The 228438-nt window shown below is 65.8% G+C and carries 205 protein-coding genes, 2 tRNA genes and 1 pseudogene (2 of these 208 cut by a window edge); 96 read left to right on the forward strand and 112 right to left on the reverse strand.

The window, feature by feature from the left end:
* From AC07S4_RS00850 to AC07S4_RS00865, 4 genes are all read left to right on the forward strand, one after another.
* On the forward strand, positions 1–883 hold the end of the coding sequence (locus tag AC07S4_RS00850; protein ID WP_494984795.1) for a TonB-dependent receptor. Its footprint begins 1733 nt before the window's first position; the window shows 883 of its 2616 coding nt (coding positions 1734–2616); the start codon falls outside the window, past its left edge; its stop codon occupies positions 881–883.
* Between the two features lie 95 nt (positions 884–978).
* Positions 979–2331: an MFS transporter gene (locus tag AC07S4_RS00855; protein ID WP_494984796.1), complete on the forward strand. Its 1353-nt coding sequence runs from the start codon at positions 979–981 to the stop codon at positions 2329–2331.
* Entirely contained in the window at positions 2318–3298 is a 981-nt protein-coding gene (locus tag AC07S4_RS00860; protein ID WP_494984797.1) for a glycoside hydrolase family 43 protein, read from the forward strand. The genes AC07S4_RS00855 and AC07S4_RS00860 overlap by 14 nt, the downstream gene beginning before the upstream one ends.
* Positions 3298–4353, forward strand: a complete 1056-nt coding sequence (locus AC07S4_RS00865; protein WP_494984798.1) for an aldose epimerase family protein — start codon at positions 3298–3300, stop codon at positions 4351–4353. Before AC07S4_RS00860 ends, AC07S4_RS00865 begins: the two co-directional genes overlap by 1 nt.
* Before the next feature lie 161 nt (positions 4354–4514).
* Here AC07S4_RS00865 and AC07S4_RS00870 read toward each other — a convergent pair whose 3' ends face one another.
* From AC07S4_RS00870 to AC07S4_RS00890, 5 genes are read right to left on the reverse strand one after another with little or no spacing between them, the layout of a single operon-like run.
* Positions 4515–5510, reverse strand: coding sequence for an alpha/beta fold hydrolase (locus AC07S4_RS00870; protein ID WP_494984799.1), 996 nt, complete (start codon positions 5508–5510; stop codon positions 4515–4517).
* Between the two features lie 30 nt (positions 5511–5540).
* Positions 5541–5783 (reverse strand): hypothetical protein, encoded by a 243-nt coding sequence (locus AC07S4_RS00875; RefSeq protein WP_494984800.1) that lies wholly within the window; start codon positions 5781–5783, stop codon positions 5541–5543.
* The gene (locus AC07S4_RS00880) at positions 5777–6028 is read right to left on the reverse strand and encodes a hypothetical protein (protein ID WP_494984801.1); all 252 of its coding nucleotides are present in this window, start codon (positions 6026–6028) and stop codon (positions 5777–5779) included. Before AC07S4_RS00880 ends, AC07S4_RS00875 begins: the two co-directional genes overlap by 7 nt.
* 18 nt (positions 6029–6046) lie before the next feature.
* Positions 6047–6784, reverse strand: a complete 738-nt coding sequence (locus tag AC07S4_RS00885; RefSeq protein WP_494984802.1) for a CPBP family glutamic-type intramembrane protease — start codon at positions 6782–6784, stop codon at positions 6047–6049.
* On the reverse strand, positions 6769–7233 hold the full coding sequence (locus AC07S4_RS00890; RefSeq protein ID WP_494984803.1) for a YbaK/EbsC family protein: 465 nt from the start codon (positions 7231–7233) through the stop codon (positions 6769–6771). Before AC07S4_RS00890 ends, AC07S4_RS00885 begins: the two co-directional genes overlap by 16 nt.
* 165 nt (positions 7234–7398) lie before the next feature.
* On the opposite strand from AC07S4_RS00890, the gene AC07S4_RS00895 reads away from it, so the two are divergent.
* The 11 genes from AC07S4_RS00895 (at position 7399) to AC07S4_RS00945 (ending at position 25221) form a co-directional block, all read left to right on the forward strand.
* Positions 7399–9141: an IlvD/Edd family dehydratase gene (locus AC07S4_RS00895; protein ID WP_494984804.1), complete on the forward strand. Its 1743-nt coding sequence runs from the start codon at positions 7399–7401 to the stop codon at positions 9139–9141.
* A gap of 13 nt (positions 9142–9154) precedes the next feature.
* Positions 9155–10147 (forward strand): AraD1 family protein, encoded by a 993-nt coding sequence (araD1, locus tag AC07S4_RS00900; protein ID WP_494984805.1) that lies wholly within the window; start codon positions 9155–9157, stop codon positions 10145–10147.
* Positions 10144–11715 (forward strand): aldehyde dehydrogenase (NADP(+)), encoded by a 1572-nt coding sequence (locus AC07S4_RS00905; protein WP_494984806.1) that lies wholly within the window; start codon positions 10144–10146, stop codon positions 11713–11715. Before araD1 ends, AC07S4_RS00905 begins: the two co-directional genes overlap by 4 nt.
* Positions 11716–11796: 81 nt before the next feature.
* Positions 11797–12564 (forward strand): SDR family NAD(P)-dependent oxidoreductase, encoded by a 768-nt coding sequence (locus AC07S4_RS00910; protein WP_494984807.1) that lies wholly within the window; start codon positions 11797–11799, stop codon positions 12562–12564.
* A gap of 49 nt (positions 12565–12613) precedes the next feature.
* On the forward strand, positions 12614–14551 hold the full coding sequence (locus tag AC07S4_RS00915; protein ID WP_494984808.1) for a glycoside hydrolase family 97 protein: 1938 nt from the start codon (positions 12614–12616) through the stop codon (positions 14549–14551).
* Positions 14552–14568: 17 nt separating this feature from the next.
* Positions 14569–16113, forward strand: a complete 1545-nt coding sequence (locus AC07S4_RS00920) for an alpha-N-arabinofuranosidase (RefSeq protein WP_494984809.1) — start codon at positions 14569–14571, stop codon at positions 16111–16113.
* Positions 16114–16179: 66 nt separating this feature from the next.
* A complete protein-coding gene (locus AC07S4_RS00925; protein WP_494984810.1) occupies positions 16180–17184 on the forward strand; it encodes an arabinan endo-1,5-alpha-L-arabinosidase in 1005 nt (334 codons plus the stop codon).
* A 13-nt stretch (positions 17185–17197) separates the two neighbouring features.
* Positions 17198–19549, forward strand: a complete 2352-nt coding sequence (locus AC07S4_RS00930; protein WP_494984811.1) for a beta-L-arabinofuranosidase domain-containing protein — start codon at positions 17198–17200, stop codon at positions 19547–19549.
* 138 nt (positions 19550–19687) lie between these two features.
* Complete coding sequence (locus AC07S4_RS00935) at positions 19688–23833, forward strand: RHS repeat-associated core domain-containing protein (RefSeq protein WP_494984812.1); 4146 nt, start codon at positions 19688–19690, stop codon at positions 23831–23833.
* Between the two features lie 277 nt (positions 23834–24110).
* A complete protein-coding gene (locus tag AC07S4_RS00940; RefSeq protein WP_494984813.1) occupies positions 24111–24599 on the forward strand; it encodes a pyridoxamine 5'-phosphate oxidase family protein in 489 nt (162 codons plus the stop codon).
* A 151-nt stretch (positions 24600–24750) separates the two neighbouring features.
* Positions 24751–25221, forward strand: coding sequence for a hypothetical protein (locus AC07S4_RS00945; RefSeq protein WP_494984814.1), 471 nt, complete (start codon positions 24751–24753; stop codon positions 25219–25221).
* Between the two features lie 17 nt (positions 25222–25238).
* Here the strand turns inward: AC07S4_RS00945 and AC07S4_RS00950 are convergent, their stop codons facing one another.
* The 3 genes from AC07S4_RS00950 to AC07S4_RS00960 are packed head-to-tail and all read right to left on the reverse strand — an operon-like array spanning position 25239 to position 29146.
* Complete coding sequence (locus AC07S4_RS00950; RefSeq protein WP_494984815.1) at positions 25239–27227, reverse strand: putative bifunctional diguanylate cyclase/phosphodiesterase; 1989 nt, start codon at positions 27225–27227, stop codon at positions 25239–25241.
* 39 nt (positions 27228–27266) lie between these two features.
* The gene (locus tag AC07S4_RS00955) at positions 27267–28733 is read right to left on the reverse strand and encodes an ATPase domain-containing protein (protein ID WP_494984816.1); all 1467 of its coding nucleotides are present in this window, start codon (positions 28731–28733) and stop codon (positions 27267–27269) included.
* Positions 28730–29146, reverse strand: coding sequence for a hypothetical protein (locus AC07S4_RS00960; protein ID WP_494984817.1), 417 nt, complete (start codon positions 29144–29146; stop codon positions 28730–28732). The genes AC07S4_RS00955 and AC07S4_RS00960 overlap by 4 nt, the downstream gene beginning before the upstream one ends.
* A gap of 244 nt (positions 29147–29390) precedes the next feature.
* Here AC07S4_RS00960 and AC07S4_RS00965 point away from each other — a divergent pair, with 244 nt between their 5' ends.
* The 11 genes from AC07S4_RS00965 to AC07S4_RS01015 all read left to right on the forward strand — a co-directional run bounded on the left by AC07S4_RS00965 (position 29391) and on the right by AC07S4_RS01015 (position 43401).
* Complete coding sequence (locus AC07S4_RS00965) at positions 29391–30365, forward strand: ABC transporter substrate-binding protein (RefSeq protein WP_494984818.1); 975 nt, start codon at positions 29391–29393, stop codon at positions 30363–30365.
* Entirely contained in the window at positions 30365–31909 is a 1545-nt protein-coding gene (locus AC07S4_RS00970) for a sugar ABC transporter ATP-binding protein (RefSeq protein ID WP_494984819.1), read from the forward strand. Before AC07S4_RS00965 ends, AC07S4_RS00970 begins: the two co-directional genes overlap by 1 nt.
* Positions 31910–31977: 68 nt before the next feature.
* Positions 31978–32988 (forward strand): ABC transporter permease, encoded by a 1011-nt coding sequence (locus AC07S4_RS00975; RefSeq protein WP_494985585.1) that lies wholly within the window; start codon positions 31978–31980, stop codon positions 32986–32988.
* On the forward strand, positions 32985–33965 hold the full coding sequence (gene yjfF, locus AC07S4_RS00980) for a galactofuranose ABC transporter, permease protein YjfF (protein WP_494984820.1): 981 nt from the start codon (positions 32985–32987) through the stop codon (positions 33963–33965). The genes AC07S4_RS00975 and yjfF overlap by 4 nt, the downstream gene beginning before the upstream one ends.
* An 11-nt stretch (positions 33966–33976) precedes the next feature.
* Entirely contained in the window at positions 33977–34936 is a 960-nt protein-coding gene (locus AC07S4_RS00985) for a glycoside hydrolase family 43 protein (protein WP_494984821.1), read from the forward strand.
* Positions 34937–34959: 23 nt separating this feature from the next.
* Complete coding sequence (locus AC07S4_RS00990; protein ID WP_494984822.1) at positions 34960–35904, forward strand: LysR family transcriptional regulator; 945 nt, start codon at positions 34960–34962, stop codon at positions 35902–35904.
* The gene (locus tag AC07S4_RS00995) at positions 35901–37244 is read left to right on the forward strand and encodes a DUF3422 family protein (protein ID WP_494984823.1); all 1344 of its coding nucleotides are present in this window, start codon (positions 35901–35903) and stop codon (positions 37242–37244) included. Before AC07S4_RS00990 ends, AC07S4_RS00995 begins: the two co-directional genes overlap by 4 nt.
* 31 nt (positions 37245–37275) lie before the next feature.
* A complete protein-coding gene (locus AC07S4_RS01000) occupies positions 37276–38421 on the forward strand; it encodes an esterase-like activity of phytase family protein (RefSeq protein WP_494984824.1) in 1146 nt (381 codons plus the stop codon).
* A gap of 84 nt (positions 38422–38505) precedes the next feature.
* Positions 38506–39123: a glutathione S-transferase family protein gene (locus AC07S4_RS01005; RefSeq protein ID WP_494984825.1), complete on the forward strand. Its 618-nt coding sequence runs from the start codon at positions 38506–38508 to the stop codon at positions 39121–39123.
* Between the two features lie 10 nt (positions 39124–39133).
* Entirely contained in the window at positions 39134–40105 is a 972-nt protein-coding gene (locus tag AC07S4_RS01010; RefSeq protein ID WP_494984826.1) for a hypothetical protein, read from the forward strand.
* 77 nt (positions 40106–40182) lie between these two features.
* Positions 40183–43401, forward strand: a complete 3219-nt coding sequence (locus tag AC07S4_RS01015; RefSeq protein ID WP_494984827.1) for an EAL domain-containing protein — start codon at positions 40183–40185, stop codon at positions 43399–43401.
* Positions 43402–43410: 9 nt separating this feature from the next.
* Here AC07S4_RS01015 and AC07S4_RS01020 read toward each other — a convergent pair whose 3' ends face one another.
* Positions 43411–43812, reverse strand: coding sequence for a response regulator (locus AC07S4_RS01020; RefSeq protein WP_494984828.1), 402 nt, complete (start codon positions 43810–43812; stop codon positions 43411–43413).
* Complete coding sequence (locus tag AC07S4_RS01025; RefSeq protein ID WP_494984829.1) at positions 43805–44308, reverse strand: GAF domain-containing protein; 504 nt, start codon at positions 44306–44308, stop codon at positions 43805–43807. Before AC07S4_RS01025 ends, AC07S4_RS01020 begins: the two co-directional genes overlap by 8 nt.
* Before the next feature lie 115 nt (positions 44309–44423).
* Between AC07S4_RS01025 and AC07S4_RS01030 the strand changes: the two genes are divergently transcribed.
* The gene (locus AC07S4_RS01030; protein ID WP_494984830.1) at positions 44424–46877 is read left to right on the forward strand and encodes a penicillin acylase family protein; all 2454 of its coding nucleotides are present in this window, start codon (positions 44424–44426) and stop codon (positions 46875–46877) included.
* Here AC07S4_RS01030 and AC07S4_RS01035 read toward each other — a convergent pair.
* The 5 genes from AC07S4_RS01035 to AC07S4_RS01055 form a co-directional block, all read right to left on the reverse strand.
* Positions 46874–48088: an acyltransferase family protein gene (locus tag AC07S4_RS01035; RefSeq protein ID WP_494984831.1), complete on the reverse strand. Its 1215-nt coding sequence runs from the start codon at positions 48086–48088 to the stop codon at positions 46874–46876. The two genes, AC07S4_RS01030 and AC07S4_RS01035, sit on opposite strands and share 4 nt — an antisense overlap.
* A 128-nt stretch (positions 48089–48216) precedes the next feature.
* Positions 48217–48957, reverse strand: a complete 741-nt coding sequence (locus AC07S4_RS01040) for a LytR/AlgR family response regulator transcription factor (protein WP_494984832.1) — start codon at positions 48955–48957, stop codon at positions 48217–48219.
* Complete coding sequence (locus tag AC07S4_RS01045; RefSeq protein ID WP_494984833.1) at positions 48945–50012, reverse strand: sensor histidine kinase; 1068 nt, start codon at positions 50010–50012, stop codon at positions 48945–48947. Before AC07S4_RS01045 ends, AC07S4_RS01040 begins: the two co-directional genes overlap by 13 nt.
* 3 nt (positions 50013–50015) lie before the next feature.
* The gene (locus AC07S4_RS01050; RefSeq protein ID WP_494984834.1) at positions 50016–51647 is read right to left on the reverse strand and encodes a Na+/H+ antiporter; all 1632 of its coding nucleotides are present in this window, start codon (positions 51645–51647) and stop codon (positions 50016–50018) included.
* Positions 51648–51702: 55 nt separating this feature from the next.
* Positions 51703–53031, reverse strand: coding sequence for a hypothetical protein (locus AC07S4_RS01055; RefSeq protein WP_494984835.1), 1329 nt, complete (start codon positions 53029–53031; stop codon positions 51703–51705).
* A gap of 105 nt (positions 53032–53136) precedes the next feature.
* On the opposite strand from AC07S4_RS01055, the gene AC07S4_RS01060 reads away from it, so the two are divergent.
* From AC07S4_RS01060 to AC07S4_RS01070, 3 genes are all read left to right on the forward strand, one after another.
* Positions 53137–53212: transfer RNA gene (locus AC07S4_RS01060), tRNA-Gly, on the forward strand.
* A 136-nt stretch (positions 53213–53348) separates the two neighbouring features.
* On the forward strand, positions 53349–54305 hold the full coding sequence (locus tag AC07S4_RS01065) for a chemotaxis protein (RefSeq protein WP_494984836.1): 957 nt from the start codon (positions 53349–53351) through the stop codon (positions 54303–54305).
* Positions 54306–54386: 81 nt separating this feature from the next.
* The gene (locus AC07S4_RS01070) at positions 54387–54968 is read left to right on the forward strand and encodes a DJ-1/PfpI family protein (RefSeq protein WP_494984837.1); all 582 of its coding nucleotides are present in this window, start codon (positions 54387–54389) and stop codon (positions 54966–54968) included.
* Positions 54969–54972: 4 nt separating this feature from the next.
* Here the strand turns inward: AC07S4_RS01070 and fghA are convergent, their stop codons facing one another.
* Positions 54973–55815: an S-formylglutathione hydrolase gene (gene fghA, locus AC07S4_RS01075; RefSeq protein WP_494984838.1), complete on the reverse strand. Its 843-nt coding sequence runs from the start codon at positions 55813–55815 to the stop codon at positions 54973–54975.
* Between the two features lie 114 nt (positions 55816–55929).
* On the opposite strand from fghA, the gene AC07S4_RS01080 reads away from it, so the two are divergent.
* The gene (locus AC07S4_RS01080) at positions 55930–57117 is read left to right on the forward strand and encodes a cation:proton antiporter (RefSeq protein ID WP_494984839.1); all 1188 of its coding nucleotides are present in this window, start codon (positions 55930–55932) and stop codon (positions 57115–57117) included.
* Positions 57118–58233 (forward strand): YbdK family carboxylate-amine ligase, encoded by a 1116-nt coding sequence (locus AC07S4_RS01085; RefSeq protein ID WP_494984840.1) that lies wholly within the window; start codon positions 57118–57120, stop codon positions 58231–58233.
* Positions 58234–58236: 3 nt separating this feature from the next.
* Here AC07S4_RS01085 and AC07S4_RS01090 read toward each other — a convergent pair whose 3' ends face one another.
* From AC07S4_RS01090 to AC07S4_RS01135, 10 genes are all read right to left on the reverse strand, one after another.
* A complete protein-coding gene (locus tag AC07S4_RS01090; RefSeq protein WP_494984841.1) occupies positions 58237–59193 on the reverse strand; it encodes a gamma-glutamyl-gamma-aminobutyrate hydrolase family protein in 957 nt (318 codons plus the stop codon).
* A gap of 70 nt (positions 59194–59263) precedes the next feature.
* On the reverse strand, positions 59264–59965 hold the full coding sequence (locus AC07S4_RS01095) for an ABC transporter ATP-binding protein (protein WP_494984842.1): 702 nt from the start codon (positions 59963–59965) through the stop codon (positions 59264–59266).
* Positions 59958–60695: an ABC transporter ATP-binding protein gene (locus tag AC07S4_RS01100; RefSeq protein WP_494984843.1), complete on the reverse strand. Its 738-nt coding sequence runs from the start codon at positions 60693–60695 to the stop codon at positions 59958–59960. The genes AC07S4_RS01095 and AC07S4_RS01100 overlap by 8 nt, the downstream gene beginning before the upstream one ends.
* On the reverse strand, positions 60688–61635 hold the full coding sequence (locus AC07S4_RS01105) for a branched-chain amino acid ABC transporter permease (protein ID WP_494984844.1): 948 nt from the start codon (positions 61633–61635) through the stop codon (positions 60688–60690). Before AC07S4_RS01105 ends, AC07S4_RS01100 begins: the two co-directional genes overlap by 8 nt.
* Positions 61632–62504 carry a branched-chain amino acid ABC transporter permease gene (locus AC07S4_RS01110; protein WP_494984845.1) on the reverse strand — a complete coding sequence of 291 codons (873 nt, stop codon included), beginning with the start codon at positions 62502–62504 and terminating at the stop codon, positions 61632–61634. Before AC07S4_RS01110 ends, AC07S4_RS01105 begins: the two co-directional genes overlap by 4 nt.
* Positions 62505–62522: 18 nt before the next feature.
* Positions 62523–63686: an ABC transporter substrate-binding protein gene (locus AC07S4_RS01115; protein ID WP_494984846.1), complete on the reverse strand. Its 1164-nt coding sequence runs from the start codon at positions 63684–63686 to the stop codon at positions 62523–62525.
* A complete protein-coding gene (locus tag AC07S4_RS01120; RefSeq protein WP_494984847.1) occupies positions 63683–65287 on the reverse strand; it encodes a class I adenylate-forming enzyme family protein in 1605 nt (534 codons plus the stop codon). The genes AC07S4_RS01115 and AC07S4_RS01120 overlap by 4 nt, the downstream gene beginning before the upstream one ends.
* Positions 65287–66441: an acyl-CoA dehydrogenase family protein gene (locus AC07S4_RS01125; protein ID WP_494984848.1), complete on the reverse strand. Its 1155-nt coding sequence runs from the start codon at positions 66439–66441 to the stop codon at positions 65287–65289. The genes AC07S4_RS01120 and AC07S4_RS01125 overlap by 1 nt, the downstream gene beginning before the upstream one ends.
* 80 nt (positions 66442–66521) lie before the next feature.
* On the reverse strand, positions 66522–66860 hold the full coding sequence (locus tag AC07S4_RS01130; protein WP_494984849.1) for a flagellar basal body protein: 339 nt from the start codon (positions 66858–66860) through the stop codon (positions 66522–66524).
* 47 nt (positions 66861–66907) lie between these two features.
* A complete protein-coding gene (locus AC07S4_RS01135; RefSeq protein ID WP_494984850.1) occupies positions 66908–67111 on the reverse strand; it encodes a hypothetical protein in 204 nt (67 codons plus the stop codon).
* A 42-nt stretch (positions 67112–67153) separates the two neighbouring features.
* Here AC07S4_RS01135 and AC07S4_RS01140 point away from each other — a divergent pair, with 42 nt between their 5' ends.
* Positions 67154–68188 (forward strand): dienelactone hydrolase family protein, encoded by a 1035-nt coding sequence (locus tag AC07S4_RS01140; protein WP_494985586.1) that lies wholly within the window; start codon positions 67154–67156, stop codon positions 68186–68188.
* Here AC07S4_RS01140 and AC07S4_RS01145 read toward each other — a convergent pair.
* Positions 68185–69903: a S41 family peptidase gene (locus tag AC07S4_RS01145; protein ID WP_494984851.1), complete on the reverse strand. Its 1719-nt coding sequence runs from the start codon at positions 69901–69903 to the stop codon at positions 68185–68187. The genes AC07S4_RS01140 and AC07S4_RS01145 overlap by 4 nt on opposite strands.
* 179 nt (positions 69904–70082) lie before the next feature.
* On the opposite strand from AC07S4_RS01145, the gene AC07S4_RS01150 reads away from it, so the two are divergent.
* Together AC07S4_RS01150 and AC07S4_RS01155 are read left to right on the forward strand one after the other, a co-directional pair.
* Positions 70083–71096 (forward strand): alpha/beta fold hydrolase, encoded by a 1014-nt coding sequence (locus AC07S4_RS01150; RefSeq protein WP_494984852.1) that lies wholly within the window; start codon positions 70083–70085, stop codon positions 71094–71096.
* A 56-nt stretch (positions 71097–71152) separates the two neighbouring features.
* Entirely contained in the window at positions 71153–71515 is a 363-nt protein-coding gene (locus tag AC07S4_RS01155) for a translation initiation factor Sui1 (RefSeq protein WP_494985587.1), read from the forward strand.
* Positions 71516–71689: 174 nt separating this feature from the next.
* Here AC07S4_RS01155 and AC07S4_RS01160 read toward each other — a convergent pair whose 3' ends face one another.
* The 4 genes from AC07S4_RS01160 to AC07S4_RS01175 form a co-directional block, all read right to left on the reverse strand.
* Positions 71690–72496: a substrate-binding periplasmic protein gene (locus tag AC07S4_RS01160; protein ID WP_494984853.1), complete on the reverse strand. Its 807-nt coding sequence runs from the start codon at positions 72494–72496 to the stop codon at positions 71690–71692.
* Positions 72497–72509: 13 nt separating this feature from the next.
* Positions 72510–72851, reverse strand: coding sequence for a zinc ribbon domain-containing protein YjdM (locus AC07S4_RS01165; protein ID WP_494984854.1), 342 nt, complete (start codon positions 72849–72851; stop codon positions 72510–72512).
* A gap of 65 nt (positions 72852–72916) precedes the next feature.
* Positions 72917–73579: a hypothetical protein gene (locus AC07S4_RS01170; RefSeq protein WP_494984855.1), complete on the reverse strand. Its 663-nt coding sequence runs from the start codon at positions 73577–73579 to the stop codon at positions 72917–72919.
* 68 nt (positions 73580–73647) lie between these two features.
* The gene (locus AC07S4_RS01175; RefSeq protein ID WP_494984856.1) at positions 73648–75171 is read right to left on the reverse strand and encodes a S10 family peptidase; all 1524 of its coding nucleotides are present in this window, start codon (positions 75169–75171) and stop codon (positions 73648–73650) included.
* 209 nt (positions 75172–75380) lie between these two features.
* Here AC07S4_RS01175 and AC07S4_RS01180 point away from each other — a divergent pair, with 209 nt between their 5' ends.
* Both AC07S4_RS01180 and trxC read left to right on the forward strand, forming a co-directional pair.
* Positions 75381–76010 (forward strand): phasin family protein, encoded by a 630-nt coding sequence (locus AC07S4_RS01180; protein WP_494984857.1) that lies wholly within the window; start codon positions 75381–75383, stop codon positions 76008–76010.
* A 182-nt stretch (positions 76011–76192) separates the two neighbouring features.
* Positions 76193–76663, forward strand: coding sequence for a thioredoxin TrxC (gene trxC / locus AC07S4_RS01185; RefSeq protein ID WP_161070666.1), 471 nt, complete (start codon positions 76193–76195; stop codon positions 76661–76663).
* Here trxC and AC07S4_RS01190 read toward each other — a convergent pair whose 3' ends face one another.
* The 10 genes from AC07S4_RS01190 to AC07S4_RS01235 form a co-directional block, all read right to left on the reverse strand.
* Positions 76664–77593, reverse strand: coding sequence for an ACP S-malonyltransferase (locus tag AC07S4_RS01190; RefSeq protein WP_494984858.1), 930 nt, complete (start codon positions 77591–77593; stop codon positions 76664–76666). It lies immediately after the preceding gene.
* Positions 77590–78474, reverse strand: coding sequence for a triphosphoribosyl-dephospho-CoA synthase MdcB (mdcB, locus tag AC07S4_RS01195; protein WP_494985588.1), 885 nt, complete (start codon positions 78472–78474; stop codon positions 77590–77592). The genes AC07S4_RS01190 and mdcB overlap by 4 nt, the downstream gene beginning before the upstream one ends.
* 113 nt (positions 78475–78587) lie before the next feature.
* Positions 78588–79265, reverse strand: a complete 678-nt coding sequence (gene mdcG, locus AC07S4_RS01200; protein WP_494984859.1) for a malonate decarboxylase holo-[acyl-carrier-protein] synthase — start codon at positions 79263–79265, stop codon at positions 78588–78590.
* Positions 79249–79965 (reverse strand): biotin-independent malonate decarboxylase subunit gamma, encoded by a 717-nt coding sequence (gene mdcE, locus AC07S4_RS01205; protein WP_494984860.1) that lies wholly within the window; start codon positions 79963–79965, stop codon positions 79249–79251. The genes mdcG and mdcE overlap by 17 nt, the downstream gene beginning before the upstream one ends.
* Positions 79965–80885, reverse strand: a complete 921-nt coding sequence (locus AC07S4_RS01210; RefSeq protein ID WP_494984861.1) for a biotin-independent malonate decarboxylase subunit beta — start codon at positions 80883–80885, stop codon at positions 79965–79967. The genes mdcE and AC07S4_RS01210 overlap by 1 nt, the downstream gene beginning before the upstream one ends.
* On the reverse strand, positions 80882–81196 hold the full coding sequence (mdcC, locus tag AC07S4_RS01215) for a malonate decarboxylase acyl carrier protein (RefSeq protein WP_494984862.1): 315 nt from the start codon (positions 81194–81196) through the stop codon (positions 80882–80884). The genes AC07S4_RS01210 and mdcC overlap by 4 nt, the downstream gene beginning before the upstream one ends.
* A gap of 29 nt (positions 81197–81225) precedes the next feature.
* A complete protein-coding gene (gene mdcA, locus AC07S4_RS01220) occupies positions 81226–82908 on the reverse strand; it encodes a malonate decarboxylase subunit alpha (protein ID WP_494984863.1) in 1683 nt (560 codons plus the stop codon).
* Positions 82905–84254, reverse strand: coding sequence for a TRAP transporter large permease (locus AC07S4_RS01225; protein ID WP_494984864.1), 1350 nt, complete (start codon positions 84252–84254; stop codon positions 82905–82907). Before AC07S4_RS01225 ends, mdcA begins: the two co-directional genes overlap by 4 nt.
* Positions 84251–84811, reverse strand: coding sequence for a TRAP transporter small permease (locus AC07S4_RS01230; protein WP_494984865.1), 561 nt, complete (start codon positions 84809–84811; stop codon positions 84251–84253). Before AC07S4_RS01230 ends, AC07S4_RS01225 begins: the two co-directional genes overlap by 4 nt.
* On the reverse strand, positions 84808–85860 hold the full coding sequence (locus AC07S4_RS01235) for a TRAP transporter substrate-binding protein (RefSeq protein WP_494984866.1): 1053 nt from the start codon (positions 85858–85860) through the stop codon (positions 84808–84810). Before AC07S4_RS01235 ends, AC07S4_RS01230 begins: the two co-directional genes overlap by 4 nt.
* A gap of 129 nt (positions 85861–85989) precedes the next feature.
* On the opposite strand from AC07S4_RS01235, the gene AC07S4_RS01240 reads away from it, so the two are divergent.
* The 12 genes from AC07S4_RS01240 (at position 85990) to AC07S4_RS01295 (ending at position 101475) form a co-directional block, all read left to right on the forward strand.
* Entirely contained in the window at positions 85990–86652 is a 663-nt protein-coding gene (locus AC07S4_RS01240; protein ID WP_494984867.1) for a GntR family transcriptional regulator, read from the forward strand.
* Between the two features lie 118 nt (positions 86653–86770).
* Positions 86771–87562, forward strand: a complete 792-nt coding sequence (locus tag AC07S4_RS01245) for an SDR family NAD(P)-dependent oxidoreductase (protein WP_494984868.1) — start codon at positions 86771–86773, stop codon at positions 87560–87562.
* 389 nt (positions 87563–87951) lie between these two features.
* Complete coding sequence (locus AC07S4_RS01250; RefSeq protein ID WP_494984869.1) at positions 87952–88386, forward strand: Ohr family peroxiredoxin; 435 nt, start codon at positions 87952–87954, stop codon at positions 88384–88386.
* 61 nt (positions 88387–88447) lie between these two features.
* Positions 88448–88831, forward strand: a complete 384-nt coding sequence (locus AC07S4_RS01255) for a VOC family protein (RefSeq protein WP_494984870.1) — start codon at positions 88448–88450, stop codon at positions 88829–88831.
* A 100-nt stretch (positions 88832–88931) separates the two neighbouring features.
* Positions 88932–89594 (forward strand): response regulator transcription factor, encoded by a 663-nt coding sequence (locus tag AC07S4_RS01260; protein ID WP_494984871.1) that lies wholly within the window; start codon positions 88932–88934, stop codon positions 89592–89594.
* A gap of 96 nt (positions 89595–89690) precedes the next feature.
* Positions 89691–90071 (forward strand): response regulator transcription factor, encoded by a 381-nt coding sequence (locus AC07S4_RS01265; RefSeq protein WP_494984872.1) that lies wholly within the window; start codon positions 89691–89693, stop codon positions 90069–90071.
* A gap of 7 nt (positions 90072–90078) precedes the next feature.
* Positions 90079–95619, forward strand: a complete 5541-nt coding sequence (locus AC07S4_RS01270) for a trifunctional serine/threonine-protein kinase/ATP-binding protein/sensor histidine kinase (RefSeq protein WP_494984873.1) — start codon at positions 90079–90081, stop codon at positions 95617–95619.
* A 181-nt stretch (positions 95620–95800) separates the two neighbouring features.
* The gene (locus tag AC07S4_RS01275) at positions 95801–97117 is read left to right on the forward strand and encodes an epoxide hydrolase family protein (protein WP_494984874.1); all 1317 of its coding nucleotides are present in this window, start codon (positions 95801–95803) and stop codon (positions 97115–97117) included.
* Positions 97118–97185: 68 nt separating this feature from the next.
* Positions 97186–98334 (forward strand): epoxide hydrolase family protein, encoded by a 1149-nt coding sequence (locus AC07S4_RS01280; RefSeq protein WP_494984875.1) that lies wholly within the window; start codon positions 97186–97188, stop codon positions 98332–98334.
* A 243-nt stretch (positions 98335–98577) separates the two neighbouring features.
* Positions 98578–99612 (forward strand): sensor histidine kinase, encoded by a 1035-nt coding sequence (locus AC07S4_RS01285; protein ID WP_494984876.1) that lies wholly within the window; start codon positions 98578–98580, stop codon positions 99610–99612.
* Positions 99609–100361, forward strand: a complete 753-nt coding sequence (locus AC07S4_RS01290; RefSeq protein ID WP_494984877.1) for a LytR/AlgR family response regulator transcription factor — start codon at positions 99609–99611, stop codon at positions 100359–100361. The genes AC07S4_RS01285 and AC07S4_RS01290 overlap by 4 nt, the downstream gene beginning before the upstream one ends.
* A 61-nt stretch (positions 100362–100422) precedes the next feature.
* Positions 100423–101475, forward strand: a complete 1053-nt coding sequence (locus AC07S4_RS01295; protein WP_494984878.1) for a S41 family peptidase — start codon at positions 100423–100425, stop codon at positions 101473–101475.
* Between the two features lie 152 nt (positions 101476–101627).
* Here the strand turns inward: AC07S4_RS01295 and AC07S4_RS01300 are convergent, their stop codons facing one another.
* Entirely contained in the window at positions 101628–102047 is a 420-nt protein-coding gene (locus AC07S4_RS01300) for a DUF3471 domain-containing protein (RefSeq protein WP_494984879.1), read from the reverse strand.
* A gap of 431 nt (positions 102048–102478) precedes the next feature.
* Between AC07S4_RS01300 and AC07S4_RS01305 the strand changes: the two genes are divergently transcribed.
* Positions 102479–103279, forward strand: a complete 801-nt coding sequence (locus AC07S4_RS01305) for a hypothetical protein (protein WP_494984880.1) — start codon at positions 102479–102481, stop codon at positions 103277–103279.
* A 294-nt stretch (positions 103280–103573) separates the two neighbouring features.
* Here the strand turns inward: AC07S4_RS01305 and AC07S4_RS01310 are convergent, their stop codons facing one another.
* Positions 103574–104011 (reverse strand): GNAT family N-acetyltransferase, encoded by a 438-nt coding sequence (locus AC07S4_RS01310; protein WP_494984881.1) that lies wholly within the window; start codon positions 104009–104011, stop codon positions 103574–103576.
* Between the two features lie 65 nt (positions 104012–104076).
* Positions 104077–106410 (reverse strand): FdhF/YdeP family oxidoreductase, encoded by a 2334-nt coding sequence (locus AC07S4_RS01315; RefSeq protein WP_494985589.1) that lies wholly within the window; start codon positions 106408–106410, stop codon positions 104077–104079.
* A 152-nt stretch (positions 106411–106562) separates the two neighbouring features.
* On the opposite strand from AC07S4_RS01315, the gene AC07S4_RS01320 reads away from it, so the two are divergent.
* On the forward strand, positions 106563–107981 hold the full coding sequence (locus AC07S4_RS01320; RefSeq protein WP_494985590.1) for an aminotransferase-like domain-containing protein: 1419 nt from the start codon (positions 106563–106565) through the stop codon (positions 107979–107981).
* 3 nt (positions 107982–107984) lie between these two features.
* On the opposite strand, the gene moaA is transcribed toward AC07S4_RS01320, so the two are convergent.
* Positions 107985–109031, reverse strand: a complete 1047-nt coding sequence (gene moaA, locus AC07S4_RS01325) for a GTP 3',8-cyclase MoaA (protein WP_494984882.1) — start codon at positions 109029–109031, stop codon at positions 107985–107987.
* Positions 109032–109228: 197 nt separating this feature from the next.
* Between moaA and AC07S4_RS01330 the strand changes: the two genes are divergently transcribed.
* The 3 genes from AC07S4_RS01330 (at position 109229) to AC07S4_RS01340 (ending at position 112767) form a co-directional block, all read left to right on the forward strand.
* Complete coding sequence (locus AC07S4_RS01330; RefSeq protein WP_494984883.1) at positions 109229–110893, forward strand: methyl-accepting chemotaxis protein; 1665 nt, start codon at positions 109229–109231, stop codon at positions 110891–110893.
* Positions 110881–112131 (forward strand): EAL domain-containing protein, encoded by a 1251-nt coding sequence (locus tag AC07S4_RS01335; RefSeq protein ID WP_494984884.1) that lies wholly within the window; start codon positions 110881–110883, stop codon positions 112129–112131. Before AC07S4_RS01330 ends, AC07S4_RS01335 begins: the two co-directional genes overlap by 13 nt.
* 66 nt (positions 112132–112197) lie before the next feature.
* Positions 112198–112767 carry a hypothetical protein gene (locus tag AC07S4_RS01340; protein WP_494984885.1) on the forward strand — a complete coding sequence of 190 codons (570 nt, stop codon included), beginning with the start codon at positions 112198–112200 and terminating at the stop codon, positions 112765–112767.
* Positions 112768–112912: 145 nt separating this feature from the next.
* On the opposite strand, the gene AC07S4_RS01345 is transcribed toward AC07S4_RS01340, so the two are convergent.
* The 7 genes from AC07S4_RS01345 to fdnG all read right to left on the reverse strand — a co-directional run bounded on the left by AC07S4_RS01345 (position 112913) and on the right by fdnG (position 122019).
* A tRNA-Sec gene (locus AC07S4_RS01345) sits at positions 112913–113008 on the reverse strand.
* Positions 112987–114933, reverse strand: a complete 1947-nt coding sequence (gene selB, locus AC07S4_RS01350) for a selenocysteine-specific translation elongation factor (protein ID WP_494984886.1) — start codon at positions 114931–114933, stop codon at positions 112987–112989. The genes AC07S4_RS01345 and selB overlap by 22 nt, the downstream gene beginning before the upstream one ends.
* A complete protein-coding gene (selA, locus tag AC07S4_RS01355) occupies positions 114930–116378 on the reverse strand; it encodes an L-seryl-tRNA(Sec) selenium transferase (protein ID WP_494984887.1) in 1449 nt (482 codons plus the stop codon). Before selA ends, selB begins: the two co-directional genes overlap by 4 nt.
* Complete coding sequence (gene fdhE / locus AC07S4_RS01360; RefSeq protein ID WP_494984888.1) at positions 116375–117346, reverse strand: formate dehydrogenase accessory protein FdhE; 972 nt, start codon at positions 117344–117346, stop codon at positions 116375–116377. Before fdhE ends, selA begins: the two co-directional genes overlap by 4 nt.
* Before the next feature lie 66 nt (positions 117347–117412).
* Positions 117413–118057 (reverse strand): formate dehydrogenase subunit gamma, encoded by a 645-nt coding sequence (locus tag AC07S4_RS01365; RefSeq protein WP_161070691.1) that lies wholly within the window; start codon positions 118055–118057, stop codon positions 117413–117415.
* Entirely contained in the window at positions 118044–118937 is an 894-nt protein-coding gene (gene fdxH / locus AC07S4_RS01370; RefSeq protein WP_494984889.1) for a formate dehydrogenase subunit beta, read from the reverse strand. Before fdxH ends, AC07S4_RS01365 begins: the two co-directional genes overlap by 14 nt.
* 10 nt (positions 118938–118947) lie before the next feature.
* Positions 118948–122019 (reverse strand): formate dehydrogenase-N subunit alpha, encoded by a 3072-nt coding sequence (gene fdnG, locus AC07S4_RS01375; RefSeq protein ID WP_494984890.1) that lies wholly within the window; start codon positions 122017–122019, stop codon positions 118948–118950.
* Positions 122020–122272: 253 nt separating this feature from the next.
* On the opposite strand from fdnG, the gene fdhD reads away from it, so the two are divergent.
* A complete protein-coding gene (gene fdhD / locus AC07S4_RS01380; protein WP_494984891.1) occupies positions 122273–123094 on the forward strand; it encodes a formate dehydrogenase accessory sulfurtransferase FdhD in 822 nt (273 codons plus the stop codon).
* Position 123095: 1 nt separating this feature from the next.
* On the opposite strand, the gene pdxR is transcribed toward fdhD, so the two are convergent.
* The gene (gene pdxR, locus AC07S4_RS01385) at positions 123096–124538 is read right to left on the reverse strand and encodes a MocR-like pyridoxine biosynthesis transcription factor PdxR (RefSeq protein ID WP_494984892.1); all 1443 of its coding nucleotides are present in this window, start codon (positions 124536–124538) and stop codon (positions 123096–123098) included.
* 144 nt (positions 124539–124682) lie between these two features.
* Here pdxR and AC07S4_RS01390 point away from each other — a divergent pair, with 144 nt between their 5' ends.
* Positions 124683–125123 (forward strand): carboxymuconolactone decarboxylase family protein, encoded by a 441-nt coding sequence (locus tag AC07S4_RS01390; protein WP_161070696.1) that lies wholly within the window; start codon positions 124683–124685, stop codon positions 125121–125123.
* Between the two features lie 12 nt (positions 125124–125135).
* Positions 125136–125588, forward strand: a complete 453-nt coding sequence (locus AC07S4_RS01395; protein ID WP_494984893.1) for a cupin domain-containing protein — start codon at positions 125136–125138, stop codon at positions 125586–125588.
* On the opposite strand, the gene AC07S4_RS01400 is transcribed toward AC07S4_RS01395, so the two are convergent.
* The 9 genes and pseudogenes from AC07S4_RS01400 to AC07S4_RS01440 all read right to left on the reverse strand — a co-directional run bounded on the left by AC07S4_RS01400 (position 125574) and on the right by AC07S4_RS01440 (position 130862).
* A complete protein-coding gene (locus AC07S4_RS01400) occupies positions 125574–125948 on the reverse strand; it encodes a hypothetical protein (RefSeq protein WP_494984894.1) in 375 nt (124 codons plus the stop codon). The genes AC07S4_RS01395 and AC07S4_RS01400 overlap by 15 nt on opposite strands.
* A gap of 75 nt (positions 125949–126023) precedes the next feature.
* Positions 126024–126449, reverse strand: a complete 426-nt coding sequence (locus tag AC07S4_RS01405; protein ID WP_494984895.1) for a GNAT family N-acetyltransferase — start codon at positions 126447–126449, stop codon at positions 126024–126026.
* Positions 126450–126474: 25 nt separating this feature from the next.
* On the reverse strand, positions 126475–127029 hold the full coding sequence (locus AC07S4_RS01410; RefSeq protein WP_494984896.1) for a protein tyrosine phosphatase family protein: 555 nt from the start codon (positions 127027–127029) through the stop codon (positions 126475–126477).
* 112 nt (positions 127030–127141) lie between these two features.
* Positions 127142–127501 (reverse strand): annotated as a pseudogene (locus AC07S4_RS01415) (DUF4262 domain-containing protein); the annotation flags it as partial.
* A 10-nt stretch (positions 127502–127511) separates the two neighbouring features.
* Complete coding sequence (locus tag AC07S4_RS01420) at positions 127512–128192, reverse strand: NMCC_0638 family (lipo)protein (protein WP_494984897.1); 681 nt, start codon at positions 128190–128192, stop codon at positions 127512–127514.
* A 97-nt stretch (positions 128193–128289) separates the two neighbouring features.
* Positions 128290–128670: an NTF2 fold immunity protein gene (locus tag AC07S4_RS01425; RefSeq protein ID WP_494984898.1), complete on the reverse strand. Its 381-nt coding sequence runs from the start codon at positions 128668–128670 to the stop codon at positions 128290–128292.
* A 485-nt stretch (positions 128671–129155) separates the two neighbouring features.
* The gene (locus AC07S4_RS01430; RefSeq protein ID WP_494984899.1) at positions 129156–129473 is read right to left on the reverse strand and encodes a hypothetical protein; all 318 of its coding nucleotides are present in this window, start codon (positions 129471–129473) and stop codon (positions 129156–129158) included.
* Between the two features lie 159 nt (positions 129474–129632).
* Entirely contained in the window at positions 129633–130142 is a 510-nt protein-coding gene (locus tag AC07S4_RS01435; protein ID WP_494984900.1) for a DUF4124 domain-containing protein, read from the reverse strand.
* Between the two features lie 45 nt (positions 130143–130187).
* Entirely contained in the window at positions 130188–130862 is a 675-nt protein-coding gene (locus AC07S4_RS01440) for a TetR/AcrR family transcriptional regulator (protein WP_494984901.1), read from the reverse strand.
* Positions 130863–130938: 76 nt separating this feature from the next.
* On the opposite strand from AC07S4_RS01440, the gene AC07S4_RS01445 reads away from it, so the two are divergent.
* The 4 genes from AC07S4_RS01445 to AC07S4_RS01460 all read left to right on the forward strand — a co-directional run bounded on the left by AC07S4_RS01445 (position 130939) and on the right by AC07S4_RS01460 (position 134330).
* Positions 130939–132075: an FAD-dependent oxidoreductase gene (locus tag AC07S4_RS01445; RefSeq protein WP_494984902.1), complete on the forward strand. Its 1137-nt coding sequence runs from the start codon at positions 130939–130941 to the stop codon at positions 132073–132075.
* Positions 132076–132142: 67 nt separating this feature from the next.
* Complete coding sequence (locus AC07S4_RS01450) at positions 132143–133369, forward strand: MFS transporter (protein WP_494984903.1); 1227 nt, start codon at positions 132143–132145, stop codon at positions 133367–133369.
* On the forward strand, positions 133366–134007 hold the full coding sequence (locus AC07S4_RS01455) for a helix-turn-helix transcriptional regulator (protein ID WP_494984904.1): 642 nt from the start codon (positions 133366–133368) through the stop codon (positions 134005–134007). The genes AC07S4_RS01450 and AC07S4_RS01455 overlap by 4 nt, the downstream gene beginning before the upstream one ends.
* Positions 134008–134081: 74 nt before the next feature.
* Entirely contained in the window at positions 134082–134330 is a 249-nt protein-coding gene (locus AC07S4_RS01460) for a hypothetical protein (RefSeq protein WP_494984905.1), read from the forward strand.
* On the opposite strand, the gene AC07S4_RS01465 is transcribed toward AC07S4_RS01460, so the two are convergent.
* Positions 134308–135492, reverse strand: coding sequence for a multidrug effflux MFS transporter (locus AC07S4_RS01465; RefSeq protein ID WP_494984906.1), 1185 nt, complete (start codon positions 135490–135492; stop codon positions 134308–134310). The genes AC07S4_RS01460 and AC07S4_RS01465 overlap by 23 nt on opposite strands.
* 179 nt (positions 135493–135671) lie before the next feature.
* On the opposite strand from AC07S4_RS01465, the gene epsC reads away from it, so the two are divergent.
* The gene (gene epsC / locus AC07S4_RS01470; protein ID WP_494984907.1) at positions 135672–136601 is read left to right on the forward strand and encodes a serine O-acetyltransferase EpsC; all 930 of its coding nucleotides are present in this window, start codon (positions 135672–135674) and stop codon (positions 136599–136601) included.
* Here the strand turns inward: epsC and AC07S4_RS01475 are convergent.
* From AC07S4_RS01475 to AC07S4_RS01495, 5 genes are read right to left on the reverse strand one after another with little or no spacing between them, the layout of a single operon-like run.
* The gene (locus AC07S4_RS01475; RefSeq protein ID WP_494984908.1) at positions 136598–137941 is read right to left on the reverse strand and encodes an LLM class flavin-dependent oxidoreductase; all 1344 of its coding nucleotides are present in this window, start codon (positions 137939–137941) and stop codon (positions 136598–136600) included. The two genes, epsC and AC07S4_RS01475, sit on opposite strands and share 4 nt — an antisense overlap.
* Complete coding sequence (locus AC07S4_RS01480) at positions 137938–138813, reverse strand: MetQ/NlpA family ABC transporter substrate-binding protein (RefSeq protein ID WP_494984909.1); 876 nt, start codon at positions 138811–138813, stop codon at positions 137938–137940. Before AC07S4_RS01480 ends, AC07S4_RS01475 begins: the two co-directional genes overlap by 4 nt.
* Positions 138814–138831: 18 nt before the next feature.
* Entirely contained in the window at positions 138832–139494 is a 663-nt protein-coding gene (locus tag AC07S4_RS01485; protein WP_228893161.1) for a methionine ABC transporter permease, read from the reverse strand.
* Positions 139487–140332 (reverse strand): methionine ABC transporter ATP-binding protein, encoded by an 846-nt coding sequence (locus AC07S4_RS01490; protein ID WP_494984910.1) that lies wholly within the window; start codon positions 140330–140332, stop codon positions 139487–139489. Before AC07S4_RS01490 ends, AC07S4_RS01485 begins: the two co-directional genes overlap by 8 nt.
* A 14-nt stretch (positions 140333–140346) precedes the next feature.
* Positions 140347–141525, reverse strand: coding sequence for an acyl-CoA dehydrogenase family protein (locus AC07S4_RS01495; protein WP_494984911.1), 1179 nt, complete (start codon positions 141523–141525; stop codon positions 140347–140349).
* Positions 141526–141721: 196 nt separating this feature from the next.
* Between AC07S4_RS01495 and ssuE the strand changes: the two genes are divergently transcribed.
* The 8 genes from ssuE (at position 141722) to AC07S4_RS01535 (ending at position 149224) form a co-directional block, all read left to right on the forward strand.
* A complete protein-coding gene (ssuE, locus tag AC07S4_RS01500) occupies positions 141722–142372 on the forward strand; it encodes an NADPH-dependent FMN reductase (RefSeq protein WP_494984912.1) in 651 nt (216 codons plus the stop codon).
* Positions 142373–142399: 27 nt separating this feature from the next.
* Entirely contained in the window at positions 142400–143380 is a 981-nt protein-coding gene (locus tag AC07S4_RS01505; RefSeq protein ID WP_494984913.1) for a sulfonate ABC transporter substrate-binding protein, read from the forward strand.
* Positions 143381–143391: 11 nt separating this feature from the next.
* Entirely contained in the window at positions 143392–144540 is a 1149-nt protein-coding gene (ssuD, locus tag AC07S4_RS01510) for an FMNH2-dependent alkanesulfonate monooxygenase (protein WP_494984914.1), read from the forward strand.
* A gap of 1 nt (position 144541) precedes the next feature.
* Positions 144542–145351, forward strand: a complete 810-nt coding sequence (gene ssuC / locus AC07S4_RS01515) for an aliphatic sulfonate ABC transporter permease SsuC (RefSeq protein WP_494984915.1) — start codon at positions 144542–144544, stop codon at positions 145349–145351.
* Between the two features lie 11 nt (positions 145352–145362).
* Positions 145363–146184, forward strand: coding sequence for an ATP-binding cassette domain-containing protein (locus AC07S4_RS01520; RefSeq protein ID WP_494984916.1), 822 nt, complete (start codon positions 145363–145365; stop codon positions 146182–146184).
* Positions 146185–146404: 220 nt separating this feature from the next.
* Positions 146405–146971, forward strand: a complete 567-nt coding sequence (locus AC07S4_RS01525; RefSeq protein ID WP_161070717.1) for a YceI family protein — start codon at positions 146405–146407, stop codon at positions 146969–146971.
* A gap of 76 nt (positions 146972–147047) precedes the next feature.
* On the forward strand, positions 147048–148820 hold the full coding sequence (locus tag AC07S4_RS01530) for an amidohydrolase (protein ID WP_494984917.1): 1773 nt from the start codon (positions 147048–147050) through the stop codon (positions 148818–148820).
* The gene (locus tag AC07S4_RS01535; RefSeq protein ID WP_494984918.1) at positions 148817–149224 is read left to right on the forward strand and encodes a DoxX family protein; all 408 of its coding nucleotides are present in this window, start codon (positions 148817–148819) and stop codon (positions 149222–149224) included. Before AC07S4_RS01530 ends, AC07S4_RS01535 begins: the two co-directional genes overlap by 4 nt.
* Before the next feature lie 30 nt (positions 149225–149254).
* Here AC07S4_RS01535 and AC07S4_RS01540 read toward each other — a convergent pair whose 3' ends face one another.
* Positions 149255–149839, reverse strand: coding sequence for a chromate transporter (locus AC07S4_RS01540; RefSeq protein ID WP_494984919.1), 585 nt, complete (start codon positions 149837–149839; stop codon positions 149255–149257).
* Positions 149836–150417 (reverse strand): chromate transporter, encoded by a 582-nt coding sequence (locus AC07S4_RS01545; protein ID WP_494984920.1) that lies wholly within the window; start codon positions 150415–150417, stop codon positions 149836–149838. The genes AC07S4_RS01540 and AC07S4_RS01545 overlap by 4 nt, the downstream gene beginning before the upstream one ends.
* Before the next feature lie 96 nt (positions 150418–150513).
* On the opposite strand from AC07S4_RS01545, the gene AC07S4_RS01550 reads away from it, so the two are divergent.
* Positions 150514–150723: a hypothetical protein gene (locus AC07S4_RS01550; protein ID WP_494984921.1), complete on the forward strand. Its 210-nt coding sequence runs from the start codon at positions 150514–150516 to the stop codon at positions 150721–150723.
* A 375-nt stretch (positions 150724–151098) separates the two neighbouring features.
* Here the strand turns inward: AC07S4_RS01550 and AC07S4_RS01555 are convergent, their stop codons facing one another.
* The 5 genes from AC07S4_RS01555 to AC07S4_RS01575 form a co-directional block, all read right to left on the reverse strand.
* Positions 151099–151770 (reverse strand): response regulator, encoded by a 672-nt coding sequence (locus AC07S4_RS01555; protein ID WP_494984922.1) that lies wholly within the window; start codon positions 151768–151770, stop codon positions 151099–151101.
* Positions 151771–151822: 52 nt separating this feature from the next.
* The gene (locus AC07S4_RS01560) at positions 151823–152047 is read right to left on the reverse strand and encodes a hypothetical protein (protein ID WP_494984923.1); all 225 of its coding nucleotides are present in this window, start codon (positions 152045–152047) and stop codon (positions 151823–151825) included.
* Positions 152048–152156: 109 nt separating this feature from the next.
* Positions 152157–152786: a phosphohydrolase gene (locus AC07S4_RS01565; RefSeq protein ID WP_494984924.1), complete on the reverse strand. Its 630-nt coding sequence runs from the start codon at positions 152784–152786 to the stop codon at positions 152157–152159.
* 102 nt (positions 152787–152888) lie between these two features.
* Entirely contained in the window at positions 152889–153953 is a 1065-nt protein-coding gene (locus tag AC07S4_RS01570) for a DNA topoisomerase IB (protein ID WP_494984925.1), read from the reverse strand.
* 92 nt (positions 153954–154045) lie between these two features.
* Positions 154046–157018, reverse strand: coding sequence for a hybrid sensor histidine kinase/response regulator (locus tag AC07S4_RS01575; protein WP_494984926.1), 2973 nt, complete (start codon positions 157016–157018; stop codon positions 154046–154048).
* Positions 157019–157106: 88 nt separating this feature from the next.
* On the opposite strand from AC07S4_RS01575, the gene AC07S4_RS01580 reads away from it, so the two are divergent.
* A complete protein-coding gene (locus tag AC07S4_RS01580; protein WP_494984927.1) occupies positions 157107–157733 on the forward strand; it encodes a LysE family translocator in 627 nt (208 codons plus the stop codon).
* A gap of 9 nt (positions 157734–157742) precedes the next feature.
* Here AC07S4_RS01580 and AC07S4_RS01585 read toward each other — a convergent pair whose 3' ends face one another.
* Positions 157743–158453 carry a YceI family protein gene (locus AC07S4_RS01585; protein WP_494984928.1) on the reverse strand — a complete coding sequence of 237 codons (711 nt, stop codon included), beginning with the start codon at positions 158451–158453 and terminating at the stop codon, positions 157743–157745.
* A 251-nt stretch (positions 158454–158704) separates the two neighbouring features.
* Positions 158705–160669 (reverse strand): methyl-accepting chemotaxis protein, encoded by a 1965-nt coding sequence (locus tag AC07S4_RS01590; RefSeq protein WP_494984929.1) that lies wholly within the window; start codon positions 160667–160669, stop codon positions 158705–158707.
* A gap of 303 nt (positions 160670–160972) precedes the next feature.
* Between AC07S4_RS01590 and AC07S4_RS01595 the strand changes: the two genes are divergently transcribed.
* Genes AC07S4_RS01595 through AC07S4_RS01605 form a run of 3 tightly spaced genes read left to right on the forward strand, consistent with a single transcriptional unit; the run spans position 160973 to position 163109 of the window.
* The gene (locus tag AC07S4_RS01595) at positions 160973–161680 is read left to right on the forward strand and encodes a glutathione S-transferase family protein (RefSeq protein WP_494984930.1); all 708 of its coding nucleotides are present in this window, start codon (positions 160973–160975) and stop codon (positions 161678–161680) included.
* A 3-nt stretch (positions 161681–161683) separates the two neighbouring features.
* Positions 161684–162304 carry a glutathione S-transferase family protein gene (locus tag AC07S4_RS01600; protein ID WP_494984931.1) on the forward strand — a complete coding sequence of 207 codons (621 nt, stop codon included), beginning with the start codon at positions 161684–161686 and terminating at the stop codon, positions 162302–162304.
* A gap of 55 nt (positions 162305–162359) precedes the next feature.
* Positions 162360–163109, forward strand: a complete 750-nt coding sequence (locus AC07S4_RS01605; RefSeq protein ID WP_494984932.1) for a substrate-binding periplasmic protein — start codon at positions 162360–162362, stop codon at positions 163107–163109.
* 10 nt (positions 163110–163119) lie between these two features.
* On the opposite strand, the gene AC07S4_RS01610 is transcribed toward AC07S4_RS01605, so the two are convergent.
* Together AC07S4_RS01610 and AC07S4_RS01615 are read right to left on the reverse strand one after the other, a co-directional pair.
* Positions 163120–165810, reverse strand: a complete 2691-nt coding sequence (locus AC07S4_RS01610) for a M1 family metallopeptidase (RefSeq protein WP_494984933.1) — start codon at positions 165808–165810, stop codon at positions 163120–163122.
* 68 nt (positions 165811–165878) lie between these two features.
* Entirely contained in the window at positions 165879–166667 is a 789-nt protein-coding gene (locus tag AC07S4_RS01615; RefSeq protein ID WP_494984934.1) for a helix-turn-helix transcriptional regulator, read from the reverse strand.
* 102 nt (positions 166668–166769) lie between these two features.
* On the opposite strand from AC07S4_RS01615, the gene AC07S4_RS01620 reads away from it, so the two are divergent.
* Positions 166770–167537 (forward strand): class I SAM-dependent methyltransferase, encoded by a 768-nt coding sequence (locus tag AC07S4_RS01620; RefSeq protein ID WP_494984935.1) that lies wholly within the window; start codon positions 166770–166772, stop codon positions 167535–167537.
* Here the strand turns inward: AC07S4_RS01620 and AC07S4_RS01625 are convergent.
* The 4 genes from AC07S4_RS01625 to AC07S4_RS01640 all read right to left on the reverse strand — a co-directional run bounded on the left by AC07S4_RS01625 (position 167534) and on the right by AC07S4_RS01640 (position 177177).
* Positions 167534–168382, reverse strand: coding sequence for a CheR family methyltransferase (locus AC07S4_RS01625; protein ID WP_494984936.1), 849 nt, complete (start codon positions 168380–168382; stop codon positions 167534–167536). The genes AC07S4_RS01620 and AC07S4_RS01625 overlap by 4 nt on opposite strands.
* A 10-nt stretch (positions 168383–168392) precedes the next feature.
* Entirely contained in the window at positions 168393–173270 is a 4878-nt protein-coding gene (locus AC07S4_RS01630) for a HAMP domain-containing protein (RefSeq protein ID WP_494984937.1), read from the reverse strand.
* 193 nt (positions 173271–173463) lie between these two features.
* Entirely contained in the window at positions 173464–175488 is a 2025-nt protein-coding gene (locus AC07S4_RS01635) for a prolyl oligopeptidase family serine peptidase (RefSeq protein WP_494984938.1), read from the reverse strand.
* Positions 175489–175551: 63 nt separating this feature from the next.
* Positions 175552–177177, reverse strand: a complete 1626-nt coding sequence (locus AC07S4_RS01640) for a CehA/McbA family metallohydrolase (RefSeq protein WP_494984939.1) — start codon at positions 177175–177177, stop codon at positions 175552–175554.
* A 170-nt stretch (positions 177178–177347) separates the two neighbouring features.
* Here AC07S4_RS01640 and AC07S4_RS01645 point away from each other — a divergent pair, with 170 nt between their 5' ends.
* The 4 genes from AC07S4_RS01645 (at position 177348) to AC07S4_RS01660 (ending at position 182101) form a co-directional block, all read left to right on the forward strand.
* Complete coding sequence (locus tag AC07S4_RS01645) at positions 177348–180455, forward strand: CHASE domain-containing protein (RefSeq protein WP_494984940.1); 3108 nt, start codon at positions 177348–177350, stop codon at positions 180453–180455.
* Positions 180456–180462: 7 nt separating this feature from the next.
* Complete coding sequence (locus AC07S4_RS01650; protein WP_494984941.1) at positions 180463–181002, forward strand: GNAT family N-acetyltransferase; 540 nt, start codon at positions 180463–180465, stop codon at positions 181000–181002.
* Positions 181003–181126: 124 nt separating this feature from the next.
* Positions 181127–181525 carry a VOC family protein gene (locus tag AC07S4_RS01655; RefSeq protein ID WP_494984942.1) on the forward strand — a complete coding sequence of 133 codons (399 nt, stop codon included), beginning with the start codon at positions 181127–181129 and terminating at the stop codon, positions 181523–181525.
* 18 nt (positions 181526–181543) lie between these two features.
* Positions 181544–182101, forward strand: a complete 558-nt coding sequence (locus tag AC07S4_RS01660) for a dihydrofolate reductase family protein (RefSeq protein ID WP_494984943.1) — start codon at positions 181544–181546, stop codon at positions 182099–182101.
* A 12-nt stretch (positions 182102–182113) separates the two neighbouring features.
* Here AC07S4_RS01660 and AC07S4_RS01665 read toward each other — a convergent pair whose 3' ends face one another.
* Positions 182114–182842 (reverse strand): hypothetical protein, encoded by a 729-nt coding sequence (locus AC07S4_RS01665; RefSeq protein ID WP_494984944.1) that lies wholly within the window; start codon positions 182840–182842, stop codon positions 182114–182116.
* A 173-nt stretch (positions 182843–183015) separates the two neighbouring features.
* Between AC07S4_RS01665 and AC07S4_RS01670 the strand changes: the two genes are divergently transcribed.
* From AC07S4_RS01670 to paoC, 4 genes are all read left to right on the forward strand, one after another.
* Positions 183016–183477 (forward strand): GyrI-like domain-containing protein, encoded by a 462-nt coding sequence (locus tag AC07S4_RS01670; RefSeq protein ID WP_494984945.1) that lies wholly within the window; start codon positions 183016–183018, stop codon positions 183475–183477.
* A 144-nt stretch (positions 183478–183621) separates the two neighbouring features.
* On the forward strand, positions 183622–184281 hold the full coding sequence (gene paoA / locus AC07S4_RS01675) for an aldehyde dehydrogenase iron-sulfur subunit PaoA (RefSeq protein ID WP_494984946.1): 660 nt from the start codon (positions 183622–183624) through the stop codon (positions 184279–184281).
* Positions 184278–185231 (forward strand): FAD binding domain-containing protein, encoded by a 954-nt coding sequence (locus AC07S4_RS01680; RefSeq protein ID WP_494984947.1) that lies wholly within the window; start codon positions 184278–184280, stop codon positions 185229–185231. Before paoA ends, AC07S4_RS01680 begins: the two co-directional genes overlap by 4 nt.
* A gap of 4 nt (positions 185232–185235) precedes the next feature.
* Positions 185236–187446, forward strand: a complete 2211-nt coding sequence (gene paoC, locus AC07S4_RS01685; protein WP_494984948.1) for an aldehyde oxidoreductase molybdenum-binding subunit PaoC — start codon at positions 185236–185238, stop codon at positions 187444–187446.
* A gap of 22 nt (positions 187447–187468) precedes the next feature.
* Here paoC and AC07S4_RS01690 read toward each other — a convergent pair whose 3' ends face one another.
* The gene (locus AC07S4_RS01690; protein WP_494984949.1) at positions 187469–188842 is read right to left on the reverse strand and encodes an MFS transporter; all 1374 of its coding nucleotides are present in this window, start codon (positions 188840–188842) and stop codon (positions 187469–187471) included.
* Positions 188843–188988: 146 nt separating this feature from the next.
* On the opposite strand from AC07S4_RS01690, the gene recC reads away from it, so the two are divergent.
* Genes recC through recD form a run of 3 tightly spaced genes read left to right on the forward strand, consistent with a single transcriptional unit; the run spans position 188989 to position 198151 of the window.
* Positions 188989–192462: an exodeoxyribonuclease V subunit gamma gene (gene recC / locus AC07S4_RS01695; RefSeq protein ID WP_494985591.1), complete on the forward strand. Its 3474-nt coding sequence runs from the start codon at positions 188989–188991 to the stop codon at positions 192460–192462.
* Positions 192459–196178 carry an exodeoxyribonuclease V subunit beta gene (gene recB / locus AC07S4_RS01700; protein WP_494984950.1) on the forward strand — a complete coding sequence of 1240 codons (3720 nt, stop codon included), beginning with the start codon at positions 192459–192461 and terminating at the stop codon, positions 196176–196178. Before recC ends, recB begins: the two co-directional genes overlap by 4 nt.
* On the forward strand, positions 196175–198151 hold the full coding sequence (gene recD / locus AC07S4_RS01705) for an exodeoxyribonuclease V subunit alpha (protein ID WP_494984951.1): 1977 nt from the start codon (positions 196175–196177) through the stop codon (positions 198149–198151). The genes recB and recD overlap by 4 nt, the downstream gene beginning before the upstream one ends.
* A gap of 15 nt (positions 198152–198166) precedes the next feature.
* Here recD and AC07S4_RS01710 read toward each other — a convergent pair whose 3' ends face one another.
* Positions 198167–199039, reverse strand: coding sequence for a serine hydrolase (locus tag AC07S4_RS01710; RefSeq protein ID WP_494984952.1), 873 nt, complete (start codon positions 199037–199039; stop codon positions 198167–198169).
* A 205-nt stretch (positions 199040–199244) separates the two neighbouring features.
* The gene (locus tag AC07S4_RS01715) at positions 199245–200282 is read right to left on the reverse strand and encodes a sulfate ABC transporter substrate-binding protein (RefSeq protein WP_494984953.1); all 1038 of its coding nucleotides are present in this window, start codon (positions 200280–200282) and stop codon (positions 199245–199247) included.
* A 243-nt stretch (positions 200283–200525) separates the two neighbouring features.
* On the opposite strand from AC07S4_RS01715, the gene AC07S4_RS01720 reads away from it, so the two are divergent.
* Both AC07S4_RS01720 and AC07S4_RS01725 read left to right on the forward strand, forming a co-directional pair.
* Positions 200526–200996, forward strand: a complete 471-nt coding sequence (locus AC07S4_RS01720; RefSeq protein ID WP_494985592.1) for a GNAT family N-acetyltransferase — start codon at positions 200526–200528, stop codon at positions 200994–200996.
* A gap of 20 nt (positions 200997–201016) precedes the next feature.
* Positions 201017–201607, forward strand: a complete 591-nt coding sequence (locus AC07S4_RS01725; RefSeq protein WP_494984954.1) for a putative 2OG-Fe(II) oxygenase — start codon at positions 201017–201019, stop codon at positions 201605–201607.
* Between the two features lie 22 nt (positions 201608–201629).
* Here the strand turns inward: AC07S4_RS01725 and AC07S4_RS01730 are convergent, their stop codons facing one another.
* Positions 201630–202457, reverse strand: coding sequence for a class II glutamine amidotransferase (locus AC07S4_RS01730; protein ID WP_494985593.1), 828 nt, complete (start codon positions 202455–202457; stop codon positions 201630–201632).
* A gap of 205 nt (positions 202458–202662) precedes the next feature.
* Between AC07S4_RS01730 and AC07S4_RS01735 the strand changes: the two genes are divergently transcribed.
* The 6 genes from AC07S4_RS01735 to AC07S4_RS01760 all read left to right on the forward strand — a co-directional run bounded on the left by AC07S4_RS01735 (position 202663) and on the right by AC07S4_RS01760 (position 208597).
* A complete protein-coding gene (locus AC07S4_RS01735; RefSeq protein WP_494984955.1) occupies positions 202663–203490 on the forward strand; it encodes an EAL domain-containing protein in 828 nt (275 codons plus the stop codon).
* A 93-nt stretch (positions 203491–203583) separates the two neighbouring features.
* Entirely contained in the window at positions 203584–204300 is a 717-nt protein-coding gene (locus AC07S4_RS01740; RefSeq protein WP_494984956.1) for a YcbK family protein, read from the forward strand.
* Positions 204301–204383: 83 nt separating this feature from the next.
* Entirely contained in the window at positions 204384–204809 is a 426-nt protein-coding gene (locus AC07S4_RS01745) for a hypothetical protein (RefSeq protein ID WP_494984957.1), read from the forward strand.
* A 32-nt stretch (positions 204810–204841) separates the two neighbouring features.
* Positions 204842–205636 (forward strand): transporter substrate-binding domain-containing protein, encoded by a 795-nt coding sequence (locus AC07S4_RS01750; RefSeq protein WP_494984958.1) that lies wholly within the window; start codon positions 204842–204844, stop codon positions 205634–205636.
* Positions 205637–205639: 3 nt separating this feature from the next.
* On the forward strand, positions 205640–206308 hold the full coding sequence (locus tag AC07S4_RS01755) for an amino acid ABC transporter permease (RefSeq protein WP_161070755.1): 669 nt from the start codon (positions 205640–205642) through the stop codon (positions 206306–206308).
* A gap of 75 nt (positions 206309–206383) precedes the next feature.
* Positions 206384–208597, forward strand: a complete 2214-nt coding sequence (locus tag AC07S4_RS01760) for a putative bifunctional diguanylate cyclase/phosphodiesterase (protein WP_494984959.1) — start codon at positions 206384–206386, stop codon at positions 208595–208597.
* A 24-nt stretch (positions 208598–208621) separates the two neighbouring features.
* Here the strand turns inward: AC07S4_RS01760 and AC07S4_RS01765 are convergent, their stop codons facing one another.
* The 12 genes from AC07S4_RS01765 to flgB all read right to left on the reverse strand — a co-directional run bounded on the left by AC07S4_RS01765 (position 208622) and on the right by flgB (position 218650).
* Positions 208622–209650 carry a hypothetical protein gene (locus AC07S4_RS01765; RefSeq protein WP_494984960.1) on the reverse strand — a complete coding sequence of 343 codons (1029 nt, stop codon included), beginning with the start codon at positions 209648–209650 and terminating at the stop codon, positions 208622–208624.
* A gap of 5 nt (positions 209651–209655) precedes the next feature.
* Positions 209656–210570 carry a flagellar hook-associated protein FlgL gene (gene flgL, locus AC07S4_RS01770; RefSeq protein ID WP_494984961.1) on the reverse strand — a complete coding sequence of 305 codons (915 nt, stop codon included), beginning with the start codon at positions 210568–210570 and terminating at the stop codon, positions 209656–209658.
* A 10-nt stretch (positions 210571–210580) separates the two neighbouring features.
* Positions 210581–211951, reverse strand: a complete 1371-nt coding sequence (gene flgK / locus AC07S4_RS01775; RefSeq protein WP_494984962.1) for a flagellar hook-associated protein FlgK — start codon at positions 211949–211951, stop codon at positions 210581–210583.
* A 96-nt stretch (positions 211952–212047) separates the two neighbouring features.
* Positions 212048–212470, reverse strand: coding sequence for a rod-binding protein (locus AC07S4_RS01780; protein ID WP_494984963.1), 423 nt, complete (start codon positions 212468–212470; stop codon positions 212048–212050).
* Between the two features lie 15 nt (positions 212471–212485).
* A complete protein-coding gene (locus tag AC07S4_RS01785; protein ID WP_494984964.1) occupies positions 212486–213616 on the reverse strand; it encodes a flagellar basal body P-ring protein FlgI in 1131 nt (376 codons plus the stop codon).
* 9 nt (positions 213617–213625) lie between these two features.
* Positions 213626–214288: a flagellar basal body L-ring protein FlgH gene (gene flgH, locus AC07S4_RS01790; protein WP_494984965.1), complete on the reverse strand. Its 663-nt coding sequence runs from the start codon at positions 214286–214288 to the stop codon at positions 213626–213628.
* On the reverse strand, positions 214288–215079 hold the full coding sequence (gene flgG, locus AC07S4_RS01795; protein WP_494984966.1) for a flagellar basal-body rod protein FlgG: 792 nt from the start codon (positions 215077–215079) through the stop codon (positions 214288–214290). Before flgG ends, flgH begins: the two co-directional genes overlap by 1 nt.
* A gap of 34 nt (positions 215080–215113) precedes the next feature.
* Entirely contained in the window at positions 215114–215839 is a 726-nt protein-coding gene (flgF, locus tag AC07S4_RS01800; protein WP_494984967.1) for a flagellar basal-body rod protein FlgF, read from the reverse strand.
* A 20-nt stretch (positions 215840–215859) separates the two neighbouring features.
* Positions 215860–217095: a flagellar hook protein FlgE gene (locus tag AC07S4_RS01805; RefSeq protein WP_494984968.1), complete on the reverse strand. Its 1236-nt coding sequence runs from the start codon at positions 217093–217095 to the stop codon at positions 215860–215862.
* Between the two features lie 70 nt (positions 217096–217165).
* Complete coding sequence (locus tag AC07S4_RS01810) at positions 217166–217834, reverse strand: flagellar hook capping FlgD N-terminal domain-containing protein (protein ID WP_494984969.1); 669 nt, start codon at positions 217832–217834, stop codon at positions 217166–217168.
* 3 nt (positions 217835–217837) lie between these two features.
* Positions 217838–218254, reverse strand: coding sequence for a flagellar basal body rod protein FlgC (flgC, locus tag AC07S4_RS01815; protein ID WP_494984970.1), 417 nt, complete (start codon positions 218252–218254; stop codon positions 217838–217840).
* Between the two features lie 33 nt (positions 218255–218287).
* On the reverse strand, positions 218288–218650 hold the full coding sequence (gene flgB, locus AC07S4_RS01820; RefSeq protein ID WP_161070767.1) for a flagellar basal body rod protein FlgB: 363 nt from the start codon (positions 218648–218650) through the stop codon (positions 218288–218290).
* Between the two features lie 140 nt (positions 218651–218790).
* Here flgB and flgA point away from each other — a divergent pair, with 140 nt between their 5' ends.
* Positions 218791–219474, forward strand: coding sequence for a flagellar basal body P-ring formation chaperone FlgA (gene flgA, locus AC07S4_RS01825; protein ID WP_494984971.1), 684 nt, complete (start codon positions 218791–218793; stop codon positions 219472–219474).
* Here the strand turns inward: flgA and AC07S4_RS01830 are convergent.
* The 12 genes from AC07S4_RS01830 to fliJ all read right to left on the reverse strand — a co-directional run.
* Positions 219459–220247: a glycoside hydrolase family 73 protein gene (locus tag AC07S4_RS01830; protein ID WP_494984972.1), complete on the reverse strand. Its 789-nt coding sequence runs from the start codon at positions 220245–220247 to the stop codon at positions 219459–219461. The genes flgA and AC07S4_RS01830 overlap by 16 nt on opposite strands.
* Positions 220234–220692 carry a flagellar export chaperone FlgN gene (gene flgN / locus AC07S4_RS01835; protein ID WP_494984973.1) on the reverse strand — a complete coding sequence of 153 codons (459 nt, stop codon included), beginning with the start codon at positions 220690–220692 and terminating at the stop codon, positions 220234–220236. Before flgN ends, AC07S4_RS01830 begins: the two co-directional genes overlap by 14 nt.
* Entirely contained in the window at positions 220689–220964 is a 276-nt protein-coding gene (flgM, locus tag AC07S4_RS01840; protein ID WP_494984974.1) for a flagellar biosynthesis anti-sigma factor FlgM, read from the reverse strand. The genes flgN and flgM overlap by 4 nt, the downstream gene beginning before the upstream one ends.
* Positions 220965–221030: 66 nt before the next feature.
* Complete coding sequence (locus AC07S4_RS01845) at positions 221031–222023, reverse strand: flagellar motor protein MotB (protein ID WP_494984975.1); 993 nt, start codon at positions 222021–222023, stop codon at positions 221031–221033.
* A complete protein-coding gene (gene motA, locus AC07S4_RS01850; RefSeq protein ID WP_494984976.1) occupies positions 222007–222924 on the reverse strand; it encodes a flagellar motor stator protein MotA in 918 nt (305 codons plus the stop codon). Before motA ends, AC07S4_RS01845 begins: the two co-directional genes overlap by 17 nt.
* 29 nt (positions 222925–222953) lie before the next feature.
* Positions 222954–223697 carry a FliA/WhiG family RNA polymerase sigma factor gene (locus AC07S4_RS01855; RefSeq protein ID WP_494984977.1) on the reverse strand — a complete coding sequence of 248 codons (744 nt, stop codon included), beginning with the start codon at positions 223695–223697 and terminating at the stop codon, positions 222954–222956.
* Positions 223698–223737: 40 nt separating this feature from the next.
* Positions 223738–224205 (reverse strand): flagellar basal body-associated FliL family protein, encoded by a 468-nt coding sequence (locus tag AC07S4_RS01860; protein ID WP_494984978.1) that lies wholly within the window; start codon positions 224203–224205, stop codon positions 223738–223740.
* 7 nt (positions 224206–224212) lie between these two features.
* Positions 224213–225781, reverse strand: coding sequence for a flagellar hook-length control protein FliK (locus tag AC07S4_RS01865; protein WP_494984979.1), 1569 nt, complete (start codon positions 225779–225781; stop codon positions 224213–224215).
* Positions 225778–226086 carry a hypothetical protein gene (locus tag AC07S4_RS01870; protein ID WP_494984980.1) on the reverse strand — a complete coding sequence of 103 codons (309 nt, stop codon included), beginning with the start codon at positions 226084–226086 and terminating at the stop codon, positions 225778–225780. The genes AC07S4_RS01865 and AC07S4_RS01870 overlap by 4 nt, the downstream gene beginning before the upstream one ends.
* 31 nt (positions 226087–226117) lie before the next feature.
* On the reverse strand, positions 226118–226507 hold the full coding sequence (gene fliS / locus AC07S4_RS01875) for a flagellar export chaperone FliS (protein WP_494984981.1): 390 nt from the start codon (positions 226505–226507) through the stop codon (positions 226118–226120).
* A gap of 27 nt (positions 226508–226534) precedes the next feature.
* Complete coding sequence (gene fliD, locus AC07S4_RS01880; RefSeq protein WP_494984982.1) at positions 226535–227947, reverse strand: flagellar filament capping protein FliD; 1413 nt, start codon at positions 227945–227947, stop codon at positions 226535–226537.
* An 82-nt stretch (positions 227948–228029) separates the two neighbouring features.
* Positions 228030–228438, reverse strand: the 3' portion of a protein-coding gene (fliJ, locus tag AC07S4_RS01885; RefSeq protein ID WP_494984983.1) for a flagellar export protein FliJ. Its footprint extends 47 nt past the window's final position; the window shows 409 of its 456 coding nt (coding positions 48–456); its start codon lies beyond the right edge, outside the window; its stop codon occupies positions 228030–228032.

Here is a 228438-nt window from a genome sequence, read left to right on the forward strand (position 1 = left end):
GCTGGATGTGAACGGCTTCAGCAACATCAACGGCAAGGCTGTGGCGGTGAACCGCGACACCTCCAGCACCGACGTGCTGCCGAACATGACCCTGAAAGCCACGCTGCGCCAGGACCTGATCGCCCGCTTCACCGCCGGCAAGGCGGTCCAGCGCGCGGCCTTCGGTGACTTCAATCCCGGCGTTTCGCTGGGCGCCACGCCCAACTCGGCCGGCGTGTACGACGGCAACGGCGGCAATCCCGACCTGAAACCCATCGTCGGCAAGAACATGGACGCGGCGCTGGAATGGTACTTCGCGCCGACCGGCAGCGTGACCGCCACCGTCTTCAAGCACAAGTTCGAAGACTACGTGATCCGCCGCCTGAGCCTGGAACAGATCGACGGCAAGACCTACCGCATGGACCGTCCGCGCAACGTCAATGATGGCCAGCTGGAAGGCATCGAGCTGGGCTACCGCCAGTTCTACGACTTCCTGCCCGGCTGGCTGGGCGGCTTCGGCCTGGAGGCGAACTACACCTATATGAAGGGCTATCTGATGGAGGACGGCAAGCGCAACCCCTTCCAGGGCATGTCCAAGAACGCCTACAATATCGTCGGCCTGTACGAGCGCGGCCCCTGGTCGGCGCGCGTGGCCTACAACTGGCGCAGCCGCTTCGTGGACACGTACAACTACCGCGCCCTGGGCCTGGACCTGATCGTCGACCCGATCAAGACCGCCGACGCGTCGCTGTCGTACAAGATCAACGACAACATGGGCATCACGCTGGATGTGGAGAATCTGCTGGATCGTACCTATAACGACTACCACGGCATTCCGACCAACCCGCGCGACGTGCGCCGCTACGACCGCACCGTCGGCCTGTCGCTGCGCTGGAAAATGTAAGGCGGTGTAGCGCCTGTATGGCCTGACCCGCCATGAGCCGCCGTGGCCCAGCCCGGCGGCTTTTGCAATTGATGTGTATTACGACCGGACCAGTTATGCAGACCCAAAAATTATCGACGCTGGAAAAAATCGGCTTCGGCGCCGGCGACATGGCCCTGAACGTGGTGATCTCGTCCATGATGCTGATCATCACCTTCTTCTACACCGACATCTACGGCCTGCACACGGCCGACCTGGCGATGCTGTTCCTGGTGGTGAAGTTCGTCGGCGCCGCCGCCGACCTGGTGATGGGCCAGATCACCGACCGCTACACCAGCCGCTGGGGGCGCTACCGCCCGTACTTCCTGCTGCTCGCCGTCCCCTACGGCATCAGCGTGTTCTTCGTGTTCTCCACGCCGGACTGGGGCTACGACGCCAAGCTGCTGTGGGCCTATTCCACCTACATCCTGATGACCGTGATGACGGCGGGCGTCGGCATTCCCTACATCTCGCTGCCCAGCAGCCTGACGGCCGACCCGCAGGAACGCCTGTCGGCCAACGGCTACCGCCTGTTCTTCGCCAAGATCGCCGGCTTCCTGGTCACCATCGTGGTGCCGGTGCTGGCCGAACGCTGGGGCAGCGGCAATCCGGCCGTGGGCTACCAGGCCGCCATGGCCGTCATGGCCGCCATGGGCGTGGCGCTGTTCCTGTTCTGCTTCTTCACCACCACCGAGCGCGTCACCCACGTGGTCGAACGCCAGTCGCTGTGGGTGCAATTGAAGCTCCTGCTGCGCAACGACCAGTGGCTGATCCTGTGCGGCGTCTGCGTGACCGGCACCATAGGCTATGTGCTGCGCGGCTCCGTGGCCATCTACTACGCCAAGTACTACCTGGGCGGGAACACCGCCGTGGTGTCCACCTTCATGTCCATCGGCGTGGGTGCGGCCATCCTGTCCATGATCGCCTCCACCTGGATCACCAAGTTCTACTGCAAGGTCAAGCTGTTCCGCTACACCCAGATCGGCGTGGCCGTCATCAGCGTCATGATCTACGCGCTGGTGAAGCCGGGCGACATCATGCTGGCCTTCGTGCTGTACTTCCTGCTGTCCTTCGTGGTGGACCTGCACGCGCCGGTGTTCTGGTCGGCCATCGCCGAGACCATAGACTACGGCCAGGTGAAGACCGGCAAGCGCGTGTCCGGCTTCGCCTTCGGCGGCATCTCCGTGTGCCAGAAGGCCGGCATGGGCGTCGCCGGCGTGCTGGTGGGCGTGCTGCTGACTTACTTTAACTACCAGCCCAACCAGGAGCAGACCGCGTTCGCGCTCACCGGCATCGCGCTGATGCTGTCGATTATCCCCGGCTTCTTCCACTTCCTGATGGGCATGCTGATGTTCAAATACCGCATCAGCGACGACTACTACACCGAAGTGAAAGCCGAGATGAAATCGCAAGGATATGTGGCAAACTGAATTTTTAGAATTGGAGAGCACCGTGGCTGAAACACTCAAGCCCCTGATCGAGCAACGCGCCGATCCCTATATTTACAAGCACACCGACGGCTACTACTACTTCACCGCCTCGGTGCCGCAGTACGACCGCATAGAACTGCGCCGCGCCGCCACCATCGCCGGCCTGGCCTCGGCCGAAACAGTGGACGTCTGGTTCAAGCCGGACAGCGGCGCCTGGAGCGAGCTGGTATGGGCGCCCGAGCTGCACTACAACGACGGCGCCTGGTACGTCTACTTCGCCGCCGCGCCCAGCCGCGAGATCAAGCACAAGCTCTTCCAGCACCGCATGTACGCCATCCGCAACCGGAACGCCAACCCCTTGCTTGGCGAGTGGGAGTTCATGGGCCAGATCGACACCGGCATCGACACCTTCTGCCTGGACGCCACCACCTTCACCCACAAGGGCCAGCTCTACTACCTGTGGGCGCAGAAGGACGCCGCCATCGAAGGCAATTCCAACCTGTATATCGCCCCGATGAAAACGCCGTGGCAGCTGGGCGGTCCGCCGGTGATGCTGAGCAAGCCGGAATTCGACTGGGAGATCCGCGGCTTCTGGGTCAACGAAGGCCCGTCGGTACTGAAGCGCAACGGCAAAATCTTCATCAGCTACTCGGCCAGCGCCACCGACGAGAACTACGCCATGGGCCTGCTCTGGGCCGACGAAAACGCCGACCCGCTGGACCCGGCCGCGTGGACCAAGCTGCGGCAGCCGGTGCTGCAAACCTGCTATGAAGGCAAAGTCTACGGCCCGGGCCACAACAGCTTCACCTACGGCGAAGACGGCGAAGTGCAGCTGGTCTACCATGCGCGCACCTACACCGAAATCGTCGGCGACCCCCTGTGGAATCCGGACCGCCACACCTACGTCAAGCCGCTGCGCTGGGATGCGCAAGGCATGCCGCTGTTCGGCAAAGCATCGGAGGCATAATGGAACTGAAGATCACCGAAGCGTCGTTCGGCGCCACCACGGACGGCGTGGCCGTCCAGCTCTACACGCTGAGCAACCGCAAGGGCATGACCGTCAAGATCACCAACTACGGCGGCATCATCACCGAGCTGCACGTGGCCGACCGCGACGGCCGCCTGGCCGACGTCACCCATGGCTTCGACAGTGTGGCGCCATACTGCGGCGACGTGCCGTATTTCGGCGCCCTGATCGGCCGCTACGGCAACCGCATCAAGCATGGCCGCTTCGAGCTGGACGGACGCACCGTGCAGCTGGAAGTGAACGACGGCGAAAACCACCTGCACGGCGGCGCGCTGGGCTTCCACAAGCAGGTATGGAACGCCGCGCCGTTTGCGGGGCAGGACTCGGTCGGCCTGAAGCTGGTCTACCTGAGCCGCGACGGCGAGCAGGGCTACCCCGGCAACCTGCGCGTGGAAGTGGTGTATGAGCTGAACGACGCCAACGAACTGAGTGTGCGCTACCAGGCGCAGACCGACCAGGCCACGCCGGTCAACCTCACGCAGCACGCCTACTTCAACCTGGCCGGGCAGGGCGACATACTCGGGCACGAGCTTGTGATCCACGCCGAGCGCTACACGCCGATCGACGGCAAATCGATCCCGCTGGGCGAGCTGGCGCCGGTGGCCGGCACCCCGTTCGACTTCCGCGCGGTGGCAACGGTCGGTTCGCGCATCAACGCGCAGCACGCCCAGCTGGCCAACGGCAAGGGCTACGACCACAACTGGGTGCTGAACGGCCAGGACGGCGAGCTCGAACTGGCCGCCACGCTGCGCGACCCGCAATCGGGCCGCGTGATGGAACTGCACACCCGCGAGCCGGGCCTGCAGTTCTACAGCGGGAATTTCCTGGACGGCAGCCTGCAAGGCAAAGGCCGCAGCTACGCATACCGCACCGGCCTGTGCCTCGAACCCCAGCACCACCCCGACTCGCCCAACCACCCCGAATGGCCCGGCACCATCCTGCGCCCCGGCGACACCTACTTCACCGAAACGCTGTACCGCTTCAGCGCCGCTTAAACCACCGCAAACACGGGGTCAGTTCTACCATCGCGTCACGAGCTCAAACACCGGGGTCAAACACCGGGGTCAGTTCTACCATCGAGTCACAGCCTCAGCAGGATTGCGGCTGAGCTCGTGACGCGATGGTAGAACTGACCCCGGTGCGGACCCCGGTGCGGTTAGCGGACCTTGTCCAGTACTTCGTTGATGGCTTTTACCACGGCCTGCGGCTTGTCGGCCTGGATAATGTGGCCGGCGCCCGGAACCACGCGCTCGCTGCCGCGTTTCGACAGCGCCGCTACTTCCTTGTGCATCTTGCGGTTCTCGTTCTCGAAAGCCTTGTTCAAGGCGCTCTGCGGCTTGCCGGGCACCGCGAACGGGCTTACGCCGCGCGTCAGCACCAGCACCGGCATGTCCCCGAAACTGCGCCGCGCCGCGCGCAGCTGGTCGCCGCCCTTGTCGAAATTGAAGTCCTCCGAGACCGCCGCGCGCCAGTGTTTGGCGGACGACACCACGCCCAGATAGGCCTTGGCCAGCTCCGGTCCGAAGCCATCCGGCACGTCGCCGATGCAGTTCTTCAGTTCATCGCTGCCCGGCTTGAAGCCTTTCTCCGCCTGCGCGGCGCAGGCCTTCTCCATTTCATTTTGCTGCTCGTACACCTGTTTCAGCTTGCCTTGCGAGGCCGCGTCCAGGCGCTTGGTTTCGTCCTCGTGCTGCGGTTCCACCAGCACCAGCCCCTTCACCTCGGCCGGATAGCGGTAAGCATATAGCTGCACGTTCGCGCCGCCATACGAATTCCCCACCATTACATACGGCGGCGCGATGCCCGCCTTGCCCAGCAGCGCGTGCAGATCCTCCACCGCGTTGCCCGACACCCCCTCGCGCAGCGACGGATCGCTGAAGCCCAGGCCCGCGCGGTCGTACACGCAGGCGCGCGTGCGTTTCGCGATCTCGGGCTGCACCCCGACCCAGCTCCAGCCGGCATCGGTGGAGGGCGAGTCGAACACCACGGTGACCGGCCCGCTGCCGCTGCAATGCAGATTCAATTTGCGCCCGCCGATGTCTATCATCTGCTGCGGCCTGGAGAAGGCGGGTTGCTGGTCGAACGGGGCGGCTGCGTTTGCGGAGTTGGCCGCGATTGCCGCGATGGTCAGTGCGAGTTTTTTGACGTTCATGTAATCAGCCGGAGGAAAATAACTTGTCGTTTATGCCCGGAACAGGTGGGCGGCCAGCAGGCCCAGCACGGCCAGGATGAGCGCGATGCCCATGTAGGCGCTGTTCATCATGAAGCGGCCTTCCCAGCTGCCTTCGCGCTTCAAACGCGCGTAGTAGGACCATCCGCTGCCCGGCACGTAGGCGTTCTTCCTGCGGTGCCGGTAGTCGATCAGCTGGCACGGTATGCCGACCGCCACCACGAATATCACCATGATGACTTTCAGTATCAGCATCGCAGCCCTTCAAACGCCGTGCGCGCGCGGACGGAGTGCGCCAGCGCTGCCTCCGCCCCGTCCATGCCGATGTTCGCCTGCGGCTGTTGCAGCGCCTCGATGGCCAGGTCCGCCGCTTCCACGTCGGCCAGCATGGCGGCCCATTCCGCGCTTTCGGTTTCGGCGCCGGATGGTTTGTATAGCGCCAGTTCGGCCTTCAGCCGCTGCTGGCCGAAAATCAGTTTGCCGATAATCTCGTAGTCCATCGTTACCCTTAAAGAAGTTCAGCCCAGCAGCATGACGGAGCACAGGCTGGCGTTGTAGGCCGCGTGCAGCAGCATGGCGTAGGCCAGGCCGTGCCGGATGCGGAGGTAGCTGAACACCAGGCCGCAGAACAGCTGCGGCAGCAGCAGCAGCGGCATCAGGAAGGCAGCCTTGTGCGAATACTCGAAATTGCCAATGTGGATAATGGCGAAGGCGGCGGCGTAGGTCCACACCACCAGCGGATAGCGCCGCAGGAAGGCGCGGCCGCGCCGCATGACGAGGCCGGGACGGGCCAGGTGGCGGCGGTACAGCCAGTCCATCAGCCCGATCAGCGCCATCGCGGCCGTCGCCGCCAGCGCAAGCCACCAAGTGCCCGAGCGCGTGACGATGAACAGCGCCGGCCCCAGGAACAAGGTGTAGCGCGCGCTGCGCAGCCCGGCCCGGAACGCGAGCTCCTCCACCACCGGCGCGATGAACACCGCCATGACCATGAAGCGGGTGTCCGTCGTGAGCGCGTATTTGATGGACGGGGCAAACTGCTCGAAGCCCAGCTCCAGCGGGATTTGCAGCATGGCCACCGCCAGGCACAAGCCCCACAGCAGCAAGAAGCGGCTCAGCCATTTCCGTTCGCCGCGCAGCGTGCGGTGCGGTTTGCGCACGAAGTCCGCAAACATGCCGACTTCGTGCTTGATCTCGTTCCACGTCCGCTGCCCTTCGGACAGCGGTGCGGCAACTGCGTCGTTTATGCCGTCTGGCACACGTCCACCCACTGGCCTTCGGTCAGCGCGGCGATCTGCTCGGGGCTGATGCGCACCGCGCTGTGCACCGCGCCGGCGGCCGGCAGCACTTCGTCATATTTGCGCAGCGAGGAGTCGAGATAGACCGGCAGCGGCTCGGCCAGGCCGAAGGGGCACACGCCGCCCACCGGATGGCCGGTCATGCGCACCACGTCGTCCGCGTCCATCATGCGGCCCTTGCCGAAAGCGTCCTTGAATTTGCGGTTGTCGATGCGCGCGTCGCCGCTGGCCACCAGCAGGATGGCGCGCCCGTCGCCGAGCCGGAAAGACAGCGTCTTGGCGATGCGCCCCGGCTCCACGCCGTGCGCCTCGGCCGCCAGCGCCACCGTGGCGGTGCTCACTTCCAGCTCGATGATGGGCAGATCCAGCTGCCTGGCGGCGAAGAATGCGCGGACGGATTGCAGGCTCATGGGCGTGAGAAAGAATGTTAGAGTTGTACAGATTATAAGCGTAAGGCAATTTTTACAGGCGATATCAATTTTCGTATCGATATCGATTTTTAATTCATTGGAAAGACATCAATACCTTCTTTAGTATTCCACTATTGCAGTGCGAAAAATTACAGGAGATTTTGCATGTCGGAGACGAAGAAAAAAGTGGCGCTGCGCTCGGCGCAGTGGTTCGGTACGCAGGACAAGAACGGCTTCATGTACCGCAGCTGGATGAAGAACCAGGGCATTCCAGACCACGAATTCCAGGGCAAGCCGATTATCGGCATCTGCAACACCTGGTCCGAACTCACGCCGTGCAACGCCCATTTCCGCAAGCTGGCCGAACACGTCAAGCGCGGCATCCTGGAGGCGGGCGGCTTCCCGGTGGAGTTCCCGGTGTTCTCGAACGGCGAATCCAATCTGCGCCCAACCGCCATGCTGACCCGCAACCTGGCTTCGATGGACGTGGAAGAATCCATCCGCGGCAACCCCATGGACGCCGTGGTGCTGCTGGTCGGCTGCGACAAGACCACGCCAGCGCTGCTGATGGGCGCCGCCTCCGTGGACGTGCCCACCATCGTCGTCTCCGGCGGCCCCATGCTGAACGGTAAGCTGGACGGCAAGAGCATCGGCTCCGGCACCGCCGTGTGGCAGCTGCACGAGCAGGTCAAGGCCGGCGAAATCTCCATGCACAAATTCCTGGCTGCCGAAGCGGGCCACTCGCGCTCCGCCGGCACCTGCAACACCATGGGCACAGCGTCCACGATGGCCTGCATGGCCGAAGCGCTGGGCACCACCTTGCCGCACAACGCCGCCATTCCTGCGGTGGACGCGCGCCGCTACGTGCTGGCCCATATGTCCGGCATGCGCATCGTGGACATGGTGTGGGAAGACCTGCGCCTGTCCAAGATCCTGACCAAGGAAGCGTTCGAAAACGCGATCCGCGTGAACGCCGCCATCGGCGGTTCCACCAATGCCGTGATCCACCTGAAAGCCATCGCCGGCCGCATCGGCGTGGACCTGGAGCTGGAAGACTGGACCCGCATCGGCCGTGGCCAGCCCACCGTGGTGGACCTGCTGCCGTCGGGCCGCTTCCTGATGGAGGAGTTCTACTACGCCGGCGGCCTGCCGGGCGTGATCCGCCGCATGGGCGAAGGCGGCATGCTGCCGCACAAGGACGCGCTGACCGCCAACGGCAAAACGCTGTGGGAAAACAATAACGACGCGCCTATCTACGACGATGAGGTGATACGCCCGCTGGACAAGCCGCTGCTGAAAGACGGCGGTATCTGCATCCTGCGCGGCAACCTGGCCCCGCGCGGCGCGGTGCTCAAGCCGTCCGCCGCAACGCCGGCCCTGATGCAGCATCGCGGCAAGGCCGTGGTGTTCGAGAACTTCGAGCACTATAAAGAACGCATCATGGACCCGGACCTGGACGTGAGCGCGGACGATATCCTGGTGATGAAGAACTGCGGCCCGAAAGGCTACCCCGGCATGGCCGAAGTGGGCAATATGGGCCTGCCGCCCAAGCTGCTGGCAGCGGGCGTGAAAGACATGGTGCGCATCTCGGACGCCCGCATGAGCGGCACCGCCTACGGCACCGTGGTGCTGCACGTGGCGCCGGAAGCGATGGCCGGCGGCCCGCTGGGCATCGTGCGCGACGGCGACTACATCACGCTGGACTGCGCGGGCGGCCTGTTGAACCTGGAAATCTCGGACGAGGAAATGGCGCAGCGCCAGACCGCGCGCGCCGAGCAGAAAGTGGAGGGCGCCAAGTCCGGCTACCAGCAGCTCTACATCAATCACGTGCTGCAGGCCGACGAAGGCTGCGACTTCGACTTCCTGGTCGGCAGCCGCGGTTCGGCAGTACCCAAACATTCGCATTAATTCGGAGACATCCATGCTGCTCGTTCAATTCAAAAAAGAAAACGGCGAACGCCGCGTTGGCCTGCTGGAGCAGGGCGCCATCCGCGAACTGGAAAGCTTCGCCACCACCTACGCGCTGGCGCAAGCCGCCATCCGCCAGAAGAAAAGCCTGGCCGAACTGGCGCAAGCCGACGCCGGCGCGCAAACCCACGACTATGCCGACGTGGCCGCCAGCGGCCGCCTGCTCACGCCGCTGGACCACGAGGACGCGGCCCACGCCTATGTCACCGGCACCGGCCTGACCCACCTGGGCAGCGCCGACACGCGCGACTCCATGCACAAGAAAATCGGCGGCGACGTCGAAGCCCTGAGCGACTCCATGAAAATGTTCCGCCTCGGCGTGGAGGGCGGCAAGCCCGCCGCCGGCGCCAAAGGGGTGCAGCCGGAATGGTTCTACAAGGGCGACGGCTCCATCGTGGCTGCCAGCGGCCAGCCCCTGGTCATGCCGGACTTCGCGCTGGACGGCGGCGAAGAGCCTGAAATCGCAGGCCTCTACATCATCGGCGACGATGGCCAGCCCTACCGCCTGGGCTACGCTATCGGCAACGAATTCTCGGACCACGTGACCGAGCGCCAGAACTACCTCTACCTGGCCCACTCCAAGCTGCGCGTGTGCGGCCTGGGACCGGCCCTGCTGGTGGGCGAACTGCCGGCCAGCGTCACCGGCACCTCGCGCATCCTGGACAAGGAAGGCAAGGTACGCTGGGAGAAGGCCTTCTTCAGCGGCGAAGAGAACATGTCCCACACCATCGCCAACCTGGAATACCACCACTTCAAATACGGCCTGTTCAAGCGCGCCGGCGACGTGCACATCCACTTCTTCGGCACCGCCACGCTGAGCGTAGCGGACAACATCACCGTGCAGCCCGGCGAAAGCTTCGAGATCGAAGCGCCGGCCTTCGGCCCCGCGCTGCGCAACCGCCTGGAAGTGGTGGAAACCAGCCACACGAAAGTGACCGCGCTATGAAACTCACCGGCGAATCGCTGATCGGCGGCGTTGCGGTCAAAGGCAACGGCGACGCATTCCACGGCTACGACGCCGCCCTGGGCACGGCCATCGAGCCCGCCTTCCACACCGTGGACGCGGACCAGATCGGCCAGGCCTGCAGCCTGGCCGGCGCCGCCTTCGACACCTTCCGCGCCACCAGCGACGCCGGGCGCGCCACCTTCCTCGAAGCGATAGCCGCGCAGATCATGGCCCTGGGCGATGATCTGATCGAACGCGCCATGGCCGAAACCGGCCTGGCCCGCGTGCGCCTCGAAGGCGAGCGCGCCCGCACCGTCAACCAGCTCAAGCTGTTCGCAACGCTGCTGCGCGAAGGCTCCTGGCGCGACGCCCGCATCGACACCGCGCTGCCCGAACGCACGCCGCCGCGTCCCGACCTGCGCATGCGTTTGATCCCGGTCGGCCCGGTAGCCGTTTTCGCCGCCAGCAATTTCCCGCTCGCGTTCTCGGTGGCCGGCGGCGACACCGCCTCCGCGCTCGCCGCAGGCTGCCCGGTGGTGCTCAAAGCCCACTTTGCCCACCCCGGCACTTCCGAACTGGTGGCCCGCGCCGTCGTCAAGGCGGTGGCGGAGTGCGGCCTGCCCGCAGGCGTGTTCTCGCTGCTGACCGGCACCGGCAACGCCCTTGGCCAGACGCTGGTGGCGCATCCCGCCATCCAGGCGGTAGGTTTCACCGGCTCGCGCTTCGGCGGCATGGCGCTGATGGCGGTGGCCGCCCAGCGTCCGCAGCCCATCCCCGTGTACGCCGAGATGAGCAGCATCAACCCCGTCTACCTGCTGCCGCAGGCGCTGGCCGCGCGCGCCGAAGGCATCGCCCTGGACTTCGCGGCATCGCTGGTGATGGGCGTGGGGCAGTTCTGCACCAATCCCGGACTGGTGTTCGCCATAGACGGCCCGGACCTCGACCGCTTTGCCCAAGCCGCCACGGCGGCGCTGCAGCCAACCGCGCCGGCCCCCATGCTCACCGCCGGCATCGCAGGCAACTACCAGCGCGGCGTGGACAAACTGGCCGGCCAGGACGGCGTTGCCACGCTGGCCAAAGGCGAGCAGCTGGCAGGCAAGGGCGCGCCCGCCTTCTTCAAAGCCAGCGCCGCGTCCTTCCTCGGCGACCACGCGCTGCACGACGAAGTATTCGGCCCCGCCTCGCTGCTGGTCGCCTGCAAGGACGTGGCCGAAATGCGCGCCATCACCGAGAAGCTCGAAGGCCAGCTGACCGCCACGCTGCAGCTCGACGAAGGCGACTACGCCGACGCGCACGCGCTGCTGCCGGTACTGGAACGCAAAGTCGGCCGCATCCTGGCCAACGGCTGGCCGACGGGCGTGGAAGTGGCGACCGCCATGGTTCACGGCGGCCCGTTCCCGGCTACGGCCGACGGGCGCAGCACCTCGGTAGGCACGGCCGCCATCAACCGCTTCCTGCGTCCCGTGTGCTACCAGAACCTCGCGCAAGAACTGCTGCCGGCGGAACTGCGCGAAGAGAACCCCCTGTCCATCTGGCGCCGCCGCGACGGCGTGCTGGGCAAAGCGTAATCGTATAGGGCGGGTTGGGCCAACGGCCCAAAGGCCCTAACCCGCCGCCAGCAGCACCATAAAAACAAAGCAGGAGACAAAATGACAGACCTTGCCAAATTCGGCAGCCTGCGCGGCAAGCGCGTATTCATCACAGGCGGCGGCAGCGGCATCGGCGAAGCGCTGGTGACGGCCTTCGCAGATCAGGGCGCGCTGGTCGGCTTTGTCGACATCGCAAAGAACGCCAGCGAAGCGCTGGTCGAACGCATCGCCGCGGCGGGCCATCCGGCGCCCGAATTCCGCCACTGCGACATCACCGACATCCCCGCGCTGCAAGCCACGGTGGCCGAACTGGCCGCCAGGCTGGGCGACTTCGACGTCCTGGTCAACAACGCCGCCAACGACCAGCGTCACGACGCCGAAAACGTCACGCTGGACTACTGGAATGAGCGCATCGCCATCAACCAGCGGCCCATGTTCTTCACCGCGCAGGCCGTACTGGCCGGCATGAAGCGCAAAGGCGGCGGCTCCATCATCAACGTCAGCTCGATTTCCTGGCACGCCAAGGGCGCCGGCTACCCGGTGTACGCCACCACCAAGGCCGCCGTGGTTGGCCTGACGCGCAGCCTCGCGCGCGACCTCGGCCCGCACGGCATCCGCGTCAACACCGTCACCCCCGGCTGGGTCATGACCCAGCGCCAGATCGATCTGTGGGTGGACGACGCGGCCGAAGCCGAAATCAAGCGCATGCAATGCCTGCCCGGCAAGCTCATGCCCGGCCACATCGCCTCCATGATCCTGTTCCTGGCCGCCGACGACAGCGCCATGTGCACCTCCCAGGAATTCATCGTCGACGCCGGCTGGGTCTAACCCCGACTTTACAATGAGGGCGCTTGTCTGGCGACGGGCGTAGCTAAGAATGATGATTTCACGTTTGAATCCGGGATTGGTGCTGGCTGCCGCCGTTGCCGCCGCTGCGCCGTCTGCCCACGCGGGCTTGAGTAGTCCGGATGGACGCCTTGTTGTCAGCGTCCGCGTGGCGCAGGGCAGGGTAACTTACGCTGTTGCGCGCGACGGCAAGCCGGTGCTGCTGCCGTCCGCGCTGGGCCTGAGCCTGGAGGGCGCGGATTTCACGCAGGGCCTGGTGCTGGCGGGTTTGACCGCCGCCAAGCCGGTGTCCGACAAGTATCAGATGGCGGTGGGTAAGCGCCGCAGCATCAGCTACGCAGCGAACGAGCAGGTCTACACGCTGCGCAATGCGCAGAAGCAGACCATGGAGGTGGCCTTCCGCGTGTCCAACGACGGCGTGGCGTTCCGCTACCTTGTCGCCGAGCCGTCGCTGCCGCTGAAGAAATTCACCGGCGAGAGCACGAGCTTTGCTTTCGCGAAGTCGGCCCAAGCCTGGCTGCAGCCCATGTCCGTCGCGCAGACGGGCTGGAAGAATACCAATCCGTCCTACGAAGAGCATTATCAAATGGCCATCCCGGTCGGCACGCCGTCGCCGATGAAGTCGGGCTGGGTCTTCCCCGCGCTGTTCAAGACCGGCGATACCTGGGTGGCGCTGACCGAGGCGAATATGGACGGCAGCTTCCACGCGTCCCGCCTGCAGGCCGAGTCGCCCAATGGCGTGTACCGCATCGGCGGCCCGGCCGAGCCGGAGGTGTTCACCGGCGGCGCGCTGCTGGCGGAATCGGCGGGGACGCTGGCCACGCCGTGGCGCGTGCTGGCGATAGGCTCGCTGCCCACGCTGGTCAATTCCACGCTGGGCACCGACCTGGCCGCACCGGCCGCGCACCGCGCCGCCACGGCGACCGCGCTGCCGCAGCCGGGCCACGCGTCCTGGAGCTGGGCGCTGCTGAAGGATGACCACACCGTCTATGACGTGCAGAAGAAGTTCATCGACTACGCGGCGGACATGAAGTGGGACTACACGCTGATCGACGCGGACTGGGACCGCAAGATAGGCTACGAGAAGGTGCAGGAGCTGGCCGCCTACGCGGCCACGAAGAAGGTGGGCGTGCTGGTCTGGTACAACTCGTCCGGCGCCTGGAACCAGACGGAATATTCACCCAAGGGCAAGCTGCTGACGCGCGAGGCGCGCCGCGCCGAGTTCGATCGCCTGCAGGCGATGGGCGTGAAGGGCGTGAAGGTGGACTTCTTCGCCGGCGACGGCAAGTCCATGATCGCCTACTACATCGATATCCTGAAGGACGCGGCCGACTACGGCCTGCTGGTGAACTTCCACGGCGCGACGCTGCCGCGCGGCTGGTCGCGCACCTATCCCAACCTGATGACGGCGGAGGCCATCAAGGGCCTGGAGTTCACCACCTTCACGCAGGGCGACCAGGACGCGGTGGTGCGCCACATGTCCATGCTGCCGTTCACGCGCAATCTGTTCGATCCGATGGACTTTACGCCCATGGTGTTCGCGGACATCCCCAACATCAAGCGCGCCACGCGCAACGGCTTTGAACTGGCGGAGTCGGTGCTGCTGCTGTCGGGTATCCAGCACTTTGCCGAAGTCCCCGAGGGCATGGCGACGGTGCCGCCTTATGTAAAGGCCTTCCTTCAGGATTTGCCGCGCAGCTGGGACGACAGCCGTTTCGTGGCCGGCTTCCCCGGAAAGTTCGCCGTCATCGCGCGCAAGGCGGGCAACGCCTGGTACGTGGCGGGCATCAATTCGGAAGACATGGACAAGACGCTGGACCTGGACCTGTCCTTCCTCGGCAAGCGCGCAGGCGTGCTGCTGACGGACGGCGCGGGCGAGCGCGAATTTACCCAGTCTGCCTTCGCGGCGGGCAAGGCAAGCAAGATCACGATCAAGCCGCACGGCGGCTTCGTCGCAGTATTCAAATAAAAAACCAAGGAGACGAGATGAACCTGATTAAAAAAACCATACTGGCCATGAGCCTGGCGAGCGGCGCGGCTTTCGCCGCGGGCGAGGTGACCATCACCATCGACGCGGCCAAGCCTGGCCCGGTCATCAACAAGAACGTGTACGGCCAGTTCGCCGAGCACCTGGGTACCGGCATCTACGAGGGCATGTGGGTGGGGCCGAATTCCAAGCAGCCGAACACCAAGGGCTGGCGCAACGACGTGCTGGGCGCGCTGAAGGAGCTGCATGTGCCGCTGGTGCGCTGGCCGGGCGGCTGCTTCGCCGACGAGTACCACTGGCGCGAAGGCATCGGCCCGCGCGCCAAGCGTCCGGTCAAGGTCAACACCATGTGGGGCGGCGTTGAGGAAAACAACGCGGTCGGCACGCACGAGTTCTTCGACCTGGTGGAGCTGCTGGGCGCGGACGCTTATGTGAACGGCAACCTGGGCACGGGCAGCAACCAGGAGATGGCGGAATGGCTGGAGTACATGACGTCGCCGTCCAAGTCCACGCTGGCGGAAATGCGCCGCAAGAACGGCCGCGACAAGCCCTTCAAGGTGGCTTACTTCGCCGTCGGCAATGAGGCCTGGGGCTGCGGCGGCCAGATGACGCCCGAGCATTACACGAACCTCTACAAGAACGCCGCTGAATTCCTGAAGGCGCCTAAGGAGAATATGCCGAAGTTCATCGCCAGCGGCGGCAATGACAACGACACGAAATGGACCGAGACGTTGTCGGCCAATGTGAAGCACAAGATGGATGCGATCAGCTTCCACTACTACACCATCCCGACCGGAAAGTGGGACGTGAAGGGCGCGGCCACCGGCTTTGCCGAGGACCAGTGGATCTCCACCATGAAGAACACGCTGCGCATGGATGAGCTGATCCAGAAGAACGTGAAGATCCTGGATAAAAACGACCCGTCCAAGAAAGTGGGCTTCTACGTTGATGAATGGGGCACCTGGTACGACGTGGAGAAGGGCACCACCAGCGGCTTCCTGTACCAGCAGAACTCCCTGCGCGACGCGGTGGTGGCGGCGCTGAACTTCAACATCTTCCACAACTACGCGGACCGCGTGAAGATGACGAATATCGCGCAGATGGTGAACGTGCTGCAGGCCATGATCCTGACCGACAAGGACAAGATGCTGCTGACGCCGACCTACCACGCTTACCGCATGTACGTGCCGTTCCAGGACGCGGCTTCGTTGCCGGTCACCGTCGCCAACAACGGCCAGTACAGCGTTGGCAGCGTGAGCGTGCCGCAGGTGAGCGCATCGGCCGCGCGCGGCAAGGACGGCAAGGTCTACCTGGCGCTGGTGAATACCAATCCGAAGGAACAGGCCGAGGTGGAAATCAACGTCGCCGGCGCCCAGGCAGGTGTGGCGCGCGGCCAGCTGCTGACCGCCGCCGCGATGGACGCGCACAACACCTTCGCCCAGCCGCAGGCGGTGAAGCCGGTGCCGTTCGAAGCCAAGGCCAGCGGCGGCAAGCTGCAGGTCAAGCTGCCGGCCAAGGCGGTGGTTGTCGTGGCCGTCGAGTAAGCTGTGAAGTGCGCTGCGGGCCGTGCGGGCCCGCAGCGCCTTGAGTGCAACCTGATGGGAATGACGATGAAGTATGCAGCATGGGCAGTAGCGGCGGCGAGCCTGGGATTTTCAGCCCAGGCGGCTCAGGTGGGCGTGCACGACCCGGTGATGGCGAAGGAGGGCAACACCTACTACGTTTTCAGCACCGGGCCGGGCATCACGTTTTATAGTTCCACCAATATGAAGGACTGGAAGCCGGAAGGCCGCGTCTTTGCTGGCCAGCCCGCGTGGGCCAAACAGGCGGCGCCCAGTTTCGACGGCCATATCTGGGCGCCGGACGTGCAGCACTACAAGGGCAAGTACTACCTGTACTACTCGGTGTCCGGTTTCGGCAAGATCACCTCGGGCATAGGCGTCACCGTCAATAAAACGCTGGACCCACGCTCGCCGGACTACAAATGGGAAGACCAGGGCATGGTGCTGCAATCGGTCCCCGGCCGCGATCTCTGGAACGCCATCGACCCCAACGTGATCGAAGACGGCAAGGGCGCGGGCTGGATGTCCTTCGGTTCCTTCTGGGGCGGCTTGAAGCTGGTGAAACTGAACGACGACCGAACGAAGCTTGCGGAACCGCAGGAGTGGCGCACCATCGCGCGCCGCGAACGCCCTGCGTTCACGGCAGACCAATCCGGCGGCCCTGCGGAAATCGAAGCGCCGTTCATCTTCAGGAAGGACGGCTATTACTACCTGTTCGCCTCCTGGGGCCTGTGCTGCCAGAAGGAGAAAAGCACCTACCACGTGGTGGTGGGCCGCGCGCGCGAAGTGACCGGGCCTTATCTGGACAAGAGCGGCAAGGACATGGCCGCCGGCGGCGGTTCGCTGGTCATCGCAGGGGACAAGGACTGGCAGGGCGTAGGCCACAACAGCGCCTACAGTATGGACGGCAAGGACTACTTCGTCACCCACGCCTACGAGACGGCGGACAAATACAAGCAGAAGCTCAAGATACTCGAAATGAAGTGGGACAAGGACGCCTGGCCCGTACTGGACCAGCAAGACCTCAACCGCTACCAAAGCAATTTGCAGTGAGCGGTCCCACGACATGAAACTGATCCCCATCGCCTTCGCGCTGCAACTGGCGCTCGCGGCCCCGGCGGGCTACGCGGCCGAGCTGTTCCCCCTGTCCGACGTGCGCCTGTCGCCCAGCCCCTTCCTGGACGCGCAGAACACCGACCTGAAATACATCCTCGAGCTGGAGCCGGACAAGCTGCTCGCGCCCTTCCTGCGCGAAGCGGGCCTGCCGAAGAAGGACGGCAGCTACGGCAACTGGGAGTCCAGCGGCCTTGACGGCCACCTGGGCGGCCACTACCTGTCCGCGCTGGCGCTGATGTACGCCTCCACCGGCGACCCCGAAGTGCTCAAGCGCCTGAATTACTTCGTGGCTGAACTGAAGCGCTGTCAGGAAGCCAACGCCAATGGCTACATCGGCGGCATCCCCGGCGGCAAGGACGTGTGGAACGCCATCGCGCAAGGCAAGCTGCAGGCGGATAACTTCTCCGTCAACGGCAAATGGGTCCCCTGGTACAACCTGCACAAAGTTTACGCGGGCCTGTACGACGCCTGGCGCCTGGGCGGCAATGCGGACGCCAGGGCCATGCTGGTGTCCCTGTCCGACTGGGCGCTCGAGCTGAGCACCCACCTCACGCCCGAGCAAATGCAGCAGATGCTGCGCAGCGAGCATGGCGGCATGAACGAAGTCTTCGCCCAGGTGGCGGAGATGACCGGCGATAAAAAATACCTCGCGCTGGCCATCAAGTTCTCGCACCAGGCCATACTGAAACCGCTGGAAGAAGGGCGCGACAAGCTCACCGGCCTGCACGCCAACACGCAGATTCCGAAAGTGATCGGCTTCAAGCGCATCGGCGACATGACGGGCGACCCGAAATGGCAGCAGGCCGCCCAGTTCTTCTGGCAGACCGTGCGCGAGCACCGCACCGTGGCCATAGGCGGCAACAGCGTCAAGGAGCACTTTCACGACGACAAGGACTACAGCTCCATGGTGCAGGAGACCGAAGGTCCGGAGACCTGCAACACCTACAATATGCTCAAGCTCACCGAGCTGCTGTTCCAGGGCGAGCAGAAAGGCAGCTACGGCGACTATTACGAGCGCGCGCTGTACAACCACATCCTGTCCTCGCAGCGGCCGGACAGCGGCGGCTTCGTCTACTTCACGCCCATGCGGCCCAACCACTACCGCGTGTATTCGCAGGTGGACAAGGGCATGTGGTGCTGCGTGGGCTCCGGCATCGAGAGCCACGCCAAATACGGCGAATTCATTTACGCGCACGAAGGCGACGCGCTGTTCGTGAACCTGTTCATCCCGTCCACGCTGAACTGGAAGGACAAGGGCATCCAGCTGCGCCAGGAGACCCGCTTCCCGGACGAAGACCGCACCAGCATCACGCTGGAATCCGGCGGCCGCTTCACCATGAAAGTGCGCTACCCGGAATGGGTTGCCCCCGGCGCGCTGAAAATCCGCGTCAACGGCAAGGCCGTGAAGGTGGACGCCGGGCCGGGTTCCTACGCCGCCATTGCGCGCGAGTGGAAGGCGGGCGATAAGGTGGAGATCCAGCTGCCGATGAAGACCCGCCTGGAGCAGATGCCGGACAAGTCCAACTACTACGCGGTGCTGCACGGCCCCATCGTACTGGCCGCGAAGACGCAGCCATTCGCCAACGAAAAGCTGAACTACTTCGCCGACGACTCGCGCATGGGCCACATCGCGCAGGGGCCGGTGTGCCCGCTGGAGGCGGCGCCGCTATTCGTCAGCGACAGCAAGGCCTTCCTCGACAAGTTCAAGCCCGTGCCGGGCCAGCCGCTCACCTTCCGCGCGCCGGGGCTGGTGCAGGGGCCGGGTGCGGAGAGCATCCGCTTCATTCCCTTCTTCCGCCTGCACGACTCGCGCTATATGATGTACTGGCAGCAGACCACGCCCGCCAACCTGGCCGTGATGCGCGCCGCGAACGCGCGCGCCGAGTCCGAGCGCCTGGCGCTGGACGCCATCACCGTGGACCAGGTGGCGCCCGGCGAGCAGCAGCCCGAGTCGGACCACTTCTTCAAAGGCGAGGGCGCGGACGCCGGCGTGAACAAGGGTCGCCACTGGCGCCACGCGAAGGGCTGGTTCAGCTACGAGCTGAATGACAAGGAAGGCGCGGCCAAGACCTTGCGGCTGACTTTCTCCAAAGCCGACGCGGGCCGCAAGTTCGACATCCTGGTCAACGGCGAGCTGCTGGAAACGGTGACGCTGGGCCGCGACGCGGCCGACGAAATCTACACCCGCGACTTCGCCATCCCCGCCGGCCAGCCCGGCCAGCCGCGCAAGCTGACCGTCAAATTCGCCGCCCACCCCGGTTCCATGGCGGGCGGCCTGTACGGCCTGCGCCTGCTGCGTTAATTCCGGCTTACGCCACAGCAGACTCATCTCTAGAAAGTTCAGAAAAAATAAAAAATAAAGTAGCTGCGCGCCTGATGAGGTAGTGATTAAATTACCTACATTGACTTTTGGTTAATTCAATTTTCAATGGGGGACGCAATGAAAATGTTCCTGTTGGCACTGGCGCTCGCCAGTGCCATCCTGCCGCACAGCACACAGGCCGAGGAGACCGCTCTGCCGCCCGAGCAGCCAATGCAGGTGGTCGAGATTGTGGGCCGACGCCCGACTTTCGACCCCGGAATGCTGGATTATCTCGACCTTATCCGGAACCGGGAGCGCTACGATTGGGTAGCACGCGCTGAAGGTGGCGGTGCCAGGGTCGTCGCCAAGCCACCGTCCGATAACAACTCAAATCATGGCGACATTGGCTGTAATAAGTCGAAAGCAGGAGCTCCAAACGGCGCGTCACCTGTAGTTGGCAATCCTGTGGTCGTCGCCACGGGTGAAAAACTGCTGTTTGAACGAGACTTCCAGGCAATGGGGGATTACGGCCTCGGTCTTGCCCGCACTTACCGAAGCCAAAACGCATCAGGAACCTTGTTCGGGCCGCACTGGCTGTCCAGCATTGATTATCCCCGCCTGAATATCATCACCGCCAATTGCTATCGCTTGCAAGTCGGTGGCTGCATTCCGCGCACAGTCATCATCACCGATCCAGAGGGAGTCCAACAAAGCTATGGCCTCCAGCTATTTCACGATGAACGATTCCGGCTTTACGACTACACCGTGCGCAAATCGCAATCAGCTGGGACGCTGACCCACAGGGCCAACGGCGAATGGCTGCTTACACGGGATAAGACGCTCTACGCTTACAGCAACGACGGATATCTGCAGCGCATCGTGGACAGCTTTGGCGCGGTGCTGTCATTCGGCTACCAGGGCAACCGATTGATCACGGTCACCAGCGCCGCAGGCAAGAGTTTAACGCTGGGCTATGGCGCAAACGGACTGGTGGCGACTGTACGAGACCCGGCAGGCTCCGTCTGGACATACGAATATGACGGCAACAACATGCTGGCTAAGGTGACGGCGCCTGGCGCCGCTGGCCAGCAGGATATCCGTGAGTACACCTACGGCGGTCCAGGCAACCCCGCCACTGACGATTCCACGCTGGTTACTGGCATCGTGATAAATAGCGTGCCTTACAGCAGCTATACATATCATCCGGACCGGCGCGCGAAAGAAAGCGGCCCGGCAAGTGGAGAGGAAAAGGAAATTTTCAACTACGGCGCCAATTTGACGAATGTGACGGACCTGCGCGGCCAGTCCACCGACTACACATTCATCAATGTTCTGGGCGAGATGAAGATCGACACCGTATCCCGCGCGCCCTCCGCCACCTGCTCCGCCGCCAGCGCGAAAACCGTGTACGACGCCAACGGCTATATCGACTACCAGCTGGACTGGGAAGGCAACAAAACCGACTACACCTTCGACGAGTTCGGACGTCTGACGGACGTCACGACCGCCGCTGGTACCAGCGATGCCCTGGCAACGATATACACATGGGAAGGCAACGATATCAAGACAACGGAATGGCGCGGCACCAACGGCGTTGCCTACCTGCGCGTCACCTACACATACGAAGGATCGCAACTGAAGTCGGAAGTCTGGGACGACCTGAAAACCGGCAACCGGCGCGAGCTCATCTATACATACACCAGGCACCCCAGCAACATCCTGGCAACGCGCACGGAGCAGCGCTGGCTGCCGGACGGCTATGTGACCGATACGCTGGAGTTCAACACCAGCGGCAACCTGGTGCGGCACGTCAATCCCCTGGGCTACGCCGAAAGCTGGGCCAGCCACAACAGCATGGGGCAGCCGGGCCGCCACACCACGTTCAAAAACCGTGTCGAAGAATTCGGCTACCACGTGAACGGCAATCTCACCCAGCACGCGCTGGTACTCGCCGGCGGCAAGCGGTTTACCAAATTCAGCTACAACCATGACCGCCAGGTGACGGACGTCATCCATGCCAGCGGCCGCATCGACCGCTACCGCTACAACGTCAGCGGCCGCATGGACAGGACCGGCGACGCGGCCGGCAATTACGCCACCACGGTGTTCGATGCGCCCAGCAACACCATGACTTGGAGCGCCGAGCGCCATATTCCGGAGGCGGGGAATGTGCCAGTGGCGAAATCCGAAGGACGCTTCAGCAAAACCACCGTGTTCGACTCGCTGGGCCGGCCCTACACGGTACTGGGCAACCACGGGCAGCGGACCGAATTCCGCTACGACCTCAACGGCAACCTGGCCACCCAGGCGGACGCCTTGGGCCGCGCCACCACCTTCGAATACGACGCCCAGGACAGGCCCGTGCGGCGCGTCGCGCCGGACGGTGGCGTGAGCCGGTGGGAATACGACAACGAAGGGCGGCTGCGCTATTTCTACGACCCGCGCAATATCCGTACCGACTACAGCTACACGGGCTTTGGCGACGTGGCGACGGTAAGCAGCCCCGACGGCGGCAATGTGAGCTATGGCTACGACGCCGCAGGCCGGTTGAAAAGCGAAATGCGCACAGGCGAAGCCACCATCTACAGCCTGGATGCACTGGATCGCTTGCGCACGCGCAGCCGCAGCGGCGTTACCGAAACGTATACATACGACCCCATGGGGAAGCTGGCAAGATTCACCAACGCGACCGGCAGTACCGACTTCGGCTACAACGACGCGGAAGAACTGGTGAGCAAAGTCAGCAACGTTTATGGCGGGCTGCATACGACCGCATGGGCGTATGACTTGGCCGGACGCCTGATCGGCATGGGCTACGACGGCAGCCGCTTGTCGCTGGGCTTCGACTACAACACGGTTGGCCAACTGAGCCGCATCCGCACCAGCAAGGGCGGAACCTGGGGCGTGCTGGCCAGCCAGTTCCTGTACCAGCCCGCCACCGGCAAGCGCTACGGCTGGCGCTTCAACAACAGCATTCCACGGCTGGACACCCTGGATACCGATGGGCGCATCGAAAAAATCTACAGCATCAACGCGGTGAACCAGACTTACGGCTACGACGCTACCGACACGCTGAACCGGATCACGGACGCCGCCTATCCGACGTTGAGCGAGAACATGGGATACGACGCCAATGACCGGCTGGGCTATTCTGGCCCGGCGGCCAATGTGCAGGCCTACGTTTGGGACCAAAGCGGCAACCGCGGCGTGCACCGCAACTTCGGCATCGAGTATCACAGCGTGATCTCCCCGACCAGCAACCGCCTGGACTTATTGCACACGCTGGACAATCGGCAGTGGCGCCGCTTCGAATACGATGCGCTAGGCAACATGTTCAGGGAAACGGCCAACAATGGATCCCGCAGCTACAGCTATGACGCGTTCTTCCGCATGAACGGAGCCCAGGCCGGAGCGAACCAGGCGGCATACTACAACAATGCGCTCAACCAGCGCGCGGTCAAAGTGGCGAACGGCAGCGTCACGCACTTCCAGTACGGCCCGGATGGCGAGCTGGTGGCCGAGTACACCGGCAGCAGCCGTACCTACTACATCTGGCTGGGCGGCGAACTGCTGGCCATCGAGCGCGACGGTGTGATCTATGCCAGCCACAACGACAGGACCGGCCGTCCCGTGGCGCTGCTCGACGCCACGACCAAAAAGGTTTGGCGCGCCGCCAACACGGCGTTCGACCGCAAAGTGGAGACCAGCGCCATTGGGGATATGAACATCGGTTACCCAGGGCAGTACTACGACAAGGAGACGGGCCTATGGTACAACTGGCACCGATACTATGATGCAGCACTGGGCCGTTATCTTCAGAGTGACCCTATTGGTCTTGATGGTGGTATCAACGCTTATGTCTACGTCGATGGAAATCCTGCCAGCAACAATGATCCCGCCGGTCTTGTCAATCCTGCAAAGATGGCTAGCGCCATCGGAAACTCTATCGTGGCAGGCGCCTCGGCGGCGTCTGGGGGAATAAAAATCGCTATCGCCCTCGGATTATCACCTGCTGCCACAACAGGAGTTGGCGCGTTACCGCCGGTTGTTCTGGCTGGGTGGGGCACGTGGAATTTAAAATCATCTCGGGCAGCGTGGATGCGTGCGCAGCAACAATGGCAAGAGTCTAAATGTGAAAAGTGGGAGCAAGCGAAGTGGAAAAATCTGTGGGGACTAGCCCCTGGTGGAGTCCACTATGACGATCCTGGTGAAGCGAGCGGGCCAATCGATTATGTCAAATCTAAAGGAATTTGGAATTTCCTTTCTGAGTTGGGATACTTTTAAATGATCAATATTTTGATCTCGGTCGTTTGCATTCTAATTGCATCCACCATCGTCGCATACGCGACTTGGTTGCTGCTGCATCGGCTCCGCAAAGGTGAATCAAAGTATAAGAGTTTCAAGGACTGGATAAAGCATGTTATGGAGGCCGTGCTTGGTCTGTAGGCTACCGATCTGCCGCGTGTCTAGGCGTGCACTGGCTGGCAACTGCGCGCCATGGCGGGGCGCATGTGGCGCACACTGTCCTGCTGCACGGCGCCTACCGCGCCGGGAGGGGGAAATGATGAAGACATTGGACGACAACGCCGTTCGGCTGGCGCTGGAAATTCTGGCGCGCGGACAGGAAATGAGCCTGGCCACGCTGCGCCCGGACGGCTATCCGCAGGCCACCACGCTGAACTACGCCAGCAAGGGATTGACGCTTTACGCAGCCATAGGCCTGGGCAGCCAGAAAGCGCACAATATTCAGTATTGCAACAAGGTGTCGCTCACCATTTCACCACCGGCCCGGCCGGGAAGCGAAATACAGGCTCTGTCGATGGGCGGGCTGGGCAGCTTTGTGAAAGGCGAGGAGCTGACCTCCGAGGTGTCGGGGCGCCTGCTGCAGCGCTATCCGCAGTTCCGCCATGTGCTGTCCGGCACGCAGGGCCACCCGTGGGGCGGCATCGTGTTTCTACGTATCGATCCGCAGGTGGTGTCGCTGCTCGACTACACGAAAGGGTTTGGCCATACCGACCTGTTCACGGTGGAGGCTGCCGTGCCTGCTTAGCCGGACAGGCCGCCGCCTGGCCTGGTCTGCAGCTTTTGCCTGGAAATATGGAGGAATCGGCAGCCCAATGTGAGATGCAGCGCAGATGCCGGCGCGGAAAGCGCGTTAAATTATCTGGCTGTCTTGGTTTACTCACTCAATAGGGAATTTCATGTCCGATAAATTAGCGAACTCGCTTGAAAAGCAGGGCATGCCGGCTGCGGAGCAGCTTGAATTGCTGAATCTGGCCCTGGACGCGGCAACGGATTGCCTGACCGGCCTGGTGGCCATGAACGGCGCCCTGGCGCGCAACGTCGCCGAATGCGAGCAGCAGATCGCCGCATCGATGACACTGATCACCCGCATCACCGGCTTGGCCAATGCGTATGCGCAAACCCAGCCATCCCCTCGCCAGCACAGCGCTGAATTGCGCTCCATCTTGCTGGCGACGAATGAAGATTTTTCTTCGGCGGTCGATTTCAATGCATGGAAAAAGAGACATGCAACCTCCACGCTGGCGGCCAGTTTCGTGAGGAGGCACCAGTATATTGCGCCGGCAGCAGCCGTAGCGCAAACAAGCTCATCTGATGAGAAAGACTGCGCGGCGGCGGAATTGATCATGCAGGAAGAGGGCGGCCACTGAACTGCTTTTCAACAGTTTTATGCTTTCCAATTCGAAAAATTCATTGCCGCCATCGACGCTTGCTCCCGCTTTAGCAAGTTCGAGAATTGCTCCGCCTTCAAAGGGTGGCTGAATAAAAATCCCTGCACCGCTTCACAGCGCATGGTTTGCAGGTAGGCCAGCTCGGACTCCAGCTCCACGCCTTCGGCCACGATGGTTTTTCCCAGGCTCTGCCCCATGGCGATGACGGCTCCGGCCAGCACGCCGCCCTCCCGGGCGTTATTGATGCTGTGCACGAAGGAACGGTCTATTTTCAGCACATCGACGGGCAGAAAGTTCAGATAGCTCAGGCTGGAATAGCCGGTGCCGAAGTCGTCGAGCGCCAGCGTCACCCCCATGAGCTTGAGCTGCCGCAGGGTTTCCGCGCAACTGACGGCGTCCCTCATCAGCACGCTTTCGGTGATTTCGAGCTGCAAATGCCGCGCAGGCAAGCCGGACAGGGCCAGCACTTCGCGCACATTGGACAGGAATTCCGGGTGGCAGAATTCCAGCATGGAGACGTTGACCGCCACGTCCACCCATGTTGAGCGCTCGCTTTTCCACTGCTGCGCTTGCATGCACGCGGTATGCAGCACCCAGCGCCCCATCATGACGATCAGGCCGAATTCCTCCGCGATGGGAATGAAGCGGTCGGGCATGAGCAGGCCCCATTCCGGATGATTCCAGCGTATCAGCGCCTCGGCGCCGGAGATGCGTCCGCTCCGCAGGTCCACCTTGGGCTGATAGTAGAGTTCCAGTTCGCCGCGCAGCAGGGCGTGGCGCAAGCTCGATTCGATGGCCTGCCGTTCGACCGCGCGCGCATTCATGGCCGGCGTGAAGAACTGGTAGTTGTTGCGCCCGGCGCTCTTGGCCTGGTACATGGCCGTGTCCGCATTTTTCAGCAAGGCCTCGGTATCGAGCCCGTCGAACGGGCACAGGCTGATGCCGATGCTGCAGGTGATGTACAGCTCGTGGCCCAGTATCATGTGGGGGGCGGCGAGCGCCTGCAGGATTTTTTCCGCCAGCTGGCTGGCGGTGGCGGCCTGCGCGCCGTCCGGAACCAGCAGCACGAACTCGTCGCCGCCCTGGCGGCTCACGGTGTCGGAAGCGCGCACGCAGGCGGTCAGGCGATGCGCGATCGACTGCAGCAGGCGGTCGCCGGTGCCGTGCCCCAGGGCGTCGTTGACGTGCTTGAAATTGTCCAGGTCCAGGAAGAACAGCGCGAAATTGCTGCCGTCGCGCTCGGCAAGCAGGGTCGCTTGCGCAATGCGGTCGTTCAGCAGCATGCGGTTGGGCAGGTCGGTCAGGAAGTCATGGTAGGCAAGGTGCCCCATCTGTTCGTTGGCCCGCTGCGCCGTAAGCTTGCCGGCTTCGGCCTCGAAGCAGGACTGCACCAGTTTCTCGTTCACCTGCCACAGCCGCTGCACACGCTGGTCCAGCATGGCGCGCTGCTCGGCGCGCTTTTGCCCTATGCGCGCGCGCCGCGTCGCCGGCCGTTCGCCGGGGCTGCCGTAGCCGGCGCCGGCGCGGCGTTCCTCGACCCGCTTTTCGGCTCGGCGGGCGCCGTCCGGCGGGCTGGGGGACGGCGCCAACGGCATGATGGCGCCCTCGTTCCACGCCGCATGCAGCAGGGTGCTGGTCATGTGCTCGCCGAGCAGGACGGCCAGGCTGTCTATCATTCCCAGGAACACGTGGCGGCCGGCAAAGGCAATTTCTATCGGGGCGCGACCGTCGACGCTGTCGCGCAGCGCCGCAATCAGGTCGCCGGGGCTGACGGGCGGACTGCGCTGTTGCAGCCAGGGATAGCGGCCGCGCGCCTGGTGCACGCTGCGGCTGAAAATAATGCAGAAGCCGGCGTTGCCGACGAAGGGGACCAGTTCCCTGGCCGCCGCCTCGGCCAGGCGGATGGCCTGCTCTGCTATGCCGTTGCGGCGAGCGGGGTCCAGCTGCGTCCGGATGGACTGCCGTAGTGCCTCAATTGCGTCCATCACATCTCCTGGTCCAGAACGGGCACCGCCCGTCCAGCCTTACTGTGCCGCTCGGCTGGCGCTGGGGTGGCCCGAGAGCAGGCCTTCAAATGGCATACGCTGGGCGCCGATTTCTATGCCCTGGTCGCTGATGGAGTAATTGCGCAGATCCGTGCTATGGCCGCTGCCGCGCACCTTGACCACGGAAATGAGTTTTTGCAGGCGGCCGCCGATTTCGGCGTAGCGCATGGCAATGATGGCGTCCGCCAGGAAGGAGGTGTCGCTCAGGCTGAAGCGCATGTCGGTGAAGCGGTCTTCCATGCCCATGGTCACGAGCACCGTCACATCCAGCGCTGCCAGCGTGGTCAGGACGCGGAAGATCGAGGCGCGGAAGTCCTGCGCGAACTCCGGCGCCAAGGACAGTCCCAGTTCGGACAGCGAATCGATGACCACGCGGGTGGCGCCGGTGCGGGCAATTTCCTGCATCAGGTCGTCCAGCACGTCTTCGATGGACAAATCGAGCGAGCGGGTGGCCACCACGCTGACCTGGCCGGCGCCGATCAGGGCGGCCAGGCGCGGATTGCGGCAATGCGACGGCATTTTTTCAAAGCTGGCCAGCACGCCGTGCCCGCCTTGCCGCGCGCCGTCCTCGAGGAAGGCCGTGGCCAGGATGGTCTTGCCGGAGCCTGAAGGCCCGACCACCAGGGCCGCGTGGCCCTGCGGCAGACCGCCGTGCAGCAGTTCGTCCAGCATGGCAATGCCGGTGCTCACCCGGGCCGTGCTGCCGCTTTCGCGCGCGGCATAATAGGACGGCGGCACGGCCGGCAAAGTGCGGGGATAGACTTTCAGGCCGTCGCCGGTAATACGGAAGGTGTGCGCGCCGCCCATGTGGGCATGGCCGCGCATCTTCACCACGCGTATTTTGCGTACCACGGCGTTGCCTTCCATCTGCTGGGCCAGGCAGATCAGGCCGTCCGCCACGGTCATCACGGGATGGGCTTCGATTTCGTTGAACGAGTATTCGCCGATCAGGAAGGTGGTTGCCTGCCAGCTCGACATGGCCGTGCCCAGTTCCTGCACAAACTGCTGCAGATCGGAAATGCCCTCGTTGCCCTGGCGCGCGGTCTGGATGACGGAGCGGAAGGAGTCCACAAACACCAGGCGGGGATCGAAACTGGCCACTTCCTGCATGATGCGCGCCAGCACGCCGCTGAAATCGCCGGCCCGCAAGTCATCGGCCAGGTTGACGTAGCGCACGCTCGCCTCGACCTTGTTGACGTCAAAGAAACTGTAGCGCTGCTGGTAGCGCAGCATTTTCAGCGGCGGCTCGCCCAATACCGTGAAAAACAGCGCCTTGCAATTGTCCGAGGCCAGCGCGAACATGATCTGGTGGGCCAGGGTGGTCTTGCCGCTCCCCGGCGAGCCCGCAATAACGTTGAAGGAGTACTCGCTCAGGCCACCGCCCATCAGCGTATCGAGGCCAGGCACGCCTGTGGCCAGATACTCGTGGTTGGTCGGGGTAATCATAATGGGTTTCCTTCGGACGCATTGGCCCAGGCGGTGGTAAGTAAGCGCATCGTGAGCGGCAGCCCGATCAAGCCGGCCAGCAATCCGGTCAGGGTTTCTATAACGGCAATGCCAGCGCGGGCCGCCTGCTCGGTGTCGGCCGATGACAAGCTGGCCTGCAGGGCGGTGAAGTGGGTGTCATCTCGTTCCATCGTCGGGAGCGGCGCCAGGCAAGCGTGCTGCGCCCGGTTAAGATGCACGCTGCGCAAATACAAGGCGAAAAATCCGCTGCTGCCCATCAGGGGGCGAAAATGAACGGCCAGTTGCTGCAGCGCCCGCACTACCTGGGCGACAACCGCACTGTGGCTGGCGCCTTCCTTAAAGGACAGTACGGACAGGATCAGCAGTTGACGTTCGTCATCGGATTTGTCCATCGCGAAAAATTATAGTGTTGACTGCGCGCAACCAAATCGCTATCCCACAAGTGGATGCAGTGGAATGGACGAAGTATGCTCTGTTTTTGAAAGTGAAGCCCTGAATTCTTTACTTCTTTTTCAAGCAAGCTATTTATGCAACTTCAGTGATACGCAAAACGATATCAATCCATCTAAAAAATGTATTGGATGGCTATGGAGGTTTCCCCTACTATTGACGCATAACTATCATTGGAGACTTAGCATGCATTTCACTCGCAGGACTATCCTTGGCGCGGCGCTTGCCGCATGCGCAGGCAGCTTGGCCACCGTGGCTGCACCAGCCTTCGCGCAGAAGCCGCTGGTGATCGGTTTTTCGCAGGTAGGCGCTGAAAGCGAATGGCGCACCGCGAACACGGCTTCGGTCAAGGACGCCGCCAAGAAAGCCGGCGTGACGCTGAAGTTCGCCGATGCGCAGCAGCGCCAGGAGAACCAGGTGAAAGCCATCCGCTCCTTCATCGCCCAGCGCGTGGACATCATCGCGTTCTCGCCGGTGGTGGAGTCGGGCTGGGACACGGTGCTGCGCGAGGCGAAGGCCGCCAAGATTCCGGTGATCCTGACCGACCGCTCGGTCAACGTGAGCGATCCAACCCTGTACGTCACACTGATCGGTTCCGATTTCGTCGAGGAGGGCCGCAAGGCCGGCCGCTGGCTGGTGGAGTACGCGAAGAAGTCGCCCGCCGCCACGCTCAATATCGTTGAGCTGCAGGGCACCGTGGGCTCGGCGCCCGCCATCGATCGCAAGGCGGGCTTCGAGGAGATCATCAAGGGTAATCCCAAGCTGAAAGTGGTGCGCACCCAGACCGGCGACTTCACCCGCGCCAAGGGCAAGGAGGTGATGGAGGCTTTCCTGAAGGCGCAGGGCAAGAGCATCAACGTGCTGTATGCGCACAATGACGACATGGCCATCGGCGCCATCCAGGCCATCGAGGAAGCGGGCCTGAAACCGGGCAAGGACATCATCATCATCTCCATCGACGGCGTGAAGGGCGCGTTCGAGGCGATGATCGCGGGGAAGCTGAACGTGACCGTGGAATGCAGCCCGCTGCTGGGACCACAGCTTATGGAAGCTGCCGCCGCCGTCAAGGCCGGCAAGGCCGTACCGAAGCGCATCGTGGTGAACGAGGGCGTGTTCCCGGCTGAAGTGGCGGCCAAGGAATTCCCGAACCGGAAGTACTGATGGCGGCGACGGACGTTGCGCCGGTCCTGGAGCTGACCGGCATACACAAGGAGTTCCCCGGCGTGAAGGCGCTCAGCGACGCGGGCCTGCGCCTGTATCCGGGCGAGGTGCATACCCTGATGGGCCAAAACGGCGCGGGCAAGTCCACGCTGATCAAGGTGCTGACCGGCGTGTACACGCCGGAGCGCGGCGCCATGCTGCTGGAGGGGAAGCCGATCCGGCCTTCGTCCACGCTGGAGGCGCAGGAGCTGGGCATCAGCACCGTGTACCAGGAGGTGAACCTGTGCCCGAATCTGTCCGTGGCGGAGAATATTTTCATCGGCCGCTATCCGCGCAAGTGGGGGCGGATCGACTGGAAGGGCATGCAGCGCGAAGCGGCGCGCATGCTGGCGCTGATGGATATCGATATCGACGTGGCCAAGCCGCTGTCCCACTATTCGCTGGCGGTCCAGCAGATGGTGGCGATTTCGCGCGCGCTGAACGTGAACGCGAAGGTGCTGATCCTCGATGAGCCGACTTCCAGCCTGGACGAGGCCGAGGTGCAGCTGCTGTTCACGGTGCTGCGCCGCCTGCGCGGCCAGGGCATTGCGATCCTGTTCGTGACGCACTTCCTGGACCAGACCTACGCGATTTCGGACCGCATCACCGTCATGCGCAACGGCGAGCGGGAAGGGGAGTACCTGTGCAGCGAGCTGTCGCGCATTGCACTGGTCAACAAGATGATAGGCGCGCCTGCGGATGAGCAGCGCGCCGCCGCCGTGGCCGAAGACGCCGCGCCGGCGCAGCCGGCCGCGCATTCGCCAACGCAGCCGCTGGTGCTTGAAGCGCGCGCCCTGGGCCGCCGCGGCGCGCTGCTGCCGACCGATATTTCCATCCGCAAGGGCGAGCTGCTCGGCCTGTGCGGGCTGCTCGGTTCCGGCCGCACCGAGCTGGCGCGCCTGCTGTTTGGCGCGGACAAGGCGGACAGCGGCGGCATCACGGCCGGGGACCGCGCCAGCGCGGCGCCGTTCGCCAATCCGCGCGACGCCATCGGCGCCGGCATCGGCTTCTGTTCCGAGGACCGCAAGCACGAGGGCGCGATCCTGTCGCTGTCGGTGCGCGAGAATCTGATCCTGGCCATGCAGGCGCAGGCCGGCATGCTGCGCGCGATTCCGCTGAAACGCCAGCAGGAGCTGGCGAACAACTACGTGAAGTGGCTGGGCATTAAGACCGCCAGCATAGAGACGCCTATCGGTTCGCTCTCGGGCGGCAACCAGCAGAAGGTGCTGCTGGCGCGCTGGCTGGCCACCGAGCCCAAGCTGATGATACTGGACGAGCCCACGCGCGGCATCGACGTGCGCGCCAAGGAGGAGATCATGGACTATGTGTCCGCCTTGTGCCGCAAGGGCATGTCCATCCTGTTCATTTCGTCCGAACTGCCGGAAGTGCTGCGCGTGAGCGACCGCATGATCGTCATGCGCGACCGCAAAGCCTGCGGCGAATACCAGCGCGGCGAGCTGGATGACACCACGGTGCTGCACGCCATCGCAGGGGAGGTGGCATGACCGCGCCTCACGCAACCGTGCCACAAGCCGCGCCGGCGCGCGGCGGCCACAACTCTGAAAGTTTTGCCATGCTGTTGCAGCACCCACTCATGAAGCCATTGGCCGCGCTGTTCGCGCTGCTGCTGGTGGACCTGGTCTTTATCCCCGGCTTCTTCCACCTTGAATGGAAGGACGGCCATTTGTACGGCAGCGTGATCGACATCGTCAACCGCGCTGCGCCGCTGATGCTGGCCGCGCTGGGCATGACCCTGGTGATCGCCACGCGCGGCATCGACATTTCGGTGGGCGCCGTGGTGGCGCTCTCCGGCACCGTGGCCGCCATGCTGATCGGCGGCACCATGGTGATGCACAACGGCGTGCCGGTCTACGAGGCCAACACGCCCATGTTGTGGGCGCTGTGCGCCGCCATGGGCGCGGCCCTGTTGTGCGGCGCGTGGAACGGCCTGCTGGTTTCCACGCTCGGCCTGCAGCCCATCGTCGCCACGCTGATACTGATGGTGGCCGGGCGCGGCCTGGCCCAGCTGCTGACGGACGGCCAGATCGTCACCGTCTACTACCAGCCCTTCTTCTTCCTCGGCAGCGGCTACCTGTTCGGCCTGCCGTTCTCGCTGTACGTGGTGGCGGCGGTGGTGCTGGCGGGGTCCCTGCTGATGCGCAAGACCGCGCTGGGCCTGTTCATCCAGGCCGTCGGCATCAACCCGGTGGCCGCGCGCCTGGCCGGGCTGAAGACCGCCGCGCTGATCTTCTTTGTCTATGTGTTCTGCTCGGCCTGCGCCGGCATGGCGGGGCTGATGATCAGCTCCAACATCAAATCGGCCGACGCCAACAACGCCGGCCTGCTGCTGGAGCTGGACGCCATCCTGGCCGTCACGCTGGGCGGCACCTCGCTCGCGGGCGGCAAATTCAGCCTGGCGGGCAGCATGATAGGCGCGCTCATTATCCAGACGCTGACCTACACCATCTACTCGCTCGGCGTGCCGCCGGAAGTGAACATGGTGGTCAAGTCGGTGGTGGTGTTCCTGGTCTGCCTGTCGCAGTCGCCGGAATTCAAGCAGATGTGGAAAAGGAAAGCAGCATGATGGCCCAAGTGCGCGGCTTCGCGTCCGCCCCGTATTTCACTTCCCTGGTGACGGTGTTCCTGCTGCTGGCCATGCTGGCCGCCGGCGGCGCCGCCTACCCGGGCTTCCTGTCGCTGCAGGTGGTTCTCAACCTGCTGATCGATAACGCCTTCCTGCTGGTGATCGCGGTCGGCATGAGCTTCGTCATCCTGTCCGGCGGCATCGACCTGTCGGTCGGCTCCGTGCTGGCGCTGGCCACCATGATCTCGGCCTGGCTGCTGCGCAGCGCGCACTGGCCGCCGGCGGCGGTGATCGCCTTGGTGCTGGTGCTGGGCGCGCTGTTCGGCGCGGCGCAGGGCGCGCTGATCCACTACTTCAAGCTGCAGGCCTTCATCGTCACGCTGGCCGGCATGTTCCTGGCGCGCGGCCTGTGCTACCTGATCAGCATCGAGTCCATCACCATAGAAGACCCGCTGTTCGTCGCCATGTCGCAAACGCAGCTGGAATTCCTGGGCGGCTTCATCTCGCCGGGCGCGCTGATCGCGCTGGTGCTGCTGGGCCTTGCCATCTACGCGGCGCACTACACGGCCTTTGGCCGCGCGGTGTACGCCATCGGCGGCAACGAGCAGTCGGCGCAGATGATGGGCCTGGCCGTGGGCCGCACCAAGGTGCTGATCTACGCGCTCAGCGGCTTGTGCGCGGCGCTGGCCGGCGTGCTGTTCTCGTTCTACATGCTGTCCGGCTACGGCTTGCATGCGCAGGGCACGGAGCTGGACGCCATCGCGGCGGTGGTCATCGGCGGCACGCTGCTCAGCGGCGGCTACGGCTACATCGCGGGCGCGCTGTCCGGCGTGCTGATACTGGGCACCATCCAGACCCTGATCGCCTTCGACGGCACGCTCAGCTCCTGGTGGACCAAGATCGTGATCGGCGGCCTGCTGTTCGTGTTTTGCGTAGTCCAGCGCCTGATGTCCATCGGCGCGAAGAATAATCAATAATCGGAGACACCATGTTCAAGAAGTCCCTGCTGGCCTGCGCCATTTCGGTGGTTGCAGCCGCTTCCGCGCACGCGGGCAATCCGCTGTTCAAGGATAAATTCACCGCCGACCCGGCCGCGCTGAGCGACAACGGCCGCGTCTACCTGTACGTGGGGCGCGACGAGGCCGAGGAAAACGGCAAGGACTACCTGATGAAGGAATGGCTGGTCTATTCCAGCTGTGACATGAAGAACTGGAAGGCGCACGGCTCGCCGCTGAACGTGCAGACCTTCGCCTGGGCCAAGAAGGACGCCTGGGCCGCCGACATCACCAAGCGCGACGGCAAGTACTATTTCTACTCCACCGTGGCGCACGCCACCATACCGGGCAAGGCCATCGGCGTGGCGGTGTCGGACAACCCGGCCGGCCCGTTCAAGGACGCGCGCGGCAGCGCCATCATCACCAACGACATGACCAAGGAAACGGACATCGGCTGGGACGATATCGACCCCGCCGTCTTCATCGACGACGACGGCCAGGCCTATCTGTACTGGGGCAACCAGGTGATGAAGTACGTGAAGCTGAAGCGCAACATGATAGAGGCCGACGGCCCTATCCACACCGTGGCCGTGCCGCACTTCACGGAAGCGACCTATCTGCACAAGCACAAGGGCACCTACTACCTGTCCTGGTCGCGCGAATTCCCCGAGGAGACCGCGTACTCCACCGGCCCAAGCGCCACCGGCCCGTGGACCTACCGCGGCGTGATCATGAAAAAGAACGCGGTGGTGAAGACCATCCACCACGCCATCATTGAGCACAACGGCAAGTCCTACATCTTCTACCACAACGACAAGCTGCCCACCGGCGGCGAGTTCCGCCGCTCGGCGGCCGTCGAGGAGCTGCATTACAACCCGGACGGCGCCATCCGCTTCATTCCGCAGACCGACGAAGGCCCGGCCGCCAATCCGAGTCCCGGCTGCCAGGGCTGATTTCGAGGTGATATGATTTGCGGATGGATACCCTCAACCCGAACTGGTTTTTACGCGCCCGCCTGAAGACCCGCCAGCTGCTGCTGCTGATAGCGCTGGACGAACACCGCAACATCCACCGCGCAGCCGAAGCGCTGCACATGACGCAGCCCGCCGCGTCCAAGCAGATCAAGGATCTGGAGGAGATGCTGGACGTGCGGCTGTTCGAGCGCCTGCCGCGCGGCATGGAGCCCACCATCTACGGCGAAACCATGATACGCCACGCGCGCATGGCGCTCACCAGCCTGTCGCTGGCGCATGACGACGTGGTGGCGCTCAAGGCCGGCCTGGCGGGGCAGGTGGAGGTGGGCGTCATCATGACGCCGGCCATGTCGCTGCTGCCCAAGGCCATTGCGCGCGTGAAGGAGCAGGCGCCGCTGCTGCGCATCGGCGTCAAGCTGGAGCCGAGCAATGTGCTGGTGGAGATGCTACAGCGCGGCAACCTGGACTTCATGATAGGCCGCATCCTGGAGAAGGACGGCAGCTCGGGCCTGATCTACGAGGAACTGACCGAGGAGCCGGCGTGCGCCGTGTGCCGCCCCGGCCATCCGCTGATGGCGGTGGAGAACCTGCAGCTGTCCGATATCGCCGGCCACCCGTGGATATTGCCGCCGCCCGGCAGCATCCTGCGCCACCGCTGCGACATGATGTTCCGCCGCGCCAGCCTGGAGCCGCCGGCCAATGTGGTGGACACCACCGCCATGCTGCTGGTGGCGCCGCTGCTGCAGCAGACCGATTTCCTGCACGTGATGCCGCTGGAAGTGGCGCGCTACTACGCCGACCTGAATATCCTCAGCATCTTGCCGATAGACTTGCCGTGTAAAATGGACGCGTTCGGCATTATCCGCCAGCAGGACCACCTGCTATCGCCCGGCGCCGATTTGCTGCTGCGCGCCGTCCGTACCGCTGCCAAGGAAATCCCCGCATGAGTATTGTGTTTTCCAGTCTTAACCATTCGCTGCGCGTGCCGCTTGCGGCCGAAATCCACTCGCGTCCCTTCCTGAAACTGGAAGCGCCGGAACTGATATCGCACTTCGCCGTCTACCGCGCCGCCGACAACGGCGCCGGCGTACCGGTGGGCCACAGCCACCACGCCACGCTGGGCGCGCTGTGCAAGCACTTCGGCGTGTCGTCCCCCGCCGGCGACGCCAAATACTTCTTCCACGACTTCGGCCGCTTCCGCCTGAAGTGGGAATGCCATACCGAGTTTTCCACCTACACCTTCGCCGGACGTCCGCCCCCGGACGTGGCGGGGGCGCAGGCTTTCGAGCAGATGCCCGTCACGCACCTGCCGCAGGAATGGCTGCTGTCGCTGCAAGGCCGCCTGATGGTGGCCGCCCACGTGGCGCTGGAACGCGGCGAGCGCCTGAGCGACGCGCAGGACACGCTGCAGCGCATTTTCGAAGGCAATACGCTGGCGGGCAGCCAGGTGATGCAGGGCGGCGAACTGTATACCGACTTCGCCATCCAGTCCGACGGTTTCAGCCGCTTCATCATCCGCGACGTGGGCATGCGCGCGCAGCAGGCCGGCCGCCTGGTGCAGCGCGTGCTCGAGATCGAGACCTACCGCATGATGGCGCTGCTGGGATTGCCGCAGGCGCAGCAGGCCGCGCCCGCGCTCAACGCCATTGAATCGGAGCTGGTGAAGCTGGCCGGCGCCATGGTGCAGACCGACGCCGCGCAGGCCGACGGCGGCAGCGTGGACGGCGCCACCGAACAGGCGCTGCTGGGCGAAATCACGCGCCTGGCCGCGCGCATAGAAAAGCTCTCGCTGGAAAACAGCTACCGCTTCTCGGCCTCGAAAGCGTATTTCCGGCTGGTGAACGCGCGCATCGAGGAATTGCGCGAGGCGCGCATCGAAGGCATCCCCACCGTGGGCGAATTCATGGACCGCCGCCTGGCGCCGGCCATGAACACCTGCGAAGCGCTGTCGGCGCGGCAGGAAGCGCTGGCGCGGCGCGTGGCCAACACCAATGACCTGCTGCGCACGCGCGTGGGCATCATCCAGGAACAGCAGAACCGCAAGATCCTGCAGTCCATGAACGCGCGCGCGGCGCAGCAGCTGCGCTTGCAGCAGGCGGTTGAAGGCCTGTCGGTGGCGGCGATCTCCTATTACGTGGTCGGCCTGGTGGGCTATTCCACCAAGGCCGCCAAGGTGCTCGGCCTGGTGGGCAACCCGGAAGTGGTGATAGGCGTGATGGTGCCGGTGGTGGTGGCAGGCGTGTGGCTGGCGCTGCGAAATATGCACAAGAAGCTGCATACGGCATAATGGCGGGCTTTCCCGCCACGATTCCGCACACATGAAACGATACCTTGCCGCCGCGCTGTGCGCGGCAAGCTTGCTGTCCGCCCCCATCGCCGCCAGCGCGGCCGAACGCACCGTGGCCAGCCTGCGTCTGATCGGCGAGCAGCGCATTCCGCACCGGCAGGACTTCCAGGGCACCGTCGTGGGCGGCCTGTCCGGCGTCGATTACGACCCTGCAAGCGGCGCCTGGCTGCTGGCCAGCGACGACCGCAGTTCCCTGAGCCCGGCCCGTTTCTACAGCGCGCAGCTGGACTACGACGGCGCCGCCTTCCGCGCCGTTACGCTCACCGGCGTGGCAACGTTCAAGCAGGCCGACGGCAGCAACTACCCCAGCGTCAAGCAGTACGATCTGAACAAAGCCGGCGACGTGCCGGACATCGAGGCGCTGCGTATCGATCCGCTGGACGGCACCGTGTGGTACACCAGCGAAGGGGACCGCAAGCGCGGCTTCGATCCCTTCGTGCGCCATATGCGGCGCGACGGCGCCTACCTCGGCGCCGCGCAGCTGCCGGAGATGTTCCGCGTCTCCAGGGAAGAGAAGGGCGCGCGCGACAACCTGGCTTTCGAGGGCCTGAGCTTCGCGCCGGACGGCCGTTCGATGTGGGTGGCGATGGAGTCGCCCCTGTATCAGGACGGTCCGCTGCCCACGCCGTCCAGCGGCGCCCTGGTGCGCATCTCGCGCATGGACCGCGACGGCCGCATGCTGGAGCAGTACGCCTATCCGGTGGACGCCATTCCGGCGGCGCCCGGCCCCGGCAAGGTCGCCGACAACGGCGTCTCCGAAATACTGGCCGTGAACCAGCGCGCGCTGCTGGTGCTGGAGCGCTCCGCCGTGCAGGACGCCGCCGGCGCCTACAAGAACTATATCCGCCTGTACGAAATGGACAGCGGCGGCGCCACCGACGTGCGCGGCGTGGCGGCGCTGGCCGGCGCCGGCGTCCGGCCCGCCGCCAAGCGCCTGGTGCTGGACCTGAACACGCTCGGCATCCGGCTCGACAACCTGGAAGCCATGAGCTTCGGCCCCAAGCTCCCCAATGGCCACGACAGCCTGCTCATCGTCTCCGACGATAATTTCGGCAAGGACCAGGTCACGCAATTCCTGCTGTTCGAGGTTATTCCGAGAAGTGGAATGCTGAATTGATTTTTGTGGCTGTTCTCTTTGTGGGTGAAACAATCCACACTGCGGTATCGAATCTCGATCAACCGATTACAAGAGGAAGCCACCATGAAACTGTATTCCCATCCGCTGTCCGGCCATGTGCACCGCGCCCGCCTGTTCCTGTCCCTGCTGGGACTGGAGCACGAGGTGGTCGATGTCGACCTGCTCAAGGGCGAACATAAAACCCCGGAGTTCCTGGCCCTGAACAGTTTTGGCCAGCTGCCGGTGCTGGACGACGGCGGCGTGGTGGTCAGCGATTCGAACGCCATCCTGGTCTACCTGGCCAAGCGCGAAGGCCGCGCGGACTGGCTGCCGGAAGACGCCCGCTCGGCGGCGGCGGTGCAGCGCTGGTTGTCGGTGGCGGCTGGCGAAGTCGCTTACGGTCCGGCTGCGGCGCGTATTGCTGCGCTGTTCAAGCGCACCGGCGACACCGCCGAGATGGTGGCGCGCGCACACCGCATCCTGGGCCTGATGGATGCGCAGCTCGCGGCCCAGGACTGGATCGCCACGCCGGCCGCCGCGCCCACCATTGCGGACGTGGCGCTGTACGCCTACATCGCCCGCGCGCCGGAAGGCAGCGTGGACCTGTCCGGCTATGCGAACGTGAACGCCTGGCTGCGCCGCGTGGAAGCGCTGCCCGGTTTCGTGCCCATGGCTGCAAGCCCGGTCGGCCTGGCCGCGTAAGGAGCTCATCATGGAGACCGTCATGGACGCACCCTCGGCATCACCCTGGCATGCAGGCGAAGTGGCCCTGCAGCGCACGGTCGGCATGGCGGAACGCATGGACGAGCTGGGGCGCAAAGTGATACGCGGCTTTATGCCCGAGCAGCACCGCACCTTCTTCGGGCAGCTGCCGTTCGTGGTGCTGGGCGCGGTGGACGCGGCCGGCGACGCCTGGGCCACGATGCGCGCGGGCCGTCCCGGCTTTCTCCATTCGCCCGATCCGCAGCGCCTGCAGGCGGCGCTGCCGCGCGAGCCGCAAGACCCCGCCGAGGCGGGGCTGGAGCACGGCGATGCGGTCGGCATGCTGGGCATAGAACTGCACACGCGCCGCCGCAACCGCATGAACGGTGTGCTGCGCCGCAGCGGCGCGGACGGTTTCGAGGTCGAGGTGCGCCAGTCCTTCGGCAACTGCCCGCAATACATCCAGCTGCGCGACTACGCTTTCGTGGAGCAGCCGCAGGCCGCGCCGGTGGAGCTGGGCGCGCTGGACGGGGAGGCGCGCGCGCTGATAGGCGCGGCCGATTCCTTCTACGTCGCCACGTATGCCGAGGTGGCGGGCGGTGCGCGCCAGGTGGACGTGTCGCACCGTGGCGGCAAGCCCGGCTTCGTTCGCTTGAACGCGGACGGCACGCTGACCATCCCCGACTTTCAAGGCAATATGTTCTTCAACACGCTGGGCAATATCGCGCTCAACGGAAGGGCAGGGCTGGTGTTCGTGGACTTTGCCAGCGGCGGCCTGCTGCAGATGAGCGGCACCGCCGCGCTGCTGGGCGGCGCCGAGGCGGCGGCCGATCTGGCGGCCTTCGATGGCGCCGAGCGGCTGTGGCGTTTTACGCCGCAGCGCCTGGTGCGGCGCGCGCATGCGCTGCCGCTGCGCTGGTTTGCCCAGGACAACGGCGCCTCGCCGGCCTCATTGCGCACCGGAGCCTGGCCCGCCGCGTAGCGCGCACGCCATGTGCGCGTCGCGCGCGGGAAGCTTGGGCTAGAATCGGAAAAACCCGGACAAGCATGGCCCCGCCGATGCGCACAGACCACCATTTGACTGAACCAGCGCCGCCCTTCAAAGATGAGCGGCTGGCCGGCTTCGACTGCCTGTTCGGCGCCAGCCCCCACATGGCGGTGCTGGCGGATGCGCAAGGCCGCATCCTGGGCTTGAACCGCTGCGCCACCTTGCAAGTGATGGATGCCCGGCCCGGCATGCAGGCCGCTCTGCTGTATGCGCCCTGGGCCGGCAGCATCGTGCGCAGCGAAGGGCTGCCGGCGGCGCGCGCCGTGGGCTACTGGCGCGGCGAACTGGAGCTGGCGGAAAAGGACGGCGAGGCCAAGCCGGTGTCGCTGCTGATCGAGTACCAGCCGGCCGCCGCGGAAGGCGAGGCGACTTATCTGCTGCTCAATTATGAACTGGGCGAGTTCGATTCCTACGGTTCCCGGCTGCGCTTCAAGCGCCTGTTCGACGCCCACCCCCATCCCATCTGGGCGTATGACCTGGTGACGCTGCGTTTCCTGGTGGTGAACGCCGCCGCCGTCGACCACTACGGCTACACCGAGTCGGAATTCCTGGACATGACCATCAAGGACATCCGCCCGGAGCACGAGCACGAGCGGCTGGCGGCCGACCTGGCCGCCACGCCCAGCAAGGGCGCGCAGCGCGCGGGCTACTGGCTGCACCGCAGGAAGGACGGCTCGCTCATCACGGTGGACATTTCCTCCCACTCGCTCACGCTGGCGGGCCGCGCCGCGCGGCTGGTGTTCGCGCACGATGTGACGGCCAAGCTGCACATGGAAGAGGCGCTGCACGCGTCGCAGGAGATGCAGCAGCTGGTCATCAACCACATTCCGCACCAGATCTTCTGGAAGGACCTGGACTCGGTGTACCGGGGCGGCAACCAGTCCTTTGCGGATGCTGCTGGCGCGGGCGGACCGGCCGGCGTGGTGGGCAAGCGCGACAGCGATTTCCCCTGGGCCGCCAACACCGGGCGCATCGTGGCGGACGACCGCGCCATCATCGACACCGGCCAGCCCAATCTCAACCAGGAAGACCGCATGCTGTTCGCCGACGGCACCCTGCACTGGTTCCTGATCAACAAGCTGCCGCTGCACGACGCCCAGGGCCACATCATCGGCGTGCTGGGGACCATAGAAGACATCAGCCAGCGCAAGCAGGTGGAACAGACGCTGGCGCTGCGGGGGCGGGCGCTGGACGCCAGCGTGAGCGCCATCGTGATCACCGCGCAAAGCGCTGGCGGCAGCGAGATCGAATACGCCAACAAGGCCTTCGGCCAGCTGACGGGCTATGCGCCGGAAACCCTGGCCGGCCAGCGCCTGGAGCCGCTGCTGGACTGCGATGGCGGCGCCGAAGGGGCGCTGGAGGCAAACGCCGACGTCACCCGATTGCTGCAATGCCGGCACCGCGACGGCACGCCGTACTGGAGCCAGCTGCACGTGGCGCCGGTGCGCGGCGAGGGCGAAGTGAGCCACCATGTTTGCGTGCTGACCGATATGACGGCGGTGATGGACTACCAGGCGCAGCTCGAGCACCAGGCCAACCACGACGCGCTCACCGGGCTGCCGAACCGCCATCTGTTCAGCGACCGGCTGGAACAGGCCCTGAGCTACGCGCGCCGCTACGGCCATGCGGTGTGGGTGGTGTTTATTGACCTGGACAATTTCAAACTGGTCAACGACAGCCTGGGCCACCAGGCCGGCGACGAGCTGCTGCGCGTGGTGGCGGGACGCCTGCGCGCCTGCGTGCGCGCCAGCGACACCGTGGCGCGGCTGGGCGGCGACGAGTTCATGCTGCTCCTGCTGGGCGGCACCGAAGGGGCGATGCCGCAGGCGCTGCTGCAGAGCGTACTGGAAAGTGTGGCCGCGCCGGTGCCGCTGGGCGAGGCCGAGGTGGCCATCAGCTGCAGCGTGGGCGTGAGCGCCTATCCGGCCGACGGCGACGACGGCCAGATGCTGCTGCGGCATGCCGACATCGCCATGTACCGGGCCAAGGAGACGGGGCGCAACCAGGCCCAGTACTACGAGCCGGCCATGCAGGCGCGCGTGGCCGAGCGGGCCGCCATCGAAACGGAGCTGCGCTACGCGCTGCCGCGCCAGGAACTGCGGCTGTACTACCAGCCCAAGGTGAGCCTGGAGACGGGGGAGCTGAGCGGCATGGAGGCGCTGCTGCGCTGGCCGCATCCGCGCATGGGCATGGTGTCGCCGGACCGCTTCATCGGCGTGGCGGAGGACACCGGGCAGATCGTCGAGATAGGCCGCTGGGTGATACGCACCGCCTGCGCGCAGGCGCGCGCCTGGCAGCAGGCCGGGCTGGCGCCGCTGCGGGTGGCGGTCAATGTCTCGGCGCGCCAGTTCCGCGATCCCGGCCTGGCCGACGATATCGTGGCCGCCCTGCGCGACACCGGCCTGGCCCCGCACTACCTGGAGCTGGAGCTGACCGAGAGCATGATGATGCATAACCTCGGCGAGGTGCTGGCCACGGTGACGCGGCTCAAGGCGCTGGGCATCGCGCTGTCGATCGACGATTTCGGCACCGGCTATTCGAACCTGTCCTCGCTCAAGCTGCTGCCGCTGAGCTATCTGAAAATCGACCAGTCCTTCGTGCGCGACATGCTGGACCAGCCCAATGTGTCCGCCATCGTGCGTTCGGTGATCGCGCTGGGCCACAGCCTGGGCTTCCGCATTATTGCCGAGGGGGTGGAGACCGAGGCGCAGCTGGCTTATCTGCGCGGCTGCGGCTGCGACGAGATCCAGGGCTACCACTTCAGCCGCCCGCTCGACAGCGACGCCTTCACCGCGCTGCTTGAAAGCGGCCGGCGCCTGCCGCCGGCCAGCGTGGCCGATCCGGCCGAGCGCACCGTGCTGCTGGTGGACGACGAGGCCCATGTGCTGGCGGCGCTCACGCGCACGCTGCGGCGCGACGGCTACACCATATTGACAGCGCCGTCGGCGCGCGCCGCCTTCGACCTGCTGGCGCTGCATCCGGTGCAGGTGGTGATCAGCGACCAGCGCATGCCGGAGATGAACGGCACGGAGTTCCTGCGCCGCGTGAAGCTGCTGTATCCGGACACGGTACGCATGATATTGTCCGGCTATGCGGAACTGGAGATGATCATCAGCGCCATCAACACCGGCGAGATCTACCGCTTCTTCACCAAGCCGTGGGACGACGAAGGCCTGCGCGCCGCGGTGCGCGAGGCCTTCCGCTACCAGGCGCTGATGCGCCAGCGCTGAGGGCCGCTTTCAGGCCGGCGGCGCCAGCGCGCCGAAGGCGTCGAGCAGGATGCGGGCGCGGAAGGGCTTGACGATCACGCGGGTGACGGCGCGCTCGCGCAGCGCGGCCAGCAGTTCGCCGGTGCAGTTCTCCGCCAGCACCGCGATGGGCATGTTGCGCTGGCTGGCCGAGTCGCCCTCGCGGATCTGGTCCAGCAGCCCCAGGTCGATGGCGTCGCCGCTGTTGATGGCGATGATGGCGCCGCAAAAGCTTTGCTGGCGCAGGATCTGCCGTGCCAGCGCCGGGCTGGCCGCCTCGTGGATGTCGGCCAGGCCGAGCGAGCGCGCGGTCAGCGCCACGGTCCGGCGCAGCATGGTTTCCGGTTCCACCAGCAGCATGGCCGGCTGGCGCGCCTTGCTGTGCTCAGGCATGGCTGGCCTCCCGCTGCGATTGCAGCTCCTGCATGACCAGGCCGCGCAGCGTGGAAAGGATGGCCATTTCCACGTCGTCCAGCTGGCGCGGCTTGGTGTCGATCAGGCACAGCGTGCCGAGGGCGTAGCCGTTCGGCAGCAGCAGCGGGGCGCCGGCGTAGAAGCGGATGTGCGGCGGGCCGGTCACCAGCGGATTGTCGGCGAAGCGCAGGTCTTGCGCCGCGTCCCGCACTTCCATGATTTCGGCGCGCATGATGGCGTGGCCGCAGAAAGACACGTCGCGTCCCGTTTCGCAGGCCGTCAGGCCGACGAAGGACTTGAACCATTGCCGGTCGCTGTCGAGCAGCGAGATCAGCGCGATGGGCACGTCGAACTCCATGGCGGCAAATTCAACGATCTTGTCGAATCGTTCCTCACGCGGCGTGTCGAGGATGAGCAGGGAGTACAAGGCGGCGATGCGCTCTGCTTCGTTGGGCGGGGTGGGTGCTGCGAGCATGGCTGGTATCCATTCGGGCAATGCGCCCACTCTACCACCATCGTTACAATTTAGTCACCCCGTTTGCGTTGGACTTCTGGCAATATTCCCGGGAGATTAATGATGGGGGCAGGGTATGCGAAAAGCGGGACTGGGGCAGTGGATCAAGCGCGTGGCGCTCACCTTGTTGCTGTTGCTGGCCATGCTGGGCCTGGCCCTGTGGTTCTTCCTGCGCGGCAGCCTGGCGCAGCTCGACGGCCGCCGCACCGTGCCCTCGCTGAGCGGCACCGTGAACGTGGCCCGCGACGGCCAGGGCATTCCCACCATCAGCGGCGCCGACCGCAACGACGTGGCCTACGCCACCGGTTTCGCCCACGCCCAGGACCGCTACTTCCAGATGGATCTGCTGCGCCGGGTGGCGGCCGGCGAACTGGCCGAGCTGTTCGGGCCGCGCGCACTGCCGGTGGACAAGGAGCACCGCCTGCACCGCTTCCGCGCGCGCGCCGAGGCGGTGCTGCAAGCCATGCCTGCCGGCGAACGCGCGCTGCTGGCGCGCTACGCGGCGGGCGTGAACGACGGCGTGAACAGCCTGGGCACGCGGCCGTTTGAATATGCGCTGATACGCGTCAGCCCGCGCCCGTGGAGCGAGGCCGACTCGCTGCTGGTGATCTGGGCCATGTATTTCGATCTGCAAGGCGGCCAGGAGGCGCGCGAGCTGGCGCGCGGCTGGCTGAAGGAGCACGCCACGCCGGAGCAACTGGCGGTGCTGCTGCCCGAGTCCACCCAATGGGATGCGCCGCTGGACGCAGCCGCCGTGCCCGCGCCGGACGCGCCCTTCCCGGAGCAGGCTCCCGCATGGTGGGGCAAGGCCGCTGCGGCGGAGTCGGCCCGCATCGCCAGCCTGGCCGGCCTGCCCGGTGCGGACGGCGGCGCGGCCGAGCTGCGCGGCATGGTGGGCAGTAACAACTGGGCGGTGGCCGGGAGCCGCAGCCAGGACGGCGGCGCCATCGTGGCGGACGATATGCATCTCGGCCTGCAACTGCCGCACATCTGGTACCGCGCGGTGCTGATGGTGCCGGACGGCCACGGCGCCACGCGCCGCGTGGCTGGCGTTACGCTGCCCGGCGTGCCGCTGGTGGTGGCGGGCAGCAACGGCCACGTGGCCTGGGGCTTCACCAACAGCTACGGCGACTACGCCGACCTGGTGACGCTGGATACCGACCCCGCGCAGCCGGGCAAGCTGCGCACGCCGGCCGGCTGGGAAACCCCGGCGGTGCATGAGGAGACCATCCTCGTCAAGGACGCCGCCGCAGAAAAATTCACCGTGCGCGAGACCTCGCTGGGACCGGTGCGCGACGTGGCGGGCCGCAGCTACGCCGTGCATTGGGTGGCGCACGCCAGGGAGGCGGTCAGCCTTGCCGCAGGGCGATTGGAACTGGCCACCACGCTGGACGACGCGCTGGCCGTGGCCAACCGCTCGGGCCTGCCGGCGCAGAATTTCGTGGCGGGGGACAGCAAGGGCAATATCGGCTGGACCATCGCCGGCCCGCTGCCGCGCCGCGCGCAGCCCGGCCTGGGGTCCACCTTCCCGCTGGCGGGCGAGACCCAGGCGGCCGGCTGGCAAGGGCTGCTGCCGCCGGAAGCCTATCCGGTGCTGCGCAATCCGGCCAGCGGCCAGCTGTCGACCGCCAACAGCCGCGTGCTGATGGGCGCGGACGCCGCCAAGCTGGGCGACGGCGGCTTCGACCTCGGCGCGCGCGCCCATCAGGTGCGCGACGGCGTGGCGGCGCTGGGCGCCAAAACGAATGAGAAGGGCGTGTACAGCGTGGGGCTGGACGACCGCGCACTGTTCCTGGCCGGCTGGCGCGAACGCGCGCTGGCCGCGCTGGACGAGCAGGCGCTTGCTGCCGGCGGCGCCAACAGCGCGCAGCGCACGGCGGCGCGCGAGCTGCTGAGCAAAAACTGGAGCGGGCACGCCAGCGTGGACTCGGCCGGTTACCGCATCGCGCGCGGCTTCATGTGGTCGATGTACGAACTGCTGTACGGCGGCGCCAGCGCGGAGATGGGCAAGCTGGCCGACAAGGCGGACATGGCGGCGGCCAGCGCGCGCTGGCCGGTGGTGGTGGCGCGCCTGCTGGACGAGCAGCCGGCGGGCTGGCTGCCGCCGCAGTACGCCAGCTGGAAGGAGCTGCAGCTGGCCGCCATCGACCGCACCGTGGCCGCCATGACGAAGGACGGCAAGCCGCTGGGCAAGGCCACCTGGGGCGAGCGCAACACGCAGGACATCGCCCATCCCATCGCCTCGGCGGCGCCCGCGCTGCGGCGCTGGCTGTCCGCGCCGGCCGACCAGATGCCGGGCGACAGCCACATGCCGCGCGTGGCGGGCCGCAAGTTCGGCCAGTCCGAGCGCATGGTGGTCTCGCCGGGCAAGGAAGAGCAGGGCATCTTCAATATGCCGGGCGGGCAAAGCGGCCATCCGCTGTCGCCTTACTTCCTGGCGGGCCACGCGGACTGGGTGAGCGGCAAGGCAACGCCCTTCCTGCCCGGCCCGGCGCAGCATATGCTGACCTTCGTCAAGGTGGTGAACTAGGCCGTGGCAGGCTGCGCCACGGCGCTGCGTCCGGCGTCCGGGCCAGGCTGCTGCGCGCCGTGGATGCCGAAGCAGGCCCGCAGCAGCGGCACCCTGCGCACCGCTTCAAAGATGGCGAAGCTGAACGTGAGCGTGAGCAGCACCAGCAGCCATCCCTCCTTGGCCGGCTGCATGCGGGCCGGCTGCATCAGGTGGGCGAACACGATAATCAGCGTCTGGTGCACGATGTAGACCGGGAACACCGCCTGCGACAGATAGCGGCGCTTGGCGCTGTCGAACTGCAGGTGGCGGTGGCCGAAGCCGAACACCGCCAGCATGGCGCTCCATTGCAGCAAGGCGTAGACCACGCGCTGCGCCTGGATCAGCGGCATGATGTCGGCCGGGTTCAGGTTCTCGGTCAGCGCGTAGTAGGCCATCAGCGTGCTCCAGCAGCCCAGGGCCAGGCCCAGCGACACAAAACGCATCCCCTCCATGCGCTGCCACACGGTGCTTTCGCGTTGCATGCCGAGCAAGGCGCCCAGCAGGAACAGCGGCAGATACTGCGCGTGGTTGTACCAGTCCACCACCAGGTTGTGCGTGGACGGGTAATGGCTGAACAGCGTAACGCGGGCCAGCGCCAGGACGGCGACGGGCAGGGCGAACAGTTTCCATCCGCCGAGCGCGGCGCACAGCCGGTCCGACAGCGCCTGCAAGCGCGGGCCGAAGGCGGCGGCGATGGCGCCCAGTAGCAAGGTGTACACCCACAGGTAGGTGACGAACCAGAGATGGTTCCAGGTCGGCAGGTCCAGGCAGGCGCCTTCCTTGCAGAAGCCGTGGTAGCGGGCCAGGTAGAGCTTCATGAAGTCCAGGTAGCCGCCGCTGTAGCCCAGCTTTTCCACCACTTCGCAATAGGACTGGGGCGGCACCACCACCAGCATGCCGAAGATCAGCGGCAGCAGCAGGCGCGCGCTGCGCTGGCGCAGGAAGGCGGCGGTGCTGAGTTTTTTCATCAGGTAGGCGGCTGCCACGCCGGACACCAGGAACAGCAGGCCCAGGCGCCACGGCGAGGACAGCATCATCAGCGGCTCGATGGCGTCGCTGGCGAACGGGCTTTTGATATGGAAGTCCCAGGTCACGTAGTACATGCCGGTGTGGTACAGGATCAGCAGGAAGAAGGCGCAGATGCGTATCCAGTCGAGGAAATACAGTCGGCTTGGGCGGGTGTTCAGCATGGGTGTCTCCATGGTGCGGTTGCGATGAAGACAAGCTTATGGCCGCGCCGCGCGGCGGGCCAGCGAAATGGGGCGAGGCGGGGGCAGCCTGGGGCCAGCCGGAGGCAAGCCGGGGGCCGGGTGCGGATTCAGGCCGGGCCGGCGAGGCGGGCCAGCAGGGCGGGGCGGTATTGGCGGCTGAGCGGGGCGCGGGCGCCGCCGTGCAGCAGCAGTTCGCCGTCCCCTTTGTCGTCCACCTCGACGGCGGCGATGGCGGCCAGGCGCACCGCGCCGCGCCGGTGGCAGCGCAGGAAGTCCGGGCCGAGCTTTTCCAGCAGCCCGGCCAGCGTCTGGCGCAGCAGGGGCTGGCCGCCGGGCGTGTGCAGGACGACGTAGTTGTCCGCCGTTTCTATCCAGCTGATGTCCTCCACCTTGACGATGCGCGTGGCGCCGCGCTCGGGCACCAGCAACTGGCGCACCGGCGGCATGGCCATTGCCATCTCGGCGGGCGCCGCGGCCGGGGCGGTGCGCTCCATGGCCAGGCGCGTGCGCAGGCGCTGCAGGGCGCGCTGCAGGCGGGCCTGGTCGTAAGGCTTGAGCAGGTAGTCGATGGCGTTGGCGTCGAAGGCGCGGATGGCGTATTCGTCGTAGGCGGTGACGAAGACGATCAGCGGCGCAGGCGATGGCAGCGAGGCGGCTACGTCGAAGCCGCCCACCTCGGGCATCTGGATGTCCAGGAAGATGGCGTCCGGCGCGCAGGCGGCCGCGCGTTCCAGCGCCTCCACGCCGTCGCGCGCCTCATCGATGGCGCTGACGTCCGCTTCCAGCGCCAGCAGGCGGCGCAGCTTGTCGCGCGCGGGGCGCTCGTCGTCGACGATCAGCACGCGCATGGCAGCCTCACTTCGGCGCTCACGCCCGCCGGTTCCAGCTGCGCCAGCCGCAGCGAGCCCGCGCCGCCGTGCAGCACTTCCAGCCGCTCGCGCAGATTGCGCAGGCCGATGCCGCTCCTGGCCGCGCCGGAGGATGGTGCGGCCAGGCGTCCGCTGTCGTCCGCGATGCGCAGCAGCAGATCCGCGCCGTCGCGTCGCGCGCTGATGGTGATGGCCGTGGGCTGGCGGCGTTGCTCCACCGTGTGCTTGAACACATTCTCCAGCAGCGGCTGCATGCTCATCAGCGGCACCTGGCAGCCCAGCAGCGATTCGTCGATGTCCCACGCGATGCTGACCCTGTCCTCAAAGCGTTCGCTCATCAGGTGCGCATAGCCGCGCAGCAGCCGCAGTTCGGTGGCCAGCGGCGCCTGCTGCTGGCCCGAGTGGTCCAAGGTGGCGCGCAGCACGTCGGCCAGCTGCATCAGCGTGGCGTCGGCGCGCGCCACGTCGGTATGCATCAGCGACGAAATGGTGTTGAGGGCGTTGAACAGGAAGTGCGGCTGCATCTGCTGTGTAAGCTGCTGCAATTGCGCCTGGCGCAGCAGCGTGTTGGCCTGGGCCGCGCGCAGGCGTTCCTCCAGCAGCGCGCGGTAGGACAGCAGGCCAAACTGGATCAGCACGAACAGGCCGAAGAACACGGTGATCTTGATGTCCTCGTACAGGAACACCTGCGGCCATGCCTCATGTTGGTAAGACTGCCCGGCCAGCGCGTACACGGCGTGCCGGATGCCGAAGGCCAGCGGCACAAAGCTCAGCCAGTACACCGGCGCCCACAGCAGCTGCACGCCGGCCCAGCGCAGCGGCGCGGCCATCAGGTGGTCGTAGCGCCGCGTGTGGCGGCGCTGCAGCACCATCAGCACGGTGGCCACCACCGCCGACGAGGACTCCCACAGGATGGGCTTCCAGACCGCGTGTTCGCCGTCGCGCAGCGCGTCCTGCACGGCGGTGAGCACCATCATGCTCCAGAACAGCAGCCAGGCGGCGGACAGGGCGATAGTGGCGCGGCGGTTCTGCATGGCTTAGCGGAAGCGGGTTTCGCTCAGGTCGATCTCGCGCACCAGCTTGCGCGCGGTTTCGTCCGAGATGTGGTCGTGCCGCGCCAGGTTGAAGATGGCTTTGCGTTCGGCGTGCAGCGCCGCCATGCGCAGCGCCTTTTCCGCCATGTCCAGCTTGCGGAACTGGCGCGCCTGCTCCACTTCGGTGTGCTCGACCAGGCGGTGCCGGTACAGCGCGATCACGCGGCTGGCGGCCTGGGGATAGAGGTCGGCGTCCACGCTGGTGGACATCAGTTCGATCTGCGCCCGTTCGATGGCGGCGATGGCGGCATTGGCCGCCACCTCGCGCGCGCGGTCTTCCTCCTGGCTTTCCTCCGAGTCCTCCGGAAAATCCACGCCGCTCAGGATGCGCGGCAGGCCCACGCTGGCCGCCAGCAGCGACAGCAGGATCACCGCGCTGGCCAGGAAGATGGTGAGGTCGCGCGCGGGGAAGGGCTGGCCGCCGGGCACGACCAGCGGCAGCGTCATCACGCCGGCCAGCGTAATGGCGCCGCGCGCGCCGGCCAGCGAGGTCGCCAGCAGCAGGCGCCAGTGCGGCGGCGCGGCGTCGTGGCCCATGCGGCTCTTGCGGAACAGCGTGAGCTTGAGCGCGGTCCACACCCAGGCGAAGCGCAGCACCATCAGGCCGATTGTGATGGCGAAGGCGTACAGCACCAGCCACCACGGGTTGACGTGGCCCACCGCCTCCAGCGAGGCGCGCGCGCCCTTCAGGATGCTGGGCAGTTGTTCGCCCAGCAGCACGAACATCACGCCGTTGAGCGAAAACTGCACGGTGTCCCATACGGCCGAGCGCTGGATGCGGGTGGCGGCCAGCGCGTGGCCGCCCAGTTCCACATAGCTCATGGTGACGCCGGCCGCCACCGCCGCCAGGATGCCGGACGCGTTCAGGTGCTCGGCCAGCAGATAGGCGCCGAAAGGCATCAGCAGGTTGACCAGGATGGGGGAGCCGGACGGCTCGCCGAAGTGGCGCGTGAGCCAGCGCTGCGCCAGCGCGATCAGCAGCGTGACGCCCACGCCCATGCCGATGCCGCCGGCCACCAGCCAGACGAAGGTGAGCGTGGCCGAGGTGAGCGAAAAAGTGCCGGTCAGCGCGGCGGCCACGGCGAAGCGGAAGCACACCAGGCCGCTGGCGTCGTTGAGCAGTGATTCGCCTTCAAGGATGTGCATCAGGCGTTTCGGGATCGGCGTGCGCGAGGCGATGGCGGAGACGGCCACCGGGTCGGTGGGGGAGATGATGGCGGCCAGCGCAAAGGCCACCGGCAGCGGCATGGCCGGTATCATCCAGTGGATCAGCAGGCCCATGCCCAGCACGGTGAACACCACCAGGCCCAGCGCCAGTTGCAGGATCACGCCGCGGTCGCGCAGCAGGCCGCTTTTGGGTATGCGCCAGCCGTCCAGGAACAGCAGCGGCGGCAGGAACAGCAGGAAGAAGAATTCGGGGTCGAGCGCAATGCCGTGGCGCGAGAACGCGGCAACGACGAAGCCGAGCGCGATCTGCATCAGCGGCAGCGGCACGGCCACGGGCAGCAGGCGCACCAGATAGGCGCTGCCGACCACGGCCAGCAGCATGGCCAAGACTGTTTCTATTGCATCCATTCATGTCCTTCTCTTTACGAGGCCACATTATATAAGCGGCAAGCGCGGCTGTGCCTTATCGCGAAGGATTGATGATGAAAGCCTCCAGAAACTGATCTTCTTCAGACAAAACCAATGAGTTGAATCCGATACGTCCCGCATAATGTTTAGGGGCCGGATATTGAAAATACTCCTTGGGTAGCAGATAAAAAATAAATTTCGGGATGTCTTTGGTATTGTTGGGCCAGTCGCCGAAGGGGCAGTGTTGTGGTGGGGCTGTGGACTCCGGTGCCACCACGACCGTAATGACGTGGTTTTTATTTGGTTCCAGTAACACGCCGGCGGTGCCAGCGTTACGCCATTCTTCGACTTCGCCTATTTTGTGAATGCCGGTTTCGCAGGACGATATTTTATCGCTGGCTTGCTGGGTGGGGTCGTAGAGGAAGTGTACGGATCCGCCGCTGAGATAGACGGTGTTTTCCGACAGGTTTCTGAGCACGAACCGCAAAGTTTGGTTCATATCCTCGTCACGCTCGGTTTTGATCAAGGTAACTTGAAGCAAAGGCTTGATCAACTCTTTCTTTGAGCCATGGATGGCCAGCGGTACTGCGGTAGCCAGCCCGGCCACAAGGACGAGTGCCGACAGCACGGCTGAACTCGCAAGGATAAGCCCGAACTTGGCCGTTCTCTTCAAGTAACGGCGCCAAGGGGGCAGTTTCTCTATGCTCAGGAGCGTCCATGTATAAAGCAGCGTGCCCCAAGCCAGGGCGCCGATGCCGCCCCAGCGCAAAGCCTCCAGCGTGTAGCCTATGCCGGATTCCGTGTCGGCAAACAGGCGCAGCGTGCAGATGATGATGACCGAGGACGCAAGGTATTGCCAGCCTGCGATATAGCAGGCGACATTGTAAAAGCGTGACGCGGTCCGTTTTGCGGTAATGAATTTCAGTATCCGGGCGTACACCCGAAGGAACAGGATGACGAGGAGAACCGAAGGAACTCCCATCAGCAGTATGTCCTCCAGCTTTGGCAGTATCAGCTCGGCTTCGATCGAGGGAAAGACCATTTTCTGCTGGGTTTCCGGTTCGCAGCCCCGAACAAAGGGCAGCATGGCCAGCATCAGTATGGTCAGCGACATCTTGGTCGCTTTGATTGCCACAAAGGTGGACAGCACCAGGAAGGTGTATTTGGGCGTGGTCTTCTGGACTTGGGTGTCGCCGTTGATTTTCCTGTCCAGGCTGCCCGGGCTGACCAGTATCGCCAGCAGCACGCGCCACAGCCCCTCAATAATGGCGAGGGCCTGTTCCACCGGCGTGGCGTGGGACGTGGATTTGTCGGCCTGCTTCAAGGCGGCGGCGCCATGCTTGAATCGTGTGCGGGACAGCGGGCTGCGTGGCTTGCGGAACATTGAAGGCCTTTCAAAGTTCAGCTAAATATAGACCATCATTGGCAAAAATGCAGCATTTTCAGCGCATTGACAGAGCGGCGCAAGCCTGCGATACTGCTGCCTTCTGCGGGAGTAGCTCAGTTGGTAGAGCGCAACCTTGCCAAGGTTGAGGTCGAGAGTTCGAGACTCTTCTCCCGCTCCAGAATTCAGAAAAAAGGAAACCTCCGGGTTTCCTTTTTTTTATCCCGGCGCAATTGCAACATCGGCGGGCGAAATGTTTCGTTGTGTAGGGCAATATCGTTATACTGATTGCAGACCTTGCAATGGAGACGATCCCTATGAATTCTGTTCAACAAGAAATTGACGAACGCAGCAACCTCACCAACTCCAACAAGTTCGAACTGCTGCTGTTCCGCCTGGGCGCCGACGCCAACGGCGAGCATTCGGAACTGTACGGCATCAACGTCTTCAAGATCCGCGAAATCGTGGCCATGCCGGAAGTGACGGCGGTGGCCGGTTCCGCGCCCCATATGCTGGGCGTGGTCAACCTGCGCGGCCAGATTATTTCCGTCATGGATTTGCCCGGCATTGTGGGCGTAACGCCGAAGACCGGCCTGAACATCATGCTGGTGACCGAATTCGCGCGCACCACGCAGGCCTTCGCGGTGGAGTCGGTGGACGAGATTGTGCGCCTGGACTGGGGCCAGGTGCTGTCCGCCGAAGGCAGCACGGCCGGCGGCATGGTCACCAGCATCGCCCGCCTGGACGGCGACGTGAACAACACCCGCCTGGCGCAGGTGCTGGACGTGGAAACCATTTTGCGCAAGATGGTGCCGAACGAAGGCAAGGACGTGGACCCGGAAACCATAGGCCCGAAACTGGCGCTCAAGGCGGGCACCATCATCCTGGCGGCGGACGACTCGGTGGTGGCGCGCAGTCTGATCGAGCAGGGCCTGACCGCCATGGGCGCGCCCTTCGTGATGACCAAGTCCGGCAAGGAAGCCTGGGAACGCCTGCAGCATATCGCCGACGGCGCCAAGGCCGAGGGCATCCCGGTCGAGGACCGCGTGTCGCTGATCCTGACTGACCTGGAAATGCCGGAAATGGACGGCTTCACGCTGACCCGCCTGGTCAAGCAGGACGCCCGTTTCAGCAAGATTCCTGTCGTGATCCATTCCTCGCTGTCGGGCAAGACCAACGAGGACCACGTCAAGGGCGTGGGCGCGGACGCCTACGTGGCCAAGTTCGTGGCGGAAGACCTGGCGGAAACCATCCGCAAGGTGCTGCACAAGTAAAGTAGGCAAGTTGGCAGCATTGCCCGTCAAATAACGCTATCATGGCCAGGTCGTACTTTTCCAACCAAGTGGGAGATGACCGTGGCAGCCAAGCAGATACTGTTATTGACGGGCGATTTCGCCGAGGACTACGAAACCATGGTGCCGTTCCAGGCACTGCAAATGGTGGGCCACACGGTGCATGCCGTGTGTCCGGGCAAAAAGAGCGGGGAGAAGGTCAAGACCGCAATCCATGACTTCGAGGGCGACCAGACCTACACCGAGAAGCCGGGCCACCAGTTCGCCCTGAACGCCAATTTCGACGATGTGAATGTAGCCGCTTACGACGCGCTCGTGATTGCGGGCGGGCGCGCGCCGGAATACCTGCGTTTGAACCCGCGCGTGCTGGAGATTATCCAGCAGTTCGCGCAGGCGTCCAAGCCGATCGCGGCGGTGTGCCACGGCGCGCAGCTGCTGGCGGCGGCCGATGTGATCAAGGGCCGCAGGATTTCCGCCTACCCGGCTTGCGCGCCGGAGGTGAAGCTGGCGGGCGCCGAATATGCGGATATCGCGGTGGACAGCGCCGTGACCGACGGCATTTTCGTCACCGCGCCGGCCTGGCCGGCGCATCCGCAATGGCTGGGGCAGTTCCTGGCGCGGCTGGGGACCGAGATCAAGCTGTAGGTTTTCAAGCCGCCAGGTTGCGCGCGTGGAAGCGCAAATGATCCTCGATAAAGCTTGAAATGAAGTAATAGCCGTGGTCATAGCCCGCATGCCGCCGCAGTTGCAGCGGCTGCGCGGCCTGCTTGCACGCTTCCTCGAACGCTTCCGGATACAGCTGCTCGGCCAGGAACTTGTCGCCCAGGCCCTGGTCTATCAATATGCCTTGCGGGAAGGGCGTGCTGGCTGCGGCCATCAGTTCGCTGGCGTCGTGCCGGCGCCATGCGGCCTGGTCCGCTCCCAGGTAGCCGCCGAAGGCCTTCTTGCCCCACGGGCAGCGGGTCGGCGCGGCGATGGGCGCGAAAGCCGACACCGAACGGAACACGTCCGGCCGCTTCAGCGCCAGCGTCAGCGCGCCGTGGCCGCCCATGGAGTGGCCGAAGATGCCCAGCCGCGCCGCGTCCACCGGCAGCTCACGCACCGCCAGCTCGCGCAGCTCGTGGATATAGCTTTCCATGCGGTAGTGTTTGCTCCACGGCGCTTCCGTGGCGTCGATGTAGAAACCGGCGCCGGCGCCGAAGTCCCACGCATCCGTCTCGCCGGGCACGCCGGCGCCGCGCGGGCTGGTGTCCGGCGAGACCAGCACCAGGCCCAGCTCGGCCGCCACGCGCTGGGCGCCGGCCTTGATGGGAAAAGTTTCCTCAGTGCAGGTCAATCCCGCCAGGTAGAACAGCGCGGGCAGGGGCGCGTCATCCTTGCGTTCCGGAATGAAAACGGAAAATCGCATGGGCAGGCCTATCATGGCGCTATCGTGCTTGTAAAAGCGCTGAACGCCGCCGAAGCAAACATGTTCGCTAATGAGTTCCAGCATGGGGATTCCTTCTCGTGCATTGGTCTGGCCATGATTCTACCCCGGCCTCGGGTGCGGCGCGATTTAACGGAATGCAATAAACTGTGTACTGATTTTGCATTGGAGGAAACATTTATGCCGGATTTAGTAGTTATCACGGCCGAACTGGCCTGGCCTATTGCAATCGCCCTGGCCTGGCTGGCGGGGGAAATCATGCACCGCTGGTCCGGCGTACCGCGCATCAGCGTGTACGGCCTGGTCGGTTTCGCGGTGGCCCAGGCTTTCCCGGACCTGTACACCAGCGACAGTTCCAGCCCCGTCACCATACTCGCCAACGTGGCCTTCGGCCTCATCCTGTTTGAATTCGGCTACCGCATCAATCTCAAATGGCTGCGCCTGAACCCGTGGATCGCCGTCACCGGCCTGGCCGAATCGGCCGCCACCTTCGGCGTGGTGTACGTGATCGGCAACCTGTCCGGCATGCCGCCGCTGACCTCGCTGCTGCTGGCCTCGCTGGCCATGTCCAGCTCGCCCGCCGGCGTGCTGCGCGTGATTAACGAACAGAACAGCGCGGGCCAGGTCACCGAACGCGTGCTGCACCTGGTCGCCATCAACTGCGTGCTGGCGGTGTTCGTCTTCAAGGTGGTGGTGGGGGTGTGGGTGTTCCAGACCTCCGGCAGCCTGGGGCAGGCCATTTCGCACAGCGCCATCGAGCTGCTGGCCTCGGCCGTGCTGGGCGCCGTGTTCGGCGTGGTGATACCCGCGCTGCTGCGCCAGCTCGGCCACGTGCAGCGCGACGGCACGGTGGCCTTTGCGCTGGCCGTGGTGCTGCTGGTGGCGATCACGCACGCGGCCAACCTGTCGCCGGTGCTGGCCACGCTGACCTTCGGCCTGATGGCGCGCCACCGGCGCATTTCCTTCAGCCGCACCGAGCGCAATTTCGGCGCCATCGGCGAGCTGCTGACGGTGCTGCTGTTCGTGTTCGCCGTCACCACGCTGGACTGGGAGCGCGTGGTGGCCGGCGCCGGCCTGGCCATCGTGCTGCTGCTGGCGCGCTTTGTCGTCAAGACCGTGGCGGTGGCCGTGTTCGCGCACCCGGGCGGTGTGACCTGGCGCAAGGGCGCGCTCACCGGGGTGGCGCTGGCGCCGATGTCGGTGTTCGTCATCCTGCTGCTGGAACAGACCAAGAGCATGGGCATCGTGCTGGTCGACGAGCTGGCCGCGCTGGCCGCCATGACGCTGCTCATGGAAGTATTGGGCCCCATCTTCACGCAGTATGCGCTGGTATGGGCCAAGGAAACGCCGCAAGAGGAGGACGCATAAATGGCGCTTGAACAATTCAAAAATTCCCAGCCGCTCACCATGGGCGTGGAGCTGGAACTGCAGCTGATCAGCCATGCGGACTTCGACCTCACGGCGTCCAGCCCCGACCTGCTGCACCTGCTGAACCGCAAACCCTTCCCAGGCAATGTGACGCCCGAGATCACCGAGAGCATGATTGAGATTAACACCGACGTGCACACCAACCACACCGAGATGGTGGCGCAGCTGCAGCTGATCCGCGACACGCTGGTGCAGGCCTGCGAGAAGCTCAACATCGGCATCTGCGGCGGCGGCACCCACCCCTTCCAGAAATGGTCGGAGCGGCGCATCTTCTCCAAGCCGCGCTTCAAGGAAGTGTCGGCGTTGTATGGCTACCTGGCCAAGCAGTTCACCATTTTCGGCCAGCACGTGCACATCGGCTGCGCCAGCGGCGACGACGCGCTGTTCCTGCTGCATTCGCTGAGCCGCTACGTGCCGCACTTTATCGCGCTGTCGGCCTCGTCGCCGTTCGTGCAGGGCGGCGACACGCTGTTCAACTCCGCGCGCCTGAACTCCGTGTTCGCCTTCCCCATGAGCGGCCGCGCGCCGTTCACCTTGAGCTGGGACGACTTCGAGCACGGCTACTTCGCCAAGATGGAGCACACCGGCGTTATCAAGAGCATGAAGGACTTCTACTGGGATATCCGTCCCAAGCCGGAATTCGGCACCATCGAGCTGCGCGTGTGCGACACGCCGCTGACGGTGGAGCGGGCGGCGGCGCTGGCGGTGTATCTGCAGGCGCTGTGCCGCTACCTGCTGGAGCGCCACGAGGCGGCGCCGGAGGAGGATGACTACCTGGTCTACAACTACAACCGCTTCCAGGCCTGCCGTTTCGGGCTGGACGGCACCATTGTGCATCCCAAGACCTATGAAAGCCTGTCGCTGCGCGAGGACATCCTGACCACGCTGCGCAAGATGGAGCCGCACGCGGAGGCGCTGGGCGGCAGCGCGGGCCTGGCGCACCTGATGCAGGTGACCCATACCGGCAGCGACGCCCAGTACCTGCGCGACCAGTTCAGGGAAAGCGGCAGCGTGGAAGGCGTGGTGGATGCGGCGGTGAACCGCTTCCGGGGCTAAGTCTTAGAAGCGCGTCTCGCGCGCCACGCGCAGGAAGTTGTCCAGTATGGGCGTGCAGTCCAGCAGTTCCACCCCGCCCGCGCGGTGGAACTCCGGATGCCACTGCAAGCCCATCACAAACGGCGCCTTGGTGTAGCGGATGGCTTCCACCATGCCGTCCGGGACCGAGCGCGCTTCCACCGTCATGTCGCGGCCCAGGCTTTTCACCGCCTGGTGGTGGATGGAGTTGACCAGCGCCTGGCCGCTGCGCATCTTCAGCATGCGGCCCAGCGAAGCGCCTTCGGGGAAAACGATCTCGTGCCGGTGGCGGTCGTAGTCGTCGTGCACGTGGGCCATGGCGTCCGGCACGTCCGAGGCGATGTCCTGGTACAGCGATCCGCCGAAGGCCACGTTGATCAGCTGGCAGCCCCGGCAAATGCCCAGCACCGGCTTGCCCGCCTCCACGAATTCATGCAGCAGCTCCAGCTCATACATGTCGCGCGCGCGGTCGCCGCTCCATTCCGGCCGCGTGGGCGTTTCGGCATAGCTTTGCGGCGACACGTCCGCGCCGCCTTGCAGCACCAGGCCGTCCAGGTGGCGCGCGTAGTCGCGCAGGCGGATATTCGATGGATGCAGCAGGCCGTCGGTGTTCACGGTCGGTATCATGAACACCAGCACGTCGCGCGACATGACCCACTGCGCGATGGACTCCTCAAGGTATTGCAGGTTCTTGCTGCGCAGGCCCTTGGCGCCTGCCTCCGGATGGAAGATGCGGGCCGAGACGCCGATGTGCAGCGGACGCTGGATGATGTGGCGCGTGGCCGCCGCCGCAATGCGCCGGTAGCGCGCCATGATGATGCGGCCCCACAGGCTGAACACCGTGTCGCCCGGGTCCAGGTAGCGCGGCGTTCCCATCTGGTCGCTGTGGCGGCGTTCATGGCGGCGCTCCTGGCGCCGTGGATCGTGATCTCCGGTACTCATGCAAACTCCCTTAGTGCGCAAGCATGGTTTTACCACACGCCGCCGTTACGGGTCGCCCGGCTGGACGGGGTCAGTGCTTGAAATAGAGTTCGTGCAGCCGCGCCAGCGTGACATTGGCGGCGGGCTCGGACAGCGCCACTTTCCCGCCTTGCAGCAGATAGACATGGTCGGCGATGGCCAGCGCGCGCTCGGTGTTCTGCTCGACCAGGATGATGGTGCGGCCTTCGGCCTTGAGCCGCGCCAGGATCTCGAACAATTCGTTCACCAGCACCGGCGCCAGGCCCAGCGAAGGCTCGTCCACGATCAGGATTTTCGGATCGGACATCAGCCCGCGCGCCATCGCCAGCATCTGCGCCTCGCCACCGGACAGCGATCCGGCCAGCTGCTTGCGCCGTTCGCGCAGGCGTGGAAACATGCCGTAGGCGGCTTCCAGCCGCGCCTCCACATGCGGGCGGTGCGCCTTGTTGAAAGCGCCCACGATCAGGTTCTCCGCCACGCTCATGTCGCGGAACACCATGCGGCCCTCGGGTACCATCGCCAGGCCACGGTCGGCCATGTCCCAGGTCGGCGTGCCGTCCAGGCGCTTGCCGTGCAGGGTGATCTCGCCCTGCTTGAGCGGCAGCAGGCCCATGATGGCGCGCAGCAGCGTGGTCTTGCCCGCGCCGTTCTGGCCCACGATGGCGGTGAGCCGGCCCGGCTGCATGGTCAGCGACACGTCCCACAGCACGTTGATGGCGCCGTAGCCGGCGCGCACATTGCTCAGCTCAAGCATGGCTTCCTCCAGCCCCGGCTCCCGTCCCCGCGCCCGTATAGCTCTTGATGACGGCCGGATCGCGGAACACCTCGTCCGGCGTGCCGTCGGCAATCAGCTCGCCGAAATTGAGCACGGCCACGCGCGGACACAGGCCGCTGATGGTTTCGATATCGTGCTCGATGATGACGATGCCCACGCCGAAGCGCTGCTGCATCTGTTTGAGCATGCCCATGAAGCGCCGCTTGCCGCTGGTTTCCAGCCCGGCCAGCACTTCGTCCAGCAGCAGCAGGCGGGGATTGGTGGCCAGCGCCTTGGCCACCTCCAGCGCCTTGAGCTCGGTCAGCGCCAGGCTGGTGGCGGCGTCGCGCCGCGCCTTGCTTGCCAGGCTGGTGAAGTCCAGTATCTCGTCGATGCGCGCCATGTCCACCTTGCCGGTGCCGAAGCGCTGCGCCACCACCAGGTTTTCGCGCACCGTCAGCTCGTGCATGGGCTGTGGAATCTGGAAGGTGCGGCCTATGCCCAGGCGCGCCCGTTTGTGCATGGGTGCGCGCATCACGTCGCGGCCCTCGAAGCGGATCGCCCCGGCGGTGGGCTTGACCAGGCCGGAGATGGCGTTGAACAGCGTGGTTTTGCCCGCGCCGTTGGGTCCAACGAGACCCAGCACGCCGCCGCCGTCCATGCGCAGCGAGACCGCGTTGACGGCCGTGAGGCCGCCGAAGCGCACCGTGAGCTTGTCCAGTTCAAGCACGGCGCCTCCTTCCAAAGCCGCGCAGCAGCGGCATCAGGCCGTTGGGGCTGAGGATAATCATCAGCACCAGCAGCACGCCCAGCACCAGCTGGTGGCCGGTGGGCAGCAGTTCCTTGAACAGCAGCTGGTCCGCCAGCGACACGAACACCGCGCCCGCGATCGGCCCCGGAATGGTGCGGTAGCCGCCGAAAATCGCCGCCACGATGGGCAGCGTCACCCACAGGCCGTTGAAGGCGTAGTCCGGTTCTAGGAAGTTGATGGTGTGCGCGTTGAAGGCGCCCACCACGCCGGCCATGAAGGCGGACACCACCAGCATGGCCGCTTTCAGCAGCGTGCTGTTGACGCCCACCACGCGGGTGGCGTCCTCGCTGTCGTGCATGGCGCGCAGCGCCAGGCCGTAGTGGCTGGCGCGGATGGCGGTGTAGATGAAGGCGAACACCACCACGATGGTGAGGATGATGAGGTAGGCGCCGGCCTTGCCGCTGAAGTCGTAGCCCATCAGCGTTGGCAGCCCGGGAATATTGGCCAGCCCACCCGCGCCGCGCGTGACCGAAGTCCATTCGGTGGCGATGATGCGGAAGATGTGGGCGTAGGCCAGGATGGCCAGCGCGAAGTAGGGGCCGCGCAGGCGCAGCACCGGCAGCATGGCGATGGAGGCGGCCGCCGCGCCCGCGCCGCCCAGCAGCATGGCGGGCAGCACCGGCACGCCGAGCCGCATGCTGCACAGCGCGGACACATAGGCGCCCACGCCGAAAAAGGCCGAGTGCCCGAAACTGATCATGCCGCCCAGGTTGCCCAGCAGCGCCCACGACAGCGCCACGCCGCCGGTTACCAATGCGGCCACGATGGTGCTCATGACGTAGTTGTTGCCCGACAGCGTAAGCGGCACCACGAGGTAGGCCAGGATGAGCGCGGACAGCACGCTGGTGTGGATCTTCATCCGCGCCTCCGGGCCGCGCCGAACAGGCCGTTGGGCATGACGAACAGCACCAGCAGGAACAGCGACATGCCGGCCAGTTCCTGCAGCGCGGAGCTGGCCAGCGTGACGGTGAGCGCCTCGCACACGCCCAGCAGGACGGCGCCCAGCAGCACACCGGGTATCGAGCCCACGCCGGCCAGCACGGTGATGATGAAGGCCTTGACCGTGAGCGCGCTGCCGTAGGACGGCTGGATGACGCCGTAGCTGAACAGCGCCACGCCCGCGAACGCGGCCAGGATGCCGGCGATGATGAAGGACACCAGTTCCACCTTGCCGGGATTGATGCCCATCAGCTTGGCGGCGTCGCGGTTGCTGGCCACGGCGCGCAGCGCGCGGCCGTACCAGCTGCGCGAGAGCCACCACCACAGCGCCGCCAGCAGCGCCAGGCTGACGCAGAAGAAAATGGCTTCGCTGCGCATGCTGTACAGCGGGCCGATGACCAGCGCCTCCTGCAGCCAGCTGGAGCTGGTGGTGCGGATGTCGGCCTTCCAGGTGATGAGGATGGCGTTGGTGAGGATGATGCCGATGCCGTAGGTGAGTATCAGCGAGTTGATTTCGCGGTCTTTATTGATGCGCTTGACGGTCCAGTACACGCACACGGACGCCAGGCTGACCAGCACCAGCGCCACCGGAATGGCGAACACCGGTCCCAGGCCCGCCTTCGATTCCACCGTGTAGGCGATGTAGGCGGCCAGCAGCACCAGCTCGCCGTGCGCGAGGTTGATGATCTTCATGGCGCCGAACACCAGCGCCAGGCCGAGCGCAATCAGCGCGTAGGAGCCGCCTTGCAGCAGGCCTGAATACAGCGCTTGCAGTATCAGTTCGGTCATCTGCTCGGGGTGCCGTGCTTACCAGGGCACGGCCGGGTAGGCAATCTTGCCGGTGGCGTTGGCTTTCGGCCAGACGATGACGATCTTCTTGTCCTGGTGCTGGCCCATGCGGTGCACGAAGTTGGGGTTGTCGCCGTTGGCGGAGAACTGCACCTTGCCGATCAGGGTTTCGCGGCTGGTCTTGCGCATTTCCTCGGCGATGCCGCCGGTCTTCACGCTGCCCTTGTCGGCTGCGCGGGCAATGGCTTCGAACAGCAGCATGGACTGCACGTAGCCGAACTGGCCCAGGTAGTCCGGCTCTTTCTTGTACAGCTGCTTGTAGGTTTCGGAGAAGGCCTTGCCGTCCGCCGACTCGAAGGTGGCGGGGTAGGGCAGCAGCGCGGTGCCGAACACATTGGGCATCAGGTCGGGGAATTCGGCCGCCATCTTGGGCGTGGCCAGCGACCACACGCCCACCATGGCTTTCACGGCGGGCTTGAGCACGCGCGCGGCGCGCAGTATGCCCACGTAGTCGTTCTCGTAGCCGGACATCAGCACCAGCTCGGACTTGTCCTGCAGCTTGATCTTGTTGATGATGGGCTTGAAGTCGGTAATGGCCGGGTCGAAGGAGTGCGACGCGGCCTTGATGCCTTTCGCTTCGAGCGCCTTCTCGATGTTCTTGGCCAGGTCGGACGTGGCTTCCTTGGTGGAGTAGATGATGGAGACCGACTTGGCGCCCACGTCGTCTATCAGTCCCAGCACGGCTTTCTCGTAGCCCGCCGTGTTATTGATGCGGAAAAAATTCTTGCGCCCACTGGAGACCAGGCTGTCGTCCACGCCGCCGGAGGTGATGTAGACCAGGTTCAGTTTGTTGGCCGCGTCGGACGCGGGGGCGATGTTGTTGGAGCCGTAGCCGCCGGTGATGGCGACCACGCCCTGGCTGTGCAGCTTCTCCACGGCCGCGATGGCCTTGGCCGGGGCGGACTCGTCGTCCACGGTGATGATCTTGATCTTGTGCTTGCCGTTGCTGCGGTTGAACACTTCCGCCGCCACCATCACGCCCTCCTGCATGCCGGCGCCCACGCGCGCCAGCGAGCCGCTAAGCGGCAGCTCGGCGCCGACCAGGAATTCTTCGGCGCGCGCGCCGGCCAGTGCTGCGGACAACAGGGATGCCAGGGCGATTTTCTTGTACAGGCGATTCATTGTTTTGTCTCCTTGGTTTGGGCCGTCTTTTGCGCCAGCGTGCGCAGCTGGCTCTTTAATATCTTGCCGGTGGCGGCTGCCGGCAATGATGGCATGGGAATGATCTCGGCGGGGCATTTATAAGGCGCCAGCGCCGCGGCCAGATGGGCGTGCAGCTCGCCTACCAGCGCTTCCGGCTGGCCCGCGTGGCGCGGATCGAGCTCCACGTAGGCGACCACTTCCTCGTCGCCGTCCGCCACATTGCGGCCGACCACCGCCGACTGTGCCACGGCGGGATGCGCGTTCAGCACCGTCTCCACTTCGAGCGGGTAGACGTTGAAGCCGGAGCGGATGATCAGCTCCTTGCTGCGGCCGACGATGAACAGCGCGCCATCCGCGTCCTGGCGGGCGACGTCGCCGGTGTTGAGCCAGCCGTCCGCATCGATGGCGGCGGCGGTCAGCGACGGTTCCTTGTAATAGCCGAGCATGACGTTCGGCCCGCGCACCCACAGCTCGCCGGTGGCGTCCGGCCCCGGCGCTATGCGGGTCTCCACGCCTGGAATGGCATAGCCGACCGAGGTGTCGCCGCGCGGAGCCTCCAGGCGGGTCTGGCTGATGGTGGGCGAGCTTTCCGTCATGCCGTAGCCGTTGTGCAGCGGCTGGCCGAGCAGGGCTTCGGCCTGGCGCTTCAGCACAGGGTCCAGCGGCGAGCCGCCGGCGTAGATGAAGCGCAGGCTGGCGCCCAGCGTCTTGCGCCCGGCCGCACTGTCTGCGTCCGCGTCCGCGTCTGCGTCCGTGCCCGGCTGGCCGAGTATTTCAAGCAGCCGCGCATACATGGCGGGCACGCCTTGCAGTATGGTGAGCTGGTCCTCGCGCAGCGCGCGCAGCAGCGCTTCGGCATTGAAGCGAGGCTGCAGATGCAGGCAGGCGCCCGCGTACAGTGTGCCCAGCATGACGGAGGCCAGGCCGTAGACGTGCGAAATCGGCAGCACGCCGTATGCGCGGTCGGCGGGCGTGAGGCCGCGCAGCGTGCTCGAAACGGCGGCCACGAACAGCAGATTGCGGTGCGACAGCATCACGCCTTTGGACTGGCCGGTGGTGCCGGTGGTGTAGATCAGCGCCGCAGGCTGCCGCGCGCTGAAGTCCGCGCCGGTGGCCACGGGCTCCGGTTGCGCCGCTTCGTTCAGCGGCCCTGTCATCCACTCGCCGAACAGCCAGGATTCCCGCTGCGCGCCATCGCGCTCGCCGTGAGCGGCCGCCTCCGCCGTTCCGCAGCAATAAATAACGCGCCGCGCGCCGGAATGCTCGCGAAACTGGGTAATCTCCCGCGCCGACAAGCGGCTGTTCGCGTTCACCACCCACGCGTCCAGGCTGGCCGCCGCAAAGATCAGGGCAACTTGGGCGACGCAGTTCTCCGCCACCACCATCAGCCTGTCGCCCGGCCGCAGGCCCAGTTCCCGCAGCCGCTGCGCGGTGGCGTCCACCGCCGCCGCCAGTTCGCCGTAGGTCCAGATGCGTTCGCCTTCGCGCAGCGCGGGTGCTTGCGGCGCGCGTTCGGCCCAGCGGCGCGGAATGTCGCTGATGCGCGGCGGCAGGCCGGCGAGGAGGGCGGGAATATCCATCAGCCCTGCGCCGCCTTGATCATATTGCGGGCAATGACGATCTGCTGTATCTGCGAGGTGCCCTCGTAGATGCGGAACAGGCGCACGTCGCGGTAGAAACGCTCCGCCGCGTACTCCGAAATATAGCCGGCCCCGCCGTGTATCTGCACCGAACGGTCCGCCACGCGTCCGCACATCTCGGAGGCGAACAGCTTGCTGCACGAAGCCTCGGTGGAGATGTCCAGGCCCTGGTCGCGCTTGCGCGCCGCGTCCAGCACCATGCAGCGCGCCGCGTACAGTTCCGCCTTGCTGTCGGCCAGCATGGCCTGGATCAGCTGGAAGTCCGCAATGGCGTGGCCGAACTGCTCGCGCTCCATGGCGTAGCGCAGCGCGTCCTCCAGCATGCGCTCGGCCGCGCCCACGCACACGGCGGCAATGTGCAGCCGGCCTTTGTCCAGCACCTTCATGGCGGTCTTGAAGCCCACGCCTTCCTTGCCGCCGATCAGATTGGCAGCCGGCACGCGGCAGTTCTCGAATATCACGTCGCAGGTATGCGCGCCGCGCTGGCCCATTTTCTTGTCGATCTTGCCCAGGCTGAGCCCCGGCGTGCCGCGCTCCACGATGAAGGCGGAAATGGCGCCCGCGCCTTTGCGCGCCGCGTCCGTGCGCGCCATGACGGTGTAGATGCTGGCCTCGGGCGCGTTGGTGATGTAGCGCTTGGTGCCGTTCAGTATGTAATGGTCGCCGTCGCGCACGGCGGAGGTGCGCAGCGAGGCGGCGTCCGAGCCGGAGCCGGGTTCGGTCAGCGCGAAGGAGCCGATGATGTCGCCCGCCGCCAGCCGGGGCAGATAGTGCTGCTTCTGCTCTTCGGTGCCGTCGATGACGATGCCCTGCGAGCCGATGCCGTTGTTGGTGCCGATCAGCGAGCGGAAGGCGGGGGAGGCGTAGGCGATCTCGAACGCCACCAGCACTTCCTCCTCCATGGTCAGCTGCAAGCCGCCATAGGCTTCGGGGATGGACAGGCCGAACAGGCCCAGTTCGCGCATCTGCGCCACCACGGCGGGCGGAATCTGGTCGGTCTCGGCCACCTCCTGCTCCTGCGGCAGCAGCACTTCGCGCACAAAGCGGCGCACGCTGGCGAGCAGCAGGTTCAGGGTTTCTTCGTCGCGTATCATCGTGGTCCCGTGGGAGGGTTGCCTGGGCGGGTATCGTATCGACCCGGTGGCTCCACTGTCAATTGTTTTACGGTGCGGCGTCAGGCCTGGATGTCGATCAGCGTGCCGATGCGCTGCTCGGCCGCCTGCACCACTTTGGCGTTCAGGTCGAAGCTGGCCTTGTAGACCAGGGAATTGGTGATGTCGCTGGCCAGGTCCGTGCCCGAAGGGCCGTCGATGGAGGCTTCGGACGCGGCCAGCCCCCGGCCCTGCGCGGACAGCGTGACGCCGGAGCCAGCCGGGCTGGCCTCCTGGAATTGGGCTTGCTGGGCCTGGTAGCCCTGCGTACCCGCATTGGCAATGTTGTTGGCCGCGACACCCAGCGCCTGCTGGTTCGCGTTGAGGCCGGAAGCCCCGGCGCTCAGGGCGGATACACTCATGTTCTTTCCGATGTCTTTCCATTGAGCAATGGCACCCAGTGTAACCGTTACGCCGTGGCCGCGCAATTGGGTGTTGCTGAAAAAAAAGGCAGCGGTTTTGACGTTCTGGTATTGCCTTTGAAAAACTTGGCCTGCAGAATCGTGATATTGCCCGTTCTCTCATCTGGAGCCGCATCATCCGCGCCATCGCCGATTCCTGCCGCAGCCTGTTTGCCGTTCTGGCGTTTTGTGGCGTGTTTGCATCCGGCCACGCCGCCTCATTGCCAGTCTCGCAATTGAACGAGCAGGTTGTGATGATCCCGGCCGGGCAGGGCGCCGCGCTGGAAACCACGCTGTTCAAGCCGGACGGCGGCGGCCCCTTCCCGCTGCTGGTCATCAACCACGGCAAGGCGCCGGGCGACCCGAAACTGCAGCAGCGCGACCGCTTTGTGCACATGGCGCGCGCCTTTGTGCGGCGCGGCTACGCCGTGATGGTGCCGATGCGCGCCGGGTTTGCGCACTCCGGCGGCCGCTACATCGATCACGGCTGCGACATGGTCGCCAACGGCTACACCCAGGCCGCCGACGTGCGCGAGGCGATCCGCTACGCGCGTGGCCTGGCCTGGGTGGACGCGCAGCGCATCGTGGTGGCGGGCCAGTCCTACGGCGGCCTGGCGACGATGGCGCTGGCCACGCAGCAGATTCCCGGCCTGCGCGGCGTGATGAATTTCGCCGGCGGCCTGCGCGTGCACGGCGGCCCCTGCGACTGGCAGGACGCGCTGGTGCGCGCCTTCGGCGAGTACGGCAAGCGCAGCAAGGTGTCCAGCCTGTGGATGTACGGCGCCAACGATTCCTATTTCGGCCCGGAGCTGGCCAGCCGCATGCATGGCGCCTACACCAAGGCCGGCGGCAGCGCCGAGCTGGTGGCCTTCGGCGCTTTCAAGCGCGACGCGCACACCATGCTGGCCAGCCAGGACGGCGAGCAGGTCTGGCTGCCGCAGGCCGAGCGCTTCCTGGCGCGCATCGGCATGCCGGTGAAGGAGAAGTTCGCGCTGCCCGCCAGCGAGCAGGCGCCCACCGAATACGCCGCCGTGGACGACGTGTCCGCGCTGCCTTATCTGGCCGTGCACGGGCGCGAAGAATACCGCGCCTTCCTGGCGCGCCAACTGCCGCGCGCCTTCGCACTGTCACCCAGCGGCGCCTGGGGCTGGGCCGAGGAGGGCGAAGACCCGCGCCGCAGCGCCCTTGCCGCCTGCCAGTCCAGGAGCCGCGAACCGTGCCAGCTTTATTCCGTGGACAACGCGGTGGTCTGGCCCGCTACCGTTTCCTCGGGCGGCACGGACCGCTAGTCCTGTCGCTGTATTTCCGTAATCGCCGTCTCCAGCACTTCGTCGCGGCCTGCGCGGATGCCTTCGATGGTGGGGATCACTTCAATATCCGGGATGATGCCTATGCGCTGTGTGGGACGCTTATCGGGGTGGAAGATGCCGATGCCGCTGATGAGGGAGCCCAGCCCTCCCGGCATGCCAAACCGCGAAACGTTGCCGTCCGCGCCTGCTGTGGTGCTGCCGATAATCCGGGCTCGCGGGGCGGAGCGGAACGCCAGGGAGGTATATTCAGACATGCTTTGTGAAATCTCGTCGATCAATATAATCACCTTGCCTGCGTAGTGTGTCTTCCCGGGGCGCAGTGCAGCGCCCTGGTTCCAGTAGTAGGCGCCGGGATTGTTGAGGTCGGGGACGGTGAAACGCACAAAATTGGTCGGGCGATCAACCAGATATTGGCCTAGCGTGAAGACGACGAACTCGGATGGGTAGTTGCGTATGTCGATGACCAGGCCTTTAGTGCCGGCAGCTGCTTCCATGTAGCCTGGAATGTCCGCCTGCTTGATTGAGGAGAGCTTGAGATAGGCTATGCCGCCGGGCAGCATTTGAAACGTGTCGCCCGGGCGGTCATGCGTCTTCGCGCTGCGAATCTCCGGCGTGCGGCTTGCCTGCAAATCCAGCTCGCCGCTTTCCCGGCGTATCCGAAGGCTCACGCCGCCACAGGGGCCGCGGTGCAGTTCCTGGGCGATGTCGCGCAACCGCGTGGGCTCGTTGGAGGCGGCGTAGTAAGGCCGCCATGTCTGCACCAGCTGTGCGACAGGCGTGTTGTCTATGGCCACGATGATGTCGCCGGGCAGGAGGCCGGTCGCCTTGCCTGCCGCATGGTCCGTGTATCCTGCGACGACGGCGTCGCTGCCTATGAAGCGCACATTTAGCGGCAGCTTGCATAACCCCAGCGGCGGACGGACATGGAGCGAGCTCCACAGATTGCTGTGCGTGTCGTTGACACGCGCGATAACGGCCATCATCTCCAGTTCGTAACTGCGGCGGTCCTTCGCAAGAACCACTTTGGGAATGGACTGGTGCAGCACGCCGTTCCAGTCTTCGCCGATGACATCGCGGTACGGCGCCCAGTATTCAATGATGTTCCAGAAACGGAACAGAGCCAATAGCCTGAATCCCGCGTCCGGATAGCGCATGCCGTCATACACGGGCTCGTGCTTGAAAACTGGGTTCTTGACCCCCTTGGCCAAGTCCACAAAGAACTGCTGGCCGCTTGCGGGACGGTTCCGATGGATACGCTTCAGGTCTGCCTGGAGTTCCGAACCAAGCAGCTTGCTGTCCTCCAGCCAGTCCAGCGCAGGGCGCAGCTGAAGGTCTTCCGCAGGCAAGGAGGCGCAGGGATCGCATGGAATGATCTCGCCCAAGCTTGCTATCCATTTGCGCAGTGCCGTATTGGCCTCGGCCCGGTCCCGCGAGGCGAGGATGGCGGGCGTGACGCGCAGCAGCTCGTAATCCCATTGCCGCTGCCCGGATGTGACCGATGGGTGATGATACTTCAGGAAGCCCCACACCTTGCCCAGTGTGGCCAGATTCTCGATCTGCACGTTCGAAAGAGCTGTGATCCTGATGTCCGAACCGGTGTCGAATTCGCGGTCCACGTCGTAGACGGTCCGGGTACTGTCCTGCGCGTACGCTGCCTGGCATGCCAATAGAAGGGTGAGGAGGAGAATTTTCATGGGCCAGGAGTATGAAGTTGTCATTAAGTTTACAGCGGCCATTCTAATACCTTTGTATCACTATGTATCCCTGCCTGTATCGGCCACAATGATGTACAAGAAGCAGCGTTGCCGTACACAGAGCCGATACACGCCCGCCTTATCCTGAGTGCTGTACACACTACAATTCGGAGATCGGAATGCAAGAGAACATCAGCCAACAGCGCCGCCGTTTGGTCGGCTCCGCAGCAGTCGCCCTGGCCGCGAGCCAGTTCGGCATCATGGGCCTTGCGCGTGCGCAGGCGAATTCGGCTTCGCCGTTCGGGGCGCTGAAGCAGATTGATGCGGGCCTGCTGAATGTCGGCTACGCGGACGTGGGGCCGGCGGACGGCAAGCCCGTCATCCTGCTGCATGGCTGGCCTTATGACATCCACGCTTTCTCCGAGGTGGCGCCCATCCTGGCTGCGGCCGGATATCGCGTCATCGTTCCCCATCTGCGCGGCCACGGCACCACGCGTTTCCTGTCCAGCTCCACCTTCCGCAACGCCCAGCAATCGGCGGTGGCGCTCGACATCATCGCGCTGATGGATGCGCTCAAGATTCCGCAGGCCGTGATCGGCGGCTTCGACTGGGGTGCGCGCACCGCCTGCATCATCGCGGCGCTGTGGCCCGAGCGCGTGAAGGCGCTGGTGTCGGTGAGCGGCTACCTGGTGACCAATATCGACACGCGCGCAGTGCCGCTGCCGCCGAAAGCCGAGCATGACTGGTGGTACCAGTACTACCTGGCCACGGACCGGGGCGCGGCGGGCTACGCCAGGAATACGCGCGACTTCGCCAAATACATCTGGGAGACCGCCTCGCCCAAGTGGAAGTTCGACGCGGCCACGCTGGACCGCAGCGCCGCCTCGCTCGTCAATCCCGACCACGTGGCCATCGTGCTGCACAACTACCGCTGGCGCCAGGGCGCGGCGGCGGGCGAGGCGCAGTACGACGCGTTGGAAAAGCGCCTGGCGGCAGCTCCCGCCATCACCGTACCCACCATCACGATGGAAGGCGATGCCAACGGCGCCCCGTTCCCCCCCCCGACCAGCTACCGCAAAAAGTTCACCGGCAAATACGAACACCGCAACCTGAGCGGCGGCATCGGCCACAACCTCCCGCAGGAAGCGCCGCAAGCGTTCGCGCAAGCCATCTTGGACGCGGCTGCGCTGTAACGCCGCCAGCCTGCTGGTATCATGAGCGCATACGCAGTCCGATTGATACCCAAATGATGAAAAACAGTTCCAAGGGCGGCTTGGTGTATTCCACCGAAACCGGCCGCATGTGCCCCGATTGCGGGCAGCCGCTTGCGGCCTGCAATTGCAAGGCGAGCGCGAAGCTGGCGCCGGTGGGCGATGGGGTGGTGCGCGTGTCGCGCCAGACCAAAGGGCGGGGCGGCAAGTGCGTCACCGTGGTGAAAGGGCTGGCGCTGGACGGCGAGGCGCTGGCCGCGCTGGGCAAGCAGCTGCGCGCCGCCTGCGGTTCCGGCGGCACCGTGAAGGACGGCGTGATCGAAGTGCAGGGCGACCATTGCGATGTGGTGATGGCGGAGCTGACTAAACTGGGCCACCAGCCTAAGCGGGCCGGCGCATGATCCCGCGCCGGCGCTGATCAGCCGGGTTCAATCAAGGCCGCTGCGCGTACTGCTCTTCGCTGACTTTTTCCAGCCATTCCACCACCTTGCCGACCTGCGCTTAGGCGATGGCGATGTGGCTCGTGGCGGTGGTGGGTGCGGCGCGCGCGGGCCGCACTGATGAATGCCGCGTGCTTAATGTCTCTTCGCGGTCAGGGCCAGCACGGCGGGCGGTATCACCTTGGACAGGGACTTCAGGAAGCGCTTGCCGATTTCCTCGTTGCCCAGCATGTCGATCAGGGCGGCCTGGTCGGCGGGCAGCAAAGTGCGCGTGGAGACGTAGAATCCCGCATCCTGCCACGGAATGTCGTCGAGGGTGCTGATCGACAGCTGGCCATCGAGCCCGCTCAGCCTCGGATCTTCGGCGATGGTGTTGTAGGCGCTGCTGTAGGGCAGGATGGTCACGTCCGCAATATTGGCCTGCATCCGGCGCATCAGGTCATTGAGGTCGTTGGCGTATTGCACCCGCGCGGAGTTGGCCGGATCGAGCAGTTTGCGGTAGGCCGGGCCGTAGTCGAAGCCGCGTACCACGCCGATGCGCAAGTCGGTGTTCTTGAGCAGGGCGTCCACCGTTTGCACGGACGCGTCTATCGGCTTGGCGCTTACCAGCACGGCGCGGTACTTGAAGACGGGCACGTAGCTGCCGGACAGGTCGCGCTCGGGCGAGCGGGTCGAGAGCACAATCAGGTCGGCGTCGCCTGCGCGGAACAGCATTTCGAGCCGCGCGCGCGGCACCACGGGGAAGCTGAACTTGCAGCCGTATTTGTCGCCCAGTTCGTCCAGCATCTCGGGCATCACGCCCGCCGCCTTGCCGTGCTTGACGACGATGGCCATGCCGTGCGGCGCCACGGGAACGTTGATGGTGCGGGAACATGCTGCCGCCGCCCATCCCGGCAAGACGCAGCAAAGGGTTGCGAAGATGGTCAGGCGGCGTACATTCATGGCTGTCTCGGGCTTAGACTTTCTTGACGAATTCGGTCTTCAGGCTCATGTTGCCGAAGCCTTCGATCTTGCAGTCGATGTCGTGGTCGCTGTCGACCAGGCGGATGTTCTTGACCTTGGTGCCCATCTTGACCGTGCCGCCGCCGCCCTTGAGTTTCAGGTCCTTGATGACGGTGACGGTGTCGCCGTCCTGCAGGATATTGCCGGCCGCGTCCTTGTAGACGCGCGGGCCGTCTTCGGCGTCGGCCGCCGCGCCGGGCTGCCACTCATGCGCGCATTCCGGGCACACGCATTGGGCGCCGTCGTTGTACGTCAGTTCGGAGCCGCATTGCGGGCAGGGTGGAAGTGCGCTCATGTTCATCCTTGTTGGTTCAGGCCTGGCCTGGAAAGGGCAGCAGTATAACAGGCCGCCCCGCCGGATCAGGCCTTTGCCAGCGCTTCGCGCATCTGCTTCTCCAGCGCGAGCAGGTTGCCCTGCACGCCGTCGATGGTGCTCTCCATCTGCCGCAGCGTGTGGTACAGCGCGGCGGGATCGACCTTGCCCAGTTCCAGGTCGGACAGCGTGTTCATCATGGCCGGTCCGCTCAGCGTGAGCTGGGTGTTGGTGTTGGCCGAGTCCAGCGTGTCGCGCTGCTGGGCGTACAGCGCGGAATAGCGCTGCAGCAGGGCGGGCGACATCCAGCTGGCCGACTGGCTGGCGACGGCCACTTCCCATGCTTCGCGCCGCAGCGTGGGCGTCTTGAGGTTGAGGCCGAAGCTGCGGTTGGTGGCCGCCAGCAGGTGCTCGCCCACTTCCTTGTCCGCCACCTTGGCTTTGATGTCGTCGCGCAGCGCCTTGCGGATCTTGGTGATGCGCTCGAGCTGGGCGCGGTTGGCTTCGGTGACCCGGTGCAGCTCCTCCAGGTTGATGCGCAGCTCGGCCTCGATCTGCTGTTCGGCGTCGTGCGCGCGGTGGCGGTGGTGCCAGCTTTGCGCCGCGTGCTCGAGCGCCAGCGCGGTCAGGATGCTGACCACGATCATCGAGTATTCACCCAGGAATTCCTTGACGGTTTTCAGTCCGGCTTTTGGCACTTCAAAATGCATGAGATTACCCAGTGAAAGAAATTCAACTGGGCAATCTTACCAGAAATGCATGCGTAATTAGTAAGGCGCTAGTAGCGCGCCGGCTGATTCGCGGCCGGTGTGGTTTGTTTGATGAAGTCGCGGATGTCGTCGGTCGAGCGCACCAGGTCTTCCGAGCGCAAATACATCATGTGGCCGCTGCGGTAGCCCTCGAAACGCAGGCGGTCCTTCATCTTGCCGCTCGGGTCCAGCTGCCACATGGTGTACTTGGCGTCGAAGTAGGTGGTGGCGCCGTCGTAGTAGCCGGACTGCACCATCACCTTCATGTAGGGATTCATCGCCATGGCCTTGCGCAGGTTCTCGCCGGTGGTGTCGTTCTTGTTGTCCCACGGGTGCACCGAGCCGAACATGTTGTACTTGATGTCGGTCTTGTACTGCAGCACGTCGCGCAGGTAGTGGTTGATGGCGGGCGTGAAGGAGTGCAGCCAGGAGGTCAGCTCGGCGTTGTAGTCCGGGCCGGCGCCGGCGTCGGACTTGTCGATGCCCTTGTAGCGCGAGTCCAGGCGGCCCACGGTGTAGCCCTGGTCGCGCAGCAGTTCCTTCCAGAAGAAATTGGTCGGGATTACCAGGTTGTGCTGCAGCACGGCCTTTTCGGCGATGCCGGAGTAGCGCGCCACCTTGGCGGCGATGCCGGCTTTCTTCGCCTCGTCCAGGAAGCCGCCCTTGGCCAGCGCGGGGATCAGCTCGTCCACGGTGAAGGCTTCCACTTCGGGCAGCACGTCCTTCAAATCCCTGGCCTGCAGGTCGGCCGGCAGCGCTTTCTGGTACCAGGCGGTGGCGGCGTAATAGGGCAGGTTGAGCGCGTCGCCGACGATGCCGTCGCGCTTCAGTCCCAGCTCGGTGGGCGAGACCAGGATCACGCCGTTCAGGTACATCCAGTGCGCGTTCTGCAGCTCCAGCGACAGGCCGGCCACGCGCGCGGTGCCGTAGCTTTCGCCGATCAGGTATTTCGGCGAGGTCCAGCGGCCTTCGCGCGAGACGAAAGTGTTCAGCCACTCGGCCAGGTAGGAGATGTCGGCGTTCACGCCGAAGAAGGTGGCGCGGTCGGCTTTGCTGTCGAGGATGCGCGAGAAGCCGGTGTTGACCGGGTCCACGTACAGGATGTCGGCCACGTCCAGGATGGAGTGCGGGTTGTCGCGCACGCCGTAGGGCTGGACCGGGTAGCCTTCGTCGTCGATGTTGAGCATTTTCGGGCCGGTGTAGGCCACGTGCATCCACACCGAGGCCGAGCCGGGGCCGCCGTTGAAGGACAGCACCAGCGGGCGCTTGGCCTTGTCGGCTACGTCGCTGCGCTGGTAGTAGGTGTAGAACAGCGAGGCGATCACCTTGCCGTCCTTGTCCCATACGGGCTGGGTGCCGGCGGTGACTTTGTAGGGCACGGCTTTGCCTTTGATCATGACCGTGGCGGACTTGCTGACGGCGGACTCGGCTTTCAAGGCGCGCTCGAAGGGCTGCGCCGGCGCAGCTGCCGGGGCGGCGGGCTTGCTTTCAGCGGCTTGCTGGGCATGGGCGCTGAGCGCGAGCAGCAGGGAGGGAACGATCAAGTATTTCATGTCTGGGAAGGGACGAATGGGAAGCCGCGAGTATTCCATATCGGAAACGGCTTGGGCGGTTGAGTTACAAACTCGCTACATTTCGTCAAGCGCGCATGTTTGATCTGGATCATGGTGCGCCAGCGGCGCTCACGTAGTCTGGTTGATTCGCGCAGCCGTGTTGCGGTGCAGCGCGACTCCCATCCAACTTTCATTTCAAGAGGTGATTTATGTTCTCTTTCAACCAGTCCGTTACCCCCGCCGCCAAACACCACATGGAAGCGCAGGTCTCGCTCATCAACGACATGTCCAAATCGCTGTTCCGCACCGTGCAGCAATATAGCGACCTGAACATTCAGCTGGCGCAGACCATTATCGAGGAGGTGTCGCTGACGGGGCAGGAACTGCTGACCACCAGCCGCCCGGCCGACGCTGTCAACGTCACGCTGTCGCACGCCCAGCCCACCGCAGACAAGCTGCGCGCCTACCAGCAGCACCTGTCGCGCATCGCCGCCAACACCCATGTGGCCCTGGCCAAGGTGGCCGAGGAGCACGTCAGCGAAACCAGCCGCACCGCCAAGGAACTGGCCGAGGAGGTGACGCGCCTGGCCACCGAGGAGACGGAGAAAAACGTGCGCACCCAGCAGGATGCGATGCGCCGCATGGCCGCCACCTTCGACCAGTTCGCCGACGGCCATCAGATGCAGGCGGACGGCCATAGCAACGGCCGCGACCGCGAGGAGCAGCAGCGTCACCAGGCCGAGATGCAATCGGCCGAATCCCGCGCGGCGGGCGCGCAGGTGCACCAGACGACCCAGGCGGCTGGCGCCAAGCAGCCGGCCGGCCGCAAGGAAGGCTGAGACCTGATGGTATATCGCTAGCCGGCCTTCGGTAGCTGGCTTCCACCGGCGCCTGCATGCCAGGCTGCCCTCAATGTGCGCGGCATCGTCAAGGGCGAAGGCCGCGCCGATACGAGCCGAGCCGCGCTCACGATTTCCGCATTTCTGCTACATTGGCGCCATACGCATGAAGGATGGCAGCCATGAATACCGCAACCGACAATAACGCAACCCGTACCGATTCCCTCCACATCGTTTGCCCGCACTGCGACGCGGTCAACCGCGTCCCGGCCACGCGCCTGGGGCAAGATCCCACCTGCGGCAAATGCCAGCGCGACCTGTTCACCGGCAAGCCGGTCGACCTGTCGAGCGCGCGCTTTCTAAAGCAGATAGAACGCAGCGAGCTGCCGGTGCTGGTGGATTTCTGGGCGCCCTGGTGCGGCCCTTGCCTGTCGATGGCGCCATTCTATGAGCAGGCCGCGCAGCGGCTGGAGCCGGATTTCCGCGTCGTCAAAGTCAATACCGAGGAAGCGCAGGACCTGGCGGCGCGCTACGCCATCCGCAGCATCCCCACGCTGGCGCTGTTCAAAGGCGGGCGGGAAGTGGCGCGCCAGCCGGGCGCCATGGACGCCAACAGCATCGTGGCGTGGGCGCAGCAGAACAACCGGCGCTGATTAGCCGCAGTGGCGCCGCAGCCAGGCGCGCACGCCGTCCAGGCTGCGGAAATCCGCCACCGAACGGCAGGCGATGCCGGGGTGGCGCGCCTGCATCATGCGAGACAGCGCCGCGCCCGGTCCCAGTTCCAGCGCCACGGTGATGCCCGCTTCGGCGCAGGCGTCCATGCACTCATCCCAGACGATGGTTTCGCAAAGCTGGCGCGGCAAGTGCTCGATGGCCTGCTCGCGGCGCTCCAGGCGGGCCGCGCTGATGCCGGACAGGACCGGCGTGTGGGCGTCATGCAGGCTGGCTGCGCGCAGGGCGTCGGCGAAGGGCGCCTGCGCGCTGGCCATGAGCGGGGTGTGGGAGGCTATCTCCACGCGCAGTGCCGTAACGCGCGCGCCTGCGGCGGACAGCAGTTTCGTGGCTTCGCTGGCGCTGCTTTGCAAACCGCCGATGATGCAGCTGTCCTCGCCGGTGACGATGGCGGAATGAAAGCCGCAAGCGGCCACCAGCGCCGCCGTGCGCGACGGATGGGGCCCGGTCACGGCGAGCAGGGTCTGGCCGGGATGCAGAGCCAGGCACTGGTCCATCAGCTCCGCGCGCGTGCTGGCCAGCCGCACCGCCTCGGCGGGGGCAAGCGCGCCCGCCACGCCCCAGGCCGCCAGCTCGCCTATGCTGTATCCGGCGACCAGCGCAGGCTGCGGCGCGCAGGACCGCAGCGCCTCCCACATAAGCAGCGCCGCCGCCACTATCATCGGCTGCGCCACGCGATTGGAAAACAGCCCCTGGTCAGATTGGATCGCGTAGGGCGGGTTAGCGCACGCCCCGCGTGCGCGTAACCCGCCAAGCAGCGCCGCTGCAGCCGCATCCCCCCCGGCCAAATCAAACATCCCCTCATGCTGCCCGCCTTGCCCCGGGCACAAGATCAGCAGCCTCGCGCTCATGGCCACGCGTGCACCGAAAATGCCTGCACCAGGCAGCAAGCGGCCAGCAGATCCGCCGCGCCGCCGGGAGACAGCTTGTGGCGCACAAACAGCCGGTGGCTATCAAGCGCGCGCGCATGCCAGTCCGGCTGCCGCGTCCCGCCCAGCTCCACGAACGCGCGCGCCTGATCCCGCACCATGCTCGCCCCCGCCGCGCCGCCGCGATGCAGCACATTCGTATCGCTCACATGCGCCATCAGCGCAAACAGCGCGTCGATGCGCGCGTGGTGCATGCTGCCGCCGCGCGCCAGCGTGGCCCGCAGCGCCGGCAAACCCACCAGAAAAACCGACGGCAAGCCCAGCGCCGCTTCCTCGCGCGCGCCGCTTGCCGCGTGGAGTTGCGCGGCGCGCTGGCCATGCGAACCATCCGGCGCGGCCAGCGTGTGGGCCGCCAGCGCCTCGCCCCAGCCGTCCAGCAAGGCTGTGCGCAGCGAGGCGGCGTCGACACCGTCCGCCGGCCCGGCATCGCGCCGGGCAAGCTGCCGTCCCAGCGCCGCGCACAGCATGCCCAGGCCGAAAATGGCGCCGCGATGGGTATTCACACCACCGGTGGCCGCCATCATGCGGCGCTCGGCGGCGATGCCCAGCTGCTTCAGGCGCGCAAACGGCGCATCCTCCATTCCCGCGCGGCAGATGGCGGCGAAATAGTGCCGCAGCGAGAACAGGCTGCGCATAAAGGTCAGCGCGGTCATATCGTCATGGCTGCCGTTGTCGACCAGCGACACCAGGCCGGGTTTGGGATAGAGGGCCAGTTCGGCGTAGAGCGCCCGCAGCGCCAGGCGGGCAGCCTGCTGGCTGACGGCGCGCCGGCGCCCATTGCCGAGGCCGTGACCGGATGACAGAACTGACCCTGGGGTGGGAGGGTGCGTACTGCCGAGGCCGTGACCGGATGGCAGAACTGACCCCGCGTGGGACCCCGCGTGGGATTTGGTGTGGGGGTGAGGGCGGGCGGGGGTCATGCGGGCCTCAGGGTGGCGAGCAGTTCGTCGGGGGCGGCGAGGTGGACGCTGTCTATGGTTTTGACGAGCACGCGCGCCTGGGCGTCGCTTGCGGCGGTCCATTCTTTCCACGAGACGGCTTGCCCGGTGGGGAACATGATTTCGCCGTCCAGCGGCAGGCCGTGCCCGCTTCCGGACAGCAGCGCCAGGCCGGCTTGCAGCTGCTGCCGGGTGAGGGGGCGGAACAGGATGTCGATGTCGGAGCTGGCCGTCAGGCAGCGCAGGCTGGTCAGGGCTTGCCAGGCGAGGGAGCCGTAGACGCGCAGGTCCAGCCCTACGGACAGGCGCTGCAGTTCGGTGTAGCCGGGACGCCAGTGCGGCGGCAGCGCCGGGCGGGCGGCCTTGAGCGTGAGCGGGGCGCTGCTGCGCTCGATGTGCGCGGGCGATACGCGCAGGGCGATGCGCGGCTTGGCACCGGCGGAGTCGGGCGGCAGGGCGATGCCGGCGAAGATGTCTTGCGCGGCGTCGCTGCCCACCATCGCTGCGCTGCCGCTCTCGGGTTCGCGCCGCCGCACGACGGCCGGCCATTCTTCGTCCCGCCAGTGGCGCAGCACGGCTTCCTGCGCGGGCTGGGCGGCGAGCGCCGCTTGCCAGCCTGCGCGGGTGAGCCAGATCAGGTCATGCCGCTTGTACATCGTGTCCGCCAAGGATGGCCTGGATGATGGGGTAGGCGAGCTTGCGGCCGCCGCGCTGGCGTCCCAGCTCGGCCCGCGCGTCGGCCGTGGCGGGCGCGCGCAGCGCCTGCGCCAGCTGCTCCGCCAGGGCGCCGTCCCAGATCGATTCGAGGCCGCCCATGCGCAGGTAGTTTTCCGGGCCGGGGGCGAATACGGGGTTGCTGCGCGCCAGTTCGGTGAGCACTTCTTCCGGCACCTTGGTGATGCGGGCCATGGCGGGCAGGCCCATCACGCGGATGGTGGCGGCGGGCAGGGCGTGGCAGGTGTCGGCCATCAGGCCGCTGGTGATGAAGCCGCCCGACAGCGCCTGGTCGTACACCAGCGCGACGATTTTGTGGCCGCGCCGGCGCGCGAGGTCCACGCATTTGCCCAGGTGGCCCATGTAGCTGTTAATGCCCAGCATTTCGTCGCGGTGGCGCAGGCGCTGGCCCTGGGTGTCGACCAGCATGACGATGGGACGGCCGGGGTGCTCGCGCACCGTCGCCAGCACGGCCTGTGCCTGCGCCAGCGCGATTTCGATGCCGATGGGGGCGTGGCCGGTGGTGCCGATGACGGCTACCGTGGCGCCGTCCACTTGCGCGCTGCCGGACAGGAACTGGTCCCGCTCGGTGATGGCGTGGCCTTGGGGGAAGAGCTCTGTCGCCAGGGTTTGCCAGTCCATTATCGGCCTCCTGCTCGGCGGCCTGCCGCTGCCGCTTTGAAGGGTTCAATTTCCAGCATGGCGATGTTGGCGGCGTTGGGCATGCCCATCTCGGCCCAGATGTCGGCCGGGTCGGGCAGGGCGCCGTAGCGGGCGATGCGGTCGGTGAGCATGGCTTGCTCCTGTTCGAGTGCTTGCAGTGTCAGTTCGGGGGCGTTTTGTTGGGCGATGGCTTCTATCGCGGCGGCGCGGAAGGCACCGATGGCGTCCGGCACAATGGCCTGGCAGTCGCCCATCAGGTAGCGGTGCTTGCCGCCGGTGGTGCGCCACACGAGGGCGCGGTCGCGCGAGTCGAATTCCTCCACGCCGTTGGCGGTTTCGATCACTTCGGGGCCGGACATGGAGAGCCGCGCTTCTTCGGACATGATGACGGCGTTGGTGCAGCGCGCCACGATGCCCATGCCGCCGAAGGCGCCGTTTGCGCCGCCCACCAGGGCGATGACGGGGATGCCCGCCGCGCGCGCGTCCAGCACGGCGCGCATGACTTCGGCCACGGCGATCAGGCCGGCGTTGGCTTCGTGCAGCCGCACGCCGCCCGATTCGATCAGCAGCACCACCGCTTGCGGGCGTTCGTCGAGCGCGCGCCGCAGCAGGCCGGTGAGCTTGGCGCCGTGCACTTCGCCCACCGCGCCGCCCATGAAGCCGCCTTCCTGCGCGGCGATGAACACGGGCATGCCGTCCAGCCGCGCGCGGCCGATGGCGACGCCGTCGTCGAAGGCGACGGGGGCGTTGAGCTGGCCCAGGTGGGGGCTGACCACGCGCTGGGCGGGGCCGATGAGCTCTTCGAAGCTGCCCGGGTCGACCAGCTGGAGCAGGCGTTCGCGGGCGCTGGCTTCCTGGTAGCTGTGGTTGCTGCCGCTGTTGCTGCTGCTGTTGTTCATGGCGCGGCCCCCAGCATGGTTTCGACGGCCTGGTCCAGCCGCAGGCTGACCACGGCGGGCGTGGCGCCCACGTCGTTGATGGCGATGCGCGCGTCCGCCAGGGGCCAGCGCTGGTGGAAGTCGCGCATGACGGCTTCCCAGATGGCGCCGAAGCCGACGGCGGCGGTGGTGATCTGTATTTCGCAGGCGCCGGCCAGCGGCGTGGATTCGATCAGCACTTCCAGGTTGCCGGAGCCGACCACGCCCACCACTTGCGGCCCTGCCGGCAGGCTGCGGCTGCCGTTTTCAAAACGGTACGTTAGAGTTTCCATGTTCTTGCCTTATGCCCTTTGCCTTATGCCTACCAGTTGCGGAAGCGCTGCGGCGGGTCGTACAAGCCGCCGGATGCGCGCACCAGGTCTTTCATGTTTCGCGCCGCGAGCAGGTCGCGCGTGGCGAGGCGCTTGTCTACGCCGATGTCTTCGGGCCGCTGTATCACGCCACGGTCGCGCAGGTTTTCCACCATGCGCCGGTCGCGGCCCAGGCCTACCGGCGTGTAGCCCGCCACGCCGCGTATGGCTTGCTCGCGTTCTTCGTCGCTGCGGCACAGCAGCAGGTTGGCGATGCCTTCTTCGGTCAGGATGTGGGTGACGTCGTCGCCGTAGATCATCACCGGCGGGATGTCCATCTTGGCCTGTTCGGCCAGTTCCCATGCGTCCAGCTTTTCCACGAAGGCCGGGTGCATGTGTTCGCGGAAGGTCTCCACCATCTGCACTACCAGCTTTTGCCCGCGCGGGATCATGTTGCGGCCGGCGCGCGCCTGCTGGCCTGCCTTGAGCCATGCGGGGCTGGCGTGGCGGCGTCCGCGCGCGTCCGCGCCCATGTTGGGGGCGCCGCCGAAGCCCGCAATGCGGCCCAGCGTGGCGGTGGATGAATTGCCTTGCAGGTCGATCTGCAGGGTGGAGCCGATGAACATGTCGCAAGCATAATGGCCGGCGGCCTGGCACAGCGCGCGGTTGCTGCGCATGGAGCCGTCCGCGCCCACCGCGAACACGTCGGGCCGCGCGCGGATGTAGTCTTCCATGCCCAGTTCGGAGCCGAAGGAGTGCACGGATTCGACGAAGCCGGCTTCGATGGCGGGTATCAGCGCGGGGTGGGGGTTGAGCGCCCAGTGCTTGCCTATCTTGCCTTTCAGGCCGAGCGAGGCGGCGTAGGTGGGCAGCAGCAGTTCGATGGCGGCGGTGTCGAAGCCGATGCCGTGGTTGAGCCGCTGCACGCCGTATTCGGCGTAGATGCCTTTGATGGCCATCATCGCCATCAGCACCTGGATTTCGGAGATCAGCGCGGGGTCGCGCGTGAACAGGGGCTCGATGTAGTAGGGGCGGGGCGACTGCACCACGAAGTCCACCCAGTCGCCCGGAATGTCCACGCGCGGCAGCGTGTCCATGATGCGGTTCACCTGCACGATGACGATGCCGTTCTTGAAGGCGGTGGCTTCGACGATGGGCGGGGTGTCTTCCGTGTTCGGCCCGGTGTATAGGTTGCCGTGGCGGTCCGCCGCTTCGGCCGCCACCATGGACACGCGCGGCGGCAGGTCGATGAAGTAGCGGCTGAACAGTTCCAGATAGGTGTGGATGGCGCCGATGTTGAGCTTCCCCGCCGACAGCAGCTTGGCCACGCGGCCCGCCTGCTGGCCGGAGAAGGAGAAGTCCAGCTTGGAGGCCACGCCGCGCTCGAACACGTCCAGGTGTTCGGGCAGGGTCAGCACGGACTGCAGCATGTGCAGTCCGTTCACGCGCGCCGGGTCCAGCCTGGCCAGCGCCTGTGACAGAAAGTCCGCCTGCTTCTGGTTGTTGCCTTCGATGCAGACCCGGTCGCCGCATTCCAGCACCGCGTAGAACAGGTCCGCAATGCAGCCTGCGGGCAGGCTTTTGCCGTCCAGTTCCGCGCCCAGCGCGGCGGTGGCCCGCTCCAGGCGCTGCGCGCGGTTGCGCTGCAAGGTATCCCAGGCGCGCGTGGGTGCGTTCACCGGCGCATTCATCATTTAGCTCCCATCATCATATCCGGCAGGCCCGTCGCAATGCCAGGGAACAGGCATAGCAGGATCACCGCCACGAACATCAGCACCACGAAGGGCGCAACTCCCCAGATCACGTCCTTGAGCGGAATGTCCGGCGCTATATTCTTGATGACGAAGATGTTCAGCCCCACCGGCGGGTGGATAAGGCCCATCTCCATGACCACCGTCATGACGATGCCGAACCAGATCAGGTCGAAACCGGCGGCTTTCAGCGGTGGCAGCACGATGGGCGCCGTCATCAGGATGATGGATACCGGCGGCAGGAAGAAGCCCAGCACGACCACCATCAGCAGGATCACCGCGAGCAGCAGCCATTTGGACAGGTGCATGCCGACCACCCAGCTGGCGGCGGACTGGCTGATGTGCAGATAGCTCATCACATAGGAGTAGAACAGCGACATGCCGATAATCATCAGCAGCATGGTCGATTCCTTGATGGTGGAGGTGAGGATGGGCGCGAGGTCTTTCGGCCGCCACACGCGGTAGACGATGGCGATCAGCACCAGGGCCAGCAGCGCGCCCAGGCCCGCCGTTTCGGACGGCGTGGCGAAACCGCCGTACAGCGCCACCATCACGCCGATCAGCAGCACCAGGAAGGGCAGCACGCGCGGCAGCATCTCCACTTTCTGCGCCAGCGTGAAGTGCTCGTCGTGCAGGGCGGGTCCTTTTTCGCCGCCTTTTTCATAGATGTCCAGCGCGATCTTGTATTCCTTGCGGGCGCGGTGCACGGCGTAGCCGGCGAACAGCAGCACCAGCAGGATGCCGGGGCCTATCCCTGCCAGGAACAACCGGCCCAGCGACTGCTCGGCCGCCACCGCGTACAGGATCATGGTGATGGATGGCGGCAGCAAGATGCCCAGCGTGCCGCCCGCCGCGATAATGCCGGCGGCGAAGCCGGGCGAGTAGCCGCGCTTGCGCATTTCCGGTATGCCGGCCGAGCCGATGGCCGAGCAGGTCGCTGGCGAGGAGCCGGCCATGGCGGCGAACAGCGCGCAGGCGAACACGTTGGCGATGCCCAGGCCGCCCGGCACCTTGTGCAGCCAGGCGTGGATGGCGCCGTACAGGTCGCGCCCCGCAGGCGATTTGCCGATGGCCGCGCCCTTCATGATGAACAGCGGGATGGACAGCAGCGTGATGGAGGCCATTTCCTCGTACACGTTTTGCGTGACCGTGTCCAGCGAGGAGGATGGCATGAAGAAGTACATGAAGCCGGTGGCCACCACGCCCAGCGCGAAGGCGATCGGCATGCCGGAGAACATCACCACCAGGGTGACGGCGCCGTACAGGGCGCCCAGGGTCAGTTCGCTCATGGTGCGGTCTCCGTGGGTTTGTCGCTCAGGCGGGCGGCCGTTTGCAGCAGCAGCTGCAGCGTGAGCAGCGTCATGCCGAGGGCCATCATGCCGTAGGGGATCCAGAGCGGCGGGGCGAAGGTGGAGGTGGTGGTCTGGCCGTCCACATAGGCTTCGTGCCACAGCGTCCACGACTTCCATGAGAAGAAGGCGCAGAACAGCATGGACAGCAGGTCCACGAAGAACAGCCGCACGGCGTTCACGCGCGCGGGCAGCAGCCCGGCCAGCGCCTCAATGCCGATATGGCCGCGATAGGACTGCACATAGGCCGCGCAGGAGAAGGTGACGCCCACCAGCATGAACACCGAGGCTTCGTCCTGCCAGTCGGTTGGCGCGTTGAAGAAGTAGCGCGACACCACCGAGTAGGTGAGGATCAGCGCCGTCAGTATCAGCGCGCACATGGACAGCATGAGCAGCGCCTTGTTCAGCTTGTTGAGCAGGCCGGAGGCGCCGGCCAGTGCCGCGTTGTCGGGCACTGCAGGCCCGGGCGCGGCCTTGAGTTCAAAACCGTGGCTCATAGCGTTTTCTCGGCCAGTTTCAGCAGCTTGGCGCAGTTTTCGTTTTTCTCGCCGTAGTCTTTCCACGCGGTGGTGCGGGCGATGGCCTGCCAGCGCTTGACGGTGGCCGCGTTCAGGTCCACCACCTTGGCGCCGGCTTTCTGGTACACGGCGGCCACTTGCGCGTCGTCTTCCTGCGCGGCTTTCAGGGCGAAGGTTTCCATGTCGGCGCCCACGGCCATGATGGTGGCTTGCTGGTCTTTTGGCAGCTTGTCGAACACTGCGCGCGACATCATCAGTGGCTCGAACATGAACCAGTAGGCGTTGCCGCGTCCCGTGGTCAGCGCCTTGGACACTTCCTCCAGGCGGAAGGAGATCAGCGAGGTGGAGGAGGTGAGGGCGGCGTCCATGGCGCCGGTCTGCATGGCGGCGTAGATTTCATTGGACGGCAGCGACACCACGGCGGCGCCGGCGGCTTTCAGGATCAGGTCCATTTCGCGCGAGCCGCCGCGTATCTTCATGCCTTTCGCGTCCTCCGGTTCCACCACCGGCTTGGTGCGCGAGGCCACGCCGCCGGCCTGCCAGATCCAGCTCACCACCACAATGCCCTTGTCGTACAGGATGCGGGCCAGCTCCTTGCCCACCTCGGCGTTCTTCCAGCCGTAGCCTTGTTCGTAGGACGTGACCAGGCCGGGCATCAGGCCGATATTCACTTCCGGCACCTCGCCGCCCGCATACGACAGCGGCACCAGCGACAGGTCCAGCGCGCCCTTGCGCATGGCCGAGAACTGGGCGTTGGTCTTCATCAGGGAGGAGCCGGGGTAGATGGCGAACTTGAGCGCGCCCTTGCTGCGCTTTTCCACCTCGGCGGCGAACATGCGGGTGAGGCGGTCGCGGAAGTCGCCTTCGGTCAGCGTGCCGCCGGGGAACTGGTGCGAGATTTTCAGCGTGGCGGCCTGCGCCCATGCGCTGGACATAACGCCGGGCAAAAACGGGCTGCCAGCCAGCGCGCCCAAAGTGCCGAATTTGCCCAGGGTGCTTAGTGCGGTCCTGCGTGTCATTCCAGTCATGTCATCCTCCAAGGTGGTTGAAATATGCAATTCCTCTTTTTATGTATACAAGAATATATGCACTGCATGCATTGTCAAGTTAAAAATCGCTCCTATAATGAAGGCCTACATACAGGAAATTCCATTGCCATGAAGAACCGATCCACAGAATTGCGCGAAGCGCTGGAAGAAATGATCGCCGTCGGCACGCTCAGCCCGGGGCAGCACCTGGACGAGACCGAGCTGGCTGCCCGCTTCGAGGTGTCGCGCACGCCGATACGCGAAGCGCTGATACAGCTGGCGTCCATGGGGGTGGTGGTGATACGGCCGCGGCGCGGCGCCATCGTGGCCGACCTGGGGCCGCAGCAGCTGGTGGAGATGTTTGAGGTGATGTCCGAGCTGGAAGCGACCTGCGGCCGGCTCGCCGCGCGGCGCATGACGGTGGAGGAGCAGCAGGCGCTGCGGGCGGCGCACCAGGCTTGCAAGGAAGCGCTGGACTCGCAGGGGCCGGACGACTATTACTACCGGAACGAGGCCTTCCACGAGGCCATCTACGCGGGCAGCCACAACCAGTTTCTGATCGAGCAGGCGCGCAGCCTGTACCGGCGTTTGCGTCCCTACCGGCGCTTGCAGCTGCGGGTGCGCAACCGCCTGTCCAATTCCTACGCCGAACATGACGGCGTGGTGCAAGCCATCATCAGCGGCGACGGCGACAAAGCCGCCGAACTGCTGCGCGAGCACGTGATGATACAGGGCCAACGCTTCTCGGATTTGATGGCCTCGCTGCCGCAGCTGGGCAAGCAGGCGGCCTAAGCCAACTGGGAGAGGATGTGGGCGGGACTTCTTGCTAAAGTGAGATTGCAGCCGCGAGGCGGACGTCAGTGTAAGCCCATCCGCGCGGCACTTCGGCGATTAACTCAGGAGAATCGGCATGGACTTGCAGCTCAATGGCAAATTGGCACTGGTAAGTGGCAGCACGGCCGGCATCGGCTACGCGATCGCGCACACGCTGGCCCTAGAGGGCGCCAGCGTAATCGTCAACGGCAGATCGCAGGCGGGCGTGGACGAAGCGGTGGAAAGCATCCGCGCGGAGACGCAAGGCACGGTCCAAGGCTATGCCGGGGATCTCAGCCAGGCCGAGGCGGCGAATGACATCATTCGGCGTTTTCCCGGCATCAGCATCCTCGTCAACAACCTCGGCATCTTCGAGCCCAAGGCCTTTGAAGACATCCCCGACGAAGACTGGCAGCGCTTCTTTGACGTGAACGTGCTGAGCGGCGTGCGCCTTGCGCGCCTGGTGCTGCCGGAGATGAAGCGGGCGAACTGGGGGCGCATCATCTTCATTTCCAGCGAAAGCGGGATACAGATCCCCACCGAGATGATCCACTACGGCATGTCCAAGACCGCCCAAATCGCAGTGTCGCGCGGGCTGGCTGAGTCGGTGGCCGGCACCGGGATCACGGTCAACAGCATCCTTCCCGGCCCGACGAAATCGCGCGGCGTTGGCGACTTCGTGCAGGACATGGCAAAGGCCAGCGACAAGACCTTCGAGCAGGTCGAGGCGGAATTCTTCGAGCACGTGCGGCCGACCTCGCTGATCAAGCGCTTCGGCACGCCGCAGGAAGTGGCCTCGCTCGTGGCTTACGTGGCCAGCCCCCTCGCATCGGCAACCACCGGCGCGGCGCTTCGTGTCGACGGTGGTGTGGTCAAGAGCGCGTTCTGAGCAAGGCAGGGCGCTTCAAGGCAATCAGGCGGGGTAGCCATGCTGCGGCAAGGAGCAACAGTTGTCGCCGTCACGTTGCCGGTGGTCGCCGGCGCCCCCGATCGCCGTCGCCGACCCTTGCGGCCAGCGCATCGCTGGCTGCGGCATGCTGGCCGAAGGCGAGACCGAACGGCGTTCCCTCCCCACCGCGCGCGGCTCTGAGTCAAGGTTGGTTTGGCTTGCGGATTAGTTGGGCCCGGTAATATCGGAGTTTAGTTCAACGTCGATAAACATTAAGTGACCGGGTTCGCCGGCCGCAAATTTCCGCTTCAGTTCACCTGAGTCCAATAGTTTCCACCCCGGATTTTTGTCATCATTCCTTTCCATCGCGATATTCAAGGAGAGATGCCATGACCACCAAAATCCAGACTGTGCTGCTAACAGGTAAGGCTCAAACGACGCCAAGCGGCGCTGCCGAAAAAATTGATATGCACCTTACGGTGCCCGGCGGCGGCGCCCATGACATCGCATTCAAAGGGGTGCAGATGCATCCGACGGCCGAGCAACTGTTCGCCGGCGCCTGGTCCGCATGCTACAGCGGTGCGCTGGCGCTCGTCGCCAAGATCAGGAAAGTCAAGCTGCCGGGGGACCTCGCCGTCGATATCGAGGTGGACCTGGGGAAGAATGGCGACGCGTATCTGCTTCAGGCGCGCTTTGTGGTCTCCATGCCTGGTTTCGCCCTCGACGTTGCTGAGTCGATCGCCCACGCGGCACATGAGGTCTGTCCCTACTCGAAAGCAGTGCGGGGCAATATCGACGTTGCATTGCAGGTGCGGGTCGCGTGACCGGCGCCAGGGCCGCGCCATCATTCGATCTTTCACTCATTTTCATTCATCAGGAGTGCGTATGTTCAATCACGTCGTGGTCGGCACGAACGACCTCGAACAAGCCAGGCGTTTCTACGATGCGGTACTCGGCACCCTGGGGCAGGACAAGGGCCGGTTACGCAGCAAGGGAGACTACATCTATCTGTCGGGCGGCGCCGCTTTCATTGTTACGCGACCCATCGATGGCCGGCCGGCTTCACCCGCCAACGGCGGCACGATAGGCTTCGTGTGCCAGTCGAGCGCGCAAGTCGATCTGTGGCATGCGACCGGCATCGCCAACGGTGGCGAGCCGGTTGAGAGCCCGCCCGGCGTGCGGGGCGCCGATGGCGGCCCGTTATATGTCGCCTACATGCGCGACCCGGATGGCAACAAGCTCTGCGCGGTCTACCACCCGCCGCAGTGAGTGCGCAAGGCACCGAGCAGCCGGAAAGCGATGGCCAGTAGACAGCTTCACCCTGAGGTAGTATGGTATTTAATCTTGAAACACGATGAGGGGCGTTGTCATGGACATGGGGTCGCACGCCACCGTGGCGTCCAATCCGAGCGGCTATGTGGCCGTGGTGGACGACGACCAGACGTTCCGCGAATCGTTGGGGCGCCTGCTGCGCTCGGTCGGCCTGCATGCCGGAATGTTCGCCTCGATCGCCGACTTTGTTGACACTTCGCCGGTGGACGCTCCGACCTGCCTGGTCCTTGATGTGCGCATGCCGGGCCGCAGCGGCCTGGAATTCCAGCGCGATCTCAAGGCCGCCGGCGGCACCTTGCCGATCATCTTCATCACCGGCCATGGCGACATCCCCATGACGGTTCAGGCCATGAAGGCTGGCGCCATCGAATTTCTGACGAAGCCTTTCCGCGACCAGGATTTTCTGGACGCGGTCAACACCGGCCTGGCCCTGGACCGGGCGCGCCGCGACAACAATCAATACCTGCTGGCGCTCAGGCGGCGTTTCGAGACATTGACGCCACGCGAGCACGCCATCTTGCTGGAGGTGGTGCAGGGGCGCCTCAACAAGCAAATCGCCAGCGACATGGAGATCACCGAAACCACGGTGAAAGTTCACCGGAGCAACATGATGCACAAGATCGACGCGGGATCGCTGCCGGAACTGTGCCGCATGGTCGACCTGCTGGATCTCTTGCCGAAGCGCGCGCCGGGCGCCTGAAGCGCCTAAACCATGGTTTAGACGCGCAGGAGGCTATCTGCTGTATTCTCGGCAATAGAGACACGCGCGGCCGCGTGTACCGCGCCGGAGGCCGTTTTGCCCGAGTCCCCCCTCATATGCATCGTCGATGACGAACGTTCCTTTCGCAGCTCCATGCGCAGGCTGCTCGTCTCGCATGGCTTTTCCGTTGCGGAGTTTGCATCCGCTCCGCAATTTCTCGCCCATGCGCTGATGCCGGCCGCCGCCTGTCTGGTGGCCGATATCCATATGCCCGTGATGACCGGCGTCGAGCTGTTCCGGCACCTGGTCGCCACCGGCCATTCCATACCGACCATCCTGATCACCGCCTATCCAGAGGAAGCCGTGCGGCGGGACATGCTCAAGCTAGGCGCGCGCTGCTACCTGCCGAAGCCGCTCGACGAGCTGGTGCTGATCGGGTGCCTGCGCCGCGCCCTGGCGCCCGTCGAGGCACGGTGAGGTGAGCATGGATGCGCTGGCCGGCAGTGGCGAGGACACGGTTCGGGAAGCGCTGTCGGAGGACGCGGGGCTGGTCTTTTGCCGGCTGCGCCAAGGCACGGCCGAGCGTTACGCCTTCATGCCGGCGCGCTCCGGCGATGGCGCGGCGACGCTGCAGGGCGAACGCCGCCTGGAGCGGGAATATGCGCTGAGAGACTCGCTGGACCCCGCGTGGGCATTGCGCCCGGTCGAACTGGTGCGGCGCCATGGCAACACCCTGCTGTTCGTCGAGTTTCCCGGCGGGTTGCGGCTGGACCGGCTGATCTCGGCGGGCCTCGATATGGGCCGTTTCCTGCGGCTGGCCACGGCGATGGCGGCCGGGCTGGGCCAGCTGCACAGCCGCGGCCTCATCCATAAAGACATCAAGCCCGCGAACGTGATGGCGGATCCGGAAACGGCTGCCATCTGGTACACCGGCTTCGGTATCGCGTCGCGCCTGTCACGCGAGCGCCACGCGCCCGGACCGCCCGAACTCATCGCCGGAACCCTGGCCTACATGGCCCCGGAACAGACGGGGCGGGTGAACCGCTCCATGGATTCGCGCAGCGACCTGTATTCCCTTGGCGTGACCTTTTACGAGATGTTGACCGGCGTCTTGCCGTTTTCGGCGTCCGATCCGATGGAGTGGGTCCATTGCCATGTGGCGCGGCAGCCCTTGACGCCCGTCGAGCGCAATGCCGCTGTGCCGCAGGCGGTGTCCGCCATTGCCATGAAACTGCTGGCGAAGACGGTGGAGGAACGCTACCAGACCGCGAAGGGCGTGGAGGCCGATTTGCGGCGCTGCCAGCGGGAATGGGACGCGGACGGCCGCATCGCGTCGTTCGCGCTGGGCCAGTCCGATACCCCGGACCGGCTGATGATGCCGGAAAAGCTGTACGGCCGCGACCGCGAAATCGCCACCCTGCTAACCGCGTTCGACCGGATCGTCGCCGGCGGCAGGACCGAGCTGGTGCTGGTCTCCGGCTACTCGGGCATCGGCAAGTCGGCCGTCGTCAACGAGCTGCACAAGCCGCTGGTGCCGCCGCGCGGCCTGTTCGCGGCGGGGAAGTTCGATCAGTTCAAGCGTGACATTCCCTACGCCACCCTGGCGCAGGCGTTTCAAAGCCTGATACGGCCCCTGTTAAGCTCGAACGAGGCGTCCTTGCTGGCCTGGCGCCACACCCTGCAATCGGCGCTGGATCCGAACGGGCAGCTGATTGTCGATCTCGTGCCCGAACTGCGGCATATCATCGGCGACCAGCCCGCCGTGCCGGAACTGCCGCCGAAGGAAGCCCAGCGGCGCTTCCAGCTGGTGTTCCGGCGCTTCATCGCCGCGTTCGCCCGGCCGGAACATCCGCTGGCGCTGTTTCTCGACGATCTGCAATGGCTCGATAGCGCGACGCTCGACCTGCTGGAGGATCTGCTGACCAGCACCGATCTGCGGCATCTGCTGCTGATCGGCGCCTACCGCGATAACGAGGTGCAGGCGGCGCACCCGCTGCTGCGCAAGCTCGACGCCATCCGCCGCACCGGCGCGCCGGTGCACGACATCGTCCTGGCGCCGCTGCGGCGCGCCGACCTCGGTGAGTTGCTGACCGATACGGTGCGGTGCGAACCGGCGCGCGCGGCGCCGCTGGCCGCGCTGATCCACGACAAAACCACCGGCAATCCGTTCTTCGCCATCCAGTTCATCGGGGCGCTGGCCGACGAGCGCTTGCTGGGCTTTGACTACGCCGCCGGGCGCTGGGAGTGGGACCTGGAGCGCATCCTCGCCAAGAACTTCACCGACAATGTCGTCGAGTTGATGGTCGCCAAGCTCAGCCGCCTGCATCCGGCAACCCAGCAGGCGCTGCGCCAGTTCGCCTGCATGGGCAATACGTCGAGCTTCGACATGCTCGGCATGGCCTATCAGGGCGGGACCGTTGAGGACATGCATCGCCACCTTGGCGAGGCGGTGCGGTCGGGGCTGGTGTTCCGTGCCGAGGATAGCTACCGGTTCTTGCATGATCGGGTGCAGGAGGCGTCGTACTCGCAGATCGCGCCTGCCGAACGCGCGGGGACGCACCTGCGCATCGGCCTGCTGCTGGCCAGCCACACGCCCCCCGCGCAGCGCGAGGAAGCCATCTTTGAAATCGTGAACCAGCTGAACCGCGGCGCGCACCTGCTGACGGCGGACGATGAAATCCTCCAGGTCGCGCAGCTCAACCTGGTCGCCGGCCGGCGGGCCAAGAACGCAACCGCCTATGACGCGGCGCTCAAGTACCTGCGCGCCGGCAGCACGCTGTTGCCTCCGGCGGCCTGGACGGGCGCCTATGCGCTGGCCTTTTCCCTGGAATTCCTGATCGCCGAGTGCGAGCTGATGACGATGGACATGGCCGCCGCCGAAGGGCGGCTGGCGCAATTGGTGCTGCGCGCCGCCAACCGGCACGATGCCTGCATGGTGACGCGCCTGCGCCTGACGCTCTACACGGCAATGGACCAAAGCGATCGCGGCGTGGACGTGTTTCTCGACTGGCTGCGCCAGGACGGCACGCAGTGGTCCAGGCATCCGACCCGGGCCGACGCGATGCGCGAGTACGAGCGCATCTGGACCCTGCTGGGCGGGCGCACCATCGAGGAACTGGTGGACCTGCCCTTGGCGGACGACATCGACTACATCGACACGATGGATGTGTTCACCGAAATCGTGACACCGGCCCTGTTCTACGATGAGCATCTGTTTTCGCTGACCTTATGCCGCATGGTCAATCTCAGCCTGGAGCACGGCAATTGCGATGGCTCCTGTTTCGGCTATGCGTGGTTCGCGATGGCGGCGGGACCGCAGTTCGATAACTACGTCGACGGCTACCGCTTCGGCCAGCTCGGTTTCGACCTCGTGGAGCGGCGCGGCCTGACGCGCTACCAGGCGCGCATGTACATCACGTTCAGCAACGCCGTGGTGCCCTGGGTCAGGCATGTCGCCAGCGAGCGTGATTTGCTGCAGCGTGCCTTCGACCTGGCCTACCGCGCGGGCGACCTCACGTTCGCGGCCTATCGCGGGGAACAGATCGTCGCCAACTACCTTATCGCGGGCGACTACCCGTTGGCCGAGCTGCAGCAGGAGGCCGAGCACGGCCTGGCCTTCGGGCAGCGTGTGGGTTTCGGCTATGTCATTCACAACTGCAATTCGCAACTGGGCCTGATCCGCACGCTGCGGGAAGGCGGCGCCGGTTTCGGCCGGCTGGACACGGATTTGTATGCGGAGGCGGAGGCGGAGGGCGCCCTGGCCAGCAACCCGGTGCTGTCACTGGCCGAATTCTGCTATTGGACGCGCAAGCTGCAGGCGCGCTTTTTCGCCGGCGATTTCGCGTCGGCCGCCGCCGCCGCGGTGCGCGCGCAAAGCCTGCTATGGACCGCACCCGGCCAGATCGTGACGGCGGATTTCCGCTTCTATGCGGCACTGGCCCACGCCGCCCACTGGCATGGCGCCAGCGCGCGGCAGCGCCCCGGGGTCATGGCCACGCTGGCGGCGCATCAGCGCCAACTCGCGGTGTGGGCGATGCATTGCCCGGCCAATTTTGCCGAACGGGCGGCGCTGGTCGACGCCGAAACGGCCCGCATCGAAGCGCGGCCGCTCGATGCCCAAGCGCTCTACGAGGAGGCGATACGCCTGGCGCATGACAATGGCTCGGTGCACAACGAGGCGCTATCGAACGAGCTGGCCGGGCGCTTCTATCTGGAGCGTGGCTTCGAGAAAATTGCCCGCGCCTATCTGCGCGACGCCTGTTTATACTACGTCCGCTGGGGCGCGGAGGGCAAGGCGCGGCAGCTCGCGCTCGGCTTCCCCGGCCTGGGACTGGACCAACCGCTTGCCGAGTGCGCCGCGACGATCAACGCGCCGGTCGAGCATCTCGACCTGGCCACGGTGTTGCGGATCTCGGAAGCCGTCTCCGGTGAAATTGTGCTGGAAAAACTGATCGATACACTGATGCGCACGGCGGTCGAACACGCGGGCGCCGAGCGGGGCCTGCTCATCCTGCCTTGCGGCGAGGACTACCGGATCGAGGCCGAAGTGGTCACCAGCGGCGAGCGGGTGCAGGTCAGGCTGAGGCAGTCCGGCATGAGCCCGGCCGACTTGCCGCAATCGGTATTCCGCTACGCCTTGCGCACCCGGGACAGCGTGCTTCTGCACGACGCCATGGGCGCGAGCGCCTTCTCGGGCGACGACTATGTGCGCCAGCACCGGGCCCGGTCCGTGCTCTGCGTGCCCATCCTCAAGCAATCGCGCCTGCTGGGCATGCTTTATCTCGAGAACAATCTGACTCCGCACGCGTTTACGCCGGCGCGCATGGCGATTCTGAAACTGCTGGCCTCCGAAGCCGCGATTTCGATGGAGAATGCCCGCCTCTATCGGGATCTCGCCGAGCGGGAGGCCCGGATACGCCGGCTGGTGGACGCCAACATCATCGGTATCGTCATCAGCGATGTCGAGGGCCGCATACTCGAGGCCAACGATGCCTTCCTGCGCATCGTCGGCTACGACCGTGACGGGTTTGTGTCGCAGGGAGTGTGCTGGCCCAAGATCACCCCGCCGGAATGGCTGGACCTGGACCAGGAGTTCCGGGTGCCCGAGCTGCGCTTGACGGGCAGGCTGCAGCCGTTTGAAAAGGAGCTGTTCCGAAGGGACGGCAGCCGCGTGCCGGTGCTGGTCGGGGTGGCCAACTTCGAAGGCGGCAACGGGCAGGGCGTCGCCTTCGTGCTCGACCTGAGCGAGCGCAAGCGCGACGCGGAAGCGCTGCGCACGCTGCAGATGGATCTGGCCTATGCCAACCGGCTCGCCACGATGGGACAGCTGACCGCCTCGATCGCGCACGAGGTCAACCAGCCCATCGGCGCGATGCGCAACAACGCGCACGCGGCGCTGCGCTTCCTGGCGGCCCATCCGCCCGCGCTGGCCGACGTGGGCGAAGCGCTGGCCTGCGTGGTCGACGACACCTACCGCGCGCACGACATCCTCAAGGGCATCCGCGACCAGGTGCGCAGGGTGCCGCCGCGCCAGGACCGGGTCGATCTCAACGGCGCCATCCTGAATGTGATCGCGCTGGTCAAGGGTGAGCTGTCCAAGCAGGGCATCATGTTGCAGACCCAGCTCACGGAGGGCCTGGCGCCCGCGTGCGGCGACCGCGTCCAGTTGCAGCAAGTGGTGCTCAACCTTATTGTCAACGCCATCGAAGCCATGGCCGAAGGCGAGGCGAAGGGGCGCACGCTGTTGGTCCACTCGTCCGCGGACGCCGCCGGCGGCGTGTTGGTATCGATCCGCGACAGCGGCCCCGGCATCCCGCCCGACCACCACGAACAGGTGTTCGATTCGTTTTACACGACCAAGCCTGGCGGCGTGGGGATAGGCCTGTCCATTTGCCGCTCCATCGTCGATGCCCATGGCGGCAGTTTGCGGGTGGATCCGGCCTGGTCACCAGGCTGCGGCGTCGACTTCACCCTGCCTGGCGCCCCTGAACTAAATCCTGCCCCCGCGTCCATAGTGCCGGTATGACTGGACGGCGGTTTAGCCGCGCCGGTATTTCGCTTAGCGCCTCGCCGCGATTTGCTGGCCTGGCCAGCTTCATCCCATCCATGGCGCAATGCAAACCAACGCCGTATTCCGCCATCCTTGCTCAGGGCTGCGAACATTTGTAGTCGCACCCGAACGCAGGGACGCCTGCAAGGAGTTCTCCATGGAACAAATACCCGATATCGGTCGCCGTCTTGTTTGCAAGGCGGCCGCCACCGGCGCAGCGAGCATGCTCGGTGTCCTCAGTTTTTCAGAAAGGGCTTATGCCATGACACAAAATACTCAAACGAACGGCAGCGACGGGGTCGCTATTCGCCCCTTCCACATCAAGGTCCCCGAAGCGGAGTTGCGCGATCTGCGCGCCCGCATCAAGGCGACCCGGTTCCCGGAAAAGGAAACCGTTCCCGATACCACCCAAGGGGTGCAGCTGGCCACGGTCAAGGCCATCGCGGAGTACTGGGCGACCAGCTACGACTGGCGCAAGGTCGAGGCCAGGCTCAACGCGCTGCCGCAGTTCATTACCGAGATCGACGGGCTGGACATCCACTTCATCCATGTGCGCTCCAAGCACGCCGATGCCCTGCCTATGATCGTGACCCACGGCTGGCCCGGCTCGGTCATCGAGCAGATGAAGATCATCGATCCCCTGACCAACCCCACGGCGCATGGCGGTAGCGCGGCGGACGCCTTCCATCTGGTGATCCCGTCGATTCCCGGTTACGGCTATTCCGGTAAACCCAGCGCCGCCGGCTGGGATACGCCGCGCATCGCGCGCGCCTGGAGCGTGCTGATGAGGCGCCTGGGCTACACCAAATACGTGGCGCAGGGCGGGGACTGGGGCGCGGTCATCACTGAGCAGATGGCGGTGCAAGCGCCTCCCGAGCTGCTGGGCATCCACACCAATATGCCTGGCGCGATCCCCAACGATATCCACGCCATGGCGTTCAGCGGGGCGCCGGCGCCGGCAGGGCTGTCCGCCGACGAGAAGGCGTGCTACCAGGAACTGCTGTTTGTGTTTTCCAAGGGCATCGGCTATGCGTTCCAGATGGGATTGCGTCCGCAGACACTGTACGGCCTGGCCGATTCCCCGATGGCCCTGGCCAGCTATCTGCTGGACCATGACGTGCGCAGCCAGAAGCTGATCGCCGGTGCCTTCTTCGGCCAGCCGAGCGGCATCTCGCGTGACGACTTCCTCGACAACATCACCCTGACCTGGTTGACCAATACGGGTGTGTCGTCGGGACGCCTGTACTGGGAAAACAAGCTGGGCTTCTTCAATGTCAAGGACATCAAGATTCCGGTCGCCGTGAGCGTGTTCCCGGATGAACTCTACCCGGCGCCGCGCAGCTGGTCGGAGCGCGCATTTCCAAAGCTGATCCATTACAACCGCGTCGACCGGGGCGGTCACTTCGCGGCATGGGAGCAGCCGGCGCTCTTCACGCAGGAGGTGCGCGCCGGCTTCAAGTCGTTGCGCGGCTAACCCAGCGGCGCCACGGCGCCATGGCTGCGGCACGCTCCATGGCGCCCCGCCAGCGGAGGAGGTGAGACATGAAAAAGTTTTACGTGGATGTGCCCGATGCCACGCTGGCCGACCTGCGGGCGCGCCTGCGGCTGACGCGCTGGGCCGACGATTTCTCCAATCAGCAATGGCAGTACGGGAGCACGACAGCCTATCTGCGCGAACTGGTCGCCTACTGGATCGATGGCTATGACTGGCGCAAGCAGGAAGCAGCGATGAACCGGTATCCGCAATTCCGCACCGATATCGACGGCGTCCCGATCCACTTCATGCATGTGCGGGGAAAGGGGCCGCATCCGAAACCGCTCATTCTGACGCACGGCTGGCCCTGGACGTTCTGGGAATACCGCAAGGTCATCGACGCCCTGGCCGATCCAACCGCGCATGGCGGCGACGCGGCCGATAGTTTTGATGTCGTGATTCCATCCCTGCCGGGTTATGGGTTTTCCGCGCCGTTGCGCAAGCCGGGCGTCAATTTCTGGCGCACTTCCGGGCTGTGGGTCGAACTGATGCAGCGGCTGGGTTATGTCCGCTTCGCCGCGCACGGCGCCGACTGGGGGGCGCTGGTCACCGCGGACCTCGGCCACCGCTATCCCGAGCGCATGCTGGGGATCCATCTCGCCATGATGCTGCCGCTCGACCTGTTCAGCGGCGGTCTGCCGACGCCCCAGGATTATGACCCTGGCGAGGCGCCATTGGCCGAGCGCCTGAGGCAATTCTTCGCAACCGACTCTGCTTACTCCGCGCTGCAATGCTCCAAGCCCCAGACGATCGCCCTGGCGCTGAACGACACGCCTGTCGGACTCGCTTCATGGATCGTCGAAAAGCTGCGCGGCTGGAGCGACTGCCACGGCGACGTTGAAACGCGTTTCAGCAAGGACGACATCCTCACCATCATCATGATCTACTGGGTCACGCAGAGTTACGGCACCTCGGCGCGGTATTACTATGAGGCGGCCCACCATCCCTGGACACCCGCGCATTCCCGAATCCCGGTCGTCGAGACGCGCGTCGGGGTATCCATCTTCCCGGAAGAGGTATGCACCGCGCCGCGCCGTTGGGCGGAGCGCTACTACAATCTTCAGCAATGGCGCCACCACCCCAGCGGCGGCCATTACGCGGCATGGGAGGAGCCGCAAGCGATCATCGCCGATTTGCGCGATTTCTTCCGGACCTAGCCGCGACCGGGCGCTTGTGCAAGCAGTTCCAAGCGAAGACTGCCCCTCCGTGGTCCACTACCGCAAGCGCCGACCGACTTGCCGCAAGCTATGCACGGGTCGCCGCAATTGACTCGACCACTGCCAGGCCATCACTTAAGGTGGTGACTTCCGTATCCCTGGACCTTCCATGCTTGTATTGCTTGCTATTCGTTGGGTGATTGAAACGCTAGAATTGCGGGATTGCATTTCTGGAAACTCCGCGTGAAAGTCGAAACCCCTCTGCTCGTTCCCGTGCTGGCCGCGTTGCCGGTGTCAGCCTGCATGGTCATCCTGGGCCTGCCCGCCGCCAGTGATCACTATATCGTCGCCTTTCGCACGCTGTTCCTGGTCGCCTGCCTGCTATGGCTTATTCCGCTGACGCTGCTTCAGCGGGCCATGTGGCGCCGCGATTGGTCTTGGCTGCGCATGGGATCGATACTGCTGGTGATCACCTATGCCATGGCGATTACGAACGCCTTCCTGGGACAGAGCTTCGGGATCGCGATTGGACGGGAGACGGGCTACCAATGGGCATACCTGGCACGGGGCCTGGATAGCTGCTGGCTGGCGCTGGTCGCGTTTTGTGCGGTCCACGCGGTGGCGGCCTATTATGTGTCGCTGCAGCAGGCGCAATTGCATCTGGCCCAGGCGCAAGGCGCCGCGCGCGATGCCGAGTTGCGCGCGCTGCGCCTGCAGGTCAATCCGCACTTCCTCTTCAACTCCCTGAACGCGGTGTCCGCGCTGGTGTCGGCCCAGTCCAACCGGGAGGCCAACCGCATGCTGGCGTCGCTGGCCGACTTTCTGCGCGCCACCCTGGCGCACGATGGCCGCCACGAGCATGCGCTGGCCGATGAACTGGCCTTGCTCGACGCCTACCTGGCCATCGAAAAGGCGCGGCTCGGCGAACGCCTGCGCCTGACGATGAAGGTCGGCCCCGACCTGCTGGACAGCGTCGTGCCTTACCTGATCCTGCAGCCGCTGGTGGAGAACGCGATCCGTCACGGCATCGCACCGCTGGCCAGTCCCGGCCTGGTCGACATTCTGGTCGAACGCGACGGCGAGCGTCTTGTCATCGACGTGCGGAACGACGGTCAGCGGCGGCCGCATGTGGGGAGCGGCATCGGCCTGTCCAACGTCCGGGAACGCCTGCGCCGCTTGTACGGCACGGATCAGCAGGTGGACGCGGGATGGGGCGCGGACGGGCGCTTCCACGTGCGCCTTGCGCTGCCACGGCGCGGCATGGAGGCGTCGGCATGACGATGCGGGTGGTGATTGTCGACGACGAGCCGCTGGCGCGGCTGGCGGTCAAAGTCAGGCTGGCGCGCCACGCCGGCTTCGCGCTGGTGGGCGAATTCGGTGACGGCGCCAGCGCTTACCAAGGGATCGTGACGCTGCAGCCTGACTTGGTTTTTGTCGATGTCGAAATGCCGGGACAGAGCGGCCTGGAGGTGCTGTCCGCATTGCCGCCGGCGCAGCGGCCGATGGCGATCCTGCTTACGGCTTACGACAGCTTCGCCGTGCAAGCCTTCGAACTTGCCGCAATCGATTACCTGCTCAAGCCCGTGGATGACGACCGCTTCGACGAAGCCCTCGACCGCGCGCAGCAGGCGTTCCCGTACCGAGGACGGGGGCGTGCCGCCGTGGCGTTGGCGCCGCAGGCGCGCACGTTCAGCGTGCGAGTCGGATTGCGCACCGTGCTGGTGCCGGTGGCCGAGGTCGAACGCATCGAGGCGGACGGTGACTACGCCACCCTGCATGCCAATGGCAAGACGTGGCTGGTGCGCGAACGCCTGCACAACCTGGCCATGCAGCTTGATCCTGGCCAGTTCCACCGCGTGCACCGTTCGTCCATCGTGCGGCTGGACATGATCGCCGAACTGCGCTCACTCACCAACCGTGACGCACTGCTGCGCTTACGCGATGGCAGTGTGCTGCGCGCCAGCCGCACCTATATGCCTGCCCTGGCGGCAGCACTGCAACAGCTCGAAGCAAGATCCGATTCGTAGTCCAACCTGGAGAGAATGTATGTTAGGTAGAAAGAAGATTGTTGCAGGCTTGGTGTTGAGCATGCTGTTGTCGATTCCCGCCTTGGCGGCCGAGGCCGCCCCGCTGAAGGAGGCCGACCGCGCCGCGATTGTGCAGACCTTGGTAGCGAAAATTAACGCGAATTATATCGATCCAGATGTAGCCGAACGGGTAGGCCGTGCGCTTGCAAGCAAACATGCCAAGGGAGGCTATGCGTCCGCCGCCAGCGCGCAAGCGCTCAGTGAGGCGTTGGCGAAGGATATGCGCGAATTCAGCGGCGACAAACATTTCGGCGCCAGGGTCTCCGAAGGTTTTAGTGAGTCCAGTGGCAGCTCCGACTTGCCCAGCCGCGCCCAGATTGAAGAATGGCGCGACGCGAGCGCACGGCGGGGATATGAGATCCAGAAAATCGAACGTCTTCCCGGCAACGTCGGCTACATCGAGCTGCGCGGCTTCGGCGGACTGGAGTTTGTCGGCCAAGCCTATACGGCGGCGATGCAGCTCATGGCCGGGACGGATGCGTTGATCCTCGACTTGCGCCGCAACGGCGGCGGGAGCCCGGCCAGCGTGGCCTATTTGATGAGCCACTTCTTCCCGTTCGGCGACCAGCGGCACCTGATTGACATCTACAGTCGCCCGGACAATACGACGCAGCAGTACTGGACGGTCCCGACCATCGCACCGCGTTACGACAAGCCAGTGTATGTGTTGACCTCGGCGCGCACGTTTTCCGGCGGGGAGGATTTTGCGTATGGCATCCAGGCGCAAAAGCGCGGGACGCTGATCGGCGAGACCACCGGCGGAGGCTCAAATCCTGTGCGCTGGTACGGTGTAGGGAACGACATCACTGTTGCGATCCCGACCGCGCGCACGACCAACTTCGTCACCAAAACCAACTGGGAACACGTAGGCGTGAAACCGGACGTCGCCGTACCTGCGGCGCAGGCGCTGCAAACGGCGCATGCCGCCATCCTGCGCAACTTGGTTTCATCCGCAAAGGACGATAAAGACCGCACGGAACTGCAGCGCCTGCTCGCTATGGTGGAGAAGGGCGAAACCGAGCCGCCAGTCTATACTCTCAGGGGCGGGCGTTAATCGATTGGCCTTATCCTCCTCTGAGTCCTCTTGGAGCCGACGCGACACTCCTCTTGCCTAAGCAGTTTAGTGTTGCGTCGACCGGTTGAATCCGTAGCCAACAGCGGACCTTCTAAATGCGTGAGCGGTAGCCCAGTAAGACTTGGAAGGCATTAATTAATTCGAGATAGGGGCACTCCACTTGGACTCGACACATTCTTCGGTTCAAGGGAAGAGCGTTTGCGTAGGTCTGAAGCAGGAGCTTCGTAACCAGGCTGGGTTGTGCCGGAGTTATCAATCACGCGTACTGCTGGTACAGTCCCGTTGGGATACTGAACGAATTCAAGCCGTTTTTCCCCAAATTTAGCCACGAATACTGCGGAGCCAACTTCCACAACCTCCGCTTCAGGCTGGTTGTCCAATTGCATAATAAGCCGTTGCCCGCGTTGCGTGATAGTCAGCACTCGGCCGTCTACCAAGTCGTATTTGCCTTGAAAATCTTGTAAGCCGGTAGTGGGAATTTTCCGGTCCGAAGCGGCTGCGACGGTTAGCGTGCAGCAGCCCAATATCGCTGCAAAAAATTTAGTACGCATGTTATACCCTCTGTAAGTGTCGCCATCTTCTACGCGATGGCAATTCGCTTATTTTAGAGCTACGGCATTGGCATTCGGCGGGGTATCCGACGAACGTCGCTTTATCTGGCATGAGTGGCAGCTACGTGGTGGCGAATGAAATCAACAGGGGATTTTTAGTGCCTTGCCTCACCGGCGTGCGTGCATGGCTGTCGTTTGGGCTTAGCTTTTAAGAGACAGCGGCCGTCGCTGATTAGGTGGGGTGTGTTCAGCAGGGTGTGACATTACGTGACTTTTCCTTGTAGGCAACATGCTTTCCTGAACGCCAACGCCAACGCCAACGCCAACGCCAACGCCTGGGTCCGGCCACAAGCAGTCGGTCACCAAAAGTACGCCAATAGAGAGGCCCTCGGAGGGCAAGCCAATAGCAGCATGCTAAGATAGAAATCGATATGAAATTATTCCAATCAATTCTTGTACCGTTGCTGGCGTTTTCAGCGATTAATTCCTTCGCTGCCCCTGCAAATAAAACCGCTGTGCTTGAGGATCCCTTCTATAAAAAGGGCATTGTATTTCGTGATGCAGGGGCGTACCAAAAAGCCTTTGACACTTGGTACCCGTTCGTCGAATACCTTGACGATGCGCCTATTCAATTGGCCTTGGCTGATTTGTTGTTGAGACCAAATGCGAAACCATTAAGATCGCCAATAAGTAGAGAGGTACTGGCCACTCAGCTAATTTTGCGAGCGGCGCTTAAAGCAGACTCGTCTGCGTTTCAGCTAGTCGTCAGCGCGAGCCATGCAGGTACGCATGGCTTTGTCCCTGATACTGGGTCATCGGACTGCTGGAAAGCTGCCGCCTCGGGTCGCAGCGATCCGTTCGAATGCCTTTCGGTGACATCGTTGCGGCGTCTCGAGGCAATGCCCACCTGCGGCCATATGGTCGCAATCAAGACGCGCAAGTCGTATGCGATTGACGGCGAAGCTGTCGCCAAGATGTGCATCAAGCATGGACGGTATGCATTGATGATTCCTGGTCTACTTCCAGAAAACGTCATTCGAGCTAACGAGGGTACGTATGCAAAATACGGGATTGAACAAATCCTTACTGGAGACGCGCCGGCCGAGGGCGAAATCGAGTTCCAGCAGAGCTTCAATGAAACGATGGAGCGAACCCTCATGCAAACGCATGGCACGGGCATAGGTAAACAGATTGACGAAGAAATCAAGCGCAAGCTGAGTAAGAAAAAGTGAGGCATATGTCCATGAATCGCCCGAGCGTCGATCAACTTCCAGGACTTTGGGAGCACGATGGATCTCTTCGGGATGTCTATCTCGCTGCGTCGACTTCGACGGATGGGCGCGGTTCATTCAATTCGCCGACGCTGAAAGGCGACGCTCTCATGCTGATAAAGACGGAATCTGCAAGCGGCCTAGCGTATTGGGCCGGTACACGATATGGTATCAACAGGGGCGACTAATGTTGCGGAAACGGACTCTCGTTCCGTGAATGCTTGTAAAAGAGCGAGTCTCGCAGCGGCATTACGCTTACAGGCGAGTCATCTGGCAATAGCTGACGTCCACGCCGTCGTATTGCCTGGTGCTCTCTGTTCCTTCAACAAATCCAAACCGCTCATAAAAAGCTATTGCTGGCGTGTTCGATTTGGCGACGTTCAGCGATAGCGGTCCGCGTTCTTGTGCCAGCACGGCCATCAGTAGCGTGCTGCCTACCCCGCGCCCCCTGGAGGTCGAGTGCACAAACAGGGCGCGTAACTGGCCGGGCACGCTGGCGGAGAAGCCTAGAATTTCTCCGTCTTCGCATACCTTGACGTTGGACTCCTTGAACGCGGCCAGGATTGCCGGATCGTCCAAGAGCGGCGTCAGGCGGAACGGCTGCGGTTCAAATTTCAATTCATCGAGCTTCGCGTTCGCATACACATTAGCGACGCCATCAAAGTCACGTTCTTCAAAGTCGCGTACTAGCATCTGATCTCCTGGGTTGCGCAGCACCTCCGCCAAGGGCGGCGGCCAAGGTAGTATAAGTGGTAACGTCATAGCGCGCCGGAAGCCGGACGGGCGCTGACGCCGGCCGGGTGCAGCAGCACAGGGATGGATTTGGAGGTGGGCGTTCCTGCGCCTGTCGCCACGCTGGACAGCGGCACCAGCGGATTGGTCTCCGGGTAGTAGGCGCCCACGCAGCCGCGCGGGATGTCGTATTCCACCAGCAGGAAGCCGTCGGCGCGGCGCTCCACGCCGTCGTCCCATACGCTGGTGATGTCCACCATGCCGCCGGCCTGCAGGCCTAGCATGCGCAGGTCTTCGTGGTTGATGAAGACCACGCGGCGCAGGCCGAACACGCCGCGATAGCGGTCGTCCAGGCCGTAGATGGTGGTGTTGTACTGGTCGTGCGAGCGCATGGTCATCATGGTCAGCAGGCGTTCGCCGTGCTGCTTGCGGGCGCGGTGCAGGGGCGTGTCGCGCTCGATGGCGTTGACCAGGAATTGTGCCTTGGCGCCGGGCGTGTCCCACTCGCGTTCGCGCGAGGCCACTTTCAAGTGGAAGCCGCCGGGCTTGGCCACGCGGGCGTTGTAGTTGTGGAAGCCGTCGAAGACTTTTTCAATGTCGTCGCGGATCAGGGCGTAGCTGGCGGCGCGCGCCAGCCAGTCCACGGTGCCGCTGCCCAGCGTGGCGTGCGCCATGCGCGCCACGATGGACACTTCGGACAGCAGCGCCGGCGAGGCGGGCTGGTTGATGCCGTAGGAGATATGCACCATGCTCATTGAATCTTCCACGGTGACGCCTTGCGCAACGCCGTTTTGCAGGTCGGTCTCGGTGCGGCCCAGTGTGGGCAGGATCAGCGCGTCGTGGCCGTGCACCAGGTGGCTGCGATTGAGCTTGGTGGCCATGTGTACGGTGAGCGCGCACTGGCGCAGGCCTTGCCAGGTGAGCGGCGTGTCCGGCGTGGCCATGGCGAAGTTGCCGCCCAGGCCGATGAACACTTTGACGCGGCCGGCCCGCATGGCGTCTATGGTGGCCACCACGTCGTAGCCGTGGCGGCGCGGCGGTTCAAAGCCGAACACGTGCTGCAGGCGGTCCAGGAATGCCGGCGTGGGCTGCTCGTCTATGCCCACGGTGCGGTCGCCCTGCACATTGGAGTGGCCGCGCACCGGGCACAGGCCGGCGCCGGGGCGGCCTATATTCCCGCGCATCATCATGAGGTTGGACAGCATCTGTATCGCCGCCACGGAGTTGCGGTGCTGGGTCAGGCCCATGCCCCAGCAGGCGATCACGCGCTCGCTGCGGACGTATACATTGGTCAGGCGTTCGATCTGCTCGCGCGCCACGCCGGATTCTTCCAGCAGCAGGGGCCAGCTCTCGGCGCGCAGGTCGCGCGCGAAGGCGCCGAAGCCCTGCGTGTGGGCGTCGATGAAGGCGCTGTCCAGCACGCGCGGTCCGCCGGTGGCGGCGGCTTTTTCGTCCAGCTCGAGCACGCGCTTGGCCACGGCCTTGATCAGCGCGAAGTCGCCGCCCAGGCGCGGCTGCACGAACAGGGAACTGATGCGGGTGCTGGAGTTGAGCAGCATTTCGCCCGGGCTTTGCGGGTCCTGGAAGCGTTCCAGGCCGCGTTCCTTGAGCGGGTTGATGGAGACGATGGCGGCGCCGCGCTTGGCGCAGGCGTGCAGCTCGCCCATCATGCGCGGGTGGTTGGTGGCCGGGTTCTGGCCGAAGATCAGGATGGCGTCCGCCAGTTCAAAGTCGTCCAGCGTGACCGTGCCTTTGCCCACGCCCACCGTGTGGGGCAGGCCTCGGCTGGTGGCCTCGTGGCACATGTTCGAACAGTCGGGGAAGTTGTTGGTGCCGTACATGCGGGCAAACAGCTGGTACAGAAAGGCCGCTTCGTTGCTGGCCCGGCCGGAGGTGTAGAACGCTGCCTGGTCTGGATCATCCAGCGCCTGCAAGTGCGTGGCGATGAGGGCGAAGGCCTGGTCCCATGGGATGGGCACGTACTTGCCGGAGGCGCGGTCGTACATCATGGGGTCGGTCAGGCGGCCGTGCTGTTCCAGTTCGTAGTCCGATTGCTGGAGCAGTTCTTCCACCGTGTGGCGGGCGAAGAAGTCCGGCCGCACGCGTTTGCTGGTGGCTTCGGCGGCGACGGCCTTCACGCCGTTCTCGCAGAATTCGAAGGTGGACGCGTGGTTGCGGTCCGGCCAGGCGCAGCCGGGGCAGTCGAATCCGTCCGGCTGGTTCTGCGCCAGCAGCGTCGCCAGCTTGCCGGCGCCCACGCGCTCGCGGTACAGATTGAGCGCCACGTATTTGAGCGCGCCCCAGCCGCCGGCCGGGTTGGTGTATGGCGCCACGCGGCCCGCGCCGTCCTTGTTTTCCATGCCGAGTTGTTTCACTTGATGCTCCTCTTGTTGCGAGCCTCCAGTGTCGCCGCAAGGGCGGCCGGGCAGGGTGTACAGAAGCGCAGAGGCAACTGGGGTACAGTGCTGAGAGGGGGGCATGCGGGGCCATGCGCTGCGCTATACTGCGCAGCATGAACCTTTACGAAACCCTCGCTGCCGATATTGAAGGCCAGGTCGCGCGCGGCGTGCTGCTGGAAGGGGACAAGCTGCCTTCGGTGCGGCAGACCAGCCAGCACCGTGGCCTGAGCATCAGCACCGTGCTGCGCGCCTACTCGCTCCTGGAGAGCAAGGGCATTATCGAAAGCCGTCCGCAGTCGGGCTATTTTGTGCGCATCCGGCAGAACAGCATGCCGCGCCCGGCGCCGCTGGCGCCCAGCGCGCCGCTGGAGCTGTCGTCGGAAGTGGACGTGAGCCGCCTGGTGCTGTCCACGCTGCGCACCATACGCGCCCACGGCGCCGTGCCGCTGGGTTCACCGTATCCGGACCCGGCGCCGTTCCCCTGGCCGCGCATCAACCAGTACGCCAACGCCATTGCGCGCCGCTCGCAGCACTGGAGCGTGATGGACGACCTGCCGCCCGGGAATCCGCAGCTGATGCGCCAGATTGCGCGCCGCCATCTGGAGAACGGGCTGCCGGTGGACCCGTCCGAAATCATCATCACCGTCGGCGCCACCGAGGCGATCAACCTGTGCTTGCAGGCTGCGGCCAAGCCGGGCGACACGGTGGCGGTGGAGTCGCCCACTTTCTACGCCATGCTGCACGCGATAGAGCGCATGGGCATGCGGGCGCTGGAGATACCGACCGACCCGCGCGAGGGCATCAGCATCGAAGCGCTGCGGTCCATCCTGTCGCAGCAGCGCATTGCGGCCTGCATGGTCATGCCTAACTTCCAGAATCCGCTGGGCTTCCAGATGCCGGACGCGCGCAAGCGGGAGCTGGTGGAGCTGCTGGCCAGCTACGATATTCCCGCCATCGAGAACGATGTGTACCACGAGCTGTATTACGGCGACAGCCATCCCACCTCGCTCAAGACTTACGATACCCGGGGCCTGGTGCTGCACTGCTCCTCGTTCTCCAAGAGCCTGACGGCCAACTACCGCATAGGCTGGGCGCTGCCGGGCCGCTACACGGCGCAGGTGGAGAAGCTGAAGTTCCTGAACACGCTCACCACGCCCACGCTGCCGCAGATGGCGATTGCGGACTATCTGCAGAACGACGGCTACGATCGCCACTTGCGCAAGGTGCGCAAGGGCTATGAGCAGCGCGCGCGCATGATGGCCGCTGCGGTGCTGCGCTTCTTCCCGGCGGGCACCCGCGTGTCCGAGCCGCAGGGCGGCTATGTGCTGTGGGTGGAATTGCCGCAGGGCGTGGATGCGATGAAGCTGTATGCGCTGGCGCTGGAACGCAAGATCACCATCGGGCCGGGGCATATGTTCTCGGCGCGCGGCAGCTATACCAACTACATCCGCCTGAACTACAGCTATCCGTGGTCGAAGGAAATCGAGGATGCGCTGCGCATGCTGGGGCGCCTGGCGGGGCAGCTTGCCTAAGCCTTATCCGCCCACCAGCGACATGCGCACCACCTTGTGCGCGTGCGTGCGCCCGGAGGCGGGGGCGGTGCCGCGCAGCTCTGAGTAGCGGTCGCTGCGGGCTTCCCACAAGGCGCGCACGCGGGAGGCCAGCTGCGCCTCCTGGCCTTCGCCCAGCCAGGGCCGCAGGTCCGCGCCCTGCTGCGAGAACAGGCACAGATACAGTTTGCCGTCCGCCGCCACGCGCGCGCGCACGCAGTCGCCGCAGAAGGGGTGGGACATGCTGGAGATGAAGCCTATGCTGCCAGCGCCATCGGCATGGCGCCAGATGTCGGCCGTGCCGTGGCCGCGCGCTGCGCCGTCCTGCTCCAGCGGGTAGTGCTGCTGCACGATGGCGCGCATGGCGTCCGCGCCGAGCACCTGGCCCGCGCTCCAGCGGCTGGCGCCGCCCACGTCCATGTATTCGATAAAGCGCAGCTGCACGCCGCTGTCGCGGAAGTGGTGCACCAGCGGCAGGATCTGGCTGTCGTTCACACCGCGTTCTATCACCGTGTTGACCTTCACCGGCGCCAGCCCCACGCGCTGCGCCGCCGCTATGCCTTCCAGCACCCGCGCCACCGGAAAATCGACGCCGTTCATGCGCCCGGCGAGCTTGTCGTCCAGGCTGTCCAGGCTCACGGTGATGCGGCTCAGGCCCGCATCCTTCAGCGACTGCGCCCTGGCGGCCAGCAGCGAGCCGTTGGTGGTGAGCGCGATATCGAGCGGCCGGCCGTCCAGCGTGCGCATGGCCGCCAGCGTTTCTATCAAGCGGGGCAGGTCTTTGCGCAGCAGCGGCTCGCCGCCGGTGATGCGCAGCTTCTCCACGCCCAGCTCCACAAAAGTGCGCGCCAGGCGGGCCAGCTCATCGAACGACAGGCGCTCGGAGGAGGGCATGAACGGGAAGTCCGGCCCGTAGCTTTCCTTGGGCATGCAGTAGGGGCAGCGGAAATTGCACTGGTCGATGACGGACAGGCGCAAGTCCCTCAGCGGGCGGCCACGGGTGTCTCGGAGGTCGGTCGGGTGCGTAGTCATGGAGCCAGCATAACGCGCGGGCGGGGCGGGAAAGAGTACAGTCCGGGCCTGGTCGCAGGGGTACAGTTTGCGGCCGGCGCCGCGCTTGCCGGGGATGTGGCTGTACTCCTTCGGCGGCGGCGGTCCTGTACTCCTTGCGGCATGCCTTGCGCGGCTATCCTGCGGCCATATTGTTCGCCATCCAAAGGAGATCCGCAATGAACACATCCCGCTTCAAGGTAGCCACCTTGCTCATGGCAGGCTTCGCCACGGTCTGCGTCTTCCTGGCTGCAACCATCGTGCTGGGCCTGCGGGAGCAGGCCAAACTGAACGCCATCGCGGCCAGCATGGCGGGGGACCGCTGGCCCAAGATAGAACTGGCCACCAATATCCGCCTGCGCGTGACCGACATCGCGGTGGCGCTGCGCAACGTGATGCTGAGCAGCGACGAGGCCGTGCGGCGCGCACAGATCGACGGGATCGCCAAGGCCGGCAGGGAGATCGACGCCGACGCGGCGGAACTGGACCGCCGCGTGGCCACTGAAGGCGGGCGCGCCGTGCTCAAGCGCGTGGTGGCGGCTGTGCGGGCCTATGAAGCCGGCCAGCGGCAGCTTGTGGCGCTGGTGCAGGCCGGGCACGAGGCCGAGGCGCGCGCCTATCTGGCTGCGGAAGTCATGCCGATGCTGCAGGCCTGCCGCGAGGCGATGGCCGCCATGGTGGGCAACGAGGTGGCGCTGATGGACGCGTCGCGCGAGGAAGCGGAGCAGGCCTACGCCGCCACGCGCCTGAAGATGCTGGCGCTGGGCGCGCTGGCCTTGCTGTGTTCCGCAGGCGTGGCCACGCTTATCATCAACCGGCTGCGGCGCGAGCTGGGCGGAGAGCCGGGCCAGGCGGCGCAGGTTGCGGCCCGCATCGCCGAGGGGGACCTGACGGGCGCCATCGCGCTGCGCAGCGGCGACAAGCACAGCATGATGTATGAGATGGAGCATATGCGCGAGCACCTTGGCCTGCTGGTGGGGCATGTGCGGCGCGATGCTGAGCAGATTGCGTCCGCGTCGGCACAGATCGCGGCGGGGAATCTGGACCTGTCGGCGCGCACCGAGGCGCAAGCCGCCAGCCTGGAGGAAACCGCCGCCGCCATGGAGCAGTTGAGCGCCACCGTGGAGCAGAACAGCGCCAACGCCGACGCGGCAAACCAGCTGGCGCGGCAGGCGTCCGCTGCGGCGGAGCGCGGCGGGCAGGCGGTGGCCGCCGTGACCGCGCGCATGCAGGACATTGCCGCTTCGGCCAGGGAGATGGCCGACATCATCGGCCTGATCGACGGCATCGCTTTCCAGACCAATATCCTGTCGCTCAACGCGGCTGTGGAAGCGGCGCGCGCCGGGGATGCGGGGCGCGGCTTTGCCGTCGTGGCCACCGAGGTGCGCCAGCTGGCGCAGCGCTCGGCGGCCGCCGCGCACCAGATCGGCCAGCTGATCGCCGCCGCCACGGGCCAGGCCAGCGCCGGCGCGGCGCTGGTGGAACAGACCGGGGACGCGATGCGCGACATTATCGACAGCGTGGCGCGGGTGGAGGGCATCATGGCGCAGATCCGGCATGCGGGCGCCGAGCAGCACAGCGGCATTGTTGCGTGCAGCCGCGCAGTGGTGGAGATGGACCAGGGCACGCAGCAGAATGCGGCGCTGGTGGAGGAAGTCGCGGCGGCGGCCAGTTCCCTGCAAGGCCAGTCCAGCCAGCTCGCGCAGGCCGTAAGCCGCTTCCGCATCGATGCCGCCGATGCCGCCGCGCGCGCTCCGGCGCTTCCCGCCCGCCTGCCTGCCCGGCCTGCGCGGGCTGCCGCTGGCCGCGCGGGCGTGATGGAGGCCGCAATATGGAAACCATGAGACAGGCGCCGCTGCGCACCGTCGTCATCGTCGGCGACGCAAAGGAGAGGGGGGCCGTGCTGGCCGCCTGCCGCCATCTTGGCCTCGCGCTGGATGGCTGCACCGGCTCAGGGCTGGCCGGCATGGCCCTGATCGAAACGCTGGCCGCACCGCCGGACCTGGCCATCGTAGACCTCCGCGTGACCGACATGGACGGCGCGGACCTGATACGCTCGCTGTCCATGCTGGACGCCGAGATCGGCCTGGTGCTCTGCGGCGCCGACTGCCCGCGCCTGCAGGACACCGCGCTGGTGCTGGCCGCAGCCCTCGGCATGCGCGCCTGCGCTGCGGTGGCCGGCCCGGTGTCGGCGGCGGTGCTGTCCGCCGCCGTGGCCGAGTGCATGGCAAGCCGTGGCCGCGCCGGCGAGGTGGCCAAGCCCTTTCAGGTGCCCGACGCCATCGACATCCGGTCCGGCCTGCTGCGCGACGAGTTCGAGCTGTACTACCAGCCCAAGGTGGCGCTGGCCGACTGCAAGCCGCGCGGCGTGGAAGCGCTGCTGCGCTGGCGCCACCCGCGCCACGGCCTGCTGGCCCCGGCCAGCTTCCTGCCGCAAGCCGAAGCGGCCGGCCTGATCGACCTGCTCACCATCAAGGTGCTGCGCATGGCGCTGGACGATAGCGCGGCGCTGCGGGCGGCGGGGCATATGCTGCCGGTTGCCGTCAACCTGTCGCCCCGGGCGCTGGCCAATCCCGACCTGGCGGGCCATGTGGCGGACGCGGTGCGCCGCTCCGGCGTGCCGCCGCAGGCCGTCATGTTCGAAGTCACCGAGCATACGGAGATCGCAGACCTGGGCGCCGCCTTGCGCGTGCTGCTCAAGCTGCGGCTGCGCGGGCATCCGCTGTCGCTGGACGATTATGGCGCGGGCCACGCCTCCATACTGCAGCTTTCGCGCATTCCCTTTGGCGAGATGAAGCTGGACCGTCGCCTGGTGCACCAGGCCTGGAAACGGCCGCACCTGGAGCCGCTGCTGCGGCAAGCCATCGAATCGGCGCGGCAGCTTGGCATGACGTCGGTGGCCGAGGGCATAGAAACGCCCGCCGATTGGGACTTGCTGCGCAAGCTGGGCTGCGATCAGGCGCAGGGCTATCTGATCGCGCGGCCCATGCCAGCCGCGAACCTGCCGGGGTGGCTGCGGCAGGCGGCGTCCGCGCCGCCGGTCAAATGTGAGACAGACTCCGCGCCGTGTGACAATGCGTGACTATTTTCCAAGAGCAAACGGGTACACTTCCGGCGGTCGACAACATCGCGCGCACGGGAGTCTGGTTTGGGTATCGATTTTTTGTTCGGCATACTGACGTATCCTCTGACCCTGCTGCTGTGGCTTGCGCTGATCATCGGCTGCTCGTATGGTGTCTACCATCACCGCAACGCCGCCGCCTTCGTGCCGCCACGGCGGCTGCTGGCAGGCTACGCGGGCGCGGTGCTGGCGTGCGTGCTGTGCACCGCTGCGTCGGCCTATGTCACGCCGGAGGAAGCGGCGCAGCTCTGGCAGGTGCCACCGGATAAATACTGGGCGGCGATACGGCAGGAGTTTGTGTACACGCTGGCGCCAGCCATCATGTTCAGCACGGCCGGCATTGCGCTGGTTGGCGTGCCGGTGCTGCTGCGGCTGGCGCGCGCGGGACGGAGGACGGTTGGATGGGCCTTGCTGGCGTCGCTGGCCATCTCGCTGCCGTTTTCGCTGCTGCTCTGCGCGGGCCAGCTCGGATCGGACAATGGCGCCGCGAATGCGCTCGGTGCCATTGCCACCATCACCGGCGCCCATTTGCTGATGACCTTATTTTTCTGCGTGGGCGCCGGCTTGCCGTGGACGCACAGCGGACATCGGGCCTGAATATATCGTGCCGGGCAAGGACGGCAAACTGTACGCGGGCCTGGCGAACGGCGTCATCATGCATATGCAGCCGGACGGCACCGCGCAGGGCATGCTGGCGCACACCGGCGGCAGGCCACTGGGCATGGCTTTCGATGCGGACGGGTGGCGGAAGGCAGAAAGAGTCGAACTTACAGAGGAGCGGCTAACGCCCCTCACCGGGTTTGAAGCCCGGCCCCGTCACCGGACGGGAATGCCTTCCTTGGTTTCATACGTCCAGCTTGCGGAGGGGCGCACCAGATGGCTGTTGCGCACGCGCCGAGTATAGCCGACGCGATCGAAAAATTCCAACAACTGCACGGCGCGCTTGCGTCCCAGGCCTGTGGCGTCGCGCAGGGTGGCTGCCTGCGCGTCCGGCAGGGTGGCGATGATGCGGGCCAGTTCGGCCAGCGGCGCGGGGTGGTAGAACAGGTCCGGCACGACTTGGCTGATGCTGCCCGCGCGCGCCAGTTTGCGCAGCAGGCGGCGTACTTCGTCCTCTGGCACGGCCAGCGTGGCGCCCAGGTCGCGCACCCAGGGCGGGTCGTAGCGGCCGGCCAGCAGCTCGGGCAGCAGGCGTTCCGCCAGCGCTTGTTCGGCGGGGCTCAGTTCCACGCTGTGGCCGGGCAGGTGCAGCACATTGCCCTTGCGGGCCAGGCGGCCTTGCACGACCAGGGCTGCTAACGCGTGGCTCCACAGGGGATTGTCGCTGTCCGGACTGGCGATGCGTTTCAGGCGCCAGAGATCGGGACCGGCTTCGTCCGGGTTGCGGGCGTGGAAATCGGCCAGGGCGGCCAGGGCTTGCTGCTGCAGCTGTTCCAGCGCGCCGGCGGCGATCAGCAGTTCATCGCCGCCGGGCAGGGGAATGCGATGCACACCGCCGGGCAGGTCAAGGCGGCCGGGCGGCAGCTGGGACAGGCGCACCAGTGTACTCAGCGCCAGGCCATGTGGGCTGCACGCCAGCAGCGCGGAGATGCCGTTGTCGGCACTGCTTTTACGGCCGTCCCGGCTCTCGGCGAAGGCATGCAGCGCGTCCAGCCAGGCCAGGCGCGCGGGGCTGCGGCGCTTGCGGGCGGCGCCGAAGGGATCGAGCACCATGCCGCCGCCTATGGTTTGCGTGGCCTGCGCGTTGCGCAGCACGAAGCGGTCGCCGGGGACGGCGTGCAGCTCCTGCTCGAACACCAGCTGAACGCGCGCGCTTTGGCCGGGATGCACAGCGTCCGCGTCCAGCGGCACCACGTTGGCGGTGCGGTGCGCCGCACCCAGGTGGACGTGGACCGGCGACCAGGCCTTGAGCGCCGCGCCGCCGCCGGGCAGCAGCGTCAGCTCCACGTCGATGCGGCTGGAGCAGGCGGCCAGCTCGGGAGCGACTATCCAGCTGCCGCGCTCTATGTCTTCGCGTGCGGCGCCCGCCAGCTTGAGCGCAAGGCGCTGGCCCGCCCGGCCTTCGCTGGCGGCGCGGTTCTGTGCATGGATGCCGCGTACCCGGACTTGCTGCCCGCCGGGCGCAAGTGCCAGCGTGTCGCCCACGGCCACGCTGCCTGCCAGCGCGGTGCCGGTGACGACGGTGCCCTGGCCGGCCAGCGTGAACACGCGGTCCACGCCCAGGCGGAACAGGCGCTGTTCGTCGCGTATGGGCAGGGCGCGTGCGGCGGCGGCAAGGTGGAGCAGCAGCGCTGACACGCCCGCGTCGCCGGATACGGTGGCGGCGGTGGGGAAGATGGGGCAGCCGGCGAAGGCGGTTGCCTCCAGCAGGCGCGCGATCTCGGTTTCCAGCTGCTGCAGGCGTTCCGGCGCAACGCGGTCCGCCTTGTTCAGCGCCACGGCGCCGCGCCGCACGCCCAGCAGGCGCAGGATGGCGAGGTGCTCCAGCGTCTGCGGCATGATGCCGTCGTCGGCCGCGATGACCAGCAGCGCGAAGTCGATGCCGGTAATGCCCGCCGCCATGGTGCGGATGAATTTCTCGTGCCCGGGCACGTCGATCACGCCGAGTATGCTGCCGTCTTCCAGCGGCGCGTAGGCGTAGCCCAGCTCTATCGAAATGCCGCGTTCCTTTTCTTCCTTCAGGCGGTCCGTGTCCACGCCGGTGAGCGCGCGCGTGAGCGCGGTCTTGCCGTGGTCGATATGGCCTGCGGTGCCGACGATCATGCCGAAGCCAGATCCTTCAGCTGGGCTGCGAACAGTTCCAGCTGGGCGTCTTCCAGGCAGCGCAGGTCCAGCCAGAGCGTGTCGCTGGCGATGCGGCCTATGACGGGGCGGGGCAGGGCGCGCAGGCGCTTTTCCAGCGTGCCGAGCGGGTCGCCGTGCGTCTGGCGGGCGGCGCGGACCGCCAGGCCGTGGCTGGGCAATTGGTCCACCGGCAGCGCGCCGCTGCCGATCTGGCTCAGCATCGGTTCGGCAGCAACCGAATAGGCGTCGCCCAGCGTTTGCTGCAGCAGCGGCTGCAGCGTGGCGGCGAGGGCGCGCATGGCGGCGGCGGGGCGCGTGAGCAGGCGCAGGGTGGTCAGGCGTTCGGGCAGCAGGTCCGGCGCGCGGTACAGGGCGAGCACCGGCTCCAGCGCGGCCAGCGTGAGTTTGCCCACGCGCAGGGCGCGCTTGAGCGGATTGCGCTTGATGGCGGCGATCAGGTCCGCGCGTCCGGCGATGATGCCGCATTGCGGGCCGCCGAGCAGCTTGTCGCCGCTGAAGGTGACGAGGTCTGCGCCGGCGGCGATGGTTTCGCGCACGGTGGTCTCATGCGGCAGGCCGTATTGTTCCAGGTCCACCAGGGTGCCGCTGCCCAGGTCCACGGCCAGGGGGATGTTGTTGCGGCGGGCCAGCGGGGCCAGGTCCGGCAGCTCGACGGCTTTGGTGAAGCCGGTGATGGCGTAATTGCTGCAGTGGACCTTCATCAGCAGTGCGGTATTGGCGGCGATGGCGTTGCCGTAGTCGGCCAAGTGGGTGCGGTTGGTGCTGCCCACTTCGCGCAGCGTGGCGCCGGCGCGGGTCATGATGTCCGGAATGCGGAAGGCGCCGCCGATTTCCACCAGTTCGCCGCGCGAGACAATGACTTCTCGGCCCATCGCCAGCGTGTTAAGCAGCAGCAGGACGGCGGCGGCGTTGTTGTTGACCACCGTGGCGGCTTCGGCGCCGGTCAGTTCGCGCAGCAGTTCTTCCACCAGGTTGTCGCGGTCGCCGCGCTTGCCGGTGTCGATGTCCCATTCCAGGTTCATGGGCCAGCGCAGCGCTTCGGCCACCGCTTGCACCGCGCTGTCGGGCAGCAGGGCGCGGCCAAGGTTGGTGTGCAGTACCGTGCCGGTGAGGTTGAAGACGGGGCGCAGCGCGGAGCGGTTGGTGCGCTCGAGGCGGTCCGCCAGGCGGGCAATCACGGCTGCGATACCGGCTGCGTTGCCGGCAGCAGAACCGCCGGTGGAAGCAGCGGCGTCCGGATCGCCCAGCGAGCAGGCGCGCAGTTCCGCGAGCAGGGCGCGCAGGGTGGCGGTGGTCTGTTCGCGGCCGTATTGTGCGATGAGCGGCTGGCAGGCGGCGTCCGTCAGCACGCGGTGCACCGCGGGCAGCTGCACGGCGCGTGGCGGACGGATGGCGGCGCTCATTCGGAACCCAGCCACAGCAAGGGATTGACGCTGCCGCGCGCGTAGCCGGCATCCGTCACCAGCACGTCGAGCGCCAGGCTGGCCAGGTCGTCCGCCAGCGGCTCCACCATGAAGTCATGTTCCTGGTTGAAGATTTTCCGGTAGCTGTGGCAGTCGTCGCAGGTTTCCGCGCGGGCCACGCGGGACGGGTCCTGGGCTTTGCTGGCAGATGCGTCCTCCGGCTGGTCCAGGCTTTGGTAGGCGATGCGGGCGTTCTTTTCGCAGCAGCTGCATTTCACCCGCACCATATGCCATTCGCTGGCGCAGATGCCGCAGTGCAGATAGCGGTAGCCTTGCGCCTGTCCGCCAATGCGGATCACGCTCGCCACCGGATGCGAGCCGCACACGGGGCACAAGGCGTTGGTGACCGGCGGCTGGACGCGGCTGGCATCGAGCTGGCTGGCGTGCGAGGTCCACCGCACTTGCAGGGCGGCGGCCACGAAGGGTGCGTGCAGCGGGTTGATGCCTTCGCCGAATTCGGCCAGCACGGCGTCCGCGCAGCCTTCCAGTTCGGCTTCGGACAAGGCGCGCAGGCCTTGCAGCACGGCGGACAATTGGGGCTGGCCGGAGGTGTCCAGCGCGTCGAGCAGCGCCAGGTAGACGGTGCGCCAGCCGGCGGGGCGCGGGCCGGAGACCGGCAGCGGCGGCATGTTGTGTGCCAGGGCGGTCTCGATGGCGTCGTGGGAGGGCAGCGGCGGAATGGCGGCGGGGGCGACTTTGGCCTGCGCGTCCGCCAGGGCGGCCATCAGCAGCAGGTAGCCGTGCAGGGATTCCGGAGGCGGTATGCCGGGGACGCCGCCGGCGGCAAGCTGGCGCAGCCGGGCGGCGCGGGCTGGAAACAAGACGCCCGGCTGCGGCAGCACCAGGCGCGGAATGGTGTTGTGGTCCAGCGATTCAATCTCGCCGGGGGACAGAAGGCGTTGTACCAAGTAAGTCCTCTCGTCTGCGGTTGGCGGGTTACGCACTGCGTGCTCACCCGCCAGCCCATTCTAAACCTAGTCGCGCTGCTTGCGCGCCATTTCTTCGAACCAGCGCCGGTGGTGCTTGCGCGCCCATCCGTAGGTGACGGTGCCGCGCACCATGGCGCCCACCGAGCCCTTGACCCAGAAGCCCGCATACACATGCACCACGATCGCCACAATAATAACGAAGGCGCAGAAAGAGTGGAGCAGCGCTGCGAAGCGCACCAGGTCTATGGGGAAGTAGAACGCAAAGTAGGCGCGCCAGATCACGATGCCGGACAGGATCAGCCCCACCATGCAGGCAATGAGCACGAAGAACAGCACCTTCTGGCCCGCGTTGTAGCGCCCCACGGGAGGCACTTTGTCCTCGCGCAGGCTGATCACGTCGGTGGCGCCTTTCAGCCACTCCTTGTCGCCCGGCTCGAAGCGGTTGTGGTGCCAGAAGCGCGCCACCAGCAGGCCGAACGACACCGCCATCACCACCCCGATAAACGGATGCAGGATGCGCGTCCACTGCCCGCCGCCCAGGAACACGGCCATCCACGCCGTGGCCGGATGGAACATGGCCAGCCCGGACACGGCCAGCAGCACGAAGCAGATCGCCGTCACCCAATGGTTGCTGCGTTCATTCGCGTTATAGCGCTCGATGAGCGGATTGCCGTCCTTATCGCGTTTCATTTAGCGCCTCCGCTTCCTCGTCCTTGCTCACTTCATTCGGCCCCACGCGGCTGTAGTGGAACCAGCCGGCCAGCGCCGTGACGGCGATGCCGGCCAGCGCGAGCGGCTTGGTCAGCCCCTTCCACAGTCCCACCATGGGGCTGATGGACGGATTGGCGGGCAGGTTGTGGTACAGGCCGGGACGGTCCGCATGGTGCAGCACATACATCACGTGCGTGCCGCCCACGCCTGCCGGGTCGTACAGGCCCGCCTGCGCAAAGCCGCGCGACTTCAGATCCTCGATGCGCTCCTCGGCGTGGATCTTCATGTCCTCCTTGGTGCCGAACACGATGGCGCCGGTGGGGCAGGTTTTCACGCAGGCCGGTTCCTGGCCCACCGCCACCCGGTCCGAGCACAGGGTGCACTTGTAGGCGCGGCTGTCCTGCTTCGAGATGCGCGGCACGTCGAACGGGCAGCCCGCCACGCAGTAGCCGCAGCCGATGCAGTTCTCCTGGTGGAAGTCCACGATGCCGTTCGCGTACTGGACGATGGCGCCCGGCGCCGGGCAGGCTTTCAGGCAGCCCGGGTCTTCGCAGTGCATGCAGCCGTCCTTGCGGATCAGCCATTCCAGGTTGCCGTCCTTTTCCTCATGCTCGGTAAAGCGCATGACGGTCCAGGACTGCGGCGTGAGGTCGCGCGGATTGTCGTACTCGCCGTTGGTGTCGCCCACGTCGTCGCGCAGGTCGTTCCACTCCATGCAGGCGGTCTGGCAAGCCTTGCAGCCTATGCATTTCGATACGTCGATCAGTTTGGCCACGGTGCCGGTTGCGGGGCTACGCGCCGCAGGCGGCTGCACCGTGGTGGCCGACATGCGCTTGATATCGAGTGATTGCAGTGCCATGTCGGTTCTCCTAAGCTTTCTCGACCTTCACCAGGAAGGACTTGTACTCCGGCGTTTGGGTGTTCGCGTCCCCCACCGACGGCGTGAGTGTGTTGATCAGATAGCCGGGCCGGGTTACGCCCTTGAAGCCGAAGTGCAGCGGCAGGCCGACCGTGTGGACTTTCTTGCCCTCGATGGTGAGCGCCTTGATGCGCTTGGTGACCACGGCCTTGGCGAAGATCTGCCCGCGCTTGGACGACACCTTCACCTTGCCGCCATTGGGCACGCCGATTTCCTTCGCCAGGTCCTCGCCGATTTCCACGAACTGCTCTGGCTGGATAATGGCGTTCAGGCGCGCGTGCTTGGTCCAGAAGTGGAAGTGCTCGGTGAGCCGGTAGCTGGTGGCCACGTGCGGGAAATCTTCGTGCTTGCCCAGCTTGGCCCTGTCGTCCTTGAACATGCGCACAGCGGGATTGCTGGTGGCGCGCGGGTTCTTCGGATGCAGCGGGTTGTAGCCGAGAGGATTTTCCATCGGCTCGTAGTGCTCGGGGAAGGGGCCTTCGCCCATGCCGGCCCGCGCAAAGAAGCGCGCCACGCCTTCTGCCAGCATGATGAACGGTCCCATACCGTTCTCGGGCGGCTCGTCCAGTTTGAAGTCCGGTACGTCCGCGCCGCCCCAGGTGGCGCCGTTCCAGGCCACCAGCTTGCGGGTTGGGTCGAAGGGTTTGCCCTTGGTGTCGGCCGAGGCACGGTTGTACAGCACGCGGCGGTTGGCCGGCCAGGCCCAGGCCCAGTTCAGCGTCTGGCCTATGCCGGTCGGGTCGCTATTGTCGCGCCGTCCCATCTGGTTGCCGGCCTGGGTCCAGCAGCCGGCGAAGATCCAGCAGCCGCAGGAGGTGGAGCCGTCGTCGCGCAGCTGCGCGAAGCCGCCCAGCTGCTCGCCTTTCTTCACCAGCACCTTGGTGGCGTCTTTCGGATCGGTCACCTCAGCCAGCGCCTTGCCGTTGTACTCCATCGCCAGTTCCTCCGGCGTGGGGCTGAACGGCTTCGCATACGGCCAGGTCAGGTTGACGATAGGGTCGGGGAATTTGCCGCCCTCCGTCTGGTACATTTTGCGCATGCGCAGGAAGATTCCCGACATGATTTCCAGGTCGCTGCGCGTTTGCCACGGCGGTTCCGCCCCTTGCCAGTGCCACTGCAGCACGCGCGAAGAGCTGACCAGCGAGCCGCGCTCCTCGGCGAAGCAGGTGGTGGGCAGGCGGAACACCTCGGTCTGGATCTGCGCCGGATCGGCCTTGTGGAAGTCGCCGTGCGGCTTCCAGAATTCGGCCGTCTCCACCGCCAGCGGGTCCATCACCACCAGGAACTTCAGCTTGGACAGCGCCTCCGTCACCTTCTGCTTGTCCGGCGCGGATGCCAGCACATTGAAGCCCTGGCAGATGTAGCCGTTCATTTTCCCTTGATGCATGAGCTCAAAGGCTTGCATCAGGTCGTAAGGCTTGTCCAGCTTGGGCAGGTAGTCATAAGCCCAGTTGTTTTCCGCCGTGGCCGCCGCGCCCCACCAGGCCTTCATCAGGCTCACGTGGAACTTGCGGTAGTTGCTCCAGTAGCTGAGCTGATTCGGCCGCAGCGGCTTGAGTGCGCGCGCGTTGATGTAGCCTTCCAGTTCCTGTTCCGGCTCGTTCGGCAAGGTCATATAGCCGGGCAGCAGATTGGTCATCAGCCCCAGGTCGGTCAGGCCCTGGATGTTGGAGTGTCCGCGCAGCGCGTTCATGCCGCCGCCCGCGATGCCGATATTGCCAAGCAGGAGCTGCATCATGGCGCCCAGGCGCAGCGTCTGCGCGCCGGTGGAATGCTGGGTCCAGCCCAGCGCGTACAGGATGGTGCCCGCGCGCCCCGGTACGGCGGTGGATGCCAGCATCTCCGCCACTTTCTGGAACTTGTCCTTGGGGACGCCGCACACGCGCTCCACCAGGTCCGGCGTGTAGCGCGAGTAGTGCTTCTTCATCAGCTGGTAGACGCAGCGCGGGTGTTCCAGCGTGGGATCGACCTTGGCGTAGCCGTCCTCGCCTTTTTCATAGTCCCAGCTGGACTTGTCCGCGTACTTGCCGGTGGCCTCGTCGTAGCCCGAATACAGGCCGTCGTTCAGCGCGAAGTCCTCGCGCACGATAAAGGGCATGTCGGTGTAGTTCGTCACGTACTCGCGCTGGATCTTGTCTGTCGTGAGCAGGTAGTTGATGACGGCGCCCAGGAACACGATGTCCGTGCCGGTGCGGGTGGCCACGTAGTAGTCGGCCACTGAAGCGGTGCGGGTAAAGCGCGGATCGACCACGATCAGCTGCGCCTTGCGGTGCGCCTTGGCCTCGGTCACCCACTTGAAACCGCAAGGGTGGGCCTCGGCTGCGTTGCCGCCCATGACCAGGATTACATCAGCATTGCGGATATCGACCCAGTGATTCGTCATCGCTCCACGGCCAAACGTCGGGGCAAGACCTGCCACCGTCGGACCATGTCATACACGCGCCTGGTTATCGAATGCCAGCATGCCGAGACTGCGCATGGTTTTGTGGGTCAGGTAGCCGACCTCGTTGCTGGAGGCCGAAGCGGCCAGCATGCCGGTCGAGAGCCAGCGGTTGACGGTTTTGCCGTCCGCGGTTTTCTCGATGAAGTTGGCGTCGCGGTCCTGCTTCATCAGCTTGGCGATGCGGTCCAGCGCATCGTCCCAGGACAGCTGCTTCCATTCCGATGAGCCGGGCGCGCGGTATTCCGGCACCTTGAGGCGGTTCGGGCTCTGGATAAAGTCGATCAGGCTGGCGCCCTTTGGGCACAGCGTGCCGCGGTTGACCGGGTGGTCGGCGTCGCCCTCGATGTGGATGATGCGCGCCGCCGCGTTCTTCGCGCCGTCGCCCAGTCCGTACATCAGGATGCCGCAGCCCACCGAGCAGTAGGGACAGGTGTTGCGGGTTTCCGTGGTGCGCAGCAGCTTGTACTGCCGTACTTCGGCGAGCGCCGTGGTGGGGGCAAACCCGAGCGCTGCAATGCTCGACGTTGCCAGGGTGGCGCCAGTAACCCGTAGGAACTGCCGCCGCGACATCTGGTGCATAGCTGCCTCCATCATCGTCCTGTAGATCGGACCAGTGTAGCACCATGACAAAAATAAAGTGTTTGCGGAATTGTATCTGCGATGTATCTGTTGCTTTTGTGGCATTGAGGATGCTTCGCGGACACCGTAGGGCGAGTTGGGAGGCGCCCGCTGAGGTAACCTGCCACGCTCCGCCGAAAAGTGCGCAGTGGCGGGTTACGAAAGCCTTCGGCTCTCTAACCCGCCCTACGGAATTTCTGTGGCATGATGAGGTATGAGCGCTACTCTGGACCCCGAATTGCCGACATCTTCCCGCCACAGCGTGCGACGGATTGCGCGCGGCGAGCGGCTGGATGGCTTGGACGACTTGGCCGAGGAAGTGCCGGTGGCGCTGGAGTACAACGGCATCTCGCACGCGGTGATGATGGCCACGCCCGCCGATCTGGAAGACTTCGCGCTGGGCTTTTCGCTGTCCGAAGGGATACTGAACGACGCGGCCGAGTGCTATGGCATCGACATCGAACAGGCCTGCGAGGGCGTGACCGTGAAGCTGGAAGTGTCTGCGCGCGCCTTCGCACAGCTCAAGGAGCGGCGGCGCAGCATGAGCGGGCGCACCGGCTGCGGCCTTTGCGGCGTGGACAGCCTGGATCAGGTCTACCGCACTTTGCCCGCGCTGGCGCCTGGCCAGGTGCTGACGGCGGCCGGCATTCGGGCTGCGCTGGAAGCGCTGGGCGGCGCGCAGCCGCTGGCGCGCTTGACCGGCGCTACCCATGCCGCCGCCTGGTGCGCCCCGAACGGCGAACCGCAGGCCGTGTTCGAGGACGTGGGCCGCCACAACGCGCTCGATAAGCTGATCGGCATGATGGCCCGCCGCCGCGTGGACCCGTCCACCGGCTTTGCGCTCATCACCAGCCGCGCCAGCGTGGAAATGGTGCAGAAGGCGGCCATGGCGCGCATGTCCGCGCTGGTGGCGATATCGGCGCCTACCGCCGCCGCCGTGCGGCTGGCCGAGGAATGCGGCCTGACCCTGGTGGCCTTCGCGCGCGGCGCCAACTTCGTCTGCTACGCCCATCCCACGGACGCACTGTTCGGCTGAGCTATGCCATCTCAATGAGTATGTCCCGCAGCCTGGTGAGGGCGGGTTCGATGTCCAGCGTGTCAATGGCGCCGTAGCCGAGGAACAGCCCGTGCTGCGGCGGTTCGCTGGCGTAGAAGTTGGCCAGCGAGTAGATGCCCACGTCGGCGCGGCGCGCGAGGCGCAGCAGCAGGTTTATGTCCACCGCACCTTTGCACAACGCCGCCAGGTGAAAGCCCGCCTCGGCCGGCACCAGCTCGAACCACGGCGCCAGCAAAGCGGCGAACAGCGTTTGCAGCCGCTCGCGGCGCATGGCGTAGATGTCGTGGCAGCGGCGGATGTGCTTTTGCAGGTAGCCGTCTGCGATGAACTTGGCCAGCGCGTGCTGGTTCATGGTATTGGTGTGCCAGTCCGTCAGGTGCTTGACCGTCAGGACGGCGTTGAGCAGGGGCTGCGGCAGGATCAGGTAGCCCAGCCTGAGCTCGGGCAGCATGACCTTCGAGAACGTGCCGACGAAAACCACGATGTCCTGCGTATCCATGCTTTGCAGCGAGTCCGTGGGGCGGCCTTCGTAGCGGAATTCGCTGTCGTAGTCGTCTTCGATAATGATGGCCCCGATGGCGTGCGCGCGGGCCAGCAAGGCACGGCGGCGGGCCACGCTCATCGGCATGCCGAGCGGGAACTGGTGCGCGGGCGTGACGTAGATCAGGCGCGTGCCGTCCGGTATGCGGTCCACCATGATGCCTTCGTCATCCAGTGGTATGCCCACCACCTGCGCGCCCTGGCTGGCGAACAGGCCGCGCGCGGCCGGATAGCCGGGATCCTCAACCGCCACCACGCAACCCGGTTCCAGCAGCACGCGGCCCAGCAAATCCAGTCCCTGCTGGGCGCCATTGGTCACCACCACGTTTGCAGGCGTGCAGACCACCCCGCGCGCAAAGGCGATGTGGCGGGCGATGGCCTCGCGCAGTACCGGCAGGCCTTCTGCTTCCGAATAGCGTCCGCGCAGCGCCGGGTCCTGGCGCAGGGCGTGGGTGACGCAGCGGCGCCATTCGTCCAAGGGAAAGTGGCCGGGCGTGGCGCAGCCGCCGATGAATTCGTAGCGCGAGCGGCCTTCCGGCAGCGGATGCCGCAGCGGCGTGGCCATGCTGTCCCATTTGCGCACGATGTCCGCACTGGCCAGGCCGGAATGGGCGGCGGGGGCGAGGCTGCCACGGCGCGGCGCGGCGGGCGCCTGCACAAAGCTGCCCGCGCCCACGCGGCCCACCACCAGTTGGTCCAGCGTGAGGCGGCTATAGGCTTCGGACACGGTCTTGCGCGACAGCCCAAGCTGCTCGGCCAGCAGGCGGGAAGGGGGCAGCTGCTGGCCGTCCGCCAGGCGCCCGCTGCGGATGGCGTCCGACAGTTGGCGGTAGACCTGCCCGGCCAGGTCCTTGCGGCCTTCAATAACGATGTGGAGTTCCATGGTTTGCAAGGCTGCCCGGATTCCCGCCGCTTGGCAAGGGATTGGACTCTTGGCCTGCGCAATTTCCCCGGAATTGGCATCCTTCACAGGGACTTTGGCCTCCTACAATGGCTTCACTAACCCACACATTGAAGGAGCAGCAAAATGAACGCACGCATCGATTTCTACACCGCCAACCCGGACGCAATGAAAGCCATGATCGCCCTGGAAGTGGCGGTCGGCAAACTGGGCCTGGAGCCATCGCTGGTTGAACTGATCAAGCTGCGCTCGTCGCAGATCAACGGCTGCGCCTTCTGCGTGGACATGCACACCAGCGACATGCGCAAGGCCGGCGAGACCGAGCGCCGCCTGAGCGGCCTGGTGGTGTGGCAGGAGACCCCGTTCTTCACCGCCCGCGAACGCGCCGCGCTGGCCTGGACCGAAGCGCTCACCCGCATCGCCGACACGCACGCGCCGGACGCGGTTTATGCCGAACTGGCGGAGCACTTCAACGCCTCCGAAATGGTGGCGGTGACGCTGGCGATCAACGCCATCAATGGCTGGAACCGCCTGGCGATCGGCTTCCGCAAGATGCCGGCACTGTAAGGGAGCGCCGCCATGCTACGCAAAACCCTGATCGTGGCGGCGGCAGCCGTCGCCGCGCTGTCCCTGACGCTGGGCGCCAGCGCCCACGAAGGGCACGACGCGCAGGACGCCGCCACCGGCAAGGAAGCCCGCGCCATCCTGCAGCGCCTGCCGCTGCCGGACGCCGTCGGCAAACACGGCGTGCTGCTGACGGTGACGTATGCGCCGGGCCAGGCTTCCATCCCGCACCGCCATCCGGGCTCGGTGTTCGCTTATGTGCTGGAGGGCGAGGTCGTGTCGCAACTGGCCGACGGCAAGCCCGTGACCTACAAGGCGGGCGACTCCTGGTACGAAACGCCGCTGATCGTGCACGCAGTGTCGCGCAACGCCAGCGCTACCAAGCCGGCCAAGCTGCTGGTCTACATGATGCTGGGGGAGGGCGATCCGCCGACCGTCCCGGTGGAGACGGCGTCATTCCCGCGTTAGTTTCATCTTGACCGACTGGTCGATGGTGCCCTCAAGGTGGGTGGCATCGATCCGTTTCACTTGCACCTGGTTGTCCTGGCAGCCGTTGATGACTTTAGAACCGTTTATATCGAAAGCCAAACTGTCGGCGGAAGCCGTTCGTACCGTGATCGGAGTGGGACGGCCCAGGCAGGGATTGTTTCTGCTGGTGGCGTTGCTGGCCCAGATCCCGCCCTGGCCCTGGACGGTCAGCGTCCCGGCGACGGCATAGCCATTTGCGCTGGTGAACTCAAAATGCCATTTGCCCTCGAAGGACGTCGGCTCCTGTGCGAAGACTGCGGCGGAGATCAGCGTACCAATCAGCAAGAATTTGTGTTTCATCACAACTCCCCTTGGTGTAGTTAGCCTGCTCAATGTGCACCCAATGCCACTCCCATGCTTGTCGACCTAGTTGAACTATAGACGCTTCGTCATGAAAATGCGGCTAATACCATGCAGGTCGGACTCTATTTCGCCAAAACTCACCCATCCGTTCTTTGCGTAAAACCCGGGCGCCTGGAAGCTGATGGTGTAGAGAACTGCCGAGCGGCAGCCTCGTCCGCGCGCTTCGTCTTCGAACGCTTGCAGGATTTTTGTGCCCAGGCCCGAACCACGCAGAGAATCCGGGAGATGAAACAAGTCCAGAAACGCCAGCCCAAGAGACGTTCTTCCGACGATTCCTCCCAAGACTTCGTTGTTGTCTGGATCTCGCACCATCACGCACAGGGGACGGCGGTCGTTTATGCCTGCTGCCTGGAGATTGAACTCATCCAGGCCTTTGCCAAGAACTTCTTCGAATTCGGGATCTGCGTTGTCGCTGACGACAATGACGTTCTGCTTCAAAGTATTTCCTTCTAAATGGATCGGCTTAGTACGGTTCAAACGCTATCCCCGCCTTGCTCAACTGGGACGTCAGCAGCCGATTCCACGCGCCTCGTGGCGACCAGACCCGCGCTACCGCTTGATACGCCTGTTCAGGCGCCTCGTGCGTTTGCGTTACGCGATACAGGAAGGTGAAGGTGGATGCACGCATATTGACCTGGCAGTGAATCAGCACCTTGCGGCCCTGAAACCGCTTCATCGCCGCGACGAATTGCTCGAAGTCGGCTTCGGTGGGTTCGCCGAATTCGATGGGGATGTTCACGAACTCCAGGCCCTGGCGGCGGACGATGTTCGCCTCGTCGGCAACAGCGTCGGAGACCGTGGGCGGCGCGAGGTAGATGACGGCTTGGAAGCCTTGGCTTCCCAGCTGGGCAAGGGATGCCGCAGTCGGTTGGCCTGAAGTCACCATCGTCGGCGAGATAACGACGACGTTGGGAGCCTGGATACCAGGTTCTTCAGCGCGGGCTCGTGCGCTATCCAGAGCCGAAGCCAGCACGGCGATCGCGATCAGGAAATTGCCGGGTAACGTGCCGATGCGCATGCGGTGGATCCTTATTGAAGTTGTAGTAGCTCAATTGCATCTTACACGTTGCACGTTATGGCTGGCGGCTTCAGCTCCGAACCGGACCTCAATCGAAGTGTCGCTCCGGTTGTCATGCCAGCAGAGGCTGGCGCGCGACAAGCCAATCGCTGGCACCCGGATCCCATGGAAATACGCCGGGAGTGCTTGGCCAAATGATCTGATAAGCTCGAAACGGCCGGCCCTTGTACAGCCAGCTCGCCCAGTGCATGTAGTCGGCAACTTGCTCGGAGGTCGCTGCGCCGATGACGCACTCGAAATCGCCGCCGAGCAGACCTGCGATGCGTGCCCCCGGAGCGATCACCCCGCACTCCTTCATTTGTCGATAGCATTCGTTGATGGCGCTGCAGGCAACGTTTGACTTGAGGCCGATGACAATCAGTTCCGGCATGCCGAGCGACTGTTCGATACCGATCGAATAGGCAAACGGCGGATGCTCGTCACTACGGCGTGCTTACGGCAGAGGTTAGTCGGACTTGTATTTCAGCTGTAGATGAATCCGTAGTTGTTGATAACATGAGTAAACCGTACGGCGTTCCATGCTTTTGTACAAAATATCCTAATTGCCTATATTTTCCTCCGGCACCGCTAAGGATTTGGTCGGCCTGTGGCTTCACATTCAAGCCTTGGTCATGCAAATGTTTCATGAATTTTTCAAAACCATCGTTTACCGTTTTGACGTCAGCATTTCTAGCCCAAGCAGCGCAATGGCTCTCTCCTGTAAGAACTATAATGAATTGGCCAATCGCATTCGGAATTCCCCAAACCTCACCCTCTTTTCCCTTTAACACAGCTTTTGAAAATTCCGCGTTAGCTCGCACAAATTTATTATCTTTAGCATAGCTGGATATATCCGAATTCTTCCCGGGATACTTTACACACGTGTCCATGTAGAGTCGAACAATAAAGTTTCCTTGCCGCACTGGTATATTTGTTTGGGCAGACGCAGGTGGAGTGCAAATGAAAATCAGAATGGCAAGCGTAAACAAATGGCGCACGGTTTCCCTCAATATTTCGTTGCCGACGTGGTATTTAAAGCTAAATTGGTGCAATGAATTCATTATTGGGGTTTTTGGTTTTATTACGTTTTTACTGACGAACTCAGCGGCGAGCTTGGTACTCAAAATTACCTGGTCGGGTTTTGGCCGATTCGGTAGTGAGTCGAACGTCTTGTGAGAACTTCACCGCAACGGAGAGTCTACTCATTGTTGCGGAATCAAGTCATTTAGTATGATAAAGTTTAATAACGCGTCCGTCTCTTTTTGATATTACGGCAGTAGCCACACCACCGACCCCACCTGATGGAACGCTACCAGTGATGGTCCACTGACCATTATTAAGCGCCGCTTGAAAAGGCCTCTCTGACGCTATCATTTTCTCGCCATAGACCGGGTTCCAAACTGCAATCGCTATTGCGATAGCCGTCTGTGCATCGGGCACTATGCCAGCCTTAGGCTGAAAGCCTGGCGTGTTTGCGGCTTCTTTTAGCGCATCGGAACCTGAGCCAGCGCACACACGGTCCGGTACCGCTAACGTGGCCATCAAAAAAATCGTGGCAAAACAATTTTTCATATGCGCACCAGCTTTCTCACAAAATTTCAATGACAGATCTTGGCCGCACTCGGCCGAATATATACGTGACAATTCGGGCGCGGCAACTGATGTGCATAGTTCGCGTGAACGGCACTACTGTTTGCAAATTGCTGGACATTGTTGATTCACCGCTATCGTAGCGTTGCAGGCCCCGCCTGGTCCCCGATAACAGACGCCTCCTGGCCCTGAATCTCGTGGGCCGCCTGGACCTGCGTATAGCGGACCACCTGGCCCCGCATACATTGGGCCACCCGGACCGGCATATGCTGGTCCTCCAGGTCCCGCGTAACATGCGCCGCCCGGAGACGTCGAGCAGGACGTGTCAACTTCCCCGGAGGCCGCCGGTAGTTTTTGCGTGGTCATGCAACCAGAAAAAGCGATGGCTAGAATCATCGCTAAGGAGGACTTAAGAGCTTTCATAAGATGCCCAAATGTAAGTTGTAGAAAATCAAAGAAATTCCATTCGTCAGGAGGCTGCTTCTGGTCGAACTCCTTTAAAGGCCGCCCAAATAGGCGGCGAGCAGACCATCTGAGCTTTCAATTCCGAGAACGTCCATTATTAATTCGAGTTCGGTACCGAAATGTTCACGCACTTCAGTATCCTCGTTCTCCACCAAGACTAAAGAGCGCTGAAACTCGGCAAGAACCCAGAGAGAATTGTCATGGGTGTGCCGAAGCCGCCCCGACGTTGACGTTTCGTAGAGGCGGTCAGATTTTTTAGGCTCTGACGGGTCAGTGCTTCTTTTTTTGAGGCCATGCCGCCATGCACACACCGCTGAAAACACCAACAAACGCTGCGCGGTACCAGTCAAGATCGTGGCTGCTACTCAAAAAATAAGTATAAATCAGGGTGCCGATTGCAGCACCTGTACCAGCCCCAAAGAATTTCTTCATATCCGTATTGTCGCTTTATAAATCAATAAAAAATAGAGCAAAAATAGCATGCCCGCTCTTGCATCTTGGCCGGTCCGCTAGCGGCGCCTGCCGCTGCCGCAGGTCAGCGCGTGGTTGGCTTTGCGTTCGAGGATGACTTCCTGGCGCTGTGCTTCTGTCAATCGGCGCGGCGAGTTGCCGCCGTGGGTGATGCTCAGTTGCTTGGTCTTCTCCGCAAACTCAATCTGCTGGCGATCGCGCGTGCACAATTCTTCGTCGCTCATCGCGTTGTTAGAGCGGTGGGCACTCGGGTTGTATGGCTGCTGCGTGGCCTTGGCGGCTTCTTCCTGGCTGGATGCGCGGCGTTCCGATGCGGTCTGCCGCAGCCAATTTTTGCGGGAAGCCTGCTCGCGTTCGCGCCAGGCATCTCTTGCTGCGGCGGTAGATGAGGTGGCTTGTACGCCTGACAGCGGCTGGACTTTTGCGTCGACGCCGTCCTGCGGGCGGTCGGAATAGTGGATTTTGCCGTTGGCATCCGTCCATTTGTATATCTCGGCCTGCGCGGGCAGGGCGGACAGCGCTAGCAGGAAAGGCAGGAAAATTTTCATGCGGCAACTATAAGCGCTTTCGGTACCGCAAAGGCTCACACATTGTCACAGCGCTGGCGCTATTCCAGCGAGTATCAGGTCTATCCCTGCGAGGAAATCGCTGCGGTCGTCGTGGTCGCGCAGATGGGCGGCCATGCTGCGTGTGAAGGTGTATTCGGCGGCGTCGAGCTGCGACCATTCGTCGGCCACAGCGCCCAGGAAGTCCGTCCGGTCCGCCTCGTGTTCGCGGGCGAATTGCGCGTTGGCAGCGTTTTGCCCAGCCACGCCCAGAATGTAGTGCAGCAGCGCGGACGCGGTCTGCCACAGGGCGCGGTCCGGCACGCCGAGCGCGCCGACTTGCCGGCCTATGCCTTCCAGGATGCGCACCATGGGCATTTTGCCGGGGCTGCGCGCCAGCTCGGCGCCCACCCACGGATGGGCGTCGATGGCGTCGAAAATGGCGAGGCCGGCTGCACGGATTTTTTCTCTGGGCGTGGCGCCGTCCACGGCGGCGGCCATTGCCTGCGCGATGATGCTGTCGCAGGCGGCGTTCAGCAGGTCGCCTTTGTTGGCCACGTGCCAGTAGATGGCGCCGGCGCCGGTGCCCAGCTGTTCGGAGAGGGCGCGGAACGTCAGGCCGCTTTCGCCGCTGCTGTCCAGCAGCGCGATGGATTGTTCGATGATGCTGTCTCGCGAGAGCGAGGCTTCTCCGCGCTGGGTGCGGCGTGTGTTCTTGATCATGCCGCATCTTGACATGCCTGGAGGCTTGCCGCAATATCTATGGAACGACGTTCCATAACTTTCCAAAAGGATCAAAATGACAACAATCAGCATCATAGGAGCAGGACTGGGCGGGCTGATGCTGGCCCGCGTGCTGCATGTGAACGGGATTGCGGCGACGGTCTACGAGGCGGACGCTTCGCCGGAAGCGCGCTCCCAGGGCGGCATGCTGGACATCCACGAGCACGACGGCCAGTTGGCGCTCAAGGCGGCCGGCCTGTTCGACGAGTTCACCAGCATCATTCATCACGGCGGGCAGGCCACGCGGGTGCTGGACAAGCACGGCAAGCTGCTGCACGAGATGGGGGACGATGGCACCGGCGGGCGGCCGGAAGTCCCGCGTGGCGAGCTGCGGCGCATCCTGCTCGAGTCGCTGCCCGAGGGGACGGTGCAATGGGGCCGCAAGCTCGCGGCCGTCACCCCGCTGGGCGGCGGGCGCCATGAACTCGTGTTCAGCGACGGCTTTGCAACCACCACGAAGCTGCTGGTGGGCGCGGATGGCGCCTGGTCCAGGGTGCGTCCGCTGCTGTCCGGGGCCAAGCCCGCCTATACCGGTTTTACCTTTATCGAGACCTGGCTTTTCGATGCGGACAATCGCCACCAGCCGAGCGCGCAGGCGGCGGGCAGCGGGGCCGGGTTTGCGCTGGCGCCGGGGCAGGGCATTTTTACGCACCGCGAGCCGGATGGCGTGCTGCATGCTTACCTCGCCTTGAATAAGCCGCTGGAATGGATAGCGCAGATTGACTTTGATGATGCTGCCGTTGCAAAGTCCCGTATCGCGGCGGAATTCGAGGACTGGGCGCCGGAGCTGAAGTCGCTCATCACGGACAGCGATACCGCGCCGGTGCCGCGTCCTATCCATGCGCTTCCGGAACGGCACAAGTGGGACCGCGTGCCGGGCGTAACGCTGCTCGGCGACGCTGCGCACGTGATGGCGCCAGCCGGCGACGGCGCCAACCTGGCCATGGTGGACGGCGCGGAACTGGGGCAGGCCATCGCGGCCAACCCGGGACAGCTGGAGGCCGCGCTTGCCGCTTACGAGCAGGCGCTGTTTCCCCGCGCCAAGGCGGCGGCTGCGGGCGCGCGCGAAGTCTTCGAGGTGTGCTTCGGCATGGGCGCACCGCAGAGCCTGGTCGGCTTCTTCACCGCGCACCAGGACCCCACAGATAAATAAACATAAAAGTTTACTTATCTGGGCGGCGCCGGTATATTGATGGAACTCTAGCAATCTGAGATTCATCATGAAAAATGCGCTACTGATCGCCGCCGCCTGCCTGCTGGCCCTGTTGTCCACCATCGGGGCCTCGCTTCCGTATCCGATTTTGCCGCCGCTGTTCGCGTCCGGCGCCGAGTCCGGCCTGAACCAGTTCCTGGGGCTGCCGCCCAAGCTGCTGTTCAGCGTGGCGGTGATGATCAACCCGCTCGGGCTGCTGATCGGCTCCACCGTGCTGGGCGCGCTGTCGGACCGCTACGGCCGCCGTCCCGTGCTGCTGGCCACCGGCCTGGGCGCCGCCCTCGGCCATGCATTGACGGCGGGCGCCATGCTGCTGGAGTCCTATCCCTTGTTCCTGGCGGCCCGCTTCGCCACCGGCCTGCTGGAAGGGAACGGCGCGGTGGCGCGGGCCATGCTGGCCGAGCGGCTGGAGGGCACGCTGCGCAACCGCGCCATCGGCTGGCTGAATGGCGCTTTCCACTTCGGCTGGCTGGCCGGGCCGCTGCTGGGCGGCTTGACGGTGGGCTTTGGCCTGACCGTGCCGTTCTGGATCGCCGCCGGCGCGCTGCTGGCCGTGGCGCTGGTGGTGATGGCGGTGCTGCCGCGCGAGGCGCCGTCCACGCTCACCACGTCCTGGTGGCAGGTGGCGCGCGACCGCCATTCACTGAATCTGCTCAAGCACACGGAGCTGCGCACGCTGTTCAAGCTCCAGCTGGCCGTGACCTGCGGCGTGACGGCGTTCTACGAGTTCTATCCGCTGTGGCTGGTGGAGGTGGGGCGCTACGACGCGCAGGGCATCGCCGCCATCAACGTGGGCCTGTGCGGCTTGATGACGCTGTCTTCGCTGTTCTCCGGCCGGCCCAGCGCCACGGCGCCGCTCAAGCGCGCTTCCTTGCATGCGTTCGGCATCGCTTGCGCGGTGGCGCTGGTGGCGCTGGGGAACCTGTGGGTGGGCATGGTGGGGATAGTGCTGTTTGGCTTGCCGAATTCCTTCTACAACGCGGTGGTGCAGAACTGGGCGTCGGACCGCTTCGGCGCGCATGGGCAGGGCGCGGTTATGGGACTGTTGTCGACTACTTTCTGTCTGGCGAATATACTGATGGCGCTTGCGGGGGCGGTGCTTACGCTGATCGACACCCGCCTTGTGCTGCTGCTGGGCGCCGCGCTGAGCGCTGCGGCAGCCTGGCAACTGCAGGCGTGGCGCTTGCGCCTGCCCCTGGCTGCTCCGATGACTTTGACTAAATCACCCGAATGAACACTGCCGACAATGTACTTTTCCTGCTCAAGACGCGTGGCCCGCAAACCGCGCAGAAGCTGGCCGAGCTGCTGGACCTGACTTCCATGGGCGCGCGCCGCCAGCTGGAGTCGGCGCAGGAGAAGGGGCTGGTTGCGTTTGAGGACGTGGCGGACAAGGTGGGACGGCCGTCGCGCCGCTGGCATCTGACCGAGGCGGGCCATGCGCGCTTCCCGGACCGGCACGCGGACCTGACGCTGCAGATGATCCAGCAGGTGCGCTCGCTGTTTGGCGAGGAGGGCATGGATAAGCTGATCGCGGCGCGGGAGCGGGAGAGCGAGGCGGTCTACAGGGCAGCGCTGGATGCGGTTGCGCCGCCGGCGCCGGCCGATGCGCTGGCCGGGCGCGTGGAGGCGCTGGCCCGCGCGCGCGATGCGGAAGGGTATATGGCGGAGACCGAGGTTCAGCAGGACGGGAGTTTGCTGCTGATCGAGAACCATTGCCCTATCTGCGCGGCGGCCACCAGTTGCCAGGGGTTTTGCAGGTCGGAGCTGCAGGTGTTCCAGCGCGTGCTCGGCGACGCCTGCCAGGTTGAGCGCGCGGAGCATTTGCTGTCGGGCGCGCGGCGCTGCGTGTATGTGATCCGGCCTGTGGCTTGATTGCGCCATGCGTGCGGCGCGGCGCCGGGTGCGGGCTTATACTGGCCTCATCGCAACGGGCATGGAGAATTGATATGGACGAGCAGCAGCGGCGGCAGTTTGTGAACGAGGTCTGGCAGCGTTTTGAGGCGGTGCAGGACTGGGCCATCGCCAACTGGCCGGACGCGGAGCATCCGCTTTCCACGTCCGACTTCGTGGAGGCGCGCAAGGAAATCCTGGCGCTGGGCCAGCCGGCGCATGCGCGCCTGCCGCAGTCCGGCGAACCCGAGCCGGAGCAGGGCGGCGCGCAGTATGTAGACGTTACTCCGGCGCCTTGGCCTTGATGCCGTGCGCCGCCACCCAGGCGGCGAAACTGATCACCAGCCCGCCCATCACGCCGCAGGCCAGTTTGTAGGCGCTGTCGAACAGCAGCGGCGCCACCACGCCCGAGATCAGCGCGAACAAAATCATCTGGATGAACGACTGCATGGACGAAGCCAGCCCGCTGTTGTTGGGGAAGTGGTTCAATGCGATCAGCGTCATCGGCGGCATGGCGATGGCCAGCGCGAACGAGTACACGAACAGCGGCAGCACGGCCCACGGCACTTCCGCCGCGAAGTAGTGGTTGTAGGCCATATTGGCCGCGCCCGCCGCGCCCATGATGGCGTAGCTCCACCAGATCTGCGCGTTCTGCGAATAGCGCTTGGCCAGCTTGCCGGACAGGCCGGAACCCACCACCGAGCCGCTGATCAGCGGGAAGAACAGCCAGGCGAATGCGGTCTCCGGCAAATGCAGGATGTGCATCACGAAGTAGGCGGCCGAGCCGATGTAGAGCGCAAAGCCGCCAAAAGCCATGCCCACGCTGATGGACAGCAGCAGGAACTGGCGGTGGCACAGCACTTTCCAGTAGTTGGCCGCGATAAGGCCGCCGTGGAAGGGATGGCGGTCCTGCTTGGGCAGGCTTTCCGGCAGCAGGCGCAGCACGGCGAAGTACATCAGGATGCCGAAGCCGGTCAGGAACCAGAAAATGGAGCGCCAGCCGAAGGACACTTGCAGCCAGCCGCCCAGGATGGGTGCGATGGCCGGCGCCAGGCCGAACACCATCATCACGTGCGACATGATTTTTTGCGCCTCGGCGCCCGAGAAGCGGTCCTGCACGATGGCGCGGCTGACCACCATGCCAGCGCCGGCCGAGAGCCCTTGCAGCACGCGGCAGGCCAGCAGCACGCCGAAGGACGGCGCCAGCGCCGCGACGATGGACGCGGCGATGTAGATCACCAGCGACACCAGGATGACGGGCCGGCGGCCGAAGGAGTCGGACATGGTGCCGTAGAACAGCATCATGAAGGCGAAGCAGAACAGGAACAGGCTGAGGGTCTGCTGGATGGCGATGGGGCTCGCGTTAAAGGCCAGGGCGATGGCGGGGAAGGACGGAAGATAGGTGTCGATGGCGAGCGGACCGACCATGGTGAGGCCGGCCAGCAGCAGTGTCAGCAGAATATTCATGGATGCGTTATTGTTACCTGGAGCGGTATTTTACGCCACGCGCCGCGCTTCTGCCGGGCGGGTGGCTAACGGCATATCGATATGCGGATTTCGCATATGGTATGCCGAATTTATTCCTTCGCTTTGCGCGGGCCGCTGATTAAGCTTCTACGCCATAACATTGTTTTTTTTGAGATTCCATGACTATCGATACCTATGACGGCACCGGCGTGCGCCCTGCGCACTGGAATTTGGGGCCGGTGATCGAGCAGCTGCGCATTTCGCGCGAAGCCACGCACAACATCCGCCACCAGGGCCGCGTGCGCGAGCTGCCGTCGCGCGAGGCGCTGACCACCATCGTCAACGGCCTGTCCGCCGTGCTGTTCCCCACGCATTACGGCCGCCCGAACCTGACCGACGAGAGTATCGACTACTTTGTCGGCGATACGCTGAACACCACGCTGAACCGCCTCACCGAGCAGGTGCGGCGCGGCCTGCAGTTCACCACGCAGCCGGCCGACGGCAACGAGGACGCGCTGACCGAGCAGGCCAACAACATCACGCGCGAATTCGCGGCCGGGCTGCCGGCAGTGCGCGCGCTGCTGGTGTCGGACGTGCAGGCCGCCTTCGCGGGTGACCCGGCGGCGACCTCGATTGCCGAGATCATGCTGTGCTATCCGGGCACCATCGCCATCCTGCATTACCGGCTGGCGCATTTGCTGCACCAGCTGGGCGCGCCCTTCATCGCGCGCCTGATCTGCGACATCGCGCACTCCAAGACGGGCGTGGACATCCACCCCGCCGCGCAGATCGGCGCCAGCTTCTTCATTGACCACGGCACCGGCGTGGTGATCGGCGAAACCGCCATCCTGGGGCAGGGCGTGCGGCTGTACCAGCACGTTACCTTGGGCGCCAAGCGCTTCCCGGCGGACGCCAGCGGTGTACTCATCAAGGGCACGCCGCGCCACCCTATCGTGGAGGACGACGTGGTGATCTACGCCGGCGCCACCATCCTGGGCCGCATCACCATAGGCGCCGGTTCCACCATAGGCGGCAATGTGTGGCTCACGCAAAGCGTGCCGGCCAACAGCAATGTGTCGCAGGCGCAGATGCGCAACGACTGCCGCTAGGCGCACCGGGCGGCCTCCCTGCGCGGCTGCCCGGTCAGTTTTTCCCGCAGCGTTCCCGGCGCGTAGTCGCGCTGGTAGCGCCCCCGGCGCTGAAGTTCGGGGACCACATAGTCCACCACGTCGCGCATCGATTCATGCGCGACGGCGAAGGCCAGGTTGAAGCCGTCTATGCCGGTTTCGTCCAGCCAGGCTTCCAGCTGGTCCGCCACCTGGGCCGCATCTCCCACCAGTACCGGGCCGCGTCCGCCCAGGCCGATGAATTCGGCCGCCTGGCGCACGGTCCACGTGCGGTCCGGGTCCGCCTGGCTGAAGGAGGCCAGCGCCGAGCGTCCGGCCTGCGAGTCCATATAGTCTATGGTGGCGTCCAGCGGATAGGCGCTGAAGTCCACGCCGGTCCAGCCGGATAGCAGCGCGAGTGCCGCTTCGATGTCGATATGGCTGCGGTATTCCTCGTGCTTGGCCCAGGCTTCCTCCTCGCTGGCGCCGGTGATGATCAGCGCCTGCGCGTAGATCAGCAGCCCTTCCGGCTTGCGGCCCGCCGCCACGGCGGCGCTGCGCAAGTCGTCCACGTATTTCGCCACCACGGCCTTGCTTGGGCCGCTGACGAAGGTCACTTCCGCGTGCTGCGCCGCGAAAGCGGTGCCGCGCTTGGAGGTGCCGGCCTGGAACAGCACCGGCGTGCGCTGCGGCGACGGCGCGCACAGGTGGATGCCGGGAACCTTGTAGTAGCGGCCTTCGTGGGCTATGGCGTGCACCTTCGCCGGGTCGATATAGACGCCGCGCTGCTTGTCGTTCACCACCGCGCCGTCTTCCCAGCTTTGCTCCCACAGCTTGCCCACCACTTCCATGTACTCGTCGGCCAGGTCGTAGCGTTCGTCGTGGCCGAGCTGGCGCTCCAGGCCCAGGTTGCGCGCGGCGCTGTCCAGGTAACCGGTGACGATGTTCCAGCCCATGCGGCCGCGCGTCAAATGGTCCAGCGTGGACATGCGGCGCGCAAAGGTGTAGGGATGCTCGTAGGTCAGCGCGCAGGTGACGCCGAAGCCCAGGTGCTCGGTGGCTTGCGCCATCAGCGGCACCAGCGCGAGCGGGTCGTTCAGCGGCACTTGCACCGCGTGCTTCAGCGCCGCCTCCACGCTGCCCTGGTAGACGTCGTACACGCCCAGCACGTCGGCCAGGAAGACGGCGTCGAAACGGCCCGCTTCCAGCAGCCGCGCCAGCTCGGTCCAGTGCTCAGGATCGGTGTAGCGGTGGCTGGTGTCGCGCGGGTGCGTCCACAGGCCGGGCGACTGGTGGCCCACCGTGTTCATCTGGAAGGCGTTGAAGCGTATCCTCCTGCTCATTTGGCCTCGAGCGCCAGCTGGTAGTCGGTCTTGGAGTAGTCCGCAAAGTGCTTGTTCGTCACGGCCAGGAATTCGCGCGAGCGGTAGGCCGCTTCGAGGTCCTTGGCGAACTGCTTGTTCTTGTCTGCCGTGCGTATCGCCACCAGGTTGATGTAGTTGGGAGAGATCTTCTCCGTCACCAGCGCTTCGCTCAGTTTCAGGCCCGAGGCCAGCGCGTAATTGCCGTTGACGAAGGAGTAGTCCGTGTCCTGCAGGGAGCGCGGCAGCTGCGCGGCTTCCAGCGGCACCAGCTTGATCTTCCTGGTGTTGGTGGCGATGTCTTTTTCCGACGCGCGGATAGGGTCGGTGCCGGCGCGCAGCTTCACCCAGCCCAGCTGGTCCAGCAGCACCAGCGCGCGGGCCTGGTTGGCCGGGTCGTTGGGCAGGGCGACGGTGGTGCCTTCTTTGGCGTCGGCCAGCGTTTTGTGCTTCTTGCTGTAGATGGCGATGGGGGCGGTGGGTATCGTCACCAGTTCGCTCAGCGCCAGTTTGTGTTCGCTGGCGAACTTCTTCAGGTAGATGATGTGCTGGAATACGTTGGCGTCCAGCGAGCCTTCGGCCAGCGCGAAATTGGGCTGCACGTAGTCGTTGAATTCCACCAGCTTGACCTTGTAGCCCTGCTTTTCGAGGATGGGCTTGATGCCCAGCTTGATCTGGTCGGCGTAGGGGCCGGCGCTGGTGCCTATCACCAGTTCTTTCGGGTCTTTGGCGTTGGCGGGCGCCGACGCGAGCCCCGCAACGAGGCCGATGGCGAGGCTGGCCGCAGCAATGGCGGTGGCGCTGAGGGCGCGCAGGACGAAGGTGCGGCGGCGGGCGTGGTGCAGTGATGGCATGGGATAGTCCTTGTGAAGTTAGCGTTTGTCCAGGCGGCTGGCGATGCGGTTGCCGGTGAACTGGATGGTTTGGACGATGGCGATGAGCACGGCGACGGTGGCGATCATGACGTCGGTCTCGAAGCGGTAGTAGCCGTAGCGGATGGCGAGGTCGCCGATGCCGCCGCCGCCCACCACGCCGGCCACGGCGGAGTAGGACAGGAAGCTGATGGAGAGCACGGTGAGCGCCAGCACCAGGCCGGAGCGGGCTTCCACCAGCAGCACGCGCAGCACGATCTGCAGTTCGGACGCGCCCATGGCGTGCGCCGCTTCAATCACGCCGCGCGGCACTTCGCGCAGCGCCTGTTCGACCATGCGGGCGAAATAGGGGATGGCGGCGATGGACAGCGGCACGGCGGCCGCCAGCGGGCCGATTGAAGTGCCCGCGATAATCCGCGTGAGCGGCACCAGCGCCACCAGCAGGATGATGAAGGGGAAAGAGCGCACGGTGTTGACGATCCAGCCCAGCACCAGGGAGGCAGGCTTGTTCTGCAGCGACTGGCCGTCGGCCACCAGGAATAGCAGCACGCCCAGCGGGCCGCCTATCAGCACGGCGGCGGACAGGCCTATGCCCAGCATGGTCAGCGTCTGGCCCAGCGCGGTCCAGAGCTCGGGCAGCAGGGAGATGAATTTTTCAAGCATGGACGGTCTCCTCGCGGGATGCAGCGGCGGCAGTAGCAGCAGCGGTGGCGGCAGCTGTGGCCGAGGCAGGGCGGAGGCTCGCCAGTTCGCGGCCCAGCGCGGTCTTGCGCACTTCGCCGCCTGTAAGCGCGAATTCCTCGGCGATGGCGCCGTCCTCGATCACGGCCACGCGGTCGCAGATTGCGTCCAGCACGGACAGCTCGTGGCTGACGATGACGATGGTGACGTCCAGCCGCTGGTTGATGTCCTTGAGCGTGGCCAGCAGCGCGCGCGTGGTTTCGGCGTCCAGCGCGGAGGTGGGCTCGTCGCACAGCAGCACGGCAGGCCCGCTGGCCAGCGCACGCGCAATCGCCACGCGCTGCTTCTGCCCGCCGGACAGCTGAGCCGGGTAGCTGTCCGCCTTGCCGCCCAGCTCAACCAGCTCCAGGCAGTCGCGCACGCGCGCGGCGATCTGCTCCTTGCTGCGGCCGCCGTGGATGCGCAGGGGGAAGGCCACGTTGTCGGACACGCTGGCGTTCTGCAGCAGGTTGAATTGCTGGAAGATCATGCCGATGTTCTGCCGCGCCGCTCGCAGCTCGCGCTTGCCGAGGGCGGTCAGCTCGCGGCCGTCGACCGTCACGCTGCCGCTGTCCGGCTGCTCCAGCAGGTTAATCAGGCGCAGCAGGGTGGACTTGCCTGCGCCGCTCTTGCCTATCAGGCCGAATATTTCACCCTCGCGCACTTCCAGCGACACGTTTTTGACGGCGTGGAACTGTCCGCCCTTGGGAAGGGCGAACGTTTTGCTTGCGCCACGGATTTGTATCAGCGGCGCGCGAGGGACTGGTGTGCTTATCGTCATTTAACTACCGTCATTCAGGAATATGCAGTGGGTTCGGGCAGCGTGCCTTGCAGCGCGTAGCGCCCCAGGTCGCGGTATTTGTAATCAATCGGGTCGTGCAGGGTATGCACGCGCACGTTGCGCCAGTAGCGGTCGAAGCCGTACTTGGCCGAGGTGGAACGGGCGCCGGTCAGCTCGAACAGCTGGCTGCTGATCTCAATGCCCGCCTTGTGTGCCAGCACCTTGGCTTCCGCGACGGCCACCGCCAGTTCGCCGCGCGTGCGGGCGCTCACATGCTCGCCCTGGGCAAACACGCGGTCCAGCTCCTGCGCCGCAAAGTCAGCCAGCACTTGCGCGGGCCGCAGCAGCGTCCATAGCTGGCCGTAGCGGTGCTGCACCAGCGGATCGTCGCTGGCCGCCGGCACGCCGGACTGGAACCAGGGCCGCGCTTCGTCGCTGGTGTAGGCGCGCGCCGCTTCGAACGCGCCTTCGCCTATGCCGAGATACAGGTTGGCCATGATGAGCTGCGCCACTTGCGAACGCAGCGTGGCGCGCGGCGTGGGCGCCTGGCCCGGCGCTTGCAGCACCAGCTCGGACGGCAGGCGCACGCCGTTGAAGGAGACGCTGCCGCTGTCGGTCTGGCGCTGGCCGAACGCGTCCCAGTCGGCCTGCACGCGTATGCCTTCCTGGCGCGTGGGCAGCACGGCGATCAGCGCGCTTTGCGTGGGCGCGTGCCAGGCGGACAGCGTGAGCCAGTCCGAACCCACGGAGCCGGAGGCAAAGCTTTTCAGGCCGTTCAGCTCAAAGCCGTTGCGCGCATCAGCCGCCGTGGTGCGCTTGTCCAGCGGGTTAAGCGCATTGCCCCAGAACAGGCGCTGTTCCACGGTCTCGGTCAGCAGGCGGCGCTGCTGCTGGGCGCTGCCGTATAAAAGGATGCCCGCCAGCTGCAGGTGGTGGAAGCCGAAGACGTGGGCCAGTGCGCTGTCGGCGCGCGCCAGGATGCGGATGACCTGATAGACCTTGCTCCAGCTGCCGCCCTGGCCGCCGTATTCGGTGGGGATGGACAGCGTGAGCAGGCCCGAATCGCGTATCCATTCACGTTCTGCGGCGGCGTGGCCGCCTGCGCGGTCGCGCTCAACGGCGTTTCCGGCCAGGCGCGCGGCCAGCGCAGAGGCGACGGCGATGGGGTCTTCGGCGAAGAAGTCTTCGTCCATGATACGAATTCCAGTGATGATGATGCGAACCAGTATCGCACCCGCTTTCCCGCCCCGTACACGAAGAAATACGGCTTTCCATATACGGAAATGTCATGCGCCGAAAATCAGATATCGATGCGTAAAACAATTCGTTCTGCTTTCAGGCGGACGCACTTAATCTGCTGAAAAACCAACACTTATCACGGGGAGAAAAATGAGCATCCTACTTCTTGGCGGCAGTCCTTCCATTCCATCCAGTTCCAGCCGCTTGCTGCTGCACATCGGCGACAAGCTGGCGCTGCATGGGCATACGCTGCAGCGTTTGCATGTCCGCGACTTGCCCGCGCAGGCTTTGCTGCATGCGGATTTTGAGGACGCGGCCATCAAGCGCGCCATCGAGGCGGTCGCTTCCGCGCAGGCCATCGTTATCGCGACGCCGGTGTACAAGGCCGCTTATTCCGGCGTGCTGAAGGCCTTCCTGGACCTGCTGCCGCAGGACGGGCTGGCGGGCAAGGTCGTACTGCCTATCGCCACCGGCGGCACGCAGTCGCACATGCTGGCGCTGGACTACGCGCTGCGCCCAGTGCTGCATGCGCTGGCCGCGCGGCAGGTGCTGACCAGCATATTCGCCACCAGCCAGCAGCTGGTCTGGCATGAGGAAGAAGGCCTCGCGCTGGCGCCGCCTATCGCCAGCCGTGTTGCGGCGGGAGTGGATGAAGTGGTCACGGCCCTGGCGCCGCTGGCCAAGCTGCGCACCAATGCCGTTGCCGCCTCGCCAGCCACGCACGGCGTACACATCACGAACGGCGCCCCGGTGCGTTCGCTGCAGGACTATCCATACACGGCAGCCACCCAGGCCGCGTAAAGAATGAACGCATATGAAGGAAAGCAAATGAATCATCCACTAAACAAGCGCGATGCGCGCCGCCGCACCCTCGGCCTGCTGTTCGCCGGCGCCGCCGGGGTGGCCGCCTCCGCCTTGCCTGGCATCGCCCAGGCGCAGGCCAAGCCGGTGCTGCGCATCGGCTACCAGAAATACGGCACGCTCACGCTGCTGAAAGGGCGCGGCACGCTGGAGAAGCGCCTGGCGGCCAAAGGCATCGACGTGAAATGGACCGAGTTCCCGGCCGGCCCCGTGCTGCTGGAAGGCCTGAACGTGGGCAGCATCGACTTCGGCACGGTAGGCGAAGCGCCGCCGATTTTCGCGCAGGCCGCCGGCGCCAATCTGGTTTATATCGGCAATGAGCCGCCGTCGCCTGCCAGCGAGGCGATCGTGGTGCCCAAGGACTCCAAGGTGCGGAATCTGGCCGAACTGAAAGGCAAGAAGATCGCCCTGAACAAGGGTTCGAATGTGCACTTTCTGCTGGTGAAGGCGCTGGAAAAAGCCGGCCTGGCCTACAAGGATGTGGAAGTGGTGTTCCTGCCGCCGGCCGACGCCCGCGCCGCCTTCGAGCGCGGCAGCGTGGACGCCTGGGCGATCTGGGACCCCTTCCTGGCTGCGGCCGAGAAGCAGCTGGGCGCGCGCGTGCTGGTGGACGGGCAGGGCCTGGTGGCGAACCACCAGTTCTACCTGGCGGCGCGGCCGTATGCCGAGAAGAATCCGGAGATCGTCCGCATCGTGATCGAGGAGCTGGCCAAGGTGGACGAGTGGGGCCTGAAGAACCAGAAGGAAGTGGCCGCCATCCTGGCCGGGCAGACCGGCCTGGATACGGGCGTGGTGGAACTGGCCGCGTCGCGCTACGCCTACGGGGTGAAGCATGTCACGCCGGAAGTGATCGCCGCGCAGCAGAAGGTGGCGGATGCGTTCGCGGGCCTGAAACTGATCCCCAAGCCGATCGCGGTCAAGGATGCGCTGCTGGCGTTTAAGCTCTAAGAGGAATTGTAATGTCGTTGAATATTTTCTGGTTCATTCCCACCCATGGCGACAGCCGCTACCTTGGCACCTCCAAGGGCGCGCGCACGGTCGATGCGGATTATTTGCAGCAGGTGGCCGTGGCGGCCGATACGCTGGGCTACGACGGCGTGCTGCTGCCGACCGGCCGTTCCTGCGAGGACGCGTGGGTGGTGGCCTCGTCGCTGATCAATGTGACGAAAAAGCTGAAGTTCCTGGTGGCGGTGCGTCCCGGCCTGTCCACTCCCGGCCTGGCGGTGCGCATGGCGTCCACCTTCGACCGCTTGTCGAATGGCCGCCTGCTGATCAATGTCGTTACCGGCGGCGACCAGGGCGAGCTGGAAGCGGACGGCCTGTTCGCCGACCACGCCAAGCGCTACGAAATCTCCGACGAGTTTATCCGCGTGTGGCGCGCTTCGCTGTCCGGCGAGGGCGGCGAGGCGGGCTATGATTTCGAGGGCAAGCATATCCAGGTGAAGGGCGCACGCACGCTGTACCCGCCGGTGCAGAAGCCTTATCCGCCGCTGTACTTCGGCGGCTCGTCCGAACCGGCGCACGAGCTGGCGGCGGAGCAGATGGATGTCTACCTGACCTGGGGCGAACCTCCCGCCGCCGTGGCGGAGAAGATCGCGGACATCCGCGCCCGCGCCGCCAAACATGGCCGCACGGTGCGCTTCGGCATCCGCCTGCACGTGATTGTGCGCGAGACCAACGAGGCGGCATGGCGCGCGGCCGAAGAACTGATCAGCCACCTGGACGATGAGGTCATCGCCAAGGCGCAGGCGGCGTTCGGCAAGATGGATTCAGTGGGCCAGCGCCGCATGGCCGAGCTGCACGGCGGCCGGCGCGACAAGCTGGAAGTGTCGCCCAATCTGTGGGCCGGCGTGGGCCTGGTGCGCGGCGGTGCGGGCACGGCGCTGGTGGGCGACGCGGAGACGGTGCATGCGCGCATCCAGGAGTATGCGGACCTTGGCATCGAGACCTTTATCTTCTCCGGCTATCCGCACCTGGAAGAATCGTACCGCTTCGCCGAACTGGTGTTCCCGCTGCTGGGCAAGGGCAAGGCCGCCACCGAGCAGTCGCTGAGCGGCCCGTTCGGCGAGATCATGGCCAGCAATATCGTGCCGAAGAAGGCGGCCTGACATGGCGGCCGCCAATACCGGAGCAAAGCAGGCGCGCGGCAGCGTATTTCCCTCGTCCTTCGCCTCGTCCCTGGCGCCGTGGATACTGCCGGCGGCGCTGCTGCTGCTGTGGGAAGTGTCGGCGCGCGCGGGATGGCTGTCCACGCGCGTGCTGCCGGAACCCTTGTCCGTGGCGCAGGCCTTCTGGACGCTGGCCGCGTCCGGCGAGCTGTGGACCCACCTGGGCACCAGCTTGTGGCGCGCGGGCAGCGGCTTTGCCGTGGGCGCAGGCGCGGGGCTGGCCCTGGGCCTGCTGACCGGCAGCTTCCGCCGTGCCGAAGCCCTGCTCGACACCACGCTGCAGATGATACGCAACATCCCCGCGCTGGCGCTGATACCGCTGGTGATACTGTGGTTCGGCATCGACGAAACGGCCAAGCTGTTCCTGCTGGCGGTGGGCGTGTTCTTCCCGGTGTACCTGAACACCTTCCACGGCATCCGCTCCACCGACCCCGGCCTGATAGAAATGGCGCGCAGCTACGGCGTGTCCGGCTGGCCGCTGTACCGCGACGTGATACTGCCCGGCGCGCTGCCGTCCATCCTGGTGGGCGTGCGCTTCTCGCTCGGCCTGGTGTGGGTGCTGCTGATCGTGGCGGAGACCATCTCGGCGCAAGCCGGCATCGGCTACATGACCATGAACGCGCGCGAGTTCCTGCAAACGGACGTGGTGCTGGTCGGCATACTGCTTTACGCCTTGCTAGGCAAACTGGCCGACCTGGCCTCGCGCGCGATGGAGAAGCATTTCCTGCGCTGGAATCCCGCATACCGTTGAAAAGGAGCGCCATGCTGCTCGCACCCACTTATTTTGAATCCGACCTGATTACGGACGCCCCGGCGCAGGAGCCGTCGTCCCGCCACGCCGACGCCGCACCGCTGGCGCGCGGCGCGCCCGAACGGCAAGGCGTCCCTGTCAGCATCTCCGCGCTGCGCAAGTCCTACGGCGCGCGCGAAGTGCTGCGGGGGATAGACCTGCAGCTGAAGGCGGGCGAGTTCGTGGCCATCGTCGGCCGCAGCGGCTGCGGCAAGAGCACCTTGCTGCGCGCGCTGGCTGGACTGGAGCAGGCCGACAGCGGCAGCATCGCCATGGGCGGGGGCAAGGCCGATCTGCGCATCATGTTCCAGGAAGCGCGCCTGCTGCCGTGGAAGCCGGTGCTGGAGAATGTGGCGCTGGGCTTGCCGCATGCGCTCAATGCCGCCGCCGCCGCGCTGTCCACCGTGGGCCTGGGCGAGCGCGCCGATGACTGGCCGGCCGCGCTGTCCGGCGGCCAGAAGCAGCGCGTGGCCCTGGCGCGCGCGCTGGTGCACCAGCCGCAGGTGCTGCTGCTGGACGAGCCCCTGGGCGCGCTCGACGCGCTCACCCGCATCGAGATGCAGCAGCTGATCGAGTCGCTGTGGCTGTCGCGCGGCTTCACCGCCGTGCTGGTGACGCACGATGTGACCGAGGCCGTGGCCCTGGCCGACCGCGTGCTGCTGATAGAGGACGGCGCCATCGCGCTGGACCTCGCCATCGATCTCCCCCGTCCCCGCGCCGCCGCGCGTGGCACGCCTGGTTTTGCCGCGCTCGAACAGCGCATCCTCTCCCACGTGCTGCGCGCGCACGCCTGAGCAGGGCATGCTACCTTTGGCAGATAGGCGCTTTGCGCGCCTGTCTGTACACTGCGCTCATGAATTGCTTCAGTCCTGTGGTTATAATCGATTTTTTCGATAGTAAACCGGTATATTTTCCGTTTTACAATCGATTTGCGCCAGCGCATAATCGCCGTCAATCACAAAGATAACGGGCATTTCGTCCGTCCTGATAATCATTATTGACTGGAGTCTTACTATGAAAAAAATCGTTGCTCTGCTGATCGCCGCTGGTATCTCGATGGCTGCCACCGCCGCCCCGGAAACCTACGTTATCGACGGCACCCACACCTTCCCACGCTTTGAGTACTCGCACTTCGGCTACTCGAACCAGGTGAGCCGCTTCGACAAAACCGAAGGCAAGATCGTGATCGACAAAGCCGCGAAATCGGGTTCCGTGGACGTGACCATTGATGCCAAGTCGGTCAACACCGGCTTCCCGGTCTTCAACAACCACATCCAGGGCGAAGACTTCTTTGACACCGCCAAGTTCCCAACCATCACCTACAAGTCGACCAAGCTGAACTTCGCTGGCGACAAGCTGGCATCGGTGGACGGCAACCTGACCATCAAAGGCGTTACCAAGCCAGTCACCCTGACCGTGACCTCGTTCCAGTGCATGCCGCACCCAATGCTGAAGAAAGACGCTTGCGGCGCCAACGCCGTAGCCAAAGTACTGCGTTCGGAATTCGGCGCCGGCAAATACGCTCCTTACGTGGGCGACGAAGTAACCCTGACCTTCGCTGTTGAAGCCGTCAAGGAATAAGCAGTAAGCAATATGCAGTAAAGCAGTGCCGGCCGGCCGCCATTTTGATGTGCCCTATCAATTTAAGGACTACAACATGAATCCGGTATTCACCAGGCTGGTACTGCCTGCGGCTTTGTCCGCAGCGTTCCTCACGCCGGCCTACGCGGCCGACCTCATCATCACCAACGGCAAAGTGGCCACCATGGTCAAAGAGGGCAGCTTTGCCCAGGCCGTGGCGATGAAAGACGGCAAAATCGAAGCCGTCGGCAGCAATGCCCAGATCCTCAAACTCAAGCAAGCCAACACCCAGGTGATCGACGCCGGCGGCCGCACCGTCATTCCCGGCCTGAACGACTCCCACCTGCACGTCATCCGCGAAGGCCTGAACTACAACGCCGAGCTGCGCTGGGACGGCGTGACCTCGCTGAAAAAAGCGATGGAAATGCTGAAGGAGCAGGCCGCGCGCACGCCGGAAGGCGCCTGGATCAAGGTGGTGGGCGGCTGGAACGAGTTCCAGTTCGAGGAAAAGCGTTTGCCCACGCTGGAGGAAATCAACGCCGCCGTGCCGGACAAGCCGGTCTTCCTGCTGTATCTGTACGGCCTGGGCTTCCTGAACCAGAAGGGCATCCAGACCCTGGGCTATAACAAGGACACCAAATTCAAGGACGGCGTGGTGGAGCTGGACGCGGAAGGCAAGCCGACCGGCAAGCTGATCGCCAAGCCGAACGCGCTGATCCTGTACACCACGCTGGCCAAGACCAATGTGCTGCCGCGCGAGCAGCAGCTGAACTCCACGCTGCACTATTACCGCGAGCTGAACCGCCTGGGCGTGACCAGCGCCATCGACGCGGGCGGCGGCGGCCAGAACTTCCCGGACGACTACGGCGTGAGCGTCGAGCTGGCCAAGGACGGCAAGCTGACCGTGCGCACGTCCTACTACCTGTTCGCGCAGAAGCCGGGCACGGAGCTTGAAGACTACCAGCGCTGGCTCACGCTGACCAAGCCGGACAGCAACCAGCATATGTTCTACGCCAACGGCTACACCACCGAGGGCGCGGGCGAGAACCTGGTCTGGAGCGCGGCGGACTTCGAAAACTTCCTGGAGCCGCGTCCGGACATGCCGGCCCATATGGAAGGCGAGCTGGAGGCCGTGCTGCGCCTGCTGGTGAAGAACCGCTGGCCGTTCCGCATCCACGCCACCTATGGCGAATCGATCGACCGCGACCTGGCGGTGATCGAGAAGGTCAACAAGGACATGCCGCTGAAAGGCCTGCGCTGGTTCTTCGACCACGCGGAAACCATCAGCGACGCGCAGCTGCTGCGCGTGAAAGCGCTGGGCGGCGGCATCGCCGTGCAGGACCGCATGCACTTCCAGGGCGAGCACTACTGGAAGCAGTACGGCGCGCAGACGCGCCAGATGCCGCCTATCCGCAAGATGCTGCAGATGAAGCTGCCGGTCGGACTGGGCACGGACGGCACGCGCGTTAGCAGCTACGGCCCGTGGCCGTCGGTGTACTGGGCGGTGACGGGCAAGACCGCAGGCGGCTTGAGCTTGTGGCAGCCCAAGGACATCCTGAGCCGCTACGAAGCGCTCAAGCTGATGACCGTGGGCAGCGCCTGGATGAGCGGCGAGGAAAAGCTGAAGGGCACGCTGGCCAAGGGGCAGTACGCCGACCTGGTGATCCTGCCGCAGGATTATTTCAGCATGCCGGTCGAGCAGATCAAGAACCTGGAAAGCGCGCTGACCGTGGTGAACGGCAAGGTGGTGTATGCGGGCAAGGAATTCGGCCAGTATGCGCAGCCGCTGCCGGACATCGCGCCTGACTGGAGCCCGGTCAAGCACTACGGCGGGTACCAGAACAAATGACGGGACTGCGCAAACTGGTGGGACCGTTTACGCCGGACCTGGGCATGCTGTTCGCCCGGGTCACCGGAGCGGCGCTGCTGCTGCATGTGCATGGCATACCGAAGATAGTGCATTACCAGGAAGAGCTGGCGCATATCGACGATCCGCTGGGCATGGGGCGCGCGCTGACCTTGTGGTGCGCGCTGTTTGCCGAGGTGTTCTGTCCGGTGCTGATTGCGCTCGGGCTGTTCACGCGGCTGGCGGCCTTGCCGGTGGTGTTTCTGCTGGCCGTGTCCATGGTGCTGGTGCATCCGGACTGGAGCATTGCGGAAGGGCAGTTCGGCTGGCTGCTGGTGATCGTGTTCGGCACCATCGCCTTGTCCGGCGCGGGGCGGTATTCGGTGGACGCACGTCTGGCGGGTTAGCGGCGCAGCCGCGTAATCCGCCAAGCGCTGCTAAACCAGCTGGAACCAGCCCAGCGCCGCCCCCGCCGCCAGCAGCCACAGCAAATGCAGCCGCGTGCGCCAGATCACCAGGCCGGCGGCTGCGGCCAGCGCCCACAGCGGCCAGTCCTTGGCCGTCTGCGCATTGGCGGTGGCCAGGATAATGCCGGTGGACACCAGCAAGCCCACCACCACCGGCGCCATCCCTTGCTTGAAAGCCCGCACGCCGCGCCGTTCGCGGTTGCGGTGCAGCCATTGCGAGGCCAGATAGGTCAGCGTGGTGCTCGGCAGCATGATGCCGCTCATGGTCACCACCACGCCCATCACGGCGGCAAACCAGCTGCCCGCGTTCAGGCCCACATTCCATCCCATCAGCGCCACAAACAGCACATTCGGTCCCGGGGCGGCCTGTGCAATCGCCACCGCGTCGTTGAACTGCGCCGGCGTGAGCCAGTGGTGCTGCTCGACCAGGTAGCGGTGCATCTCGGCCGTGGTGGAAATGGCGCCGCCTATCGACATCAGCGACAGCAGCATGTAGTGGCCGAACAAGCTGACCCAGTCGCTCAGGCTCAGCACGATATGGATGGGAGGGTTCATGTATTCAGCCTGCGGTAAGTGAGCACGCAGCACAGTCCGCCTATGCCCAGCAGCACATAGGCCAGCGGAACGCGCAGGAAGGCCACCAGGGCCACGGCGAGCACGGCGGCCGGTACGCTCCAGGACAGCGGCAAAGGGTGCTTGCGCAGCGTTGTGAGCAGCTTGAGGCCGGTTGCCGCTATCATGCCGGCGGACACCGCCGCCATGCCGCGCAGCGCGCCCTGCACGCCGGGATGGTCGGCGAAATGGGCGTGCAGCACGGCCAGCATCACCACCACCAGCAGCGGCAGCGTCAGCATGCCGGCCAGGGCCGCCATGGCGCCGCGCAGGCCGAAGTAGCGCGCGCCTATCACCAGCGACAGGTTGACCACATTGGGGCCGGGCATCACCTGCGCCACCGCCCATTCCTCGAGAAATTCTTCCTGCGTCAGCCAGCGCTTGCGCTCGACCATCTCGCGCTGGACCACGGCCAGCACGCCGCCGAAGCCTTGCAGGGCGAGAAAAGTGAAGGACAGAAACAGGTCGGTCAGCGACGCCGGGCGGGGGCGATCTGGAGGGATGTCGTTGCTGGATATCATCCTGCCATTATCCTTGACTTTGGGATTTATTGTTCGATACTCCTTTCACCGGGCCTTGCCGGCCCGCCCGACCTGTGAAGGATGATGATGGATGCAATGACACTTCCAGCCCAGTTTGCAGAACTGGCCCCGCCTCAGCAGCGCTCGGATGAGCGCTCAAGCGTGATCGTCGACAAGGGCATTGCAGTGCAACGCTGCTTCAGCACCTTGTGCGCGATCGAGTATCTCAAGTCCAACAATGTCGGCCCCGACGTCATCGAACGTGTGCTGCTGCACCCGGATCTGCGCCGAAAATTCTCCCATTAAGCCCTAATTTCTCCCATTTTTCCCGGTGCCGCATAACTGCCGCGCCGGGCGCACTTATGCACAAAAAATGATAATAAGAAAATGCGGAAATTTTTTTTGACAGCGCCAGCCATCCACTTCCAAGTGCTTGATTTGTAAGGAGATAAAATCTGCCTTCTGAACGGGCAGTTTGTAGAAAAGCCCATAGATACGGGCTGTATGGGCTGTCAAGTGGCCCTTATCCACAAAGATATCCACATTCGCTGTGGATATCGGAAAAAGCGCTTGAGAATCCGCCACTTAGCGCATGGCGGCGGCCGGATGCCGGGGTTTACGCGGCACGTTGCAGGAAGTTCGGGGGAAGATAACTACTGTATGGGAATACAGTGATTTGCATCAGTCCGGCTTGGCGCTGGCGGCCAGCTTGCGGCCCAGCAAGGATTCTTCCGTGCCGCCCAGCAGCGCCGCCGCCTTGGCGTTGATCTCGGTGATGCGGCCCTCGTCGTCCAGCACGAAGCGCACGCTGTTGTCGAGCCGGGCTTGCACTTCGGCCAGGTGGCGGTCCGCTTCCACCAGGCTGGCGTAGCCGCGCAGCGAGGAGATCACGGTGGTGAACAGCTTGCGCGTGGTCAGGTCGCTCTTGCACCAGAAGTCGTTGATGTCGTAGTCGAGGATAATGCTGTGCTCCAGCGCCTGGCCGGGCTGGCCGGTGCGCAGCACGATGCGCACCAGATGGTTGTGCAGGTCGTCGCGGATCTGGCGCGCCACCTTGAGGCCGGCTTCGCTGGTTTCCATGATGACGTCCAGCAGCACCAGCGCCACGTCCGGCGTGGTGCGCAGGATGTGCAGCGCTTCGTCGCCGCTGTAGGCGTGCAGGAAGCTCAGGCGGCGGCCCTGGAAGCAGGCATTGCTGAGGGAGAATTTGGTGACAACGTGCACATCGACGTCGTCGTCTACTATCAGGACGCGCCAAGGCGCAAGAGCGGGCGCGGGGCCGTTCTGCTCCGCATTGGCAGGTACATCTTCTTCTATCATCCAGTCAGCGCTGGTATCTTCTTTCACGTCCATGCACAAATCCCGTGGGGTAAAAAATCTGTTAGTGCATCTGCTTCCGTCAACACTATTCCTCGCCTGCATTTTTGTCAAAGGATTCTATCGGACGCGGTCCGGGGGCCTCAAGAGGCCCGCGCGGGCATGCGGAAAATATTTTTTCAATTGGCAAAAAAGCGGCGCGTGTACGGTTCAGCTGCCTTTGTAAGTCGTTGATTTTGTTGGGTTTAAAAATTGCCTGCCAAATTGGCATTTTATTGAAAGCCGCGCCGTTACTGGCTTTGCGGGCTGTCAAGGGGCACTTTTCCACACCGTTATCCACAGTTGGTGTGGATAAGCTGAAAAAGCGCTTTAAAAACGGCTCTTTACGCGCTTAAGCTGAGAAAAAGGCTGGCTTGTGGTTTTTACAGCTTGCCTTTCAATCGCTCCAGTTCGGCCATGAAGCGCTCGCACGCCAAAGCGGGCGGCCAGGGCTCCCACGGCGCGCCGCCGTAGACGGCGTGCAGCGGGTCGGTGTCGAGCACGGCGGCGCGTATCTTGAGCGTGCTGCGCACTTCCTCGCGCGACCAGCCCACCACGTGCACCGCTTCGCTGGCCGCCGCCAGGCGGTCGGCTTTCTTGTGGACGCGGTGCTGGCCCGGCGTCCACGCCGGCACGCCGTAGCGCAGGAAGACGGCCCGTTCCAGCCGCTGGCTCAGCTCGCGGAAGCTGTCGCCCAGGAAGGGCTTGAGCACCGAGATGCAGTCGAAGCCGAGCAGGCCTTCTTCGGCGTCGTGCAGCAGTTCGCGCAATTCCAGCACCGGGCTGAGTGCGGCGCCGGCCCAGCCGCGCCGCAGCTGCATCACCGTCAGCGAGTGCTGCGCCACCGACAGCGGCAGGGGCCAGGCCGAATGCCCGCCCCAGCGGTAGGTGCGCGCCAGGCCCAGGGCCAGGTCGCCATCGTCCCAGTCGAAGGGGGTGGGGTCGAGCAGGTCCAGCCTCTTGCCCGATGGCATACGGACCCAGGCGCGGGCTGTGTGGTCGGCGCGGCTCATCCGCTTATCCTTGTTCTTTGCTTCAAGGCCGCATTGTAATCCGAGTACGCTGAATAAGGAAATTGATATGCTTTTGGGCAATATCAACCCTGACCCCATTTTTCAGTGGGGCAAGGATTGCTGGAGCAGGGCGAGGACGGCGGCTTCTTCGGGGGCGTGGGCGGACTCGGCGGGGAGGCCTCCGCAGACCAGCTCGGCGCCGTCGAGGTAGGCGGCGAGGATGGCGGGGTGGATGTAGCACTTGCGGCAGATACTGGGGGTGTTGCCGAGCTGTTGCGCCACTGTTTCGATGGCGCGCACGATGTTCTTCCTGGCTTGCGTTTCGCTGTCGAACTTGCCGAACTCCTTGAGCGCGAGGGCGGCCAGGACGGTGCCGTGCCAGGTGCGGAAGTCCTTGGCGGTGTAGTCCTCGCCGCTGATGGCGCGCAGGTAGTCGTTGACGTCGGCCGAGTCTATGCTGTGGGTGGCGCCGTCGTCGCCGATGTATTGGAACAGCTCTTGCCCCGGCAGCTCGCGCGCGCGCTGGATGATGCGCGCCAGGCGGCGGTCGCTGACCGTGAGCTTGTGCACGATGCCGCTTTTGCCGCGGAAGTGGAAGGCGACGGCGCTGCCGTCTATCCGCACGTGGCGGTTGCGCAGCGTGGTCAGGCCGAAGGACTGGTTTTCGCGCGCGTATTCCTCGTTGCCGATCCGCATCTTCGTCACCTGCAGCAGGTGGACCACCGTGGCCAGCACTTTTTCACGCGGCAGGCCGGGCAGGCTGAGCGCCGCGTCCACCGCCGCGCGGATGGCGGGCAGGGCGCGGCCGAAGGCGAGCATGCGTTCGTATTTGACTTCGTCGCGCACGCTGCGCCAGCGGCTGTGGTAGCGGTATTGCTTGCGGCCGCGCGCGTCGCGGCCGGTGGCTTGCAGGTGGCCGTTGGCGTGCGGGCAGATCCAGACCTGCTCCCACGCGGGCGGGATGGCCAGCGCGCGTATCCGCGCCAGCGTGTCCGGGTCGCGCACCGGCTTGCCGCCGGCGTCCACGTAGCGGAAGCCTTTGCTGCCGCGCTTGCGGCTGATGCCGGGCTGGTCGCCGCTCACATAGCGCAGCCCGGCCGCCCTGGCGGTGGCGGGCGCGCCGGGAGGCGGTGCGGATTCGGCTGCTGCTGGCGGGTCGCGTTTCATCGCTGTCTTTCCTTGGAGGTGACGCGATGGTAGGGCAGTTCGGCCTGCCATTCCGTTCCCTGACGCACATAGGCCGCAGCCGGGCCGGGTGCTTAGCCGGCGCTCAGGCTGGTTTCGGTGGCGTGGCGGCTGTAGGCGCGCAGGTCGGCGCAGGCCTGGTCCAGGGCGGCGGCCACTTCGGGCAGGGACTCGACCACCAGCTGCAGCTCGCCGGCGGCGGACAGTTTTTCCAGGTCGTGGCAAAGGCTGTGCAGGCCGGTGTCGCTGAGGTAGCCCGCGCTGCCCTTGAGGGCGTGGAAGGCGGCCGAGGCGGCGTGGCTCTTGCCGCCCAGGGCGGCCTTGCGCGCCACTTCCAGGCGCCGTGGGGCTTCTTCCAGGAAGGCTTGTGTGATGCGCTGCATGTGCTTGGGCGACAGCCCGGCCAGCGGCATGATGCTGATCTTGCCGGGTGTTGCGGCGTCCGCACCGCCGCCTGCGCAGGCGAGCGGCTCCACGCCGAACTGGGCCGCCAGCTCTGCTTCGCTGGGCGCGGCGGAGGGGGCCGACGGGGCGGGGCCGGGCGACGCCAGCGTGTAGCCGGAATTCCAGTCTTCTTCCTCCGGCTCGGCGGCCGGCGGGCCGCACGGCGGCAGCTCGCGGCCGCGCGCGATCAGCTGGGCGATGGTTTTTTCGATCTGGTCGTACAGCAGCCGTTCGTCGACCGGCTTGCTGAGGAAGCCGTCCATGCCCACCGCCAGGTAGCGCGCGCGGTCGTGGTCGCTGGCGTTGGCGGTCAGGGCGATGATGGGCACGCTGGTGTCGCGCACGCGGTAGTCTTCCGTGCCGCCGCGCCGTATCAGGCGCGCGGCTTGCTCGCCGTCCATGCTGGGCATGCGGCCGTCCATCAGCACCAGGTCGTAGTCGGCGGTGCTGAGCGCTTCCAGCGATTCGATGCCGTTTTCCACCAGCACCACCTCGTGGCCCATGGCTTCGAGCAGGGTGCTGATGATGATCTGGTTGGTGCGCACGTCTTCGGCGCACAGGATGCGCAGGCGGTAGGCGTGGCGCTGTTCGCGCGGCGCGGCCGGCAAGGTTGCTTCTGGCGGCGTGCCCAGCGTGAGCGGCAGCGTGAAGTAGAAGCTGGAGCCCACGCCTTGCTGGCTGGCCACGCCGATCTCGCCGCCCATCAGTTCCACCAGCTCCTTGCAGATGGCCAGGCCCAGCCCGGTGCCGCCGTAGCGGCGCGTGGTGGACATGTCGGCCTGCTCGAATTTCTGGAACAGGCGCTCCATCGTGGTCTCGCTGATGCCGGGGCCGGTGTCGCTGATGCTGAACTGCAGCATGGTGACGCCGCGCTTGTCCTTGCCGGCGGCCGCTTCCAGCCGCACTTCGCCGCGGTCGGTGAATTTGATGGCGTTGCCGAGCAGGTTGAGCAGGATCTGGCGGATGCGGGTGGGGTCGCCCAGCACGTAGCGCGGCAGGTCCAGCGCCAGTTCGCGCCGCAGCAGCAGGCTCTTGGCGTCGGCCTGCGCCTGCAGGATGCCGATGGCTTCGTCGATCAGCGTGCGCAGGTCGACGCTGATGGTCTCGATAGCCAGCTTGCCGGCGTCGATCTTGGAGAAGTCCAGGATGTCGTTGAGGATGGCCAGCAGCGCCTCGCTGTTTTGCAGGCCGATGCGCAGGTATTCCTCGGTGCGGCCCTGCACGGTCTGGTCGCGCAGCGCGAACTTGAGCATGCCGATCACGCCCGCCAGCGGGGTGCGGATGTCGTGGCTCATGGCGGACAGGAAGTCAATGCGGTGGCGGCTGACGATCTCGGCGTGTTCCTTCGCTTCGGTCAGTTCGGCGGTGCGCTCGTTGACGCGCTGCTCAAGGTGGTTGCGCAGCAGGCGGATCTGGTCGGCCAGGGCGAAGGCCAGCAGCACGCCGTCCAGCGTGCCGCCGAGCAGCGTGAACAGCTGCGCGTTTTCCACGGCGGCCGGGATCAGGCCGATGTTGGCGGGCAGGATCAGCAGGCCGGGCAGCATCAGCGCGATAAAGCCGAGCACGAAGAAGCGCGCCGGCTGGTAGCCGTTCTTCCACACGATGACGCCGCTCGCCAGGGCCAGCGTCATCCACACCATGATGGCGACGGTGGCCAGCGTGTGCGCCCAGCTCAGCGCGATGAAGCAGCTGGGCAGCAGGGCCAGCGGCAGCACCAGGTTGATGGTGCTGAGCTTGTACAGCACGGGCGACCGCTCGCGCAGCTGCAAAAAGGTGCGGTAGAACAGCGTGCTCAGCACCGGCAGCAGGAAGAAGGGGATGTAGTGGACGTGCAGATTGTGCAAGCCGAACAGGTCGGCGGGCAGGTGGAAGGTCAGGCCCCAGCCGGCCGCGTAGCACAGCACGTAGAGCGAGTAGTACAGCGGCGCGCGTTCGCGCGTGTAGCTGTAGATGAAGAAATTGAATACGCCCAGCGCGAGCAGGGCGCCGATGGAGCCGATGATGAGGAAGTTCTCGCGCGCCACCAGCTGCAGGTAGGCGGGGCGCGGGGTGACGGCGAACACCGGCGTGCGGGCGTAGTAGGGGCTGCTGAAGCGTATCAGCACTTCGTAGCTTTCGCCGGGCTGCAGTTCGATGTCTTTGCCGTAGTGCAGCAGGTATTCGTGCGGGGCGCGGTAGCCGGACAGCAGGCGCTGCACCGCGCCGTCGGGGCCGTAGATGCGGGTTTCCACGGCGTCGATCAGGGTGTCGTTGGGGTCGATCACCCAGGCGGTCTGGCGGCTGTCGTTGCGCAGGCGGGCGTGCAGCCAGTAGCCGCCGCCCAGCAGGTCCACCTCCGTGGCGGGCCTGAGCGTGGCGAGCAGGGCGGGCAGGCCGGCCGCGTCGGCGGGGAAGGGCTGGTCCCCGGCCTGGTACAAACGGGCGCTGCGCATCAGGTCCTGCGATTGCGGGCTGGTCAGCACGGCCTGGCCGATGCGGGTGTCTGCCGTGGCCTGGGCTTGCGCGGGGAGGGCGGCAAGGACGAATACCAGTGCGAACAAACAGGCGGCAAGGCAAGGGAACAGCGCGCCGAGGCGACTGAATATCTTGCTGGCTGTACTCATGTTGTTTGCCAAGGGCATCGCGCTGGGATAGTAAAATGGCGGAAATCTTGCCTTATTTTAATCGACTATTCAGGGAAACCCTATTTTGATGATCTCTCCGGAACAAATCGTTGCCTTTCTGGCCGCTGCGGTGGTGATAACTGTGTCGCCCGGCCCGGACAATTTAATGGTGCTGGGCATGGGCATGTCGCGCGGACGCGTCAAGGGCATCGTGTTCGGACTGGGCTGCGCGCTGGGCTGTTTGAGCCATACGCTGCTGGCCACGCTGGGCGTGAGCGCGCTGATCGCGGCCTCGCCGCTGGCGTTCACGGCCCTGAAGGTGGCGGGTGGCGTGTATCTGATCTGGCTGGGCTGGGGCGCGCTGCGCAGCCCGGGCGGCGCGCGCGTGGAGGGCGGCGGCCTGCCGGACGAGTCGCTGCTGCGCCTGTTCGGCAAGGGGCTTTTTGCCAACAGTATCAATCCGAAAGTGGTGCTGTTCTTCCTGTCCTTTTTGCCGCAGTTCGTGGTGGCGGGCAACGGCCCGGTGAGCTGGCAGACCGCGCAGCTGGGCCTGCTGTTCACCTTGCAGGCCTGCGTGCTGTTCGGCCTGCTGGGCTATTTCTCCGGCGCCATCGGCAAATGGCTGAACCGCAGCCCGCGCGCCGGGCTGTGGATGGACCGCATTGCGGGCACCATCTTCATCGGGCTCGGTATCCGTCTTATTGTTGCGCGGTAGAGTTGCGCGCTAGTTGGCGACCGCCTCGATACGGAAGCGCAGCTCCAGTTCGTCCTGCACGGCCAGCGTCCCGCCCAGCACTGAAAAGGGCTTAATGCCGAAGTCGCTCTGCTTGAGCGTCAGCGTGCCGGCGGCGCTGATGCCGTTGGCGCGCGGGGTGAGCACGGCGGGGATGGCGTAGCGGCGCGTGACGCCGTGCAGCGTGATGGCTGCCTGCAACGGGCCTTCCGGCGTGCCGACGGCGCTCACCTGTACATACGGGTATTTTTCCGCGTCCAGCACCTTGGTGAGCATATTGTTGCGGGTGCCTGCGATGGCGTCCGCCGCCGGCACGGTGGTCATGCCGGCTTCGGCGCGCAGCGCGCTTTCATCCACGGTCAGCTGGTCCAGGCGGAAGCGGAATTCGGTGTGGCCGGGCTGGCCGCCTGCCGGGGCCACGGCCTGGCCTTCGATGTTGCGGCTGGCCACCACGTGGTCATGCCCGAGCCGCGCCAGCAGGCCGCCGCGCCGCACGGTGACGGCGATCAGGGAGTTGTTCTGGTCGATGCGCAGCGGCTGGCGGACGGCGGCGGGGGCGGCAGGTGCGGCAGGAGCTGGCGCGCGGGGCCGGGCGGGGGCGGCGGCTGGCGCCGGGGATGCAGGCGCGGACGCTGCCGGCGATGCCGGCGCAGGCGGCGTTCCCAGCGGCGCGGGGGCGCAGGCGCACAGCAGCGCGGGCAACAGGACCGCACCCAGTGTGGCGCGCGGCAGTGGCTTTTTTGCGATTGTTACTTTTCGAGAGTTTTGCAGGGGTAAGTTTGTCATATTCTGTGCATGAGACCTGAACGCAAACCATACCACCGAATAGCAGGGCAATGTCATGCGCCTGTCACGACGCTGTGAGATGATGGTTTCGCTCTCAAATCTCTCCCGATTTGAATCCCTTGGCCCGCAATGCAAAACATTGCGGGTTTTTTTTGCCCATTTCTCCCTTAGAGCTGGAAGACGCGCACCACCTGCGCCAGCGAGGCCGCTTCCTCCTGCAGCGAGGCGGCCGCCGCTGCGGCTTGTTCCACCAGGGCGGCATTCTGCTGCGTCACTTCGTCCATGCGGGTGATGGCGGTGTTGACTTGGGCGATGCCGGCGTTCTGCTCCTGGCTGGCCGCTGAAATCTCGGTCATGATGCCGGTCACGTGGGCCACGCTGGACACCACTTCGTCCATGGTGGAGCCGGCCTGCTGCACCAGCTTGCTGCCTGCTTCCACCTGTTCCACCGAGGCGTTGATCAGCTCCTTGATTTCCTTGGCCGCGCCGGCCGAGCGCTGCGCCAGGTTGCGCACTTCGCTCGCCACCACGGCGAAGCCGCGTCCTTGTTCGCCCGCGCGCGCGGCCTCCACGGCGGCGTTCAGCGCCAGGATATTGGTCTGGAAGGCGATGCCGTCGATGACGCTGATGATGTCCACGATCTTGCGCGAGGACTGGTTGATCGAGCCCATGGTCTCCACCACTTGCGACACCACCTGCCCGCCGCGCGCGGCCGTGTCGGACGCGGCCACGGCCAGGCGGTTGGCCTCCAGCGCGTTCTCCGCGTTCTGGCGCACGGTGGCGGTCAGCTGCTCCATGGCGGCGGCGGTTTCCTCCAGGTTGGAGGCCTGCTGTTCGGTGCGCTGGCACAGGTCCTGGTTGCCGGTGGCGATTTCGCTGGTGGCCGTGGCGATATGCTCGGCGCCCGCGCGCACCTGGCCCACCACGCCGGACAGCTTGCCGCTGATGCCGTTCATGGCGCCGCACAGTTTGCCGATTTCGTCCTTGCTGGTGGTGTGCAGCGTGACGGTCAGGTCGCCCTCGGCGATGCGTTCGGCCGCGTCTTCGGCTTCCACCAGCGGCCGCGTGACGTAGTTGCGCACCAGGAGCATCAGCGCCACGGCGAAGGCGGCCAGCGCGACAAAGCCGAACAGCACGTAGCGGTTGCGCAGGCGCACCGCGTCCATGGTGATTTCCTCGGCGTAGGCGCCGCCCGCAATCACCCAGTTCCAGTCCGGGAAGGCGGTGTAGGCCACCACTTTTTCGCGCGGCGAGGTTTCGCCCGGGTTCAGCCAGGGGTAGCGTATCAGGCCCTGCTTCTTTTCGATGATCTCCTTGATGAATTCGCGGCCGCCGGCGTCCCTGCTGTCGATGATGTTGGCGCCTTCCTTGGCCGGGTGCACCACCAGCGTGCCGGCCGCCTTGCCGGGCGTGGAGTCGAGCACGTAGAAGTAGCCGGTCTGGCCCACTTTGATGGACTTGATCTTGTCCTTGAGCGCGCGCAGCGAGGCGCTGACGTCGACGCCCACGAACAGGATGCCGATCACCTTGCCGTTCGCGCTGCGGATGGGGTCATAGCGCGTCATGTACTGCTTGCCGAACAGCGTGGCCAGGCCGGTGTAGTTGTCGCCGGCGCGCAGCTTGGCGTAGCCGGGGTGGGCGCGGTCGAGCAGGGTGCCGATGGCGCGCTCGCCGTTTTCCTTTTTCAGCGAGGTGGACACGCGGATGAAGTCTTCGCCGGTGGCGGCGAAGATGGTGGCCACGCTGCCGCTGTTGCGCTGGAATTTGTCCGGCACGCTGAAGTCCATATTGAGGACCTGCTCGCCGCTCTTCAGCGTGGGCGCGCTCTTGCCCGCCACGTCGCTGGTGGCGCTTTCGTCGAGCGTGAACTTGCCGTCGAAGGAGGCCGCCAGCATGCCGGCGTAGCCTGCCGTCTGCGCCTTGAGCGTGGTGTTGAAGATGTCCACCATGTCGGTCACGCCTTGCAGTTCCTGGCGCACGCTGTGGGTGCTGTTCTCTTCCAGCAGATTGGTGGTGGCGTTGCTGATCAGGAGGATCAGGATGCCGATGATGGCGCTGACCAGCGCGAAAGTGAAGGCGGTGATCTTGGCGCCCACGCCCCATAGGCGGGGATCGAATTTGCTGTCTCTCATGTTTGGCCCAGTCTGAATTGTCACTTTTATACTTGTCGGATTTAATGAAGTCCTAAGCCTTGTCTTCATCAATGCTGGCAAAGTAGCACCTGTAGCGCGCGGTCTCCTCCGTGCGCCAGGTTGCCATATCCCTTAGATGCGGCACGATATCCCCGCGCTCTAAAAAGCGTTTTGACCGGCTCCCTCCAAAGATCGCCGGTCTTTTTTTGCCTGGTGCTTTGCTATCCGCCTCGTGGGCGTTTTGTACGGGACAAAGCAGTTTCGCCTACACTGGCGGACACTGCAACCAAAAAAGGGTGTCCGATGATAGACCTGTACACGGCAGCAACACCGAACGGCCATAAGATTTCCATCGCGCTGGAGGAACTGGCGCTGCCTTACACACTGCATGCGCTGGACCTGGCCGCCAATGTGCAGAAGGAACCGTGGTTCCTGGCCATTAATCCGAACGGCCGCATTCCGGCCATCGTCGACCGCGGGGCGGACAATTTCGCCGTGTTCGAGTCCGGCGCCATCCTGATTTACCTGGCCGAGAAAACCGGGCGCCTGATGCCGTCCGACCCCAAGGGCCGCTCGCAGGTGCTGCAATGGCTGATGTTCCAGATGGGCGGCGTGGGGCCGATGATGGGGCAGGCCAATGTGTTCTTCCGCTATTTCCCCGAAAAGATCCAGGCCGCCATCGACCGCTACCAGGGCGAGAGCAAGCGCTTGTTCCGCGTGCTGGACGGCCACCTGGCGCAGCATGAATACCTGGCCGGCGAATACTCCATCGCCGACATCGCGAACTGGGCCTGGGTGCGCACGCATAGCTGGTCCGGCGTGGATGTGGATGGATTGCCACATTTGCAGCGCTGGCTGGCGCTGGTGGGCGAACGGCCGGCGGTGCAGCGCGGCATACAGCTGCCGCCGTCGCGGCTGGACCGCGCCTCCAGCCCGGAAAAAGCCGAGCAATTTGCAGCCGAAGCGCGCAAAATGCTCGAGACCGGACAATCACGCGAGAAAGGCGTCTGAGACATGAAACTGTACACGAGCGCGCGCGCACCCAATCCGCGCCGGGTGGCGATGTTCATGGCCGAGAAAGGCATCAGCCTGGATACGCAGCTGATAGACCTGGGCAAGCTGGAGAACCGCGATCCGGCTTTCCTGGCCAAGAACCCCTTTGGCCGCGTGCCCGCGCTGGAACTGGACGACGGCCGCGTGCTGTGCGAAACGCGCGCCATCTGCTCCTATCTGGAGGGGGTGTATCCGGAACCGAACCTGATGGGCGAGGGCTTCGAGGAGCGCGCCTTTATCGAGATGGCGGACCGCCGCGTCGAGCTGCATGTGTTCGCAGGTATCGCCAACTGTGTGCGGCATACCCATCCCGGCCTGGCGGCGCTGGAGCAGCCGCAGTTCCCCGACTACGGCGCGGCGCAGGGCGAGAAAATGCGCGAGTGGGCGCGCTGGCTGGACCAGACGCTGGCGGCCCAGCCTTACGTGGCGGGGCAGCGCTTCACCATCGCCGACATTACGGCGTTCTGCGCCATGGAGTTCGCGCGCGGGCTGATGAAGTTCCGTCCGGGCCAGGAAGGCATGGCGCATCTGCAGGCCTGGCGCGACCGCATGGCCGAACGTCCCAGCGCGGCGGCGGGCTGACCTCCCGGCCATGAGCGGCGCGCGCCCGTTACGCAAGTTCGCCAGGCGGCGGCTTGTGCTGCGGGCCGGCGCCGCCGTGGGCCTGGCTGCGGCCATGCCTGCGGTGACGGGCCAGCCGTCCAAGCCGCATGCGCCGCTCAAGGTGGTGGCCTTCAGCCTGGTTCCTTTCGGTCTGCTGGATGCATCGGGCCGGCCGGCAGGCATGATCGTCGATTTCCAGAAAATGCTGGCGGCCGAAAGCGGCCTGGCGATGGAAGTGCAGGTCGTGCCGTATCCGCGCGCCGTTGCCATGATGGTGGCGGGCGACGCGGACCTCCTGTTCAGCTTCCCCAATGCCCAGCTGCGCGAGCATGCGCACCAGCTGGGCGTGGTCGGTCACGTCGACGTGGTGGTGATGGGCCTGGCCGGTAGCCGCTACGGCAGCGCGGAGGAGCTGCGCGGCAAACGCGTGGGGCACATCCGGGGCGCCGAGTACGATATCGCGCTGCAGTCCGACCCGGCGGTGGCGCGCCATGAAACGGTTACCTACGAACAGACCGTGCGCATGCTGCTGGAAGGGCGCTACGACGCGATGCTGGGCGTGCGCCCGTCCTTCCTGTACACCATGCGGCGGCTGGGCGTGCCGCGCCAGAAGCTGGGGCCCGAGCTGGTGCTGCGCAAAGGCGAATTGCTGCTGCATTATTCCCGCAAGCGCTACCAGCCGCAGACGGCGGCCGCGCTGGTGCGCGCGCTCGCCTCACTGCGCGAGCGCGGCGCGCTGGCCGCGCTGTTCAAGGCCTACGAGGACGGCGGCATGCCGCCCTGAGGCCTGCCGCTTACAGCGCCTGGCGGTCCAGCCAGGCGTCGATTTCCGGCATGCGGTCGCGGATCACGGTGGCGCGGTACTGGATGCGCGAGATGGCCGTGTTGGTCTGGCTGCGCGCCGTGGCCGGCAGGTTGGCTTCGGCGTAGGCTTTCAGTTTGTCCGCCATGGCGGTATTGAGCGCGCCGCTGGCCAGGCCGGGGAAGTAGCCCGCGCGCGAGCTGCTTTCCACCAGCGTGTTCACCTTGGGCAGATTGGCGATGGCGAAATCGAAGGCGCGCTCGGTGTGCTCGCGCGACACGGCGGCGATGATGCCGGAGCCGATGGTGGCGTCCGGCTCGCCGCTCACGGCCAGCTCCAGCGCGCGCTGCGCCAGCGCGGGATCAACGCTCTCTCCCAGCAGGCCGTACAACTCCGCCTTGACCATGGAGGACTGCTCGGCCTTGGCTGCGGCGTGCAGTTGGTCCCAGACGCGGGCGTCCGCGTTGCGGGCCACCACGCCCAGCACCACGCGGCGCAGCTCCGCCGGCAGCGCCTTGGCGTCGCCGGCCTGCGCCGCGTCGTAGCGGCGGCGCGCTTCCACCAGCACGTCGTCGTCGCCCAGTGCGCCCAGCGAGTAGATCAGCTGTTCGCGCAGGATGGCGGTGGGCGCGTCCTCGCCGCTGCGGGCGTCCCAGCCTATGCGCGCCAGCACCGGGGCCATGCGCGAGATGGCGAAGGACGACAGCTTGGCGCGCGTGGCTTCGTTGTCGCGGGTGTAAATGCGCAGGTCGTCGAAGATGCGCGCGATGCGGCCCCACACTTGCGGCGCGGCGTCCACCGGCGTGGCGCGCGCCAGGCTGAGGGCGTCCGAGGCGGGCTGCTTGCCGGCCATGCCCAGCGCCCAGCTTTCGGTCATCAGTCCCAGCTGGTCCAAAGGCGCCAGCTTGCCGAAGCTGGCCGCCAGCGCGGCGTAGGCCTTGGGCGCGTACACGGTGCGGTAGTAGCCGGCCTGGCCGGCGTTCACCAGCAACGGGCCGCAGCCGGGCAGCGTGAGCGTGGCCTTGCCGCCGGTGACCAGGATGCGGCTCACGTCCTGCGCGCCCACGGTCTGCGCCAGCACCGGCACGCGCCACGACAGCGGCTTCTTGTTCGGCTTATCCTTGCTGTATTCGCCCTGCGTGAGCGTGACGCGGGTCTGGCCGCCCTGGCAGCTGTAGTCGGCCACTTTAATCAGCGGCACGCCGGGCTGCAGCGTGAAGTCGTGCGCGATGGCCGTCACCGGCTTTTTCGCGGCGCGCTCGATGTGCTGCCAGAGCTGATCGGACACCGCATTGCCGTAGGCGTTGGCCTTGATGTAGCCGCGCACGCCTTCGCGCCAGGCTTCCTCGCCCACATAATTTTCCAGCATGTTGATGACGGCGCCGCCCTTGGCGTAGGTGATCTCGTCGAAGGCGGCGTGCGCCTCCTCCACGGTGGCCACGCGCTGCACCACGGGGTGGGTGGTGGCCAGCGCGTCGCGCTCGATGGCGCTGTTGCGCCCGGCTACGCGGTTCAGCGAGGTTTGCCATTCCGGATGCAGCAGCGCCGTGGTGCGGCCCGCCATCCAGGTGGCGAAGCCTTCGTTGAGCCACAGGTCGTCCCACCAGCGCATGGTGACCAGGTTGCCGAACCACTGGTGCGCGGTTTCGTGCGCGGCGGTGCCGAAGGCTTCCTGCTTGTCGGCCTGGGTGGAGATGGCCGGGTCGAGCAGCATAATGGACTCGAAGCTCATGATGGCGCCCCAGTTTTCCATCGCGCCGAAGAACTGGCTGCGGCCCGGCGCGGCCAGGTTGTCCAGCTTGGGCAGCGGATAGGGCAGGCCGAAGTAGTCGTTGTATTCGCGCAGCACGGCTTTGGACGAGTCCAGCACGAACTGCGCCTGCGGCAGGCGGCCCTTGACGGTGATCACGCCCAGCTCGGTGCCGCCTTCGGTGGCGGTGGCGCGCTCGAAGTCGCCCTGGCCGAAGAACAGCAGATAGGTGGACATGCGCGGCGTGGTGGCGAAGCGCACCAGCTTGCGGCCGCCTTCCAGCGCGGTGCTGCTGGCGATGGGCATGTTGGAGACGGCCATCTGGTCCGCCGGCACGGTGGCCTCCAGCGCGAAGGTGGCGCGGAAGGCCGGCTCGTCCCACGACGGGAACATGCGGCGCGCGTCGGCCGCCTCGAACTGGGTGTAGAGCGCGCGCTTCTTGCCGGACGGGCTGTCGTAGTCGAGCGAGAACAGGCCGGCGGCCTGGTTGCCGATCTTGCCGCTGTAGTCGATGGCCAGCTGGTAGCTGCCTTTTGCCAGCGGCTGGGCGAAGCTCAGGCTGGCGGTGTGCTTGTCCGCGTCGACGGCGATCTTGCTGGCCTGCTGCACCGGCTGGCCGGGGCCGGAGGCGATGCTGGCGCTGGCCAGCGCCAGGTCCAGCGCGTGCAGGGTGATGACGGCGGTGGGCTCCAGCACGTCGATGGCGATCACCACGCGGGCGCTGAAGGTGGCCGCTTGCGCGTCCGGCGTCAGCGAGATGGCGTAGTGGGTGGGGCGGACATTGCGCGGCAGCTGGGTCGTGGCCAGGGTTGCGGCGGCAGCGGCCTTTGCGGCTTTCGCCGGCTTGGCCTTGGCGGCTTGCCCGGCCTGCGCCGGCGCGGCGGCGAGGGCGGTCAGGGACAGGATGGCTGCGGAAATCAGGCTGCGTTGCATGCAATGCTCCAAGGTTTTTGTCGATAGAGCAATGTAGCCGTATTGGCCAGCGCGGTCAATGCGGGGCTTCAGCCTTCCAGGGGCAGCAGCATGGTCAGCTTCAGGTCGTGGCGCTTGGCCAGGTGCAGCGTAATCTGCTGGAAGGCCAACGGCCCGCGCGCGGGATGCTGGAAGCGGCGCTCGCCGCCTTCGCGCCCCAGCACGTCCTGCAAGGTCCACAGCTCGCGGAACTCGCCGCTGCCGCGCGACAGTTCAGCAATCAGGGAGGCCAGCGGCTCCTGGCCGGCGTGCTTGCCGGTGTCGGCGCGAAATTCCGCCACCAGGCGCTGCGCGCGGTGGGGCCAGTCGACGATCAGGCTGCGCGCGGCGGCGTGGCCGAACATGAAGCGCAGCAGATTCGGCGGCCGGCCGTGCCGGTCCGCGCCGCCGTCCAGCCATCCGGCGAACAGGGCTGCCGCGTCCGCGTTCCAGGCGATGGCGTCCCATTGCTGGTCCAGCACGTAGGCCGGCGCCCGCACCGCCCGCACGATGGCGTCCAGCTCGCCGGGCGTGCCGCCGCCATGCTCGTGCGCTGCGCGCTGCGGGTCCAGGCGTTCGGCCAGGCTGAACAGATAGGTGCGTTCCGCGCCGCTCAGGTGGAGCACGTCGGCCAGCCGCGCCAGCATGGCGGCGGACGCGGACACCTGCCGGCCTTGCTCGAGCCAGGTCAGCCAGGTCGGGCTGATCCCGCACAGCTGCGCCAGCTCCTCGCGCCGCAAGCCGGGCGTGCGGCGCCGTCCGCCGCCGGGCAGGCCGGCGCTTTGGGGGCTCACGCGCTCGCGGTGGCGGCGGATGAACTCGCCCAGTTCATTGTTCATGGTCGCGTGCATGGAATCAGTTATACCAGGATAAGTTGTGGTCTTGTTACAGGATAAAACTACGCCTATTCTGCATCAACGCGTCCAACTGAGGAGAAATAAATGAAACAGCAAAGCTACGCCGCCCAGCAGTTCGGCAATACCGCCAGCAGTTATTTGAGCAGCAGCGTCCATGCGCAGGGGGCGGACCTGGCGGCGCTGCGCGCCATTGCCCAGGGCATGCGATCGCCGCGCGTGCTGGACCTGGGCTGCGGCGCGGGCCATGCCAGCTTCGCCGTGGCGCCGGCCGCGCAGTCGGTCGTGGCCTATGATTTGTCGGCGCAGATGCTGGAGGTGGTGGCCGGCGCCAGCCGCGAACGCGGCCTGCAAAACATCAGCACCCATCAGGGCGACGCGGGCAAGCTGCCCTTCGCGGACGCCAGTTTCGACCTGGTGGTGACGCGCTACTCGGCCCACCACTGGCCGGACGTGCAAGCCGCCCTGCACGAGGTGCGGCGCGTCCTGCGCCCGGGAGGACGCTTCGTCGCCATCGATATCACGGCGCCGAAAGAGGCGCTGTGCGACACCACGCTGCAGGCGGTCGAGCTGCTGCGCGACGGCTCCCATGTGCGCGACTACCGGGTCTGCGAATGGGGCGCCAAGCTGGAAAATGCCGGTTTTACGCACCAGCTGTCCAGCCAGTGGAAATTGACCATGCAGTTCAATGAGTGGGTGGCGCGCATGCGCACGCCGGAGCTGCGCGTGCAGGCGATCCGCAGCCTGTTCGATTCCGCGCCGGACGAGGCGCGCGCCTATTTCAGCCTGCAGGACGATTATTCTTTCGACATCGACGCCGCCATGTTCGACGCGGTTTGCGCGGAGCAGGGCTAGGCCACGCGCTTGTACCAGGGCTGCATGGGCAGCAGCGGGCGGTAGAAGGCGGCCAGCGCCTCGCTTTCGTCGAACTGGCGGTCCAGGGCCAGCACGCCGAACGGCGCCAGGCTGGCGTGGAACAGCTGCAGCACGCGCTGGCGCAGCAGCGGGCCGAAATCGGGCAGGGCGCGGCGGCACACGATGAGGTTGAATTCGTTGAAGGAGGCGTCCGTCACCAGGTTGTACTGCGCCCAGGTGATGCGGCTGCGCAGCTGCGGCAGCAGCACGGCGCGCTGGCCAGTGGTGTGGAAGTAGTCGGCCAGCCGCGCGCCGCCGCCGGCGCGCTCGTAGCCGGCCTGGTATTCGGCCAGGCGTTCCAGCGGAATGCCGTGGTCCTGCGCTTCGGCCAGCAGCTCGTCGCTGGCGACGGTGCAGTGCAGCTCGGTGCGCGCCAGCAGCCCCTGCTCGGCCAGCAGCACGGCCAGCGTCCAGGCCTGTTCGGCGCCGGCGCAGTCGGCCAGCCAGACCTTGGGCAGCGCGGCGCCGCTCAGGCAGGCCGTGGAGGCTTGCCGCAGCAGGCGTGCTTCTTCCGGATCGTCGAACATGGCGGCCGGGGGCACGTGCAGCGCGCGCAGCACGGCGCCGGCGGCGCGCGCATCGTGCAGCAGTTGGCCCTGCAGCGCGGACAGCGTGCGCAGGCTGCGCTGCTGCAGCAAGGCGCGCAGCTTGCGCCGCAGCGCGGTGCGCTCGTAGCCCCGGAAGTCGTAGCCGTAGCGCTGGAACAGGGCCTCGGCCAGCAGGTCCAGTTCCAGTTCCTCCACTTCCGGCGGCGCCTCGTGCCGCATCGGGGTTACATTGCCCATGGGCGCCCCATCAGTGCAGCCAGACGCGCATCAGCGACAGCAGCTGCGCCACGTCCACCGGCTTGGTGATGTAGTCGGAGGCGCCGGCGGCGATGCATTTGTCGCGGTCGCCCTTCATGGCCTTGGCGGTCAGCGTGATGATGGGCAGCGACTTGAACTTCGGTATGCGGCGGATGGCGCGCATGGTGTCGTAGCCGTCCATCTCCGGCATCATGATGTCCATCAGGACGATCTCGATGGTCGGGTCGCGTTCCAGCACCTCGATGCCGTCGCGCCCGTTCTCGGCGAAGGAGACTTGCATCTGCTGGCGCTCCAGCAGCGAGGACAGGGCGAAGATGTTGCGCAGGTCGTCATCGACGATCAGCACCTTGCGCCCGGCCAGGCCGCTGTCGGCGGCGTGGATCTCTTCCAGCATGCGGCGCTGCAGTTCCGGCAGGCTGGCCTGCGAGCGGTGCAGGAACAGCGCCGTCTCGTCCAGCAGCCGCTCGGGCGAGCGCGCGTCCTTGATGACGATGGTCTTGGCGTAGCGCTTGAGCCGCGCCACTTCCTTGCGGTCCAGGTCCTTGGCGGTGTTGATGACGATGGGCAGGTCGCGCAGCGTGGCGTCCTTGCCGATGATGTTGAGCAGGTCGAAGCCGCTGATGTCGGGCAGCGTCAGGTCCAGCACCATGCAGTCGAAGTGGTGGTCGCGCAGCGCCTGCAAGGCCTTTTCGCCGGAGTCCACCGCCACGATGCGCAGGTCGGCGTCGCCGATCAGGCTGACGATGGCGTCGCGCTGGTGCTGCTCGTCGTCCACCACCAGCAGGCTGCGCTTCCCGCCCAGCAGGAACTTCTGGATGCGGCTGAATTCCTCGGTCAGCGTCTCCTTGCTGACCGGCTTGTTCAGGTAGGAGATGGCGCCCTGGCGCAGCGCGCGTTCGCGCTCGCGCAGGCTGGACATCACATGCACCGGGATATGGCGCGTGCTCGGGTCGCGCTTCAGACGGTCCAGTACGGTGAAGCCGTCGATGTCGGGCAGGTCCAGGTCCAGCAGGATGGCGGACGGCAGGTAGTCGCGCGCCAGCGACAGGGCCGAGTCGCCCTGGTGGGTGACGATGCCCTTGAAGTTCTTCTCGCGCGCGTAGTCCAGCACCACCTTGGCGAAGCGCTCGTCGTCCTCGATGATGAGCACGGACGGGTCGCCCGGCGCCACCAGGGTGCGGTCGTCGAAGGAGCTGTAGACGGCCAGGTCGGGTTCCGGCTCGGCCAGCGCTTCAACCGCCAGCGGCGGCGGCGCGTACATGATTTTCGGCGGCTGCGCCGGCGCCCGGGTGGGCGGCTGGCGCGACAGGTCGTAGTTGACGAAGCCGGCGCGGTTGTAGGGCAGGAACAGCGTGAAGGTGGAGCCGCTGCCGACCACCGATTCGACGCGGATCTCGCCGCCCAGCAGGCGCGCCAGCTCGCGCGAGATCGACAGGCCCAGGCCGGTGCCGCCGTATTTGCGGGCGGTGGAGCCGTCGGCCTGCTGGAAGGCTTCGAAGATCAGCTGCAGCTTGTCGGAGGCGATGCCGACGCCGGTGTCGCTGACGGCGAAGGCCAGCACGCCGTCCGCATGCAGCAAGTTGGGGTGGTCGCTGGTCCAGCCGCTGGTGACCAGGCCGATCACCAGCGAAACCTGGCCGTGGTTGGTGAACTTGAAGGCGTTCGAGAGCAGGTTTTTCAGCACCTGCTGCAGGCGCGTGGTGTCCGTCATGACGGCGGTCGGCAGGTTCTCCGACAGCTCCACCGAGAAGCCGAGGTGCTTGGCTTCGGCCATGTGGCGGAAGGTGCGGTCCACGTAGTTGCGCAGGTTGGCGAAGCGGTATTCGGACACGTCCAGCGTGACCGTGCCGGATTCGATCTTGGACAGGTCGAGAATGTCGTTGATCAGCGTGAGCAGGTCGGAGCCGGAGCCGTGGATGGTTTTGGCGAACTCCACCTGCTTGCCGGACAGGTTGCCCTCCGGGTTGTCGCCCAGCTGCTGCGCCAGGATCAGCAGGGAGTTGAGCGGCGTGCGCAGCTCGTGCGACATATTGGCCAGGAACTCGGATTTGTACTTGGACGACAGCGCCAGCTGCGTGGCTTTCTCCTCCAGGGCAAGCTTGGCCTGCTCCACCTCGCGGTTCTTGCGCTCCACCTCGATGTTCTGCTCGGACAGCAGGCGGGCTTTTTCCGCCAGCTCCTGGTTGGTCTGCTGCAGTTCCTGCGCCAGCGACTGCGACTGCGTCAGCAGCGACTCGGTGCGGCTGTTGGCCTCGATGGTGTTGAGCACCACGCCGATCGATTCCATCAGCTGGTCCAGGAAGGACAGGTGGGTCTCGGTGAAGCGGTCCAGCGAAGCGATTTCAATCACCGCCTTCACTTGCTGCTCGAACAGGATGGGCAGCACCACGATATTGGTCGGCGGCGCGGCGCCCAGGCCGGAGCTGACCACGATGTAGTCGCGCGGCACGTCGGTCAGCCAGATGCGGACTTTTTCAAGCGCGCACTGGCCCACCAGGCCTTCGCCCGGCAGGAAGGAGGTGGGCAGCTTGCGGCTGGAACGGTAGCCGTAGCTGGCGATCATGCGCAGGCGGGCGTCTGTGTCGAGCGAGTCCATCATGTAGAACACGCCGTGGTGGGCGGACACCAGCGGCGCCAGCTCGGACAGGATCAGCTTGGTCACGGCCTGCAGGTCGCGCTGGCCTTGCAGCAATCGGGTGAAGCGCGCCAGATTGGTTTTCAGCCAGTCCTGCTGCGCGTTCTTCTGCGTGGTTTCCTTCAGGTTGCGTATCATCTCGTTGATGTTGTCCTTCAGGTAGGACACCTCGCCGCGCGCCTCCACCTGGATGGAACGGGACAAGTCGCCGCGCGTCACGGCGGTTGCCACCTCGGCAATCGCGCGCACCTGGTTGGTCAGGTTGGCGGCCAGCTGGTTCACGTTCTCGGTCAAGTCTTTCCACGTGCCAGCCACGCCGGACACATTGGCCTGGCCGCCCAGCTTGCCCTCCGTGCCCACTTCGCGCGCCACCCGCGTCACTTCCGATGCGAAGGACGACAATTGGTCCACCATCACGTTGATGGTGTCTTTCAGCTCCAGGATCTCGCCCTTCACGTCCACCGTGATCTTCTTGGACAAGTCGCCGCGCGCCACGGCGGTGGTCACCGCCGCGATGTTGCGCACCTGGCCCGTCAGGTTGGAGGCCATGAAGTTCACGTTGTCGGTCAAGTCCTTCCACGTGCCGCCCACGCCGGGCACATAGGCCTGGCCGCCCAGCTTGCCCTCGGTGCCCACTTCGCGCGCCACCCGCGTCACTTCCGACGCGAACGAGGACAATTGGTCCACCATCACGTTGATGGTGTTTTTCAGTTCAAGGATTTCGCCCTTCACGTCCACCGTGATCTTTTTGGACAGGTCGCCGTTGGCCACTGCGGTGGTCACCTCCGCGATGTTGCGCACCTGGCCGGTCAGGTTGCCCGCCATGGAGTTCACGCCGTCGGTCAAGTCCTTCCACGTGCCTGCCACGCCGGGCACGTTGGCCTGGCCGCCCAGCTTGCCCTCGGTGCCCACCTCGCGCGCCACCCGCGTCACTTCGGAGGCGAAGGAGTTCAATTGGTCCACCATCACGTTGATGGTGTTTTTCAGCTCGAGAATCTCGCCCTTCACGTCCACCGTGATTTTCTTGGACAAGTCGCCGTTGGCCACGGCGGTGGTCACGTCGGCGATGTTGCGCACCTGGCCGGTCAGGTTGCCGGCCATGGAGTTCACCGAGTCGGTCAAGTCCTTCCACGTGCCGGCCACGCCTTTCACCTGCGCCTGGCCGCCCAGCTTGCCCTCGGTGCCCACCTCGCGCGCCACCCGCGTCACCTCGGAGGCGAAGGAGGACAGCTGGTCCACCATCACGTTGATGGTGTTTTTCAGTTCAAGGATTTCGCCCTTCACGTCCACCGTGATCTTCTTGGACAAGTCGCCGTTGGCCACGGCGGTGGTCACCGCCGCGATGTTGCGCACCTGGCCCGTCAGGTTGGAGGCCATGAAGTTCACGTTGTCGGTCAAGTCCTTCCACGTGCCGCCCACCCCGGGGACATAGGCCTGGCCGCCCAGCTTGCCCTCGGTGCCCACCTCGCGCGCCACGCGCGTCACTTCGGAGGCGAAGGAGCGCAGCTGGTCCACCATCACATTGATGGTGTCCTTCAGCTGCAGGATCTCGCCGCGCACGTCCACCGTGATCTTTTTGGACAAGTCGCCGTTGGCCACGGCCGTGGTCACTTCGGCGATGTTGCGCACCTGCGACGTCAGATTACCCGCCATGGAGTTCACCGAGTCGGTCAAGTCCTTCCAGGTGCCGGCCACGCCTTTCACCTGCGCCTGGCCGCCCAGCTTGCCCTCCGTGCCCACTTCGCGCGCCACGCGCGTGACTTCGGAGGAGAAGGAGGACAGCTGCTCCACCATGGTGTTGGCGGTGGTGGCCGCGCGCAGGTATTGGCCCTTGAGCGGGTGGCCGTCCACTTCCAGCGCCATGGTTTGCGACAGGTCGCCCTTCGCCACGGCGCCGATGACGCGCGCCATTTCCGTGGTCGGCCGCACCAGGTCGTCGATCAGGGTGTTGACCGAGCTGATGATGGTCTGCCAGCCGCCGGCCACGTTGGGCACCGAGGCGCGCTGCGTCAAGCGGCCCTCGCGGCCCACGACGCGGCTCACGTCGGTGACCACTCTGACCATTTTTTCCTTGGTCTCGATGATCTCGTTCAGGGTGTCGGCGATCTTGCCGGGCATGCCGGTCCAGTCGGACGGCATGCGCACCGAGAAGTCGCCTTTCTTCAGCGCCATCAGGATCTGCAACAGCAGCTTGTTGTCGAGATCTTCGGCAATTTCGGTCATGTTGTTCATCGGGGTAAATCCTAGGCAAAGGTGGCGGACGATGGACGTAAAAGATACTCCGCTGACTACCGGAGTCAAGCAAATGTTGCTTAAAACGAAAACTTGGCGACATTGCCATTATGGCAACGTCGCCGCTGGAAACTAATTTCTAATTTAGAACTTTTTAAGTTTCCGGCGCGCACGATTGTGCGGGCTGAGCGGTTCAGCCCAGCTGCTTGAGCAGGAAGGCGTAGGTCAGCGCCCACATCTGCGCCTGCTGCTCGCTGTTGGCGGCGCCGGCGTGGCCGCCTTCGGTGTTTTCCCAGTACAGCACGTCGTGGCCCTGGTCCTGCATCAGCGCCGCCATCTTGCGCGCGTGGCCGGGGTGGACGCGGTCGTCGCGGGTGGACGTGGTGAGCAGCATGCGCGGGTAGCGCCGGGCGGCGTGGACGTTCTGGTAGGGAGAGTACGGCGCGATGTAAGCCCACTGCGCCGGGTCGTCCGGGTCGCCGTACTCGCCCATCCAGGAGGCGCCGGCCAGCAGTTGGTGGTAGCGCCGCATGTCCAGCAGCGGCACCTGGCAGACCACGGCGCCGAACAGTTCGGGCCGCTGCGCCATGACCGCGCCCACCAGCAGGCCGCCGTTGCTGCCGCCCATGATGCCGAGGCGGCGCGGGCTGCTCAGGCCGCGCGCGGCCAGGTCTTCCGCTACGGCGATAAAGTCGTCGAAGGCGCGCTGGCGGCGTTCCTTCAGCGCGGCCTGGTGCCAGCGCGGACCGAATTCGCCGCCGCCACGGATGTTGGCCAGCACATAGATGCCGCCTTGCTCCAGCCAGGCGGAGCCGGTGACGGCGCTGTAGAACGGTTTCAGCGAGACTTCAAAGCCGCCGTAGCCGTACAGCAGCGCCGGCCGCTCGGCGCCGGGCGCGGGGCCGGGGCCGGAAACCACAAAGTAGGGCACGGCGGTGCCGTCGGCCGAGGCTGCGTGCAGCTGCTGCACGCGGAAGGGGGCGGCGTCGAAGAAGGCGGGCAGGGATTTCAGCCGCACGCGCTCGTCGCTGCCGGCGCGGGCCAGGTAGAGCGTGGTCGGGGTCAGGAAATCGGTAACGGTGAGGAAGTAGTCGTCGCTGTCTATGCTGTCCAGGGCGCTGGCGTCCAGCGTGCCGAAGGCGGGCGCGTCCACGGTGCGGCGCTGCCAGGCGCCGTCCACGTGGCGCAGCTCGGTGATGCGGTTCTTTACATTGTCCAGCTCGTTGAGCAGCAGGGCCGAGCGGGTGGCGCTCACGCCGTCCAGCGAACTGGTGGCCGTGGGCGTGAACAGCACGGCGAAGGCGCGCTCGCCGCGCAGGTGGGCGCGGAAATCGCTGGCCAGCAGCGCGCCTTGCGGGTAGCGCACGCCTTCCACCGTCCATGCGGAGCGCAGTTCGATGATGAGCTGGTCGCGCACGGTGTAGGCGGTGGCGTCGTCCGGCTTGTCCACCCTGGTCAGCGTGGCGCCGTCGCGCAGGTAGAGCTCGTTGGTGTAGAAGCTCATGGAGCGCCAGATTAGCTGGAATTCGTGGCCGGGCGTGAAGTCCTTGGCCGCGCCCACGGCCAGGTCGTCCGGCGCGCCTTCGAATACGGTGGAGGCCTGCTCCAGCGGCGTGCCGCGCCGCCATTCCTTGACGATGCGCGGATAGCCGGAGCTGGTCATGGAGCCGGGGCCGAAGTCGGTGGCGATGAACAGCGTGTCGTGGTCTATCCAGGCGGCGCGGGACTTGGCTTCGGGCAGGGTGAAGCCGCCGCCGATGAAGCTGCGCGTGGCCACGTCGAATTCGCGCAGCACGCAGGCGTCGCCGCCGCCACGCGACAGCGACAGCAGGCAGCGCGCGCTGCGGTGCAGAAAGCTGGCGCCGGCCCAGACCCAGTTTTCATCCTCGGCGGCGGCCAGCGCGTCGATGTCGAGCACGGTGTCCCAGGCAGGTTCGGGCAGCAGGAACTGTTCCGGCGTGGTGCGGCGCCAGATGCCGCGCACGTGGACCGCGTCGCGCCAGAAATTGTAGTAATGGCCTTCGTGCAGGCTGACGTAGGGAATACGGTCCTGGGAGTTGAGGATGGTTTTGATGCGCGCATGCAGCTGCGCGTAGTGCGGCGTGCCTTCCAGCTCCGCCTCGGCCACGGCATTCTGGCGCCGCACCCATTCCAGCGGCGCCTCGCCGGCCACGTCTTCCAGCCAGAGGTGGGGATCAATATTCAGTTCAGCGGGCATGCGGTCTCTCCAGGCGGCAAGTGGGTTGGTCCGCCTATTGTGGCATGCCTGGGGACGGCTGGCTTAGGGCGGAGCGGGCTGCTGGCTGACCCAGACGGGGGCGGACCAGAGCAGGGTGCCGTCGTCCTGGGTGATGCGGGCGTAGTAGTAGTGCTCGCCGGGTTCCGGAGTGAGGGTGAGGCTGCCGCCGGAGGCTGCGCCGGCGAGCGGCAGCTGGGTGGTGGAGCCGCGCTTGCCGGGCACGCCGGAGATGATGGCCAGCGCGGCCACCTGCCTGCCGGTGGCGCTGGCGTGGCGCACGTCCAGCGTCAGCGGACCGCTGTTGCTGAAGCGCTCGCCCATCAGGTGGCCGTTGGCGGTGAGGACGATCTGGGCCTGCTTGTCCATGGTGGCGAAGACGCGCCGGGCGCGGATGGCGTCCAGAAAGGCGCCGGAGGACAGCGCGGTATTTTCCGGCAGCAGCACCGCCGTGCGGTTGGTGTAGGACATGCCCCAGTTGGCGCAGTGGTTGTCCTGGTTGCTGGCGAAGGCCACGTGGTAGCCCGCTTCCAGCAGCCGCTGGCAGGCTGGCTCGAAGTTGCTGCGGCGGCTCTCGCTTTCATCCGTATTGACGGAGAAGGCGTTGCTGTTCATGACCTCGCACAGCGCCATGGCGGCGTCGCCGTCCCCGGTGTAGCCCAAGGCCTTGCCGGCGGCGCGGAACTGGTTTTCTTTCGGATGGTTGAACTGGCCCAGCCAGCCGCGCTCGCGCATCAGGGTGTAGAGCGCGCCGTAGTTGCCCTTGGCGGTGGCGGTGTCGGCCAGCAGTTCGCCGCCGGCGTTGCGTTCCCAGCCCAGCAGCTCGGGACTGTTCAGGATGTTCAGGTGGCCGCCGCCGTTGATTACGCCCCATTCCATGCCGTACATGGCCAGGAAGTCCGGATGTGCGGCCGTGTAGGCGGCCGCCGCAGCAAGGCCGCTGCGGTACAGCCCCTTGGCCTGCTCCGGTTCGGCGGACGGATTGCCGCCGTCGGAGCCGTCGTACATGTGGTTGTGCTCGGACGCCATGAGGAAGTCCAGGCCGTGGCGGCGGGCGTAGTCGTAGGCGTCTTCCGGGCCGAAGGGGGCGCTTTGCGGCTCCTGCGCGCCGCTGCAATGGTCGAGTGCGCCGCCGCCGTCGCTGTGGCTGGTCTGGCTGTGCAGATTGCCGTAGTAGACCGTGTAGGGCAGGGCACCCGCAGCCGGCGCGGCTTCGGCGCGGCGCGGCGTGCGCGCGGTGGGCAGCGGACTGGACTGCGCCAGCGCCAGCGGGGCCGGCGTGCCGATGGCAATATCCCACAGTTGCCGGATGACTTCGCGCGATTTTCCGGCGCCGGTTTCGGCGCGCATGCGCAGCTGGTAGACGCCGCCGGGCAGGCCGCAGCAAACCACGGTGGCATCCGCCGCGCCGTCCCGCGTGGTAGCCGCACCACGCCAGCGCCGCACGGTTTCCCCTCGGGAATTGCGCAGCTCCAACTGCCAGGCCACCCGCCGCGCGGCCGCGCCCGGCAGCGAAAAATGCATGCCGATCAGGCCTTGCCCGCTGGCCAGGCGGCCCGGCGCCAGCAGCTCGGCCTCGAATTCCCGATGTTCCCGCTCTGCGGCCATGGCGCCGCTCCAGGCCAGGCTGGCGGCGGCTAGCATGATGGCGGGGCGTGAACGAATGAACATGATTTCCCTCCTGCTCAACAGGGTTAGAGCGGGAGCTTGAAAAATCGTTCACTTTTCTTTATCGCTTGCGTTTTGCTAGGCTGGGGGTATGGCCAGTTAACGCTGGTTGGGAAATGCTGTTTGATAGTATGCTGCTTTAATGCAAAACAACTGGAATGAAGTGGCCGTGAATGCGTAAACTGGGCGCCCTCCTCAAAAGCCTGATTAATATAAGGACTGTGCTCTGGGGCATAGGCCTGTCGCTGGCATTGTCGGTTGGCATGGTGCTGTATTCGAACGCGGCGCGCGCGGTGGAGGACGACGACCGCCAGCGCTTCGACAACCTGGCGCGCAGCACGCAGTACAGCATTTCCGCGCGCGTGAAATCGTACTCGGACGTGGTGCGCGGCCTGGTGGCCCTGTTCCAGACCAGCGACTCGCTCAGCCGCCAGCAGTTCCACGAATATGTGTCCACGCTGAACCTGCCGCAGCACTTCCCGGCCATCGAAGCGCTCAACTACGCCGTGCCGGTGCGCGACGCGGACCGCGACGCCTTTGTGGCCGGCGTGCGCAACGACCGCAGCCTGCATGCGGGCGGCTATCCCAGGTTCGACATCAAGCCGCCCGGCCGGCGCGACCAGTACACCGTGCTGCTCTACCTGGAGCCGATGGAGATGGTGATGGAGCGCTTTGGCGTCGATATCGGCGTCAATCCGGCCATTGCGCGCGCCATGGAGCTGTCGCGCGACACCGGCCAGATCAGCGCTTCCGGCCAGCCGGTGGTGGTGAAAAAGCCGGTGCCGCACATCGGCCTGGGCATGCGCCTGCCGGTGTACAAGCGCGGCATGCCGATACACGACGTGGAGAGCCGCCGCGCCGCCTACATCGGCTCGGTCGGCATCGGCTTCTCGGTGTCCAAGCTGGTGCAGGGCGCGATCGACGAAATGGCGATCCGCGAGGTGCACATGCTGCTGTACGCCGACAGCTCCGTCGACGTGGAAAAGCGCCGCCTCGCCATCGAGAAAACCGACCGCCTGCTGTACAACGACAACGGCTCCATCGAAGCGGCCCCGGCCGCCCCGGCCAATCCCGACGAGTATATGGAAGCGGTGCTGCCGATCGACTTCAACGGCACGCTGTGGAAGGCGCTGTTCCGCGTCAAGCGCGCCGACATGCACACCGGGCTGGACGCCTATTTCCCGTGGATCGCGCTGGCCACCGGCTTCATCGTCACCATGCTGATCTACGGCTACCTGCTGACGCTGTACTTCTCGCGCCGCAGCGCGGTGGAGCAGCGCCTGCTGCTGGACAGCGTGCTCAACAACGTGGACGCCCGCGTCTTCATGAAAGACCAGCAGCGCCGCTACATCTACGTCAACGCCAAGACCGCCGAGGCCATGGGCATGCCGGTGGAGGACATCATCGGCAAGAGCGACCGCGAACTGATGCCGCCGGCGCAGGCGGACGCGGCCTGGAACGAGGAACGCCAGGTCTTCCTGGACGGCATCAAGCGCGCCGGCGAGGAGCGCTATGTAGGGCGCGACGGCGCCGTGCAGCACCTGTGGACCGTGAAGGCGCCGGTGCATATCGACGGCGACGTGGCGGCCGTGATCGGCCTGGCCACCGACATCACCGAACTGCACAACCTGAAGGAGCAGGCGCAGGCGGCCAACCAGGCCAAGAGCGACTTCCTGTCGAATATGAGCCACGAGATCCGCACGCCGATGAACAGCATTATCGGCATGGCCCACCTGGCGCTGAAATCGGTCACCCATCCCAAGCAGCGCGACTACCTGCAGAAGATCTACCATTCCGGCCAGCACCTGCTGGGCATCATCAACGACATCCTGGACTTTTCCAAGATCGAGGCCGGCAAGCTGGAGCTGGAAGTGCTGGACTTCGCGCTGGAGACCTTGCTGGCCAATGTGTCCAGCCAGCTGGGCGAGAGCGCCGCGCGCAAGGAGCTGGAGCTGGTGTTCGAGATCTGGCCGGGCCTGGAGCACCAGTTGCGCGGCGACCCGCTGCGGCTGGAACAGGTGCTGCTCAACTTCACCAGCAACGCCATCAAGTTCTCGGAAAACGGCAAGATCTACATCCGCGCGCGGCCGGTGGAGGACCGCGACACCCACACCTTGGTGCGCTTCGAGGTGCAGGACCAGGGCATAGGCATGAGCCCGGAGCAGATCGGCAAGCTGTTCCAGTCCTTCCACCAGGCCGACACGTCCACCACGCGCAAATACGGCGGCACGGGGCTGGGGCTGGTGATCAGCAAGCAGCTGGCCGAGCTGATGGGCGGCACCGTGGGCGTGGACAGCGTGCGCGGCCATGGCAGCACCTTCTGGTTCACCGCGCGGCTGGCCAAGGGCACCAACTTCCTGGAGCAGCGCCACAGCGAAACGCTGCAGGCGGACGTGATGGCCACCATCCAGGGCGCCAACATCCTGCTGGTGGAGGACAATATTTTCAGCCAGCAAGTGGGGCAGGAGCTTCTGGAGGACGCGGGCGCCACGGTGTGCATCGCCAACAACGGCAAGGAGGCCATCGACCTGCTGCTCAAGGAGCATTTCGACTGCGTGCTGATGGACGTGCAGATGCCGGTGATGGACGGCTACGAAGCCACGCGCCTGATCCGTTCGCATCCCAAGCTGGCCGGCACGCTGGTGATCGCCATGACCGCCAACGCCGGGCGCGACGACCAGGCCCGCTGCATCGCCGCCGGCATGGACGAGTTCATCACCAAGCCGATCGCGCCGAATCTGCTGTTCATGGTGCTGTCGCGCTGGATGGTGCAGCGCGCGGGCGAGGGCACGCGGCCGCCGCGCAAGGACAGCCGTCCGGCCGTGTCCGCCGCCGCCGGTATCGAGACGCCGCTGCCGGAGAGCCCGGCGGACGGGGGGGCGGACCATGCCGCTGCAGCCGCAGCCGCCCCGCCGGCACCGCAGCCCGGCGGCGAGCTGTTCGACATCAGCGCGCTGGCGCAGACCTTCGGCAACAAGCACGACAAGATGCGCAAATACGCGCTGATGTTCCTGGACGCCGCGCGCGACGGCATGGTGGAAGTGAACCAGGCCATGGCCGACGAGGACATGGCGCGCCTGGCCGAGCTGGGCCACCGCATCAAATCCTCCGCCCGCGCGGTCGGCGCCATGAGCTTTGCCGAGCTGTGCCTGGCCCTGGAGCACCTGCCGGCGGACGCCGCGCCGGCCCAGGCCCTGCACATCGTGGCCCAGATGCAGCCGCTGCTGGACGTGCTGCAGGGCCATATCGCCCAGGAACTGAGCGCCCACGCGGCGGGCTAGGAGAAAAGTGGAAGCCAGCAATATTGATTTCGCCGGCCTGACTCTCCGGCCTTTTGCAGATTCGGACGCCGGGGAATTCGCCTGCGCCGCGAGCGAATCCGTCGATACGGTGGGGCGGTGGATGCCCTGGTGCTCAAGCGATTACAGCGCTCCCCAGGCGCTGGAATGGTTTGCCGACTGCCGCGCCAAACAAGCCGCCGGCGTGGCGTTCGAGTACGGCATTTTCTGCCAAGCCACTGGCCGGCTGCTTGGCGGGGCGGGCCTCAATGAAATCAGGCAGGACCACAAATTCTGCAACCTGGGCTACTGGGTGCGCCAGTCAAACCAGCGCGAGGGGATTGCGCTTCGCTGCGTGCAAGCGCTTTCAGCGCGGGCATTCGACGTGCTGGAACTGCATCGCGTGGAAATCGTCGTCGCGGTCGGCAATATTGCCAGTGAAGGCGTGGCGGTGAAAGCCGGGGCCGTCCGGGAGGGCGTGGCGCGCAATCGCCTGTACCTGTTTGGCAAGCCTATGTCCGCCCATGTGTTTTCACTGGTCTCCCGATGATGCAGGGCATGTGCAATGCGGCGGGGGAAAATATTTTCGAAAGCGTGTCGATTTTGTGCGCCGCCGTCCGTCGTTGGGATGAAGCACGACGGATTGCCCATTCCACCTCAACCAAGGAAACGCCATGAACAAGCAGATCATCCTCAACTTGCCAGTGAAGAACCTGGACAAGTCCAAAGCCTTCTTTTCCGCGCTCGGCTTTACTTTCAGTGACCGGTTCAGCGGCGAAAACGCGGCCTTCATGAATATTGCCGGCGACACCATCCAGGCCATGCTGACCACCGAGCCCTTTTTCCAGTCGCTGATCGGCAAGCCCGTGGCGCAGGCGAAGGAGGCCAATGAAGTCGTCATCTGCCTGAGCTGCGAGAGCCGGGAAGAAGTCGATAGCATCATCGCCAAGGCCGTCGCTGCCGGCGGCCGCACGCCGCACCCGCCGGAGGACCACGGCTTCATGTATGACCAGGGGTTCGAGGATATCGATGGCCACCTGTGGAACCTGGTCTGGACGGCGCCAGAGGCCTGATCTCGAACGGAGGACGTGATGGGACTCTTGACCTTCAGTATCAACGTCACCCTGGATGGCTGCATCGACCACCAGGAAGGCATCGCCGACGACGAAACGCACGCCTTCTTCACCCGCCTCATGGACGAGGGCGGGGCGATGCTCTGGGGCCGCACCACCTACGAGATGATGGAAAACTACTGGCCGGCGGTCGCCCGAGGCGACGTGGAGGCGCCGGCGGCGATGCGGGTATGGGCGGCCAAGCTGGAGGTCAAGCCGAAGTACGTGGTGTCGTCAACGCGAACCGACTTCAGTTGGACCAACACCCACCACGTCGCCGGCGACTTGCGCGCGGGCATACAGAAGCTCAAGGACGCAAGCCCGAACGGCGTACTCCTCGGCAGCGGCAAGCTGGCGGCCGAGCTGGACCGCCTGGAACTGATCGACGAGTACAAATTCCTGGTTCACCCCAGGATCGCCGGCCACGGCCCGACCCTGTACCAGAGCGGCCTGCCCGGCACGCGGCGGCTCGAACTGATCTCGGCGCAGCCGCTTGGCAACGGCGCGGTCGCCATGCATTACCGGCGCGCGCGCTGACCCGGACACGGATCATTCCCGTGAGGGAGGCAGTACGCGCGGGATCATGTCGGCCATGGCCAAGGTAAGCAAGTGACGCATGTGTTGTACCTTGTCCGCGCTGGTCTGCGCCTGAAACAGTTGCATGCCGGTAGATTCGAGCGATGGCTGCGTCATGACGACGGACTGCTTCGCGGTAGCCTCGTGCACCACTGCCAGCGTCGCCGCGTCCAGCAGGCGGACGCGCACATATGCGAAGGGCACCAGCATGCCGCGCGCTCCATCCTGCGTGTCCATCCGGCGCAGATTGATCATGTCGTCCACATAGAATCCCATGCCTTCCAGGACGCCCGTACCCTCGGAGCTATTGTAAAGCTGGAACTGGGCAATGCTGCGGAATTTGCTGATCAGGACCAAATGGGTGGCGCCCTGTGTTTTTAGCAAACTCTTCAGGTAGTCCCTGTCCTCCGTGTGTGCGTCGGGCCGCTCGAACATGTCGTTCTGCGCCCCGTACAGGCCCTTATCCTGTGTCATCATCAGACTCAGTTTGGCGCGGGGCTCGGTGCTGAGGATGGCCGCGCGTGCCGCGATAATGGCTGCCTCGTCGAAGATTTGATCCTCCAGGGTCAGCACTTGCGCAGGTGCATGATCGGTCCGGCTGCCAACCTGATGCCGGTTGGCGTGCAGCGCGAGTGTATTTCCTGCAAGAGACAACACCGCATAACTGCGCGGCGGCGTTTGTGCGTGGGTGGCTGCGCTCATCAGCATTGCAGTACCACAGACGATGGCGTGAATGACGCGGTTTAATCTCATTAACTGGCACCTGGAAGATGGATACGGCTTAGTTTATCAGTAATGTTGCCGTGCGGAAGTGAGAGATTTCAGCTGCGATTTTGCTATGATGGCAAGCCTACCCATCCACCGGAGGCTGCATCATGATTGAAACGTTCAAGATCGTTGATTTGCCGGCGCAGGCTGTTGCCTGCATCCATATCACTGTGCCCGCCACGGAGATCCAGACGGTGATGGGGCCCGGGATACAGGAGCTGTTCGCGGCGCTGCAGGAGCAGGGCGTGGCGCCGGCCGGTCCTTTGTTCACGCACCACTCGCGGCGCCCGACCGACAGCTTTGATTTCGACATCTGCGTGCCGGTGGCTGCCGCAGTGAAGGAGCGCGGCCGCGTCAAGGCGGGTACCATCCCGGCCATGCGCGCGGCGCAGACTGTTTATCAGGGCGCTTATGAGGGTCTGGGCGAGGCCTGGGGCACGTTCATCAATCAGATTGCCGACGCCGGCCACCGCGCCAAGGCGGATCTGGTGGAAACCTATGTGCTTGGTCCCGAAACCGGCGCGCCGCCGCCGGAGTGGCGCACGCAGCTGACACAGCCGCTGGAGTAGCCGCAAGCCGCAGGCCGCAAGCCGCAAGCTGCGGCCAGGCCAGCCTGGCTGCGCCAGCCATACAAAATCCGGCAGGCAACAGTGCAAGAGGTCTGCGGCAGTTGTCCTAGAATGGTTCGCTCACCAGCCCGGAGGAAGCGCACCATGGAAGACTTGCCTGGCACCAAAATTTCCCGCCGCGACTTGCTGATCGCGGGCGCGCTGTCCGCCACGGCGGCGGCCATGCCGCCGGTGGCGCTGGCGCAAGCCCATGCACAGGACGGCGGACAGTCCCCCGGCCTGCCGCCGGTGCGCTGCGCGTTCACCGTGAACGGCGTCCGCCAGGAGCTCAGCCTGGACGCGCGCACCACGCTGCTGGACGCCTTGCGCGAACACCTGCGCCTGACCGGCACCAAGAAAGGCTGCGACCACGGCCAATGCGGCGCCTGCACGGTGCTGCTGGACGGCCGCCGCATCAATTCCTGCCTGACCCTGGCGGTGATGCACGAGGGCGCGCAGATTACCACCATCGAAGGCCTGGGCACGCCGGACAAGCTGCACCCCATGCAGGCCGCTTTCATCAGGCACGACGGCTACCAGTGCGGCTACTGCACCCCCGGCCAGATCTGTTCGGCCGTGGCGGTGCTGGACGAAATCCGCCAGGGCAAGCCCAGCCACGTGACGCAGGACCTGGCCGCCAGGCCGCTGCTGAGCGCCGAGGAAATCCGCGAGCGCATGAGCGGCAATATCTGCCGCTGCGGCGCCTATTCGAACATAGTGGACGCGATCACCGAAGTGGGCGGCGCGGCGGGGAGAGCGGCATGAGGGCATTCACCTATCAGCGCGCGCAGTCCCCGGCCGAGGCGGCGGCGGCCGCCTTCCGCGCGCCGGGCAGCCGCTTCATCGCCGGCGGCACCAATCTGCTGGACCTGATGAAGCTGGAGATCGAAACGCCGCAGCATCTGATCGACGTGAACGGCCTGGCGCTGGACAAGATCGAGCCCACGCCGCAAGGCGGCCTGCGCATCGGCGCGCTGGTGCGCAACACCGACCTGGCCTCGGACCAGCGCGTGCGGCAGGACTACGCGGTGCTGTCGCGCGCGCTGCTGGCCGGCGCCTCCATGCAGCTGCGCAACCGCGCCACCACGGCCGGCAATCTGCTCCAGCGCACGCGCTGCGCCTATTTCTACGACACCAACCAGCCCTGCAACAAGCGCCAGCCCGGCAGCGGCTGCTCGGCCATAGGCGGCTACAGCCGCCAGCATGCGGTGGTGGGCGGCAGCGAGGCCTGCATCGCCACCCATCCCAGCGACATGGCGGTGGCCATGCGCCTGCTGGACGCGGAAGTGGAGACGGTGAAGCCGGACGGCGCCGCGCGCACCATACCCATCGTGTCGCTGCACCGGCTGCCGGGCAATACGCCGCACCTGGAAACGGCGCTGGAACCCGGCGAGCTGATTACCGCCGTCACCCTGCCCAAGCCGGTGGGCGGCAAGCATGTCTACCGCAAGGTGCGCGACCGGTCTTCGTATGCCTTCGCGCTGGTGTCCGTGGCCGCCATCGTCCAGCCGGACGGCAGCGGGCGCGTGGCGCTGGGCGGGGTGGCGCACAAGCCGTGGCGCATCGAAGCCGCCGAACAGCAACTGGCGCGCGGCGCGGCGCCGGTGGCCGCGCAACTGCTGGCCGGCGCCCGCACCACGCCGGACAACGCGTTCAAGATCCTGCTGGTGCAGCGCACCCTGGCGTCCGTGCTGGATGAAGCGAAGAAAGGCTGATGCGATGAAATTCACCACTCCCGCCACCACCAATCCCATCGACCAGCTCAGGGTGGTCGGCCGCGCCACCGACCGCATCGACGGCCCGTTCAAGACCTGCGGCGCCGCGCCCTACGCCTACGAGCAGCACGCCGCCGCGCCGGACGCCGCCTACGGCCATGTGCTGGGCGCGGGCATCGCCAAGGGCCGCATCGCGGCCATGGACGTGAGCGTGGCGCGGCGCGCGCCCGGCGTGCTGGCCGTCGTCACCGCCGCCAGCGCGGGCAAGCTGGGCAAGGGCAAGTTCAACACCGCCAAGCTGCTGGGCGGGCCGGAGATCGACCACTACCACCAGGCCATCGCGCTGGTGGTGGCCGAGACCTTCGAGCAGGCCCGCGCCGCCGCGCAGCTGATCAAGGTGAAATACGTCCGCCAGAGGGGCGCTTATGACCTGGCGCTCGTGAAAGACAAAGCCAAGGCGCCCAAGCCTGAGCAGGGGGATGCGCCGCCGGATTCGAAGGCCGGCAATTTTGATGCAGGCTACGCGGCCGCCCCGGTCAAGCTGGACGCGCAGTACACCACGCCTGACCAGTCGCACGCCATGATGGAGCCGCATGCGTCGATCGCGGTCTGGAAGGGCGACCACCTCACCGTGTGGACCTCCAACCAGATGGTGGACTGGGGGCGCGGCGACATGGCCAAGACGCTGGGCATCGCCAAGGACAAGGTGCGTATCGTGTCGCCTTACATAGGCGGCGGCTTCGGCGGTAAGCTGTTCGTCCGCGCGGAGGCGCTCCTGGCGGCGCTGGGCGCGCGCGCGGTGCGGCGGCCGGTCAAGGTGGCGCTGGCGCGTCCGCTCATGATGAACAACACCACCCACCGTCCCGCGACGATACAGCGCATCCGCATCGGCGCCGCGCGCGACGGCAAGATCAGCGCCATCGGCCATGAATCCTGGTCGGGCGATCTGCCGGGCGGCAAACCGGAGACGGCGGTGCAGCAAACCCGCTTGCTGTACGCGGGCGCGGACCGCATGACGAAGACCCGATTGGCCGTGCTGGACCTGCCCGAGGGGAACGCCATGCGCGCGCCCGGCGAGGCGCCCGGCCTGATGGCGCTGGAGATCGCCATGGACGAGATGGCGGAGAAGCTGCAAATGGACCCGGTGCGCTTCCGCATCCTGAACGACACCAAGGTGGACCCGGAAAAGCCGGGCCGGCCGTTCTCGCAGCGGCGGCTGATCGACTGCCTGCGCGGCGGCGCGGAGCGTTTCGGCTGGAACGCGCGCAATCCGCAGCCGGCCAGTGTGCGCGACGGGCGCTGGCTGGTGGGCATGGGCGTGGCGGCGGCGTTCCGCAACAACCTGGTGATGAAGTCCGCCGCGCGCGTGAGGCTGGAGCGCGACGGCAGCGTGACGGTGGAAACCGATATGACCGACATCGGCACCGGCAGCTACACCATCATCGCGCAGACCGCCGCCGAAATGCTGGGCGTGCCGCTGGCCAGCGTGGCGGTGCGGCTGGGCGATTCGGACTTTCCCGTGTCCGCAGGCTCCGGCGGGCAATGGGGCGGCAACAGTTCCACTTCGGGCGTGTATGCCGCCTGCGTGAAGCTGCGCGAGGACATCGCGCGCAAGCTGGGCTATCCGCCCGAGCAGACGGTGTTCGCGGACGGGCAGGTGAGCGCGGGCGGCAGCAGCACAAGGCTGGCCAGCCTGGCCGAGGCGGGCGAGATCACGGCCGAAGACAGCATCGAGTTCGGCAAACTGGACAAGGAATTCCAGCAATCGACCTTCGGCGCGCATTTTGTGGAGGTGGGCGTGGACGCGGCCACGGGCGAGACGCGCGTGCGGCGCATGCTGGCCGTGTGTGCGGCGGGGCGCATCCTCAATCCCAAGTCGGCGCGCAGCCAGGTGATAGGCGCCATGACCATGGGCGTGGGCGCGGCCCTGATGGAGCATCTGGTGGTGGACAAGCGCGGCGGCTTTTTCGTCAACCACGACCTGGCCGGCTACGAGGTGCCGGTGCATGCCGACATTCCGCACCAGGAGGTGATCTTCCTCGACGAGACCGACCCGGTTTCCTCGCCGATGAAGGCCAAGGGCGTGGGCGAGCTGGGGATTTGCGGCGTGGCGGCGGCGGTGGCCAACGCCATCTACAACGCCACCGGGGTGCGGGTGCGCGATTACCCCGTCACCCTGGACAAGCTGCTGGCCGGGATGCCGCCTTACGCTTAGCGCGGCCCCGGCTGCGCGCTGGCTATGCGGCCAGCGGCGTGGCCGGATCGATGTCGCGCATGACCGGGGTTTTGAATTCGAAGCGCTTGATTTCGCCCACCATCAGCACATAGCACAGGATGGCGACCGCCGCGTTGGCGCCCACGAACACCAGCGCGCCGGCGAACGAGCCGGTGGCCTGCAGGATGTAGCCGATCACAATGGGCGTGGTGATGCCGGCGGTGTTGCCGAAGGTGTTGAACAGCGCGCCGCTCATGCCGCCCGCTTCCTTGGGCGAGGTGTCGGCCACCACGGCCCAGCCCAGCGCGCCTATGCCCTTGCCGAAGAAGGCCAGCGACATGACCATCACCACCACCCAGTCGGCTTCCACGTAATTGCAGACGATCATGGACATGGCCAGCAGCATGCCGCCCACGATGGGCGTCTTGCGCGCCACCGACAGCGAGCGGCCGGACTTGATCATGCGGTCCGAGATCACGCCCCCCAGCACGCCGCCGAGGAAGCCCGCCACGGCCGGCAGCGCGGCCACGAAGCCGGCTTTCAGGATGGTCATGTGGCGTTCGGTGACGAGGTAGACCGGGAACCAGGTCAGGAAGAAGTAGGTCAGCGTGTTGATGCAGTACTGGCCGATGTAAACGCCCAGCAGCATGCGGTTGGCCAGCAGCTGGCGGATGCAGGACCAGGTGTCCAGTTTCTGCGTGGCGGCGGCCCTGTCCTTGCTTTCCAGGTCCACCAGCGCGCCGCCGGCCTTGATGTATTCCAGCTCGGCCGCGTTGATGCGCGGATGGTCCTTGGGGCCGTAGACGGTCTTCAGCCACAGCAGCGACACCAGGATGCCCAGCCCGCCCATGACGTAGAACACGCTTTGCCAGCCCAGCGAGTGCACCAGCCAGCCCATCAGCGGCGCAAACAGCACGGTGGCGAAATACTGCGCCGAGTTGAAGATGGCGGCGGCGGTGCCGCGCTCGCTGGTCGGGAACCAGGCCGACGCCAGCCGGCTGTTGCCGGGGAAGGAGGGCGCTTCGGCCACGCCGATCAGCAGGCGCAGCGAGAACAGCACGGCGACGGCGGCGGCCCCGGTGAAGAAGCCCACGCCGCCCATCATCATGGTGAAGGCCGACCACAGGAAGATGCTGAAGAAATAGGTGACCTTGGAGCCGAAACGGTCGAGCAGCCAGCCGCCGGGCAGCTGCGCCAGCACGTAGGACCAGGCGAAGGCCGAGAACACGAAGCCCATCTGCACCGGCGTCAGCCCCAGCAGCTTTTTCAGCTCGGGTCCGGCGATCGCGATGGTGGCGCGGTCGGCGTAGTTGATGGTGGTAACGAGGAACAGGATGGCCAGTATCATCCAGCGGACTTTGGTGGCCCTGGCGGGCGCGGCGTGTTGCAGTGTCATGCGAGTCTCCAGGCGAAAGCGTGGAGCCATGATATCCCAGACATCAGACATCGTACAACCAATTTGCGAAACCGTGCGGCGGCTCTGGCGCATTATTGCTTGCTGGAGCGATAATGGCATCCCGAGTGCGCCACCCTGCTGACTATATGGATTCAAGCATTACCCCAGGCCTGTTGATACTGCACGGCAACCAGATGGAACTGCTGCGCGCGGCGGTGTTCCAATGGCTGCGCAACCATCCGCTGGCGCCGCTGGAATCGGACATTTTCCTGGTGCAGTCGAACGGCGTGGCGGAGTGGCTCAAGATCGCGCTGGCCGAGGAAATGGGCGTGTGCGCCGCCAACCGCGTGGCGCTGCCGGCGCGCTTCCTGTGGGAGACCTATCGCGGCATGCTGGGGCGCGAACGGGTGCCGCGCATTTCCGCCTTCGACAAAGGCCCGCTGACGTGGCGGCTGATGCGTCTGCTGCCCACGCTCTTGTCGGACGAGTTGTTCGCGCCGCTGCGCCATTTCCTGGGCGACGGCGACCCGGAGCGCCGCCTGCAGCTGGCCGAGCGCCTGGCCGACTTGTTCGACCAGTACCAGGTCTACCGCGCAGACTGGCTCACGGACTGGGCCGCCGGGCGCGACGCGCTGCGCAACGCGCGCGGCGAAAGCGTGGCGCTGGCGCCGGACCAGCGGTGGCAGGGCGCGCTGTGGCGCGCGGTGATCGCCAGCGTGCCGGAGCAGGAGCGCGCCCTGGGCCGCGCCGACGTGCACACCGAATTCGTGGCGGCGGCCGCCAGCGGCGCCGCGCCGCAGGGCAAGCTGCCGCGCCGCATCGTGCTGTTCGGCGTGTCCGCGCTGCCCTACCAGACCTTGCAGGCGCTGGCCTCGCTGGCGCGCTACACGCAGGTGGTGCTGGCCGTGCCCAATCCCTGCCAGTTCTACTGGGGCGACATTATCGAAGGGCGCGACCTGCTGCGCAGCGCGCACCGCCGCCAGCAGCTGCGCAACGGCGTGGACCTGGGCATGATACCGCTGGAGGAACTGCACGCGCACAGCCATCCGCTGCTGGCGAGCTGGGGCCGCCAGGGGCGCGACTTCGTGCGCATGCTGGACGAATTCGACGCGGCGGCGAATGAAGCCGCACAGCTGGCGCTGGAGCAGGGCAGGGATGAAGACAGCGGCGCCGTGGCCCCGCTGCGCGTGGACCTGTTCAGCGACGGCGAGGGCGACACCATGCTGGCGCAGATGCAGGCCGCCGTGCGCGACCTGCTGCCGCTGTCGGACCACCACTATCCGCAGCCGCCGGACAGCGACCGTTCCATCGAGCTGCATGTGGCGCACAGCGTGCAGCGCGAAGTGGAGGTGCTGCACGACCAGCTGCTGGCCATGTTCGCCGCCGCCCAGCATTCGGACCGCCCGCTGCGCCCGCGCGACGTGGTGGTGATGGTGCCGGACATCGACGTCTTCAGCGCCGCCATCCACGCCGTCTTCGCGCAGCACCGGCGCAGCGACCCGCGCTACATTCCGTTCGAAATCGGCGACGTGAACGACCGCAGCGTCAATCCGCTGCTGGTGGCGCTGGAATGGCTGCTGCGCCTGCCGCAGCAGCGCTGCCGCCAGAGCGAGGTGCGCGACCTGCTGGACGTGCCGGCGCTGGCCGCGCGCTTCGGCCTGTCGGAGGACGACCTGCCCACGCTGGGCCTGTGGATAGAGGGCGCCGGCGTGCGCTGGGGCCTGGACCAGCAGCACCGCTCCGGTCTCGGCCTGGCCCCGGCCGGCGAGCAGAACGCCTGGATCTTCGGCGTGCGGCGCATGCTGCTGGGCTATGCCAGCGGCCGCGACACGGCTTTCGGCGGCATCGAATCCTACGGCGAAGTGGGCGGGCTGGATGCTGCGCTGGCCGGATCGCTGGCGCAGCTGGTGGAGGCGCTGCTGCACTGGCGCGCCCTGCTGGCGCAGCCGCGCTCCCCGGCCGAATGGGGCGTGCAGGCGCGCGCGCTGCTGGCCGCCTTCTTCGACGCGCGCGAGGAGGGCGACCGCCTCACGCTGGCGCTGCTGGACGACACGCTGAACCACTGGCTGGAAACCTGCGAAGGCGCGGGCTTCGACGAGGCGGTGCCGCTGGCGGTGTTGCGCGAGTCCTGGCTGGGCGCGCTGGACGAGCCCACGCTGGACCACCAGTTCGTGTCCGGCGGCGTGACTTTCTGCACCCTGATGCCGATGCGCGCGGTGCCCTTCCGCGTGGTCTGCCTGCTCGGCATGAACGACGGCGACTTCCCGCGCCGCGCCCGCAAGGCCGACTTCGACCTGCTGGCGCTGCCTGGCATGGCCCGCCCCGGCGACCGCTCGCGCCGCGACGACGACCGCTACCTGATGCTGGAAGCCGTGCTGGCCGCGCGCGACAAGCTGTATATCAGCTGGGTGGGCCGCCATGTGCGCGACAACAGTGAACAGCCGCCGTCGGTGCTGGTGGCGCAGCTGTGCGACTATCTGAAGGCGGGCTGGCGGGTGGACCTGGCCAGGCGCACCACCGAGCACGCGCTGCAGCCGTTCAGCCGCCGCTACTTCGAAGCGGGCGGCCTGCTCACTTATGCGGGTGAATGGCGCACGGCGCATGCGGCCGACAAGTCCGACAAGGCCGAAGATGCGGGCGCCGAGCCGTCCGCCAGCCTGCCGCCCTACGAGCTGGACCCGAACTTCCGCCTGCGCCTGAACCAGCTGGCCAGCTTCATGCGCCAGCCGGTGCGCTACTTCTTCCGCCAGCGCCTGGGGGTGATGTTCGCGGAAGCGGCCGTGGTGGGCGAGGACGAGGAGCCGTTCGCGCTGAACGCCCTGCAGCGCTACCAGCTGGAAGACATGATGCTGGACGACAGCGGCGAGCCCGAGCCGATGGCCGACGTGCGCGCCAACCTCACCGAGCGCGCCGAGCAGCTTGGCCGCGAAGGCCGCCTGCCGATAGGCCTGATAGGCAAGCAGGAGCAGCTGAAACTGGTGGAGGCGCTGGTGCCGGTGCGCACCGCCTGGCTGGAGCTGTGCGCGCGCTACCCGCTGCCCGCGCCCAAGCTGCCGGTCAGCCTGGCGTTCGGCGGCGTGCCGGTGGAAGACTGGGTGGACCAGCTGCGCAGCAACGGCGCCGAGAAGGTCTGGCTGGCGCAGATGTCGTCCAAGGCGGCCAGCAAATCGCGCGAGGAATACAAGGGCCGGGGCGACAAGCTGATCGCCATGTGGCTGCGCCAGCTCGCTGCGGCCGCGCAAGGCGAGTCCGTCACCGGCTACCTGGTGGCGCGCGACGTGATCGTGAAGATGGCGCCGCTGGAACTGCAGCCCGCGCGCGACGCGCTGGAACGGCTGGTGGCGATCTGGCGCGACGGCATGAACCGCCCGCTGCCCACCGCCTGCAAGACCGGCCTGGCGCTGGTGCAGGGAGGCGACCCGCGCGCCACCTACGACGGCGGCTTTGAAGTCAGCGGCGAGAACCAGGACCTGTGCCTGGCCCGCCTGTGGCCGGACTTCGCCGCCTTGGCCGCCGAACCGGAATGGACCGACGTGGCGCAGGAGCTGTACGGCCCGCTGGCCGACTGGATGGCCGGCCAGATAACGATTACGCCCATCGCAGGCGAGGACGAACAATGAGCTTGCTCGCACCACTGACCTTTCCGCTGCACGGTTCGCGCCTGATCGAGGCCAGCGCCGGCACCGGCAAAACCTGGACCATCGCCGCGCTGTACGTGCGCCTGGTGCTGGGCCACGGCGGCGAGCAAGCCTACGGCCGCCCGCTGCTGCCGGCCGACATCCTGGTGATGACCTTCACCCGCGCCGCCACGCGCGAGCTGTCCAACCGCGTGCGCGAGCGCCTGATCGAGGCGGCCGCCTATTTCCGGGGCCAGTCCGGCAAGCAGGACGGCTACCTGGACGCGCTGCTGGAATCCTATCCCTCGCACGCGGAACAGCAGCAGGCCGCGCACCGGCTCATGCTGGCCGCCGAAACGATGGACGAAGCGGCCATCTTCACCATCGACGCCTGGTGCCAGCGCATGCTGCGCGAGCACGCCTTCGACAGCGGCAGCCTGTTCGACGAGGAACTGGTGGGCGACGAGGGCGCGCTGTTCGAGGACGCCGCGCACGACTACTGGCGCCAGCACGTGTATCCGCTGAAGGAGGCCGCGCTGGGCCAGCTGCTGCGCTGCTGGACGGACGTGGAGGCGCTCAAGCGCAGCGTGCGCGAGCTGTCGCGCCGCAGTGAATTCATCAACGAGGCGGGCGGGGACGGCGCGCCGGCGGACGAAGCGCTGGACGCGCTGATCGCCCGCGTGCTGCGCACCCAGCGCTCGCAGCTGCTGGAGCTGAAGGACGGCTGGAGCGAGCGCGCCAACCGCATGGAGCAGTGGATAGCGCAGCAGCGCGGCGCCGCGCCCAAGTGCTTCAACGGCGTGAAGATGAAGCCGGAATCGCTGGTCAAATGGTTCGACGGCCTGCGCGCCTGGGCGCAGGACGACTACATGGTCTTCCCCGATATTTCGGACACGGCCTGGCGCCGCCTCACGCCGGACGGCATCGCCGACGCCTGCGCCAAGGGCTACAGCCCGTCCATCCCGGACGACTTCGAGGCCACCGCGCTGCTGGCCGAGGGCCTGAAGGGCATCGAGCCGCTGGAGCACCCGCTGTACCGCCACGCGGCGGCAGCCATTGCGCGCCGCATGGCGGAGCTCAAGCGGCGCTCGCGCCAGTTCGGCTTTGCCGACATGCTGGAGCGCCTGCGCGCGGCGCTGCTGGGCGAGAACGGCGCCGCGCTGCGCAAGCGCATCACCGAGCAGTATCCGGTGGCCATGGTGGACGAGTTCCAGGACACCGCGCCCATCCAGTACCAGATTTTCGACCAGCTGTACCGCGTGGCGGACAACGCGCCGGAGACGGGGCTGTTCATGATCGGCGATCCCAAGCAGTCCATCTACGGCTTCCGTGGCGCGGACATCCACAGCTACCTGTCGGCGCGGCGCGCCACGGAAGGGCGGCACTACCAGCTGGGCACCAACTTCCGCTCCACGGAGGCGCTGGTGGCGGCGGTCAACCAGGTGTTCCTGTATGCGGAAGGCGCGGCGCCGGGCGAGGGCCTGCCGCGCGGCGCATTCCGCTTCCGCAAGCCGGACGGCGTCAATCCGCTGCCCTTCGACGCGGTGGGCGCCAACGGCCGCAAGGAGCGCCTGGTCGGCACGCATGGGCAGCTGGAGGCGCTGATGGTGAGCTGCAGCCAGGCCGACGACATGAAGGCGGACGCCTACCGCGACTTCTTCGCCTGGCATTGCGCCGAGCACATCACGGCCATGCTGAACGATCCGCAAGCGGGCTTCGAGGGGCCGGACGGCTTCAAGCGCCTGCAGCCGGCCGATATCGCGGTGCTGGTGCGGGACGGGAAGGAAGCGGCGGCGATACGGCGCGCGCTGCAAAGGCGCAAAGTCATCAGCGTGTATTTGTCGGACAAGGACTCGGTGCTGGAGAGCGAGGAGGCGGGCGACGTGCTGCGCTGGCTGTCGGCACTGGCCAATCCGCTGGACGGCGCGCTGGCGCGGGCCGCTTTCGCCACCCGCACGGCGGGCCTGCCGCTGGCCGAGCTGGCGCGCCTGTCGGCGGACGAACTGGCATGGGAGCAGCGCGTGGAGCAGCTCAAGGCGCTGCACGTGATCTGGCAGCGCCAGGGCGTGCTGGCCATGCTGCGCCGCTTCATCCACGAACTGGATCTGCCGGCGGCCTTGCTGGCGCAGGCCGGCGGCGAGCGCAGGCTGACCAATCTGCTGCACCTGGCCGAACTGCTGCAGTCGGCCAGCCGCCAGCTCGACGGCGAGCAGGCGCTGATACGCTGGCTGGCCGAGCAGGTGGAGGGCGGCGGCGAGGGCGGCGACGAGCGCGTGCTGCGGCTGGAAAGCGACGCGGAACTGGTGCAGGTGGTCACGGTGCACAAGTCCAAGGGCCTGGAGTATCCGCTGGTGTACCTGCCGTTCGCCACCACGGCGCGCAAGGTGGACCGGCGCAACCGCAGCTTCTTCGAATACACCGGCGAGGACGGCAAGCGCAGGATAGACATGTCGCTGTCGGAGGAGGCGCTGGAGGCGGCCGAGGCGGCGCGCCTGGAGGAGGACTTGCGCCTGCTGTACGTGGCGCTCACGCGTCCGCGCCATTTCCTGTGGCTGGGCGTGGCCGCGCGCGGCGCCAGCGCGCTGCACGACTCGGCGCTGGGCTATCTGCTCACCGGCGGCGAGCCGCTGCCGGGCGCGGAGCTGCTGGCGCGCTGGGAGCAGGTGAAGGGCGGCTGCGCGGCCATCTCGGTGCGCGCGCTGGAGCAGGCGGGCGCGCTGACGGTGCTGAACCGCGTTGAACAGCGCCCGCAGCTGGTGGACGCGCAGCGTTTCGAGGGCGACTTCGAGCGCGACTGGTCGGTAGGCAGCTTCACCTCGCTGGCGCGGCGCGGCAACGCCCCGGCCCACGGCGGCGGCGCCGCACCCGGCCAGGCTGCGATGGCTGCGGGCGGCCAGCCCGGCAGCCGCCACGTGCCGCGCAGCGCGGTGGAGGAAAAGCTGCTGGAAGGGCTGGAGGCGGCGCCGGCCGTCCGTCCCGAGGACGCGCCCTGGCACCGCTTTCCGCGTGGCTCCGTGCCGGGCAACTTCCTGCACGAGCAGCTGGAGTGGATGGGGCAGGAAGGCTTCGGCGAGGTGCACGATGCGCACTTCGACGCCCGCCTGCTGCGCCGCATCGAGCGCGCCGGCTGGTCCAACCGCCAGGACGACACGCTGGCCTGGCTGCGCGCCATCGCCACCACGCCGCTGCCGCAGCTGGGGGCGTCGCTGTCCGAACTGGACGGGGTGCTGCCGGAAATGGAATTCTGGTTCCCCAGCGAGCGCCTGAGCACCGGCGCGCTGGACCGCCTGTGCCGCCGCCACCTGCTGCAAGGCGTGGCGCGGCCCTTGCTGCCCGAGCGCCAGCTGCACGGCATGCTGAAAGGCTTTACGGACCTAGTGTTCGAGCACGAAGGCCGCTACTGGGTGCTGGACTACAAATCGAACGCGCTGGGCGCGGGCGACGCGGCCTACCACACGCAGGCGCTGGCGGCGGGCATGGCCGAGCACCGCTACGACATCCAGGGCGCGATCTACATGCAGGCGCTGCACCGGCTGCTGCGCAACCGCATGGGCGGCGCTTATGACCCCGCGCAGCACCTGGGCGGCGCGGTCTTCTTCTTCCTGCGCGGCATAGGCAATGTCCACACGCGCGGCTGCTACCTGCTGGAACCGGCCCCGGAACTGCTGGACGGGCTGGACGAGTTATTGAGCGAGACTGAGCGAGGCACCACAGTTTGAACACCACCGACGACACCCACTCCACCGCGCTGCTGGCCCGGATCGACGCGCTGACCGAAGCAGGGCAGCTGCGCCGCCTGAGCGGCGCGTTCGCGCGCTTTATCGCCTCGCTGGGCCACAGCTCGCCGCCGCTGATGCTGGCCTGCGTGCTGCTGTCCGAGCTGGAAGGGCGCGGCCACAGCTGCCTGCTGCTGTCCGAGCTGGCCGGCGATCCGCGCGCCCTGCTGGGCTGGAGCGAGGAGGACTGGAGCGCCTTGCGCACCAGCGCCGGTCCGCTGCCCAAGTCCGCCGCCGCGTGGAACGCCATGCTGTACCAGTGCGACCAGGTGTGGCCGGTGCAGGACCTGGATTTCCAGCAGCCGCTGGTGCTGGACGGCGAGCGCCTCTACCTGCGCCGCTACTGGCGCGACGAGAGCACCGTGGCGCGCGCCGTGCGCGAGCGCGCCGCCGCGCAGCGCCTGGTGGACGTGGGCCGTGTGCGCCACTGGCTGGACACGCTGTTCCACCACGCGCCGCGCGAGGGCGGACCGGACTGGCAGAAGATCGCCTGCGCTGCGGCGCTGCGCAGCAACCTGGGCATCATCACCGGCGGGCCGGGCACCGGCAAGACCTACACCGTAGCGCGCCTGCTGGCGCTGCTGTTCGCCACGGCGGGCGGCGCCAGCGGCGCGGACCTGGGCAGCTCGGCCGGCGGCGTGCGCATTGCGCTGGCCGCGCCCACCGGCAAGGCTGCGGCGCGGCTCAAGCAGTCCATCGACAACGCGCTGGAGGAACTGGCCGAGCGCGTGCCCGAGCTGCGCCTGCCGGAACTGGCGGCCCGCATGGGCGCGGCGCGCACCCTGCATAGCCTGCTCGGCGCGCGGCCCGATACGCGCAGCTTCGTCCACCATCGCGGCAATCCGCTGGACGTGGACGTGCTGATCGTCGACGAAGCGTCCATGGTGCACCTGGAGATGATGGCGGCGCTGCTGGACGCGCTGCCGCCCAGCGCGCGCCTGATACTGCTGGGCGACAAGGACCAGCTGGCGTCGGTGGAAGCCGGCGCGGTGCTGGGCGACTTGTGCCACGACGCGCAGGCCGGCGGCTATAGCGCCGCCACGGTGGACTACATCCGCGCCGCCACGGGGCAGGAGATTCCGCCCGCCTTCCAGGGCGCGGCCGGTGCGCTGGCGCAGCAGACCGTGATGCTGCGCGAGAGCCGCCGTTTCGGCGGCCCTATCGGGCAGCTGGCGCTGGCCGTCAACGCCGGCGACGCGGCCGCCGCGCGCGCCGTGCTGGCTGCGGACAGCGGCGGCAAGCTGGCCTGGATGGATCCGGCGCAGCAGCAGGACGTGCTGCAGCTGGCGCTGTCCGGCTACCAGGACTACCTGCGCATGATAGCCAAGGCCGGCGCGGGCGCCGACATCGCCGCCGAAGAGCATGAGGCCTGGGTGCTGCAGGTGCTGCGCAGTTTCGAATCGTTCCGCATCCTGTGCGCGGTGCGCGAGGGGGAGTGGGGCGTGACGGGGCTGAACGAGGCCATCGAACAGCGGCTGGAGGCGGCGGGGCTGCTGCGCAAGCGCGGCGAATGGTATGTGGGGCGGCCGGTCATGGTCACCCGCAACGACTACGGCACCGGCGTGTTCAACGGAGATATCGGCCTGACCCTGCCGGATCCGGCGCGGGCCGGCTCGCTGCGCGTGTATTTCAGCGAAGGCGCCAGCATCCGCAGCGTGCTGGCCACGCGGCTGCGCCAGGTTGAAACGGCGTTCGCCATGACGGTGCACAAATCGCAGGGGTCGGAGTTCGCGCACACGGTGGTGGCGCTGCCGCGCGAAGGCGGCGCGGTGCTGGCGCGCGAGCTGGTCTACACCGGCATCACGCGCGCCAAGGAACACTTCACTTTATGCACGCCGTCGGCGGCGGTGCTGGACAGCGCCATCGCCCAGCGCACGCAGCGCGCGAGCGGCCTGCGTACCCTGATCAGCGAATAAGGCAGGCCGGGCGGCTCAGGCGGCGCGGCGGCGGCGCGGGCTCTTGGCCACCGGCGCCTTCTTGCGGCTGGAGGCGCGCATCACGCGCGGCTTTTCTTCTTCGCCGCCCGAGATGAAGCGGCGGATATTGAAGGCGTCCATCAGGCGCGCCGAGTTGGCCTTGGCGTTGAGCAGCACCACGGTGGCGTTCTTGCCGGCCGAGGTGATGCGCATGATCAGGCAGCGGCCCGCTTCTTCGGTGTAGCCGGTCTTGGACATGCCGATGTCCCAGCCCTTGGCGCCCACCAGGCGGTTGGTGTTGTGGTACTCCACCTGGCGGCCTTTGATCTTGATGACGTCCTTCTTGTCGGTGGTGATGCGGCGGATGTCTTCGTACTTGGCGGCGGCGGCGGCCATCTTCACCAGGTCGGCGGCGGTCGATTTGTTATTCGGCGACAGGCCGGTCGGCTCCTCTATCATGGTCTGGGTCATGCCCAGCGCGCGGATCTTGGCGTTCACGGCGGCCTTGAAGGCCGGCATGCCGCCCGGATAGGTGCGGCCCAGCGAGGCGGCGGCGCGGTTGTCCGAGGACATCAACGCCAGCTGCAGCACGTCGCCGCGCGAGATGGTGGCGCCCACCGGCACGCGCGAGGTGCTGTGCTTGAGCGTGTCGACGTCGACCTTGTCGATCTCGATTTCCTCGTCCATGTTCTGCTTGGCGTCCAGCACCACCATGGCGGTCATCAGCTTGGTCAGCGATGCGATCGGCACCACCGCGTTGGCGTTTTTCTCTACCAGGATTTTGCCGGTGTCGTCTTCGACCACCAGCACCGACTGCGAGCCGAGCGGCATCGCCATAGCGGCGGCGCTCAAGGACATCAGCAGGGCAACTACTGTTTTCTTGATCATTTTTTGTCTTCGGAAAGAGGGTATTCGGGCGGGGACGGCGGGACAGAAGTTTACTATCTGTGCGGCAACGTTTTCCCAAGATCGACAATACAGGAAATCGACTAACTCGTCTATTGAAACCGGCCCCGCAGCCTCTGCGCGGGACGAAAAAAAGCCCCGCAGGGGGGCTGCGGGGCCGTGGTGTGGCGAAAATGTCCGCCGGAGCTTACTTGGTGGCGAAAATCTTGTCGAATTCGCCGCCGTCGTCGAAATGCTTCTTCTGGGCCGCGCGCCAGCCGCCGAACACCGTGTCCACGCTCAGCAGGGTAATCGGCTTGAAGGTCGCGGCGTATTTCTTGGCCACCGTTTCCGAGGTCGGGCGCAGGTAGTGCTTGGCCAGGATTTCCTGGCCGGCGTCCGAGTACAGGAAGTTCAGGTAGGCGGTCGCTTCCTTGCGCAGGCCGCGCTTGTCGACCACCTTGTCCACCACCGCCACCGGCGATTCGGCCAGGATGGAGACGGCGGGATACACCACTTCGAAGTTGTCGCCGAACTCGGTGCGCACCAGCTGCACTTCGTTTTCAAACGTCACCAGCACGTCGCCGATCTGGCGCTGGGTGAAGGTGGTGGTGGCGGCGCGGCCGCCGGTGTCCATCACTGGCACGTTCTTGAAGATCTTGCCCACCAGCTCGCGCGCCTGCGCTTCGGTGCCGCCTTTTTTCAGCACCGAGCCCCATGCGGCCAGATAGGTGTAGCGGCCGTTGCCGGAGGTCTTGGGATTCGGGATCACCACTTTCACGTCCGGCTTGGCCAGGTCGGTCCAGTCCTTGATCTGCTTGGGATTGCCCTTGCGCACCAGGTAGACCACGGTGGAGTAGAACGGTGCGGCGCCGTGCGGGAACTTGGCTTTCCAGTCGGCGGCCACCAGGCCTCGGTCGGCCAGCAGGTCCACGTCGTTGGCCTGGTTCATGGTCACCACCGACGCTTCCAGGCCGTCCGCAACCGCGCGGGCCTGCTTGGATGAGCCGCCGTGCGACTGGTTCACGGTCAGCGTGGCGCCGGTCTTCTGCTTGTAGTCGGCGATAAAGGCCGGATTGATATCCTTGAACACTTCGCGCATCACGTCGTAGGAGACGTTCAGCAGCACCGGATCGGCGGCCAAGGCGTTGCCGCCCAGCGGCAGCGTGGCGGCGACGGCGATGGCGGCCAGCAGGCTGCGCCGTTGTAAATTACTTGCGCTAAATACGGAATTTTTCTTAGACATGGTTCGCTTTCGTAAAAAACATATATGCATGGTCTATAATTTCTGCCCGAAAAGATACGAATTGTTTGTTATATGCTTAGACTATAAGCGCTGGCAGGAAGCCCGGCCAGCGGCCCGACGGTTTTTCACCCGCTGGTGTATAGTCGGGCTGTGACGCCGCCCGGCGGGTAATTTTTTTGAACACACATGAGTCTTGAAATTCGTATTGCTGCACCGGAGGACGCTTTTGCAGCGTGCACAGTGCTGCGCCGTTCCATCACCGAGTGCTGCGTGGCCGACCATAAGGACGACCCTGCCATCCTGGGCGCATGGCTGGGCAACAAGACACCGCAGACCGTCGCGAGCTGGTTCGAATCCCCCACCAATTATTCGCTGGTGGCGCTGAAGGACGGCGCCGTGATCGGCGTGTCCCTGCTGACCGGCGCCGGCAAGCTGGCGCTGTGCTATCTGCTGCCGGAGGCGCGCGGGCTGGGCGCGGGCAAGGCCATGCTGGCCAAGGTGGAGGAAACCGCCTGCAACTGGGGCGTGAAGGCCGTGCAACTGCACAGCACGGCCACCGGCGAGGAGTTCTTCGCCAGCCAGGGCTATGTGCGCTCCGGCCACGTCCGCTCGCCCTACGGCGTGGACACCATCTTCTTCTGGAAGCAGCTCGACCGTGGCGCGGCGCCCGACGCCAGCCAGCGCAAGCGTTTCTGCAACTGCAATTCGGCCTGAGGCCGCCTTCCACCATCCCCATGACCGATATCGCAGTCTCCCGCCAGGACATTTTCCCGACCACGCTGTGGTCTTTCGACTTGAGTTTCTTGCAGCCGCATTTCCCCGTGTGGCTGAACGCGGTGCAGCAATGGCGCGCGGCGCAGCCGCAGCCCGCCGGCGGCAGCATGCGCAAGGGCTGGAACAGCAGTGCCAGCCTGTTCGAGCAAGCCGTGTTTGCGCCGCTGCACGAGGCGGCGCAGGCCTGTTTCGGCCAGGCTTTACAGGAAATGCAGTTGCCGGGCGCGGTGCGCTTCCGCATGGAGGGCTGGCTGGAGGTGCATGAGCAGGGCAGCTTCAATATGCCGCATGTGCATGCGAACCGTTTGCTGAGCGGATGTTTTTATCTGCAGGCGCCGCCGCAGTGCGGCCCGCTGCTGTTCCGCGATCCGCGCCCGGCGGTGGCGCTGGGGCAGGTGGCGGGACGGGGCGTCAACGGCGGCGGCCTGACGGCGGCGCAGCCCAGCGCGGGGCAGCTGCTGGTCTTCCCGAACTGGCTGGAGCAGCAGCTGGAACCGCACGCGGGCGGCGCGCAGCGCGTGGCCATAGGCATCAACGCGGTCGCCGCCTAGCCGGCAGGCGCCGGTCCCGCAGTCAGCACAGGGCGCAGGGCTGGCCCGCGCCGGCTTCGCTGCGGCTGCCGCGCGCGTTCAGCGCCGCGCCGTCCAGCACTTTTCCATCCACGAACATTTTCAATTCGCCCGGCACGAAGGCCACCCAGCTTTCATTGGACGTGAGCGGCTCGGTGGCGATGACGGCCATGCGGTCGTCCAGGTCATTGTGGTTGCGGAAGTCTATGCTGCGCTCGCAGTCCACCAGGCTGGCTACCGAGAAGGGGTAGGCGCGCGCCACGTAGTGCAGGCGGGTGGAGCAGTGCGCGAACAGCGTGTCGCCGTTGGAGAGCAGGAAGTTGAAGCTGCCGTGCACGGCGATCTCGGCGCTCAGCTCGTGCACCGCCACATACAGCGCGCGCCGGCTGGGCGCGGAGCGGAAGCGGTCGGCCAGACCGGACATCAGGTGGCAGAAGGCGCGTTCGCTGTCGGTGTCGCCTTCGGGCGTGTAGGCGCCGGCGTCGGGATAGAAGCTTTTCAGGTCGCCGTTGTGCGCGAAGGACCAGGTCTGCCCCCACAGCTCGCGCGTGAACGGATGGCTGTTCTCCAGCGCCACGCGGCCCTGCGTGGCCTTGCGGATGTGGGCCACCACGTTGCTGGCCTTGATGCGGCGGCGCTTGATGCGTTCGGCCAGCGGCGACTCTATCGTCGAGCGTTCCTCGGTGTACAGGCGGCAGCCGCGCCGGGTGTGGAAGGCGATGCCCCAGCCGTCCTTGTGCTCGCCGGTGCGGCCGCCCCGTTCGGCGAAGCCGGCGAAGGAGAAGCGCAGGTCGGCGGGTTTGCTGCTGTTCATTCCGAGTAGCTGGCACATGGCGGAGGCGCTGGTGGGCGATAGTGGCGATGGGATTACGATACCGTCGCGCCATGGGGCCGGGAACGAATGTTTCAGCATATGCATATACGCGGCTTGAAATGCTTGTGTCATGCGTATTCCGCATATGGAATGGCGAAACCATTCCTTCTGGCGCGCACGGCGCTCGGCTAATCTGGCGGCATACCAGCAATTGGAGCAGCGCATGACTTACCCCGTACTGAAGCAATACCTGGCCCGCCTGTCCGGCCAGGACAGCACAACCACCAGCATCTGGCTGGACGCGGACGGCCGCGCCCAGGGCCGCTTTTTCAATTGCACCATGACCAGCGCCTTCCAGCCGGTGCGCGAACTGGCGCAGGGCGGCGTGGTGGCTTACGAGGGCCTGGCGCGCAGCGTGTCGGCGGCCGACGAGGGCTTGTCGCTGTGGCGCTTGCTGGACCATGCGGCCAGCGACGACGAGTCCGTGGAGCTGGACCGCCTGTGCCGCATGCTGCACGCGATTAATTTCTTCCGCCAGGACGACAATGCGGGCGCGGACCTGTACCTGAACGTGCACGACAGGCTGCTGAGCGCGGTCAGCAGCAACCACGGCTACGCCTTCCAGCGCATCCTGGACGCGCTGGACCTTCCGATAGGGCGCATCGTGCTGCTGCTGCCGACGGTGACGGCGCAGCAGGGCTGGCTGCTGAGCTATGTGGCGGACAACTACCGCCGCAACGGCTTCCGCTTCGCGGTCAACGCGGCCAGCGCGCGCGAAGGGCTGCATCTGCTGGAGCGGGTGCGGCCGGACGTGATACGGCTGGACGCGCGCGGCCTGGTGGACGAGCAGGGGCTGGCGGGTTTGCTGGAACGCGCCGCCCAAGCCGGCGTGCGGGTGGTGTTCAAGCGGGTGGAGACGCCGGAGGCGCTGCTGGCGCTGCAGCGCATCGGCGCCGCGTCCGGGCAGGCGCTGCTGGCCCAGGGTTTCCTGCTGGATGTGCCGAGGACGGCGCTGCTGAATGCCGGCGAGGCGCTGGCCGCCGCCGCTTAAATTTTTCTTAAACCTGCAGCACATACTTAAAGAGGTTTCTCAACTCCCCCTGCTATACGCTATAGTAATCAATATCGTTACACTGGAATTGCTATGGTTACTCGCAGGGATATCTTACAGACAGGATTTGGGCTGACCGCCGCCAGTTTCATCGGCGTGCCCTTGCTGGGATGCGCGTCGGCGCCAGCCAAGGCGGTGGCGAAAGCGAAGCCCGCCGCCATCCATCCCGCGGTACAGACGGCCTCGGCCCCGGCACAGGTCCAGCCTGCATTGCAAACCGAGCTGGAACCGCCGCCGGACATTTTCGACGCGCAGCTGCTGGACATGGAATTCTGGCTCAAGCCGCGCACCCTGACCGTGACGCGACCCGCCAGCGGCGAAAAAGCCCGCCTGCTGTACTGGAAGGACGGCGAGGTGATCGACGCCGCCTACCAGGAGCTGTGCCACCTGCTGCGCGACGTGAACGGCAAGCAGACCGCGCCCATCGATCCCAAGCTGCTGGAAACGCTGTGGGGCACGCAGGCTTTCGTGGCGCGCTACGGCATCGAGAGCCCGGTGGAAATCCTGTCCGGCTACCGCACGCCGGATTCCAACAAGCGCCTGATCGAGCAGGGCGTGCCGGCCGCGCGGCAGTCGCTGCACATCCAGGGCAAGGCGGCCGATATCCGCATTCCCAATCTGAACGCCGAAGTGCTGGGCGGGCTGGTGCGCAGCTTCCGCCAGGGCGGCGTGGGCTATTACTACCGCAATACGCCGCAAGGCGGCTGGATCCACGCGGACACCGGACTGAAGCGCACCTGGAAAGGCTGACGGGGTTGTATGACCACAGCATGACTAATCCTGCGCGCCGGGTTACACTGCCGGATTCGTATAGTTTTACCGACAGGAAATCCATGCAGGACGCAGTAGACGCAGAGAACCATGGCGCGGCCAAGCCCCGCTTCCGCCCGGTGCCCTGGAGCGCGCTCGAGAGCCCGGCCGACGTCGAGCTGTGGATAGAAGAGCACAACCTCGCGCTCAAGGAGCACATCGCGCCCCATGAAACCGGCTATGGCGTGTGCTTCACGCTGGCCGAGGGCGGCACCATCCATATGCAGACCAGCGCCGACGGCGCCATTATCCTCGACGTGGACGCCGAGGCGGACTGGGTCGCGCCGCTGATCGCGGCCGTGGCGCAGGCCGAGCCGCCGCAGGGCGCCATGTGGGTGCTGCCGGACGACAAGCTGGTGCAGCTGATTATGGGCCTGAGCAGCCTGATCGCCACTTCAACGCTGGTGGCGGGCCACAATTTCGGACGCGGCCAGCGCCGCCGCTACTAATCGCCACTAAAAAACTGACAACAAGGATAAGCATGCGCACTTCCCGATACTCTTTGAAACTCGCCGCGGCCGGGCTGCTTCTGGCCGGCGCCATGGCCGGCGCGCACGCGGCCGACCTGCTCGAGACCGTCAAGGCGCGCGGCGCCATCAAGGTGGCGCTGGAAGGCACTTATCCGCCGTTCAACTATAAAGACCAGAAGACCGGCGAGCTGGCTGGCTTCGACGTGGACGTGGCGCGGCTGATCGCCGGCAAGCTGGGCGTGAAGACCGAATTCGTCACCTCCGAATGGGCCAGCATCCTGGCTGGCCTGCAGGCCGGCAAGTACGACGTGATCGTGTCCCAGGTGACGGTGAACCCCAAGCGCGAGCAGGCTTTCGATTTCTCCGTGCCTTACGAGTATTCGATGCCGCAGCTGGTGGTGCGCAAGGACGAGAAGGCGCAGTACGCCACGCTGGCCGACCTGAAGGGCAAGCGCGTCGGCGTGGGCCAGGGCAGCGTGTATGAGCAGCAGGCCAAGGCCGTGCCGGGCATCGAGGTGCGCAGCTATCCGGCCGCGCCGGAAAACCTGCGCGACCTGGCCGTGGGCCGGGTGGACGCGGCGCTGAACGACAGCCTGATGACGGCCTATCTGCTGAAAGCCTCGGACCTGCCGATCAAGGCTGGCGCCAAGGTGGGCAAGGTCGAGAAAGTGGCGGCCGCCTTCAAGAAGGGCAATCCGCAGTTCAAGGCGGCGGTGGACAAGGCGCTGGCCGATGCCGCCGCCGACGGCAGCCTGAAGGCCATTTCGGTGAAATGGTTCGGCGTGGACGTGAGCAAGGCGCCTTAAGCGATGGGGCTGCCGGAGCTGCAGGACTTATTCAGGGAGGCCGCCCCGGTGATGCTGACCGGCGCCGGCTATACGCTGGTGTATGCGGTGGCGTCCATGCTGGGCGGCGTGCTGCTGGGCTTTCCCACCGCCGTGGCGCGCATCCTGCCGTGGAAGCTGCTGGCCTGGCCGGCCGGTCTGTATGTCAGCGTCATGCGCGGCACGCCGTTGCTGGTGCAGATGTTCGTCATCTATTACGGCCTGCCCAGCGTGGGCATAGAATTCACCCCGGTCACGGCCGGCATCCTGGCGCTGAGCCTGAACGCGGGCGCCTACCTGTCCGAGAGCCTGCGCGGCGCCATCCAGAGCGTGGCGCGCGGCCAGTGGTGGGCCAGCTACAGCCTGGGACTGGGCTACTGGCAAACCCTGCGCCATGTGGTGCTGCCGCAGGCGCTGCGGGTGGCGGTGCCGTCCATGAGCAACACCCTGATCAGCCTGATCAAGGACACCTCGCTGGTGTCGGTGATCACCATGACCGAGCTGATGCTCACCACCAAGGAGCTGATCGCCACCACCTTCCAGCCGCTGCCGCTGTACCTGGCGGCCGCCGCCATCTACTGGGTGCTGAGCCTGGGATTCGAAACGCTGCAGCGCCGCGCCGAGCGCCACCTGAACCGCGCGCACGCGCGCTGAGCTTGTGGCGTAGCGTCCTCGCTTGCCGGAGCGGCTGGCTCGACATTGCCAAAGCGCCATGTTAGTCTAGGCTTCATGGATAAGGACACGCACGTTCCCGCAGCGGAAGCCGTTCCGCCGGTCCTGGGCCCTGTTTTTGGCGGCCTTGCCAGCGTGCGCGTGCACGACGCCGCGCTGTCCGGCGCCAGCACCGACGGCGAGGACGGCCTGGCGTTCAGCCCGGAGCGCCTGCGCTACGAGCAGGAACAGGGCTATTTCAACGATATCTACCTGCTGGCCCCGGTGGGCTATTTCGTGCTGGCCTTCGACACCACCTTGCTGCAGATGAACCTGGTGGGCGCCGACCTGCTGGGCCTGCAGCGCAACAACCCCGGCCGCGCCAAATTCCGCGACTACGTGGCGCCGCGCTTCCTGCAGGACTTCGACGCCTTTGTGCAGGGCGCGCTCAACTCGAGCACGCCGCAGCGCTGCGACCTGCAGATGACGCGCGGACGCGCCGGCGAGCAGGGCTATCCGGTCACGCTGCGGGCCAGCGCGGACGGCAGCGGCCAGGCTTTCCGGTTGGTGCTGGAACTGGCCGAGGGCAAGCTGGCCGCGCTGGAGCGCAGCGAGGAGCGCTTCCGCCGCATCGTGCACAGCGCGCAGGAGGGCATCTGGGAGATCGACGCGCAGTCCTGCACCTCCTTCGTCAATCCCAAGATGGCCAGCATGCTGGGCTACCCCATCGAGGAGATAGTCGATCAGCCGCTGATGGCTTTCATGGACGACGAGGGCCGCGCCATCCTGGAGCGCAATATCGCGCAGCGCCAGCAGGGCGGCGGCGGCGAGCGCCACGAATTCAAATTCATCCGCCGCGACGGCAGCGCGCTGTGGACCACCCTGATCACCAACCCCATCTTCGACGCCAAAGGCGTCTACTTGGGCGCGCTGGCGCTGGTGACCGACATCAGCGCCAGCAAGGCCTCGTCCGACCTGATCTGGCACCAGGCCAATTTCGACGCGCTCACGGCCTTGCCCAACCGCCATATGTTCCAGGACAGGCTGGGCCAGGAAATGAAGAAGGCCAAGCGCGAAGGCCTGATACTGGCGCTGCTGTTCATCGACCTGGACCAGTTCAAGCAGGTCAACGACACGCTGGGCCACGAGCAGGGCGACGCGCTGCTGGTGCAGGCGGCGGCCCGCATTGCCGATTGCGTGCGCGCCTCGGACACGCTGGCGCGGCTGGGCGGCGACGAGTTCACGGTGATCCTGGCCGGGCTGGAGCAGGTCGCCAGCGCCGAGCGCGTGGCGCAGAATATCGTGGCGGCGCTGGCGCTGCCGTTCGCGCTGGGCGGCGAGCAGGGCGAGGTGTCGGCCAGCATAGGCATCGCCTGCTATCCGGCCGACGCGGCCACGCCCGAGGAGCTGCTGCGGCACGCCGACCAGGCCATGTACGCGGCCAAGAAGGCCGGCCGCAGCCGCTACCACTATTTCACCCAGGACCTGCAGCTGGCCGCGCAGCACCGCCAGCGCCTGGCGGCCGACCTGCGCAGCGCGCTGGCGGCCGGCGAGTTTGAACTGGCCTACCAGCCCATCGTCAACCTGGCCAGCGGCATGATAGAGCGGGCCGAGGCGCTGCTGCGCTGGCGCCACCCGCAACGCGGCGTGCTGCATCCGGGCGAGTTTATCGAACACGCCGAGCACAGCGGCCTGATGGTGGAGATCGGCGACTGGGTGTTCCGGCGCGCGGCGGACCAGGCCAAGCAGTTCCAGGCCGCGCTGGGGCGTCCCTTCCAGATCAGCGTGAACCAGTCGCCGGTGCAGTTCCGCGGCGACCCGGCCTGGTGCCAGGGCTGGCTCGAGTACGTGGCCCGGCTGGACCTGGCGCCGCGCAGCATCGTCATCGACGTGACCGAGGGCATCTTGCTGGACGGCGCGGCCGAGGTGCTGCAGCGCCTGCGCAGCTACCGCGAAATGGGCTTGCAGGTGGCGCTGGACGACTTCGGCACCGGCTACGCCTCGCTGTCCCACCTGAAGACCTTTGACATCGACTTCCTCAAGCTGGACCGGGTCTTCGTGCAGGACATGGCGGGCGATTCGGGCGACCTCGCGCTGTGCGAGGCCATCGTGGTGATGGCGCACAAGCTGGGGCTGAAAGTGGTGGCTGAAGGCGTGGAGACGGCGGCGCAGCAGGCGCTGCTGCTGCAGGCCGGCTGCGACTACGCGCAGGGCTATGTGTTTGCGCACGCGCTGGCGCCGGACGAGCTGCTGGCGCTGGCGCGCAGCGGGGTGGCGCTGATAGGGAAGTAAGAAAGGCGGAGTCTAGCGCAGCGCTTAGCGCAGGCCGAGCAGCGCCATCACGCGTTCGCGGTTGATGCCGGTCAGCGCCGAGGTCAGGCTCAGCAGGGATGCATAGCTGGGTTCATTGGCCGCCACCACGAAATTCTGCGCCGCCTGGTCCATGCCGGCCGCGCTCACCTGCGGCATGGCCGACACGGCGCGCGCGCTGGCGTCGCTAAGGGCCAGGTTGACCTTGGCCAGCGCCGCTTCCACGTGGTTCAGCGCCTGGATCACCTGGCTCAGGGTCTGGCGGATGGCGTCGGCGTCGCTGGTGCTCCAGGTTTCCGGCGCAATGGCCGGCGCTTCCGGTTCGGTGCGCACGCGGTGCAGCTGGCCGGTGGGGAAGCGGATGCCGCCGCCCTGGATGGCCATGGTGTCGCGCACATTGGCCCAGGCCGATTCGGGCACGGTGAATTCGAGATCGCCGTTGTCGCCCATGCCCACGCTGATATTGACCGGCACCAGCGCCTGGTTGAAGCGCTGCAGGATTTCGTCGTCCGACAGCCCTGGTTCCAGTGCCACCGAACGCAGGCCGGCCGCGCCGCCGCCGACCGCGATGGCCAGCGTTTCACGCGCGCCGCTGCGCAGATTGCTCATATTCATGCCGCGCACCTTGAAGCGCTGCATGGACTGGCTGGAGTTGTAACCGAGCTGGCTGTCCAAGGTTCCCCCCGACGCATCCTGGCGGTTGCGCCAGGTGTCGCTGAACTGGCGCACGCGCGCTTCCACCTGGCCGTCGCGGCCGGCGCGGCTGGCCAGCTTGGCGCTCAGTTCGGCCTTCAGCATGCGCAGCTGGGCCGCGCTCTGCTCGAGGAAGTCCACCGCCTGCTGGGCGCCGGAAATATCGCTCTGCAAAGGCTGGTCCCAGTTGCTCACGCCGCGGCGCGGCACCGGCGCGGCAGCGCTGGCGCCGGCGGCAGGCGTGCCTACCGGCGCCGCCAGCGTGGTCTCGTCGACCTTGCTGGTGGAGCTGGTATTGCCTGCGGCGAGGCCGCTGGAACTGGGGCGCGGAGCGATTTGCATGCGAATTACAGTACGTTGAACAGGGACAGGTTGCTTACCTTGGCGTAGGCCTTGTAAGTGGATTGTAATGCAATATTGTAACCGTTTAGCTCGGTCGCGGCGACGCCGTAGTCGAGCTTGCCGATATCGGTCAGCGCCATCTGGTTCGACAGGCTGACGTTGCTGTGGTTGTCCTTCAGCGTGGCCAGGATGTTCTGCGAGCCGCCGAACGCGGCGATCTTGCTGGACACCAGCGTCATCGTGTCGTCCGAGCCGTCCAGCGCGCCTTGCAGCAGGGCGCGCATGGCGGGATCGTTGGGCGATACGCCCGGCACGGTCAGGCCCTCGAGCACGGAGTCGATCTGGTTCAGATAGCTTTCCAGGCCCTGCACATCCACGTTGGCGGTCTGCGCGATGCCGTTGCCGACCACGACTTCCTGCTTGCCGTTGTTGCCGGCGTAGCTGTAGCGCGCGCCCGGCGCCGCGCTGGCGTCGAAGCTGATGGCCGGCGTGGTGGTGAGGGTGCCGGAGAAAATGTATTTGCCTTCCTGGTCCTTGACGTTGGCGCTGTAGAGCATGCTTTCGCGCAGCGACTGCAGCGACGTGACCATGGACTGCAAGTCGTCCGGCGTGGTGCTGCCGCCGTCCAGCGCCCACACCATCAGGTCGCGCACCTGGTTGACGTCGCCGACCACGCTGGTCAGATAGGTTTCGTTCTTTTGCAGACGGATCTGCACCGCGTCGATATTGGCGGTGTACTGGCTGATGATGGCTTCTTCGCGGTTCAGTCGCGAAATGCGCACATTCGATACCGGATCGTCGGACGGCACCTGGATGCGCGCGCCGGAGGCCATTTGCGCGGTCAGGCGGTTCACTGCGTCCTGGTTGTAGGACAGCGAACGGTTCATGACGGCTTGAGACTGGGATGTGGCGATACGCATGGCGGCCCTCTTAGTTGAACATCGCCAAGGTGGCGTCGAACAGGTTGTTGGCCACTGCCAGCACTTTCATGTTGGCCTGGTACATATTCTGGAACTCCACCAGGTTGATCGCTTCCTCGTCCTGGTTCACGCCGCTGGTCGATTTCCAGTCGTCCTCGGACTGCTGGCGGATGGTGGTGGCGGTTTTCAGCAGCGCCTGGTTCTGCTGGCTGTCGATGCCCAGCTTGCCCACCAGCTGGGTGTCGGCGTCGCCCACCAGCACCGAGCCGATGGACGTCAGCGTGACCGGCTGGTTCTTGATGCCGATCAGCACCTGCAGGTTGGCGCTGTCGCCCGGCGTGCCGTCGGACGAGAAGGCCAGGTCGGAGGCCTGGAAGGCCGGGTCGATCTGCAGCATGCCGGTGGTGCTGGCGGCATTGAAGGAGAACAGGTCTTTGCCGGGATTGCCTGCCGTGTCGAAGCCGGCGCGCAGCTGGGTGTTGACCTTGTCGGCCATCTGCTCGGCCAGGTCCTTGATCGACTGCTGCAGCGGCTGCAGGATGTTTTTATCGTAGTCGGCCAGGCCGCCCATCTGGCCGCCCACCTTGGTGTCGTCCAGCTGGAACTGCGAATTGCCGAATTTCAGCGTGAGCACCGGGTCGCCGGCGGTGCTGACCAGGGAAACGGTGCTGGCCAGATTGCCCACCACCAGCGGCTGGCCGGTGCGCATCGAGACGCTGCGCGAACCGTCCGGCTGGTCGATCACTTCGATCGACACCATGGAGGCCAGCTGGTCGATCGCCATGTCGCGCTCGTCGACCAGGGCCGAGGTGTTGGTGCCGCCGGCGGCCGCGCCTGCGATGCCTTCGTTCAGGCGCGCGATATTGGCCAGGGTCTGGTTCATCGACGGCAGCAGGGCGTCGCGCTGCTGACGCACGGACAGGCGCTGGTTGGCCGTCACGTTGTAGATGCTGTTGAAGTGCTGCGACATGGAGTTGGCCGCCGTCACCACCTGCTGGCGCAGCGGGGTCGAAGTCGGGTCCACGCCGGCCGCGTTGAGGGCTTTGAAGAACTCGTCCACGCCGTTGCTCAGGCCGGACTTGTCGTCGCCCATCACGCGCTCCAGCTGCGACAGGTAGGGCTGGGTCTGGCTGTGCGCACCCAGGTCGGAGGCCGCGCGCCACATCTGCTGGTTCTTGTAGGAATCGGAAAAACGCAGCAAACCGCCCACTTGCACGCCTTCGCCGGCCTGTTTCGAGCCGAGGCCGGGCGCCATCGCATTGAGGAGCACGCCCTGGCGGGTGTAGCCCTTCGTTTGCAAGTTGGCAATATTTTGGCTGGTGGTGTTGAGGGCCGTTTGGGCGGCGATCGAACCGGACAGCGCGTTGCTGAGTATGCTCATTGGTGCTGGTCTTTCCTGGTGTAGGCTTGGACCAGTTGCTTTAAAGCATCATCACTGGTCCGTTAACTGATAAAGGCGACCACTTTTCGCGTGGGATTAAATGTTTTTGCCAGTATTTGCAGCGGGGGCCAGCGGCATGGGCACGCCGGGCTGCGCAGCAGGGGGCTGGGCCGGCGGGAGCAGCTGGCGCAGGATGGCGTCGGCCACGCCGAAGGCGCGCTGGCTGGCCATCTGGTCGGCCACCAGGTTGTCGGCCATGTCCAGCATGTCGCGGTTGATACTGTCCTTGTGCTCCTCGTCCTTGAGCGCCTCGGTGGAGCTGCGCATGCGGTGCAGCATGTCGCCGATAAAGAAGGATTCGAACTTGACGGCCGCCTCGGTGGCCTTGGCGCGGTAATGGGCGGCGGCGGGATCGGCGGCTTCGGTGGCGCTGGCCTCATTGGCCACCGGCGCCAGCGTGGGCTGCGCGGACGGACCTATGCTGAACTGGCGCGGGAGGATGGGGGCGAAACGGTCCATGGCGGTGGCTTTCTGTTAGATGACGACCAGTTCGCCTTCGATGGCGCCGGCCTGGTCCAGCGCCTGCAGGATGGCCATGATGTCGTCCGGCGAGGCGCCCAGCGAATTGACGGTGTCGATAATGGTTTGCAGCTTGGCGCCGGCCGGCCACTTGAACATCTGGCCCGAGCCCTGGTCCACGCTGACGTTGGACTGCGGCGTGACTTGGGTGGTGCCCTGGGCGAAGGCGTTCGGCTGGCTGACCTTGGACGACTCCGAGATCACCACTTTCAGCGAGCCGTGGGTGACGGCGGCGGCGCGCACGCGCAGGCCTTCGGCGATCACCACGGTGCCGGTGCGCGAGTTGAACACCACTTTGGGGTTCTCGTCGCCCACTTCGATGGGCAGGGTTTCCAGCTTGGCCATGAAGGCCACGCGCTGGGTGGGGTTCTCGGGCGCCACCACGTCCACGCTGGTGGCGTCGGTGGTGCTGGCGATGTCGCCGAACTTCTTGTTGATGGACTCCACGATATTGGTGGCGGTCTGGAAATGCGGGTGGCGCAGCGACAGGCGCACCGTGGGCTTGGTGGCAAAGTCGCTGGCGATTTCGCGTTCGATGGTGGCGCCGTTCGGAATCCGGCCCGAGGTGGGCGTGTTCACCGTCACCGAGGAACCGCTCTTGCCGGCGGCGGACAGGCCGCCCACCACCACATTGCCCTGGGCCAGCGCGTAGACCTCGTTGTCGGCCGCGCGCAGCGGCGTCAGCAGCAGGGCGCCGCCGCGCAGGCTCTTGGCGTCGCCCAGCGAGGACACGGTGATGTCGATGGCCTGGCCGCGCCGGTAGCCCGGCGGGAACACCGCGCTGACCATGACGGTGGCCACGTTCTTGCTCTTCGCGTCGGTGCCGTCCGGCACTTTCACGCCGAACTGCTTGAGCATATTGATCACGGACTGGCTGGAGAACTTGACCTGGGTCGAGTCGCCGCTGCCGTTCAGGCCCACCACCAGGCCGTAGCCCACCAGCGGATTGTCGCGCACGCCTTCGATGCTGACCAGGTTGCGCAGCGTCTGCGCGGCCCGGGCCGGCTGGGCGGAAAGCACGCCCAGCAGCGCGGTGCAGGCGAGGGCGGCGGAGACGAACGAGGTGCGGAAGGAGGTGCGGCGCATGGTGCTACCTTAGAACGGCATGTAGGGGCTGCTGAAGAAACGCGTCAGCCAGCCCGGGGAGTTGGCGTCGGCCAGGGTGCCCTGGCCGGAATAGGCGATGCGCGCGTTGGCGATGCGCAGCGAGGACACGCGGTTGTCGGCGTCGATGTCGGCCGCGCGCACATAGCCGCGCAGGCGCACGAATTCTTCGCCCTGGTTCAGGGTCAGCATTTTTTCGCCGGCCAGGCGCAGCAGGCCGTTGGGCATGACTTCCTGCACGATCACGGTGATGGCGCCGGACAGCGCATTCTGCTGGGTGCTGGTGGCGTCGCCCTGGAAGGTGCGGCCGGCGCTCAGGTCGATGCCGGCCTTGGGGCGTACCTTGCCCAGCAGGCTGGGCGCGGCCACGCTGACGCCGGAGTCCTTCTTGAAGGAGGTGCCGGCGCTTTTCGAGGCCTGGGTGGTTTCCTCCAGCAGCACGGTGACCACGTCGCCGACGCGGAAGGCGCGGCTGTCCGAGGTTAGCGAGACGCCGGAGTCGGCCGCGAACACGCCGCCGGAGGTGCCGCGCGGGGCGGCCGAGCGCGCCATGGTGGGCGCGTCGTCGAACGGCCCCGGCCGTACGGCCGGCGGCTGGATGGCGGCGCAGCCGCCCAGCAGCAGCGCGGCCAGGACGGGCAGGGCGGTTTTCATCAGCGTGCCGCCTGCGACAGGTACTGCAGCATATTGTCGGCGGCGGTGAGCACCTTGGTGTTCATCTCGTAGGTGCGCTGGGCGGCGATCATGTCGACCATTTCCTCCACCACCTGCACGTTGGAGCCTTCCAGCGCGCCCTGCTTCAGCTTGCCGAACTGGTCGGTGCCGGGATTGCCTTCGGTCGGCGCGCCAGAGGCGGCGGTCTCGGCAAACAGGTTCTCGCCCAGGGCCTGCAGGCCGGTCGGGTTGATGAACGAGGTCAGGGTCAGCTGGCCCAGCACGGCCGGGGTGGCGCTGCCGGCCACCGTGGCCGAGACCACGCCGTTTTCCGCGATGGTGATGGCGGTGGCGTTGGCCGGAATGGTGATCTGCGGCACCAGCGGCAAGCCGGCGCTGTTGACCAGGATGCCGTTCTGGTCAGGCTGCAGCTGGCCGGCGCGGGTGTAGGCCGGCTCGCCGTCCGGGCGGCGCACCTGGAAGAAGCCGTTGCCGTTGATGGCCACGTCGAGCGCGTTGCTGGTGTTCTGGATATTGCCGTTGGTGAAGATCTTCTGCGTGCCCACCAGCTGCACGCCGTTGCCCAGCTGCACGCCGGACGGCGCCAGCGTGTTGTTGCCGGCGCGCTGGGCGCCCGGCTGCTGTTCGATCGAGTAGAACAGGTCCTGGAAGGCCACGCGGTCGCGCTTGAAGCCGACGGTGTTGGCGTTGGCCAGGTTGTTGGCGATGGTTTGCAGTTTGGCGTCCTGCGCCTGCACGCCGGTCTTGCTGATCCACATTGCTGGATTCATGATAACTCCTTGATAGTCCTGTCGTTGGGTGGGCTCAGCCGCCGATCAGGCGGTTGCCGGCTTCAGCCATGCTGTCGCTGGCTTTGAACAGCTTCATCTGCATTTCAAAGGTGCGGTTCAAGCTCATGGTGGCGACCATTTCCTCGACCGCCGACACATTGCTGCCTTCGAGGTGGCCGGAGCTCACCTTGACGGTCTCGTCGGTGGCCAGCAGCTGGCCGTCGCGCGCCACCAGCAGGCCCGCTTCGTTCTTGGTCAGCTCGGACGCCTCGGCCTTCACCAGCTTGAGCTTGTCGACCACCTGCAGCTGGGCCGTGCCCGGCGTCAGGATGGACACCGTGCCGTCCTGGCCGATCTGCACCTTGGTGTGGATGGGCAGCGTGATCGGGCCGCCTTCGCCCAGGATGGGCATGCCGCCCACCGTCATGGCGCCGTCGGCGTCCAGCGTGATGGCGCCGGCGCGGGTGTAGCCCTCGCCGGTGGGACCCTGCACGGCGAAGAAACCGTCGCCGGCGATGGCCACGTCCAGCTCGCGGCCGGTCGACTTCATCGTGCCGCTGCGGGTGGTCACCGCGTTGGCCTGCATGTCGGCCATGTGGCGGTCGTCGTAGCCGTAGCCGCTCAGCGGGCGCGAGGTCGACAGCTCCAGGTTGGCCCGGAAGCCGGTGGTATCCATATTCGCCAGGTTGTTGGCGTGGACCTGTTGCCCGCGCAGCGCCCGTTCGGCGCCGCTCATGGCGGTGTAGATCAGTGCGTCCATGTAGTCGTCTCAGCCGGCGCTTACAGGGCTTGCATCAGCGACTGCAGCATGGCGCTCTCGGTCTGGATGACCTTGGAGTTGGCCTGGTAGTTGCGCTGCGAGGTCATCAGGCCGACCAGTTCGGTGGTCACGTCCACGTTGGACTGCTCCAGCGAGGCCACGCTCAGCGCGCCGGCCATGCCGTTGCCCGGGGTGCCGAACAGCGGCGTGCCGGAGTCGTTCGAGGCCAGCCAGCTGGTGTCGCTGACCGGGGTCAGCGAGCCCTCGTCGGGGAAGGTGGCGATGGTCAGCTTGCCTACGGACTGGCGCTGGTCGTTGCTGTACTTGGCCACCAGCGAGCCGTCCTTGGCCAGCTCGACGCCGATGAAGGTGCCCGAGGCGTAGCCGTCGGCCTTGTTGGTCGAGGTGGTCGCTTCGCCGGCGAACTGGGTGGTGCCGGTGTAGTCGACGGTCAGGTTCATGACCGCCGCGCCGTTGGCCGGATCGAAGGTCAGAGCGTGTTTAGGGTCGGGCAGCACGGTGGCGTCGATCGCGCCGTTGGCGTCGAACGGCAGCTCGATGTCCAGCGCCGGGTCCATGCCGTTGCCGTCCATGGCGTAGGTCACGCGCACGGTGTTGGTATTGGTCTTGATGAAGTACTGCGTCAGCGTATGCTGGTTGCCCTGCGAATCGTAGGCTACCGATACGCGCGACATGTTATAGGACTCCGGCGCCGGCGAGGTCACGGTCGGGGTGGTCGTAGGCGGAGCGAAGGGGCTCACGGCCGGGTCGATGGTTTTCCAGTCGGCCGACAGGTTGCTGACGTATTTCAGGTTGGTGCTGGCCACGGCCGGGATCTGGCCGGTCGGCACCTTCAGGTCGCCCATCGGGCCCAGGGTGGTGGAGGGCGGGGTGACGGAGAAACCCTGCACGCGGCGGTCCGACGCGTCGACCAGGTAGCCCTCGGTGCTGGCGTGGAAAATGCCGACGCGGGTGTAGTTGTTCTGGCCTTGGATGTCCTTGGTGACGAAGAAACCGCGGCCGTTGATGGCGGCGTCCAGGCCGATGCCGGTGTTGACCACGCCGCCGTTCTTGCCGATCGACTGGGTCACCGAGCCGATTTGCACGCCGGTCGCCTGGTCGCCCGCGTACTGCGACGCGAAGTTGGCGCGGCTGGACTTGAAGCCATAGGTACCCGCATTGGCGATGTTGTTGGAGATGGTGCCCAGTTGCTGGTTAATTGCCTGGATGCCGGACAGTGCGATATCGAAACTCATGGCGGATACCTTTCGTGGTGTACTGAGTTGTACTTGCTTGCTTGATTAACAAATGTTGTAAAGCGGTGCTTCAGTTGCTGGCGACGGCGCTGCCGGCCTTGCCGTTGAAGGCGGTGATGTAAGCCGGCGAGGTCTCGCCGACGTTGGCCACATTGAGCACCACCGCGCCGCCGGAACCGAGACGCACGCTGTTCAGGCGGCCGATCAGGTCGATCGAGGCGTCTTCCTTGCTGCTCGTTTCCACGCGCATCTTATAGTTGCCGGCCGGCAGGCCCAGGGCCTGCGGGTCGAGCGCGAAGGGCACCGCGCCGCTGGACTGCGCGCCCAGTTCGATCTTGTGTTCCTTGCCGTCCAGGCCGGTCAGCACCAGGGTGGTCTTGTTGCTGCTGGCCGCCAGCGTGATCTCGCCCTTGACCTTGGCGCTGTCCAGCTCCACCGAGGTGGACGCGACCTGCACGTCCGAGCCCACCTGCGCGCCCAGCGCCAGGACCTGCATGCTTTGCAGGATGCTGGCGTTGGCGCTGGTCAGATTGCCCACGTTCTGCAGCGCTTCGGTCTGCGACAGCTGGGTCAGCTGGCTGATGAACTGGCTCGGATCGCTGGGCGACAGCGGGTCCTGGTTCTGGATCTGGGCCACCAGCAGCTTGGTGAACATGGTGGACGTTTCGCTGCCGTTGGCCAGCGGATTGGAGCCGGCGGTCTGGGTGGCCGGTGTATTGGAGAAGAAATTCGTTTGCATGGCTTAACCTTCACCGAGTTTGAGCAGCGACTGCTGCATGGAGCGGATGCGACCCAGCACTTCCACATTGGTTTCAAAGGCGCGCGAGGCCGACATCATGTCGGTCATCTCGGCCACCTGGTTGACGTTGGGGTAGTACACCATGCCCTCGGCATTGGCCAGCGGATTGCCCGGCTCGTAGGCCTTGCGCAGCGGCTCGCTGCTCTCGACCACGTCCAGCACCTGCACGCGGCCGCCGTTGTCGGCGTTGGCGCCCTCGTTCATCACGGCCGCGAACACCGGCTTGCGCGCGCGGTAGGTCTGGTTTTCGTTGCCGGACACCGAGTCGGCGTTGGCCAGGTTGCTGGCCACGGTATTCAGGCGCACCGTCTGCGCCGCCATCGCCGAACCGGCGATCTGGGAAATGTCTTTGAAGCTCATGGGGATGCCCTATCGGCCGGGTGCTTGGCCGGGTTATTGACCATTGATCGCTTTGGCCAGGCCCTTGAGCTTCATATTGATGAAGGTCAAGCTGGTCTGGAAGTCGCTCGCGTTCTGCGAGAAGGCCGCCTGTTCGACACCGATCTCGACGGTGTTGCCGTCGCGGGTAGGGTGGTAAGGTACGCGGTAAAGTGCGTTGCCGTCCGCATCGAGTTCCGGCTCGCCGGTCTGCAGCGCCTGGGTCTGGGCCAGCGTGGCGGCGAAATCCATGTCCTGGGCCTGGTAGCCCGGTGTGTTCTCATTGGCAATATTCGACGCCAGGATGCGCGTGCGTTCGGCACGCAAATGGAGCGCATCGCCGTGCAGGCCAAGTGCGTCTTTGAAATTAATGCCCATTATTCCCTCCTGTCATAGATTCGTTGCCCATGTAAAATGGCGGCCGGACGCAAGCGCGCGCCTCAGCCCACATAGTAAAGGTATTGCCCATGTTCAACAATCCCATTTTACATCCGTTTATTGCCGCGTTGGCGATTGCCGTGCCAATATTTGGCGAAGCGGCCGTCACGCCCGAGCAGACTGTGGCGCTGGTGGAACAAACGGCGCGCGAGGCCTTGCTGCGCCAGGCCGACGCCAGCGGCCTGGCCGAGCCCGAATTCGAGGTGGCGGCGGTGCGCACCAGCCGGGTGCTGCCGGCCTGCCCGGCGCCGGTGGCGGTGGGGGTGCTGGACGCGCGCCAGGCCACGCGGCTGCGCCTGGTGGCCAGCTGCCCGGGCGAGGGCGGCTGGAAATACGAGTTCGTGGTGCGCGCCAAGATCACGGCGCGGGTGGCGGTGATGGCGGCCGAGGTGCCCAGCGGGCGGGCCGTCGAGGCGGCCGACGTGGCGCTGGAGCGGCGCGATATCAGCCTGGTGCCGGACGCCGTGTCCGACCTGGCGCTGCTGGAAGGCATGTCGGCGCGCCGGGCGCTGCGCAGCGGCGAGCTGCTGCGCCAGAACATGCTGACGGCGCAGCTGCTGGTCAAGCGCGGCGAGGCGGTGCGCATCGTGGCGCGCAACGAGCAGATCGAGGTCAGCATGGCGGGCGAGGCGCTGGATCCGGGCGCGCGCGGCGCGCTGATACGGGTGCGCAACAACAACGGCAATGTGATCAAGGCGCGGGTGACGGGCGCTGGAACGGTGGAACCCGCCGATTTGCCCGTGTCCATTCAGTCACCCAAATGATTTTTCATCTGTTGGACTTTGCCGGCTAGCTTGCTGAGCTTGTCGGCATACGTGGGGTCGGTGGCGTAGCCGCCGCGCGCCAGCGCGCTGGCAAAGGCGCGCGCGTCGCTGCCGGTGTTGAGCGCCGACTGGTAGCGCGGATTGGCCAGCAGGGTGCTGGCGTAGTCGTCGAAGGCGGCGGCCTGGTCGGGATAGCTGCGGAAGCGCTCGACCTTCTTCAGGGCCACGCCCTGTTCGTATTCGGTGGTGGTGGCGGACGCGACCGCGCCCTGCCATTGCCCGCCGGCCTTGATGCCGAACAGATTATTGCTGTTACCCACGGGATGCTGGCCCCAGCCCGATTCCAGCGCCGCGTGCGCGGCCACCAGTTCCGGCGCCACGCCCAGGCGTTTGGCGGCGTCGGCGGCCCACGGCTGTATGCTGGCGAGGAATTCCTGCTGGTCGGCCGTGGTGGCGCTGCCGTTCACACTGTTGTTCAGATTGTCGATGGCGCCGGCCGCGCGGGCGCGCAGCGCGGCGGCTGCCGTGCTCATCGCCTGCGAGGGCAGGGCGCTGTCCTGGCTGCCGGCCGTAGCGCCCCAGCCGCCCTGGATGGTGGCGGCCACCTCGCCCTGCACCTGGCGGAAGGCGGCGCCAAAGCCGCCTGCGCCGCCTGCACTGAAGCCGCCCAGGGTGGACAGGCTGGCCGTTGGCCGCATATTGCTGGCGGTGGCCGCCGTGGCGGCTGTGGCGGCGGTGGCCGGCATGGGCCGCAGCATGTCAGGCCGGCTCATAGAGCTGGTCCTCTCCATGCAGCACGCGCTGCATGATGGTGTATTGGTTGACGAGCAATTCGCTGTTGCGCTTGCCCAGGCGTTTGCATTCGAGCACGCGCAGTTCCAGCTGCTGCCATTGCTGCTCCAGGCGCGCGCGCGGCTCGGGCTTGAGCAGCGCGAACACCCGCTCCATCGACGGTTCGGGACCGAGCAGCTGCACCGCGCACTGCACGCGCTGGGCGCGGCGCGCGTCCATGGCGTCGACCAGGGCCGATACCGTGGCGGCGATTTCCTCCAGGCGGGCGCGCTGGTGGCGCACGGCCGCGTCGAATTGCTGTTCCAGCAAGTCGTGCAGTTCCGCGTAGGCCGCCATGTCCAGCGCCACGCCGTCAAGCAGCTGCTGCATGGCTTGCTGGCGCGTCGGGGCGGCTGCCTGCGTGGCTGGACTTGCTACTGAACTCACTTGTCGCTCCCGTGGAAGCGCTGGATCAGGCCAGCCAGCTTGTCCGGGTCGAAGGGCAGCTCGCCCTTGGCCAGGGCGTCGCGCAGCTCGGCCACGCGCTCGTGGTCCACCTCGGGCATGGCTTTCAGCGCGGCCAGCGCCGGCTGCAGCACGGCCGATTGCAGTTCGGGCGCGGCGGGCGCCCGGGCGGGGGCGTGCGCGCCGTCGGCCGGCGCGCTGTCGGCCACCCGCTGCACGGCTACGCCGTCCACGCCGCCAGTCGAAATTCTCATACGTTGACCCCTGGTCTTGGAAGTTTGCATAGTAACCCGCCTTACGCCGCTACGCGAAGTAAATGTTCAGTTCGCATTTCGCCCGGTCCCGTATTTGCCTTCCGGCCCCAGCTTGTTGCGCAGCTTTTGCAGCGATTCGGCATCCGGCAGCGCGGTGTCGATCTCGCCTTCCATCATATTCTTGCTGCCAGGCATGCCGAACATGGACGACACCGCCTTGGCCTGGGCCGTGGTCAGTATCAGCAGTTCGATGCGGCGGTTCACGCCGGCGTCGGCCTTCTGGGTGTCGATAGGCGCGCGGTCGGCCATGCCCACCACCTGCAGCACGCTGTCCTTGCGCATGCCGCCCGAGAGCAGCATGGAGCGCGCCGCCATGGCGCGGTTGGACGACAGCGTCCAGTTGGAATAGGCGAAATAGCCGGTGTCGCTGTACTGCACGGCGTCGGTGTGGCCCACCACCAGCATCTGGTTTTCCATGCGCTCGAACAGCGGGCCCATGCTTTTCAGCAGGTTGGCGAAGCGGTCGGTCGGCACGGCCGAGCCGCGCACGAACATGCCTTGCTTGTCGGTGTCGTGCAGCATCACGCGCAGGCCGTAGGGGGTGATCACCGACTCCAGGTTGGCCGCCAGGCCGGTCTCGGCGCTCAGCTTGGCCAGCGCCTTGGCCAGCTTGTGCAGCTCGCCCGGGGTTTCATAGCTGACCTTGTCCGGCACCTCGGAGGCGTTCTCGCCGCTGGCCAGGGCCTGGCCGGGCGAGTCGTTCTTGCCGCTGCGCGGCATGGGGAAGCGCTCGATCAGGCTGCCGCGCGGGCCGCCCACCTGCTCCGGCATCACGCCCTTGCCCTGGTCGGTCTTGTTGCCGTCGGCCTCGGTCAGGATGTGCTGCAGGCTTTCGGTATTGCGCGCCGCCATCAGCCACAGCACCAGGAACAAGCACATCAGCGCCAGGCAGAAGTCGGCGAAGGCTACCTTCCAGGCGCCGCCGTGGTCGTCATGCGCATGCTTGCCGCCGCCGCGCTTGACGATGGTCTGTTCATGTTTCTCATGCGGCTTTTGCACGGCCACCTCCACGGCGCGATCCGGACTCAGGCTCGCTGTCGCGGCCTTCCAGCTCGTTGATCCAGCGCTCCAGCTGGGCGAAACTCGGCTTGATGTTCAGCGGCACCAGGCGGCGCCCGGCGTCGATCGCCAGCAGCGGCGGCTTGCCGGCCACGTGGGTGACCAGCACCACTTTCACGCATTCCTTGTTGGACGCTTCCTGGTTGACCAGCTGCTTCATCACGTTGGCGATGGGGTCGAGGAAGCCGTAGCACAGGAAAATGCCGATAAAGGTGCCGACCATGGCCGCGCCCACGTGTTCGGCGATCTCGCCCGAGGTCGCGCCTTCGGACACGGTGTTCATGGTGATCACGATGCCCAGCACGGCGGCCAGAATACCGAAGCCCGGCATCGCCTCGCCGATCTTGGCGATGGACTTGGCCGGCTGGTTCAGCTCTTCGTGGATGGCTTCCAGTTCCTGCTCCAGCACGCCTTCCAGCTCGTGCGCGTTGATCTTGCCCATGGCCATCAGGCGGAAGTTGTCGACGATAAAGGCGAGCAGCTTGGGCTCTTCCAGCACCAGCGGGTAGCGCTGGAACAGCGGGCTGTCCTTGGGCGCCTCGACGTGGGCGTCGAGCGCCTTCAGGCCGCCGGCGGCCAGCTGCAGCAGTTCATACATCAGCAGCAGCAACTGGCGCTGGAACTCCGAGTCGTACTTTTTGCGGGTGATGATTTTCTTGACCTGCGTCATCATCTCCTTCAGCACGTGGGTGGGATTGCCGATCACAAGGGCGCCCAGGCCGGAGCCGGCGATGACGATGAGTTCGATCGGCTGCCAGATCTGGTGGAAGGCGCCGCCCATCATGAAGAAGCCGCCGAACACACTGCCGAATACGATTAAGATACCGATTATTTGCTGCATGATGTTACGCCTTTCCGCGTCATGGTCTATCAGGCGCTTTGCAGCACCGCTTTCATTTTATTCAGGGCCGCCTTGTTGAGCTGGCAGACGCGGGCGTCGGTCAGGTCCAGCACGGCGGCAATTTCTTTGTAGCTCAGCTCGAATTCGTAATACATCTGCACCACGCGCTGTTCGCGCTCGTCCAGGCCGCCCAGCGCCTGGGCCAGCGAGCGCCGCATCACCAGCTGGTCTTCCGGGCTGGGCGCGGTGTCGCCGCCGGGGCTGACGGTGTCCTGCAGCACTTCGTCGAAGCTGGCCATCATCTCGGCGCTTTCATCGAGCTGGTAGGCCTGGTAGTCCTCGGGGCTGATGCCCAGGCCGTCGATGATTTCGCGCTCGTCCGGCTCGCGCCCCAGCTTGCGGGTCAGCTCGCGCACCGCGTCGCGCAGCTTGTGGCTGTGCTGGCGCACCGCGCGCGGGCGCCAGTCCTGCCGGCGCAGCTCGTCGAGGATGGCGCCGCGGATGCGCAGGCTGGCGTAGCTGCCGAAGGCGCCGTCCGGCACGCCGTAGCGGCGCAGCGCCTCAAGCAGGCCCATCAGCCCGATCTGCTCCATGTCGTCGCGGTCGATGGCGCCGGCGATCTGCGAATTGAGCTGGCGCACGATGCGCTTGACCAGCGGCGCATACGACAGCAGGTATTTCTGCTCGTCGGCCACGCTGTGCGCCGCGGGCGTGCTGCCCGCCGCGCCATAGCTCTCGGCGTAGCTGTCTGCGTATTGCTCTATATATGCCATGCCCGCCCCACTTGTTACGGCCAACCGATGCCAGCCACGCCTACTCGAGGATCAGTTTCCCGATCATCACTTCCGAGAACGGCCGCTCGCGCTTGTCCTTGGCGTAGGTCTCGTCGAATGCCTTGTTCAGCTCGTCGGCGAACTGGTCGATCGACATGGTCGCCGCTTTCGACATCGGCAGCCCGGACAGCGCCTTGACGGCCACGCTGCGCAACAGCGGCAGATGTTCCTTGCATTCCTTCTCCTGCTTGGCCGTGGTGGCCACCACCAGGTCGGCCGACAGATAGTGCGTCACGACCTCGCCTTCGCCGCGCTTGAGCATGACGATCACCTTTTCCACAGTGATATATTTCGGTGGTTCGGTCTCGGCCTTGGGCTCCTCGTGCTTGACGGCCTTGCCTTCGCCGCCGGTGGCGGCCTGCTTGCCCATGTACCACACTGCGCCGCCGGCCACGCCGCCGCCCAGCAGCAGCACGCCCACCATCGCTATCACCAGTTTTTTATTCATCTATTCCTTACTCCCGTTCGGTCGTCATGGCAAAGGTGGGGGCGGCAGCCTCGTCATCGCCCAGGGCGCGGCCGGGGCCGCGCTGTTCCTGGTTCTGCCCCTGCTGGCGGCCGGAGCCGCCGTCGGCCAGCGACTGGCTGCCGCCGCGCGGCGAGGCCGACACGGTGACGGCGACATCGCTGAAGTTGCGCTGCGACAGGTCCTGGCGCACGCTGTCGCCGATGGTGTTGAGCTGGCGCAGCACTTCGCTGTTGTTGGCCGACAAGTTCACCTGCAGCGCGCCGGCGCTGTGGCGGATCGAGATCTCGATGGTGCCCATGTTCGGCGGCTCCAGGCGGATCACGGCATGGTCGTTATTGCGTTGCAGCGTCAGCTGCAGGCGGTCGCCCAGGGCGTCGCGCAGCGGCTGCTGCCATTGCTCGGGGGAGCCGGCCAGGCGCACGGCGTCGCCGCCGGCGGGCTGGGCCGCCGCCGCAGCGTTGAGCTGGTGGATGGCGCCGAAGCCGCCGGCGCTGCCGCCCGCATTGCTGCCGGCGTTGCCGCCGCCGGCCTGCGCGGCGCTGTCGCCGGCCACGGCGATGGCCGCGCCGCCCGGCGCCGCACCGGCCGCCAGGGCCGCGCCGCTGATGGTGCCCAGGTCGGCGCGCTGCATGGTGCTGCGCTGCTGGCCTTGCAGCAGCTGGTCGGCCGCCTGCTGCAGGGCAGCCGGAATGGCTGCCTGCGCCGCAGGCGCTGCGCTGGGAGCGGAGGTTGGCGCGGAGCTCGGGGCGGCGGTGGCGGCCAGGTAGGCGGCGCGCTGTTCGCGCGCGGCTTGCTGGGCCGCCTGCTGCACTGCCGCCGTGGGAGCGGCGGTAGGCGCTGCCGTTGGCGCGGAATAGGTGGCGGCCGAAGCGGGCGCGGCGGACGGCGCTGCGCCAGGCGCAGCCGACGGCGCGGCGCTGGCGGTGTAGGCGGCTGCGCCGGCAAACTGCGGCTGGACCGGGGCGGCGCTGGCGGCGGACGGTGCCGCGGTGGGGGCGGCGCTGCCGGACACCGCGCCTGGCGCGGCGCTGGGTGCGAAGGTCGGGGCGGCCGCTTGCGGCGCGCCGCTTGGCGCCCAGGTGGGCGCACCGGTTGGGGCGCTGGTGGCGGCGTAGGCGCCGGCAGGCTGGGCGCCATAGGCGGCGCTGCCGGCCGCGCCCACGGCGGCGATGCCTGCGCCGGCGGCCGGGCCGGGACCGGACGCCGGTGCGGAGGTTGGGGCGGCCGTCGGTGCGGCGGCCGGACCGGCGGTCGGCGGCAGGACCAGGGCCAGCATGGCGTTCATGGCGTCCAGGCCGGCGTTGCCGGCGCCGGCGCTGTCCGCGCCCTCATCTGCAGCCGGGGCGCCGGCGTCCGCCGCGCCGCCATCGGCGGCCGGTTCGGCCTCGCCCAGCAGCTGGGAAAACAACGGCAGCGCCACGGCGGCTGCGCCGGGCAGGGCCGCGCCCAGCAAGGCCAGCGCGGCATCGCCCGCGCCTGCGGCCGGGGCTGCGGTGTCCAGCAGGGACGGGGCAGCGGTGGGGGCGCCTGGGGCGCCATTTGAGATCATAGTCATGCAGTGGTTCCGGTGACCGCAGCTTCGCCGCGGATTGTTTCGCTGGGCTCGTGCCCGCTGGTCATGGCATAGGCCATCCAGCCTTCCTTGTTCGCTTGCATTTCGGCCAATTTGGCCGCCAGCTCGGCGCTGGCCAGGCCGGCGCAGTGCTCGGCCTGGCGGTGCAGCTGGCGCAGCGCCGCCAGCGCGGCGCGCTCGGCCGGGCTCCACGGGCCTTGCGCCGCCATGGCCGGCAGCGAGGCGGCCATTAACGTATTAATCGCCGCCAGCGCATTCCAGTCCGAGGAAGCGGTGGCGGCGCTCATTTTTTGCGCCATTTGCAGCAATGCCTGTTGCCTATCCATTCTTGGCCTGCACTCCGAGCCAGCCTTGCTTGATGGTGGTCAGCAGGCCGACGATCTCGTCGATGATGGCCGGGTCCATGTCCACCCCGGCGCGGTACAGGCGCGCCACGCAGTAGTCGTACAGGCGGCCCAGGTTGGCCACCACTTCGCCGCCCTGGTCGTAGTCGAGCGAACTGGACAGGCCATTGATGATCTCGGTGCACTTGTTCAGGCTGGCCGCCTTCAGTTCGTAGCGCTTGCCCACCACGTGGCCGCGCGCGCGCGCCAGCTCCTCCAGCAAGCCGTCGGTCAGCACCAGCACCAGCTCGACCGGCGAGGCGCGCGCCGTCTGCGCGTCCAGATTGACGGAGTGGTAACTGCTATAGGCTTCCTGGTTCATCATATTCTCTGGTGTGGGCGCGGCGCCCGGTTACGAGTCTTTGCTGTCGGCGAACAGGGCGGAGAACAGGCCGGTGTTCTGGGACATCTGGTTTTGCAGCGACTGCAGGGCGGTGAACTGCTGCAGATAGCGCTTGTAGGAGTTGTTGAACAGGCTGTCCAGCGCGTCCTGGCGGTCGGTCAGCGTGCGCTGCAGGCGTTCGTTGGTCTGGCGCCGTTCGCCGATGTGGCCGTCGACGCTGTTGGTCCAGGTGCTGATCAGCTTGTCCAGGCCGCCCAGCAGCGCGGACGTGTTGTTCAGGCTGCTGGTGCCGAAGATCTTGTCCAGCGCCGCCGGGTTGGCGGCGATGGCCGTGGCCAGGCGGTCGGCTTTGACCGCCAGGCTGCCGTCGCGCTGGGCGGTGATGCCGAACACCGGCAGGCTCACGCCGTCGGTGCTCTTGCGCAGCATATCCTGCATGCGGCTGCGCAGCGCCTTCAGGCCGGCGTCGTTGGCGAAGGGGCCGGGCGGCTTGTTGTTCGGGGTGTCGCCCACAAAGGTCAGCTCGTCCAGCACCTTGTTGAGCGCGTTGTAGGCGTCGACGAAGGACTGCACATTGTTCTTGGTGCCGGCGTTGTCGGCCGCCACGGTCAGCGTGGCGGGCACGCCGCCGGTCTGGGCCTTGGTGAAGGTCATCTTGACGTCGTTGACCACGGCAAAGGTGTTGGACGCCTGCTCGATGCGGTTCTGGCTGAGCGGATTGCCGTCCGGCGCGCCCAGCCACACCACCGCGTTCTGGGCGGTGACGATCTGGGTCTGCTTGCTGGCGTCTTGCAGCATGCCCTTCAGCGCCAGGTTGGTCACGCCGCTGGCGTCGATGGAGGCGGCATTGTCCTTGCCGGTGGCGTTCGAGGTCAGCACCAGGGTGGTGGCGCCGTTGACGGTCAGGGTCGAGGCGGTCACGCTGGAGTCGTTGTCGGCCGCCAGGTTGATGGCGGTCGCCACCTCCTGCGCCGTCAGCGTGCCGTCCAGGTTTTTGTCGGCGTTGACCAGGTTGACGTTGAAATTGGTGCCGTCGGCCAGCACCACGTTCAGGCTGCCGCTGCCGGCGGCGACCGTGTCGGTGATGCCGCCGTAGGCCACCTGGCCGGCCGTGGCCAGCTGTTCAACGTAGAAGCTGTAGGTGCCGGCGGCGGCGGCCGGGCCGGCGGTGGCGGTGCCGATATCGCTGCCGAAAGAGGCCGTATTGGCCAGCACGCTTTTTTTGCCGGACAGGGCCAGCAGGGCGCTGCTGAAGGTGCTCATCGCCGAGCTCAGCTTGCTGACGCCGCTGACGCCGTCGGCGGCGGCCTTGGTCTTGGTGTCGAGCAGGGTCTGCGAGGCTTCCGTGTAGCGGGTCGCCAGCTGCGTGGCCATATAAGCCGGGTAGTCTGGGCTACTGCTGCCTGGGACGGTGGTTGCCATGATGTGTGCTCCGGAGAAATTAGAGGGAAGTGTACAGTGCTAACAGGCGACCGAAAATGTTTCCCTATGAAATTTTTGTGGATTAGCCGGGTTTTTGACTGCGCAACCACAGTTGCGTTGCCAGTTCGTCATGCTGCTTGCGTTCCTGCGCGCGTTCATGGTGCACGGCGGCCTGCTGCTTCTTCTGCAGCACCTGGCCCAGCACTTCGCGCTTGACGAAGGCGGCGGTGAGGGCGCGCTGCGACACCGCCATGTCGGCCTCGTGCATGTTCAGGTCGAGGCGGTGGCTGTCGGCCATCTGCATCACGGCCTGCTTGTAGTCGCCGCAGTTGGATGCCAGCGCCATCGGCAGCTTGCCGCTCGCGCCGCTGTTCTGGTACAGGCCGGTGAGCCGGTCCAGGTTCTTCTGGTAGCGTTCGCGCACGCTTTCCTTGGCCGCCATTTCCGACTGCAGGCGCTGGACCTCGGTGGTGCGCAGGTCCACCAGCGTG

The organism is Pseudoduganella sp. GW821-FHT05F09, from assembly GCF_059419605.1.

Bases quoted from the DNA above. Each gene is read 5' to 3' on its own strand.
- AC07S4_RS00855 (WP_494984796.1), top strand. From the start codon at position 979: ATGCAGACCCAAAAATTATCGACGCTGGAAAAAATCGGCTTCGGCGCC.
- AC07S4_RS00860 (WP_494984797.1), top strand. From the start codon at position 2,318: ATGTGGCAAACTGAATTTTTAGAATTGGAGAGCACCGTGGCTGAAACA.
- AC07S4_RS00865 (WP_494984798.1), top strand. From the start codon at position 3,298: ATGGAACTGAAGATCACCGAAGCGTCGTTCGGCGCCACCACGGACGGC.
- AC07S4_RS00870 (WP_494984799.1), bottom strand. From the start codon at position 5,510: ATGAACGTCAAAAAACTCGCACTGACCATCGCGGCAATCGCGGCCAAC.
- AC07S4_RS00875 (WP_494984800.1), bottom strand. From the start codon at position 5,783: ATGCTGATACTGAAAGTCATCATGGTGATATTCGTGGTGGCGGTCGGC.
- AC07S4_RS00880 (WP_494984801.1), bottom strand. From the start codon at position 6,028: ATGGACTACGAGATTATCGGCAAACTGATTTTCGGCCAGCAGCGGCTG.
- AC07S4_RS00890 (WP_494984803.1), bottom strand. From the start codon at position 7,233: ATGAGCCTGCAATCCGTCCGCGCATTCTTCGCCGCCAGGCAGCTGGAT.
- AC07S4_RS00895 (WP_494984804.1), top strand. From the start codon at position 7,399: ATGTCGGAGACGAAGAAAAAAGTGGCGCTGCGCTCGGCGCAGTGGTTC.
- araD1 (WP_494984805.1), top strand. From the start codon at position 9,155: ATGCTGCTCGTTCAATTCAAAAAAGAAAACGGCGAACGCCGCGTTGGC.
- AC07S4_RS00905 (WP_494984806.1), top strand. From the start codon at position 10,144: ATGAAACTCACCGGCGAATCGCTGATCGGCGGCGTTGCGGTCAAAGGC.
- AC07S4_RS00910 (WP_494984807.1), top strand. From the start codon at position 11,797: ATGACAGACCTTGCCAAATTCGGCAGCCTGCGCGGCAAGCGCGTATTC.
- AC07S4_RS00915 (WP_494984808.1), top strand. From the start codon at position 12,614: ATGATGATTTCACGTTTGAATCCGGGATTGGTGCTGGCTGCCGCCGTT.
- AC07S4_RS00920 (WP_494984809.1), top strand. From the start codon at position 14,569: ATGAACCTGATTAAAAAAACCATACTGGCCATGAGCCTGGCGAGCGGC.
- AC07S4_RS00925 (WP_494984810.1), top strand. From the start codon at position 16,180: ATGAAGTATGCAGCATGGGCAGTAGCGGCGGCGAGCCTGGGATTTTCA.
- AC07S4_RS00930 (WP_494984811.1), top strand. From the start codon at position 17,198: ATGAAACTGATCCCCATCGCCTTCGCGCTGCAACTGGCGCTCGCGGCC.
- AC07S4_RS00935 (WP_494984812.1), top strand. From the start codon at position 19,688: ATGAAAATGTTCCTGTTGGCACTGGCGCTCGCCAGTGCCATCCTGCCG.
- AC07S4_RS00940 (WP_494984813.1), top strand. From the start codon at position 24,111: ATGATGAAGACATTGGACGACAACGCCGTTCGGCTGGCGCTGGAAATT.
- AC07S4_RS00945 (WP_494984814.1), top strand. From the start codon at position 24,751: ATGTCCGATAAATTAGCGAACTCGCTTGAAAAGCAGGGCATGCCGGCT.
- AC07S4_RS00950 (WP_494984815.1), bottom strand. From the start codon at position 27,227: ATGGACGCAATTGAGGCACTACGGCAGTCCATCCGGACGCAGCTGGAC.
- AC07S4_RS00955 (WP_494984816.1), bottom strand. From the start codon at position 28,733: ATGATTACCCCGACCAACCACGAGTATCTGGCCACAGGCGTGCCTGGC.
- AC07S4_RS00960 (WP_494984817.1), bottom strand. From the start codon at position 29,146: ATGGACAAATCCGATGACGAACGTCAACTGCTGATCCTGTCCGTACTG.
- AC07S4_RS00965 (WP_494984818.1), top strand. From the start codon at position 29,391: ATGCATTTCACTCGCAGGACTATCCTTGGCGCGGCGCTTGCCGCATGC.
- AC07S4_RS00970 (WP_494984819.1), top strand. From the start codon at position 30,365: ATGGCGGCGACGGACGTTGCGCCGGTCCTGGAGCTGACCGGCATACAC.
- AC07S4_RS00975 (WP_494985585.1), top strand. From the start codon at position 31,978: ATGCTGTTGCAGCACCCACTCATGAAGCCATTGGCCGCGCTGTTCGCG.
- yjfF (WP_494984820.1), top strand. From the start codon at position 32,985: ATGATGGCCCAAGTGCGCGGCTTCGCGTCCGCCCCGTATTTCACTTCC.
- AC07S4_RS00985 (WP_494984821.1), top strand. From the start codon at position 33,977: ATGTTCAAGAAGTCCCTGCTGGCCTGCGCCATTTCGGTGGTTGCAGCC.
- AC07S4_RS00990 (WP_494984822.1), top strand. From the start codon at position 34,960: ATGGATACCCTCAACCCGAACTGGTTTTTACGCGCCCGCCTGAAGACC.
- AC07S4_RS00995 (WP_494984823.1), top strand. From the start codon at position 35,901: ATGAGTATTGTGTTTTCCAGTCTTAACCATTCGCTGCGCGTGCCGCTT.
- AC07S4_RS01000 (WP_494984824.1), top strand. From the start codon at position 37,276: ATGAAACGATACCTTGCCGCCGCGCTGTGCGCGGCAAGCTTGCTGTCC.
- AC07S4_RS01005 (WP_494984825.1), top strand. From the start codon at position 38,506: ATGAAACTGTATTCCCATCCGCTGTCCGGCCATGTGCACCGCGCCCGC.
- AC07S4_RS01010 (WP_494984826.1), top strand. From the start codon at position 39,134: ATGGAGACCGTCATGGACGCACCCTCGGCATCACCCTGGCATGCAGGC.
- AC07S4_RS01015 (WP_494984827.1), top strand. From the start codon at position 40,183: ATGCGCACAGACCACCATTTGACTGAACCAGCGCCGCCCTTCAAAGAT.
- AC07S4_RS01020 (WP_494984828.1), bottom strand. From the start codon at position 43,812: ATGCCTGAGCACAGCAAGGCGCGCCAGCCGGCCATGCTGCTGGTGGAA.
- AC07S4_RS01025 (WP_494984829.1), bottom strand. From the start codon at position 44,308: ATGCTCGCAGCACCCACCCCGCCCAACGAAGCAGAGCGCATCGCCGCC.
- AC07S4_RS01030 (WP_494984830.1), top strand. From the start codon at position 44,424: ATGCGAAAAGCGGGACTGGGGCAGTGGATCAAGCGCGTGGCGCTCACC.
- AC07S4_RS01035 (WP_494984831.1), bottom strand. From the start codon at position 48,088: ATGCTGAACACCCGCCCAAGCCGACTGTATTTCCTCGACTGGATACGC.
- AC07S4_RS01040 (WP_494984832.1), bottom strand. From the start codon at position 48,957: ATGCGCGTGCTGATCGTCGACGACGAGCGCCCCGCGCGCGACAAGCTG.
- AC07S4_RS01045 (WP_494984833.1), bottom strand. From the start codon at position 50,012: ATGCAGAACCGCCGCGCCACTATCGCCCTGTCCGCCGCCTGGCTGCTG.
- AC07S4_RS01050 (WP_494984834.1), bottom strand. From the start codon at position 51,647: ATGGATGCAATAGAAACAGTCTTGGCCATGCTGCTGGCCGTGGTCGGC.
- AC07S4_RS01055 (WP_494984835.1), bottom strand. From the start codon at position 53,031: ATGTTCCGCAAGCCACGCAGCCCGCTGTCCCGCACACGATTCAAGCAT.
- AC07S4_RS01065 (WP_494984836.1), top strand. From the start codon at position 53,349: ATGAATTCTGTTCAACAAGAAATTGACGAACGCAGCAACCTCACCAAC.
- fghA (WP_494984838.1), bottom strand. From the start codon at position 55,815: ATGCTGGAACTCATTAGCGAACATGTTTGCTTCGGCGGCGTTCAGCGC.
- AC07S4_RS01080 (WP_494984839.1), top strand. From the start codon at position 55,930: ATGCCGGATTTAGTAGTTATCACGGCCGAACTGGCCTGGCCTATTGCA.
- AC07S4_RS01085 (WP_494984840.1), top strand. From the start codon at position 57,118: ATGGCGCTTGAACAATTCAAAAATTCCCAGCCGCTCACCATGGGCGTG.
- AC07S4_RS01090 (WP_494984841.1), bottom strand. From the start codon at position 59,193: ATGAGTACCGGAGATCACGATCCACGGCGCCAGGAGCGCCGCCATGAA.
- AC07S4_RS01095 (WP_494984842.1), bottom strand. From the start codon at position 59,965: ATGCTTGAGCTGAGCAATGTGCGCGCCGGCTACGGCGCCATCAACGTG.
- AC07S4_RS01105 (WP_494984844.1), bottom strand. From the start codon at position 61,635: ATGAAGATCCACACCAGCGTGCTGTCCGCGCTCATCCTGGCCTACCTC.
- AC07S4_RS01110 (WP_494984845.1), bottom strand. From the start codon at position 62,504: ATGACCGAACTGATACTGCAAGCGCTGTATTCAGGCCTGCTGCAAGGC.
- AC07S4_RS01115 (WP_494984846.1), bottom strand. From the start codon at position 63,686: ATGAATCGCCTGTACAAGAAAATCGCCCTGGCATCCCTGTTGTCCGCA.
- AC07S4_RS01120 (WP_494984847.1), bottom strand. From the start codon at position 65,287: ATGGATATTCCCGCCCTCCTCGCCGGCCTGCCGCCGCGCATCAGCGAC.
- AC07S4_RS01125 (WP_494984848.1), bottom strand. From the start codon at position 66,441: ATGATACGCGACGAAGAAACCCTGAACCTGCTGCTCGCCAGCGTGCGC.
- AC07S4_RS01130 (WP_494984849.1), bottom strand. From the start codon at position 66,860: ATGAGTGTATCCGCCCTGAGCGCCGGGGCTTCCGGCCTCAACGCGAAC.
- AC07S4_RS01140 (WP_494985586.1), top strand. From the start codon at position 67,154: ATGATCCCGGCCGGGCAGGGCGCCGCGCTGGAAACCACGCTGTTCAAG.
- AC07S4_RS01145 (WP_494984851.1), bottom strand. From the start codon at position 69,903: ATGAAAATTCTCCTCCTCACCCTTCTATTGGCATGCCAGGCAGCGTAC.
- AC07S4_RS01150 (WP_494984852.1), top strand. From the start codon at position 70,083: ATGCAAGAGAACATCAGCCAACAGCGCCGCCGTTTGGTCGGCTCCGCA.
- AC07S4_RS01155 (WP_494985587.1), top strand. From the start codon at position 71,153: ATGAAAAACAGTTCCAAGGGCGGCTTGGTGTATTCCACCGAAACCGGC.
- AC07S4_RS01160 (WP_494984853.1), bottom strand. From the start codon at position 72,496: ATGAATGTACGCCGCCTGACCATCTTCGCAACCCTTTGCTGCGTCTTG.
- AC07S4_RS01165 (WP_494984854.1), bottom strand. From the start codon at position 72,851: ATGAGCGCACTTCCACCCTGCCCGCAATGCGGCTCCGAACTGACGTAC.
- AC07S4_RS01170 (WP_494984855.1), bottom strand. From the start codon at position 73,579: ATGCATTTTGAAGTGCCAAAAGCCGGACTGAAAACCGTCAAGGAATTC.
- AC07S4_RS01175 (WP_494984856.1), bottom strand. From the start codon at position 75,171: ATGAAATACTTGATCGTTCCCTCCCTGCTGCTCGCGCTCAGCGCCCAT.
- AC07S4_RS01180 (WP_494984857.1), top strand. From the start codon at position 75,381: ATGTTCTCTTTCAACCAGTCCGTTACCCCCGCCGCCAAACACCACATG.
- trxC (WP_161070666.1), top strand. From the start codon at position 76,193: ATGAATACCGCAACCGACAATAACGCAACCCGTACCGATTCCCTCCAC.
- AC07S4_RS01190 (WP_494984858.1), bottom strand. From the start codon at position 77,593: ATGAGCGCGAGGCTGCTGATCTTGTGCCCGGGGCAAGGCGGGCAGCAT.
- mdcG (WP_494984859.1), bottom strand. From the start codon at position 79,265: ATGTACAAGCGGCATGACCTGATCTGGCTCACCCGCGCAGGCTGGCAA.
- mdcE (WP_494984860.1), bottom strand. From the start codon at position 79,965: ATGGACTGGCAAACCCTGGCGACAGAGCTCTTCCCCCAAGGCCACGCC.
- AC07S4_RS01210 (WP_494984861.1), bottom strand. From the start codon at position 80,885: ATGAACAACAGCAGCAGCAACAGCGGCAGCAACCACAGCTACCAGGAA.
- mdcC (WP_494984862.1), bottom strand. From the start codon at position 81,196: ATGGAAACTCTAACGTACCGTTTTGAAAACGGCAGCCGCAGCCTGCCG.
- mdcA (WP_494984863.1), bottom strand. From the start codon at position 82,908: ATGATGAATGCGCCGGTGAACGCACCCACGCGCGCCTGGGATACCTTG.
- AC07S4_RS01225 (WP_494984864.1), bottom strand. From the start codon at position 84,254: ATGAGCGAACTGACCCTGGGCGCCCTGTACGGCGCCGTCACCCTGGTG.
- AC07S4_RS01230 (WP_494984865.1), bottom strand. From the start codon at position 84,811: ATGAGCCACGGTTTTGAACTCAAGGCCGCGCCCGGGCCTGCAGTGCCC.
- AC07S4_RS01235 (WP_494984866.1), bottom strand. From the start codon at position 85,860: ATGACTGGAATGACACGCAGGACCGCACTAAGCACCCTGGGCAAATTC.
- AC07S4_RS01240 (WP_494984867.1), top strand. From the start codon at position 85,990: ATGAAGAACCGATCCACAGAATTGCGCGAAGCGCTGGAAGAAATGATC.
- AC07S4_RS01245 (WP_494984868.1), top strand. From the start codon at position 86,771: ATGGACTTGCAGCTCAATGGCAAATTGGCACTGGTAAGTGGCAGCACG.
- AC07S4_RS01250 (WP_494984869.1), top strand. From the start codon at position 87,952: ATGACCACCAAAATCCAGACTGTGCTGCTAACAGGTAAGGCTCAAACG.
- AC07S4_RS01255 (WP_494984870.1), top strand. From the start codon at position 88,448: ATGTTCAATCACGTCGTGGTCGGCACGAACGACCTCGAACAAGCCAGG.
- AC07S4_RS01260 (WP_494984871.1), top strand. From the start codon at position 88,932: ATGGACATGGGGTCGCACGCCACCGTGGCGTCCAATCCGAGCGGCTAT.
- AC07S4_RS01270 (WP_494984873.1), top strand. From the start codon at position 90,079: ATGGATGCGCTGGCCGGCAGTGGCGAGGACACGGTTCGGGAAGCGCTG.
- AC07S4_RS01275 (WP_494984874.1), top strand. From the start codon at position 95,801: ATGGAACAAATACCCGATATCGGTCGCCGTCTTGTTTGCAAGGCGGCC.
- AC07S4_RS01280 (WP_494984875.1), top strand. From the start codon at position 97,186: ATGAAAAAGTTTTACGTGGATGTGCCCGATGCCACGCTGGCCGACCTG.
- AC07S4_RS01290 (WP_494984877.1), top strand. From the start codon at position 99,609: ATGACGATGCGGGTGGTGATTGTCGACGACGAGCCGCTGGCGCGGCTG.
- AC07S4_RS01295 (WP_494984878.1), top strand. From the start codon at position 100,423: ATGCTGTTGTCGATTCCCGCCTTGGCGGCCGAGGCCGCCCCGCTGAAG.
- AC07S4_RS01300 (WP_494984879.1), bottom strand. From the start codon at position 102,047: ATGCGTACTAAATTTTTTGCAGCGATATTGGGCTGCTGCACGCTAACC.
- AC07S4_RS01305 (WP_494984880.1), top strand. From the start codon at position 102,479: ATGAAATTATTCCAATCAATTCTTGTACCGTTGCTGGCGTTTTCAGCG.
- AC07S4_RS01310 (WP_494984881.1), bottom strand. From the start codon at position 104,011: ATGCTAGTACGCGACTTTGAAGAACGTGACTTTGATGGCGTCGCTAAT.
- AC07S4_RS01315 (WP_494985589.1), bottom strand. From the start codon at position 106,410: ATGGAAAACAAGGACGGCGCGGGCCGCGTGGCGCCATACACCAACCCG.
- AC07S4_RS01320 (WP_494985590.1), top strand. From the start codon at position 106,563: ATGAACCTTTACGAAACCCTCGCTGCCGATATTGAAGGCCAGGTCGCG.
- moaA (WP_494984882.1), bottom strand. From the start codon at position 109,031: ATGACTACGCACCCGACCGACCTCCGAGACACCCGTGGCCGCCCGCTG.
- AC07S4_RS01330 (WP_494984883.1), top strand. From the start codon at position 109,229: ATGAACACATCCCGCTTCAAGGTAGCCACCTTGCTCATGGCAGGCTTC.
- AC07S4_RS01335 (WP_494984884.1), top strand. From the start codon at position 110,881: ATGGAAACCATGAGACAGGCGCCGCTGCGCACCGTCGTCATCGTCGGC.
- selB (WP_494984886.1), bottom strand. From the start codon at position 114,933: ATGATCGTCGGCACCGCAGGCCATATCGACCACGGCAAGACCGCGCTC.
- selA (WP_494984887.1), bottom strand. From the start codon at position 116,378: ATGAGCGCCGCCATCCGTCCGCCACGCGCCGTGCAGCTGCCCGCGGTG.
- AC07S4_RS01365 (WP_161070691.1), bottom strand. From the start codon at position 118,057: ATGAAACGCGATAAGGACGGCAATCCGCTCATCGAGCGCTATAACGCG.
- fdxH (WP_494984889.1), bottom strand. From the start codon at position 118,937: ATGGCACTGCAATCACTCGATATCAAGCGCATGTCGGCCACCACGGTG.
- fdhD (WP_494984891.1), top strand. From the start codon at position 122,273: ATGAGCGCTACTCTGGACCCCGAATTGCCGACATCTTCCCGCCACAGC.
- pdxR (WP_494984892.1), bottom strand. From the start codon at position 124,538: ATGGAACTCCACATCGTTATTGAAGGCCGCAAGGACCTGGCCGGGCAG.
- AC07S4_RS01390 (WP_161070696.1), top strand. From the start codon at position 124,683: ATGAACGCACGCATCGATTTCTACACCGCCAACCCGGACGCAATGAAA.
- AC07S4_RS01395 (WP_494984893.1), top strand. From the start codon at position 125,136: ATGCTACGCAAAACCCTGATCGTGGCGGCGGCAGCCGTCGCCGCGCTG.
- AC07S4_RS01400 (WP_494984894.1), bottom strand. From the start codon at position 125,948: ATGAAACACAAATTCTTGCTGATTGGTACGCTGATCTCCGCCGCAGTC.
- AC07S4_RS01410 (WP_494984896.1), bottom strand. From the start codon at position 127,029: ATGCGCATCGGCACGTTACCCGGCAATTTCCTGATCGCGATCGCCGTG.
- AC07S4_RS01435 (WP_494984900.1), bottom strand. From the start codon at position 130,142: ATGAAAATTTTCCTGCCTTTCCTGCTAGCGCTGTCCGCCCTGCCCGCG.
- AC07S4_RS01440 (WP_494984901.1), bottom strand. From the start codon at position 130,862: ATGATCAAGAACACACGCCGCACCCAGCGCGGAGAAGCCTCGCTCTCG.
- AC07S4_RS01445 (WP_494984902.1), top strand. From the start codon at position 130,939: ATGACAACAATCAGCATCATAGGAGCAGGACTGGGCGGGCTGATGCTG.
- AC07S4_RS01450 (WP_494984903.1), top strand. From the start codon at position 132,143: ATGAAAAATGCGCTACTGATCGCCGCCGCCTGCCTGCTGGCCCTGTTG.
- AC07S4_RS01455 (WP_494984904.1), top strand. From the start codon at position 133,366: ATGAACACTGCCGACAATGTACTTTTCCTGCTCAAGACGCGTGGCCCG.
- AC07S4_RS01460 (WP_494984905.1), top strand. From the start codon at position 134,082: ATGGACGAGCAGCAGCGGCGGCAGTTTGTGAACGAGGTCTGGCAGCGT.
- AC07S4_RS01465 (WP_494984906.1), bottom strand. From the start codon at position 135,492: ATGAATATTCTGCTGACACTGCTGCTGGCCGGCCTCACCATGGTCGGT.
- epsC (WP_494984907.1), top strand. From the start codon at position 135,672: ATGACTATCGATACCTATGACGGCACCGGCGTGCGCCCTGCGCACTGG.
- AC07S4_RS01475 (WP_494984908.1), bottom strand. From the start codon at position 137,941: ATGAGCAGGAGGATACGCTTCAACGCCTTCCAGATGAACACGGTGGGC.
- AC07S4_RS01480 (WP_494984909.1), bottom strand. From the start codon at position 138,813: ATGCCATCACTGCACCACGCCCGCCGCCGCACCTTCGTCCTGCGCGCC.
- AC07S4_RS01485 (WP_228893161.1), bottom strand. From the start codon at position 139,494: ATGCTTGAAAAATTCATCTCCCTGCTGCCCGAGCTCTGGACCGCGCTG.
- AC07S4_RS01490 (WP_494984910.1), bottom strand. From the start codon at position 140,332: ATGACGATAAGCACACCAGTCCCTCGCGCGCCGCTGATACAAATCCGT.
- AC07S4_RS01495 (WP_494984911.1), bottom strand. From the start codon at position 141,525: ATGGACGAAGACTTCTTCGCCGAAGACCCCATCGCCGTCGCCTCTGCG.
- ssuE (WP_494984912.1), top strand. From the start codon at position 141,722: ATGAGCATCCTACTTCTTGGCGGCAGTCCTTCCATTCCATCCAGTTCC.
- AC07S4_RS01505 (WP_494984913.1), top strand. From the start codon at position 142,400: ATGAATCATCCACTAAACAAGCGCGATGCGCGCCGCCGCACCCTCGGC.
- ssuD (WP_494984914.1), top strand. From the start codon at position 143,392: ATGTCGTTGAATATTTTCTGGTTCATTCCCACCCATGGCGACAGCCGC.
- ssuC (WP_494984915.1), top strand. From the start codon at position 144,542: ATGGCGGCCGCCAATACCGGAGCAAAGCAGGCGCGCGGCAGCGTATTT.
- AC07S4_RS01520 (WP_494984916.1), top strand. From the start codon at position 145,363: ATGCTGCTCGCACCCACTTATTTTGAATCCGACCTGATTACGGACGCC.
- AC07S4_RS01525 (WP_161070717.1), top strand. From the start codon at position 146,405: ATGAAAAAAATCGTTGCTCTGCTGATCGCCGCTGGTATCTCGATGGCT.
- AC07S4_RS01530 (WP_494984917.1), top strand. From the start codon at position 147,048: ATGAATCCGGTATTCACCAGGCTGGTACTGCCTGCGGCTTTGTCCGCA.
- AC07S4_RS01535 (WP_494984918.1), top strand. From the start codon at position 148,817: ATGACGGGACTGCGCAAACTGGTGGGACCGTTTACGCCGGACCTGGGC.
- AC07S4_RS01540 (WP_494984919.1), bottom strand. From the start codon at position 149,839: ATGAACCCTCCCATCCATATCGTGCTGAGCCTGAGCGACTGGGTCAGC.
- AC07S4_RS01545 (WP_494984920.1), bottom strand. From the start codon at position 150,417: ATGATATCCAGCAACGACATCCCTCCAGATCGCCCCCGCCCGGCGTCG.
- AC07S4_RS01550 (WP_494984921.1), top strand. From the start codon at position 150,514: ATGACACTTCCAGCCCAGTTTGCAGAACTGGCCCCGCCTCAGCAGCGC.
- AC07S4_RS01555 (WP_494984922.1), bottom strand. From the start codon at position 151,770: ATGGACGTGAAAGAAGATACCAGCGCTGACTGGATGATAGAAGAAGAT.
- AC07S4_RS01565 (WP_494984924.1), bottom strand. From the start codon at position 152,786: ATGAGCCGCGCCGACCACACAGCCCGCGCCTGGGTCCGTATGCCATCG.
- AC07S4_RS01570 (WP_494984925.1), bottom strand. From the start codon at position 153,953: ATGAAACGCGACCCGCCAGCAGCAGCCGAATCCGCACCGCCTCCCGGC.
- AC07S4_RS01575 (WP_494984926.1), bottom strand. From the start codon at position 157,018: ATGAGTACAGCCAGCAAGATATTCAGTCGCCTCGGCGCGCTGTTCCCT.
- AC07S4_RS01580 (WP_494984927.1), top strand. From the start codon at position 157,107: ATGATCTCTCCGGAACAAATCGTTGCCTTTCTGGCCGCTGCGGTGGTG.
- AC07S4_RS01590 (WP_494984929.1), bottom strand. From the start codon at position 160,669: ATGAGAGACAGCAAATTCGATCCCCGCCTATGGGGCGTGGGCGCCAAG.
- AC07S4_RS01595 (WP_494984930.1), top strand. From the start codon at position 160,973: ATGATAGACCTGTACACGGCAGCAACACCGAACGGCCATAAGATTTCC.
- AC07S4_RS01600 (WP_494984931.1), top strand. From the start codon at position 161,684: ATGAAACTGTACACGAGCGCGCGCGCACCCAATCCGCGCCGGGTGGCG.
- AC07S4_RS01610 (WP_494984933.1), bottom strand. From the start codon at position 165,810: ATGCAACGCAGCCTGATTTCCGCAGCCATCCTGTCCCTGACCGCCCTC.
- AC07S4_RS01615 (WP_494984934.1), bottom strand. From the start codon at position 166,667: ATGAACAATGAACTGGGCGAGTTCATCCGCCGCCACCGCGAGCGCGTG.
- AC07S4_RS01620 (WP_494984935.1), top strand. From the start codon at position 166,770: ATGAAACAGCAAAGCTACGCCGCCCAGCAGTTCGGCAATACCGCCAGC.
- AC07S4_RS01625 (WP_494984936.1), bottom strand. From the start codon at position 168,382: ATGGGCAATGTAACCCCGATGCGGCACGAGGCGCCGCCGGAAGTGGAG.
- AC07S4_RS01630 (WP_494984937.1), bottom strand. From the start codon at position 173,270: ATGAACAACATGACCGAAATTGCCGAAGATCTCGACAACAAGCTGCTG.
- AC07S4_RS01635 (WP_494984938.1), bottom strand. From the start codon at position 175,488: ATGCCCGCTGAACTGAATATTGATCCCCACCTCTGGCTGGAAGACGTG.
- AC07S4_RS01640 (WP_494984939.1), bottom strand. From the start codon at position 177,177: ATGTTCATTCGTTCACGCCCCGCCATCATGCTAGCCGCCGCCAGCCTG.
- AC07S4_RS01645 (WP_494984940.1), top strand. From the start codon at position 177,348: ATGCGTAAACTGGGCGCCCTCCTCAAAAGCCTGATTAATATAAGGACT.
- AC07S4_RS01655 (WP_494984942.1), top strand. From the start codon at position 181,127: ATGAACAAGCAGATCATCCTCAACTTGCCAGTGAAGAACCTGGACAAG.
- AC07S4_RS01660 (WP_494984943.1), top strand. From the start codon at position 181,544: ATGGGACTCTTGACCTTCAGTATCAACGTCACCCTGGATGGCTGCATC.
- AC07S4_RS01665 (WP_494984944.1), bottom strand. From the start codon at position 182,842: ATGAGCGCAGCCACCCACGCACAAACGCCGCCGCGCAGTTATGCGGTG.
- AC07S4_RS01670 (WP_494984945.1), top strand. From the start codon at position 183,016: ATGATTGAAACGTTCAAGATCGTTGATTTGCCGGCGCAGGCTGTTGCC.
- paoA (WP_494984946.1), top strand. From the start codon at position 183,622: ATGGAAGACTTGCCTGGCACCAAAATTTCCCGCCGCGACTTGCTGATC.
- AC07S4_RS01680 (WP_494984947.1), top strand. From the start codon at position 184,278: ATGAGGGCATTCACCTATCAGCGCGCGCAGTCCCCGGCCGAGGCGGCG.
- paoC (WP_494984948.1), top strand. From the start codon at position 185,236: ATGAAATTCACCACTCCCGCCACCACCAATCCCATCGACCAGCTCAGG.
- AC07S4_RS01690 (WP_494984949.1), bottom strand. From the start codon at position 188,842: ATGACACTGCAACACGCCGCGCCCGCCAGGGCCACCAAAGTCCGCTGG.
- recC (WP_494985591.1), top strand. From the start codon at position 188,989: ATGGATTCAAGCATTACCCCAGGCCTGTTGATACTGCACGGCAACCAG.
- recB (WP_494984950.1), top strand. From the start codon at position 192,459: ATGAGCTTGCTCGCACCACTGACCTTTCCGCTGCACGGTTCGCGCCTG.
- AC07S4_RS01710 (WP_494984952.1), bottom strand. From the start codon at position 199,039: ATGATCAAGAAAACAGTAGTTGCCCTGCTGATGTCCTTGAGCGCCGCC.
- AC07S4_RS01715 (WP_494984953.1), bottom strand. From the start codon at position 200,282: ATGTCTAAGAAAAATTCCGTATTTAGCGCAAGTAATTTACAACGGCGC.
- AC07S4_RS01725 (WP_494984954.1), top strand. From the start codon at position 201,017: ATGACCGATATCGCAGTCTCCCGCCAGGACATTTTCCCGACCACGCTG.
- AC07S4_RS01730 (WP_494985593.1), bottom strand. From the start codon at position 202,457: ATGTGCCAGCTACTCGGAATGAACAGCAGCAAACCCGCCGACCTGCGC.
- AC07S4_RS01735 (WP_494984955.1), top strand. From the start codon at position 202,663: ATGACTTACCCCGTACTGAAGCAATACCTGGCCCGCCTGTCCGGCCAG.
- AC07S4_RS01740 (WP_494984956.1), top strand. From the start codon at position 203,584: ATGGTTACTCGCAGGGATATCTTACAGACAGGATTTGGGCTGACCGCC.
- AC07S4_RS01745 (WP_494984957.1), top strand. From the start codon at position 204,384: ATGCAGGACGCAGTAGACGCAGAGAACCATGGCGCGGCCAAGCCCCGC.
- AC07S4_RS01750 (WP_494984958.1), top strand. From the start codon at position 204,842: ATGCGCACTTCCCGATACTCTTTGAAACTCGCCGCGGCCGGGCTGCTT.
- AC07S4_RS01755 (WP_161070755.1), top strand. From the start codon at position 205,640: ATGGGGCTGCCGGAGCTGCAGGACTTATTCAGGGAGGCCGCCCCGGTG.
- AC07S4_RS01760 (WP_494984959.1), top strand. From the start codon at position 206,384: ATGGATAAGGACACGCACGTTCCCGCAGCGGAAGCCGTTCCGCCGGTC.
- AC07S4_RS01765 (WP_494984960.1), bottom strand. From the start codon at position 209,650: ATGCAAATCGCTCCGCGCCCCAGTTCCAGCGGCCTCGCCGCAGGCAAT.
- flgL (WP_494984961.1), bottom strand. From the start codon at position 210,570: ATGCGTATCGCCACATCCCAGTCTCAAGCCGTCATGAACCGTTCGCTG.
- flgK (WP_494984962.1), bottom strand. From the start codon at position 211,951: ATGAGCATACTCAGCAACGCGCTGTCCGGTTCGATCGCCGCCCAAACG.
- AC07S4_RS01780 (WP_494984963.1), bottom strand. From the start codon at position 212,470: ATGGACCGTTTCGCCCCCATCCTCCCGCGCCAGTTCAGCATAGGTCCG.
- AC07S4_RS01785 (WP_494984964.1), bottom strand. From the start codon at position 213,616: ATGCGCCGCACCTCCTTCCGCACCTCGTTCGTCTCCGCCGCCCTCGCC.
- flgH (WP_494984965.1), bottom strand. From the start codon at position 214,288: ATGAAAACCGCCCTGCCCGTCCTGGCCGCGCTGCTGCTGGGCGGCTGC.
- flgG (WP_494984966.1), bottom strand. From the start codon at position 215,079: ATGAATCCAGCAATGTGGATCAGCAAGACCGGCGTGCAGGCGCAGGAC.
- flgF (WP_494984967.1), bottom strand. From the start codon at position 215,839: ATGGACGCACTGATCTACACCGCCATGAGCGGCGCCGAACGGGCGCTG.
- AC07S4_RS01805 (WP_494984968.1), bottom strand. From the start codon at position 217,095: ATGAGTTTCGATATCGCACTGTCCGGCATCCAGGCAATTAACCAGCAA.
- AC07S4_RS01810 (WP_494984969.1), bottom strand. From the start codon at position 217,834: ATGCAAACGAATTTCTTCTCCAATACACCGGCCACCCAGACCGCCGGC.
- flgC (WP_494984970.1), bottom strand. From the start codon at position 218,254: ATGAGCTTCAAAGACATTTCCCAGATCGCCGGTTCGGCGATGGCGGCG.
- flgB (WP_161070767.1), bottom strand. From the start codon at position 218,650: ATGGGCATTAATTTCAAAGACGCACTTGGCCTGCACGGCGATGCGCTC.
- AC07S4_RS01830 (WP_494984972.1), bottom strand. From the start codon at position 220,247: ATGAGCCGGCCTGACATGCTGCGGCCCATGCCGGCCACCGCCGCCACA.
- flgM (WP_494984974.1), bottom strand. From the start codon at position 220,964: ATGAGAATTTCGACTGGCGGCGTGGACGGCGTAGCCGTGCAGCGGGTG.
- motA (WP_494984976.1), bottom strand. From the start codon at position 222,924: ATGCAGCAAATAATCGGTATCTTAATCGTATTCGGCAGTGTGTTCGGC.
- AC07S4_RS01855 (WP_494984977.1), bottom strand. From the start codon at position 223,697: ATGGCATATATAGAGCAATACGCAGACAGCTACGCCGAGAGCTATGGC.
- AC07S4_RS01860 (WP_494984978.1), bottom strand. From the start codon at position 224,205: ATGAATAAAAAACTGGTGATAGCGATGGTGGGCGTGCTGCTGCTGGGC.
- AC07S4_RS01865 (WP_494984979.1), bottom strand. From the start codon at position 225,781: ATGACTATGATCTCAAATGGCGCCCCAGGCGCCCCCACCGCTGCCCCG.
- AC07S4_RS01870 (WP_494984980.1), bottom strand. From the start codon at position 226,086: ATGAGCGCCGCCACCGCTTCCTCGGACTGGAATGCGCTGGCGGCGATT.
- fliS (WP_494984981.1), bottom strand. From the start codon at position 226,507: ATGATGAACCAGGAAGCCTATAGCAGTTACCACTCCGTCAATCTGGAC.
- fliD (WP_494984982.1), bottom strand. From the start codon at position 227,947: ATGGCAACCACCGTCCCAGGCAGCAGTAGCCCAGACTACCCGGCTTAT.